This is a genomic window from Mucilaginibacter gossypiicola (genome assembly GCF_900110105.1).
GTDB classification, from domain to species: domain Bacteria; phylum Bacteroidota; class Bacteroidia; order Sphingobacteriales; family Sphingobacteriaceae; genus Mucilaginibacter; species Mucilaginibacter gossypiicola.
Map to the genome: position 1 here is coordinate 57672 of NZ_FOCL01000005.1, position 230686 is coordinate 288357.

Annotated in this window: 167 protein-coding genes, 2 tRNA genes, 2 pseudogenes and 1 riboswitch (2 of these 172 only partly in view); of the genes and pseudogenes, 106 read left to right on the plus strand and 65 right to left on the minus strand. The window is 43.2% G+C overall.

The window, feature by feature from the left end:
• Both ppsA and fbp read left to right on the plus strand, forming a co-directional pair.
• Positions 1–915, plus strand: partial view of a phosphoenolpyruvate synthase gene (ppsA, locus tag BMX50_RS17890; protein WP_091211921.1) — the 3' portion only. Its footprint begins 1539 nt before the window's first position; the window shows 915 of its 2454 coding nt (coding positions 1540–2454); its start codon lies beyond the left edge, outside the window; it ends in the stop codon at positions 913–915.
• 76 nt (positions 916–991) lie between these two features.
• Entirely contained in the window at positions 992–2038 is a 1047-nt protein-coding gene (gene fbp, locus BMX50_RS17895) for a class 1 fructose-bisphosphatase (RefSeq protein WP_091211922.1), read from the plus strand.
• Positions 2039–2344: 306 nt separating this feature from the next.
• On the opposite strand, the gene katG is transcribed toward fbp, so the two are convergent.
• The gene (katG, locus tag BMX50_RS17900; protein WP_091211923.1) at positions 2345–4621 is read right to left on the minus strand and encodes a catalase/peroxidase HPI; all 2277 of its coding nucleotides are present in this window, start codon (positions 4619–4621) and stop codon (positions 2345–2347) included.
• A gap of 703 nt (positions 4622–5324) precedes the next feature.
• Here katG and BMX50_RS17905 point away from each other — a divergent pair.
• Positions 5325–6068: a hypothetical protein gene (locus tag BMX50_RS17905; RefSeq protein ID WP_091211924.1), complete on the plus strand. Its 744-nt coding sequence runs from the start codon at positions 5325–5327 to the stop codon at positions 6066–6068.
• 54 nt (positions 6069–6122) lie between these two features.
• Here the strand turns inward: BMX50_RS17905 and BMX50_RS17910 are convergent, their stop codons facing one another.
• Positions 6123–8510, minus strand: a complete 2388-nt coding sequence (locus BMX50_RS17910) for a TonB-dependent receptor (RefSeq protein ID WP_091211925.1) — start codon at positions 8508–8510, stop codon at positions 6123–6125.
• 226 nt (positions 8511–8736) lie between these two features.
• Between BMX50_RS17910 and BMX50_RS17915 the strand changes: the two genes are divergently transcribed.
• A complete protein-coding gene (locus BMX50_RS17915) occupies positions 8737–10692 on the plus strand; it encodes a sialate O-acetylesterase (protein WP_208864742.1) in 1956 nt (651 codons plus the stop codon).
• A 278-nt stretch (positions 10693–10970) separates the two neighbouring features.
• Here the strand turns inward: BMX50_RS17915 and BMX50_RS17920 are convergent, their stop codons facing one another.
• A complete protein-coding gene (locus tag BMX50_RS17920; protein ID WP_091211926.1) occupies positions 10971–11321 on the minus strand; it encodes a nuclear transport factor 2 family protein in 351 nt (116 codons plus the stop codon).
• 94 nt (positions 11322–11415) lie between these two features.
• On the opposite strand from BMX50_RS17920, the gene BMX50_RS17925 reads away from it, so the two are divergent.
• On the plus strand, positions 11416–11706 hold the full coding sequence (locus BMX50_RS17925) for a YciI family protein (RefSeq protein WP_091211927.1): 291 nt from the start codon (positions 11416–11418) through the stop codon (positions 11704–11706).
• A 69-nt stretch (positions 11707–11775) separates the two neighbouring features.
• On the opposite strand, the gene BMX50_RS17930 is transcribed toward BMX50_RS17925, so the two are convergent.
• The 4 genes from BMX50_RS17930 to BMX50_RS17945 form a co-directional block, all read right to left on the minus strand.
• Positions 11776–12213 (minus strand): carboxymuconolactone decarboxylase family protein, encoded by a 438-nt coding sequence (locus tag BMX50_RS17930; RefSeq protein ID WP_091211928.1) that lies wholly within the window; start codon positions 12211–12213, stop codon positions 11776–11778.
• Between the two features lie 72 nt (positions 12214–12285).
• A complete protein-coding gene (locus BMX50_RS17935) occupies positions 12286–12858 on the minus strand; it encodes a Crp/Fnr family transcriptional regulator (protein ID WP_091211929.1) in 573 nt (190 codons plus the stop codon).
• 86 nt (positions 12859–12944) lie between these two features.
• On the minus strand, positions 12945–13304 hold the full coding sequence (locus BMX50_RS17940; protein ID WP_091211930.1) for a ribonuclease E inhibitor RraB: 360 nt from the start codon (positions 13302–13304) through the stop codon (positions 12945–12947).
• A gap of 26 nt (positions 13305–13330) precedes the next feature.
• The gene (locus BMX50_RS17945) at positions 13331–13822 is read right to left on the minus strand and encodes a hypothetical protein (protein WP_143065208.1); all 492 of its coding nucleotides are present in this window, start codon (positions 13820–13822) and stop codon (positions 13331–13333) included.
• Between the two features lie 187 nt (positions 13823–14009).
• On the opposite strand from BMX50_RS17945, the gene BMX50_RS17950 reads away from it, so the two are divergent.
• A complete protein-coding gene (locus BMX50_RS17950; RefSeq protein WP_091211932.1) occupies positions 14010–14366 on the plus strand; it encodes a nuclear transport factor 2 family protein in 357 nt (118 codons plus the stop codon).
• 58 nt (positions 14367–14424) lie between these two features.
• Here BMX50_RS17950 and BMX50_RS17955 read toward each other — a convergent pair whose 3' ends face one another.
• The gene (locus BMX50_RS17955; protein WP_091211933.1) at positions 14425–14712 is read right to left on the minus strand and encodes a DUF3892 domain-containing protein; all 288 of its coding nucleotides are present in this window, start codon (positions 14710–14712) and stop codon (positions 14425–14427) included.
• A gap of 195 nt (positions 14713–14907) precedes the next feature.
• Between BMX50_RS17955 and BMX50_RS17960 the strand changes: the two genes are divergently transcribed.
• Positions 14908–15369 carry a DUF4268 domain-containing protein gene (locus BMX50_RS17960; protein ID WP_091211934.1) on the plus strand — a complete coding sequence of 154 codons (462 nt, stop codon included), beginning with the start codon at positions 14908–14910 and terminating at the stop codon, positions 15367–15369.
• A gap of 141 nt (positions 15370–15510) precedes the next feature.
• On the opposite strand, the gene BMX50_RS17965 is transcribed toward BMX50_RS17960, so the two are convergent.
• The 9 genes from BMX50_RS17965 to BMX50_RS18005 all read right to left on the minus strand — a co-directional run bounded on the left by BMX50_RS17965 (position 15511) and on the right by BMX50_RS18005 (position 25892).
• Complete coding sequence (locus BMX50_RS17965) at positions 15511–15900, minus strand: response regulator (protein ID WP_091211935.1); 390 nt, start codon at positions 15898–15900, stop codon at positions 15511–15513.
• A 112-nt stretch (positions 15901–16012) separates the two neighbouring features.
• A complete protein-coding gene (locus tag BMX50_RS17970) occupies positions 16013–16615 on the minus strand; it encodes a TetR/AcrR family transcriptional regulator (RefSeq protein WP_091211936.1) in 603 nt (200 codons plus the stop codon).
• A gap of 30 nt (positions 16616–16645) precedes the next feature.
• Positions 16646–18187 carry a DHA2 family efflux MFS transporter permease subunit gene (locus tag BMX50_RS17975; RefSeq protein ID WP_091211937.1) on the minus strand — a complete coding sequence of 514 codons (1542 nt, stop codon included), beginning with the start codon at positions 18185–18187 and terminating at the stop codon, positions 16646–16648.
• Positions 18188–18270: 83 nt separating this feature from the next.
• The gene (locus BMX50_RS17980; protein WP_244281030.1) at positions 18271–19071 is read right to left on the minus strand and encodes an SDR family oxidoreductase; all 801 of its coding nucleotides are present in this window, start codon (positions 19069–19071) and stop codon (positions 18271–18273) included.
• A gap of 308 nt (positions 19072–19379) precedes the next feature.
• A complete protein-coding gene (locus BMX50_RS17985) occupies positions 19380–19970 on the minus strand; it encodes a LutC/YkgG family protein (protein ID WP_244281032.1) in 591 nt (196 codons plus the stop codon).
• Entirely contained in the window at positions 19967–21355 is a 1389-nt protein-coding gene (locus BMX50_RS17990; RefSeq protein WP_091211939.1) for a lactate utilization protein B, read from the minus strand. The genes BMX50_RS17985 and BMX50_RS17990 overlap by 4 nt, the downstream gene beginning before the upstream one ends.
• Positions 21352–22092 carry a (Fe-S)-binding protein gene (locus BMX50_RS17995; protein ID WP_091211940.1) on the minus strand — a complete coding sequence of 247 codons (741 nt, stop codon included), beginning with the start codon at positions 22090–22092 and terminating at the stop codon, positions 21352–21354. Before BMX50_RS17995 ends, BMX50_RS17990 begins: the two co-directional genes overlap by 4 nt.
• 349 nt (positions 22093–22441) lie before the next feature.
• Positions 22442–23086 (minus strand): START domain-containing protein, encoded by a 645-nt coding sequence (locus BMX50_RS18000; RefSeq protein WP_091211941.1) that lies wholly within the window; start codon positions 23084–23086, stop codon positions 22442–22444.
• 136 nt (positions 23087–23222) lie between these two features.
• A complete protein-coding gene (locus BMX50_RS18005; protein WP_091211942.1) occupies positions 23223–25892 on the minus strand; it encodes an alpha-L-rhamnosidase in 2670 nt (889 codons plus the stop codon).
• A gap of 554 nt (positions 25893–26446) precedes the next feature.
• Between BMX50_RS18005 and argH the strand changes: the two genes are divergently transcribed.
• The 5 genes from argH to BMX50_RS18030 all read left to right on the plus strand — a co-directional run bounded on the left by argH (position 26447) and on the right by BMX50_RS18030 (position 31202).
• Positions 26447–27781, plus strand: a complete 1335-nt coding sequence (gene argH, locus BMX50_RS18010; protein ID WP_091211943.1) for an argininosuccinate lyase — start codon at positions 26447–26449, stop codon at positions 27779–27781.
• A gap of 142 nt (positions 27782–27923) precedes the next feature.
• Positions 27924–28130 carry a YwbE family protein gene (locus BMX50_RS18015; RefSeq protein WP_091211944.1) on the plus strand — a complete coding sequence of 69 codons (207 nt, stop codon included), beginning with the start codon at positions 27924–27926 and terminating at the stop codon, positions 28128–28130.
• A gap of 56 nt (positions 28131–28186) precedes the next feature.
• Positions 28187–28885, plus strand: a complete 699-nt coding sequence (locus tag BMX50_RS18020; protein WP_091211945.1) for a DUF1345 domain-containing protein — start codon at positions 28187–28189, stop codon at positions 28883–28885.
• Positions 28886–29156: 271 nt separating this feature from the next.
• Positions 29157–30791 carry an amidase gene (locus tag BMX50_RS18025; RefSeq protein ID WP_091211946.1) on the plus strand — a complete coding sequence of 545 codons (1635 nt, stop codon included), beginning with the start codon at positions 29157–29159 and terminating at the stop codon, positions 30789–30791.
• A 9-nt stretch (positions 30792–30800) separates the two neighbouring features.
• A complete protein-coding gene (locus tag BMX50_RS18030) occupies positions 30801–31202 on the plus strand; it encodes a helix-turn-helix domain-containing protein (RefSeq protein ID WP_091211947.1) in 402 nt (133 codons plus the stop codon).
• A 188-nt stretch (positions 31203–31390) separates the two neighbouring features.
• Here the strand turns inward: BMX50_RS18030 and BMX50_RS18035 are convergent, their stop codons facing one another.
• A complete protein-coding gene (locus BMX50_RS18035; RefSeq protein ID WP_091211948.1) occupies positions 31391–31600 on the minus strand; it encodes a hypothetical protein in 210 nt (69 codons plus the stop codon).
• A 101-nt stretch (positions 31601–31701) separates the two neighbouring features.
• On the opposite strand from BMX50_RS18035, the gene BMX50_RS18040 reads away from it, so the two are divergent.
• Positions 31702–32451, plus strand: a complete 750-nt coding sequence (locus BMX50_RS18040; protein WP_091211949.1) for a YdcF family protein — start codon at positions 31702–31704, stop codon at positions 32449–32451.
• On the opposite strand, the gene BMX50_RS34315 is transcribed toward BMX50_RS18040, so the two are convergent.
• Positions 32452–32679 (minus strand): hypothetical protein, encoded by a 228-nt coding sequence (locus BMX50_RS34315; protein ID WP_143065209.1) that lies wholly within the window; start codon positions 32677–32679, stop codon positions 32452–32454.
• Positions 32680–32745: 66 nt separating this feature from the next.
• A complete protein-coding gene (locus tag BMX50_RS18050) occupies positions 32746–33750 on the minus strand; it encodes a nucleoside hydrolase (protein ID WP_091211951.1) in 1005 nt (334 codons plus the stop codon).
• A 126-nt stretch (positions 33751–33876) separates the two neighbouring features.
• Here BMX50_RS18050 and BMX50_RS18055 point away from each other — a divergent pair, with 126 nt between their 5' ends.
• Together BMX50_RS18055 and BMX50_RS18060 are read left to right on the plus strand one after the other, a co-directional pair.
• Positions 33877–34614: a proteasome-type protease gene (locus tag BMX50_RS18055; RefSeq protein WP_091211952.1), complete on the plus strand. Its 738-nt coding sequence runs from the start codon at positions 33877–33879 to the stop codon at positions 34612–34614.
• Between the two features lie 4 nt (positions 34615–34618).
• A complete protein-coding gene (locus BMX50_RS18060; RefSeq protein WP_091211953.1) occupies positions 34619–35467 on the plus strand; it encodes a transglutaminase-like domain-containing protein in 849 nt (282 codons plus the stop codon).
• Between the two features lie 180 nt (positions 35468–35647).
• Here BMX50_RS18060 and BMX50_RS18065 read toward each other — a convergent pair whose 3' ends face one another.
• On the minus strand, positions 35648–36049 hold the full coding sequence (locus tag BMX50_RS18065; RefSeq protein ID WP_091211954.1) for a transmembrane 220 family protein: 402 nt from the start codon (positions 36047–36049) through the stop codon (positions 35648–35650).
• A gap of 302 nt (positions 36050–36351) precedes the next feature.
• Positions 36352–36466, minus strand: a riboswitch (SAM riboswitch).
• A gap of 479 nt (positions 36467–36945) precedes the next feature.
• On the opposite strand from BMX50_RS18065, the gene BMX50_RS18070 reads away from it, so the two are divergent.
• Together BMX50_RS18070 and BMX50_RS18075 are read left to right on the plus strand one after the other, a co-directional pair.
• Positions 36946–37707 (plus strand): SDR family oxidoreductase, encoded by a 762-nt coding sequence (locus BMX50_RS18070; RefSeq protein ID WP_091211955.1) that lies wholly within the window; start codon positions 36946–36948, stop codon positions 37705–37707.
• Positions 37708–37890: 183 nt separating this feature from the next.
• Positions 37891–38829, plus strand: a complete 939-nt coding sequence (locus BMX50_RS18075) for a DUF72 domain-containing protein (protein ID WP_091211956.1) — start codon at positions 37891–37893, stop codon at positions 38827–38829.
• Here the strand turns inward: BMX50_RS18075 and BMX50_RS18080 are convergent.
• Complete coding sequence (locus tag BMX50_RS18080) at positions 38821–39324, minus strand: hypothetical protein (RefSeq protein WP_143065210.1); 504 nt, start codon at positions 39322–39324, stop codon at positions 38821–38823. The two genes, BMX50_RS18075 and BMX50_RS18080, sit on opposite strands and share 9 nt — an antisense overlap.
• Positions 39325–39627: 303 nt before the next feature.
• Between BMX50_RS18080 and BMX50_RS18090 the strand changes: the two genes are divergently transcribed.
• On the plus strand, positions 39628–40596 hold the full coding sequence (locus BMX50_RS18090) for a glycoside hydrolase family 5 protein (protein ID WP_091211959.1): 969 nt from the start codon (positions 39628–39630) through the stop codon (positions 40594–40596).
• Between the two features lie 150 nt (positions 40597–40746).
• On the opposite strand, the gene BMX50_RS18095 is transcribed toward BMX50_RS18090, so the two are convergent.
• Complete coding sequence (locus BMX50_RS18095; RefSeq protein WP_091211960.1) at positions 40747–42327, minus strand: GDSL-type esterase/lipase family protein; 1581 nt, start codon at positions 42325–42327, stop codon at positions 40747–40749.
• A gap of 185 nt (positions 42328–42512) precedes the next feature.
• On the opposite strand from BMX50_RS18095, the gene BMX50_RS18100 reads away from it, so the two are divergent.
• A complete protein-coding gene (locus BMX50_RS18100) occupies positions 42513–42980 on the plus strand; it encodes a hypothetical protein (RefSeq protein WP_091211961.1) in 468 nt (155 codons plus the stop codon).
• Between the two features lie 89 nt (positions 42981–43069).
• A pseudogene (locus BMX50_RS35215) lies at positions 43070–43147 on the plus strand (DUF3072 domain-containing protein); the annotation flags it as partial.
• 7 nt (positions 43148–43154) lie between these two features.
• Here the strand turns inward: BMX50_RS35215 and BMX50_RS18110 are convergent.
• The 4 genes from BMX50_RS18110 to BMX50_RS18125 all read right to left on the minus strand — a co-directional run bounded on the left by BMX50_RS18110 (position 43155) and on the right by BMX50_RS18125 (position 45215).
• On the minus strand, positions 43155–43577 hold the full coding sequence (locus BMX50_RS18110) for a BLUF domain-containing protein (protein ID WP_091211962.1): 423 nt from the start codon (positions 43575–43577) through the stop codon (positions 43155–43157).
• Positions 43578–43671: 94 nt separating this feature from the next.
• Positions 43672–44112, minus strand: coding sequence for a BLUF domain-containing protein (locus tag BMX50_RS18115; protein WP_091211963.1), 441 nt, complete (start codon positions 44110–44112; stop codon positions 43672–43674).
• Positions 44113–44184: 72 nt separating this feature from the next.
• Complete coding sequence (locus BMX50_RS18120; RefSeq protein WP_091211964.1) at positions 44185–44946, minus strand: MBL fold metallo-hydrolase; 762 nt, start codon at positions 44944–44946, stop codon at positions 44185–44187.
• Entirely contained in the window at positions 44943–45215 is a 273-nt protein-coding gene (locus BMX50_RS18125; RefSeq protein WP_091211965.1) for a hypothetical protein, read from the minus strand. Before BMX50_RS18125 ends, BMX50_RS18120 begins: the two co-directional genes overlap by 4 nt.
• 117 nt (positions 45216–45332) lie before the next feature.
• Here BMX50_RS18125 and BMX50_RS18130 point away from each other — a divergent pair, with 117 nt between their 5' ends.
• From BMX50_RS18130 to BMX50_RS18140, 3 genes are all read left to right on the plus strand, one after another.
• A complete protein-coding gene (locus BMX50_RS18130) occupies positions 45333–46397 on the plus strand; it encodes a polysaccharide deacetylase family protein (RefSeq protein WP_091211966.1) in 1065 nt (354 codons plus the stop codon).
• A gap of 142 nt (positions 46398–46539) precedes the next feature.
• Positions 46540–47652 (plus strand): ATP-binding protein, encoded by a 1113-nt coding sequence (locus BMX50_RS18135; protein ID WP_244281034.1) that lies wholly within the window; start codon positions 46540–46542, stop codon positions 47650–47652.
• 10 nt (positions 47653–47662) lie between these two features.
• On the plus strand, positions 47663–48205 hold the full coding sequence (locus BMX50_RS18140; RefSeq protein WP_091211968.1) for an AAA family ATPase: 543 nt from the start codon (positions 47663–47665) through the stop codon (positions 48203–48205).
• Between the two features lie 283 nt (positions 48206–48488).
• On the opposite strand, the gene BMX50_RS18145 is transcribed toward BMX50_RS18140, so the two are convergent.
• Complete coding sequence (locus BMX50_RS18145; protein ID WP_091211969.1) at positions 48489–49166, minus strand: outer membrane lipoprotein periplasmic chaperone LolA1; 678 nt, start codon at positions 49164–49166, stop codon at positions 48489–48491.
• 69 nt (positions 49167–49235) lie between these two features.
• Positions 49236–51860: an FtsK/SpoIIIE family DNA translocase gene (locus tag BMX50_RS18150; protein WP_091211970.1), complete on the minus strand. Its 2625-nt coding sequence runs from the start codon at positions 51858–51860 to the stop codon at positions 49236–49238.
• 274 nt (positions 51861–52134) lie between these two features.
• Here BMX50_RS18150 and BMX50_RS18155 point away from each other — a divergent pair, with 274 nt between their 5' ends.
• A complete protein-coding gene (locus BMX50_RS18155) occupies positions 52135–52782 on the plus strand; it encodes an ankyrin repeat domain-containing protein (RefSeq protein WP_091211971.1) in 648 nt (215 codons plus the stop codon).
• A gap of 117 nt (positions 52783–52899) precedes the next feature.
• Positions 52900–53883, plus strand: a complete 984-nt coding sequence (locus tag BMX50_RS18160) for a GlxA family transcriptional regulator (protein WP_091211972.1) — start codon at positions 52900–52902, stop codon at positions 53881–53883.
• Positions 53884–54028: 145 nt separating this feature from the next.
• Here BMX50_RS18160 and BMX50_RS18165 read toward each other — a convergent pair whose 3' ends face one another.
• Entirely contained in the window at positions 54029–55075 is a 1047-nt protein-coding gene (locus BMX50_RS18165) for a sterol desaturase family protein (RefSeq protein WP_091211973.1), read from the minus strand.
• Between the two features lie 229 nt (positions 55076–55304).
• Here BMX50_RS18165 and BMX50_RS18170 point away from each other — a divergent pair, with 229 nt between their 5' ends.
• Together BMX50_RS18170 and BMX50_RS18175 are read left to right on the plus strand one after the other, a co-directional pair.
• Entirely contained in the window at positions 55305–55907 is a 603-nt protein-coding gene (locus BMX50_RS18170) for a DUF998 domain-containing protein (RefSeq protein WP_167667994.1), read from the plus strand.
• Between the two features lie 20 nt (positions 55908–55927).
• Positions 55928–56287 (plus strand): hypothetical protein, encoded by a 360-nt coding sequence (locus BMX50_RS18175; RefSeq protein ID WP_091211975.1) that lies wholly within the window; start codon positions 55928–55930, stop codon positions 56285–56287.
• 318 nt (positions 56288–56605) lie between these two features.
• On the opposite strand, the gene BMX50_RS18180 is transcribed toward BMX50_RS18175, so the two are convergent.
• On the minus strand, positions 56606–57028 hold the full coding sequence (locus BMX50_RS18180; protein WP_091211976.1) for a hypothetical protein: 423 nt from the start codon (positions 57026–57028) through the stop codon (positions 56606–56608).
• 118 nt (positions 57029–57146) lie between these two features.
• Here BMX50_RS18180 and purU point away from each other — a divergent pair, with 118 nt between their 5' ends.
• Positions 57147–57971 (plus strand): formyltetrahydrofolate deformylase, encoded by an 825-nt coding sequence (gene purU, locus BMX50_RS18185; protein WP_091211977.1) that lies wholly within the window; start codon positions 57147–57149, stop codon positions 57969–57971.
• A 95-nt stretch (positions 57972–58066) separates the two neighbouring features.
• Positions 58067–58948 carry an endonuclease/exonuclease/phosphatase family protein gene (locus tag BMX50_RS18190; RefSeq protein ID WP_091211978.1) on the plus strand — a complete coding sequence of 294 codons (882 nt, stop codon included), beginning with the start codon at positions 58067–58069 and terminating at the stop codon, positions 58946–58948.
• A gap of 52 nt (positions 58949–59000) precedes the next feature.
• On the opposite strand, the gene BMX50_RS18195 is transcribed toward BMX50_RS18190, so the two are convergent.
• Together BMX50_RS18195 and BMX50_RS18200 are read right to left on the minus strand one after the other, a co-directional pair.
• A complete protein-coding gene (locus BMX50_RS18195; protein ID WP_091211979.1) occupies positions 59001–60461 on the minus strand; it encodes a glycoside hydrolase family 30 protein in 1461 nt (486 codons plus the stop codon).
• A gap of 282 nt (positions 60462–60743) precedes the next feature.
• Positions 60744–61043 carry a chorismate mutase gene (locus BMX50_RS18200; RefSeq protein WP_167667996.1) on the minus strand — a complete coding sequence of 100 codons (300 nt, stop codon included), beginning with the start codon at positions 61041–61043 and terminating at the stop codon, positions 60744–60746.
• Between the two features lie 253 nt (positions 61044–61296).
• Between BMX50_RS18200 and BMX50_RS18205 the strand changes: the two genes are divergently transcribed.
• On the plus strand, positions 61297–62340 hold the full coding sequence (locus BMX50_RS18205) for a quinone-dependent dihydroorotate dehydrogenase (protein ID WP_091211981.1): 1044 nt from the start codon (positions 61297–61299) through the stop codon (positions 62338–62340).
• Between the two features lie 153 nt (positions 62341–62493).
• Here the strand turns inward: BMX50_RS18205 and BMX50_RS18210 are convergent, their stop codons facing one another.
• From BMX50_RS18210 to BMX50_RS18225, 4 genes are all read right to left on the minus strand, one after another.
• Complete coding sequence (locus tag BMX50_RS18210) at positions 62494–63231, minus strand: hypothetical protein (RefSeq protein WP_091211982.1); 738 nt, start codon at positions 63229–63231, stop codon at positions 62494–62496.
• Between the two features lie 347 nt (positions 63232–63578).
• Entirely contained in the window at positions 63579–63752 is a 174-nt protein-coding gene (locus BMX50_RS18215; RefSeq protein ID WP_090527770.1) for a spore protein, read from the minus strand.
• A gap of 31 nt (positions 63753–63783) precedes the next feature.
• Positions 63784–63854, minus strand: a tRNA-Cys gene (locus BMX50_RS18220).
• Between the two features lie 46 nt (positions 63855–63900).
• Complete coding sequence (locus BMX50_RS18225) at positions 63901–64650, minus strand: TrmH family RNA methyltransferase (protein WP_091211983.1); 750 nt, start codon at positions 64648–64650, stop codon at positions 63901–63903.
• On the opposite strand from BMX50_RS18225, the gene tamL reads away from it, so the two are divergent.
• Entirely contained in the window at positions 64641–67001 is a 2361-nt protein-coding gene (gene tamL / locus BMX50_RS18230; RefSeq protein WP_143065212.1) for a translocation and assembly module lipoprotein TamL, read from the plus strand. The two genes, BMX50_RS18225 and tamL, sit on opposite strands and share 10 nt — an antisense overlap.
• A 131-nt stretch (positions 67002–67132) precedes the next feature.
• On the opposite strand, the gene BMX50_RS18235 is transcribed toward tamL, so the two are convergent.
• Both BMX50_RS18235 and BMX50_RS18240 read right to left on the minus strand, forming a co-directional pair.
• On the minus strand, positions 67133–67666 hold the full coding sequence (locus BMX50_RS18235; protein WP_091211985.1) for a hypothetical protein: 534 nt from the start codon (positions 67664–67666) through the stop codon (positions 67133–67135).
• Between the two features lie 66 nt (positions 67667–67732).
• Positions 67733–68230: a TspO/MBR family protein gene (locus BMX50_RS18240; RefSeq protein ID WP_091211986.1), complete on the minus strand. Its 498-nt coding sequence runs from the start codon at positions 68228–68230 to the stop codon at positions 67733–67735.
• A gap of 158 nt (positions 68231–68388) precedes the next feature.
• Between BMX50_RS18240 and BMX50_RS18245 the strand changes: the two genes are divergently transcribed.
• From BMX50_RS18245 to BMX50_RS34590, 7 genes are all read left to right on the plus strand, one after another.
• A complete protein-coding gene (locus tag BMX50_RS18245) occupies positions 68389–68748 on the plus strand; it encodes a cupin domain-containing protein (protein WP_091211987.1) in 360 nt (119 codons plus the stop codon).
• A gap of 235 nt (positions 68749–68983) precedes the next feature.
• Complete coding sequence (locus tag BMX50_RS18250) at positions 68984–69754, plus strand: SGNH/GDSL hydrolase family protein (protein ID WP_091211988.1); 771 nt, start codon at positions 68984–68986, stop codon at positions 69752–69754.
• A gap of 208 nt (positions 69755–69962) precedes the next feature.
• Positions 69963–71885, plus strand: coding sequence for a ribosomal protection-like ABC-F family protein (gene abc-f, locus BMX50_RS18255; protein ID WP_091211989.1), 1923 nt, complete (start codon positions 69963–69965; stop codon positions 71883–71885).
• Between the two features lie 256 nt (positions 71886–72141).
• On the plus strand, positions 72142–73392 hold the full coding sequence (locus BMX50_RS18260; protein WP_091211990.1) for a type IX secretion system plug protein: 1251 nt from the start codon (positions 72142–72144) through the stop codon (positions 73390–73392).
• A gap of 114 nt (positions 73393–73506) precedes the next feature.
• On the plus strand, positions 73507–74058 hold the full coding sequence (locus tag BMX50_RS18265) for an acyl-CoA thioesterase (RefSeq protein ID WP_091211991.1): 552 nt from the start codon (positions 73507–73509) through the stop codon (positions 74056–74058).
• A gap of 55 nt (positions 74059–74113) precedes the next feature.
• Complete coding sequence (locus BMX50_RS18270; RefSeq protein WP_091211992.1) at positions 74114–74314, plus strand: YqaE/Pmp3 family membrane protein; 201 nt, start codon at positions 74114–74116, stop codon at positions 74312–74314.
• Between the two features lie 382 nt (positions 74315–74696).
• A complete protein-coding gene (locus BMX50_RS34590) occupies positions 74697–74864 on the plus strand; it encodes a hypothetical protein (protein ID WP_167667999.1) in 168 nt (55 codons plus the stop codon).
• Positions 74865–75281: 417 nt separating this feature from the next.
• Here BMX50_RS34590 and BMX50_RS18275 read toward each other — a convergent pair whose 3' ends face one another.
• The 4 genes from BMX50_RS18275 to pfkA all read right to left on the minus strand — a co-directional run bounded on the left by BMX50_RS18275 (position 75282) and on the right by pfkA (position 79330).
• The gene (locus BMX50_RS18275) at positions 75282–75797 is read right to left on the minus strand and encodes a hypothetical protein (protein ID WP_091211993.1); all 516 of its coding nucleotides are present in this window, start codon (positions 75795–75797) and stop codon (positions 75282–75284) included.
• 688 nt (positions 75798–76485) lie between these two features.
• Positions 76486–77481, minus strand: a complete 996-nt coding sequence (gene gap, locus BMX50_RS18280; protein WP_091211994.1) for a type I glyceraldehyde-3-phosphate dehydrogenase — start codon at positions 77479–77481, stop codon at positions 76486–76488.
• 6 nt (positions 77482–77487) lie between these two features.
• Complete coding sequence (locus BMX50_RS18285) at positions 77488–78336, minus strand: hypothetical protein (protein ID WP_091211995.1); 849 nt, start codon at positions 78334–78336, stop codon at positions 77488–77490.
• A 7-nt stretch (positions 78337–78343) separates the two neighbouring features.
• Entirely contained in the window at positions 78344–79330 is a 987-nt protein-coding gene (gene pfkA / locus BMX50_RS18290; RefSeq protein ID WP_091211996.1) for a 6-phosphofructokinase, read from the minus strand.
• A 129-nt stretch (positions 79331–79459) separates the two neighbouring features.
• Between pfkA and BMX50_RS18295 the strand changes: the two genes are divergently transcribed.
• On the plus strand, positions 79460–80152 hold the full coding sequence (locus BMX50_RS18295; RefSeq protein WP_371328320.1) for an NUDIX hydrolase: 693 nt from the start codon (positions 79460–79462) through the stop codon (positions 80150–80152).
• A gap of 644 nt (positions 80153–80796) precedes the next feature.
• Here BMX50_RS18295 and BMX50_RS18300 read toward each other — a convergent pair.
• Complete coding sequence (locus tag BMX50_RS18300; protein WP_091211997.1) at positions 80797–81657, minus strand: N-acetylglucosamine kinase; 861 nt, start codon at positions 81655–81657, stop codon at positions 80797–80799.
• 329 nt (positions 81658–81986) lie between these two features.
• Positions 81987–82916: a Nif3-like dinuclear metal center hexameric protein gene (locus BMX50_RS18305; protein WP_091211998.1), complete on the minus strand. Its 930-nt coding sequence runs from the start codon at positions 82914–82916 to the stop codon at positions 81987–81989.
• A gap of 109 nt (positions 82917–83025) precedes the next feature.
• Here BMX50_RS18305 and BMX50_RS18310 point away from each other — a divergent pair, with 109 nt between their 5' ends.
• From BMX50_RS18310 to BMX50_RS18330, 5 genes are all read left to right on the plus strand, one after another.
• Positions 83026–84207 (plus strand): glycosyltransferase family 87 protein, encoded by a 1182-nt coding sequence (locus tag BMX50_RS18310; RefSeq protein ID WP_091211999.1) that lies wholly within the window; start codon positions 83026–83028, stop codon positions 84205–84207.
• 279 nt (positions 84208–84486) lie between these two features.
• Positions 84487–85455 carry a glycosyltransferase family 2 protein gene (locus BMX50_RS18315; RefSeq protein WP_091212000.1) on the plus strand — a complete coding sequence of 323 codons (969 nt, stop codon included), beginning with the start codon at positions 84487–84489 and terminating at the stop codon, positions 85453–85455.
• Positions 85436–86242, plus strand: a complete 807-nt coding sequence (locus BMX50_RS18320) for a polysaccharide deacetylase family protein (RefSeq protein WP_091212001.1) — start codon at positions 85436–85438, stop codon at positions 86240–86242. Before BMX50_RS18315 ends, BMX50_RS18320 begins: the two co-directional genes overlap by 20 nt.
• 142 nt (positions 86243–86384) lie before the next feature.
• A tRNA-Arg gene (locus BMX50_RS18325) sits at positions 86385–86458 on the plus strand.
• A 185-nt stretch (positions 86459–86643) separates the two neighbouring features.
• The gene (locus BMX50_RS18330; RefSeq protein WP_091212568.1) at positions 86644–87924 is read left to right on the plus strand and encodes a site-specific integrase; all 1281 of its coding nucleotides are present in this window, start codon (positions 86644–86646) and stop codon (positions 87922–87924) included.
• A 332-nt stretch (positions 87925–88256) separates the two neighbouring features.
• Here BMX50_RS18330 and BMX50_RS18335 read toward each other — a convergent pair.
• From BMX50_RS18335 to BMX50_RS18400, 14 genes and pseudogenes are all read right to left on the minus strand, one after another.
• Positions 88257–89291, minus strand: a pseudogene (locus BMX50_RS18335) (aldo/keto reductase).
• Between the two features lie 6 nt (positions 89292–89297).
• Positions 89298–89606, minus strand: a complete 309-nt coding sequence (locus BMX50_RS18340; protein ID WP_091212002.1) for a putative quinol monooxygenase — start codon at positions 89604–89606, stop codon at positions 89298–89300.
• A gap of 3 nt (positions 89607–89609) precedes the next feature.
• Complete coding sequence (locus BMX50_RS18345) at positions 89610–90059, minus strand: nuclear transport factor 2 family protein (RefSeq protein WP_091212003.1); 450 nt, start codon at positions 90057–90059, stop codon at positions 89610–89612.
• Positions 90059–90880 carry an aldo/keto reductase gene (locus BMX50_RS18350; protein WP_091212004.1) on the minus strand — a complete coding sequence of 274 codons (822 nt, stop codon included), beginning with the start codon at positions 90878–90880 and terminating at the stop codon, positions 90059–90061. Before BMX50_RS18350 ends, BMX50_RS18345 begins: the two co-directional genes overlap by 1 nt.
• Positions 90881–91061: 181 nt before the next feature.
• Positions 91062–91508, minus strand: a complete 447-nt coding sequence (locus BMX50_RS18355; RefSeq protein WP_091212005.1) for a hypothetical protein — start codon at positions 91506–91508, stop codon at positions 91062–91064.
• A gap of 1 nt (position 91509) precedes the next feature.
• Complete coding sequence (locus BMX50_RS18360) at positions 91510–92574, minus strand: SDR family oxidoreductase (protein ID WP_091212006.1); 1065 nt, start codon at positions 92572–92574, stop codon at positions 91510–91512.
• Between the two features lie 10 nt (positions 92575–92584).
• Positions 92585–93325 carry an SDR family oxidoreductase gene (locus BMX50_RS18365; protein ID WP_091212007.1) on the minus strand — a complete coding sequence of 247 codons (741 nt, stop codon included), beginning with the start codon at positions 93323–93325 and terminating at the stop codon, positions 92585–92587.
• Between the two features lie 245 nt (positions 93326–93570).
• Complete coding sequence (locus BMX50_RS18370) at positions 93571–94449, minus strand: helix-turn-helix domain-containing protein (RefSeq protein ID WP_091212008.1); 879 nt, start codon at positions 94447–94449, stop codon at positions 93571–93573.
• Positions 94450–94874: 425 nt separating this feature from the next.
• Positions 94875–95669 (minus strand): inositol monophosphatase family protein, encoded by a 795-nt coding sequence (locus BMX50_RS18375; RefSeq protein WP_091212009.1) that lies wholly within the window; start codon positions 95667–95669, stop codon positions 94875–94877.
• Between the two features lie 72 nt (positions 95670–95741).
• Entirely contained in the window at positions 95742–96596 is an 855-nt protein-coding gene (locus BMX50_RS18380) for an AraC family transcriptional regulator (protein WP_167668001.1), read from the minus strand.
• 149 nt (positions 96597–96745) lie between these two features.
• Positions 96746–97576, minus strand: coding sequence for a 4,5-DOPA-extradiol-dioxygenase (ygiD, locus tag BMX50_RS18385; RefSeq protein WP_091212011.1), 831 nt, complete (start codon positions 97574–97576; stop codon positions 96746–96748).
• 98 nt (positions 97577–97674) lie between these two features.
• Positions 97675–98253, minus strand: coding sequence for a Crp/Fnr family transcriptional regulator (locus tag BMX50_RS18390; protein WP_091212012.1), 579 nt, complete (start codon positions 98251–98253; stop codon positions 97675–97677).
• Between the two features lie 32 nt (positions 98254–98285).
• On the minus strand, positions 98286–98963 hold the full coding sequence (locus BMX50_RS18395) for an alpha/beta hydrolase (RefSeq protein ID WP_091212013.1): 678 nt from the start codon (positions 98961–98963) through the stop codon (positions 98286–98288).
• A 24-nt stretch (positions 98964–98987) separates the two neighbouring features.
• On the minus strand, positions 98988–99548 hold the full coding sequence (locus tag BMX50_RS18400; protein WP_091212014.1) for an ester cyclase: 561 nt from the start codon (positions 99546–99548) through the stop codon (positions 98988–98990).
• Between the two features lie 308 nt (positions 99549–99856).
• On the opposite strand from BMX50_RS18400, the gene BMX50_RS18405 reads away from it, so the two are divergent.
• The 13 genes from BMX50_RS18405 (at position 99857) to BMX50_RS34595 (ending at position 123901) form a co-directional block, all read left to right on the plus strand.
• Positions 99857–100477, plus strand: a complete 621-nt coding sequence (locus BMX50_RS18405; protein WP_091212015.1) for an RNA polymerase sigma factor — start codon at positions 99857–99859, stop codon at positions 100475–100477.
• 122 nt (positions 100478–100599) lie between these two features.
• The gene (locus tag BMX50_RS18410) at positions 100600–101622 is read left to right on the plus strand and encodes a FecR family protein (RefSeq protein WP_091212016.1); all 1023 of its coding nucleotides are present in this window, start codon (positions 100600–100602) and stop codon (positions 101620–101622) included.
• 21 nt (positions 101623–101643) lie between these two features.
• On the plus strand, positions 101644–105231 hold the full coding sequence (locus BMX50_RS18415; protein WP_091212017.1) for a SusC/RagA family TonB-linked outer membrane protein: 3588 nt from the start codon (positions 101644–101646) through the stop codon (positions 105229–105231).
• Positions 105232–105293: 62 nt separating this feature from the next.
• The gene (locus tag BMX50_RS18420) at positions 105294–106649 is read left to right on the plus strand and encodes a RagB/SusD family nutrient uptake outer membrane protein (protein WP_091212018.1); all 1356 of its coding nucleotides are present in this window, start codon (positions 105294–105296) and stop codon (positions 106647–106649) included.
• A gap of 13 nt (positions 106650–106662) precedes the next feature.
• A complete protein-coding gene (locus BMX50_RS18425) occupies positions 106663–109203 on the plus strand; it encodes a zinc-dependent metalloprotease (RefSeq protein ID WP_091212019.1) in 2541 nt (846 codons plus the stop codon).
• Between the two features lie 322 nt (positions 109204–109525).
• Positions 109526–110104, plus strand: a complete 579-nt coding sequence (locus BMX50_RS18435; protein WP_091212021.1) for an RNA polymerase sigma-70 factor — start codon at positions 109526–109528, stop codon at positions 110102–110104.
• Positions 110105–110181: 77 nt separating this feature from the next.
• A complete protein-coding gene (locus BMX50_RS18440; RefSeq protein ID WP_091212022.1) occupies positions 110182–111207 on the plus strand; it encodes a FecR family protein in 1026 nt (341 codons plus the stop codon).
• A gap of 233 nt (positions 111208–111440) precedes the next feature.
• Positions 111441–114755 (plus strand): SusC/RagA family TonB-linked outer membrane protein, encoded by a 3315-nt coding sequence (locus tag BMX50_RS18445; RefSeq protein WP_167668003.1) that lies wholly within the window; start codon positions 111441–111443, stop codon positions 114753–114755.
• A 24-nt stretch (positions 114756–114779) separates the two neighbouring features.
• Complete coding sequence (locus BMX50_RS18450; protein WP_091212024.1) at positions 114780–116477, plus strand: RagB/SusD family nutrient uptake outer membrane protein; 1698 nt, start codon at positions 114780–114782, stop codon at positions 116475–116477.
• 86 nt (positions 116478–116563) lie between these two features.
• Complete coding sequence (locus BMX50_RS18455) at positions 116564–118075, plus strand: glycoside hydrolase family 28 protein (protein WP_091212025.1); 1512 nt, start codon at positions 116564–116566, stop codon at positions 118073–118075.
• Positions 118076–118092: 17 nt separating this feature from the next.
• Positions 118093–120372, plus strand: a complete 2280-nt coding sequence (locus BMX50_RS18460) for a GH92 family glycosyl hydrolase (RefSeq protein WP_091212571.1) — start codon at positions 118093–118095, stop codon at positions 120370–120372.
• A 9-nt stretch (positions 120373–120381) separates the two neighbouring features.
• Positions 120382–121824: a glycoside hydrolase family 28 protein gene (locus tag BMX50_RS18465; protein WP_091212026.1), complete on the plus strand. Its 1443-nt coding sequence runs from the start codon at positions 120382–120384 to the stop codon at positions 121822–121824.
• Between the two features lie 4 nt (positions 121825–121828).
• Entirely contained in the window at positions 121829–123901 is a 2073-nt protein-coding gene (locus BMX50_RS34595) for an alpha-galactosidase (protein WP_167668006.1), read from the plus strand.
• 281 nt (positions 123902–124182) lie between these two features.
• Here BMX50_RS34595 and BMX50_RS18475 read toward each other — a convergent pair whose 3' ends face one another.
• The 3 genes from BMX50_RS18475 to BMX50_RS18485 all read right to left on the minus strand — a co-directional run bounded on the left by BMX50_RS18475 (position 124183) and on the right by BMX50_RS18485 (position 126953).
• Positions 124183–125121, minus strand: coding sequence for a zinc-binding dehydrogenase (locus BMX50_RS18475; RefSeq protein ID WP_091212027.1), 939 nt, complete (start codon positions 125119–125121; stop codon positions 124183–124185).
• 98 nt (positions 125122–125219) lie between these two features.
• Positions 125220–125966 carry an SDR family NAD(P)-dependent oxidoreductase gene (locus BMX50_RS18480; RefSeq protein WP_091212028.1) on the minus strand — a complete coding sequence of 249 codons (747 nt, stop codon included), beginning with the start codon at positions 125964–125966 and terminating at the stop codon, positions 125220–125222.
• A gap of 84 nt (positions 125967–126050) precedes the next feature.
• A complete protein-coding gene (locus BMX50_RS18485) occupies positions 126051–126953 on the minus strand; it encodes an AraC family transcriptional regulator (protein ID WP_091212029.1) in 903 nt (300 codons plus the stop codon).
• A gap of 415 nt (positions 126954–127368) precedes the next feature.
• Here BMX50_RS18485 and BMX50_RS18490 point away from each other — a divergent pair, with 415 nt between their 5' ends.
• The 18 genes from BMX50_RS18490 (at position 127369) to BMX50_RS18575 (ending at position 162407) form a co-directional block, all read left to right on the plus strand.
• A complete protein-coding gene (locus BMX50_RS18490) occupies positions 127369–127962 on the plus strand; it encodes an RNA polymerase sigma factor (protein WP_091212030.1) in 594 nt (197 codons plus the stop codon).
• Positions 127963–128154: 192 nt separating this feature from the next.
• Complete coding sequence (locus BMX50_RS18495) at positions 128155–131625, plus strand: ABC transporter permease (RefSeq protein ID WP_091212031.1); 3471 nt, start codon at positions 128155–128157, stop codon at positions 131623–131625.
• Between the two features lie 350 nt (positions 131626–131975).
• On the plus strand, positions 131976–133169 hold the full coding sequence (locus BMX50_RS18500; RefSeq protein WP_091212032.1) for a FecR family protein: 1194 nt from the start codon (positions 131976–131978) through the stop codon (positions 133167–133169).
• 131 nt (positions 133170–133300) lie between these two features.
• Positions 133301–136798 carry a TonB-dependent receptor gene (locus BMX50_RS18505; RefSeq protein ID WP_143065213.1) on the plus strand — a complete coding sequence of 1166 codons (3498 nt, stop codon included), beginning with the start codon at positions 133301–133303 and terminating at the stop codon, positions 136796–136798.
• 11 nt (positions 136799–136809) lie between these two features.
• Positions 136810–138555, plus strand: a complete 1746-nt coding sequence (locus BMX50_RS18510; RefSeq protein WP_091212034.1) for a RagB/SusD family nutrient uptake outer membrane protein — start codon at positions 136810–136812, stop codon at positions 138553–138555.
• A 77-nt stretch (positions 138556–138632) separates the two neighbouring features.
• The gene (locus BMX50_RS18515) at positions 138633–140351 is read left to right on the plus strand and encodes an alginate lyase family protein (protein ID WP_091212035.1); all 1719 of its coding nucleotides are present in this window, start codon (positions 138633–138635) and stop codon (positions 140349–140351) included.
• Positions 140352–140706: 355 nt separating this feature from the next.
• Positions 140707–141924 (plus strand): glycoside hydrolase family 88 protein, encoded by a 1218-nt coding sequence (locus tag BMX50_RS18520; RefSeq protein WP_091212036.1) that lies wholly within the window; start codon positions 140707–140709, stop codon positions 141922–141924.
• A gap of 2 nt (positions 141925–141926) precedes the next feature.
• Positions 141927–143861 (plus strand): glycoside hydrolase family 97 protein, encoded by a 1935-nt coding sequence (locus BMX50_RS18525; protein WP_244281037.1) that lies wholly within the window; start codon positions 141927–141929, stop codon positions 143859–143861.
• The gene (locus BMX50_RS18530) at positions 143862–144770 is read left to right on the plus strand and encodes an ROK family protein (RefSeq protein ID WP_091212037.1); all 909 of its coding nucleotides are present in this window, start codon (positions 143862–143864) and stop codon (positions 144768–144770) included.
• A 2-nt stretch (positions 144771–144772) separates the two neighbouring features.
• A complete protein-coding gene (gene fucP / locus BMX50_RS18535; protein ID WP_091212038.1) occupies positions 144773–146005 on the plus strand; it encodes an L-fucose:H+ symporter permease in 1233 nt (410 codons plus the stop codon).
• The gene (locus BMX50_RS18540; RefSeq protein ID WP_091212039.1) at positions 146005–147924 is read left to right on the plus strand and encodes an alpha/beta fold hydrolase; all 1920 of its coding nucleotides are present in this window, start codon (positions 146005–146007) and stop codon (positions 147922–147924) included. Before fucP ends, BMX50_RS18540 begins: the two co-directional genes overlap by 1 nt.
• Positions 147911–149851 (plus strand): glycoside hydrolase family 127 protein, encoded by a 1941-nt coding sequence (locus tag BMX50_RS18545; RefSeq protein ID WP_091212040.1) that lies wholly within the window; start codon positions 147911–147913, stop codon positions 149849–149851. The genes BMX50_RS18540 and BMX50_RS18545 overlap by 14 nt, the downstream gene beginning before the upstream one ends.
• 15 nt (positions 149852–149866) lie before the next feature.
• A complete protein-coding gene (locus tag BMX50_RS18550; protein ID WP_091212041.1) occupies positions 149867–151492 on the plus strand; it encodes a glycoside hydrolase family 43 protein in 1626 nt (541 codons plus the stop codon).
• A gap of 7 nt (positions 151493–151499) precedes the next feature.
• Positions 151500–155435: a glycosyl hydrolase gene (locus BMX50_RS18555; RefSeq protein WP_091212042.1), complete on the plus strand. Its 3936-nt coding sequence runs from the start codon at positions 151500–151502 to the stop codon at positions 155433–155435.
• A gap of 43 nt (positions 155436–155478) precedes the next feature.
• Positions 155479–157482 carry an alginate lyase family protein gene (locus BMX50_RS18560; RefSeq protein ID WP_208864743.1) on the plus strand — a complete coding sequence of 668 codons (2004 nt, stop codon included), beginning with the start codon at positions 155479–155481 and terminating at the stop codon, positions 157480–157482.
• 8 nt (positions 157483–157490) lie between these two features.
• Positions 157491–159137, plus strand: a complete 1647-nt coding sequence (locus tag BMX50_RS18565; protein WP_091212043.1) for a hypothetical protein — start codon at positions 157491–157493, stop codon at positions 159135–159137.
• A 1-nt stretch (position 159138) separates the two neighbouring features.
• Positions 159139–160749: a hypothetical protein gene (locus tag BMX50_RS18570; protein WP_091212044.1), complete on the plus strand. Its 1611-nt coding sequence runs from the start codon at positions 159139–159141 to the stop codon at positions 160747–160749.
• Positions 160750–161156: 407 nt separating this feature from the next.
• Positions 161157–162407, plus strand: coding sequence for an alginate lyase family protein (locus BMX50_RS18575; protein WP_091212045.1), 1251 nt, complete (start codon positions 161157–161159; stop codon positions 162405–162407).
• 107 nt (positions 162408–162514) lie between these two features.
• Here BMX50_RS18575 and BMX50_RS18580 read toward each other — a convergent pair whose 3' ends face one another.
• On the minus strand, positions 162515–163876 hold the full coding sequence (locus BMX50_RS18580; RefSeq protein WP_167668008.1) for an alpha-L-fucosidase: 1362 nt from the start codon (positions 163874–163876) through the stop codon (positions 162515–162517).
• Positions 163877–164071: 195 nt separating this feature from the next.
• Positions 164072–165070 (minus strand): hypothetical protein, encoded by a 999-nt coding sequence (locus tag BMX50_RS18585; RefSeq protein ID WP_091212047.1) that lies wholly within the window; start codon positions 165068–165070, stop codon positions 164072–164074.
• 481 nt (positions 165071–165551) lie between these two features.
• Here BMX50_RS18585 and BMX50_RS18590 point away from each other — a divergent pair, with 481 nt between their 5' ends.
• The 6 genes from BMX50_RS18590 (at position 165552) to BMX50_RS18615 (ending at position 179779) form a co-directional block, all read left to right on the plus strand.
• The gene (locus tag BMX50_RS18590) at positions 165552–166586 is read left to right on the plus strand and encodes a LacI family DNA-binding transcriptional regulator (RefSeq protein ID WP_091212048.1); all 1035 of its coding nucleotides are present in this window, start codon (positions 165552–165554) and stop codon (positions 166584–166586) included.
• A gap of 544 nt (positions 166587–167130) precedes the next feature.
• Positions 167131–170442, plus strand: coding sequence for a SusC/RagA family TonB-linked outer membrane protein (locus BMX50_RS18595; RefSeq protein ID WP_091212049.1), 3312 nt, complete (start codon positions 167131–167133; stop codon positions 170440–170442).
• Positions 170443–170459: 17 nt separating this feature from the next.
• Positions 170460–172301: a RagB/SusD family nutrient uptake outer membrane protein gene (locus BMX50_RS18600; protein ID WP_091212050.1), complete on the plus strand. Its 1842-nt coding sequence runs from the start codon at positions 170460–170462 to the stop codon at positions 172299–172301.
• A 287-nt stretch (positions 172302–172588) separates the two neighbouring features.
• Positions 172589–176683 carry a hybrid sensor histidine kinase/response regulator gene (locus BMX50_RS18605; RefSeq protein WP_091212051.1) on the plus strand — a complete coding sequence of 1365 codons (4095 nt, stop codon included), beginning with the start codon at positions 172589–172591 and terminating at the stop codon, positions 176681–176683.
• A gap of 302 nt (positions 176684–176985) precedes the next feature.
• On the plus strand, positions 176986–178470 hold the full coding sequence (locus tag BMX50_RS18610; protein WP_091212052.1) for a glycosyl hydrolase family 28 protein: 1485 nt from the start codon (positions 176986–176988) through the stop codon (positions 178468–178470).
• Positions 178471–178750: 280 nt separating this feature from the next.
• On the plus strand, positions 178751–179779 hold the full coding sequence (locus tag BMX50_RS18615) for a glycoside hydrolase family protein (RefSeq protein WP_208864744.1): 1029 nt from the start codon (positions 178751–178753) through the stop codon (positions 179777–179779).
• 168 nt (positions 179780–179947) lie between these two features.
• Here BMX50_RS18615 and BMX50_RS18620 read toward each other — a convergent pair whose 3' ends face one another.
• Positions 179948–181381, minus strand: a complete 1434-nt coding sequence (locus BMX50_RS18620; protein WP_091212053.1) for an alpha-L-fucosidase — start codon at positions 181379–181381, stop codon at positions 179948–179950.
• An 890-nt stretch (positions 181382–182271) separates the two neighbouring features.
• On the opposite strand from BMX50_RS18620, the gene BMX50_RS18625 reads away from it, so the two are divergent.
• From BMX50_RS18625 to BMX50_RS18755, 25 genes are all read left to right on the plus strand, one after another.
• Positions 182272–186546 (plus strand): response regulator, encoded by a 4275-nt coding sequence (locus BMX50_RS18625; protein WP_091212054.1) that lies wholly within the window; start codon positions 182272–182274, stop codon positions 186544–186546.
• A gap of 202 nt (positions 186547–186748) precedes the next feature.
• Positions 186749–189859, plus strand: coding sequence for a SusC/RagA family TonB-linked outer membrane protein (locus BMX50_RS18630; RefSeq protein ID WP_208864745.1), 3111 nt, complete (start codon positions 186749–186751; stop codon positions 189857–189859).
• Between the two features lie 17 nt (positions 189860–189876).
• The gene (locus BMX50_RS18635; protein ID WP_091212055.1) at positions 189877–191328 is read left to right on the plus strand and encodes a RagB/SusD family nutrient uptake outer membrane protein; all 1452 of its coding nucleotides are present in this window, start codon (positions 189877–189879) and stop codon (positions 191326–191328) included.
• 68 nt (positions 191329–191396) lie between these two features.
• Entirely contained in the window at positions 191397–194696 is a 3300-nt protein-coding gene (locus BMX50_RS18640) for a DUF5107 domain-containing protein (RefSeq protein ID WP_167668010.1), read from the plus strand.
• Between the two features lie 99 nt (positions 194697–194795).
• Positions 194796–195791 (plus strand): glycoside hydrolase family 43 protein, encoded by a 996-nt coding sequence (locus BMX50_RS18645; protein WP_091212057.1) that lies wholly within the window; start codon positions 194796–194798, stop codon positions 195789–195791.
• 494 nt (positions 195792–196285) lie between these two features.
• Entirely contained in the window at positions 196286–197302 is a 1017-nt protein-coding gene (locus BMX50_RS18650) for a family 43 glycosylhydrolase (protein ID WP_091212058.1), read from the plus strand.
• Between the two features lie 115 nt (positions 197303–197417).
• A complete protein-coding gene (locus BMX50_RS18655) occupies positions 197418–201524 on the plus strand; it encodes a two-component regulator propeller domain-containing protein (RefSeq protein WP_091212059.1) in 4107 nt (1368 codons plus the stop codon).
• A 148-nt stretch (positions 201525–201672) separates the two neighbouring features.
• Entirely contained in the window at positions 201673–203547 is a 1875-nt protein-coding gene (locus BMX50_RS18660) for a glycoside hydrolase family 97 protein (RefSeq protein ID WP_091212060.1), read from the plus strand.
• Between the two features lie 647 nt (positions 203548–204194).
• On the plus strand, positions 204195–207455 hold the full coding sequence (locus BMX50_RS18665) for a SusC/RagA family TonB-linked outer membrane protein (RefSeq protein WP_091212061.1): 3261 nt from the start codon (positions 204195–204197) through the stop codon (positions 207453–207455).
• Positions 207456–207480: 25 nt separating this feature from the next.
• Positions 207481–209460 (plus strand): RagB/SusD family nutrient uptake outer membrane protein, encoded by a 1980-nt coding sequence (locus tag BMX50_RS18670; protein WP_091212062.1) that lies wholly within the window; start codon positions 207481–207483, stop codon positions 209458–209460.
• 42 nt (positions 209461–209502) lie between these two features.
• The gene (locus tag BMX50_RS18675) at positions 209503–210708 is read left to right on the plus strand and encodes a DUF5000 domain-containing lipoprotein (protein WP_091212063.1); all 1206 of its coding nucleotides are present in this window, start codon (positions 209503–209505) and stop codon (positions 210706–210708) included.
• 84 nt (positions 210709–210792) lie between these two features.
• Positions 210793–211998 carry a DUF4998 domain-containing protein gene (locus BMX50_RS18680; RefSeq protein ID WP_091212064.1) on the plus strand — a complete coding sequence of 402 codons (1206 nt, stop codon included), beginning with the start codon at positions 210793–210795 and terminating at the stop codon, positions 211996–211998.
• A gap of 213 nt (positions 211999–212211) precedes the next feature.
• Positions 212212–218082, plus strand: coding sequence for a cellulose binding domain-containing protein (locus BMX50_RS18685; RefSeq protein ID WP_091212065.1), 5871 nt, complete (start codon positions 212212–212214; stop codon positions 218080–218082).
• 116 nt (positions 218083–218198) lie between these two features.
• Positions 218199–220508, plus strand: a complete 2310-nt coding sequence (locus tag BMX50_RS18690; RefSeq protein WP_091212066.1) for a beta-galactosidase — start codon at positions 218199–218201, stop codon at positions 220506–220508.
• 887 nt (positions 220509–221395) lie between these two features.
• The gene (locus tag BMX50_RS18695; protein ID WP_091212067.1) at positions 221396–222340 is read left to right on the plus strand and encodes an RICIN domain-containing protein; all 945 of its coding nucleotides are present in this window, start codon (positions 221396–221398) and stop codon (positions 222338–222340) included.
• A 98-nt stretch (positions 222341–222438) separates the two neighbouring features.
• The gene (locus tag BMX50_RS18700; protein ID WP_091212068.1) at positions 222439–224055 is read left to right on the plus strand and encodes a TolB family protein; all 1617 of its coding nucleotides are present in this window, start codon (positions 222439–222441) and stop codon (positions 224053–224055) included.
• Positions 224056–225543: 1488 nt separating this feature from the next.
• The gene (locus BMX50_RS18715; protein WP_143065214.1) at positions 225544–226032 is read left to right on the plus strand and encodes a single-stranded DNA-binding protein; all 489 of its coding nucleotides are present in this window, start codon (positions 225544–225546) and stop codon (positions 226030–226032) included.
• A gap of 10 nt (positions 226033–226042) precedes the next feature.
• Entirely contained in the window at positions 226043–226495 is a 453-nt protein-coding gene (locus BMX50_RS18720) for a hypothetical protein (RefSeq protein ID WP_091212072.1), read from the plus strand.
• A complete protein-coding gene (locus tag BMX50_RS18725; RefSeq protein WP_091212073.1) occupies positions 226492–227163 on the plus strand; it encodes a hypothetical protein in 672 nt (223 codons plus the stop codon). Before BMX50_RS18720 ends, BMX50_RS18725 begins: the two co-directional genes overlap by 4 nt.
• A complete protein-coding gene (locus BMX50_RS18730; protein ID WP_091212074.1) occupies positions 227160–227726 on the plus strand; it encodes a hypothetical protein in 567 nt (188 codons plus the stop codon). Before BMX50_RS18725 ends, BMX50_RS18730 begins: the two co-directional genes overlap by 4 nt.
• 17 nt (positions 227727–227743) lie before the next feature.
• On the plus strand, positions 227744–227962 hold the full coding sequence (locus BMX50_RS18735; RefSeq protein WP_091212075.1) for a PRTRC system protein C: 219 nt from the start codon (positions 227744–227746) through the stop codon (positions 227960–227962).
• Between the two features lie 55 nt (positions 227963–228017).
• Positions 228018–229115, plus strand: coding sequence for a hypothetical protein (locus BMX50_RS18740; protein WP_091212076.1), 1098 nt, complete (start codon positions 228018–228020; stop codon positions 229113–229115).
• Entirely contained in the window at positions 229096–229836 is a 741-nt protein-coding gene (locus BMX50_RS18745) for a hypothetical protein (RefSeq protein ID WP_091212077.1), read from the plus strand. The genes BMX50_RS18740 and BMX50_RS18745 overlap by 20 nt, the downstream gene beginning before the upstream one ends.
• Positions 229833–230654, plus strand: a complete 822-nt coding sequence (locus tag BMX50_RS18750) for a PRTRC system ThiF family protein (RefSeq protein ID WP_091212078.1) — start codon at positions 229833–229835, stop codon at positions 230652–230654. Before BMX50_RS18745 ends, BMX50_RS18750 begins: the two co-directional genes overlap by 4 nt.
• Before the next feature lie 10 nt (positions 230655–230664).
• Positions 230665–230686, plus strand: partial view of a hypothetical protein gene (locus BMX50_RS18755; protein WP_091212079.1) — the 5' portion only. Its footprint extends 191 nt past the window's final position; the window shows 22 of its 213 coding nt (coding positions 1–22); it begins with the start codon at positions 230665–230667; its stop codon lies off the right edge, out of view.

A 230686-nucleotide genomic window follows, 5' to 3' on the forward strand; every position in this document is an offset into this window, starting at 1 on the left:
TATCCCGGAAAGGGCGTGGGCCTGGCAAGAGAGGAGTTTATCATTAATAACTACATAAAAATTCACCCTTTGGCCCTGCTTGAGCATAAGAACCTGAATGATGCTCCATTAACAGCTCATATTGAGGAAGCTATGCTGGGTTATGATAGTGAAGAAGCCTTTTTTATCGAAAAGCTATCCTACGGGATAGCAAAGATAGCCGCCGCATTTTATCCGAATAAAGTAATTGTACGTTTCTCGGATTTTAAAACCAATGAATATTACAATATGCCCGGCGGTAAATATTTTGAGCCGAACGAAGAAAATCCGATGATTGGCTGGAGGGGGGCATCCAGGTATTATTCAAAGGTATATAAGGAAGCTTTTGGGATGGAATGTAAAGCCATTTTAAAGGTGCGCGAAATGATGGGCCTGGATAATGTGGTGGTAATGATCCCGTTTTGCCGCACGGTGAACGAACTTTTATTGGTGTACGAAACCATGAAGGAATACGGCCTAAAGCGTGGAGAAAACGGGCTTGAGGTATACCTGATGGCCGAAGTACCATCCAATGTGATTTTGGCCGAACAGTTTGCCGATTACGTAGACGGTTTTTCAATAGGTTCCAATGACCTTACCCAGCTTGTATTGGGGCTCGACCGCGATTCATCCTTAGTGGCCGGTTTGTATAACGAGCGCAACGACGCGGTTAAGTTTATGATCTCATCGCTGATAAAAACAGCAAAGAAAAAAGGCATAAAAGTGGGCATTTGCGGGCAAGGGCCTTCTGATTACTCTGATTTTGCCCAGTTCCTGGTAGAAGAGGGGATTGACAGCATATCCGTTACGCCCGATTCGTTTTTTAAAACAGTAATAGCTATCAAGAAGATAGAGGATGAAATTGAAGAGGCGAAACGGTTGTGCCTATCTGCCTGACACGAAGAATTTATTAACTAATGCTAAAGCCGCTACTCAATCCGGGTAGCGGTACTACTATTAAAACTTTATTTATATGAAAGCGGTAAAAACTTTAGGCCAATTTATCATTGAAAAACAAGCAGAATTTCCATATGCCAAAGGCGAGCTATCCAGGTTACTGAGAGATATAGGCATTGCGGCAAAAGTTGTTAACAGGGAGGTTAACCGGGCTGGCCTGGCTGATTTGGCCCTTGATAACGGATTCATAAATATACAGGGCGAAAACCAGAAAAAACTGGATGTTTATGCCAATGAGCAGTTTATCCTGGCTTTACAACAGGGCGGCGAATGTTGTGTGGTGGTATCAGAAGAAAGTGACGAATATATTGACATCGACAGTGAGATTTCAAAAAATGCCAAATATATTGTAGCGATAGACCCTTTGGATGGTTCCTCAAACATCGATGTAAATGTAAGTGTGGGCTCCATTTTCTCCATTTACCGCAGAAAAACGACAGATGGACGAGCATCAATTAAAGATGTTTTGCAAAGAGGGTCGGAGCAGGTGGCAGCCGGGTATGTAATTTATGGATCATCAACCATGCTGGTTTATACTACCGGGAAAGGGGTAAACGGTTTCACTTTAGATCCTTCGCTGGGCGAGTTTTGCCTCTCGCACCCCAAAATGCGGATTCCTGATGATGGGGTTATTTATTCTATCAATGAAGGCTATTATGCTCATTTTCCCGATGGCGTGAAAAAGTATATCAAATACTGCCAGGTTGAGGATGTAGCAACAAACAGGCCATTTAAAGCAAGATACATCGGGTCGATGGTGGCTGACTTACACCGGAATATGATAAAAGGCGGAATCTTTATTTACCCGGCCAACGCAAGCGATCCAAAAGGGAAACTGCGTTTAATTTATGAGTGTAACCCCATGGCGTTTATCATTGAACAGGCCGGAGGCAAAGCCAGTAACGGATACGAACGTATTTTGGACCTGGAAGTTACAGAACTTCATCAGCGTACAGGCATCTTCATCGGCTCAAAAAATATGGTAAACAAGGCCGAAGAAATGATGAGGCGCTTTTCACCAATTACAACCAATGTTGACTATAGCTATATGGAACTGATATAGGAGGCTAAAGCAGAAAGCACAACGCTAAAAGCTATCTCTTAACTTAAAAACAAACCGGGGGAGCGGGGGCGCTATTTACATTTACCCGGATTGCTAATTAAAAACTGTAGCTATTATTTTACATGTATTACATGTAAAATAATAGCCCAACAGTTGTATTTATAAATGATATTAGGTGTAGAGGGACTGTCATCCTGAGCTTGTCGAAGGACGCGCGCAGAGGCCCTACCCACCATGCTTCGACAGGCTCAGCATGACACCCATTTTTTACCAACGCAGTGTTTGTTTGTAGCGCCGGTTTTGATATTAAGCCAGATCAAACCTGTCGAGGTTGATTACTTTGGTCCAGGCGGCTACAAAATCTTTAACAAATTTGTCTTGTCCGTCGGTGCTGCCGTAAACTTCGGCAATCGCTCTTAGTTCGGCATTGGAACCCAGTACAAGGTCGGCGCGGGTTGCTGTCCATTTTACTGCGCCGGTAGCACGGTCGCTGCCTTCGTAAAGTTCCCTGTCGGCAGATGTGGCTTTCCATGCAGTACCCATATCAAGCAGGTTTACAAAGAAATCGTTGCTAAGTACCCCTTCGCGCGAGGTGAATACACCATGCTTCGAGCCGTCAAAATTAATGTTCAATACACGCAGGCCTCCCAATAACACCGTTAACTCAGGTGCTGTCAGGCTAAGTAAATGTGCTTTATCAATCAGTAATTCTTCTGTAGAAGCAGCATGTTTAGTTTTACGATAATTGCGGAAGCCGTCTGCTGCCGGTTCAAGGTAACCGAATGATTCTACATCGGTTTCTTCCTGTGAAGCATCTGTACGGCCCGGAGTGAACGGAACAGTGATATCATGACCGCCATCCTTAGCGGCTTTTTCAACAGCCGCAGTTCCTGCCAGTGCTATCAAATCGGCCAGTGACACCTTTTTACCACCGGTTTGAGCTCCGTTGAAATCTTTTTGGATGCCTTCGAGCACGTTCAATACCTTTTGTAACTGAGTAGGGTTGTTTGCCTGCCAGTATCTTTGCGGGGCCAGGCGAATGCGGCCGCCGTTTATACCACCGCGTTTATCTGTACCGCGGAACGTAGAGGCAGAAGCCCATGTTGTTGAAACCAACTCGGATACGCTTAAGCCAGATGATAATATCTTTCCTTTTAAAGCAGCAACGTCGCTTTCAACTATTGGAGCGTAATCAGCAGCTGGGATAGGATCTTGCCAAAGCAATACCTCTTTTGGCACGTCGGCACCAAGGTAACGTACCCTTGGCCCCATATCGCGATGTGTTAATTTAAACCATGCGCGTGCAAAAGCGTCAGCAAACTGATCCGGGTTCTCCAGGAAACGTCTTGACACCTTTTCATATGCTGGATCAAACCTTAAAGAAAGATCGGTAGTGAGCATGGTTGGTAAATGCTTTTTCGACGCATCATAAGCATCGGGGATGATGGCCTCGGCATTTTTTGCTACCCATTGGTGGGCGCCGGCAGGGCTTTTTGTTAACTCCCATTCAAAGCCAAACAGGTTTTCAAAAAAGTTATTGCTCCACTTGGTTGGCGTTGTGGTCCAGATTACTTCAAGGCCGCTGGTTATGGTATCAGCGCCTTTACCCGAGCCGTAGCCATTATGCCAGCCAAAGCCCTGTGCTCCAATGTCAGATGCTTCGGGCTCTTTACCTACATTATCTGCAGATGCCGCACCGTGGGTTTTGCCAAAGGTATGGCCTCCTGCTATTAAAGCAACAGTTTCTTCATCATTCATGGCCATGCGGCCAAATGTATCGCGGATATCTTTAGCTGCCATAACCGGGTCAGGGTTGCCGTCCGGCCCTTCAGGGTTTACGTAAATCAGGCCCATTTGCACTGCGGCAAGCGGTTTTTCGAGATTGCGTGAGTGAATATCTCCATCGGCATCATCGTCTGATACCAACACGCCATGACCTTCCTGTACGCCTGGCGAACCATGGGCATAGCGAACATCGCCGCCAAGCCAGGTAGTTTCCGAACCCCAGTATACAGATTCATCTGCTTCCCAGGCATCTTCACGTCCCCCTGCAAAACCAAAAGTTTTAAACCCCATTGATTCAAGCGCTATGTTGCCGGCAAGGATCATCAGATCGGCCCATGAAATTTTGCGGCCATACTTTTGTTTAATGGGCCAAAGCAGCCTGCGGGCCTTATCAAGGCTCACATTATCCGGCCAGCTGTTAAGCGGTGCAAAGCGTTGTAAGCCTGCTCCGGCACCCCCACGGCCATCACCTACACGGTAGGTGCCTGCGCTATGCCAGGCCATGCGGATAAACAAGCCGCCGTAGTGGCCAAAATCTGCCGGCCACCAATCCTGCGAATCGGTCATGAGTGCATGAAGGTCTTTTTTTACAGCTTCAAGGTCGAGGCTTTTAAAGGCATCGGCGTAATTAAAACCTTCATCCATGGGGTTTGATAGTGAAGAATGCTGACGCAGGATATTCAGCTTTAACTGGTTAGGCCACCAATTGTGGTTACGTGTACCGCCGCCGCCAACATTGTGCTTCATTGTGCCGTTGTGAAACGGGCATTTACTAATGTCATTTGATCCGTTTTCCATAATTATGAGTTATATATTGAATAGGCTGCTTAAACCCTGGTTGGGTATTAAGTTTTATAAAATTATGATGTTAACTTCAACAATCACAATCAATTAATTCTATAAGCTGATAGCTAAAAACTATAACAGGATTAAATGACACTCAATCGTTAAAATGGAAGGAGAAATACCATTTATGGAGACAAAAACTGGCAAGTAACTTTAATTTTACCTTAGTTAATAGGCAAAAAACACTTTTCTAATCAATTTTTAATCTTTTTGTTAACGAATTGTTTAGTTTTGCATTGACCTCAATCTTATCAGTGTTGAAAAAATATATCCCATCCTGCAACGATAACCCGATCAAAATCGTCTTATTGAAAATATAGAGATGTTAACGGCTATGTCCGTTTGAATGGTTTGTAAACATTTTACTGAAAGATTTAAGTTGTAATTTAAAATATACCAGGTAGCGTTGGTGCTGTCTGTAACGATATTCCCGATAGTTCTTTAATGGGTATTTTCATTGTAAAATACAGTTTTAGTTAAAAAACAATGTGTTAGCCAGGGATAGCACATTGTTTATTATCCCTCTTCCGGCAGCTTATTTTATCCGGGCGCCTTCTTTCAAGAATTCTTCGAAATTTATAATGCTAATCCTTTCAAGGTGTATGTAACGTTAATGGTTGCTGCTATGGCCGTTTATAATTGTTAATTTGGCGCCATGAAATTAGCTGTATTCAGGGCTATCCTGCTTTTTATATTTATGCCCTTCGCCGGTAATGCGAGTGCTTACTGGATGGAGGTTAAAGGTTCAGGAAAATTGAACGAGGCCGTGCATATCGAAGTCTGTTACGGCAATATAGATGAGTTTAGCATCCGTCATCGCGACACAGGTATTGAACTTACCCGTGCCGGAGATTTTGAAATATCTATTCAGGACGAACGAGGAAACAAAACGGCATTGCCCATGATCAGGAAGGCAGATTGCTGGGAGGCAACTTTTATCCCGGCCCATACCGGTATTTACCGCATATTGGGTATAAATGATTCCCACCCGGTTGTTGACCGCTCAAAAACCGGAGGTAAAAATATCAGGCCTGTTGATTATTTATGTGCTGCTTACCGGGTGGGTACCGGGAAAATGATTTCAAACCCGGCTCAGCTGTTGGATATCATCGCTACGGGTAAAAATGGGCTGATGGCTGTTAAAGCCTTTAAAGATGGCCGTGTTGTTGAACCTAAAACGCCTTTAAGGGTTTTTAATCCCGAAAATTGGGAAAAGGAACTGTTAACCAATGAACAAGGTGAGGCCATTTTTAAACCCACCATGCCCGGTCTTTATATTATCAGGGAAGATTGGGAAGACCCATCCCCCGGTAATTATAAAGGTGTGGCATATTCGGCGGTACGCCATCGTTGTAATTATTGCCTGCAGGTTTCTGCGGAGGAAATTGTAGCCGAATAATAACCTATTTTGATATAAAACAACGAAGGGGGCGTTAATGCCCCCTTCGTTGTTTTAAAATTTAAGGCTCATACTGCCTATAAACCTGGCAGGCGCCTGCGGTGTTAACCTTACCGACCATGCTTTTTCGCTGGTTAGGTTATCAACCTTAAAGCTGATGCGGTATTTAGGCTGATCATAAAACAACGTTGCATCAAGCAGTGTGTATGATGGAATAACGATTTTGGTGAGTGTGGTATTGGTTTGGTACGAAGCATTACCATAGTTTCCTCCAAAACCAGCACCTAAGCCTCTCAGATTGCCTGCTGGTATCCGATAGCTAACCCAGAAGTTTACGGTATGCGGTGAGCCCGACAAACCCGGGCGCAGGCCTACTGTTGTTGAGTCGCCTTTGGTAACCTTGCTGTCGTTGTAAGCGTAACCGGCAACAATGTTAAGGCCTGCGAAAGGGTTGGCAGTAAGATCAACCTCAAGGCCGCGGCTTCGCTGGTTACCGTCCTGTACAGAATAGTTAACGGGATCATTCGGATCCGGCCTGATGATATCTTTCACTTCAATGTCATAGTAACTGATGGTACCGGTAAGCCTGTGGTCAAACACATCGCCTTTTACACCAAATTCGAGCTGGTTGGCATGCTCTGGTTTAAAACTGCTGCCATCTTTAAACACACCGCTTTTATTAAAGAAGCCATTCATGTAGTTTCCAAATAATGATAACCTGTCTTTAAGTGCTTCGTAAACCACGCCCAGTTTAGGCGAGAAAGCAGTTTGCCCGTACGGACCGGTTTGCACTCCGTTTGCACCAAGGCCACCGGCGGTTACCCCGGTTGCAATGTTATACACACCGCCATACTGATAACGATCGGCACGTAAGCTGGCCATTACCAGTAAACGGTTGGTAACGTTAAATACATCTGATACATATGCCGCATAAGTATTATCGCCATTATTCTCTTTACGCAATGTTCCTTTGCTGGTCAGCGAGTCGATTTTAAAACGGCTAACGCGATAACTGGTTGGCACATTAATAAAATCAATAGCCGGCAGGTTAACGGTTACCCTGTCAAAGCTGTTTGAGTTGTTGTAATAATCCAATCCGGCAACCACACGATTGCGGTGGTTCCCAATCTTGAAATCGCCAATAAAGTTTTGTTGCAGATCTGTTGCTATAAATGATGTATTACCTGCTATTACCTGTGGACTTATAGTAGTTGCCGATTTACCGTTAAGTGCCGTGATGTAACCATTTATAGTTGAGCGTGCACGGGAAATAATGGTTTGCGAAGTCCATTTTTCTGAAATCTTATAATTGAGCTGGGCAAAGATGTTTATCATCTGTGTTGAGTAAGCCAGATCATTGCTCATGAAAGTTTTATTATATGGGAAATCAATATCTGCAATTGATTTTGCTGGTACCGGCGTTTTGTTACCAACATAAGGGTTAAAACGCACCACCGAAGTTGCTTTGGCCTGGCCAAATTCAACGTCAAGCAATAAAGAAAGCCTGTCGGTTATCTGGTACGAAAAACTTGGCGCAAGGCTTATAGTATTGGTAAAACCCAGGTCCTGGAAACTTTTTTGAAATGAGGTAGCACCATTTAAACGGAATAATGCTGTTTTATCGGCATTAACCGGGGTATTTACGTCCCAGGCAATGCGGTTAAAGTTCCAGCTGCCGCCGTAATAGGCTACTTCACCGCCAAAGCCATTGTAAGGCTTTTTGGTAACACGGTTATATAAACCACCATAGCTGCTGGATATGCTGGTACCAAATAACGTAGCTGATGGGCCTTTGATGGCTTCAATACGCTCAAGGTTTACCGGATCGATAAAAGAAAAAGCAGCACCGGCAACACCATTACGGGCGTTAGGCTCTGTTTCAAAACCGCGTGAACGGAAGGTAACCCTGCCTTGGTTAGCGATCATAGGGATACCTGCACCAGGTACGTTTTTGGAAATACTACCCAGGTCAACGGCCACCTGTTCCTGGATCAATTCTTTAGATACGGAATTATAAACCTGCGGATTTTCAAGGTTTTTTAACGGAAGGCGGGCAATGTAAACACTCTCTTTTTTTGAAAACTTGTTGGTATTGGTAGTTATGGTTACTTCCTGTAAGGCCTGTACGTTCTCTTTGGGGAGCTGATAATTAATCGTAACAGTTTGCCCTGCAATAATTTTTACCGGGATGTTTTTTTCGGCGGCACCTAATACCTGTATCTTAATGGTGTAACTGCCTTCGGCGATATTGTTGAACGAATAATTACCGTTTTCGTCGGTAAGGGTAGTTTTGGCAAGCTCAGTGATGGAAACTGAACCCGATGCCAACGGCTGGCCATCAACTAAGGTTACTTTACCGGTAATATTGCCCGTGGTTTGGGCCCGTAAAGTAAAAGGTGTTATGAACAGCAGTGCGAGGATGATGGAGAATAAGGGTTTCATCAATAGTAAATATGAGTTAGTGTAACTTAAACGCCGGCAAATATAAGCCGTTATTTATATTAAGTCTAAATAAAGTTTAAATTGATAGGATATGTTGCTTTAATTAATCCTGCTGAAATAATTGTTTGTTAAATGTTGCTAAAACGTTTTTTAATTTGTCAGTTACAGCACTTAACTTTATGCCAATCAATTCAACAATAAACCTATAGTCTTAAAACAGCATTTAATGAACCTAAAAAAGTGTTTACCCTTACTAATTGGAAGCGTACTGTTTAATGCCGGCGCATTCGCCAAAGTGATAATGCCGGGTGTTTTTAGCGATAACATGATTTTACAGCAAAAAACAATGGCCCGTGTATGGGGCAGGGCAGATGCCGGTAAAACCGTGACCATTACTTCATCATGGAATAACAAAACATATACAACCGTTGCCGATGCTGATGGTAATTGGAAAACGAAGATCAAAACGCCATCGTACGGAGGCCCATACCAGGTTACTATAACCGATGGCAGCGACCCGGTAGTATTAAATAATGTGTTGATAGGAGAGGTTTGGGTTTGCTCCGGCCAGTCGAATATGGAAATGCCGGTAGCGGGCTGGGGACAGGTGAACAATTATAAGGAGGAAATTGCAAATGCCAATTACCCGGAGATCCGTTTATTACAGGTATCACAGGCAACAAATCTTACTCCGCAAACCAGCTTAAAAGTGGCTAATAATGGCTGGCGCGTATGCTCGCCCCAAACTATCGGCGAATTTTCGTCGGTGGCTTACTTTTTTGCAAGAGAAATTAACAAGCAGGTTAAAATTCCCATTGGTTTGATCAGCACGAACTGGGGCGGTACCATGATTGAAGCCTGGAGTGATGAAAATGCTTTAACTAATAACCCTGTTTTTAGTCAGCAGATTAAACAACAGCAGGAAACTGCTAAAACAGAAACTGCAACAACTTTTGTGCAAAGGCTGGATACCTGGAACAAACAAGCTATTGCTGCCGATTGGGGGTATAATAACAATAATGCATTTAACGCCGATACTACCGGCTGGAAAACCATGCAAATCCCGCAGTTTTTTGAAAAAAGTGCTTTAGGAGATTTTGATGGCGTTGTATGGTTCCGTAAAAAGATCAGTATTCCCGCAGCCTGGGCTGGGCAGGACATTAAGATCAGTTTAGGTAAAATTGATGATAACGAAATCACCTGGTTTAACGGAGAAAAAATTGGTGCTACTGATGGATTCTTACAATCGAGAAATTACACTATTCCAGCTGCAAAGGTAAAAGCAGGAGAGGCTGTTATCACCGTGCGCGTATTTGACAGCGGCGGTGGCGGTGGTTTGTATGGTGTTGATGAAATGCAGCTAACCTCAGCATCGGGCGAAAAGCTGTCTTTAGCCGGTTCATGGGATTATAGGGTAGGTTTTAACATAAAAAGCTTGCCACCTATGCCTGTTGCCGATAACCCCAACAGGCTGGCTGTATTGTACAATGCCATGATTAATCCGCTTACACCAATGGCAATCCGTGGCGCTATCTGGTACCAGGGCGAAGCCAATACAGGGAGGCCAAAGCAGTATAAAGATTTGTTTGAGGGTATGATAAACGGCTGGCGTACTACCTGGAACCAGGGCAATTTCCCATTTTACTTTGTGCAATTAGCCAATTGGCAAAAACGTGAGGCTGATCCTGTTCCCTCTGGCTGGGCCGAATTGAGAGAAGCGCAAACACAAACGCTTGAATTGCCTAACACAGGCATGGCTGTGGCTGTTGACCTTGGCGAAGCCGACAATATCCATCCCAAAAATAAACAGGAAGTTGGCCGCAGGCTGGCATTGGTTGCTCTTGATAAAACCTACCATAAAAAACAAGCCTATTCAGGGCCAATGTATAAGTCGCAAAAAATTGACGGCGATAAAATTGAGCTGAGCTTTAATTATACTGACGGCGGTTTAAAAGCACAGGGCGGCGAAAATATGCAGGGCTTTGCCATAGCCGGCGAGGATATGAAGTTTCATTGGGCTACCGCGGTTATAAAAGGTGATAAGGTTATAGTAAGCAGTCCGGATGTAACAAACCCGGTTGCTGTAAGGTACGCCTGGGCCAATAACCCGGTAAGTACTTTGTACAATGGCGTTGGTTTGCCGGCTTCACCTTTCCGTACCGATAATTGGGTGAGGAAGTAATACCTAAAAAGCGTCATTGCGAGGTACGAAGCAATCCTCTATAGGCAGATTCACCCTGTATAGTTTGGGATTGCTCATGTCCCCTCGGGGTCTCTCGCAGAGGACCCTGAGGTTCACCGCGTTCTAAATATTTATCAGGATAGTCAGAACGGCGAATCTGTTTGACGTATACATCAGGGTCCTCTGCGAGAGACCCTGATGGGACGCTGAAGATCCTATTTGAAAAAATCGTCATTGCGAGTTACGAAGCGATGACGATCTATTTTATTTCTTTTATTCTATAACAAAGGCCTCGGATCAAATATTACCCTGATGGAATTTACCTTGCCATCTGCCACATGATACCATCCGCAACTAAATATGGTGGCGCGGCCCATATCAATATCATAAAAAATACATACATCATCGCCATCGCTAAACACACGTTTAATATCATATTTTAACTTCATGTGCTGCATATCGGCAAAATAGGCGTCGGCACTGTCGCGGTGGCCAAGTACGCCTATAAATTTCAGATCGTCGGCAGCGCAATTGCGAGCTGTAACAAAATCCTCATCGTTTAATGCTTTTACAAAGGAAAGTACTACATCATTGGCGCTGCCAATGGATGCACCTGCTTCTGTTGCCATAGGAATAATTATTTAAGGTTACAATGTTATTGGGTAACTAACAATAATTATTCCTTTAAATATCCATTCGGTGATAATTCTTAAATTTATTAGAATGAAAAAGCATTTCGTAATAAAACTGACTGGTAACCGCCCTACGTTTCCTAACGATATGACTGATGATGAACGTACGATCATGAAAGCGCATTCCGAATATCTGAGGGGAAAAATGCACGAAGGAGTTGTACTCATCTTTGGCCCGGTTTTCGACCCGAAAGGCGTTTATGGCCTTGGCATCCTGGCCGTTGATGACGAAGCTCAGGTGCACGAAATTATAGCCAATGATCCGGCCAACGTTTTAGGCACTTATGAAGTGGCATTGATGATGGCCTGGGGAGCAGATTAGTAATTTAACAAAAGAAGCCGCCTGGTACTACGCAGGCGGCTTAAAATCAAAACAACAAAATTAAAAGGATTAATTAAGCGGTGGCTGAAGTTGAGTGGTTACACCAATGCGGTTCCAGGCATTAATGGTGATGATAGCCATAATCACTTGCGCTAAATATTTTTCGTCAAACAATTCTGCGGCTTTTTTATAGGTTTCGTCAGATACGCGGCCGGTGATCAGTGTTACCTCTTCGGTAAGGGCCAGGATAGCACGTTCCTGCTCATCAAAGAAAGGGGCTTCATGCCATACGCTGATGTTATAGATGCGGCGTTCAGTTTCGCCGGCTTTACGGGCGTCGGTGGTGTGCATATCCACACAGTAAGCACAACCATTAATTTGTGAAGCACGGATCTTGATCAGGTCTTTATGACGCGTAGTTAATTCAGTGCTTTCAATGTATTTTTCAAGGGCAATCATGGCCCTGTATCCAGCTGGTTCGGCGGTGTTGATTTTTAAGCGGTTCATGTTTTTTTCTTTTTTGTTAATACAAAGTTGCGCATAAACATGGCCTCAAAAAATGAACTGAGTTTAAGAAAATCAGATTTTTTTTGCCCTGAGCCTGCTTAAAAATTGTGGGGTGAAGCCTAAATAGGAGGCGAGCATATATTGTGGTACCCGCTGCACAAAGCCTGGGAACAAACCTGTGAAGTGCCGGTAACGCTCCTCATCGTTTTGATTAAAGATATAACCTATGCGGCGTTGCGATGCTATAAAGGCTTTCTGCATCATCACCCGGAAATAGCCTTCCATTTGCGGCACTGCTTCAAATAGCGCTATACGGTTCTTTTCGGTGAGGAGCAGCAATTCTGAGGCCTCAATAGTTTGGATATAAGTAGTAGCCGGCTGATGATTGAGCAGGCTGTCCTGATCTGCTATCCACCAGCTTTCCAGGCCAAACTGGATGATTTGCTCGTTAAGCTTGTTGTTTACAAAATACTGTCTAACCAGGCCCTTGGTTATAAAGTAGTTGCCTGCGCAATGTTTGCCTGGTTCTAAGATGAGCTCTTTCTTTTTAAACTTCTTTAACTCAAAATGCCGGCAGATGCTTGCTTCATCAGCCTCAGATAGCTGAACGTATCGTTTGATGTGATTGATGAGTTCGGGATACATATATCGGGCAGGGATTGATCATCACAAATCTCTCGAATTAGATTGAATTGCGCTAATTAGTTTTATGGTGCTGTGATCAATGGGGTTTATGTACCCACCTGCCATCCGTCCAATCTGCAATCAAATTTATAGCCGATATCCCACATTGTCGAATTCCAGTCATTAATGGTTTTAAGCTCCATTTTAATGGGGTGGGTAGTGCCTGAAATTTCAAAGTCATCGTCGTAATCAGATATTTCAATATCCTGATAAGTTGGGAATGCTTCCTGAAGATGATCTCTAAAATTATCGGCCTTTACTTTGGTATCAGTAAGAAAGAAAAACTCTATTGGCAATTCATCTGTTGGTGTTACACCATCATTATATATCCTTTTTAAAACATCTTCATTTGTTTCAAGATCTATCTCGTTATCATAAGTGTCCTGGTCAAAATAAGTGTTATTCATATTGGTTCTATTAAAATGAATCGCTATTAATAAGCTTTATCTGTACCATCAAGTTCTGCCTTTTCCTCATAACCTAAACTTAAATCATCTTCAATTTTTTGCTTTGTTGGGCGCAGATAAATAAAGCAGGCTATAATAGCTCCGGAAATACCTAAAAAGATCAGGTTGCCGGTTAGCATGAAACTCACAATAGCAAACAGGGATGGCCCCTCTAATAAAGCAAACCTTACAATCAATGCAGATTGGTAAGCAGCGAGTTTGGTCTTCAACGGGCTTTGTCCGTCTATTTTGTTTACCATTGTTTTAAACAATATACTGCCTATAGCAAAGCCGGTAACAGCCATAATTGGCGCAACGTATATAAATACATCATCACTTTTATTTGTTGCGTGATTTTTAGTTGTCATGAAAGCTGTTGCAGCAAAGATGATTTGTCCGGCTATTAAAGCGAGATGGATTACTGATGTCGTTTTTAGGAAGGTATTGGGGTTTTGAACCACCGGTTGTCTGTTGATCATGTTAAGGTTGGTTATCTTGAAGCAAGGTAAATAATAGAAATGATTTAAAGGCAGGCTATAGAAGGATAATTTGAATGACTGTTTTTTTTAATTCTGATGGTCGCAAAGCACCCTGATAATGTCATTTTTGCCCCTCTTATCCCGGAGATATCCTCCCTAACTTTATCTTAAACAAAATCAATCTATCATGACAACTAAAGAAATTGTACAACAGGTTATCGACGCTTTTGATAATAATGATGTTGAAAAGATCCTAAGCTTTTTTGCCGATGACGTAAAATGGACTATGAAGGGTTCGTCCGTAACTTTTATGAACGGAAAGAATGAAGTGGAGCAATTTTTAGGCGGGATGGAAGATGTAAAAATGGTTTCATCAACCAAGGAACATATTATTGTGGAGGGTAACACCGTTGCTGTTGACGGCCTTGTTCAGTGCAAAGACAAAAATGGCAAGGACATGGCTATGTACTATGCCGATATTTATGAATTGGAAAATGATAAGGTAAAAAAAGTTACCTCGTACATAGTTGATAAAAAGGAATAAATTGTTTTTTGAAGCGAAAGGAAAAAGATTAAAGGGGCAAGGCTTTAACCGTTGCTATTTAAACTTCCTCCAGTGTCAGCAGGTTATCGATGCCAGCCCTGTCGGTTAGGGATTTGAGATGTTTTTTACCACCGTCTTCTGGTTTTACTACGGTAAGATAAGTTTTGCCTCTTTCGGTACTTACATAAAAAGCCTGGCTGTTGGCTTCGATACGGGCTATGGCTTCGGCAACAGAAATCACTACCCTGGGCCTGTCCAACGATTCATAGTAACCGATGTGGGTTATTTGTTCGTGAGTGCTTGATGCTTTGGGTTTATCAATACAGTTTACCTGGTAGCTTGCCATAAAATATATGTGTATGGGTAAAGATATGGTTTATTAGGCAAGATTATCGTTTGTCATTCTTCGTTTCTCAGGATGACAATATCGGGTGATGTGATTTAACCTTTACCGATCTCAGCTCTCTCCAAGTCCGGATACGGCTTTCCTTAGTTTAATTTTAAAACCCTTACTTTTACCACTTTATTAATCTCCGCAAATTTGTACTCAAAAGAACAGGCAACTCAATTAAAACAGGCTTTCTGGACGGCGTTTGGACAATACCTCAAACCTCAGCTTTCTGCCGATGGCTTGCGTACCAACTGGGTTAATTATAAAACAGGTATCAAACACCTGTATTTTAAAATGGAGGCCGATAAAAAGTTGGCTTTTATCGCTATTGAAATGAGCCACCCCGATGCAGATATCCAGCAACTGATGTTCGATCAGTTCATGGAGTTAAAGAATATCCTGAACAGCGAGCTTAATGAAGAATGGGATTGGCAGTTGCATACTATTGATGAGTATGGTAAAACAGTGAGCCGCATTATTAAAACATTGCCCGGCGTAAGCGTATTTAACCAGCAGGACTGGCCATCATTGATCTCTTTCTTTAAACCACGAATTATTGCGCTTGATGAATTTTGGAGTACGGCGCAGTATAGTTTTGATTTGTTCAGGTAGAATAAAGTTGTATAAAAAAAATCGTCATTGCGAGGAACGAAGCAATCGCGAACTATGCAGAGCGGCTCTGTAAGTAGGGGATTGCTTCGTTCCTCGCAATGACGGGGTGGAGATGTTACAAACTCGCAATAACTCTTTTCTTTATGCCATATGGGCTACGTCATCACCTGTTGTTAAAAAGCAGTGGTTAACTGTGTCAATAACATCGCTTAGGTTAAAAGGCTTGGCAATAAAAGCGTCGGAGCCATAGTTGCCTAATGATTCAAGTACACGCGGGTAGGCTGATACCATGACCACCGGGATATGCGCCGTTGCCGGGGTTGTTTTTAGCATGTGGCAAAGTTCGCCACCATTAATACCGAACAGAATGTAGTCCAAAATCACAAGATCGGCATTGGCTGATAGCGCCGCCTTGCATATGTCATCAGTATAGTTCAGTACCTCAACTTCATAGTGCTCCATTTCAAGAGCATCTTTCATCACTTCCAAAATATCCTCGCTATCATCAAGGATCAATATTTTTTTTGACATAATTAATAATTGGTAAAGCAGATAACGCGGGGAGCGTTTCTTTTGTTTTCAAAGTTATAACCAATTATTGTAACAATCAAGTAACAACCTGTAGCTCTAAATATATTAATATTTAAAGCTTTAAACTATCTACAAGGTTATGAACAGATGCCAAAACTATATCCAGATTGGCAGGCGAATCTGTTACCTTCGATATCATAATACCACCTTCAATAAGCGCTATCATACTTAAGGCTGTTGCTGTAGTGTTGATATCGGGCTTCAGTTCTCCTGCTTCAATACCCGCTTTAATAAGGTTTTCGATGCCGTTTTTCCAGCGGATAACAGCCCTTGCGGCTTTATCTTTCAATAAAGGATTGGTATCGTCGGCATCAACAGCCGTATTCAGGATAGGGCAGCCGCCGGGGATAAAATCCCCCCGGGTAAAACTGTGGTATACCTGGGCATAAACCAATAATTTATCATGATAGCTGGTAGCCCGCTGAATCCGTTCCTGGATCTGTTTGCGCACCTTGCCCGAGTTATACTCAAATACTTCGGCAGCTACTTCTTCCTTATTTTTAAAGTTACCGTAAATACTACCCTTGGTTAATCCGGTAGCTTCGGTAAGATCGGAAAGGGATGTACCGGCATACCCCTTTTTATTAAATACAGGAGAGGTACGCTCAATAATGAATTGACGTGTACGTTCGGCTTTTGACAATTCGTTTTCCATAATACAAATATACCAACTGGTATTTAGTTTTTAGTGATCGCTTACAATAACAACCGGCCGGGTTTGTTTTTTGCGGTTGATAACCAGGAACAGCAGCGGCATAGCCAGTAAAAATATCAGGCCCGAAAACAGGTAAGCATCCAGGTAACTTAGCAATGATGATTGTCTATTGATAGTGCTATCAATAACTGCAATGGCTTTTTTGTGCGCGTCAAATGATGAAAAACCCCGGCTGCTGAAATAATTAGTTAATTTAGCTATCCGCGCCGTAGTTTGATCGTTGAAGATATTGATATTCGACAACAGGTCATTACGGTGTAATCCGAAACGTTGAGCCACATAGGTGTTGATAACCGCAATACCAAAGGAGCCCCCTAATTGCCGCATCATGTTATTTAATGCAGTTCCCTGTGGTATATCTTTAAGCTCGAGCCCTGACACAGCCAGGGCAGTGAGCGGAACGGTTAATAAGGCAATACCCATTGCCCTGTAAATTAGCGGGCCAACAAGGTCGCCAGGAGATGCTTCCAAATTCATGTGCGACATTTGCCAGGTAAAGCTGATGAAGATAACGAACCCCGCGGTGATAATGATCAAGGGAGATACACCTCTTTTTAACAAGGTGGCCGAAAATAGCAAGCCCACAATGGCCAGCACTGCGCCCGGTAACAAAATAAGCCCGGTAATGGTTGGCGGGAACAGGAGCACCCTTTGAGCAAGTACCGGTGTAAGGAATACAGATGTAAACAACCCGAACCCGGTTACAAAAATCAGTATAGCGGCCACCGCGAGCGATTTGCTTTTTAGTACCCTCAAATCAATAACCGGGTTTGGGGTTGTAAGCTCCCACCAAATGAATGTACTAAGGCTAAAGACGGCAACTATAGTAAGCACAATAATATAACCTGCCGAAAACCAATCGTCAGTTTCACCACGTTCCAATACGGTTTGGAGGGAACCTATACCTATAATCAGCAGGAGGATACCCCACCAGTCTACACTTTTTACTTTAGCCTTTATTTCGGGCTCGGTAACCAGTAATAAACTTGATACGGTTACAGCAATACCGATAGGAATGTTGATGTAAAAGATCCATGGCCAGGTATAATTTTCGGTAATGAAACCACCAAGTGTAGGGCCAATTGTTGGGCCTAAAAACACACCTACGCCAAATAGCGCGCTGGCTATGCTTACACGTTCTTTACCGTAAACCTCAAACACAATAGCCTGCGATACTGATAATAAAGCTCCGCCGCCAATACCCTGCAAAAAGCGGAAAGCGACCAGTGTCCAGATATTTGAGGCCAGCCCACACATGGCCGAAAAGAAGGTAAACGCAATGATAGAGCCAATGTAATAATTGCGGCGGCCAAGCTTTGCGGTTAAAAAGCTGGTCATGGGTATTACAATAATATTGGCTATAGCATAAGCCGTGATAACCCAGGAAGTATCTTCAAGCGTGGCGCCAAGGTTACCGCTCATATGTGAGAGGGCAACGTTTACGATGGAGGTATCTATCAGTTCCATAATAGCGGCGGCTATAACGGTAATGATGAGGATGCTTTTTTTCATTGGAATATGAATTAGAAACTAATAATCGCCCTAAAAAAATACCAATCGGTATTTTTTTAGGGCGAAAAAATTAATCCAGAAAATTATCTCTGGTGAAGGGCTTTCAAAGCTTCGGCCGGGTTTGATAAATACAAGCGATAGAATGGCTCTGTACCACCAACACGGATCTCGAAGTTATTGGTTTCAAAACCGGCTACAAATTCATCTGCTACCTGTGAGGCAGGGATCCCATTATGACCGCCAATCTCTGCCGAAAATTCGGTATCAACCAGTGGAGGCATCAACTCAAATACTTTGATGTTAGTATCTTCTAAAGCGGCACGTAATGATATGGTGTATGAGTGCAGGGCAGCTTTAGTTGCCGAGTAGGTGGCAGTTTGTTTGCCCGGTAAAAACGCAACTATTGATGATACGTTTACGATAGCTGCTTCATTTTGCTGTTGCAAAACAGGCAACAATTTTTCATTTAGGCGGATTACTGAAATGTAGTTGGTAAACATTTCTGTTTGCGCATTTTCGAAAACGTTAGGTGTAGTAAGCAAGTCATTGATTGACGCTGCACCCGCGTTGTTGATCACTACATTTAGCTGAGGGAAATCTTTTTTCACTTTTGCGGTTAATGCTTCTACATCATCTGCATTTGAGATATCTGCTTTAATAGCAGTTACATTTTGTAATTGGGCGGCTGCTTTATCCAGACGTTCCTGGTTGCGACCGATAATAATTACATGGTTATTTTTAGCTGATAGTTGTTTTGCAATTTCAAAACCTATACCGGCACTACCGCCAGTGATAAGTACTGTATTTTGTGAGTTTTTCATGTTTTTGAGTGTCATTAGTTTTGACAGTACAAAAATATACCAATCGGTATATTTTTGTATCATCTATTTGTCATTGTTGTAAATGATTGATTTTTAGGGATAATAAGGGAGTTGTCGTCTTGCGCTCGTTTGTAACGAGCGCTTAATATGGTTTAGCGATTGTATCGCCTTTGCGTTATAAACGCAAACCCATGTTCGCACTCGTTGCAAACGAGCGCGAGATAATAAAAATACAAAACCTATGTCATTGCGAGGAACGAAGCAATCGCACGGAAGCATAGCCGCCCTGTATAGCATGCGATTGCCACGTCGCCCCAAGGCTCATTGCCGCCTCGCTCCTCGCAATGACATAACTTTAGCGGCTCTTTATTTTAAAGTATAAAAACCGATAAACTCCTCGGCCCATGAGCGCCGATAACCAGTGACTGTTCAATATCAGCCGTTTTGGAAGGACCGGAAATAAACGCGCCATAGCCGTACGCAGCATCGCCAATAACCTGGTAGGCCTGGGCCATGGTTGGCACAAAATCGTCTTTACTAATTACTACTGCCAAATGCTGGGCAATAAAAGGCAGTACCCGGCTGCCCATGTCCTTCTCAGTAAGCCAAAGTGCGCCGTTTTCGGCAACGCCAAGATTGGTGCGGAGCACGGTTAACTCCACATCGGCAAAGTTGTGGCCGTCTTCGTGCTTTACGGTTTCAGCATAAATGTAATCGCTTAGCTCATCAAGGGCCGATATGATCTTTACGCCGGGTTTAAATTCATTATTGATGATGGCTTTGATCTCATCAAAACCGCTTACCTCGTAAACAAAGCTTCCGCCTGCTGTAGCGATGGTTTTATATTTTGACACCAATTCGGTTCTGACATCGGTTAGCGTATTCAGCACCTCCATATCAGGCAGTGGCAAAGCAGGCGGCTGATTGAATTTTACAGCGGCTAATATTTTTTCGCGGCTCATGAGTTTTTTGCTCCTTTCCTTTGGGCATACCATTCACCAAATGATTCATCGGGTGCCTTTGGCATTTCCCTTTGATTGTACCATGGGTTTAATTTGTTATTTACTGCAAACGGGGCATATTTAAATACCAGTCGCCCGGTTTTACCGCCCATACGGTATAAGGTTGGTGATGCCAGTGTTAAAGCCATAGCCTTCATGGCCATAGTTTTTGCTTTGGGCGAATAGCCTTCTTTAACAATTACCTGCCGCCATTTATATAGCTGGTCATGAATATCTATTTTAACCGGGCACACATTACTGCACGAACCGCATAAGGTAGAGGCAAATGGCAGATCTGCATATTTTTTCATGTCGAGATTTGGTGCCAGGATAGAACCTATCGGCCCTGCAACAGCGGTATGGTAGCTGTGCCCGCCACTTTTACGATAAACCGGACAAGTGTTCATACAAGCCCCACATCGGATACATTTTAATGAGTTACGGAACTCCTCACGTCCCAACTGAATGCTGCGACCATTATCAACAATAACAATATGAATCTCGCTGCCATCCTGCGGTTTGCTGAAATGGCTCGAATAAGTGGTGATCGGCTGCCCGGTAGCACTGCGGGTAAGCAGGCGTAAAAACACCCCAAGATGTTTCCTTTCGGGAATTAGCTTTTCAATACCCATTGAAGCAATATGGATTTCGGCCAGATGTGCGCCCATGTCTGCATTGCCTTCATTGGTGCAAATTACAAACTCTCCCGTTTCGGCAACTGCGAAGTTAACGCCGGTAAGCGCCGCGCGACGGGTTAAAAACACCTCTCGTAAATGCTGACGGGCAGTTTCAGTCAATATCTTAGGGTCCGATTCGCCTTTGGCTGAGCCTAAATGCTCGTGGAAAATATCGCCTATTTCTTCCTTTTTTTTGTGGATACAAGGCAGTACGATATGGCTTGGCGGCTCATTGGCCAACTGCACAATACGTTCGCCAAGGTCAGAGTCAATTACATCAATGCCTTGTTCTTTCAGATATTCGTTCAAATGGCATTCCTCGGTAAGCATTGATTTGCTTTTTACCATTTTGGTAATGCCTTTTTGCTCAAGCAGGCTGTGTACAATCTGGTTGTGTTCAGTAGCATCTGCCGCCCAGTGTACTATGATGCCATTTTTGATGGCGTTAGCCTCAAATTGCTCAAGGTAGCTGCTCAGGTTAGAAAGTACATTAAATTTTATCTGCGATGCCGTTTCACGCAGTAGTTCCCATTCGGGGAGCTTATGTGCAGCTATATCCCTTTTGGCGCGTATCCACCACAGGGTTTCATCGTGCCAGTTTACACGGGGTTCATCGCGGTTAAAATCGGCAGCTAAATGCGGGTGATCTTTGGTCGTAGCGGTACTCATTGCATGCTGTGGTTTAAAATTTCGGCTACGTGAATTACTTTAACATCACTGTTTTGGCGGCGTAAAATGCCTTCGAGGTGCATCAGGCAAGAAAGATCGGCCGAGGTGATATATTGCGCACCATGCGATACGTGATCTGCCACACGGTCTTTACCCATCTTGGCCGATACAGCTTCTTCAACCACGCAAAATGTACCGCCGAAACCGCAGCAATCGTCCTGGCGGCTTAGTGGTACCAGTTCAAGCCCGTTTACCATATCAAGTAGTTGAGCCGGTTTGCTGAAGGGTTCGGCAACCAGCTCGCTCATCTGGGCTATGCGTAATCCGCGTAACCCATGGCAGCTCTGGTGTAACCCAACCCGGTAAGGGAAGCTGGCTGTCAATTGTTTTACCTTCAATATATCTACGAGAAACTCGGTAAGCTCATAAACTTTTTTGCGGATCTCGGTTGCCTTTTCCTCTTTTCCATCGGCATGTAAATGCTCTTTGATGTGCAGGGTACAGCTTCCCGAGGGACAAACGATATAATCGTATCCCGAAAAATTATCGACAAATAAATTATTGCAACCGCCAGTTAAATGCTCATAGCCCGAATTGGCCATTGGCTGCCCGCAACAGGTTTGATTTTTAGGGTAGTGGACCTCACAGCCAAGTTTTTCCAGTAACTCCAGCGTGGCAATAGCCGCTTTGGGATAAAACTGGTCAACATAACAAGGAACAAACAAAGCAACTCTCATCGTTTACACGTTTACTTTAAATTGGTTAAAGCAATATTAGCGTTTATAATTTGCACAACTATCCCCTGGTATCCTGCCGGCAAATTAAACGGTTATATACTAACATCGAAAGTACAGCTAAGTGTGATACGAGTTTTCAATTTTATTTGCAAAATGTTGACGTTTATTTGCAGATTATCTGAACCCGGATTTGGGAGGATTTATTGGATTATAGGGATTTGCCTAATTAACACCACGTCATTGCGAGGTACGAAGCAATCGCGAACTATACAGGGCGGACCTGCTCATCGGGGATTGCTTCGTACCTCGCAATGACGTTTGGAAATTAAAAAGTAGGGTGCCGGGGCGCTTACTGCACATAAGCCAACTTCATATCCTTATAAGCAGGCTTCTGAAGTTGTTTTTTTAAACCTTTAAAACTTTCGGTTGGGCCTTGTGCTGCAAACATATTGATCAACCAGGCAGGTACCGAGCCTCCGGGATCAAGGTGCAGGGTATAAACAATGCTTACATGGCTGCTGTCAACAGGCGTAATCACCCAGCGGCCAGTCGAATTTTCGACCCTTACGATGCCATCCTTTAAAGGTACCATGTTGGATATAACCGGAGCGTCGATGGTAACCACTTTGGTTTTGGGATCTTGCGTAACTTTTAAATGTGCCACAAAATCGCGGTTATGTACCGGCCAGGGTATGTTTACTTCCGAATAATAATATATATCTGAAGGAGAAACTTCTTTGATTACGGTTGCCGACTTGGTATGATAAACCCATTCGGCGCAGGTTTTAATATCCATCAAAACGGCTACTAACTGTGCGGCTGTAGCGTTAAAAGTGCATTCTACTTTAATGGCTTTGATCTTTGAATCGGGAATATGACGGGTATAAACCCTGATGCCTTCCTTGTCGGTACTTAATGACCATGGCTCTTCAGGTCCCGCTACGGCAAATTTTGCAACAAATAATAAAAATACGATAGATAATATCCTGCGCATGGTATCAGTGACTGTAAATAAGGTGTGACAAATTTATGTACAAAAACAGGCCGGGGTTGCCCCGGCCTGTCAGTAAATGGTCATTTGATATGCGCAGATATTAAAATATGAAAATACTATGGCATTTGCGGCGATATTATTTTACCTCGAACACATAGCTGCCCGAATTTAGTTTGTACAACGCAGGGTTGTTGACTGCCTTGCCAGCAAGATAAACTTTACCTGCCGGGAAGCTAACGGTAGCAGTTGAGTTTGCAGGTACGGTTACTGTATAAGTTACACCGTTACCGGTGCGTTGCCACGATGAAACAATTTTACCGTAAGGCCCTTTGTGAGTAGCACTAAACGCATTTAAACCCGGTACGAAATGCGGTTGCAACAGTACGTTTTTAAAGCCAGGATGTTCAGGATCGGGATGGATACCTGCAATGCCTTTATACAGCCACGCACCAATTTCGCCAAACATGATATGGTTGAGGGAAATATCAGATTTTGCATCTATCTGCCAGTTTTCATATAAGGTGGTAGCGCCATTCACCATCCACCAGCCCCACGATGGGAAGGTTTCCTGCGAGGCTATTTTGTAAGCTACATCCGGGTACCCGTTATCGCTTAGGGCGCTTAAGATGGCCTTGGCGCCCAATATACCTACATCCAGATGGAAATTATCGGCTTCAACACGTTTGGCCAGGTTGGCTGCAACTTTACTTTTTATGTTTTCGGGCACAACACCCCAGTAAAGCGGTACGCTTAGTTCTGTTTGCAGGCCTTTGCCGTAAATGCCGGTTGTAGTATCTAAATATTTAGCATTAATGGCATTTTTGATTTTGTTGGCCAATGCCGAATATTTTGTATAGTCGGCCTGTTTACCTAATATTTTAGCTGCCTTTGCCAATATGCTGGCATCGGTATAGTAATAAACAGACGAGGTAAGTTCAACCGGTGAAACTGATTTTACAGGTACCCAATCGCCCAGGCCCCAGGTGGTAAGGCCGGTTGGGTAAAGCTCATCAATATGGTTTACATATTTTTCAATCGCATTATAACTGTCGGCCAGTAGTTTGCTATCGCCATAAAACAAATAAATGTTATACGGAATAATGGCGATGGTACTGGTCCAGTCAGGGCCGTTACCCCATTCGTAGCCCCAGCCACCAGTCGGGATAATAGATGGCAGTACGCCGTTAGGCTGCTGCTCATCGCGATGATCGGCCAGCCATTTTTCGTACACAGTTATTCCATCGAAGTTATATAAGCCTGTTTCGCTGGCGATGTGGGCGTCGCCTGTCCAGCCGTTCTTTTCGCGTTGCGGACAGTCGGTAGGGTAGCCGAAAAGGTTGCTCAGGTAGCTGTTGTTGGTGGCAGCCCAGATTTGGTTAATGGTTTGGTTCGATGCTTTTACTGTACCAATAGGCTCCACATCGCTGTGCATAAAAAATGCCTTGATGTTTTCTTTGCCAATCTGAATTGGTTTGCTGCTGCTTACCTCTATATATTGAAACCCTTTGTAGTTAAAACGAGGAGAGAAAGTTTCCTCGCCTTTGCCTCCTAAAATAAAAATATCGGTCTGAAAAGGGTCTTTGTCATCGGTAGGGCGATAATGCAGATCGATGTTTGATTGATCAACGTGTCCGTTTTTGTTCAATCTTTCTGCATGTTTCAGGCGGATCACCGTACCTGAATCACCTTTAACCGTAATTTGGCTTACGCCCGAAATATTTCGGCCCATATCAAATACCCAAACACCGCTATCAAGCTTGGTAACACTTTTGGTGCTGATGGTATCAACCGCGCGGATAGGTTGCATGGCCTGTGATACGATATTCATGGATGGTGCCGAGCGGTTAATAACCGGTTTCCATTTGCTGTCGTCAAAATTAGCGGTATTCCAACCCGGTTGTTCCAGCCTGCCGTCGTAATGTTCGGCAGTATAAATGCTGTTGAAAACGATAGGGCTGAGCGAAGTTTTCCAATCTGTACCAGACTTTATCGTTTCAACCGTACCATCGGTATAAGTGATCCGCAAATCCATGCAAAATGCCGGGCGACCGCGCCATGGCGCCTGGTGGAAGAACCATACAGCCGTACTCTGATGATTATACCAACCGTTGCCTAACAATACACCAACGGCATTTTTGCCGTTTTGCAACTGAGCGGTAACGTCATAAGAAACGTAAAGCGTACGCCTGTCGAACCGGGTATACATTGGATCAAGCCGATGATTCCCGATCTTTTTACCGTTAAGGTAGAGCTCATACAAACCCGCAACCGCGATATAAGCCCTTGCCGAGCGGATAGACTTAGCTACCTTAAATGTATTGCGGAAATAGGGCGCTGGGTTTACTGCTATTCCTTTATTATCGCTGATCCATGAGCCTTCCCAGTTTTGCATCCCCATCATGCCGGTTTCAAAGCTGTTTATAGCTGACGGGGCAAGCTTTTTACCTGCCTGATCCCAAAGCTGAACCTTCCAGTAATATTTAGTAAAAGGTTTTAGTTGCTGGCCACTATAAATAACAAGGTTATTTGATGAAGCAATTTTGGATGTAGCCCATGCGTTGCTTTTGCCTGCTGAAATGGCAGCCGAATCGGTGCCTACATAAAGCTGATAGGCACTCTGGGCTGCACCCTGAGCTTTATCATTCATGAGCCAGGTTAAACGGGGATGCGCATTGTCGATACCTATCGGGTTTACAAGATATTCGGATTTAAGACCGGCAGCCCCCGGAGTTTGGGCTTGTGATATCGAAAAAGAGCAGCATAATAAGGCAATGCTAAGCAATGGCTTACATAAAGGGTGTTTCATGTGGTTAAGATAGCGGTTTATACAATATTGGCCAAAGCCTATGATAAGTTGTCACAATTAACAATGTTAAACGGATGGATTGAGATTGCCATCCTGAACTGTCTGAACCGGGATACTGACCGTTGATTTTTTTGATTACGTTGATTTCGCCTGTTTTTTGTCTGAACCCGAATTCATGGAATTAAGGAATTAACAGAATGCTGAGCAAATTCAATAAATTCATTTAATTTCTTCGCACATTCAAGCGTCCACGCTTGAATGATTTAGGAAGAGAGCGTCCACGCTCCTGCAAAATAAGTGTGGACACTTACCATTTAGTTGGTTCAAGCGTGGGACGCTTGAACCAACGTTGAGAAATTCACAAATCTTCACTTATAAAATTCACGCCGCCGCTCGGCTCCAGCCGAGTGGCAACTATCCTACGGCCTCTGGCCGACGTATATAGAAGAGGCCAGAGGCCTGGAAATAATGACCACTCGGCTGGAGCCGAGCGGTAGCGATATTAAATAATACTCAACAATGCACATAAATTCACAAATTTATACCTTTGCACCATGAGCAAGCTATGGCAAAAAACTACCAACGTTAACGAACTGGTTGAAAACTTTACTGTTGGTCGCGACCGCGAATTTGATGAGCAAATGGCGGCGTTTGATGTTTTAGGATCGTTGGCCCACACCCGCATGCTGCAAAGCGTAGGGCTGATGGACGACACTGATCTGGGGCTTGTTCAGCGTGAGTTGAAACATATTTATGCCGATATCGCTAAAGGCGGTTTCAAAATTGATGAACATGTTGAAGACGTGCACTCGCAGGTTGAGTTGTTATTAACCCAACGCATAGGTGATGCCGGCAAAAAGATCCACAGTGGCCGCTCCCGTAACGACCAGGTTTTGGTTGACCTGAAACTATTTTTCCGCAGCCAGTTACAGGAAGTTGTTGAAAGCACCGAGACCCTGTTTCGCCTGCTTATCGAATTGAGTGATAAACACAAAGATGTTTTATTGCCGGGTTATACACACCTACAAGTAGCCATGCCGTCATCATTCGGCCTGTGGTTTGGCGCTTATGCCGAAAGCCTGGTTGACGATCTTGAACTGGTTTTGGCTGCTTACCGTATTACCAATAAAAACCCGTTGGGTTCGGCTGCTGGTTATGGATCGTCGTTTCCGCTTAACCGTACCTTAACTACGCAGCTTTTAGGTTTCGATAACCTGAATTACAATGTTGTTTACGCACAAATGGGCCGCGGTAAAACCGAGCGCATCATAGCGCAGGCTATATCAACCATTGCGGCTACACTGGCTAAAATGGCTATGGACCAAACCCTGTACCTGAGCCAGAATTTCTCGTTTGTGAGCTACCCGGATGCCCTGACTACCGGCAGCAGCATCATGCCGCATAAAAAGAACCCTGATGTTTGGGAAATTATGCGCGGCAAATGTAATCGTCTGCAAGCGCTGCCTACCGATGTGGCTATGATGACTACTAATCTGCCATCGGGGTACCATCGCGAACTACAGCTATTAAAAGAATTATTGTTCCCTGCCTTTGCCGACCTGAAACACTGCCTGCAAATGGCAACTTTCATGCTGCAAAACATCACCGTAAAAACGGATATTTTGGATGACGCCAAATACGCTTATCTGTTTAGTGTTGAGGAAGTGAACCGTTTAACATTGAGCGGTACGCCATTCCGTGATGCTTATAAGCAGGTTGGTTTGGCTATTGAAGCGGGTGATTTTAACCCCGATAAAACGGTAAATCATACCCATGAGGGTAGCATCGGCAATTTGGGTAACGAGCAGATCTCGGCCTCTTTCAATAAGCTGGTCAATAATTTTGACTTCGGAAAAGTAGAACAGGCAATAAAAGGGTTGGTTGAATAGTAAGGATAAAACTACGTCATTTCGAGGAACGAAGCAATCGCGAACTATACAGAGCAGCTCAGCAAATCAGGGATTGCTTCGTACCTCGCAATGACGTATGGAAAAATCAGCGCAATCAACGTAATCAAACAAATCAACGGTCATGAACGGACAAAACAGAAGCGATATATACCCCGGCCTTGAGGTTGACATCATATTAAAAAAGGATCAGCGTACCGGTACGCTAACCCGCGGTTTTGTAAAACGCCTGCTCACCAGTGCAGCTTACCATTCGCGCGGAATAAAAGTGCAACTGGACGACGGGCAGGTAGGCCGTGTGGCCTGGATTGTTGAGGAAGACGATTTTTAGTATCTTCATTTATTCTACATCAAACATTATCATATTTATGGTGTAGCTTAAATTGTATGCCTCAAAAAACCAAAGCAAAAACCAAAGTCTTTTTTAGTCTTGATGCCCATCACCGCCTCCTGATCTCATTAGGAGCTGCAACAATAACTTTATTTTTCGCGTGGGCACATTTTTCGGCGCCAACAGTTGCTTTGGTAACCTGGATAGCGTTCGGTTTATGCATCATTATTATGGATTGGATTATTATCCTTACGGCTAATCCCGCCGAGATCCGAAAAATTGCCAGCATCGAAGACTCGAGCCGTACCCTGATATTCTTGTTTGTGATCGTATCCTCAATGGCGAGCCTGCTGGCAATAGTGTTCTTGCTTATATCTACTAAAAATCAGTCGGACGAGGTAGTGACAGCCCGGGTTTTACTGGCTATGGGCTCGGTAATTATTTCCTGGTGGCTGGTGCATACCATTTTTACCTTGCGTTATGCGCACATGTATTACGCTACTGATCCTGATGATGATAAAAGAATAAAACCATTAGGTGGCCTTGACTTTCCGGGCGACTTAAAAGAGCCGGATTATCTTGATTTTGTTTATTTCTCATTCGTTATCGGCATGACTTTCCAGGTATCCGATGTCGAGATCTCTGCCCGGTCTATCCGTCGCCTGGCCTGGTTGCACGGTTTAATTTCTTTTGCTTTTAATACCGCTATTGTGGCGTTGAGTATTAATGTGATATCAGGTATGATATCTAAATGAGAAAAACGTTATCCCAAAGTTTTTGACAAAACTGGCCTGTGTCTGAGCCTTTGGAAGACTCGTGCGTAAAGGCCTACCCACCATGCGTTCGACAAACTCAGCATGACGGCGTGGAGATGTCATTTCATCTTCAGAATTAGCTGGATTTAAATACTCCGCATAACATCCCTCCGATTATTTGTGCATTGTAACATTTAACTATCTGCACCTGCTACGCCTTTCAAAGTAGTTAAATATTTTGTTACTTGTAGTGCCTTTTATTTAAACAATTATGCACAGAAGAAATTTCCTCAAAACAGGTTCACTGGCGGGTTTAACCATCTCTACTTTAGTTGCGGCTTCATGCAACCAGCCATCGGCCGAAAATAAAGCAGATGATACCGTTGCTTCAGAAAACAGCAAGGACGACATATTTGAACTGAGTGAAATAACGATAACCGATCTGCAACAAAAAATGCAGAGCAAACAGTTTACTTCAAGGCTGATTACCGAACTGTACCTGAAGCGTATTGACCAGATAGATAAAAAAGGCATTATGCTCAACGCTGTGATCGAGCTTAATAAAGATGCCCTGAACATGGCAGATGCAATGGATAGGGAACGGGAAAAAGGCAAAGTCCGTGGTGCGTTGCATGGCATACCTGTGCTTATCAAGGATAATATCAATACCGGCGACAACATGCATACCACAGCCGGTTCATTAGCATTAGCGGATAATTTTGCCAAGCAAGATGCTTTTATAGTACATAAGCTTCGTGAAGCCGGGGCGGTGATATTGGGCAAGACCAATTTAAGCGAGTGGGCAAACTTTCGCTCAACACATTCAACCAGCGCATGGAGCAGCAGGGGAGGGCAAACTAAAAATCCCTATATTTTAGACAGGAACCCCAGTGGTTCAAGTGCCGGCACGGGAACGGCCGTTGCGGCCAATCTTTGTGTTATAGGTATCGGCACTGAAACTAATGGCTCTATAGTTTCGCCGGCATCGGTAAACGGGTTGGTCGGCATAAAACCGACTGTGGGTTTATGGAGCCGGTCGGGCATTATTCCTATTTCAAAAACACAGGATACGGCAGGTCCTATGACGCGCACGGTTAAGGATGCTGCCATATTGCTTGGCGCACTTACCGGGATTGATACACTTGACCTGGCAACGCTTGGTAGCAAGGGCAAAGTGGAGGCTGATTACACTAAATTTTTAGATGTAAACGGTTTACAAGGCAAACGTCTGGGCGTTGAAAAGTCGGCCCTTAACGATAACCCAGCAGTTGTGGCCTTATTGCAGGACGCTATCAAAACATTGAAAAGCAAAGGTGCCGAGGTGGTGGAGATAGAATTGAACAAAGAGCTGAAAACCATCAACAATAATGAGTTTACAGTGCTGCTTTATGAATTTAAAGATGGCCTTAACCAATACTTTGTTAATGCCAACAGCAAAATAAAAACGCTGACCGATGTGATTGCCTTTAACAAGCAAAACGAGGCCAAGGCTATGCCGTTTTTTAAGCAGGAAACGCTTGAGCTGGCCCAAGCCAAGGGAGATTTGAACAGTAAAGAATATCTTGACGCGGTTAAACAAACCAATGCCGGCACCCGCAAGGTTATTGATGATATGCTGGCCAAATATAAGCTGGACGCGATTATAGGCACTACCAATGGGCCTGCAGTGTGCATAGACCTGGTAAATGGCGATTATGATAATGGCTTCGGCTTTTCAGGACCGGCTGCCATGGCCGGGTACCCGCACATTACGGTACCTATGGGGCTGGCGCATGGCTTGCCGGTTGGCTTATCATTTTTTAGTACAGCTTACAAAGAGGGGGAGATTATTAAATTAGGGTATGCTTATGAACAGGCATCCAAAAAGCGGGTTACGCCGCTGTTTAAGCCCGATCTGTTTGCTTAATTTTGCTTTATGGAAGCAACGCTTACCGTTCCGAAAAAGATACTGGCCAGGCAGCATGAAATTACTGCCAATTACTTAAAGGCCATTGACAAACACCTCGATGATGTGCTGAACAACCGCGTATTGGATATGTACGAAATCCGTGATTTTGCCGATGCAATGCATATCCATCCCACACATTTAAGCAATACCATCAAGCTCACTACCGGCAAGCACCCTTGTTTCTTTTTTGAAGAAAAAATCATGGAAATTGCCAAAGCTATGCTTCAGGAAAACAGGGTAACTGTAGCCGAAATAGCAGGCAGGCTCACCTTCGATCCCTCAAACTTTACTAAATTCTTTAAGCGTTTTGAAGGGTTAACTCCCAAACAATATAGGGAGCAATGGCTGATTACTAAGCTTGATTCTTAAATAAATTCTCCATGTCATTGCGAGGAGCTGCATAGGGAAAGCATGGGGTGGCGACGTGGCAATCTCGTAGCCATGCCTGTAAGATATGCAAAGCTGCAGAGCGTAGCTACGAGATTGCCACGCTTCGCTCAATAACATGCTTTATTATTAATCATTATGCTGAGTATAAAAATATAGAGCGGTACGTATTACCGCCTGCTGTTATCCCTTAAATTTTGGGTGCGTACGGCAATTTGCTCTAAAGTAAGTTCGCCGTATTTTTTTGCGCGATCTGCCCATTCAGGGGCGTTGTCAACAAGGTTATCGATAATCGATTTACCGTCGGGTCCTTTTTTGGTTACGTAATTAATTCCGTAAGCAACTGCAGCACCTATAGCAAGAGTTTTGATAAAGCCCATCTTAATTTTTTTATGTTATATATGACAATGATAATGCCAGTTTGTTACCCGGTTTACTAAAAGCTTCTATATTTGAAGTACTTAAACATTATAATCACAATATGTTTTTTATATTTTCAAAAGTACTTTCATTTTTAATGAACCTGCTTTTATGGGTGTTCGCTTTTTTACTGATAGCTCTTTTTTCAAAGAACGTAAAACGTAAACGAAAATTTTTGCTTACGAGTATTATTGTGCTTTATATCTTCTCTAATTCGCTGTTACTTAACTTGGTTAGCTGGTGCTGGGATATCAGGGAAACTACCATGCCCGCTGGTAAAAAGTATACCTGTGCCATAGTATTGGGTGGTTTTAGTTCGGACGATGGGAATGGCGGCGGTTTCTTTAACTCTGCTGCCGATAGGTTTATACAGGGAGTTAGGTTACAGAAAACAGGCCAGGCTCGTTATCTTCTTGTATCGGGAGGCAACGGGCTTTTGATGCCTTCGGGTTTTAGAGAGGCTGATTGGGTTAGAGAACAGTACAGGGAAATGCAGGTGCCGGATAGTTGTGTACTGAGCGAATCAAAATCACGCAATACCATTGAAAATGCCGCATTTTCAAAAGAACTATTGAAGCAACATAAACTTAAGGGGCCTTATCTGTTGGTTACATCGGCATTCCACATGCGCCGTTCACTAATGATATTTAAAAAGCAGGGGATTGACGTGGTTGCATATCCATGTAATTTTACCAGCCGCAGGTTCGCTGTTTCTTTCGACGATTTTCTTCCCAATGCCGGCGCTTTGGCGGGCTGGAGTACATATATTAAGGAAGCAATCGGCTACGTAGTAACCCGATACTTCAAATGATCAGCCTTGTTTAAGATGCCTCGTTCCGGGGCCGATATCGGCGTCGCGGTGGTTGTGCTTATTCCAGTTGGCTATATCAACCAAGCCGGGCGGCGTTTGATAATGATCAGCATTGGCACTGCATCTTACAATAAATTTACCTTTAGCCTGTGCAATAACAGGCCTGCTGCCGCAGATGATGCAAGGCTCACAAAAAATGGAAACCTGGATTTTAATTGGTTTATTCATGATGAAACTAAGATGGCATCAATCGGCTGGAAATTCAATACCAAGTAGTTGGTATTTTAGTGGTACTTACTTCATTGCTTTTTTAATGGGCTGGTGCATCATGAGTTGTTCAATATCTTTTGCAATAGCATCAGGTTTCATGGCAAATTGGAGGTATAAAAATTTCTCGCCCGGTATTACTACGTCGGTGCCGTCGTCCTTTATTTCCATGTTGAGTTTACGATAAGTAAAATAAGGTTTTGCCCCTCTGATAGCTGTTAATACTGCAGTTTCGTCCCAGCTGTTGCGGCCAACAGTATTTTTGTCTTTTTCGAGTGCAATCTGAAACGCATCTTTTATCGGACTGTTTTGTATCGAATAATTGTTGGTCAGCTTGATTCCTGTCAGGATTTTTTCGCCTATTTCAAAGCCGCTGAGTGTTATAGGCGTAGGCCAGTTCTTAAATACTTCCTGTGCCGAGGCTGCATCTACATTTACATTGTATTCGCTGAAGGTTTTGCCGTCAGCACCAATTCCTGTTGCCATGGATACCAGGTTTTTTACCTTTTGTTTCACCAGTTGTTCGCCGGTTAAGCGGCTGTATTTATCGGCTCCCGAATGTAACAGACCGGCCAGGTTGGTGAAAAATCCAACCGAAATAATGGTCACGCTGGCATCGGCCTGGCTTGCGAGGATCTTACGGTAAAGGGCTACTGCCTCAACTGCCTGGCTATTTGATTTGATTTTGTGCGGATATCCGGCAATAATAGCTTGTGCCCATCGTTGTGAACAGTCCTTATTGGGCTTATCTTTTTTTACAATACCTATGGGAATCTCAGGTCTGCCAAAATAAGTGTTGATTACGCTGATGGTTGGCGCGGTGGTTTCAAATGCATTGCATGATATGGTTGCCAGTATTTTGGCTTCACCCTTATCGGCGAAGGCGTGCAATAATGCCATGGCACCAACATCGTCATAGTCGCCGGCGATATCTGTATCAAAAATAACAGGAATAGGGCTGTGTTTTTGCGCCTGGGCAAAGTTTAGGGTTAAAAACAACAGCAAAGTGGGGAGCGCTGATTTGAAACTCATTTGATGTAATAAAAAAATGATTAGGTCTTAAAAAGATGTATAGGTAAATAAGTGGTTGTGTCAATAAATCTCGCATTATTTAATTACTTTGGCAAGTATTAATTTATAACGAAATACGCTAATCAGATGACTTATTGCCTTGGAATTAAAGTTAAGGAGGGTTTATTGGCTATTGCCGATACCCGCATAACTTCGGGAACGGATACCACTGTAAAAAAGAAGATCACGATTGAACAGAAGGATCATTTTTCGCTGTTTATCATGACCAGTGGTTTGCGGTCGGTACGTGATAAGGCGGTAATATATTTTAACGAATTGCTGGAAACAGCCGAGTTCAATAAAATGTACAAAGCTGTGAATGCATTTGGTGAGCAGGTGAAGCGCGCTGCCCAGGAAGATAAGGAATCTCTTGACGCTTCGGGCTTAAGGTTTGATTTGAATACCATTATAGGCGGGCAATTGCGTGATGATGATGAGCATAAACTTTTTTTGCTTTATCCCGAAGGAAACTGGGTTGAGTTAGGGCAGGGGGCACCATATGTGGTTATAGGTAATTCGGGCCACGGTAAAGCTATCCTTAACAGGATCCTCGATGAAAATTCAAGCTTAAAACTGGCATTAAAAACAGGTTTTCTTTCGTTCGACTCAACACGGGTAAGTTCAAATAATGTTGATTTTCCGATAGATGTTGCTGTTTATAAAAGGGATAGTTTTAATATAGTTGAGCAGCGTTATAACAAACAAGATCTGGAATATATCTCAACCCAATGGGCCGAAGAACTGAAACTGGCACTTGACCATATTTCAGAAGACTGGATGGATGCCACATTTAATAAATTGGAAGAAATAAAAACAGAAAGCTGATAGTATGAAATTCGATGTGTTTTCCCAAATGGAATATGTAGTACGGTCGCCGGGCACATTGATTTTAAATATACATGCATTACGGAGCCCAAACCAAACTGTAATAAGCGAAGAGTTTGGTTTACAACCCTATATCAAGTTTGAAGAATTGCAAACCCTGCAGGGCGAAAACCGTTTGGTGCGTTTTGATGTAAGTGCTGATACCCCCAACGTTAAAGTTACCTACAAAGCTACCATTGACAATTGCTATGAGATAACAGATTTTGGTCATTTGCAGGAAACCCACGTTTCTGAATTGCCTTCGCCGGTGCTGCCTTATCTTAACCCGAGCCGCTATTGTCAGTCGGATAAGTTATACCGCCTTGCGCATAACATGTTCGGGCATATTACTAACCCTTTTGAACAGGTAGTTGAATTAACTAACTGGATCAATAAAAATGTACAATATTTAAGCGGTTCAACCAATTCGCAAACATCGGCTTTTGATACGGTGACAGAGCAGGCCGGCGTTTGCCGTGATTTTGCTCACCTGGGTATAGCCCTTTGCAGGGCCTTGACCATACCCGCCCGCTATTTTACAGGTTATGCCTACCATCTTAAGCCCGCCGATTTTCATGCCTGTTTTGAGGCCTATCTGGGGGGCAAATGGATCCTTTTTGATGCAACACGCCTTGTGCCTTTAAATGGCCTTATCAAAATTGCTACAGGGCATGACGCTGCCGACTCGGCCATTGCCAATATTTTTGGCGATGTTACCTTTACAACCATGCAGGTAAGTTGTGAACTTGCTGAAGATAGCTTTGAGCCGTTTTATTATGGTGATGGAGAGTTTAAGGGATTGTCGTATTTGTAGAGCAGCCGAATAAAAGCGAAATCAATAAAATCTGACAAGTTTTTGGAGAAATAATATCTATAAATCGTCATTGCGAGGAACGAAGCAATCGCGAACTATACAAAGCGGCTTTGCTTCCGTGCGATTGCTTCGTTCCTCGCAATGACGGTGGTTTACAAACTTCTTATAATTCATATCTACTTACTTTTTCCCTTTCTTAACCGGTGCTTTTTTATTTTGCTTTACACCATAAACCCAATTAGCTGCAAGCACAGCCACGCAAATCAGTAAGCCAAAAAACTCGCGTACTTCTTCAACCCAGGGCTTTTCGGCTTTCATGGTTTGTACAAGGCTTTCTGCGTGGTGGTATTCAAACCAGTCGATAAGGCCGTTGTTGTCAAATATTTTGTAAATGGCGTAACCTGTAAAAACGGCAATGCCAACTGCGTAACCAATAGGGTAAAATTCTTTTTTAGCAGCCAGATAGCAAAACCAGGCGCAATACAGGTAAATGGGCATCCAAAGGTATGGGTCGGGATCGTTATATTGTAAACCCGCAAAAATGATAAAAAGTACAACCCATACAATGTTGAAGATTTTCATAAGTAAAAAGCAATTGCAATAATTTACACTGGTTTTGGCGCTTAAATGCAGGTTAAGCAATGCTAAATATAGGGATTTAGTTTGCACTTTTTAAAGAGCGAAAAATAGTTTTTGTGCAGCTTGATTTCAGCAAAAGCAGATTCAGGAAATATGAGATGAAGAACTATTTGGAAAATTTGATGTCGCGGGCAGATTCGAACTGCCGTTTAGGGTATTGCGGACCCCCACCTATCCTCTCGGTCACGCGACTTAAAAGCTATAGAAAAAAATCACTTAATCAGATCGTTTGTGGGGTGTAGATATAATTATCTCTCTCCCGTTTTGCACAGGAGCAGGAATTAGCACCTTTTACATTATGCGGATGTACAGGTTGCTAAGACGTCTTTGGGCCTTTCCCTCAGTCTTTCTTGATAAGTTATATAAAGAACGCTTTGTCGTTGTTGACAGTGCAAATGTAAAAATAAATTATATAATTCCTATAGTTTAAGTAGTTTAATTTGATTTTTATTTGTTTGTGGTTGATTTTTAGGGAGATAAATTTATGATTGTGGTGTTGCGTCTCTTTTTGAGAGAGGATAGCCCATGAAAATACAATGGCTGAAATGATATGTCGTATAGTTGACTCACCCGGTCTGCGCTTCGCCGGACCACCCTCTCTTCGCCTTCGACGGAAAGAGGGAAGGATAAATAAAAGAATAGAATACCCTCTTTATGCGCAGCATAGAGAGGGGTGACGAGCGCAGCGATGTCGGGGTGAGTCGATACACCAGTTGTTTTTACCGTTGATCCTCGAATAAAAAAACTGAAACGGTCACCATTTAATCTGAAGTAGTCACCATAATTTTAGCGCCGAACTATCGCACCTTTGTATTGTTAAAACATTTAAAAACAACACAATGGGAACAAATAAAATAGCACTTATAACCGGCGGCAGCCGTGGATTAGGTAAAAACGCCGCCCTGCACCTTGCTAAAAAAGGAATCGACGTGATAGTTACTTACCGCAGTAAAAAAGAAGAAGCAGAAGCTGTTGTTGCAGAAATAGAATCGATGGGCCAAAAGGCCGCTGCTTTACAGTTGGATACCGGTATCGTATCTACATTTGATACTTTCATCACAACGTTAAAAGCAACCCTCAACGAAAAATGGGGCCGGGATACCTTTGATTTCCTGATCAATAATGCTGGTATTGATGCTGCTTCGCCATTTGCACAAACTACTGAAGAGGATTTTGATAACCTGTTTAACGTGCATTTTAAAGGCGTTTACTTTTTAACGCAGAAGAGTTTACCTGTAATTGCTGATGGTGGCCGGATCATTAATTTTTCGACCGGGCTGGCCCGTTTTTCAACTCCGGGATATGCCGCTTATGCGTCAATGAAAGGAGCTATTGAGGTATTCACCAAGTATCTTGCAAAAGAATTGGGTAGCCGCGGTATAGCCGCAAACGTTGTAGCCCCGGGTATTATTCAAACCGACTTTACTAAAGCTGCATTCGACTCGCATCCGGGTTTGGAAGAAAGGATGTCGCAATTTACCGCTTTAGGTAGGGTAGGCCAACCGGATGATATAGGCGGTGTGGTAGCATTTTTATGCACGGAGGATGCCCGCTGGATCAACGCTCAGCGTATTGAAGCCTCGGGTGGGATGTTCTTGTAGTTGGTGAATGGTTGTGTTTTTAGGTGAGTGGTTGATTGAGTTGATTAAGTGAGTGGTTGTCTTAACTCTTATTAGCTTTTTCAACTATTCACCTAATAAACCATTAGACAGCATTCCAACTACTCACCCAATCAACCATTCACTAATCCAACCAAATCACTATCTTTCCTGCAAAAAAGGAATATGGAATTTGGTAGAGTTACAGATGAAGAGTTAGCAAGGGTTGATTTTACCTTGCCGGCCGATCCGCAGATAACTGTTGATACCCTTGCCGCCGCAAAAAGCGATATGCCCCTGCAGGTGCATGTTGGCTGCGCTAAGTGGGGGCGCAAGGAATGGGTTGGTAAGATCTATCCGCCAAAAACTAAAGACGCTAATTTTTTGGATGAATACGTTAAGCATTTTGATTGTATTGAGCTTAATGCTACTTTTTATAATGTTTACGGCCCTGATACCGTTGCTAAATGGAAGGCTAAGGCCGATAGTAATCCCGGTTTTAAATTTTGTCCTAAGTTTTCGCAAAGCATCAGCCATATTCGCCGGTTAAAAAATGCGGAGGATATTACTACTGCCTATTATGAAGGTGTCCTGGCTTTTGGCGATAAGCTTGGCCCCTTGTTTTTACAGCTAAGCGATAATTATACACCAAAAAGTTTCCCGGAGCTTAAGGCCTATCTTGAACAATTGCCAAAAGATATCCCGGTATTTGTTGAACTGCGCCATAAAGATTGGTTTGCTGTTGCCGAAAACCGCGACAGGGTATTTAATCTTTTCCGTGAATTAAACATTGGCTCTATCATAACTGATGCCAGCGGTCGCCGGGATGTGGTGCATATGGCTTTACCTACGCCACACGCTTTTATCCGTTTTGTAGGCAACAGCCTGCACCCAACAGATTATGCCCGTGTTGATGAATGGGTAGATCGAATCAAAAACTGGAAAGATCAAGGCTTAAAATCGGTATGGTTTTTTATGCACCAGCACGATGAACGTTATTCGCCCGAACTGGCCGATTATGTGGTTGAAGAATTAAACAAGGCGTTGGGCACGCAATTAATGCGCCCTCAATTTATCCAAAGAGACGATAATAAGCCAACAGCCCAAACCTCGCTATTATTGTAAAGGTTCGGTAGTAGCCGGTGGGATTTTTAAGGCAGGATTAAAGTTTGGGATCAGCTGCTGCACCTTATCGGCAGTTGAATTATTCATATCCAGGAACGACCAGCTTTTGCCACCATCTCCACTAACTGCCAGCAGGTTACTATGCATTGCCATACGGCCTTTGGTACTTGTCATAATAATAGTTTCGGGCAGCAGGCAGTGGGTTTCTTTTCCTGCTTTATAAAATTTACCCGGGGTACCTACCGTAATACTTTCAAAACTGATGCCTGCAGCTTTCATTTGCTGCATGGCCGCGCTTATCATGGCTGTCATTTTTTCTTTGCCACCGGCCATTTGTACAGCTTTGGGATAGGTGTAATTAACTATACTTTTATAATCGCCTTTAGTCATGCTTTGCGCCATTAGGGTTGCCTGCTGTTTTACAACGGCTGGGTTTTGGGCATGTAAAGCCAGTGGCGATAATATGATGATCAGGAGCCTGAATGCGTTTTTCATAGGATGTTTTTATTTTTTTGAGGATTTCATCGGCAAGCTGATCGGTGCCATTAACTTTGCCGTTGTATTTAAGTCCCAATATCTGATTTACAAAATTAAAAACATCAACATTTTTAAAAGAAGGTATTGGTTTTACTTTTTCACGCTGAAACAATAATGCGCGAGTGTACATAAAATGCATTACCTGAATAATAACCGTTGATAAACTTTGGCCGTTTTTACCATTATCTAATCAGATTTTTACATGTTGCTATAAAACCAATGACGTAGCTATAAATTGCTTGCCGTTTAATTTAATAACAGATGAAGGTCCTTATAGCGCTTTTATTATTGGTTGCATTTAGTTATTCTGTATCAGCCCAAACGCCTGTAACTCAAAACGGTAAGTTGAAGGTTGAAAACGGTGTACTCGTGAACGAACATGGCTCCGCTCCCCGGTTGCGGGGGATTAGCCTTTCGTGGTCGCTTTGGCAGGGACGTAAATATTATAACCCCGGTGTGGTAAGCTGGCTGACTGATGATTTTAAAGCCTCGATTATTCGTGCATCGATGGGCGTGCAGCCCGATAGCGGTTACCTGCAACAGCCCGAACAGCAAAAAGAACTAATTGTTAAGGTGGTTGATCAGGCTATCAGGAGCGGGATTTATGTATTGATAGACTGGCACGATCATCATTCAAACCAGCATGTTAGCCAGTCGAAAGAGTTTTTTGGGCAAATGGCTAAAAAGTATGCCGGCGTGCCTAATGTGATCTACGAAGTCTGGAATGAACCCGAAAAAACTGATTGGAAAACGATAAAAGATTATGCGCTGCAGATAATCCCCGAAATCCGGAAATATGATAAGGATAATATCATTGTAGTGGGGAGTCCTCACTGGGACCAGGATGTAGACATTGCCGCTGCCGACCAGATAAAGGACTACAACAACATAGCCTATTCTTTCCATTTTTATGCCAGCGACCCATATCACCAGGAAGCATTACGTGCAAAAGCTGATAAAGCCATAGCATTAAAGCTACCATTGATCATTACAGAGTGGGGAGTAGGGGAAGCCAATGGCGACGGTAAGTTTAACCTTCAGAAAACCCAAACCTGGCTCAAATGGATGGAAGACAATAAGCTAAGCTGGACTAACTGGAACGTAACCGATAAACACGAAACCACCGCCCTGCTGCAACACAATGCCCCGGTTTATGGTGGCTGGACAGAAGCTAACCTAACCCCCGCAGGGATCTTTATCAGGAATGTGTTGAGGGAGGTGAATAAGTAGGCGCTTGAGTACCTTATAAACTATGTCATTGCGAGGAGCGAGAAATGGGCATGAGCCTGGGCGCGACGTGGCAATCGCACGCTATACAGAGTGGCCTGGCCTCCGTGCGATTGCTTCGTCGTTCCTCCTCGCAATGACATATTTTTTATTTTACTTCCTCTTCAATGCCTCCGCAATCCCTTTTTCCACCAATGGCCCCATGATCCTGTACCCTTCAACAGTTGGGTGTACACCATCGGCGGCAAGGTTTTTCGGCAAACCTTTTCGCTCATCGGCCATGGCGCTGTGGTAATCTACATAAACCATTTTATTGGCATCGGCAAAAGCTTTGATCATGGCATTAAGCTGGATCACTTTCTGGGCAGGCTCCATACCGGGACGCCATGGGAAAGCGTAAGCAGGCAATACCGAACATAGCACCACCTTAATATTGGCGGCTTTAGCCAGCAAGGCCATTGATTGAATATTACCAAAGATATCTTCAATAGCTATAGGGCCATTATTTTGAGCAATATCATTAACCCCAGCCAGGATCACTACTGCACCCGGTTTCAGATCGATCACATCTTCGCGGAAACGTACTAGCATTTGGGTAGTGGTTTGCCCGCTGATACCGCGGTCGTAATATGGCTTACCGCTCCAAAACGTTGAATCCCTGTTAAGCCAGAAATCGGTAATGGAATCGCCCATGTAAACTACACTCTTAGGGTTCGGGGCCGACGCTTTTATTTTATCGTTATCAGCCTTGAAACGGCCCATATTTGCCCAGTCTTTATGGAACGAATCTTCCCATTGCTTATGGTAAGCCTCCCATTGCTCTGTCCTTTCTTTAGCCGATTTTAATTGGGGATCAACGGGCTTCAATAGGCCTTTTAATTCCAGCCAGTCATTAAAACGCTCAATCCAGTTGTCGGTTGGGAGATTTTGCTTGCGCATCCCGAAACCATGACCACCTTTTGCGTACATATGCAGTTCGGCACTATGCTTTGATGTAAGCCATTTGTTATAAAGCTCCACGCTATGCGGTGCAAGGCCAAGCTGATCATCTGTAGCAGCGGCAATGAACATTGGAGGCGCATCATCTGGTACCTTTGAAAGTAGTTCGGGCGGTACATATGCATAAACAGGTGCGTCAAAATCAGGTTTGTTAGCGGCGGTATAGTTAAACGCGGCTGCACCGGCCAGGGTGCCACCTGCCGAAAAGCCCATGATCCCGATGCGCTGCGGGGAAAGATGGTATTCTGTAGCATGTTCACGTACATAAGCCAGTGCCGCGCGTGCGTCGGCAACGGCCAGCGGAATGATGGGCCCTATCTGTTTCGGAAAGTCTTTCTGGCTCATTTTGCCCATCAGTTCTTTTACCGGGTCGTTGGTTAAACTATGTGCCAGCCGGTATTTCAATACAAAGCAGGTAACACCTTGTTTATTGAGCCATTTGGCTACATCATAACCTTCGCTGTTAATAGATAGCGTATGGAAACCGCCACCCGGACAAATAACTACCGCAGTGCCGGTGTTAATTGCCGAATCGGGTAGGAAAACGCTGAGGGAAGGGTGGGTAACGTTGTAAACAACTTTGGTGTTAAAAGCATTGTTGTCACTTTCGCCTTCTGTCCAGGTCCAGTTTTCGGAACCCGGGGCTGCGCCGGGATACAGCTGAATAACTTTTTGCTGGGCTTGTACGCCAAATGCTGATAATAGGAGTAAGGTGCCTATCAGTTTTAATTTCATGGGAGGTTAATTCAGGTTAATGTTGATGTACAAAAATAACAGCATAAAGCTAATAAACAAGATGCCTAAACGTTTTAGCAAAGATAAATCCTGCTTTAAACACAGTAGCTGTAACCTCGCTGTAAAATATCTGTTATAAGGTTTAACGACAGATATTTTCGCTATCTTAAACATTCCTGATTTATATGACTGCGGCTTTTATCCATATCAAGAATCTGCTCCGGATTTTGCCGTTGTTTGTTTTGCTTGGGGCATGCGCCAAACAAAAAAAGATCTTTCAAAGCGATTGTAATGTTTCCAAAGACTATCAGAAGGTTTCTTTTACCGAGCTCATTAATCATATTGAAAAATACGATAAGCAGTACGTGGAGGTGAGCGGCAAATACAAAGAGGGGAACGAGCAGTCGGCGCTTTTTAATGACAGTCTTTTCTCAAATCATGATCTGCATAATGCCATATGGGTTGATTTTAGCCAGGATTGTCCGCTTTATCTGCCGGGTACGCATATTGGTTTGTTCACTTATAACGATGGTCAGTTTACCCAAATGAATAAGCGTAAAGTAACTATCAGGGGAGTGGTTGATGCCAGTGATAAAGGACATTTAAAGCAGTATAAGGGTACTATTGACAGGGTGAGTTTTATTGAATTGTAATCCCTATGCTCTTACAAATCGGATGAAGGAGGGATCATTAATCAAAATAAAGCAAAAGACTCGGATACGTAAAAAGCCTCTATGAACAGACAATTGGAGATGAGCCTATAACCAGCGCACAGCATTCTTATCTTAAAACACTATCGGGCCGGTCGTGGCTTAGATAATTGAATTTTAAAATGATAATGACAGCCTGTTGGTTTCGGCAAAAGTTTTGAGCATAACAATAGTAGCGTGGTTATTGTCGCCAATGAAATTTTTGGCCGAAGGATTTAAATAGCCTTCTATTAATTCCAGTACATCTGCATTTACCGATGCAAAAGTCATAGACCATTTAGGGAAGATTCTTTCTTCAACACTTCCGGTTATCATCAGGATAATGTTGCGATGGCGAAAATCGAGTTCAATAGCTTTGTAGATGGTGTAAAGATCTTCTTTTTCGCCCTCAAGCGCTTGTATAAAGGTACCTTCACTGTAAAGGAGCATGCCTGTAACATTGTACTTTGCGTTTTTTATTCGCGCTGTTTGTAGCAGATCCAATAATTCAGCATCGCTCATTAATTTTTTTGCGGTGCTTACATAAACAAGATATTCCATGAAATTAGGGTCAATTACACGGTTAATATACGGAGATTTATATACAAAAACGGATATATGAGTTTATGCATAAAATCGTTTGCCACTTGAATAATTAATTAAACAGCGTAAGGGCCGGCGTCGAAAGCCTGTTACTATCGGCAAACGTTTTAATCATGGTAACTGTGGGGTGATTGATAGTATCATTGGTGAAAGTCATGTTTGCCGGGTTTGAATAACCTTCTATCATTTCAAGTACATCTGCGTTTACTGATGCGAAAGACATAGACCATTTAGAAAAAATCCGCTCATTAAGCATTCCGGTTAACATCACAATGATATTGCGATGCCTTTTATCAGCTTGAATGTAATTGTAAACTCTTTGCAAATCTTCTTTTTCGCCTTCAAGTACCTGCATGAAAGTGCCTTCGCCATAAAGAAGCATTCCGGTAATATTGTTTTCGGTGTTTTTTAACCTTGCTGATTGCAGCAAATCCAATAGTTCATCATCGCTCATCAACTTTTTAGCGGTGCTGATAAATACAAGATACTCCATATAGAAATAAAATTAGGGGCTATTTTATTTTCGTAACTACGAAGAAAAAGAAGCGACGGATTTATAACAACATTAAATTGTTAATTTCAGGCCGTCATAAGCCAGTTCGATACCAGGAGGTAACTCTTTAGATACGTCTGCATGTTTGCCCAACCTGTGGCTTATATGCGTGAAGTAAGTGGTTTCGGCCCCAATATCGTTGGCAAAAGCAATAGCCTCTTCAAGCGTAAAGTGGGAGATATGGGTTTCTTTTTGCAGGGCGTTTATCACTAATTTTCTGGTGCCTTTTATCTTTTCCTTTTCGGCATCCGGGATTGTTTTCGCGTCGGTGATATACGTAAAATCCTTAACCCTGAAACCTTTTATAGGCAGCCTGTAATGAAAAACCTCTATAGGGGTAAGTTTAACATTCCCAATATTAAAAGGATCAAATCCAATGGTATGCATATTTACCTGGGGAACACCCGGGTATCCTGTACCATCAAAAATGTAAGGAAATTCACGCGCCAGCGCTTTTTGTACCCTTTCATCTGCATAAATATCCATAGGTACGTTTTGCTTGTAGTTAAACGCACGGATATCGTCCATCCCGGCAACATGATCTTTATGCTCGTGGGTGAAAACTATAGCATCCAAATGTTGCACATTGGCGCGGAGCATCTGATACCTGAAATCGGGCCCCGAATCAATGGCAATGACCTTATCTTCAGATTCAATTAAAATTGAACTGCGCAGGCGCTTGTCATGCTTATCTGTTGAGAGGCAAACCTCGCAGTTACACGCAATAACAGGTACCCCCTGCGACGTTCCGGTTCCTAAAAATGTTATGGTCACAGCTGCAGTTTGGTTTGTTTAATTTCCTGCAAAAATGCAATCTGTTTATCATCAAGCAGCTTGTAATCTACCTCAAGTTCGCGCAATAGCTCAACCAGGGCAAGGATCTTGCTTTCCAGGTTGGAGAAACGGTTCACCACGATCATTTTACTGTTAAGCAGCAGGCAGGCACCGGTTTTAAAGTTGCCCTTTTCATAACGCACCTTGTAACCGGCCGTTTTTAGCAGCATTTCCAGTTTCTCGAGCGTATGGTTAGTTGCGGGAAGCATTAATTTCAAAAGTAGTAAAAATGGGTGTATTTGCAGGGCTTAAATTGGCATTTGCATGTCACATTTGGTAATTAAATTTCTATTTTTAACTACCTTTTATATCCTAAAATTATCCGGATGAAGAACTTACTGCTTACCGTTGCCGGTATTGTTTTCGGCATTACCGTTTGTGCCCAGCAAACCAAAACCTATGCCGAAAAACTTGGCTGGCCAAAAGGTGCACGTGTAATTATCCTGCATGTTGATGATGCCGGCATGTCGCACGAATCAAACGAGGGGGTGGAGAAAGCTATTGGCGATGGTGTAGCCACATCAACCAGTGTGATGATGCCCTGTCCCTGGGTACCCGATTTTAAACATTATATGGATCAACATCCGGGCATTGATGCCGGGTTGCATTTAACCCTCACCTCCGAATGGCAAAATTACCGCTGGGGTCCGCTGGCCGGCAAAGCTACGGTTCCGGGGCTGGTGGATAAAGAGGGTGCGTTCTGGCCGGGAGTGGTCGCCGTTTATTTCCATGCTACTGCCGATGAGATTGATAAGGAAATCCGAGCCCAGCTTGACCGTGCCTTAACCATGGGCTTTACGCCAACACATCTCGACTCACATATGGGAACACTGTTTGCAAAACCCGCTTTCCTCGAAAAATATATTAACCTGGGTATCGAAAAGAAGATTCCCGTAATGCTGCCCGGTGGAGAAGACTTGTTTTATCGGGCCGAAGCAAAAAATGCAACAATAGCACAGCTTAAAAAAGACGGTAAATACACCGAAGGCATGACTATCCCCGAACCGGCAGAACTGAACAAAGTGAGGGAACTTGGCGAACTGGTGTGGAAAGGTGGTTTGCCTGTATTGGATGATCTTGATAACTCGAGCTATGACTGGGTAATGCCTGATATTGAAAAAGCTACCGATAAAGAATTGCAAAAATGGTATACCGACCACTATATCGAAAATTTTGATCGCTTTTCGCCCGGGTTAACTATGGTGCTGATGCACTGCACGCAGCCATCGCCGCAGTTTAAAAATATATGTAATGAAGGCCAGAAGCGAAAAGGCGACCTGCTGGCTATGACCGATCCGCGGCTGAAAGCCTATCTTAAACAAAAGGGCTTTATTTTAACTACATGGAAAGAGGTGATGGAACGGCGGGTTAAAGCGGGAAATGTAGAGTAAAATCTAAATATCTTTGAATTACTCAATACATTGAGTAATTTTACTCAGTGTATTGAGTAAAATTAATTTTATGTATGAAAGGTCTTATCTCCAATCCTTTATAAAAAGAATTAAGGAACCCCGCCGCTTTATTCAGGTAATAATGGGCCCCCGGCAGGTAGGGAAAACTACACTTGTCGGGCAGTTATTGAAAAAAACGGATGTGCCATATGTTTTTGAGTCTGCAGATGCTATCTCAGCCTCTAACTCAGTTTGGGTTGATCAACTGTGGGAAAGCGTACGGGTAAAAATGGATCAGCAAGATGCAAAGGAATTTTTGCTGATTATAGACGAAATTCAAAAGATAAGTAACTGGAGCGAAATTGTTAAGCGTTTATGGGATAAGGATACGCGTGATGACAGGAATCTTAAGGTCATATTATTAGGCTCATCACGGTTGTTATTGCAGCAAGGGCTTACCGAATCGCTTGCAGGGCGTTTTGAAAGTACCTATATCAGCCATTGGTCGTTTACCGAGATGCGCGATGCCTTTGGGTGGAATGCAGATCAGTTTGCCTGGTTTGGTGGCTATCCTGGATCAGCCTCATTAATTGGTGATGAAGAGCGCTGGAAGAATTATATTAATAATTCATTAATTGAAACCAGCATATCTAAAGATATTTTGATGCTTACTAGGGTTGATAAACCTGCATTAATGAAAAGGCTGTTCGAATTAGGTTGTCTTTATTCCGGCCAGATACTTTCGTACACAAAACTTCAGGGCCAACTATTAGATGCGGGAAATACCACCACCTTGTCTCATTATTTAACATTGTTGGATACAGCGGGCTTGTTGGGAGGGATTGAAAAATATGCTGCCGATATTATCCGCAAGCGCTCATCGAGCCCCAAATTCCAGGTACACAATACTGCGCTGATCAGCGCTCAAAGCAACGAGATGTTTAATGAAATTGTTGCCAGCCCTGCAAATTGGGGACGTATTGTTGAATCATCGGTTGGCGCTCATTTAATTAACTTTGCCTTAACTGAGGGGTTTAAAGTATATTATTGGCGAAGCGGAAATGATGAAGTTGATTTTGTTCTGGAACGCCGGGGTAAAGTTATTGCGCTTGAGGTGAAGAGTAATAATGATAAGGAAACAACGGGGATGAAAGAGTTTCAAAAACAGTTTAATCCCAATAAGATATTGCTGATCGGAAAGCAAGGTTTAAGCTGGCAGGAATTTCTGTCAATTAATCCTGCCGAACTATTTTAACAATCTATTTATGCATATCAACATCTTCGGTGCTTCAGGCTCGGGAGTAACCACGCTCGGGAAGGCTTTAAGTGAAAAGCTTAGCTATCCATATTTCGACAGCGATCATTATTTCTGGTTTCCTTCCGATCCTCCTTTTACTGAGCGGAGACCTCCTGAAGAAAGAAATACTTTAATCAACAAAGAAATGGCCGGTAATGAGAATTGGATCCTTGGCGGTTCCGTTATTAACTGGAATAATAACTGGCAGTTTGACCTGTCGGTATTTTTATATATTCCACAAGAACTAAGGCTTCAACGCCTAAGGGACAGGGAACATCAACGTTATGGTGACATTATCTATATAGATAAAGAGCGAAACCGGCTTTATAATGAGTTTATTGATTGGGCGCGGGGCTATGATGAGCTTATTACCAACAGCCGGAGTTTGCATTCGCACAAAAACTGGATGAATAATCTTAAAACGCCTTTGTTGATTATTGAAGGGGATACTGCTGTTGAGGAAAGGGTGGAGGTTGTTTTAGGGAAGATTAATGGATTGAAACTCCAATAAAAACTTCGAACAGTAAAGGCAAAAAAATGTCATTGCGAGGTACGAAGCAATCGCACGGAAGCAAATCAGCCCTGTATAGTATGCGATTGCCACGTCGCGCCCAGGCTCATTCCTTCGCTTCGCTCCTCGCAATGACATGATTTCATTAGGTGTTAAAGCTTTATCCAATTATAATGTTTTTATCTTTTTACTTGTAGCAAATAAGCCGGGCACGGCTTTAATTAAAAAAGCGGGAGGTTTACCTCCCGCTTTAAAATATCTCAAATCTCACATCTAAAAAAGCCTACCTCAAATCTACCAATTCAACACCGGGGTGGCCTTTGGCATCCCAGGCAAAAGTAGCGTCGGGTGCAGGTACATTGGGCGTAAAGGTACGTACAGTATAAGTATACCTGTTGCCGTTTTTATCAAACAATAAAGCGCTGTAGAGTTGTTTTTTTACTTTATCGATAGTAAGCTTCACCTTAAAAATGGCTTTTTTATCATCTTCGGGTGTAAGCTCTATGTTTTGATAAACTTTGCCTGCTATCTTTTGTTCGCCGGTGTATAGGTATTTAAAACCTTTTTCATACATAGTGAAGATCTGGGCCGGGTTGTTTAATCCATCGCCGCTTTTGTCGGCGTCGCTTACCTGTACTTCTTTATCTTTTTTAAGGTATGTCCACTGGTTTTTACCGTCGCTCAGTATCTCTTTGTCTACTTCGGGTTTTGCGGCTGCGCTATAAAGCGTAACCCGGTATTTACCGGTTTTTGCCCTCGATATCAATGTGCCGGTTTGTGTTTCTTTAATATTGGCCTGTTGGTTGTTAAGGCTAAAGGTAAAGTCGGTTTTAATGACGTCGTATGAACGGTATTTTTGGCTTACCTCATTTAAAATAGCTTTTGCCTGGCTGTCTTTTTGTGCAAAAGCGGTGCTGTACGTACTTATTGCTAAAATGGTATATGCTATGATCTTTTTCATTCAGTTTTATTCAACAACAACTATTGTCATTAATAGTTATCGGATTAGAGTAATTAAATTTTGCTTGGTTTAATCTTTAATTGGTTTTTGCAGTGTTTCCAGGTAGCGCTCAAGGCTGTACTCGTCGGGATATAGCACATCACGGGCTTTACTGCCTTCAAACGGACCTACAATGCCGGCTGCCTCTAACTGGTCAATAATACGTCCTGCGCGGTTATAACCCAGTTTCATTTTACGCTGAATAAGCGATGTTGACCCCTGCTGATGCAGTACAATAAGGCGGGCAGCTTCCTCAAACATCGGGTCGCGGTCATCAGGATCGTATTCTTTGGCTCCACTGCTCGCTTCGCCCTCTCCAACATATTCCGGTAAGTACATGGCCGATGGGTAGCCCTTCTGGTTGCCGATAAAATCTGATATGGCTTCAACCTCGGGAGTATCTACAAAGGCGCACTGCAAACGGATCAGATCGCTGCCTGTTGAGAACAACATATCCCCGCGGCCAATCAGCTGATCGGCGCCACCGGCATCAAGGATAGTACGTGAGTCGATCTTCGACAATACCCGGAATGCCAGCCTCGACGGGAAGTTGGCTTTAATAGTACCCGTTATGATATTTACAGAAGGACGCTGCGTGGCAATAACCAAATGGATCCCCACCGCACGGGCCAGCTGCGCAATACGGGCAATGGGCATTTCTACTTCTTTACCGGCGGTCATCATTAAATCGGCAAACTCGTCAATCACCAGTACAATGAAAGGCAGGTAACGATGTTTTTCCGGATCGCTGATCTTACGGTTTACAAATTTGGCGTTATATTCTTTCAGGTTACGTACCTGTGCATCTTTCAGCAGGTCATAACGCTGGTCCATCTCAATACAAAGCGAATTAAGGGTATTAACCACTTTCTTAGTATCGGTAATGATCGCATCGCCGTCATCAGGCAGTTTAGCTAAAAAGTGCCTTTCTATCTTACGGAACAAAGTAAGCTCCACCTTTTTAGGGTCAACCAGTACAAACTTGAGTTCGGCGGGGTGTTTTTTATAAAGTAACGATACCAGGATGGCGTTAATACCAACCGATTTACCCTGGCCGGTAGCACCGGCAACCAGTAAGTGGGGCATCTTGGCCAAATCCGCAATAAATACTTCATTGGAGATAGTTTTGCCTAAGGCGATAGGCAGATCCATCGTAGTATTTTGGTATTTTTCTGTCGATAGGATTGAGCGCATCGAAACCATTTCAGGGTTCTGGTTAGGCACTTCAATACCGATGGTACCCTTGCCCGGCATAGGGGCAATGATACGGATACCCAAAGCGGCTAAGCTTAATGCGATATCATCTTCCAGGTTCTTGATCTTGCTGATACGTACACCGGGAGCTGGAATGATCTCGTATAAGGTAACTGTTGGGCCGATAGTTGCCTTGATCTTATCAATCTCAATGTTATAGTGGTTCAGCGTTTCAACAATCTTGTTTTTGTTGGCTTCCAGCTCTTCGGCATTAACCGAAATCTTGTTTGAACCGTGGTTTTCCAACAACTCGATATGTGGTAATTTATATGAGGCAAGATCAAGCTTATGGTCATAAACGCCAAATTTACTTAGCAGATCATCCTTCTTTGCTTCATCGGCTTGTTCAACGCTTAGCTCGGGCAGGGGTCTGCTGGTATCGATAGTAAGGGGAATCTCTTCCTCTTCTTCAGGTTCATGTTTAATGGTATTTTCGGGACGTAAAACCACGGGTTCATGAAACGATGGCGTTTGCTCCATGGGCGGCTGGCGTAATGGATCCGGCCTCAACGGCTCCTGCCTTAATGGTTCCCGCACCATTGGTTCGGGCATAATGTGGCTTACATGGGTTTCACGGATATTGTTATTGCCCCGCGGCCACTCAAGCGGCGTAGATGGTTCTTCGTCTATCAGTTCAACCGGTTCGGGAGCTATCTCATCAACCTCCATAGCCGTAACCGTACGTTTTTGGCGCTGCGGTATTTTAAAATCTATATTATAAGCTATTACCAGTACGGTAAGGGCTAAAAACACCAGCAGACCGCCGGTGCCGGCTTCGCCTATTTGTGCTGCAAGCAAGCGATTACTCCAAAAGCCAAAGCCGCCCTCAAGATAGTGCGGATAATCAATTATAAATGAGTGAAAGTAAGCTATAGCTACAGAAATAAAAACAATGCTGAATAACGAATAGGCCAGTGTTTTACGGATAGAAAATAATCTTGCTTTAAAAAGCAGGCGATATCCAACAACGAAAAATATAAAAATAAACAGGAATGAAGCCACACCAAACCACTCATAAATGAACTGGTTTGACAGCAAAGCGCCAAACTTGCCCAGCCAGTTTTGAGCCCTTATGGTAGGATCGCTCAGGTCGGCAATTTCATGAACTGTAGTGCCTGTTGACAGGTTATGCCAGCCTCCGTTTGTTTTAGAAATATAGCTTTGATCTTCTTGCCATGTAAACAGGTACGATGTAAAAGCGATGAGAAAAAAAACAGATAATAACAGCGAAAACAACCCCGCTATTTTAACAGCCTTGGCGTTTTCATAGTCAAAGTCAAAACTGGGCAGTTTAGGTAATTTCCTGCCTTTCGCCCGTTCCTGTTCGGCCTTGCCGCTTTGGCGTGGCTGATTTTCTCCCTTGAAATTATTTGATCTAAACTGGTTTCCTTTTGCCGGCATCCTGATGTAACAATCGTTTATGTGCAAACTTACGTAAAATTTCACCTATGTAAACTTTGCTGTTACACCGGGTAAATATTTTATATAAGATTCGTTAACCTGCCAAAAATTACAGGCCGAATGAATATAAAGTTAACAGATTATATAACTTATTGGTAACATTTTTAATTTTTTAGTATAATTGAAAAACTGCATTTACCTGTAACATAAAACGTAACTTTAACAAAGCACGTACAACAGCTGCGTAATAGTAAACGCTTTACTTAACTAAGTAATGAGCATAGAAAGACTGGAAGAATACATTGCATCAGCCGATTTAGATAGTATTAACACCCTGCTCGGTCGCGACCGGGCACTGGCTACCCAAAAAACGAGCCTTAAGGTGTCGCCGCTTATGCTTTCGTGCTATTATAAAAAGCCTGAGGTTACTAACTTGTTGTTAAGTTATGTGAGCGATGTTAGTTTATTTGAAGCTGCCGCCGCCGGTAAATTTGATAAGGTTGCCCACTTGGTTGGTATCAACCCTAACTCGCTTGATGATTATGCCGATGATGGCTTTACCGCTCTTGGCCTGGCCTGTTATTTTGGGCAGTTTGATGTGGCCAGATACCTGGTGTTGAAAGGTGCAAGTGTTAATTTGCAGTCAAACAACGGTTTCAACGTATTCCCTATCCATTCGGCAGCTGCCGGAAACTATACCGAAATAGCCCGGATGCTTATTGAAAATGGTGCCAAGGTAAACGTGGTGCAGCAAGCGGGTGCTACGCCTCTGCATTCGGCTGCGCAAAACGGCAACCTGGAGCTGATCATTTTACTGTTGGAAAGTGGCGCTGAGGTTTTTACCCGGATGGAAGGCGGCAAACTCCCTGCTGATCTGGCCCGCGAAAAAGGCTTTGAAGAGATAGCCGATATTTTGAGTTGATGTTTAAACGCTTAATTTTAAATTAGTTAAACAATAGGTGTTTATCACCTATTAGCATTTTTCGGACTTGTTGTGTCGGGTGCTTTTATATATTTGTAATAACCTGAATTATAACAAATGAAAGAAATAGCGCTGCTTATTCATGAGGATATTAATCTTTCAACCATATCGGGCGTGTTGGATATGGTGAGGCATACTAACCGTTTTTTGGTAGAAAGCGGCAAAGCCGAAGCCTTTAGCGTAATGCTTGTAGGCGAAAAAATAAACAATAACCTGCTTTATTTCCCCGCTCAGTTTACCGGTTTTAAAACCATCGATGAGATCAAAAATATCGATCTGGTAATTGCTCCTGCGTTTTATGGTCCGCCTGATTTGGTGATGCGTAAAAACAAAAATCTGATAGACTTTATAAGGAACATGTACGATAAAGGCTCAGAAGTAGCCAGCCTGTGCTTTGGCAGTTATTTTTTGGCCGAAGCCGGAGTGCTTGACGGTAAACCATGTACAACCCATTGGGTTGCTGTTGATGATATGAAACGGCGCTACCCCAAAGTGGAAATTTTACCGGATATGGTGACCACTGATAAAGACGGTACTTATACCAGTGGGGGAGCTTTCTCAAGCATGAACCTGGTACTGTACCTTATTGAAAAATATTGTGGCAGGGATACCGGCATTTGGGCCAGTAAAATGTTTTCGCTGGATATTGACCGTACCAGCCAGGCACATTTTAAGGTGTTTGAAGGGCAGCATCAGCATGAAGACCAGGAAATTATGCGTTCACAGCTGTTTATCGAAAACAATTATCATCTGCCTATTTCGGTAGAGGAGATTGCCGGGCAAACTAATATGAGCAAGCGTAATTTTATTCGGCGTTTTAAAAGCGCCACACAAAATACCCCGATGGAATACCTGCAAAAGGTAAAGATCGAGTCAGTAAAAAAGGGCCTTGAGAAAACTAATTTTAATATCAGTGAACTGATGTATAAAGTTGGTTATAACGATTTAAAAACTTTCAGAAAGATCTTTAAACGGATAACAGGATTAACCCCGCAGGATTACCGGAGTAAGTACTGCCGAAGAGCAGTGCTGGAGAATTAGGAGAGGATGCTCAAAAGTGCCTCTCCGCGCGTCATTGCGAGGAACGAAGCAATCGCGAAGTGACATAGCGGCTACGCAAATCCGCTCTGTAAAGTTGGGGATTGCTTCGTACCTCGCAATGACGGTTTGGGAAGAGTATTAGCGTTTAAGCCACTTCTTCCTTTTTGTCTTGCTTAATGACCTTTTTCTCCTGTTCGTTTTTATCTTCCCCAAGCGACTCAAAGTAAGCTTTCTTAACCACAGTCGTCATTTTATGATCGCCAGTATGGCTCCAGCCTGGGGGCATTATAATGTACAGAAATTTGTTTTTTATACCCGGTGCTTTGCTTACATCTTTAGCCAATGCTATGATCTCGCCAAAATAAGCATCCAAAAAGCTGTTTTTAACCATCGGCCTGCTGATGCCATATTCAATTGGGATCTTTCGGTCTTCATTTTGGAAAGTACCGAAAACTTTATCCCATATTGGCAGCAGGTTGCAGAAATTGGTATCCATATATAATGGATTACGGGCATGGTGTACCCTGTGATGCGATGGTGTGAGCACTATTTTGTTCAGGAAGCCAAGGCGGCCATCTTCAACAAGATTTTCACCGATGTGGATCATTGATCCCCAGAAACCATCTATAAACATAATCACAAACAACATTGGCGGGTTTACACCCAATAAAATACAAATGCTGGTGCGAATCAGATCTGCATACGGCGCTTCGAGGAAGAAATGGGCAAAGGTAACCGAGAGGTTCATGCTTTCGGGCGCATGATGGGTGGAGTGCAGGCACCAAAGGATTCTTACTTTATGCGCAAGATAGTGATACCAAAAATGGGCAAACTCCCATACAATATAACCGTAGATAAACCAGTACCAGGTAAACGTTGTTTTAAAAATGGCAAACTTTGAAAAGAAGCCGATACAAAATCCCACCATGGCAATAGAAAGCACACTGCCTATAAAAGCATTTAATACATATGTCCAAAAGGAGATCTTATAATGGATCACCTTAAATCTTTTATAAAAGGCCCCTCTTATAATCTCAAATACTAACAGCACAGGCAACATAGGGCCTAATAAGGCTGTAATGCCATCATAAGTGAGCAGCTTGCCATAATCTCCCGACTTAATAATGTCATATAAACCGCCGAGACCGAAAAATCCTGTAATATGATCGTAAATTGTTTTTAAAAAATCCATGTTGAAAATTGGTTAACCGGTAAAAGGTTTTATTCAAATTTAGGGATTTTTATTTGTATGTATGTAGGTACATAGTGTTTTTTTGAAAAATATTGCCCCGATGGTTTGCCCGGTCTGAGTTTTTTAAGAAAATAAATTATGAAAAATATAGTACTATGTATTGTATAGTACCATGTTTAATATTAACTTTGTTTTAATTGAAAGGAAAACAATTCAAGCATCGTTAAAAATGGACACTAAACCAATGCTATACACTGGTATTATCATCCCCGTGGTATTCTGGCTTTCAACTCTTGTTTGCGGTTTTGTGCATGGTAACTATAATCATATCAGCAACACGATCAGCGAGCTGGGAGCTATCGGCACAAAATCCGAAACATTGATGGAAACGTTTACCCTGCTTGATACTGTGCTCAGTGTGTTTTTCATGGCAGGCTTGTTTATAGCATGCAGCCAGTTAGAGCTTAGTATCCTACCGGTATTTGGTGTGATAGGTTTCCCGATTATGTTTGGCTGGGCAGCAATTTTTCATTCGGGCAATCCGCTGCATTCGGCATCGGGGCCGGTGTTTTTGCTCTTGTATGTGGGCGCCCTGCTGTCTGTTATTTTATGGCGGGGGAAAGAGTTCAGACGGATCAGAAAACTATCGCTATTGAGCCTGTGTATTATGCTGCTCATCTTTATTCGCTTTATTCCTTCGGCTACTATTCAAAACAATTATACCGGGCTTATTCAAAGATTTGCCCATCTGGGCTGGTCGGTTTGGTTTGTGTCATTGGGTAGCTGTCTGATAAAACTTCTTAATAACAAAGAACAACATCAATTAAAATAATCATTATTAAAAATAACAACATGAAAAAATTAGGTTACGTATTGGTTGTCATTGGTTTGATAGCCCTGTTAGATGCCTGCCATATAGGAGGAAGGCACACCGTTATTGTTGAAAATGCTAATGGCAAAGAAAGGCGGATTGAATACCGTGGGCATGTATTTTTTACGGCGGATAGTTCTGGCATCAGCCGCATCTCACCAGATGGTGAGGTGAAATATAAAAACAACGACTTTGAAATAATTGCCGAAAGCGATTATAATGGCCGCATTACCTATCAGTTTAATGATGGCGAAAAGAAAAAGGAACTTGATAGTGATGAGAAGGTTTCATTAGCGAAGGCTGTACGGGATATGATGAAGGTAGGGCATAGTAATAACTAATTGTAGGCACTTTGTTATGTTGAGTAATTAAACTCAGCGGACTCCGAAGGTGAAATAACATCTTCACGCCGTCATGCTGAACTTGTTTCAGCACCCCATAAGAAGGGAGGGCAATTTGCTTAGCACGTTTGCTTAGCGAGTGGGGTGTTGAAACAAGTTCAACATGACGATAGTTTTTTAATTATGTGATAGGTAACGATAGCAAAACGTCTTCTTCGCCCTGCAACTGGGTAAGCAGGCGAAGAAGATCTTTCGTTTAACACAGTATGACAAAAAGCTTTTCTTTTAGGCATGATAATGCGGGTGAATAGCAATTATCTATTTCGTCCTCACATACACATCATTATACCCATCTGCTATATAAATATCGTTAAGGTAAAGGCTATCGTTCCTGATAAGGTAGGAAACCGGGTGTGTATCAAGTGCCGGGCCGGATATCGATAATATATTTACTGTTTGAGTAGGACTGTATTTATAATCCTTGATAGTGCGGAAATTGCCGCTGATCTGCAGTGAATCGTTTTTGAACCTTTTGAAGCTGCTATCGGCGTAAAATTCGTTACGAATGGAATAGCCGCTGCTTTGTGGTGTAATAGTAAAGCCGCCAATGCCGCCAACCGATTTTACCCAGCGCCATTTGCCAATGATACTGTTGCTGCCTGCGCCGGGAATATCGCCTTTATTACAGGCAGTTATACTACATAATATAATTGCAGAAGTTAATAGCAGGATATTTTTCATAATTGCGGGTTTATAAAATACCTTACGATACAGCACTTAGCTTTGCTACAGCAGATTGTAAAATAATTTAAAGCAGGATGTGTTGCATATTCAGCAAAAATCTTTGTATCATTAAAACATGATAATTGTAATACAGTGTAAAGACAAAGTGGGCCTTGTGGCTGCCATATCTGCAACATTAGCCAAACATCTGCTTAATATAGTTTCCATGCGCGAGCATGTTGATCATAACGAAAATGTTTTTTTTACACGTCTGGAGATTGAGGATGGGGATGATACCGGCCTCGAAGATTCGTTACGTAAAATATTACCTGAAGGAGCCTACATTGCTGTAAACCCCGAGCCGGTAAAGAAAGTGGTTGTACTGGCCACCAAAGAGTATCATTGTTTGAGTGATATCCTGATCCGTAATCATTTTAATACCCTGGGTGCAAGTGTACAATGTGTTATAGCCAACCATGCTAAACTGCAAAACATCTGCGAGCGCTTTGATATTCCTTTTTATCATATCAGCCATGAGCAGGTAGATAAAGCCCAATTTGAAGAGCAGGTAATTGACGCCATTAAACAATATACCCCCGATTATGTGGTGCTGGCTAAATTTATGCGGATCCTGTCGCCCAGGTTTGTGGCTGAGTTTCCGATGAAGATCATTAATATTCATCACTCGTTTTTACCTGCATTTATAGGCGCCAATCCCTATAAACAAGCTTTTGAACGTGGTGTAAAACTGATAGGGGCAACGGCGCATTATGTATCGAACGAATTGGATGAAGGTCCGATCATAGCCCAGCAGATAGTGCCGGTAAACCACTCTTACAGTTGGACAGATATGGTAAAGGCTGGTCAGGAAGTTGAAACTGCCGTATTGGCCAAAGCGCTGAAGCTGGTATTTGAAGACAGGGTGTTTGTGCATAAGAATAAAACGGTGGTGTTTGGGTAGAAGCCAGAAGATTGAGGTAAGGCTCTTTATATTATTTAACATTTACCTTTACTTTTGTTTATTTGCCTTAGTCAACTTTATCTGAATTTCTACTTATGAAAAAACTACTTTCTTTTTTGCTGATAGCTATGCTATCGGTATCAGCAAGCTATGCCCAGCATCAGCTTACCATTGCAACCTACAATTTGCGTAATGATAACAGTACCAACGATGATTCGGTACGCGGTAATGGCTGGAAACAGCGCTTGCCGGTTATAACACAACTTATCAGGTTTCATGACTGGGATATCTTTGGCACACAGGAAGGATTGGTACACCAGCTCAATGGCTTAAAGCAGGCTATGCCCCAGTATGCCTACACCGGTATTGGCCGTGATGACGGTAAAACGGCCGGTGAGTTTTCAGCTGTCTTTTATAAAAAGGATAAATTTAAACTGCTGAAACATGGCGATTTCTGGATGGCCCCGGTTACTGATAAGCCCAACAAAGGCTGGGACGCCGCCTTACCAAGAATTTGCTCATGGGGATATTTCCAGGAGATAAAAACCGGCTATAAATTTTATTATTTTAACCTCCATATGGATCATATAGGGGTTGTAGCCCGTCGTGAAAGTGCTAAATTGGTATTGAAAAAGGTAAAAGAATTTGGAGGTAATTCACCAACTATATTATCAGGCGATTTTAATGTTGATCAAACTTCTGATAGTTACGCCGTAATTAACAATTCGGGGGTTTTAAAAGATAGCTACGAGTTATCGCCTATAAAATATGCTACCAATGGCACCTTTAATGATTTTGACGCTAACGATAAAACCACAGGTCGTATCGACCATATTTTTGTAACGAAAGATTTTACGGTAAAAAGGTACGGGATATTGACTGATACTTACCGGGCTAAGGCTAAGGGCTCGGACAAGTACGAGGCTAAAGAGCCAAGTGACCATTTCCCGGTAATGATAATGGTGGATCATAAATGACCCACCATACCAGAGATTTAGTTGATTGATTAACTAAAGGTTTTTATAAAAATTACTTCACAATAAGTGTAGCAATTGAATGCGGCAGGGCAGTAGTGCCGGCCGCTTTTCCTTTTATCCAAAGGCTGTAATCTATTTTTTCGTCGGTTTTATTCATCACTACTACGGCCAGTGAGCCATCTGGGTTTTGATAAGCGGTTGTTAAAAGCTTGTCTCTGCTGGCCACGGCACTGATACGTTTAGCACCCGGGTGGATATATTTTGAGAAATGACCGATGTAATAATATGAGCTGGTGTAGATGAGGCTTCCGTTACGCAAATCGGCATGTACAGGTGCAAAGCAGAAGTTACCAACGTGATTTGGTCCGCCTTTTTCGTCAAGTAATACGTTCCAGTCGGTCCAGGCTACGGTACCGGCGTTAAAGTCATTGATCATGGATAAGCCGTAACGTTCGCCAAGCGACCAGTCGTTGATCTTATTAAAATCAAACTTTTCTATACAGCCTTCGGTAAATACCAGGTTTTTGCCCGGGAATGCTTCATGGGTGCGGCGGGTAGCTTCAAAATTCTGCCCTGCGCCTGTCCATGTTTCATACCAGTGGAAGCCAATACCCCAAATGTATTTAGCTGCGGCAGGATCTTCCAGTATAGTGCTGGCACGTTGGTAAAGCAAATCGCGGTTGTGGTCCCAAACTATCAGTTTTTTGCTGGCAAGACCTTGTTTTTGTAAAGTTGGGCCTAAAAAGTTTTTTACAAAGTCACGCTCTTCTTCGGCAGTGTACATGCATGACTCCCATGTTTGTTTGGCCATAGGCTCATTTTGTACCGAAAGGCCCCAGATTGGGATACCCTCTTTTTCATAAGCACGAACAAATTTTACATAGAAGTTGGCCCAGCTTTGGTCAAACTCTTTTTTAAGCTTACCGCCGTGCAACACATCATTATTATCTTTCATGAAAGCAGGAGGGCTCCATGGCGATGCAAACAAGGTTAATTTACCGCCTGCCGCAGCTGTAGCCGCTTTAATAAAAGGAATACGATAGGTCTTATCATGGCTGATGTCGAAGGTTTTTAGTTCCTTGTCGCCACTTTTTACGTAGCTGTAGCTGTCGCTCGAAAAATCACAGCTTTGAATGTTGGTACGGCCGAAAGAGTAACCAATGCCCTTGGCTTTATCATAGTAAGCAGTTAAAAATTCCTTTTGCTTATCTTTCGGTAGCTTGGCAAAGGTTTCGGCCGAGGCATCGGTTAGGGCGCCTCCAATACCAACCATTGTTTGGAACGTTTTTGCCGGATCAATAAATACCGCTACTTCTGTTTCGGCAGGTTGTGGTTTGTCGGTAAACTTCAGGGTTTCGGTTTCTTTAAATTTGTATCCGGCATTTTGCTCAGATACGATCACTTTTACAGATTTACCTGCCGCCGAATACGGCGCTTTACCCTGGGCGCTGACAAAGCCAGCCTTTAATAATCCGCCTGCTATGAAACAGGCAATTAAATACTTTTTTTGCATGAGTTTAATTAAATAGGCTTGCCGGTTTGGTTACGAGCCCGGACTGTGGCTAACCGGAGTTTTCAAATTTATTAAACTTAATTAAAAAAAAGCAAAATACCAGGCATAAATTATCGCATCAGGGCAGCGTTTTAAGTAAATTGATACGCATTAATACCAAGCTTTATTTTTATATAGTCTATTTATAATCAATTATTTATGTTGTTTTTTATTGCAGGGTTAGTTATAAATTTGATGCGCTAAAATGCATTGAAAATTATAGTGTATTTTTTACACTGGTTGCTACTTTTGAGCCTTGATTTCTTCCTCAATACGCAGGCTCTCCTTGTGGATGGCATTCATAAGTTCGGTAATGAATGTAGCCGAGAGCCCTTCCTGTTTTCCGGCTTCAATTGTTTTTTCCAAAACCTGTTTAAAGCGGTCGGCCTGAAGGGCGGGGATATTGTTTTTTGCTTTGTAAATTCCTATTTCTTTTACTACCCGTTCGCGTTCGCCCAGTAAGGCTATTAGTTTTTTATCGATCGAATCAATTTTGAGCCGGTTGTTTTGCAGTGTTGGGTCGTTGGCAGAAGTTTTATTCATAGGTGTAGATTGCGCGTTAACTGAACTGTACCGTAACAGACAAACTAAAAATAATATAAAAGCGCGGTTAAACAATTTCATAAAGATGGTTTTTGAGGTGAATTTAGCCAATTAACCGGGTTGTTAATGGATTGTTTGAAGATTACGCAAAGTTTACTCACCTTCCTGAGACTTTTGCCGAACCCTTTGTCTATGTTCACGTAAAGAGGGAATTGAGTAATTCACCATCGCAAAAATGTGCTAACTTCGCGGCATGTATCAGCTCATAAAACCCATCCTGTTTAAGTTCGATCCCGAAAATGTGCATTATTTTGTTACCCGCAACCTGAAACGTTTTAACAGTTTTCCGGGCGGCACGTCATTAAGTAAAGCCCTGTGGGATGTAAAGGATTCAAAACTTGAGCGCGAAGTATTTGGGCTTAAATTCAGAAACCCGGTTGGTCTTGCAGCGGGCTTTGATAAAAATGCCGAGATGATGGGCGAAATGGCCAATCTTGGTTTTGGTTTTGTTGAAATTGGCACGGTTACCCCGTTGCCGCAACCGGGTAATGATAAACCGCGCATGTTTCGTTTGCCGGCAGACAGTGCGCTGATTAACCGTATGGGCTTTAATAATTTTGGTGTTGATATCGCTGCCGAGCGAATTGCTGCTTTCAGGCGCGATCCTAAAAATGCCAATAAAGGTTTGATTATAGGTGGTAATATCGGCAAAAACAAGGTTACCCCTAATGAGGATGCTGTTAGTGACTATATCAAATGCTTCGACCGGCTGTTTGATGTGGTTGATTATTTTGTGGTGAACGTAAGCTCGCCCAATACCCCGGGCCTGCGTGCCCTGCAGGAGAAAGGGCCTTTAATGGAAATCCTGAATACGTTGCAGCAACGCAACAATAAAAACGGTATCAGCAGGCCTATCCTGTTAAAAATAGCACCTGATTTGACTGATTCGCAATTGGATGATATTGTTGATATTGTTCAGCAAACAGGTATAGCAGGGCTTATAGCTACCAATACCACCATCAGCAGGGAAAATCTATCATCGCCATTAAAAGAAGAAACCGGCGGATTAAGTGGCAGGCCGCTAACTAAACGCTCAACCGAGGTAATTGCTTATCTGCATAAAAAATCAAACGGTTCATTCCCTATTATAGGAGTAGGGGGCATTCATTCTGCCGAAGATGCCATTGAGAAGTTAAATGCAGGTGCTTCACTGGTACAGCTTTATACCGGCTTTATTTACGAAGGCCCAGGGCTGATTGGCAGGATCAATAAAAAACTTCTGAACCATGATTTTTAGGATTTAAGGATCGTTGGGATTTTTTATTCTGATCTCCCTGTTCTGTGTCCTCATGGAAACGCCAACGTTTTTGTTTCCTTATACTTTTGTCTTTATATTTTTGAAACGAGCCCATGAGAACACGGGTTCGGGGTATTTTAAATAATCGTAATCTTATAGTTGTTTTCCATCCTTTGTGATGTAAACACTTGACAGGTTTTCCCAATTACTTTTGATCTTGTTGTATAGATCAACACTTACCGAACTACTGATGTACACCGCATTTACCCTGTTCGGGTCTTTATAAGCATTTTCCAACTGTTGAATGGTTATGCCAGCCAATACCTTGTTCAACTCAAAATTAAAAACCATATTGTAAGTTGACCCTTTTTCAACAGCTACATTATTGACGTTAAGATTTACGTTAAATAAATCCGAATTTCCGATGTACAAAGATGTAACGACACCTTTGGTATTAACGAATGTTCCGCTCAATTCAAACGTAAGGTCCGAATGCTGGGATTTTCTCATTAGTAGCCTTGATTTAACATTATTGTAGGATCCAACTGGTAATTGAATATCGCCTACATAAGGATTAGCTGAAAGCATATCCACTTTTTTCTGAACGGTAATTGTTGAATCCACAGTGTTGTTGCCTGTTACACCATTAAAGCTGATCTGATCGATAAAAATAGTGGCCGAACTCCAGGTAACCGGAGGACTGATGGCAGATGAATCAATTACGTCGTTTAATTTTAAAGAGGATTTTGCGCCGTTAATTGTTTTAGCCTGTGCAAAATATGAGATTTTGGCCGATCCTGTTTGCGCGGTTTTATTGGCTCCGTTATCTTTTTTACATGAGATAGCTAATGCAGAAAGAGCAATTATAGCAGTATACAAGTTTTTTTTCATGATGTGATAAGTGTTAAGCGAAGCTAATATAAAAACCTTTTTGCAGGTTTTATATAGAGGGATAAAATTGACCGTTGCGATTACCGATACGCGAATTATAGTCTCTGCCTATTAAACGCAAAATCATACATTGACGTCAAATCTCCTGTTTTGTTGTTCACGGCAATCCTAACACTTTTTCGTTTATTGAACAATATTTTGCATGAACCAGCGAGGATAGGGGCACACAGTAAGGGATCATGCCCATCCTTAAATCCCGAAAATCATGGTTCATGATTAGGCACAATAAAAAAGTCCCGCCGGAAACCGGCAGGACTTTAAGTTTTTTCTTCAGAAGAAGGAGAGAATTATTTGCCTAATGCGATATCTAAAGCTGCATTGTTTTTAGCTATCTGGCTGTGTTTTGACTCAGCAGAACGGCTTCCGTATTCCAGGTTAGTAGCCAGTTTAAGGAACTGAACTTCTAAACGTGAAAAAGTTTTATTTCTCCTGTCTTTTCTTTTTAAACGAGTAACGCCCATTGTCTTGTATTTTAAATATTTTTTAACCCTGAGGTCGGAAGCGGATTCGAACCGCTGTAAAAGGTTTTGCAGACCTCTGCCTAGCCACTCGGCCATCCGACCCTTTTTTAAGGACTGCAAAGATAGTAAATATTTTCAGCGAGCAAATTTATTTGAACGAATTTCTTTTAATTTCTGAACATAATATAGCTGTGGCTATAGCTACGTTTAGCGATTCGGCGTGGCCAATACGGGGAATTGTTACTTTTTTATTTATTAATGCCTGAATTTCAGGGCGCAAGCCATTGCCTTCGTTACCCATAGCCAATAGCCCCTCATTATCGAAATTAGTGGCGTATATATTTTCACCATCAAGCATGGCACCAAATAAAGGGAGCTTTATTTCGGGGAGGATAGTTAATAAATCGCCGTAATGCACGTTTACCCTCGCTAATGACCCCATAGTGGCCTGTACAACCTTGGGGTTGTAAACATCAACAGTATCATCTGAGCAAATAATGTCGGTAATACCAAACCAGTCGGCCGTGCGGATAATGGTGCCCATGTTACCCGGATCCTGCACGCCATCAAGTACCAGCGAAAACTTGTTTTTCAACGAGTTGTAATTTAATGTTGGCCATTTTGGTATTTTAACCAAACCAATTACCTCTTGCGGGGTTTTCAAACTGCTGATCTTTTCAAGATCGGATGATGAAATTTCCTGAAAATTTATTTTTCGGGATAAATTCAGCATTTTTGGAGCAATTTCGGCGGTATGGTATATAGTATCAACCTGGTATGCAGTATTTACAAATTCAATAACCGATTTGTAACCCTCAACCAGGAACAATCCGTGCTCTTTACGGAATTTTTTTTGTTGTAAGGACTTTAATAAACTGATCTGTGATTTTGAAAGCATATACTAAACCTGCTGTTTACCGCCTTACAATATTAAGTATTTTGCTGGTTATTATCGGTTCGGGCTGCAGCATTACCCGCGGTATCCGTAAAGACCAGGCCCTGGTACGCAAAATCACTATAAAAGGTATTGACGAAGAATTTGCCGAAACTGCTGTAAATTATGTAGATAAAGAACAGCAGCCCAATAACTGGCTCAACCTGCAGTTATATTACACCTTTAGTAACAAAGGGAAAAAAAATATTGGCGAAGCGCCTGTTGTTGTAGATAGCAACCTGATTGAGTACTCCCGGGTACAAATGGAAAAGTATATTCGTAGCCGTGGTTATCTTAAAGCGAAAGTCGCTGATAGCGTGATCATAAAAAAGCAAAAAGCCGAATTGATTTTTACTGCAGATGAAGGCCCTATGTTCCGCATCCGCAAGTTTACCGATAGCATTGCCGACAATAACATTAAAGGATTGTATAATGGCAACCGCAACAGAATCTCGCATATACAGCCGGGTGGCAGGTTTGATACCGATAGTTTGGCTTACGACCGTGATCAGCTTTACTTGCTGATGAAGCATAATGGCTATTATGATTTTTACAGGCAGTACATTAATTTCACCTACGATTCTACCTTTAATAGCAGTGTGGTTGATGTGAAAATGATTATTGATAATCCTGCGGGGAAAACACAACATCCCGTTTATACCATAAACAATACATTAATTACGATATCAAATAGCCAGGGACGTACAACGGGTAAGGCTGATACCATACAGGTTGATTCGCAATTCAGGTTTGTTGATTACTCAAAAAGGTTTAAGCCGAGGGTTGTGACCGATTATGTTTTTCAAAAGAAAGGCGAGATTTATGATATTGATAAGCAAACACGAACTACCACGCGCCTATCAGAGTTAAACGTTTTCAGGAACGTGCCTAACCCGGTTTATGAAAAACTAAAGGATAGTTCCAACAGGCTCAATACCCGGATAGATATCGTGCCACTTAAACGCATGAGCGACCGGGTAGAAGGCGAGGTGCTTTTTAGTGGGGGCAAGTTTGGCTATAACATAGGCAATACTTTTACCGACAGGAACTTATTTAAACAAGCAGCTATCCTGCAGTTAAAGGTTAACTGGAGTATTCTTTTTGACAATGGCAATAACGTAGGTAACGATCACAGTATTATCCAAAACCAGGAATTCAGGGTAGGGGGACAAATTACCTATCCGCGTCTGTTGCTTCCGTTTAAATTTCCTTTTCTGGGTAAATTTGCGGTTCCGCATACCACATTTTCATCAAATTACTCATTGTTTTACCAAAAAGGTTTAGTTAAGCGTGAAAGTTTTATTAATGCCATTACCTACGACTTTTTTGATACGCCGTATAAATCACATACCATTACGCCTATCAATATTGAGTTTTCGAGAGGCGTAATTGACACAGCTGCGAGAAAGGCTTTGCTTGATCAAAACAGAGGTTCATATGTTTATCTTATCGGACGTACCGTTTTTACAGCAGGAAGTCAATACACGTATCAGGTGAATGCTATAAAGCTTAACGGGTATGAAAATTTTACTTATTTCCGCGGTAGTTTAGATATCGGAGGTAACTTTCTTAACCTGATCAGCAACCTTACAAATGCGCCAAAAGATGATCTCGGACAGCATAAGCTTTTCGGATATACTTTTGCGCAGTATGCCAAAGTTGAACTGGATACCCGCTTTTACCGCAGCTTAGGCGGCGAAAAGCAATTTGTGTTTCGCATAAACCCTGGGATAGGTATTCCTTACGGTAACAGTAGCCAGCTTATTTTCGAAAAGAACTTTTACGCAGGAGGCGCCAATGATCTCAGGGCCTGGCTGCCGCGCACATTAGGTCCGGGGCAATTTAACCGTGCTACATATTATGGTACCGATGTTAATACCCGTGCACGCTTGAAATATCTTGATCAGTTTGGTGAGATCAAGTTTATAACCAATGCCGAATACAGGTATCTGCTGGCCAATAACTTTTTTGGTGCTAAGCTTAAAGGTGCGTTTTTTGTTGATGCGGGTAACGTATGGCGTTTGCATGATGAGCCCCTTAACCCCAACGGACAGTTTAAACTGAATAACTTTTTAAGTTCAACGGCGGTAGGTATAGGTACAGGGTTAAGGTTTGACCTGAGCTTCTTCGTTTTTAGGCTTGATGCGGCCTTTAAGCTTAAAGATCCCCAATTCAGCGGCTCTGATCAATGGGTGCTGATTAACCATGCCGGTGAACTGTTCAGCAAGGGCTCGTTCAAAAAAGCTTATGAAACAGCTAATGGCGAAAGCTATAACTTTATGCAGCTGAACTTTGGCATTGGGTTGCCTTTTTAAGATTTTAGAGGCTAAAGGTAAAAGGCGAAAGGTTAAAGGTTTTTAAGAAAAGCCAGACAATAAGCCTTTGCAAAGCTGCAGCTACCTTTTGCCTTTCACCTTTCGCCTTTTACCTAAAAAGAGACCTCTTTCTAAAACATATTCTTCAACCCGTCGATAATGCTTTCAAAAAAGGTAGGGATACTTAAGCCGTTGTGGTAGTTGAAATACAGGAAGATGCAGAATATAACTACAGCAATAATGATGAACCGCTTAAACATGTAGGCCAGCAATACCAGTAACAAAGGTATAGCTATCAATAGTATCCAGCTGATATGGAATGGGCTTAACTTGCTGTCATGCTTGTAAATGTAGTATAGTATGGCATGTGTGCCGCTATCGTTCATGTGTTTGGCATACAGGAAGCTTGAACGATCGAGTTTGTGGCGGTAAAAGGCTGTACCCTTGTCAAACTTAAGTTCTTCGGTAAAGCCGTTCATTACAAAGGTAAAAACGCCGTTTACGTTTTCCTGTATTACACCTGCGGTATCGGTTGCAACTACGGCAACCTCATCAACGGCAAAGGGGTTTTCTTTAATTACAAAATGGTTAATAGCAGTTTTATCGGCAAATGCAAAGCTGTGTGCCGCGGTAATAAGGCAAAAAATAAGTAAAAGTTTTTTCATGGTTTGATACAAAGCTTCTTTATCGATGCTGTAATTATCTGCAATAAAAATAGTGTTTTTTATGAGCTATCGGTTAAGGAAATAAATACTCGTATTAAGCACGCTGGCAAAGCTTACCCATAATAAATAGGGAACAAGCAACCATGCAGCAGTACGGTTGAATTTATTAAACCAAACGATGTTTACCAGTATGCTGAACCACAGCAAAATGATCACGATCAAGGCTCCCACTATCTGGTGCATGCCAAAGAATACTATCGACCACGAAAAGTTTAAAATAAGCTGAATGAAATACACCGACCGGGCAATAATGTAAACTGGCTTACGGCTGCGGTGTTTCCAAACCAGGTAAGCTGCAGTCGCTATCATGATATAAATTACGGTCCATACCGGTGCAAATAACCAGGGTGGTGGATTAAACGACGGCTTTTTAAGCGTGCTATACCAGCCTGCAATTTCGGGCCGGGTTACCAGCGATGCAACAAAGCCAATAAATAATACAATGAGCAGGCTAATGAGGTAGGGCAAAAATTGAAAACGTTTGGTGGATACAGCTACAGGCATAATGATATTTGAACCGTTGAAAGAAGCGTAAGTTTTATCACGAACGAATAATCTTTAAAACTAACTAAAATGAAGTTTACTCTTACTTAAAGCAACCGTTTTGCAATAAATACACAACTTGTAGGCAGTATTAACAGTTAAATGTTAGTTTAGCCCGTATGATAAAAGCCTACAGGTTATACACCGGCGATGACGGTCACTCACATATAGAAAAGGGGATGGTTGAATTAGGTCCGCTTAGTGAAGCGCTGGCTATCAGGTTTCAGGAGTCGGAGCCGTATGCGTTTTATGATTATCATAATGCCCCAACTAATCAGTATGTAATAACCCTTACTGGTACACTTGAATTTGAAACCTATCCCGGCGAAAAGTTTATCCTCAAGCCCGGCGAGATATTGATAGCACAGGATACCACAGGAACAGCACACCAATGGAAACTGATTGATAACGAACCCTGGAAACGGGTGTATGTTACCTTCGATCCGGCAAAGCCTGTAAATTTTGTGGCAGATAAATAAAACAATAACCGCCGCGGGTTTAATGAACTGCCGCAGGTTTAGCGCAGCGTAACCTGTGGTCGGGTATAGCCGAAGCTTTCAGCTTCGTCCTGAAGCTGAAAGCTTCAATGATGTGTTACCAGATCGTTTTTTGATGCACGTAATATTCCTTTTACAAATGCTGATACAAAAGCCAACAAAATTTTAATAGTTACAGTAAATCAGTATTTTCGGCAAATACCTTTATAATCTACAAATGAAAGATACCGAACAAAACTATCGCCGCCATTTTTTGAAAACAGCAGCGGTAGGTACTATTGCCTCAATGGGGCTCTCATCTATCGTTTCATCGGCGTTGGCTGCCGAAAAACCGGCAAAGAAATTAACTTTTAACCAGGGCGATGTAGTGCTTTTTCAGGGCGATTCTATTACCGACTGGGGGCGCGACCATAGCAAAACCGAACCCAATACTACCAGCGCTTTAGGCTCTGGCTATGCGCTGCTTACTGCTTCACAATTGCTGCTTAAGCACGCTGATAAAGGTTTAAAGATCTACAATAAAGGCATCAGCGGTAATAAGGTATATCAGCTTGCCGAGCGTTGGGATACCGATTGCCTTGCCCTTAAACCAAATATACTGAGCATCCACATAGGTGTAAACGACTTTTGGCATACCCTTACCGGCGGTTACAAAGGTACAATAGATACTTATATGGCCGACTACAGAGCTTTGCTGACCCGTACCAAACAAGCTTTGCCCGATATTAAACTGGTAATTTGCGAGCCCTTCGCCGAAAAAAATGTGAAGGCAGTTGATGATAAATGGTACCCTACATTTGATACCTTCCGCAAAGCAGCCAAAGACATAGCTACAGAGTTCGACGCGGTGTTTGTGCCTTATCAATCAGCATTTGATAAAGCCGAACAAACAGCACCAGCCAGCTACTGGAACCTTGATGGCGTACACCCAAGCGTAGCCGGCGAAGCCCTTATGGCCCAAACATGGTTGAAAGCTGTGGGAGCGTAGTTTTAAGGTAAAAGGATAAAGGTAAAAGGCAAAAGGTAGCTACAGCTTTGCAAGTGGCTCACCTGCATTTTTTTAACCTTTCGCCTTTTGCCTTTGTCCTTTCACCTTCCCCAAAAGACCTTTTACTTTTCTGCTTTCACCTCCCCCTGAAAACCTTTAACCTTTCGCCTTTAACCTTTCGCCTCAAAAACTGTATCTTTGCGCGTAAATGATTGCTATAAATAACCTTACGTTCGAGATTGGTGCGCGGGCCTTATATGATGAAGCCAACTGGCATATTAAACCCGGTGAAAAAATTGGTTTAATTGGTGCCAACGGTACTGGTAAAACCACCCTTTTAAAAATTATTGTAGGCGACTATAAACCTACCTCCGGAACTGTTTCAATGGCTAAGGACCTTACTATGGGCTACCTTAACCAGGATCTGCTTTCTTATTCATCTGATAAAACCATTGTACATGTGGCTATGGAAGCCTTTGAGCGCCAGAACCAACTGCACGACGAGATCGAGAACCTGCTTAAAAAGCTGGAAACGGATTATAGCGAAGAACTACTAAATAAACTAAGCGATAAGCAGCACGAGTTTGAACTGCTTGACGGTTACAATATCGAATATAAAGCCCACGAAATTTTGGCGGGCTTAGGTTTCAGTGATGACGATTGCAAGCGTAAACTAAGCACCTTTTCTGGTGGTTGGCGGATGCGTGTAATGCTGGCCAAGATCCTGTTGCAGGCACCTGATATCCTGCTGCTGGATGAGCCTACCAACCACCTGGATTTACCATCTATCCAATGGCTGGAAGACTACCTGAAGGCTTTTACCGGCGCTATCATCATCGTATCGCACGATAGGTGGTTCCTGGATAAGGTGATTAACCGTACCGTTGAATCGCGCAAGGGCAAGCTGACTGTTTATGCAGGCAACTACTCTTTCTATCTCGAAGAAAAAGCCCTGCGCGAAGAAATTCAACGTGGTGAGTTTAAAAATCAGCAATCAAAAATTAAACAGGAAGAGCGTTTGATCGAGCGTTTCCGTGCCAAAGCTTCTAAGGCAAAAATGGCGCAATCCCGCATCAAAATGCTGGATAAAATGGAGCGGATTGATGATGTGGATGATGATAATCCATCCGTTAACTTCGCTTTCCGTTTCAGTAAGCAATCGGGCAGGCACGTGATAACGTTGGAGGATATTGTTAAGAAATATCCTGCTATCGATATTTTAAATGGGGGTGAGGCGGTAATAGAAAAAGGTGATAAAATTGCCCTCATTGGTGCCAACGGTAAAGGTAAATCAACGCTGTTGCGCATCATTGCTTCGGCCGATAAGGATTTTACAGGTAAGGTAACTACAGGTCATAACGTAACTACTACGTTTTTTGCCCAGCACCAGCTGGAGTCGTTACACCTCGAAAACCAGATATTGCAGGAGTTGCAGGCATTCGCGCCAAAACATACTGATACCGAGCTGCGTACCATTTTAGGTTCGTTTTTGTTTACCGGCGATGACGTTTTCAAAAAGATCAAGGTACTATCGGGTGGTGAAAAATCGCGCGTGGCTTTGGCTAAGGCGCTTACTGCCGATGCTAACTTCCTGGTACTGGATGAGCCTACCAACCACCTTGATATGCAGTCGGTTAATATCCTGATCCAGGCGCTTGACCAGTACGAGGGTACTTTCATTGTGGTATCGCACGACAGGTATTTCCTTGATAATGTTGCCAACAAGATCTGGTTTATTGAAGACCAGAAGATTAAAATTTATCCGGGTACTTATGCCGAGTTTGACGAATGGTACGCCAAACGTAAACTGGAACCAAAAGCTGCTGCACCTGCACCTCAGCCCAAAAAGGAAGAGAAAAAGCCTGAGCCGGTTAAACAACCACAAGGCGAAAACAAGCATCAGCAGTTAAAAAAACTGAACCAGGACCTGGCTAAAATGGAACAACAGATTGCCGACCTCGAAAAAGAGGTAAAGCAGTTTGAAACCCAACTGGCCGACGAGAAAATATATAGTGACGGCGCCAAACTAAAGCAAACCAACGCTGCCTACAGTGCCAAACAAACCGAGCTGAAACAAATGCAGGAAAAATGGGAAGCACTGGCTGAGCAGATATTGGAGCTCGAATCGTAAGATTAATCTCCATGTCATTGCGAGGAACGAAGCAATCGCGAACAGTACAGGGTCGCTCTGTATAGCATGCGGTTGCCACGCTATCGCTCGCAATGACATGGTGGTTTAGCGATATTATAAATTAATCAGTCATTGCGAGGTACGAAGCAATCCCCAATTAGTAGAGTAGCTATCCAAGTTTCTCTGTACAGTTTAGGATTGCTTCGTTCCTCGCAATGACGTTTGTTTTATAGTTTAAACGGAATTGAAAGTTGATATGAAAAAACTTTGCCTGATTTTCTTCACCATCCTGTCATTAAACTCCTTCGCCCAATCTCCCTATAACAACAACGTTTACTCGCCGGCTATAAAAAGCGTTGAGTTTTATAACACTGCCAAGCAGGGTTCTTTCCCGGTAATTAATTTGGGGACCGACGAAAAGGTGCTGCTAACCTTTGATGACCTGCGCGGGGGCAGTCGTAATTATTATTATACCATTGAGCATTGCGATGCTAACTGGAACTCATCAAACCTTTCATCTGCCGAGTACCTGCAAAGTTTTACCGACGACAGGCTGTACAACTACAGCTATTCAACCGGTACCATGCAAAAGTATACCCATTACGAAATCTCGTTACCCAACAATAACATCGCTCCCAAAATATCGGGTAATTATGTGCTGAAGGTTTATGAAGATGGCGATCAAAACAAAATGGTGCTTACCCGCCGCTTGTATGTGCTGGGTAAACGCGTATCAATAGCTGCCGATCTGGTAGCTTCGGCCAATAATGCTACACGGCAAACCAATCAGAAAATCAATTTTACGGTTGATTATTCGGGCCTTGTTGTGCAGAACCCGGCTTATGCCCTGCGTACTTTTATTATGCAAAACGCCCGTACCGAAACGGCGGTGCTTAATGGGCAGCCAACCTATATCCGTGGTTCGCAATTAATTTATAATGATGTAAGCATTAACGATTTTCCTGGGCGCAACGAGTTCAGACTGTTTGATACGCGTACACTTAAGCTCAACTCGCAGAGGGTAGCCAAAATTTATAAAGATTCAACCAACGTGGTAGTGCTGCTTGGCGACCCGGTGCGCGACCAGCCCAACTACATTTTTCAGTACGATAACGACGGCAAATTTTACATTTTGAATAACGACGGCACCACACCGGCTACAGATGCCGATTACGCGCACGTGTATTTCACCCTGTCAACCAATAAAAACCCTAACGACGGAGCGCCGTATGTGGTAGGCCAGTTTAATAATTACCGGCTTGATGATAGCAATAAGCTTCACCCGCTTGATAACGGCAGGTACACAGTAAATATGCTGTTAAAGCAAGGTGTGTACGATTATGAATACGTTTGGGTAGATGCCAAAACAGGCCAGGCAGATGATATCCCCTTTGAGGGAAGCCACTTTGAAACCGAAAACGAATACCAGATGCTAACCTACTACCGTCCGCCTGCAGCCAGATGGGATGAGCTGGTAGGTTTCAGGGAGTTGGTGACTAAGAGGTAGACCTCTCCTAAATCCTCTCCAAAGGAGAGGACTTTAAAAACTTTGCAAATAAAAGTCTCCCCCTTGGGGGAGATTTAGAGGGGGTGCGTATCTTTGCCTCAAAACACTATCTATATGACCGGAAAATCGCCGCAGGAATCATACACCATCATGAACGAACTGGTATTACCCAATGATACCAATACCTTAAACAACCTGATGGGCGGCAGACTGCTGCATTGGATGGATATCGCAGCCGCTATTTCGGCGCAAAAACATTGCAACAGGATAGTGGTTACAGCATCGGTAGATAATGTATCGTTCCAGTCGCCGATAAAGCTGGGCGATGTGATCAGTATTGAAGCCAAGGTTACCCGGGCCTTTACAACCTCTGTTGAGGTAAGGATGGACGTGTGGGCGCAAAACATCCCATCGGGCACCAAAGTAAAAAGCAACGAGGCATACTACACCTTTGTGGCTTTAGATAAAGACGGGCAAAAAACTGCCGTCCCCGAACTGGTCCCCGAAACGGATAAGGAGCGGGCACTGTTTGAAGGGGCGCTTCGTCGCCGCCAGTTGAGGCTGATATTGGGCGGCAAAATGAACCCTAATGATGCTACCGAACTCAAAGCCCTGTTTTTTGGCGATCAGCTGCCACCCAACCTGGGCGAAGAAATAAAGCAGTAACAAATTTAAGGGCGTATGGTCTAAACAGTAGTTAAACATTAAAACTACTACAACCATGCGATACTTTTTGTGCTTTTTACTGCCACCCGCTGCCATTTTAACCACCGGCAGGATAGGTGCATTTATACTGAATATATTTTTAACCCTGTTTTTCTGGATTCCGGGTGTAATACATGCCATACTGGTAACCAGCGATTACTATGATGCCAAACGCCACCGTCAACTCATGCGGGCAACAAGGCGCGCAAGGTGGTAGACCGCTGATTTATGTGATTACGTTGATTTCGCTGATCATCTGAACCACCTGCAGTGGTTTAGTGCGGCATAACCCGTGGTTGAATACAATCCCTCCCCATCACGTCATTGCGAGTATCCATCAGGAGAAACCCTGAAAAAAAACGTAATGACGTGTGAAAATTATGCTTGATAATCAGTTATTTATGATCACGTCATTATAAGGTACGAAGCAATCGCGAACTGTACAGAGCAAACCTGCAATACCCCTCATCTTAAAAAGTCACGAGTACTCCACGCTTTTCCCTACGCTGCATACTCGCGCCAGTTGGGGGGGCTGGCCAGCGGTAGCCTGCAAGGGCTAAACCCTGCCAAATGCGCTGTGCTAAAAGGCCGGGAGGTTAATGTTGTTCCCCGATGCAAATGCTTACGATAAATGGAAGCTGAAAGCCCGTGAGCTGCACGAGGCCATGCCCGATACGGTCTTCACCGTCTCGACAGTGCTTGAAAGCATAGCCACCGAACAGGACAGGCTGAACGGGATTGACATTGGTGATGTGGTGCAGTGGTAGGGGATTGTCCGCCTGATGTTTGTTTGGGTAGTGACACAGTGTTACGGACGGACGGAAGTCAGAGATGCAGGACTTGGAGAGGCAGGAGGCAGGAAAAGCCCCCAGCACGTCATTGCCTCTCCACCATGTCATTGCGAGGCACGAAGCAATCGCGAACTGTACAGGGCAACTTGCTTAAAAAGTCACGAGTACGCCACACTTTTCCCTACGCTACCGCAAGCGTCCTCGCTTGTGGGCATCATGCTAAGCTATGCGAGCGGCTCATCAGGCTGTATACCTAAATGCGGGCCACAAGCGAGGACGCTTGCGGCAGCGGGGGGCTCGTCCAAAAGTTACTCCCACCACCCGTCAAATGGCTGTCATAAGTGGTTTTATCCACTTGTATCGTATATTAGGGGTAGCCTTGCTATCCCTTTTTTATAAGTTTAATAAATTATCTATTTCCTTGCCCACCCTAACTTCAAATGGTACATCCTTTGATTTTATTTCTTTAAGTGAATATTTATATTTCTTCTTAGTTGTATCTGCATAGATTTTCCCTGCTCTAAATAAACCAGATGCTATATCTCTGAATCTGCTAAAAACGTGAGGCTGATCTAAAGAACTGTCTATTTCTAAAACGTATTTTACTAACTCGTCAACAGTCCCTTCTCCTAATTCATCTAATACATAAAAGAATAATTGTATTGTCGTTAATTCTCTATTGTATGCCTTGGGTATATCTACGTCTACGTTCTCGTAATAATTTTTCCGTTGACTATTTTTATCTGTGCTATTTGTTATATTTTCATTTGTTAATTTGTCAATATTTACTCCATTCTTTAAAATGGTCAAACTATTGATAGTCTTCTCTAAATGCTCTAATTCTGCAAGTAATCGAGTCTTTTCTAAGCTCAACTGCCTTATTATCTCATTGTATGTTGCTTTATTCATCTGTGACTATCTGAAAAAATAACGTTTACAATATTACACAATTAATTTTTGAATATCAGTGTGTTATAATTCTTAATTTTGCCTAATTAATATGCAAGTTTTCCACACCGAGAATCAAATCACAATTAATAACCTTTTTGAAGCAAGCAGTCGGTGCAAAAATACCATCACTCTCAGTTGCATGCCCGCATCATCCGCAAAAAAATAAGCCTCCGTCCGCCACCCGTCCCTAAACATTGTAACACAGGTATACGGACGGACGTACACCAAGCCTTGTGCACAGGCCGCGTTAGGGATTGCAGTGTAAAGCCCACAGTGCGTGCAGGGATTGCGGGCAGGAAAGGCGAGGACTTGCAACGTAAAGCCCGGGCCGGAGGCTAACGCCATTGCTATGATTTGGGATTTCGGATGTTCGATTTCGGATTTTTAAATTTGCAATCCGTGTCGCGGTATCAATATTGTCAGAACTCGAATTTATTGAATTAAACGGGTAGACAGAATGCCAAACAAATTCAATAAATTCCCTTAATTCAATAAATTCGAGTTCTGACAAGAAAAATCCAGTCAATCGGGAAAATTCGCCCTGCACAGTTCGCGATTGCTTCGTACCTCGCAATGACGGGGTGGAGAACAAAAAAACGCCCTCCGGTTATCCGAAGGGCGTTTTTATATCTGATAAAATCAGCAATTATAATTTGCCAATTTCCTGAACAAGGTCGATCAGTTTGTTTGAGTAACCCCACTCGTTATCGTACCATGAAACAACTTTAACAAAGTTATCATTCAGACCGATACCGGCTTTAGCGTCAAAAATTGAAGTACGTGCGTCACCTTTAAAATCTTCAGATACAACTTCGTCTTCAGTGTAGCCCAGGATGCCTTTTAATTCGCCTTCTGATGCTGCTTTCATAGCTGCTTTGATGGCTTCGTAAGATGCACCTTTTTTCAAACGTACAGTTAAGTCAACTACAGATACGTCGGCAACCGGTACGCGGAAGCTCATGCCTGTTAATTTACCTTTTAACTGAGGTAAAACTAAACCAACTGCTTTAGCAGCACCTGTTGATGAAGGGATGATGTTTTGGTAAGCACCACGACCACCTCTCCAATCTTTTGCAGATGGGCCGTCAACTGTTTTTTGAGTTGCAGTAACAGCGTGTACAGTAGTCATCAAACCTTCTTCGATACCAAAGTTATCATCCAATACTTTAGCGATAGGAGCTAAACAGTTGGTGGTACATGAAGCGTTTGAAACGATGTTTTGATCGGCTTTTAATGCTTTGTGGTTAACACCCATTACAAATGTAGGGGTATCATCTTTTGCAGGGGCGCTCATTACTACTTTTTTAGCACCGGCGTCGATGTGTTTTTGAGCAGTTTCCTGAGTTAAGAACAAACCGGTTGATTCGATAACTACCTCAGCACCTACTTCATTCCATTTAAGGTTAGCAGGGTCTTTTTCGGCAGTAACGCGGATGGTTTTACCGTTAACAACCAAATGACCACCTTCAACAGCAATGGTACCTTTGAACTGACCATGGGTTGAATCGTATTTTAACATGTAAGCCATGTAATCTGGCTCAACAAGGTCATTAATACCAACAACTTCAATGTCTGGTCTTTCAATTGCAGCCCTGAATGCCAGGCGGCCAATACGGCCGAAACCGTTAATTCCTATTTTCATGATTTTTTAATTTTTACTTGAATAGTAGGTTAATAAATTATTTATGGGTTCTTTAATTATGTTAGTGATTTGCAGATCAGCTTCGGCGGCAGCTTCATACAAGTGTTCCTGAAAATTAAAAGCAACAGAGCCTGCAAAGTGAACAGACGTACCCGGGTGTTGCTGATATAAAGGTAACAAATAAGTAGAAATTAGCTTGCTAAATCCTTTTTTTATGACGTTTTGCAGATGATGATCGTTCTTGTTATCGAGGTAAAAATCGGTAAAAGAACTTAAAAATAAAGCGGGTTGTTTTTGCCTGTAAACCTTTTCGAGCAGGTTTTTACGGTCGGCATCGTACTTGTGAATAAACTTTTTGCGGATGGATGGGGGCAGGGTATCGTTCATGAACTCCTTGATGAGCTGCCTGCCCAGCCAGTTGCCCGATCCTTCATCGGCAAGGATGTAACCTAAACCGTAGTTGTTGGGCCAAACGCGTTTACCATCGTACCAGGCGGCGTTGCTGCCGCTGCCGCAAATGCTTATAATACCCGGCTCGTTTTTACAACAGGCAATAGCTGCACCGGCAATATCATGTTCAATGGATATTTTGCCGAACTTGAAAAATGCCGAAAAAGCGTTGTGTACTATCTTCTTCCGTTCGTCTGACGATGCACCCGCGCCGAAAAAGAAAATGCGTTTTATTTCTTCGGCGTGGTGTATGAGGTTGATGTTTTTATTGAGCAGTTGAAGGATATGCTTCTCGTCGTTAAAATAGGGGTTAATGCCATTGGTTTTAAAGGAAGCAACAGTTCTTCCCTTATCAGTGAGCCTCCAATGTGCAAAGTACGATCCGCTATAAACAACTGCAATCATTAATAATCTATATCGATAATATATCCATCATTTGTAAAAGATCTTCCTCAAGCTTAAACTCATGATGGTTAAGAGCTGCTTCAAGGTCGGTCATTAAAATGTGATTTGCCTGCAAACCTACCATTTTTTGTGATTCGCCGGCTATCAAAGCATTAACTGCTGCAAAACCAAGCCTGCTGCCCAAAATACGGTCAAAGCTTGATGGTGCACCGCCCCGTTGCAAGTGGCCTAAGATAGTAACTTTTATGTCGTAATTCTTAACTTCCTCTTGCACAGCTTTTGCCACGCCATAAACGCCGCCATTTTTATCGCCTTCGGCAACAATTACAATGCTTGATGATTTCTTGTTCATGTGGCCTTCTTTAAGGTTGGCAATCAAATCGTCAATGGCAGTAGCACGCTCGGGCAGTAAAATAGCCTCGGCACCGCATGAAATACCGGCACGTAAAGCAATAGCGCCCGAATCGCGGCCCATAACCTCAATAAAGAAAAGGCGGTCGTGCGCATCGGCAGTATCGCGGATTTTGTCGATAGCCTGGATAACGGTATTGGTAGCGGTATCAAAACCAAGGGTATAGGTTGAGCCGCAAAGGTCATTATCAATAGTACCCGGAACGCCCATTACAGCAATGTCGGGATATTTGCGCGAAAAGCGCAGTGCACCGGTAAAAGTACCGTCGCCGCCAATAACAACAAGGGCATCAATGCCACGGGCTTTAGCGTGTTGATAAGCCTGCTCCATGCCTTCGTCGGTTTTAAAAGGCAGGCAGCGTGCGGTTTTTAAAATGGTGCCGCCCAGGTTAAGGATATTACTTACCGAGCGCCTATCCATTTCGTACATGTCGTTGTCAATAAGACCTTTATAACCTTGTCTTATACCTACAACTTCCAGTCCGTTATATAGTGCAGTTCTAACTACGGCACGTATACAAGGGTTCATTCCGGGGGCATCACCACCTGAAGTTAAAACCCCAATTTTTGATATTTTACGCATCTTTCACTCCTTAAGTTTACGGTACGAAGATACTGTGTGTAAATTACACCATTAAATTTTATTTATTTTTTTTTGGATTAGAGATTAAGGCTATATATTTAAACTTATTAACTAAATCTCACTAATAGTTTGGAACTAATGTTACCTAAGTTTGATTCCGTATTCTCGATAGACTGCGTGATATTCGGCTTTGAAGCCGGCGAGCTTAAAATTTTGCTTATTGAGAGGAACGAGGAGCCGTATAAGGATTGGCTTGCGCTGCCAGGCTATATTGTTGAGCAGGACGAAAGCATTGATGATGCAGCCGAGCGTATATTATACGAACTAACAGGCTTGCGCGATTTGCACATGCAGCAGTTTCACACCTTTGGCGAGGTGAACCGTCACCCGCAGGGCCGTGTAATTACGGTTGCCTATTATGCGCTGATCCGTATAAACGGCCAAAAAGAGTTACGCCCGGTAACGCAGTATGCCAAAAAAGCGTTCTGGCACCCGGTAAGCGAGCTGCCTAAACTGGCGTTTGACCATAGTGAGATTTTTAAAACAGGCTTCAATAAAATAAAACGCAGGCTGCACTATCAGCCGATAGCGTTTGAACTACTGCCCGAAAAGTTTACGCTTACACAACTGCAGTCGCTTTACGAAGCTGTTTTAGATAAGAAACTGGATAAACGCAACTTCCGCAAAAAAATGCTGAGCTACGGCTTTTTGAAAGAGCTGGACGAGAAGCAGAAAGGCGTATCATACCGCGCCGCCAAACTTTACAAGTTTGATAAACGCAAGTACGGCAAGATTTTTCAGGGAGAGATGAACCTTGTGTGAGAGAAGCAAGAAGTCAAGATTCAGGAAGAAAGAAGTTTTTTTGAGATAAAAGAAAGGTTGGGAGATTTTCCAACCTTTTTCTTTTTTACATCTTCTCCACCCCGTCATTGCGAGGTACGAAGCAATCGCGAACTGTACAAGGGGATTTGCTTAGCCGCTCTGTAAAGTAGGGGATTACTTCGTACCTCGCAATGAGGTGGTGGGGAGCATGTTGGCGCTGTCCGCTGTACGTCCAAAGATGAAGTGACACAGGTATACGGACGGACGACAGAAAGGCACAAGTAGCCACTACTCTTTTTCCGCCCTTCATACTTGCGCCAGGAACTGGAGCCAGAAAGTGGGTGACGTAGCGTTCTTCAAACCCTTCACCACCATGTCATTGCGAGCGAAGCGTGGCAATCTCGTAGCCAACCCATGTCCGCCCTGTATAGCTACGAGATTGCTTCGTGCCTCGCAATGACATGGTGGAGAGGAAGCGACCAAGCAAGCGCCTCTGTACAGTTCGCGATTGCTTCGTTCCTCGCAATGACGGGGTGGTAGGGGAATACATGTAAACAAAAAGGACCGGAAAATCTTCCAGTCCTTTTTTATCTTAAAATCTTAACGTCTTAGGTCTTGACTCTTGACTTCTTAGGTCTTGACTCTTATAAAGAAGAAGGTGCTAATTCCAGGTGGTATTTCACCAGGTTATCTATAGGCGAGCGGATGATGCTGCCTACAACCATTCCGTTTTCAGTTGCTACCTCTTCCAGTACATTGCGGAAGTTATAACCTACCGAACCAATGCAGTTGAAAGTATATTTTTGATAATCAGGATAGTGAGTTACCAGGTTGCGGAAGAAATCCTCGAACGAGGTACGTACCAGGTTGCGTGAATATTCAAGGTGTACGTTGTTATCGTAAACAAATTTGCTGAAGCTTGCGCAAAAACGGTTGGCACGTGGCTGGGTGTAAACCTGCTCATTGATATCATCTGGTGTAAGCTTATAAGTTTCCCAGAAAAGGTTACGCACAGGCTCAGGCATGTAACCACGCAGGTAATCTGTTAACAGTTTTTTGCCGATGTAGCAACCACTGCCTTCATCACCCAGGATGTAAGCGCCTGAATCAATATTGTGTACAACTTCTTTACCGTCATAAATGCAGGTATTAGTTCCGGTACCTAATATAGCGGCAAAGCCTTCGGTGTTACCAAGCAAAGCACGGGCAGCAGCAAGCAGGTCATGGCCAATATTAACTTTAGCGCCGGTGAAAACTACTTTCATAGCTTCCTCAACAATTTTACGCATTTCAGGAGTGGAGCAACCAGCACCGTAATAATTTACCTCGGTGATCTGATTTTTTTCAAGATCGGTAGGCAGACTTTCGTTCAGTGATTGTATAATATACTCTGTACTTGAAAAGTAGGGGTTATAACCCTCGGTATTGAAGTAAACTTTTTTTCCCTCTTCGGTAACCAGGCACCAATTTGTTTTGGTTGAGCCACCGTCAGCAATTATGATCATAAATTTTGTTTTTTTAAAAATCGGTTAAAAGTAGGATTAACTTATTGTAAAAAAAACACTTTGTATTTCAAAAATTGAAAATTGCGATTTTTACTTAAATTATAGCTACTTTTTAATATAAATTAAACTTTAAATGGCGCTTTCGTGCCAATGTTATCAATAATTAATCAGGTCAACTATACCTTTTTTTTAAATGTAAAGTTTACAGATAAGCAGTTTCCCTTCGCACTTAAAAACAGAGTAATTTACAATTGTACGTAATGTTCCAATATTTAACAAAATATTGGCTTTAATTAATGCTAAAACGTGTATTTTGTATTACAAAGGTGTTACATAAACTGCAGCGAATTGCCCGGATGGATGTGTGTGGCTTTAATGCCGGGCACGTTTTGATGTAGCCAGCCGATCATAAATTCTGAGCCCGGTTCTTCGCTGGCAATATGCCCCAATACAATCAATGAAAGTTTATCGCCTTTGGCTTGTGCATCACGCACATATTCGGCAGTTTCCCATTCCGAGATTTCACCGCAAATCAACACATCGGGCTTCTTGGTGCTCATTTCGGTGATTTGCCTTTTGCCGCCTGCTGCCCCCGGAAGCAACAAAACTTTCTGGCAGCTTTGGGATGGATTGCCAATATAGCGTACCTTTTCAATCTTCAGTTTCTTTTTCAATGTTTCGATCAAAGCGCTTAACGAAGTAGAAGGGATGCTTAACAGGTTACCTGTTTCGGGTTTGTAGTAGCTTACCCAATCAAGCTGCTTTAATAAGCCTATACCTACACCATCGGGTTTAAGGCTGTGTATGGTATCGTGGTTGCGCCATACGGCTATGTTGTGCTTATCCAGCAGTTGTTTTTTGTACTGATATACATCATCGTTAGCTAACCAGGTGGTTTCATCGGCATGGTTATAAAAAGTAGGCTCGTGCGCTATTATAAAATTAGCCCCTAAGCTTATTGCTTTTTCAATAACGCCAATGGTGGCAAACATGGTGGTAACTATGCCGGTAACCACAATATCACGATTGCCCGATTTTAAGGTATCTACCGTATTAGGAAACGGAGCGCCCGGCACCTGTTTCATAAACAGGTCGATAATTTGCCCTACAGTTATGTTCTCTGCAGGCTTGGCAATTGTGGTAGCATCCGCAGCAAAAGGGGCCGACAGCAATGCAGCAGTACCAGCTAAGGCACCTAACTGGCCTATAAATTTACGACGGTCGGGATTATGGTTAATAGGAGAGGGGTTTGAATTCATGGTAATGATTGGGTTTGGTCAAAGATAGTACAGGCGAGTTAATTTCCGGATTTGTAATAATTGTGTGACATATTTATATCTTCGCATAAAATTTAAAGACCCCTAATCCGTGCAAAAACTTGCTAAGCTTATCACCAACAAACCTTTTGTTTATTCTTTATGGTTTGGCCTAAGTCTATTTTTGGTAATTAAAGGCGTTTTAGCCCATCAGGGGTTTAACAATTACACCATATTTAAATATAACTTTTTAAATACCATTCATCAGCATAACCTGTATGCTTATCAGCCCGAGCATTATTATGACCTTAACCACTACGGGCCGGTATTTTCAATAATCATGGCGCCTTTTTCGATACTGCCCGATAGTATCGGCGTTATTTTATGGGTGCTGTTTAATGCATTTATTCTGTTTAAAGCTATTCAGCTTTTGCCGCTAAAAAAAGATCAGTACGTTATTGTGCTTTTGCTGTGCGCCCACGAGTTAATGACGGCATCGGCCAATGTGCAAAGCAACCCCATGATTGCGGCGCTCATCATATTAGGTTTTAACTTTATTAAACGTGAGCAGGATTTTTGGGCTGCATTGATGATTGCCCTTGGCGCATTTATAAAGCTTTATGGTATTGTTGGGTTGGCTTTCTTCTTCTTTTCTACAAACAAACCAAAGTTTGTGCTGAGCTTTATATTTTGGTCGGTAGTGCTGTTTGTTTTGCCTATGGCTATTTCATCGCCTTCGTTTATCATCCAAACTTATCATGATTGGTATGCCGACCTGGTGATCAAAAATTCGGGTAACCAACATTCGGTAATGCAGGAAATTTGCTTTACAGGCTTTATCCGCAAAGCTTTCCATTATGATGATCTTAAAAATATGTATGTAATAGGGCCCGCGCTGGTGCTGTTTGCGCTGTCGTACCTGCGCATAGGCGCTTATAAAGTTGTGGAATATCAGCGCCTCATCCTTTCGTCGGTGCTGATCTTTGCGGTGATATTCAGCAGCTCGGCCGAATCATCAACCTATATCATTGCTTTTGTTGGCGTAGCAGTTTGGTTTATGAACTTGAACCGCCCGGTAACCGGTTTAGAGATTTTTCTGCTGGTTTTGGCATTGTTGATAACAAGTCTTTCGCCCTCAGATCTTTTTCCATCCTTTATCCGCACCCAGTATATCGTTCCTTATAAACTGAAATCAATACCCTGCTTTTTAATCTGGATTAAAATAATTTACGAAACACTTACCAGGGATTTTGCCAGCGAAAAGAAAAGTGAATTGGCCCCGGCAGCAGTTTAGAGGATTAGCGCTATAAAACAATCCCTCAATGATTATTTTTTACTGTAAAGCCCCGAAAATTTGCAGGTTAATAAATAATTATTATTTATGTTTGTAACAGAAAAGTTACATTTGAGGTATTTTGCACCTTTTGTGTTAAAAACTGATGACGATAGTTACATTTTGTAACAATTTATCGTAAGGTTATTTTATATAAAAGAGTGCTTGAATTTGCAATCAAATATAAGCTTTTAATTACTAATACCGCCTGTTACAATTAAAATTTTCCATAGTATAACTATGATATACCCTGCTGATAAAAAAATCTCTATTGTTATACCTTCTCACAATGAAGAAAAGAATATTAGTTATTTAATTGAGCAACTCCGCGAAACGCTTTCACCCACCGGATATGCCTATGAACTGATATTTGTTGACGATGGTAGCCGGGATAATACCCTGAATGAATTAAAGATCAATGCCGAGCTGCACTCTAATGTTTTTTACGTAGAGCTTTCGCGCAACTTTGGTAAAGATTATGCCCTCAAGGCTGGTATTGCCATGGCCAATGGTAATGCAGTTATAACCATGGATGCCGATTTGCAGCACCCACCCCAACTAATCCTGAAGATGTTAAAGCTTTGGGAAAATGGCTATGATATTGTTTATACCTATCGCGAAGGCGAAAACCCTCATGGTAAAGGGTATCAAAAAGTTACTTCAAAGCTGTTTTACAAAGGCCTTAACATGCTTTCGGACATCAAGATGGAAAACGGTACAGCCGATTTCAGGTTGATTGATGAGAAGGTAGTGAAACAGCTTAAGCTTATTGACGAATACGAGATATTTTTCAGGGGAATAATTAAATGGGCCGGTTACAAGCAAATTGGTGTTCCTTATATACCATCAAAACGGCATACCGGCGAGGCAAGTTATTCCTTCTCAAAACTGGTTAAGCTTGCGGTAGGAAGCATTGTGGCGTTCAGCGCCCGGCCATTATATATAGTTTCGTTAATAGGCTTGTTCTTTTCAACGCTGGCTATTCTGTATATTCCTTATGTGCTGGTGAGTTACTTTTTGGGCTACGCGGTTTCGGGCTGGGCTTCCATTATTGCTACTATAGCTTTTTTTGGCGGCCTTCAGCTGCTTGTAATGAGTGTTATTGGGGTGTATGTAGGCAAAATATTTATGCAGTCAAAGCATCGCCCGCATTATATCATTCGGTCATCAAACGTTGTTATTGTAGATAATGATTTTATTAGGATTTGATGTTGAAGAGTTTGATATGCCGTTTGAGTACGGTAAATCAATAACTTTTGATGAGCAGCTTGAAATTTCAACCAGGGGTACCCATACGATACTTGCTTTACTGAAGCAGAAAAATATAAAGGTCACCTTTTTTTGCACAGCTAATTATGCCATCAATAAGCCGGATATCATCAAACAAATGGTTACCGACGGGCATGAGATAGCATCGCACGGGTATTATCATTCAGATTTTAAAATTGAGCATTTAAGGCAGTCGAAGCTGGCATTGGAGGATATTTCCAGAACTGAAGTAACCGGCTTCCGTATGGCCCGAATGATGCCCGTAGATGAGGCCGAGATTGCAAAGGCCGGTTATGAGTATAACTCATCCATAAACCCAACCTGGTTGCCCGGGCGGTATAATAATTTTGATAAGCCACGTACCTGGTTTTATGATCATGATGTACTTCAGATCCCTGCTTCGGTTTCGCCATTGATCCGCTTTCCGCTTTTTTGGCTAAGCTTTCATAATTTGCCGTTATCGTTATTGAAACGGATGGCTTCGGCAACGCATAAAAAAGACGGTTATCTGAACCTGTATTTCCATCCCTGGGAATTTACAGATTTGCATGATAAAGAAAAGTTCGGTTTCCCGGGCTATGTTTCAAAAAACTCAGGCGAAGCGTTTGCCCGCAGGATAGGCGATTTTATTGACTGGGCAATGGACAACGGTTACACGTTTAGACGGACGGACGGCTTTTGTGAAACAATCAAAAACAAAAACAAACAAGAGCCCGTATTACATTAACAAGCTGTTAAGCAGCTTACAGCAAATCAATTTAGTAATTGATTGTTATTTTCAGCATAATTTTGCATATTTGCACCGCAAAAAAATATTCAATGTATCATGGGTTCGAAACCATGTTTATATTTGTAATTAAGATTGCGATGGTCCTATAGCTCAGCTGGATAGAGCAACAGATTTCTAATCTGTAGGTCTTTGGTTCGAATCCAAATGGGATCACTTAGAAAAAAAGCCGTTTCATACACCAAGAAACGGCTTTTCCTTTGTATAAGGGCACTTTTGAGGGCTCGCCAGATCTTGAATCGACAACCGTCGTATCGTCAAGTTTTACACGTTTTTTTGTTGAATTTCACTAAAAGGTGGTACAAATATGGTACAAACATTTTGGTGCTAAGAAAATCCGTATGGCAACGATTTGTGCAATGGTTTTAAAACACCATTTAAAAAACGATGGGACCTACAATGTGAAAATTAGGATTACCCACAAAAAAGAAAAAAGATACATCGACACTGAACATTTTGTTACGGCGAAGCAGCTTTCAAAAAGTCTCACTATTAAAGATCCTTTTATCAACAGAGTTGTTAATTTGAAGATCGACGAGTATCGCTTGGCAATAAGCAGTATCAGTGAAAAGTTAGACTTTTTTGACGCTGAGGCTTTAAGAAGTTTCCTTTTAAAAAATAACAAGGAAATCGATTTTATAGAATTTTGTGACGAGTATATTGTCAATTTAAAAAAGGTTGGTCGTGGTCCTACGGCAGCTAACCATACGACTGTTAGAAATAGTCTTGTCGATTATTTTGGGAGAAATCGAATTTCAATCGTAGAAATTACAGTGAACATGCTAAGAACCTATGAGCAGTTTTTACGCGGCAGTCGGAAAATAGCAAGGATTAACCAATTGGGGAAAGTAGTTGTTACGGAAAGTGATGGCGTTACGGATGCTGGACTTTACAATTATATGAGGGATTTAAGAACCTTATTTAACGCGGCGAGGGAAAAATATAATGATGAGGATCTTGGGATTATCAGGATTTCTCATTATCCGTTCAATAAATATAAAGTAGGGTCACCTCCGAATACAAAAAAAAGGAATATTTCTATGGATTTGATAATTAAAATTCTGAAATGTAATGTCGCTAAGCATAGTAGGGCAGAATTGGCTAAGGAGATGTTTTTGTTATCGTTTTTGCTTTGCGGAATAAACGCGGTTGACCTATATGATATTACAAAACATAATGTGAAAAAGGGAAGACTTGAATATAATCGCTCAAAAACGAAAGGAAGGCGTAAAGATGATGCTTTCATAAGTATAAAAATTATTGACGAAGCCGCACCTCTTTTAGAAAAATATATCGAAAAGATAAAAGATCGTTATTCATCATCCAAAGGTTTTGACGGGGCTTTAAGCAAAGGCATGAAAAAATTGCGTGAAATAACTGGAATTCCGGAAATAACGTATTACTGGGCCAGGCATTCGTTCGCCAATTGTGCACGGAACAATTGCCGATTTAGCAAGGATGACATCGCACTTGCACTTAACCATGTTGACAATGGTCATAAAATCACAGACATTTATATTGCTAAAGACTGGAAAATAGTGGATGAAGTTCAATTTAATGTTGTGAAGCTTTTAAACAGAGAACTATTGAAAACCAAGAAAGTTGTACTGAGTAGCAAATAAGATTTTAAGCTATTTGTTTGTTCTTTTCAATTAAGTTAAACGAGGATTTTTAAGTAATATAGACTGCTGTTGGAATTTGCTGTACTTCAATTAATTATAGAGATTGTCCAGACAATCAATTGTTTATCAATTTTTATCATACTGGCGAAGTTCATTTAAATATTATTAAACGTTTTGATATGCTCAAGTTAATTAACTATTTATGAATGTTTCGAACCTATATGAGGCGACCGCTATATCCCAATTTAGAATTAGAGTAAAGAAATTTATTATGAAACCAAGAAGGCAGGAATTGGGCCTTCTTGATTAGTTTTCGTTTATTATATTTATTTCTAAAGTTCCGGCGCCGCGTTCAACATGGGAAACCGCCGCTGGTGCCAGTAAGGATAGGCAGGTTGTATTTCGCTGGCTTTGTCCAAACGCTTAACCTGCTCAATTGTTAAGTTCCAGTTTACTGCTTCCAAATTCTGTTTAAGTTGCTCCTCATTCCTTGCACCAATAATGATATTAGCGATTGTTGGGCGTTGCAGTAGCCAGTTCAATGATATTTGCGCAGCAGTTTTACCGGTTTCTTCCACTAGTTCGTCCAATACATCCACAATATTATATAAGCGTTGTTCATCCGCATCAGTGTTCATAACCGGGCTGCCGCCTTGTGCCACGCGTCCGTCTTCTGGCACAGGCTCATCTCTGCGGTATTTGCCGCTTAGTTTACCGCTAGCCAACGGGCTTCAAACAATGGTGCCAATATTTTCTTCGATACCTAATGGCATCAACTCCCATTCAAAATCACGGTTCAGTAACGAATAATATGCCTGATGAGCAATATATTTCGACCAGCCATAACGCTCTGAAATAGACAAGGACTTCATCAAATGCCAGCCTGAAAAGTTAGAGCAGGCGATGTAGCGTACTTTACCGCTGTCAACCAGAGTTTCCAAAGCTTTCAAAGTTTCATAGATCGGTGTGTTAGCATCAAAGCCGTGCATGTGGTAAATATCGATGTGATCGGTACCCAACCTTTTCAAACTATCTTCACATGCTTTGATGAGGTTAATACGTGAGGAGCCGTAGTCATTCGCGCCATCACCCATCGGGAAAGTAGCTTTGGTAGAGATCAATACTTTATTCCGCAGGCCGGTTAGGGCTTTACCTAAGATTTCTTCTGCTGCACCGCCCGAATAAACATTGGAAGTATCGAATAAGTTAACCCCTGCATCAATGCATAAGTTGATCAACCGTGTAGCTTCATCTACCTGCGTGCTGCCCCATGCTTTGAAAAATTCATTGCCGCCGCCAAAGGTTGCGGTACCAAAACTTAAAACCGGAACCCTAAGCCCCGAATTCCCTAATTGTCTGTATTCCATGATTGTTTAGTCTTTGTATTGATTTAAAAAAGTCAAGGATGGGCCGTCACCAACAACTTTACCTTTCAGGAAATTGATAAAGGTTACGGTATGGTCGAAGCCGACATGCGCATCGAAATCTGCCTGCGATTTGAATACTTCAAAGAAAACGATCACGTGTGGTTCTTCTTTTTTCATGTTAAAAAGGAAAGCTTCACAACCGATTTCTTTACGGGTGGCAATCCATACCATTTCCGCTGATGCCAGTACTTCTTTTTCAAAGCCAGGCAGGATCTTAATCTCTGCGGTAAGGCTAATATTATTTGTTGATTGCATTGTTTAGTATTTATTTGAAGGTAAAACGATATTGACCTGGGGGTTGATGATTATGCTACGTTCCAGTACAATGCTTTTAATTAACCATTTTCCATTTTCTCTGAAATAAGATTCAAAGTAACGTCCGAATCCCTGCGTTATAGTTTGCTGCTTTTTATCATCTGTACCAATGATGTAATCGGTCATAAACCAATTGCCCTCAGCATGATAGGTGTCTTTTAATTCAATATCGGGCATAGAGCCTGTATGGGCAGTCACCGTAGTTGCGTGTCTTTTGGAAAAGTTAGCGATCAGTTCCTTGCTGCCGCTGACATGTATTTTTCCCGGCGGGTAATCGAAGGCTACATCATTGGTAAGGCAGGCGGCCAATCCCGGCCAATCTTTGGCATCCAGGCACCTGAAGTACCTTGATTTTAGCTGTTTTATTTCTTCTATTTCTTTTAGCTTGTTCATTATAATCGTTTTAAATAGGCTACCATCTTTTCACGGGTAGCCGGGTCTGGTAATTCACCATCACCGGCGTTGAAATTATCTATGGCATGCGCAACATCGGCTGTTGCCGGAATAACGCATGTTACGGCCGGATGAGAAATGATATACTTAAGAAAGTAAGCGCTCCAGGTTTCGATGCCCAATTCTTCAGCCCATCCGGGAAGTGCTTTACCTTTTACTTTATTGAAAAGATTGCCTGATCCCAAAGGGCGATTGATCAGGGTGGCTACACCCAGATCGGCTGCGGCATCCAATAACCGTTTCTCGGCATGGCGTTCGCTAAGGGAAAAGTTGAATTGCACAAAATCTACTTTTTGCGCACGCATGATCTGTTCAAGTTCCTCATGACTGGAATCTGTATAATGGGTGATTCCTGTGTACCTGATCCGTTTCGTTTCTTTCCATCGCTGCAAAATGGGCAGATGTGTTTGCCAGTCGGTAAGGTTATGAATCTGGATCAGATCCAGCCTCTTGCGCTTCATTTTAAGCATGGAGTTCTCCATTTGACGGATACCTTCTTGTAAGCCCCTTGTCCATACTTTGGTAGCATAAAAATATTGATCTGCGATGTCCATTTGCGAGGTGATGTCACCGATCACCTGTTCGGAACGGCCATACATCGGTGAGCTGTCGATCAGGCTTCCACCTGAAGTGTGCATTTTGTGCAAAACACTTTCCAGGGTTGGATAGGCCTTACTATTGGAAGCATCAAAGGTTTGCCAGGTGCCCAAACCTATAACCGGCAGTTCTTCGCCCGATGAAGGTATGATACGTTTTAACATTTTATGGGATTAAAGAGTGGTCGAGTGCAGGCAATATAAGCTGATGGTAATCGCCTTGTATTGGTTTATTTCCTGAAGTAAAACAGAGAACCAGCAGGCATATTTTCAATATAATAAAGCAACTGCACCATATCAATTCCTTTGAATTATTTTGTGGTTGAACCGAGCGCTTTTCCATGTCTTAATTATTTAACATGCTCACCTTTTCTAACACTTCCTGTTTTTCGATCTCAGCGATGCCCGCTAATGAAACATTGCTCACTATCCAGTCAAGCGCCTCTGATAGTGTTTTGCAGCAGGTGCCGCAAACCCCATAAGCCTTTTCAATCTTTATTTTTTTAGCCTGCTCATAAAACGGATCATCAACTACATTGACGATCGCTTTCACATGCCCCTTGAGTAGACCTTCGTTATCAATCATCCATTGCTTTCGTGCGGCTAAATTTTCCTTAGTCGCTTTAGGCAATGCTGTGTCTATATGAAATAAACGCAGCCAAACGCAATCCTTTCCGCAGTTCAGGTAATCAGCCGAAGCTTGTAACTCCAACTGGTAGTCATCAACGCCATCACGGGAATCGGTAATGGATATGTAAAGAGGATCAATGGTGGTAATTTCCTGATAGGCCATATTACGCGGGAATAATGTTTTGCGCTTTCAGTTCATCGAAAGTGTTTTTAAACGATTCAAAACTTTCGACCTGCATTTCATGGAAACCTGCACGACGGAATTTATTGACATCAAAAAAAGCGTCGGCTTCCACATTAAATATAAAGTCACCAAATGGCCAATTCGCCAATTCTTTCACCGTATGCGGTTTTAAACCGTACTTTTCTACAATACCGGCCCATACCTCTTCTTTGTCGGCCATGTACTCAGCCAGCGGAAAAGTGATCGGACTATCCATGTTAACATTAAAGTAGGCAGCTATCTTAGGCCAGATCTGTTCCCAGCGGAAAATATCACCATTGGTTACATTGTAGATCTGGCTGTAACAGTCTTCATGCAGCGCGGCATACTCCATGCCTTTGGCCAATATTTCGCTGTCGGTGATATTGACCAATACTTTGTAAGCCATATCAGATCCTGGAAAACGAAACGGCACATTTAATTCATTACACAGCGTTTCATAAACCGCGATCAGGTTAGCCATGTTCATCGGGTTACCTACCGCGAAGCCAACCATAATATCCGGCCTTACGGCAGTCCAGCTCCAGGCTTTCCCTGCTGATTGTTTGATCAGGAAGTCTTGCTGGCTGTAGTAGAAGTTTGGCGGAAAATGTCGTGAATCTGTTTCTAAAGCCGGGGTCTTGTATTTACCTAAATGCGCCCCATAAGCTTTACCGCCTTGTATAAAGGTTAAATGTTTAAACCCTGAAGCCACCTTCTCCAATCCTAAAACCAAATTTTGGAGTAACAGGATATTTGTCGCTGTTTGCTCAGCAAGGGTTTGCTTTTCCATGTAAGCAGCATAGAAAACGTGACTTACACCGGCTAACGCGGCTGCATTGTTTTCAACGGCCTGGGCGTCTGTCAGGTCCATGTGAACAAATTTGGCTGTGGTTTCGAAATCCGGCTCACGATAAGAGGTGATAATAACCTCATCCCAGATATCACGGGCTTGCAGATATTTCGCCATATTGCGGCCAACGATGCCATTTCCACCCACAATCAGGGCTATTTTTTTAGTTTGCATTTGGATAATATTAAGAGGTCATATACCAGCCGCCATTCACACTAATGGTTTGACCTGTGATGTAACCATTAGTTGCTAATAACAACACTACATCAGCAACTTCATCTGGCTGACCAAAACGGCCTATGGGGATGAGGGTTGGTTTGATATTGGTATTGCTTTTCAGCATGTCTGTTTCGATCAATGCGGGGGCTATCGCGTTGGCAGTTATGCCGCCGTGTTTAGCCAGCATAGCAGCATAAGAATGTGTTAAACCAATTAATCCGGCTTTTGCCGCCGCATAATGTGGGCCGATAACACCACCTAACTGCGCCGCCACCGAGGAAAAGTTGATGATCCTGCCGTAATTCTTTTCGATCATTCCGGGGATGGCTAGTTGCGTAGTTAAAAACGCCGAAGTTAAGTTGATGTCCAATGATTGCTGAAAATCGGCAAGGGTTACCTCAGCAAGCGTTTTTGTTGGATTGATTCCGGCATTGTTGACCAGGATATCTACACTACCTGCGACTTTTCCAATTTCTTCAAAAAGCTGTTTAACTGCAGCTTCGTTGGAAACATCTGCCTGCAATGCAACAGCTTTTCCGCCTTCTGCTTCAATTTGTTTAACGATTGCTTCCGCTTCGGTTTTACTTGAATTGTAGTTCACGATAACTGTAGCGCCTGCTTTAGACAGGCTAAACGCAATGGCTTTACCTAAGCCTTTCGATGCACCAGTGACCAAAGCGACTTTATCTTTTAATGAAGTTTCCATAGCTATTATTGACGATACAAAAATACTGATGGAACGAAATTCACCGTTAGAACCTTCGGTACGAATATTGGTACATTTGGTACTTTGGTGATCACTTTAAAGTCATGTATCTGTACATGTCTTTTGAAAGCGTTGAATATTACTGATGAAAGAGTATTACAAACTGTTTGAAGATAAGCGAAGAAGAAAGCTCCCTTAATAAATACTCTACGCCTGACAGGAATAAGAGTATATAGGAGCTAATGCTACCAGTTTTGGAATTGATCGCACATCTGTTTTCGATACTCCGCGGGCGTATGACCAGTTTGTCGCTTAAATTGCCGGGAGAAGTAGGAAAAATCCTTAAAACCCAAATCGTCACTAATTTGGCCGATGGGCTGGTCACTATGCACCAATAACCTTTTTGCTTCGAGTAGGATGCGGTCACGGATTACTTCGCCAAGCGGCTTTCCGGTGACCCGTTTACAAATTTCATTTATTCTGTGGGCAGTCAAGTTCAATTTATCTGCATAGAAACCAATTTGACCTTCTTTTTCAAAATGATCTTCAATTAATTTTTTTAATTGCTTATACCTTACAACATTGGAAAGGTCACGGGCTGACGGAGTATCTACATCTATCAAGCGCTGTATCCTGTTTAGAAAGACAAACAATAAATTCGAAATTATAAACGATGACTTTTCAGGGCGGACGATTTCGTCGAGCATAAGATCAAGCACTGGAACTAATTCAGTTACTGCACAATTATCTAATTTAAATGAAGGACTCGCGTAACTGTTATCCAGAAATCCAAATTCTTTGATTGCATCTCTATTGGGGGTATTTAACAAAAGGAACTGCTCAGTAAAAGTTATAGGAAACCCTTTTACGGATTCTGCCTTATTCATAAGGTGCAATTGACCCGGAGAAATGAAAAATAACATATTAGGTTCAACGGTTACCCGGTGGTAGTCGATGACATTAGTTGATGTGCCCGATGTAAGCCACATCACTTCATAAAAGCTATGCTTATGAGGCCAAAGTAATTTCGGCGGACGCTGTAAACATTCAAAGCGCTCTAACATAAAATGACTACCAATTGCTTGAAATGAGGGGAAATCAGATATATTGTACGTTGGAATCATTACGCAAATATATTTCTTTTAGATTATAACATTTGTTGCTCTAAAAACAAGGCCAGTAATCGGCCCTTTAATAAATTTTCCTATCAATAAAATTAAGCTTATTCAGCAATGACAATTACTGGTTTTTCTATGATACCACCTTTCGAGACTTCGGTATAAACATCTTTAAACCGATTGAAATAATAAGTTCTGCCTACCACTTTTTGATCCATTTACTTGCGTAAACTGAAAGCTTTTCCAATAATTCAGTAGAAGGTTTTTTACATCAGCAGTTTATATTTTTTCTCGAAAACAGGTTGGTGAAAAAGAGCTAATGATCTCTTTCGACCTTGGGGCGGTACTAACATATAGCGAAGATTGTTTCATAATTGCTATGGAAGCAACATTTAAAATGATGTTTTATTTTTATGATCGATGATCATAGTTTAGGCTTCCTCAAAAAAGCCTGGTGGTAAAGCCTGAGCGGTTACTAATAAACTTTCTGCTCCCCAGGTCCATTCAGCACCTTGCGCGGTTAAAATTAACGCGCCGGCTTCCTTTGCAATCAGTATCCCTGCCAGCCAATTGTAGGTATCCAATCCATACTGGAAAAAAATATCGATACGACCAGCCGCGATTGAACATAGCATAAGGCCAAGCGGGCCATAGTTTCTTACAGCGCCAAAAGTGGTCAGCAGTTTTTCAATTGATTTACCAATTACTTCATTTAAGCCTTCAAACTTATTTTGAAATGGCGGATGGTTAAAAGTAGCCAACATGAGCGAAGCGTCAGCCTTTATTGTCGGATGGATCGCTGTATCGTTCAGGAACGCGCCCTCACCGGCCACTGCCCAAAACATTTCGTTATCCAATGGGTTATAAACAGCTGCAAAGTAAGGCGCATTATTTCTAACCAACACCAGATTAAATGTCCAGCCAGGTAAATGCTGCATATATTGTACCGCACCATCCATTGAGTCAAATAGCCAGTATTCAGGAACTGAAACACCGCTTTTCTGGCCCTCCATATCAAACTCGTCTGTTACCCAGGAAATATCCGGGTAGGTTGCGGTAAGGCTATTTTGAATGCTGTGAAGTGCTTTATTTTCGATCTCCGCGAATAAAGAACCCAATGTTTCTGCATCGCCCGGAATGGGACTACGTTTGAAACCGCCTAAAAAAGAATCTCCAACTATTTTGAGTTGTTCCAGGATATAAGGAACGTTTATCTGTGTTTGCATAATTTAAATTGTTTATGCAAAGGAACCGGATGTGCGTGTTTGAAAATAGTCCCATTTCCTGAAGTGATAGTCTTAATCACGGAATTTTTGCCTGAACTGCAAAGGTGTCATTCCGCTGACTTTTTTAAACAATTTGCCAAAGTAAACGGGTTCATCATAGCCAGCCTTGTAACCTACTTCCTTAACGCTTAATTGAGTGAAAAACAATAATCTTTTAGCTTCAAGGATAGAGCGTTGCTGGATATGATCTGAAACAGTGTTGCCGGTCATTTCTTTGATCGTATCGTTTAAATGGGCAACAGAGACAGCCAATGCCTGTGCAAATTTGGCCGGTTTTTTCCATTCGGCGTAATGCCGGGAAAGCAAATTTTCAAATGATCTGGTAATTGTTAGCGGCCTGCTGATTTGTCTGTTGGATTCAATTAATGTGGTCTCCTCTCCGGCAATCAATAATTCTAATGCGGCGTTCAGCAAATTGCAAAGAGCCTTGTGATTGTTAGGTTGTTTCTGTACTGATTCCATCAAGGTTAATAGGGTCTTTACCTGTTGAAAATAGACAGAGGTATCATTAAATGATTTTGAGCGGCTAAAATACCGGCTTAAATTATATTGAAGATCTTCGTCAATCGCTGCCGGATCAAATTCAATAACCCAACCGGCAGGTTCTTTGAAATCAGCAATTTGGTGTACTACACCGGGCATGATCAGTAAAGTGGTACCAGCTTCCAGTATTGTCTCTTCAAAGTCCAAAATAAATCTCACATACCCTTCAGTCATTACAACTAATGTAAAATGACTGTCCCTGTGAGCAGAAAAAACATCGTGCTCGGTTTTATCTCGGCCCCGCTGCATATTCTGGACTATTATTCCCGCTTTAGCTAAGGGCGAGAGATCATATTGGTTTACATGATGAATTGACTTTTTCAATCCCCTAAAATAACGTTAAAGAATAAACTTTTGATAATTGATCTTAAGGCGATACCTAACCCCGGGTTTTTATTCGAAAAATATTTAAGGCATTAAAAAACTACCGCCATGTTTACCGCAGGTTAGCTTGTTAATTATACTAACAATTATCAACCAAATTTTACAGAGGTCATGGTTAGTGAACCACCTACTGCCTTATCATTAAAAAAAGATACCGGGTCATTACCACCGGCACCCAGCGTGTACATTAGCGGCAAATAATGCTCTGGCGTAGGGATAGCTAATTCAGCCTCCCGGCCAAGGCTTTCGTAATTGAGCAAGGGCTGATAATTACCATTGGCGATAAGATCCTTGAACTGATCATTGATCTTCAGGGCCCAGTCGTAGCCAAATTCCGGCTGCTGCATTTTATCCCAGGCAACCATCCGCAGGTTATGCACCATGTTGCCGCTGCCAACAATAAGTACACCTTTTTTACGTAAGGCATGCAATTGTGTAGCTAATTCAAAATGGTATTGCGGGCCTTTGGTATAATCGATGCTCAACTGTAACACCGGGATATTAGCCTCAGGGTACATATGGCGGATGATGGTCCAGGTGCCGTGGTCCAGGCCCCAGTCGTGATCAAGTTCTACATTTGCCGAGTGAAGTAAGGATTGGGTTTCTAACGCTAAAGCCCGACTGCCCGGTGCAGGGTATTGTACATCAAACAATTGTTGCGGAAAGCCACGGAAATCATGAATGGTTTGTGGGAAATCCATAGCGGTGATCTTGGTGCCTCTGGTAAACCAATGGGCCGATATCACCAAAACCGCGGCCGGGGTCGGGATCTCCCGGGCCATGCTTTTCCAGCGCCTTGAAAATTCAGTATCCTCAATGCCATTCATAGGTGAACCATGCCCTATAAATAAAGCAGGCATTGTATACCCGGTTTCTTTTAAACTGCTGGTGAACTTATTGAATGATGCTATCGTTGTCATGTTATTGCTTTTATGAATACACAAATATCGGTTTGCCTGCAAACAATCTGTTTGATGCAGGGTAAGAAATCGACTTGATGTATGTTAAGTAAAATTAGCTAACTGAAAAGCTGTTTTCTGATGCGGCTCAAGCTTTCGGGCGTTATACCAAGGTATGAGGCGATATAGATAAGTGGGATACGGGCTGCTATATGCGGATGCTCTTTGATCAATTGTTGGTAGCGCTCTTCGGCATGTTCACTTTGGGCAGCGTTGTGCCATTGCTGCAGGCTAACGTAAGCCCGCTGAAAAAGCTGTCTGAAAAACCGCTCCAGTTGCGGAATTTGTTCATAAAGCATTTCAAGGTCATGATGAGCTAATAATAAAACCTCGCTATCCTCAATAGCCTCAATATTAATGTTCCCTGCCGATTGGCTTACAAAACTACAAAGGTCGCCTATCCAATGCTCTTCCACAACCAGCTGCACCACATGTTCGGTTCCTTCCTTATCTACGGTATAGGAGCGTAGTGCGCCTTTTTCAACAAAATACACATACCGGCTTACGTCGCCTTCCATCAGCAAAGCTTTCCTTTTTTTTACAAACTTCTTGCTCAGTTTGCTTTCTATCACTGCAAAATCATCCGTAGTGATGCGGGCATATTTATTAAGGTTATGGAAAAGCTGAGCGGAGATCATGGCGGCCGATTAAGCCACCAAATTAACAATTATCAGGCATTATTTTGAAGCCATTGCAGCAGATCTGCCAGTTCCTGCTCGCCGGTGGTGTGCCCCATTTGGTATTCATGATAGGTTACATCTGTAACCAGTGCCTTAATATAGGCACTGGCTTCATGTGCGTAAGCTAATGGAAGCACGTTATCTTGCGTACCATGGGCTATAAATATCCTTAATTGCTTTAGGGCCGGTGTAATGTTTATCAGCGGTTTTACTTCGGGCAATAAACGGCTGCTTAAAATAAAAATACCTTTAAACACCTGCGGGAAAGTTAAGCCGGTACTGTAAGACATGATGCCGCCCTGGCTAAAACCGCCCATATAAATATTGGCAGTATCGATATCGTAATTCTCAATCAACTGACCAACAAAGGTGGTCAATGTCAACCTGCTTTGTTCGGCCTGCTCTGGATTAATAACAGGTTTGCCGCTCGAAAAATCTACCTGGAACCAGGCGTACCTTCCGGAAGCCATTGTATAAGGTGCCCTTGCTGATACTACAATAAAGTTTTCCGGGAACTTGCCGGCCAAACGGAACAGGTCATCTTCATTACTGCCTACACCATGTAACAGTATGATCAAACCGGGATGAGGAATGTTTGCTTCGCGGATTTTATAATTCAGAATCATTTCCATATACGAGTAAAGATAAGCAGGTATGCGTTCAGGCATACCTGCGGATTAAAACCACTTAATTTATTTGGCCATAATTTGGTCCATATACGTTTTATTATCCCAAAACAGGTGCTCTTCGGTCATTACGCCGTTTTTCCAGATCCCGATGGTAGCCATTGGGATGCTGAATTTTTTGCCGGTTGGCTGAATAAACTTACCGCCGCCAATAGGCATAGGTTTGGTAAAAGTACCTTCAAATACACCGGTTACGGCGGTAAAATCACCCGAACCGAAGCGGATAGGGTGCTGTTTGATACGGGTGTCGGGCGCATAAACAAACAGGGCTTTCATATCTTCAATATGTTTAGCCAAACCTTTGGTTACATGCCCGTCGGGCCAATACACTTTAATATTTTGCCCATGGCTTTCATGAAAACGTTGCCATTGCTGGTTGCTGAAAACAGTATAATCCAGCGTGTCGAATTTATTCAGGTGTTCCTTTACAAGTTTATCGGCAGCAGCAACGCTCTTAAGTTCGGATTGCATTTTAGCAATTTCCTGTTTGGTTTGTGCCTGGCTGTTAGCTATAAAGCCTGTTGTTATAAGGATTACAATTGCGGCTGTTTTGAATACATTTTTCATTGTTGTGATATTTTTAATTGTCGTTATTGACATCACAAAAATGAGCGGAATTTAAATGATCGCGTTTGACGTAGGGTAAGAAATACGTTTGATGTATGTTAAGCAGATTGTATATCGATGCTTGCTAACACACAACGGTTCCCATTAGCTTAATTAGATTATTTATTGTTTGAATTAAAAATGAATGCTTTTATTGAAATTAAAAAACGTTTGCTGATGATATTTTTTGATTAACAATCAATAAATATTAGGTTTACAGTCAATTTACCTATTGATAGCATTTTGTTTTAATTGCGATACCCTAATAATTGCCCAGTAAATTGAAAATAGGTGGTGTAAACGAAGTTTATTTATGGTCTGAATATTTAAAAGGCGATGAAAATTCTTTTAAGCATATCTATGAGCTATACTCATCTCCATTACTGAGGTATGGTTTCAAATTTACGCAGGATGAAGACCTCATTGCCGAAGCCGTACAAGACCTTTTTGTTAAACTTTGGAAAAACCGTAAAACCATAGGCGAAACCCCGTCTGTAAAAAACTACCTTTATAAATCGTTCCGTAGGGTGCTTATTGAAAAGCTTCAGTTTTCGGCACGTACCATCGCTTTTCCTATCACCGACGAAATTATCCAGTTCAATTTTGAACTGGGCCACGACCATGTTTTGATACGCAAAGAAAGATTATCACAATTACAGGCATCGCTGGAGAAAGCCCTTTCCCAAATGAGCGACAAGCAACGGGAAGTAATCTATCTGAAATATTATGAAGATATGTCGTACGAAGAGATTGCCGAAATGATGGATATTACTACTAAAGGAGCATATAAATTATTATACCGCGCCTTAGATAGTCTTCGTGAAAATTTAGGCGGATTTACAATGCTTCTCTTGATTTTAGTTTTCCAAAAGCTAAAAATGCCCTGGTGATTTTACTGAATTTTAAAAGGTTTACTGATGTTTTTTTGAAAAAAATGATCTTTTTTGAAAAAAAATGGAAAACCGTGGGGTAAAAATTTAGATAGCACCGTATATAGGAGCAGAATTGGTTGATGATGGATGTAGATTTTTATAAAGATTACACGTTGGAGGGTTTTTTGGGCGATGATCACCTTATAAAATGGGTGAAATACCCGGACGAAGAAAACTCCGAGTTTTGGATAGCTGTATTAAATGCCTTTCCTGATCAAAGAGGTAATATTGAAGAAGCTGCCGATGTTATACGTATACTTAATAAACAGGTACAGCCTGATACCACCGCATTGGCACAGCGGGTTTGGCAAAATATCGAGGGGGATCTTCAGTTAAAATACAATTACCAAACCCGCCGGGTTCTTAAAATGTGGACCCGTATTGCCGCCTCGGTATTATTGATCCTGGGTTTTGGTTTTGGAGCATATTATCTGCAGCAAAATTCCATGAAGGTTTTTCATGCAGATTATGGTGCGCTGAGGTCTTTAACCCTGCCGGACGGATCAGACGTTGTGTTGAACAGCAATTCAGAGATATCTTATCCGCAAAAATGGCATAACGGAAAATCGAGAGAATTATGGATGAAAGGCGAGGCGCTTTTTTCTGTAAAACATATTGCCCGGAAAAACATCATATCCGAAGCCGATTCATTCAGGGTACACGTAGGCAATTTGCGTATCACTGTGCTTGGTACGCAGTTTAACATAAAAAACAGGCGCAGCACCACTGATATTTTGCTTACCCGCGGAAAAATCAGGATAGATTTTAACGACCAAAGCCATCGCCCGGTTTACATGGCCCCCGGCGAGTCGGTACATTATGATTCTGTAGCTAACAGGTTGGATCACATAAATGCCACAACCGAAGCGGCAACTGCCTGGACACAACGTAAACTTGTTTTACAGGGTGAAGCGTTAAGTGATATAATACACGTTCTGGAAGATAATTATGGATACCAGGTAGTTTTGAAAGATCCGGCCCTTGCAAAAAGACAGCTAAAAGGTACCATCCCGCTAAATAAAAAAGCTGATCTGCTTTTCGTGATCAGAAAGGTATTTAATGTAAATATTGAACAAAGAGATAATACCCTTATAATTTATTAATAACTGTTAAACCCCACATCAATGAAGAAAAATTTACTTGTTCTTCTAATGCTCTATGCATTTAATTTAATGTGCCCGTCTTCGTATAAAGCGTTGGCACAGAGCCGGCAAAGCCTTGAAACGGCGCTAAAAAAAGTTGAAAACGTTTACGGCGCGAAATTCGTTTACGAAAAAAATCTGCTCGATAACAAAGTAACATCGTACCAGGTACGGGACAAAGGTGATGTACCTATAGAAAAGGTTCTTAAAGAACTTTTGTACCCGCAGGGCTTCCTGTTTTTGTATGTTGAAAAAAACTATTATACCATTATTAAAGACAGCCGTGATAAAACCCAATTGCAGGATAATACGGTTCAGTCGGTAGTTAATTTAAAAGATGGAAGACGCACCGTGTACGGCAGGGTGGTTGATGAAAAAGGCATCCCGCTGCCGGGCGTAAGCGTTATTCCCGACGGTACACATGCGGGCGTATCAACCAGCAGTGATGGTACCTATAGTGTTACGTTCGATCCGCAAATCCAGAATATCCGTTTTTCGTTTGTAGGGATGGCCACGCAGATCATACCCGCTACTACGGATAAAATTAACGTAACCATGGCGATTGAAGCAAATGGTTTAAAAGAAGTTCAGATCCTTTCTACAGGTTACGAAAAAATCCCTAAAGACAGGGCGACAGGTTCTTTCGGCTATATCAACGCTAAAGAAATTGAAAAAACACCGTCAATAAACCTGATGGAGCGGCTACAGGGAAAAATAGCCGGCGTTAAATTTGATACGCGAAACAATACTATCCAGATCAGGGGTCAGAACAACTACGGTACCAGCGGTGCGCAGGGGCCTTTAATTGTGGTTGATGGCTTCCCGCTTATCAGTGAACAAAGCGGTGATACCCAGGCCCTCACCAAGCTGGGCAATAACACAACATCCGTTTCGTCGGTAATATCAAGGATCAACCCATCGGATATTGAATCTATCACTTTTCTGAAAGACGCGGCGGCGGCATCAATATGGGGGGCGAAGGCTGCAAACGGGGTTGTGGTTATTGAAACTAAACGAGGCAGCAAAAAGGCGACAACCGTAAATTTCGGATCGGCAGTTAGTGTTTCTGCACCGGCCGATCTTTCGCAGCTAAATACCATGAACAGCGCGCAGTACATCGGGCTGGAGCAGGAGCTGTTTAACAAAGGTTTCGTTACCGATCCGGCTTCATGGTCTACCGGCTATTATAAATTTAACCCGAATCAAAATACAAGCGACGCCCTTGAATGGATGTTCCGCGTAAATAGGGGCACCGCTACAGCAAGCCAACGTGATTCGGCTTTGGCCAAGTTGGCCGGAAATAACAATTACGCACAGATCAAAAAATACCTGCTTCAAAAAGCCATTACACAACAGTATAATATCTCGTTGTCTGGCGGGGGCGATAATACTACTTACTATGTATCGGCCAATTTTACAAATGACAGGCCAGTATATAAAAGCAATTTTTCGCGCAGCTACAACATTACATCCAATACCAGTACAGATTTTTTTAATAAGCGGGTAACGGTTACAACCGGCCTTAACTTTAACAGTACTTACAGTAAAGCAAACTTGGCCGCTGCCACGGCATTGGGTAAATCTATTTATGGTTTGCGCCCTTATGATATGCTGGTAGACGGCAACGGCAATAACATTAACAGGTATATCCAGTTCCGCCCGAATGTTATTGACAGCCTCACCAACAAAGGCTACCTGCCCTGGACGTATAATGCTATTGATGAGCTTAATTATTCAAATATCATTACCAAAGAAAACCGGGTTAGAGCCAATGCAGGCATTAAAGTAAAAGTTTTTGACTGGCTTGATGTAAATGCTCTTGGTCAATACCAGAATAATATCAGCGATCTGTCTAACGAAGATGAGTTGAACAGCTATAACACGCGTACCTTATTAAATACCGCTACAAGTTCGCTGGCAAACGGTAACCTGGTTTATGGCATACCGCTTGGCGGTGTTTTAAGGAGCACTAACTACTCTGGTTATGATTATTCGTTCCGCGGTTTGCTTAGTGCACATAAAATATGGGATAACATACATCAGCTTAATGTTATAGCGGGTGCCGAAATAAGGGAAACCAACAGCAAAAGCTACGGCCAGACCCGCTACGGATATGACGACCTTACCGGCATTTCACAAACGGTTAACCCTACCACTTATTACCAAACCATTTACCCTTACCAATCATATATCGGCGCGGCCGATAATATCATAACCCGTAGCAAAAAGAGATACCTTTCGTACTACAGTAACGCCGGATATACTTTGCTTGATAAGTATACCGCCAGCGCGTCTGTTCGTTTTGAAGATTACACCATGCTGGGCGTATCGGCAAAGGATAGGGGTAAACCTTTGTATTCTGGCGGTTTGAAATGGAATGTTAAGCGGGAAAAATTTATGGAGCCTGTAGGCGTTATCAGCGACTTAGACCTGCGCCTTACTTTGGGCACCGGGGGTACCATCCCATCCACCGGTTATAACAGCACTGTAATAAGCATAAACGGTACAGATTATTACACCGGGAAACCTTACGCCAGTGTTTCGTCTCCGCAGGATTCGCAGTTAAGCTGGGAAACTACCCGCCAGTGGAACGAAGGTATTGATCTGGGCTTATTTAACAATCGTTTAAATTTGACGGTTGATGTTTACAGCAAAAAATCGTTTGGTATTTTATATAATATGCCTTACAACGCAACCTACGGCTGGTCAACATTGTTGCGCAACGCGGGTACTTTAAGCAGCCATGGTGTTGATGTTACAATTGCCGGCAGCCCGGTTAACCATAAAGACTGGGGCTGGAACTCCAACCTTACATTTGCTTATAATACCAATAAGGTTACCGATTCGCGCTTAACGCAATCTACCAGTGTAAGCATCGTTAGTTCGAGCACCCCAACCGTTGGGTACCCTACAGACTACCTGTTTGTTTATCGCTGGGCGGGGCTGGATAATACAGGCCAGTCGCAGATATATGATAAAACAGGCAAAGTTATCAGTTCAACCATAAGCAGCAATGCTGCCGGCCTTACATCTGCCGATCTTAAATATGCCGGTCGTAAATCACCTCCATATTTTGGCGGCTGGAGCAACGATTTCAGGTATCAAAATTTTACACTGAATGTGATGATGAACTATTATTTCGGAGCTAAATTCCTGAAATATTCGGTAGGCAATTATCCAACGTATGTAGGTACTTATTTGGGGGTTATCGGTACGCAGGCAGATTTAGCCAACAGGTGGGAGCAACCGGGCGATGAGGCTAAAACAAATGTTCCGGGCTTATCTGGTATAAACTCAAACAGCATTACCCGTTACCAATACTCGGATGCTTTGGTGAGAAGTGCCGATCATATCAGGCTTACCCAATTATCATTAGCTTATAACATTCCGGCCAACCTTTTAATGCGTACGCCATTCAAATCGCTGTCGGCCAGTTTCAGCGCGCGTAACCTGGGCATTATCTGGAGGAAGAATAAAGACGGGATCGATCCGGACTACGTAACTACCAACAGCTATAATAATTTACCTCCCGCCAAAAATTTTGTATTAGGATTTAACGCGTCATTTTAAAATATTTTAATACAAAATCTGATAAGGGAATCATCATAAATCACATCCTAAAGTAACGATAGATGAAAAAATATATATTGGGTTTAATCACCATCACCGGCCTCCTGGCCACTTCCTGCCGCAAATATGTGGAAGTTGATCCGCTAAGTAACTCGCGTATCATTAAGTATACCACAGATTATCAGGATTTGTTAAACAATACTTCGGTATTTGAATATAGTTACCTGTACCCGCTGTACTCATCAGATGATGCCGGGATTGATAATGCCACTCTGCAAAATTCAATGCTCCCGCAGCAATACCTTACTTACCAATGGGCGGATACACGCCTCGGGATCACCGATATTGATGTTGACTGGGAGCGTCTTTACAAACAGATATATACCTGTAATTTGGTAACCGATGGTGTAATGAGCAGCACAGGCGGCACAGCCGTTCAAAAAACCGCGGCACTTGCCGTAGCAAAGGTGCATAGGGCGTATGCTTATTTAACACTTGTTAACCTGTACGCGGCGCCGTACAACCCGGCCACAGCAGCAACAGACCTCGGCTTGCCACTGTTAACCACGTCATCTTTGTATACAAGCCTTAAGCGGGCATCTGTACAGGATGTGTATGCGCAAATAATTAAAGACCTTACTGAAGCCCTGCCCGATCTGCCCGATCTGCCTGTTTATAATTCTGACCCGTCTAAAGCGGCTGCTTATGCCTTGCTTGCCGAAGCTTCATTATACAAACGCGATTTTGCGAGTGCAGGCAGTTATGCTGATAAGGTACTGGCTTTGAAAAACACGCTGACCGATTTGAATACTTATGCGGCTGCCCCAAGTACCCTGCCTAAAAAACTTGCAGATCCGGAAACCATTTTTTCTAAACTGGTAAGCGGTAACTCTTATTCATCTATAACCCTGAGCAGCGACCTTTTAACACTGCTTGGTACCAGCGATCTGAGGTATACGCTTTTTACAGGTAATGCCAACCCTGCCACCTACGGCAAGATCTACTATCGTCAGAATTACACTAATGAAGGCGTGTATATTGGGCCTAACGTACCCGAAATGATGTTGATAAAAGCTGAAAGCGCGGCACGTGCCGGCGACGTGTCAGCTGCCGTAAACGAGTTGAATACCCTGCGTAAAAAAAGGTTCAAGCCAGCAGATTATGTGGATTTGACCGCCACCAATGCTGCAGATGCGCTTACGCTTGTTATTAATGAGCGCCGCCGTGAGTTGTTTGGCCGCGGTTTCAGGTGGTTTGACATGAGGCGCTTAAACCAGGACGCGGCTTTTGCCAAAACTTACACCCACACCTTTAAAGGTACAGCTTATACCCTCGAACCTTATAGTAACAGGTATACCTATGCTATCGGCACTTATTACATCACCCTTAATCCCGAAATAGTTCAAAACCCGAGATAATTAATTGATAATAATGTTCAAAACAACAAAAAGAGCCGGCATTTTATTTGCCTGTGTTTTATTGAGTGCCTGTTCGGTATTTAAAAAACACAAACACGCAACCCATGCCACGCCAGGAGCCAACGGACCGGCAACTGATTCAACGCGTAAACCACCTGTACAGATAAAAGCTTATAAGGATGTAATTAAAGGTAAAGTAAGTACCCAGAAGGGCTTGATCACCGTACACCAGATAGATGATAAATTTTATTATGAGATCCCCTTCGCTTTATTTAAGCGGGATATCATGATCCTTAACCGGATCGCCGAATCGTCGTCGATCGTCAGGCTTTCTAATAAAAGCGATGGTTATTCTGGCGACGGTATTGGTGGAAATATCATCAGGTTTGAAAAAGGCCCCTACAACAAGCTTTTGATCCGTAAGGTATATTTTTTCGAAAACGATCAAGACTCTACCAAATCGATGTATAAAGCGGTAAAACGCAATAACTTACAGCCCATAATCGCATCGCTGCCAATCGCTGCTTTCAGTCCGGATTCGTCGGCGGTGGTAGTTGATATGACCCAGATTTTAAATACTGATAGCGAGCTGTTTTATTTCGCGGAATCTATTTATAAGCAGTTTATGCACATCGGTGCGCAGGTAAACGATAAAAGCTATGTGAAATATGTTCATAGCTATCCTGAAAATGTGGAGATCAGGGCAATTAAAACCTATGGGATTGCCGGCGCAACATATGGCGGCAATATAACCATGGAATTAAATTCATCGATGGTTGTATTACCCGAAAAGCCGATGAAGTCCCGTTTGGCCGACGAACGCGTAGGTTATTTTACAGACAGTTACATCGATTATGATGCCAATCCCCAAGGTGTAAAAGATGTAAGCATGGTTAGCCGCTGGAGGCTGGAACCCAAACCTGAAGACCGCGAACGGTATCTGCGCGGTGAACTGGTTGAGCCTGTTAAGCCTATTGTATTTTATATCGATCCGGCAACACCTGCCAAATGGGTACCATACCTTATTAAAGGTATTAACGATTGGAACGTAGCCTTCGAAAAAGCGGGTTTTAAAAATGCTATTGTTGGCAAAGTGGCGCCGACTGAAAAGGAAGACCCCGACTTTAGTATTGAAGATGCCCGTCACTCGGTTATCGTATACAAACCTTCGGTGGTAGCTAACGCGGCAGGGCCTCATATTTCAGATCCACGCAGCGGCGAGATCATGGAATCGCATATCGATTGGTACCATAATGTAATGAACCTTATCCATAACTGGTATATGGTTCAGTGCGCGGCCATTGATCCGAAGGCACGTAAAATGCAGTTTGATGATGAACTGATGGGCCAGCTTATACGTTTTGTATCATCGCACGAAGTTGGGCACACGCTTGGTTTGCGTCACAACTTTGGTTCATCTTCAACCGTTCCGGTAGATAGCCTTCGTAACAAGGCATGGGTGGAGGCTCACGGTCATACACCATCAATAATGGATTATGCCAGGTTTAATTACGTGGCCCAGCCGGAAGATAACATTTCTGAAAAAGGTATTTTTCCTCGCATTGGCGATTATGATATCTGGGCTATTCAGTGGGGCTACCGCTGGTTTCCCGATTCAACCAGTGTTGAAACTGAAAAGCAGGTGCTAAGCAAGTGGACAACTGAAAAGTCGCGCAATAAACGATTATGGTTTGGAAGCGAAACCAACAGGATCGACCCACGTACGCAAAACGAAGACTTAGGTGATAATGCTATGATAGCGGGCGGATATGGCATCAAAAACCTGCAACGGATATTGCCTAATCTTGTACAATGGACAACAGAACCCGCCGAAGGTTATAATAACCTTGGTGAAATGTACGGCGCTGTTAACAGCCAGTTTGACCGCTACCTCATCCATGTTTTGAGGTATATAGGTGGAAGGTATGAAACACCGAAACTGGCTTCGCAGCCGGGTCCGGTATTTGAACCTGTTTCACGCAAATTACAGCTACAGGCCCTTGATTTTTTCAATACACAGCTTTTTGTAACGCCAAACTGGGTGCTCGAAAAATCGATAATTGATAAATTGAATGTTAACCCAATGGTAGTGATAGGCCAAAGGCAGGATGGCGTTTTATCAAACCTGTTACACCCTGCCACTATTGGTAAGTTATTATCGGCACAAACCATGTATGGCGGTAAGGTATTGCAGGTTGATGAATTTTTTGACCTCATGCAGCATTACATATGCAAGGAGTTTTACTCAGGTTCGGCTAAAAATATTGATATATACCGCCGTAACCTTCAGAAAATGTATACCGAAAAACTGATCACCATGGCTTTCCCTGTTGCTGATAAGCCAGGCGGGAACAACAGCCAGGTTAACCGTCAAAATGATGTTATGCCTGCCACGTATATTGATGCTGCTTCAATAGCCCGGGTAAAATTGAACCAACTGGATGAACTGTTAAAGCAAAATCAGGGCAGGTTCAGCACACTTGAAAGCAAAGCTCATATAGCTGACCTGAGAGCGAGAATTAAAAGGGCGTTTACTAAAAGCAACAATGATTGATCGGTTTAATGCCTGTTAAATTTAAAGCAGGCAGCAGGCTTTAAAACTCCTTGTTCTTTTAGTAAATCATTTGTTAAAATGATAAGTTTAGTTAATAGTTAAGCGGCTTTCTGTAGGAGCAGAAAGTCGCTTTTTTTATTTATAAAATTTACTCGGAAGCTTAGGCCTGAAGTGAAATTTGGCTGCTTTAGGATCAGTTTGCGAGTTATATATTCCTATATAACTGATAAGCTTTTGCGTTGATACGTATTTTTCTTTTACTTTAGGCCTTGCAAACCAATTCCCTGATTTTAATAATTTATAACTGATACCCCTCAAGTTAATGGGTGATAAAGGTAGTTTTACTGACGATGAGCTTGTTTCCTTGCTAAAGGAAGGAAACAGCCCTGCCTTTGAATCGATCTACAACCGGTACTGGGACCGCCTGTTTGATTATACGCATAAACGGCTAAATAACACGGAAATATGCGAGGAAGTGGTACAGGAAATATTTATAAAACTTTGGGAAAAACGGGAGACCTTAGTGCTCACCACCGGGTTGATGAATTATCTGTTTTCGGCCGCCAGATATAGCCTTATTGATCAATATCGCAAACAACTGCTTCAAAATACTTTTATAGCGGCAAGTAAAAATAAACCGGGTGCAGATAACTCCACAGAAGACAACATTTTTGTAAAAGACCTGCAACGGTACCTTGAAGACCTTATAGGTTCGCTGCCCCCAAAATGCCGTAGTGTTTACGAACTAAGCAGGCTCGAATACAAAAGCAACAAGGAAATAGCGGAGATCCTGAATATATCTGAAAAAACGGTAGAAGGGCATCTCACAAAAGCGCTTCAACGCCTTCGTTTGGGGATGGGCGATGTGTTGGTCCTGCTGATTGCTTGTTTGCTGAAATAATTTTTTAAACAGAGCAAGGGTTAGGCCGTATTACTTCGACTTACCATTATAAGCCAGAAATAAATCTTCTTTAAATTATGAATAATGATCAATTGTCAGCACTATTGGATAGGTATTTTAACGGTACCTGTACACCCGAAGAAAAGCAGGCGATAGATGATTGGTTTGAATTGCATAATGACAAGCCCGATTATACAAATACCCTCACTGCTGGTAAAAAAGAAGAGCTGAAAACAAAAATGTTTACGGCCATAGCTGAAGAAACGAACTTCGGCGGTGAAGTGCAAAGTAAACCTGTTATCCGGCCATTGTATAATAACTGGTGGGTAAGGGTGGCAGCCGCTGCGGTTGTTCTGGTATTTGCAAGGTATTTATTTATCAATAAGGAACTGTCACCCGCAAAACTTACTGAAACAGCTGTTGCAAATGTAATAGTTACCAACCGCACCAAAAATATTGTGAAGCAGTTGTTGCCTGATAGCAGCATAGTTTGGCTCAGCCCGCAAGCGAGTATTCGGTATCCCAAAACTTTCCTTAAGTCATCGCGCGACATATCAATGCAGGGCGATTGTTTTTTTGAAGTAACTAAAAACCCGCAACGGCCTTTTATTATCAGCAGTGAACATATCGTAACCAAAGTTTGGGGCACCAGCTTTAGGGTGTTGGATAATAAAGGTCTTGCGTCGGCCGCGGTAACTGTAGTTACCGGTAAAGTTTCGGTGAGTAAAAAAGGAAGTGCGGCTGCAACATCAGGTGCTAAACTTGCTGCCGATGAGGTGCTGCTGCTGCCTAAAGAACAAGCTGTTTATAATAAAAATACAGATGTACTCACAGCGGATAGGCAGGCAGATATCTCTCTCCTTAACATTTATAAGCACATCGATCTTTCTTTTGAAAACGCTAAACTTACCGAGATTGTAAAAGTGTTGAACCGCAAATTTGATGCTGATATAAAAATACAGGATGGGGCTTTGAACAAAGCGGTAATGACCGCCGATCTCACAGATCTGAACCTGCCCGAAGTACTTGAGGTACTTAAAACTTCTATGAATCTTAATTACGAGATCTCCAATGATCTTATCGTCCTTAAAAAAACCAATTAAACAGAAAAAACCAACCAAAGATTATGAAAAAACATTACCCCACATAAAATAACAGTGATTTTCCAATAAGGGTACAAGAGTGCTGTCACACTCCTGTACCTGGATTTTCAAGCCCATGGGATCGCATCAATAAAATTGGTGGTTGGGCTCTTATTATATTTTTTTTCACAAAATACAATCATTTCAAATTTATGAATTTTTGTTTACTTAATTCCCATTTCTGGTACAAGATCATGAGGATTACATTTAGCCAGTTGTTGATCATTATGCTAATGACCGGCCTTAGCTATGCCAGATCTACCTCGGCCCAAACGGTGCTGGATAAAAAGATCAATATAACTGTTGAAGATAAAACCCTGGCAGATGTACTGTCGCTTTTATCTAAGAAGCACCAGGTTCAGTTTGTGTTTAACCAGGATGTTGTTAAAACCAACGATAAGATCTCGGTTAAATTTACTGATCAGAACCTGAAAGATGTACTGGATAAGTTACTTGCCAGGTATAGTATTAACTATGAGGTGTTTAAAGATAAGATCATCCTGATAAACGCGCAGCCTGTTGAAAATGCAGCCGGCACAAAAACGCTGGATCAGGACGTACAGATCAGGGGTAAAGTTGTTGATGAAAAGGATCAGCCATTGATCGGTGTAAGCGTAAGCATCAAAGGGACCACCAAAGGTACCATAACCGATTTAAACGGTAATTTTTCCTTATCGGTAGCAAGTACCAATGATATCCTTGTTTTTAAATATATCGGCTACACAACGCTCGAAACTGCCGCCAGCGGTACGCTGCCGTTAACCATTAAACTGATAGCCGATTCAAAATCACTTAATGAAGTTGTGGTAGTTGGCTATGGTACCAAAAAGAAAAGTGATTTAACCGGAAGTGTAGTGTCCCTCAGCAGCGACGAGATCGTAAAATCAAAGGCCACTAACGCGCAGGAGGCTTTGCAGGGTCGCTTAGCCGGTGTTGATGTTAAACGCTCATCAGGCAAACCGGGTGCTGATATGACAGTGGAGATTAGAGGTGTGAACTCTATTTATGGCAATACCCAGCCCCTTTATGTGGTAGATGGCATACCAGTAGCAAATATCAATGATATCAACCCTTCGGATATCGAGCGTATGGACGTGCTTAAAGATGCCTCTTCTACAGCTATTTTCGGTTCGCGTGGTGCTAATGGGGTAGTTATCGTATCAACCAAAAAAGGTACCCGTGGCCGCACCCGCGTTAATTACGACGCTTATGTTGGTGTGGTTAACGCCTATAACCTGCCTAAAATGATGACCGGTCCCGAGTTTGTAAGCTACGCCCGCGAATTTTATAATACTTTGGGCACCACCGCTTCGCCGCAGATAACTTATACCGATGCCAATATATTTTCGGCTACCGAACAGGCCAATATAGCCTCGGGTAATTATACCAACTGGATCAACCTGATCAAACAGAACGGGATACAAACAAATCATAACCTGTCGATAACAGGGGGAGATGATAAAACCACCTACTTTTTATCAACCGGTTACCAGGATTACCAGGGTGCCATAAAAGTAGAGAATACTAAAAAATACACGCTTAAGGTTGGTATGGATAAAAATGTGACCAACTGGTTTAAGTTCGGCGCATCTATGTATGGTACTTATGCCGATTTTAACCTCGGCAGCGGCGAAGTTTTCAGGAGCGCTTATCGTTTACGTCCAACCGGCAGCGCATACAATGCCGATGGCTCAAAAAGATTTTTCGCTTATGAAACCGAATCTCAGATCACCAATCCTTTGTTCGATCTGGAAAATGATCTGCGGGTAAATCAATACATACGCGTGTTACCTAACCTTTATGCTGAGGTGGGCCTGCTTAAAGGTTTAAAGTTCAGAAGTTCATTTACTCCTGATATCACCTTCCAGCGTTCGGGCACCTACGCCGATACCTATTCTAAAACAGGTGCAGGCACAAAACCTAACAGCGCTACAAATGGCGATAACCATATATTTAATTATACCCTTGATAATCTCCTGATATATAACAAGGAAATTGGCGAACATAAATTCGATTTTACTTTAGGTAACTCGTTGAATTATTATCAAACCGATAATAGTCTGATCTCTGTTTCCGGTTTGCCTTATCGTTCGTTATGGTATAACGTAGGTAGTGCAACCGCTATAACCATCAATGGCAGTACCATACAGCCATCAACTACAGTATCCAGCAATTATACCAAGCAAAACATCAGTTCGTTTTTCTTTAGGGGCAACTATACTTTAAAAAACAGGTACCTGCTTACTGTAACCGGCAGGGCAGATGGTAACTCCATATTTGCCGACGGCCATAAATGGGGATTTTTCCCTTCGGCGGCACTGGGCTGGATTGCCAGTGAAGAAACCTTTTTGAAAAAGGTAACATTCATCGACTTTTTAAAAGTGAAATTTAGTTTCGGTAAGTCGGGTAATGCCGCCTTAAATGGTAACTATTTTTATCCTTATGTAACACAATCAAGTGTGGCTACCAGCTATTATGATTTCAATGGCTCAACCGCCAATGGCTCAACTGTAGTGGCTTTAGCCAACAAAGACCTCACCTGGGAAAAAACAACCGAATATAATGCTGGCCTTGAACTGAATGTTTTGAAAAACAGGATAGGGCTAACGTTTGATTATTATAACAAAACGGCCAAAGGAACTCTCCTGCCACAACAGATCCCTGCCGCAAACGGGTACACTACGGTGGTAGCCAACATCGGCTCGATCAGGAACAGCGGTATTGAAGTAGGCCTGAATACCACAAACATCAAATCAACTGATTTTACCTGGACAACCAATATCAATTACTCTAAAAACAAAAACCAGATTCTTGATCTGTTTGGGAATGGGGCAAATGATGTAGGTAACGCCCGGTTTATTGGTCAAAAGGCGCGTGTAATTTATAATTACAAAGTAATTGGTGTATGGCAAACCAGCGAGGCTGCCCAGGCGGCGGTTTACGGCCAAAAACCTGGCCAATATAAAATTCAGGATGTTAACGGCGATAATAAGATCAACGCAGATGACAGGCAAATTTTAGGCAGCGATATCCCTGACTGGTTTGGCGGTATTACAAATACATTCACTTATAAGAATTTTGATCTTGGCGCTACGGTTTATACCCGTCAGGGTACCGTGCAGCAAAGTACGTTTCTTGATCTGTTCATGAACGGCGATCAGGGCCGCGCGAGGTTTAATGCCTACCAGCGTAATTATTGGACACCTACCAACCCAAGCAATACATGGGCAAACAACGCTATTGAAACAGATGCTACCCGCAGAACGTCTGCCACTTATCAAAATTCATCATATACTAAAATCAGCAATATTACCTTAGGTTATACACTGTCAAAAGAAGCCGCCTCTAAAATCAAGCTGAATAATTTAAGGGTTTACCTCACAGCTTACAATCCTTTTGTGTTTACCAAATTTATTGGATGGGACCCCGAAACCGCTGATCTGAACTCTTTCGGTCTGCAGGATTTTCGCACCCGCACATTCATACTTGGTGTAAACGTAACCTTATAATTTAGATTTTATAAAATATTGTATATGAAAAAGTTAAGAAATATTATTCCTTTAATGCTGATCGCTGTGATGGCTTTTGGCGTTACCGGATGTAAGAAATATATCGAAGAATCAAACCTCGGTGGTCAAACCGATGAAACCTACTACGTAACCAAAGCGGGTTTTGAAGATCTGGCTAAATCAAATTATTCAAATTTGAGGTATATAGTCAGTAATAACGCACTGTACACGTTAGGTACCGATATTTATACATCATACGGCATTACCGATGTTAATGCCTTAAATATTTACAACGTATCATTAAATTCATCCATTGCCGATGTGGATAGCTTTTGGAAACAATTGTATTATTCAATAGGTACAGCAAATACCACATTGTATTGGGCAACAAAGGTGCAGGGAATGGATGCTACTGCCTTAAATACCCGCGTCGGTGAGTCGAAGGCCTTAAGGGCATATTATTACTTCCTGCTTGCCGAAACGTTTGGTGATGTGCCACTGGTTTTAACACGTTCAACATCGGCCAGTGTATCATTTAGCCGTGCGCCCGAAAAGGATGTTTATACACAGATCATTACCGATTTAACAGATGCTATAGCCGTGTTGCCGGCCACCACAACCGATTTTGGGCGCGTTACCAAAGGTTTTGCGCAGCATCTGTTATCAAAGGTTTATTTAACACGCGGCTATAAAACTTATGCCGCAAGTACCGATTTTTCGCAGGCGGCAACTACGGCCGAAGCCCTGATCAATTCGGGTACCTATTCGCTCAAGTCATCTTATTCATCTTTGTTCGATCCAACGGTGGCCAACTTCCAGGTTAATTCAGAAGTAATATTTTCTGTTCAGTACAGCACCAATGCAGCTACTAACCAGGTTTACTACCTGGGCAAAGTACAGGCAACGGCTGTTACAGGTAATAACCTTCACCAGAATTTTCTGTGGGATACCCAAGGTTTAAGTGTTATTGGCAGGAGCTCGCTCTACAATAAACCCAACTACGTGTCGGTACCTGATCCATACTTTTTTACCCTGTTTGATAAAGCGAGGGACAGCAGGTATGGGGCAACTGTTTGGAACGCTTTGATAGCTCAATCGGCAGGAACAGTTTCCGGGCGTACCTTTGCAGTGGGCGATACGGTTATTTATTACCCCGATGCGGCTTTTACGGCAGAGCAAAAGGCTGCTAAAAAGTATTTTGTATTCAACCCCGACGAGTACCATTCATCTCCGTTTTCGGGAACAACACGTACCTATCCGCAGTTTAAAAAATTCAGGGAACTTAACCTTACGTTTGCCGATTATGCAGGTACGAGGGATACTTACGTATTCAGATTGGCCGAAACATACCTGATAGCCGCCGAAGCCGAACTGAAGGCAGGCAATACCGCGAAGGCCTTACAGCTTTATAATACTATACGCACACGTGCAGCTATAACCGGTGTTAACCCGGCAACAGGTGTATCATATGCTACAGAAATGCAGGTAACCAGCTTATCTATCGATGATATACTTGATGAGCGGGCCCGGGAACTGGCCGGGGAAGAGTTCAGGTGGTTCGAATTGAAGCGCACAGGCAAGCTTATTTCACGTACACTGGCACACAATGAAGAAGCCGCCGCCGCTAATAATTTAAAAGAAACTTTCCTGCTCAGACCAGTTCCTCAATCGCAGATCGATCTTAACCGCGGGGCTTCCTTCCCGCAAAACCCCGGGTATTAAATTGGTTCTACAGAAATCCGGCCGCGAAAAGTGCGGCCGGATTATTCTTGCTGCCATTTTTATATTACATCTACTAAAAGCTAATAATGAAAAAACAGTTATATACGTTGATCCTTGTTTTTAGCGGCCTTACCTGCTTTGCTCAAAAGGATTACAACATCTTGCGCTATGGTGCAAAAATGGGCCTCAATTACAATAATGCCGCTGCTATTCAAAAAACTATCGACGCGGCTGCCAAAAAAGGCGGACGGGTTGTTATTCCGGCAGGTTATTTTATAACGGGGCCTATAAAGTTAAAAAGCGGCGTGGAGCTGCATTTTAATAACGATGCCATACTTTTAGGCAGCACCAAACGCCTCGACTACGCAGAAAACGGCGAGCCGCTGATCTCGGCTATCAATCAGCAAAATGTAGCTATTACCGGCAACGGTGTTATAGATGGCCAGGGCAGGGACCTGGTTGAAAACGTACTGTTGCTGCTGCGCCAGGGTAAAATGCATGATAAGGAATGGCTGTTGAAGCGCCCCGGGGAAAAAAGCCGGCCGATGATCGTGCTGTTCAAAAGTTGCAAACGGGTAAAAGTGAATAACATCACTATTAAAAATTCCGCAGCATGGGTGCAAAGTTATAACGACTGTGATGGCGTATCTATCGACAGTATGAAGGTGCAAAGCACGGCTTATTGGAATAATGACGGTATTGATATTGTCGACTCAAAAAATGTTAAAATAACCAACAGCTATTTTAACGCCGCCGACGATGCTATCTGCCTGAAATCGGAAACGGCCGGGAAAAGTTGCGAAAACATAACTGTTGAAAATTGTACACTTCGGTCAAGTGCCAGTGGTTTCAAACTCGGTACCGGGTCTGTTGGAGGATTTAAAAATATCAATGTTAAAAACCTGGTTGTTTTTGATACCTACCGCTCGGCCGTAGCCCTCGAAACCGTAGACGGCGCTTTTTTATCAGACATTAATATCAGTCATGTTACAGGTAAAAATGTAGGTAACGCCATCTTTATCCGTTTAGGGCATCGTAACAAGGACGAACGCTACAGTACCATAAACAATGTAGTTATTGATGATTTGAAAGCTGATGTGCCCAATGCAAAACCTGATATAGGTTACCCTGTTGAAGGGCCTGCACCTAAAGTAGCACCGCATAACCTGGTTCCCTCATCAATAGTAGGCTTGCCCGGCCACCCGGTTCAAAATATAATCTTAAAAAATATTGAGATCACATATGGCGGCGGGGCGAAAAAGGAAATAGCCTTTATCTGTACCGATTCGCTGGCAAATGTAACCGAAAACCCAGCCGGTTATCCCGAATTTACTATGTTTGGCGAGCTTCCTTCCTGGGGTTTGTATACGAGGCATGCATCGGGCATAAGCATCAGTAATTTTAAAATTAAGTTACAGCAGGAAGATTTTCGCCCGGCACTGGTTTTTGATGACGTTAATGGTTTAAACCTCAAAATGATCGAAGTACCGCCATCAGCGGCATTGCCCGTTATTGTTTATAAGGAGGTTACAAAGTTAACCACCGACGGGCTGGCAATTCCTTCGGGGGGTAACGCTATCGAAACTAAAAGCAAATGATCTGTTCGGAGCCGTTAATGAATATCAAATCAAAATATAAAATATTCGCGTTTGTCTTAATGCTGTATTGCTACAGTGCTTACGCGCAAAATGTGGTTAAATATGTGCAACCAATGGCTGGCAGCGGCGCGGCAACCACGCCGGCGGCACTGAAGCACGGTGCCGGCACTGAGTTGTTTGCCAATACCATACCCGCTGTTACCACGCCCTTTGCCATGACACAGTGGAGCCCGCAAACACAGGCATCAGAAAATAAATGTATTGCACCTTATAGGTATAGCGACGAATATTTCAGCGGTATCCGGGCAACACATTGGCTAAGCGGTTCCTGTACCCATGATTATGGCAGTTTTACCATCATGCCCGTAAGCGGGAAACTAAAAACGCACGATTATGCGGTAAAACTTAAACATAGTGATGAACAATCCTCTCCATATCTCTACAGCATTAATTTAATTAATATAGAAGCTTCGGTAACTTCAACACCCCGTTGTGCTATCCTAAAGTTTACGGCCCTGAAAACGGATAGTGTTTACCTGCTGATAACTCCTAACAGCGATTACAACCAGGGCTTTATTAAGGTAGATGCTTCCCGCGGTGAGGTACAGGCCTATAACCCCGTTCACCGGATTTACCAGGGATGGGGGAAGGAGGCCGGTTTTAAGGGCTACATGGTGGCTAAAATTGAGCCACCTATACGTACCCACGGTACATTTGCAGGCGATACTGTTTACGGCGACCCTGCGATAAGCAATAAAAAGGGAATAGGCGCTTATATCGGTTTTAAGCTAAAGGCAGGCGAAAGTATCAGTCTTAAGATAGGTACCTCATTCAGTAGTTTGGAGGGCGCACGCAAAAACCTCGAAGCCGAATTGCCGGATTGGGATTTTGATGCTACTGTTGCTAAAAGCAAAGCTGTTTGGGAAAAAGCGCTATCTCAAATTAACCTGCAAACAGCTGTTGAAAAAGACAAGCGCGTATTTTATACATCATTTTACCATGCTATGCAGCAGCCGCGTTTATACAACGATGTGGATGGCTCATACCCTCAATTTGCTTCCGTTAATAAAATCGGCAAGCTTATGGGCGGAAATTATTATGATGATTTTTCATTATGGGATATTTACAGGGCGCAGTTGCCGTGGTTTGAATTGCTTAAACCCTCGCTGATCAATGATGTAGTAAAATCGATGGTACTTAAAGGGCAGCAAGGGGGATGGTTACCAATATTCCCTTGCTGGAACAGCTACACTTCCGAGATGATAGGCGATCATTGCAGTTCGGTCATAGCATCGGCTTATTTGAAAGGGATAGGCGATTTTAGCGCGCCCGAAGCTTACCGGCTCATAAGGCAAAACGCTTTTGATACGCCGGCAAACCGTGCAGATTACGTGGAGGGAAAAGGTCGCCGGGCACTGGATACTTATCTGAAATACCATTATATACCAGTAGAGGATAGCGTACCTGATGCCTTTCATAAAAAAGAGCAGGTGAGCCGCACGCTGGAGTATGCATATGATGATTACGCCGCGGCTATGATGGCCAAAAAAACGGGTAAAATAGCCGATCACAATATACTGATTAAAAGAGCTGCTTATTACCAGAACGTATTTGACAAAAATACCGGTATGGTAAGGGGCCGCCACGCGGATGGCAGCTGGATAAGCGATTACAGGCCCGATAGCAAAGCTTACTACATAACTGAAGGTACACCAAGGCAATATACCTTTTATGTACCGCAGGATGTGCCCGGTTTGGCAAGGCTTATGGGAGGACCCTCAAAACTGGAATCATCGCTGGATAGCCTTTTTATAAAAAACGAGTACTGGCATGGAAACGAGCCGGGGCACCAGGTACCTTTTATGTATAACTATACATCGGCACCATGGAAAACCCAAAAAGTTGTGCGTGAGATATTGGCAACGGAATACGGTGACGGGCCGGGCGGTTTAAGCGGCAACGATGATGCTGGTCAGATGTCGGCGTGGTATATGTTCGCCTCGGTAGGTTTATACCCGCTGAACCCCGTATCAGGCGAATACCTGATCAGCTCGCCAATTTTCGACCATGTTTCAGTTCGATTGGGAAACGGTAAAGTTTTTCAGATCGCCGCACATAAAAAAACCAGGAACTCACAATACATCTACTTGGTTAAATGGAACGGGAAAATTATCGGCAAAAATTACATCACATACAAAAATATTGTAAAAGGCGGCCGGCTGGATGTTTACCTTCAGGATAAGCCCGACCTGGCCTGGGGAGCAAATTCTGCCATGCAACCCAAAGGGATTAATTAATACTACAACATGAAAAAAATATTGACCATAGTTTTGGCATGTATCAGCCTGTTTGCTAATGCCGGTCAAAAAGAATACAATATTCTGGATTATGGTGCTATTGGCAACGGTAAAACTGATGATGCCAAAGCCATACAGATGGCGATAGATGCCGCTTCAGATAAGGGTGGCGGACGTGTTATTATACCCTCTGGTCATACTTTTTTATGCAGCCCCTTCAACCTTAGGTCAAATATACAATTTGAGGTAGAGGTAAATGCCGTACTGCTGGCCAATCCTGATGAAAGTGTTTACACTGAAAGCGCTTTTCGGGACAATAAAGGCGAAGGCACAATTTGGATAGGCGGCGAAAAACTGGTAAATGTAACCATTTGCGGAGGCGGTACAATTGACGGCAATGGTATTTCATTTATGGGTAAGGAGCTTGACGATGCCTATGAGCTTAAACCGTTTAATATTATCGATCCGCGGCCGCACCTGCTAACCATTGTTGGCGGTCAAAACATTCGTATCCGCGACCTCACCATTAAAAATTCGGCTTACTGGACCGTGCATTTGGTTGGCTGCAATGATGTTGCTATAGATAATTTGACTTTGCTTAACAGCTTGAAAGTACGCAACAGTGATGGTATCGATCTTGACCACAGCCAAAATGTGCGGATAAGTAATTGTTACATCGAATCGGGTGATGATTGCATCTGTTTGAAAAATAGGCGCGAGTACGCGGATTTTGGGCCCTGCGAAAATATTGTGGTAAGCAACTGCACCATGACATCCCGCTCATGCGCAATTAAAATAGGATCTGAAAATGTAGACAGGATAAGCCATGTGCTTATCAATAACTGCATCATTAAAAACAGCAACCGTGGCATCGGCATCCAAAACCGGGATGAAGGAACGGTGAGCGATATTGTTTTTTCGAATATAATGATCAGTGCTCACCTTTTTTCGGATACCTGGTGGGGCAAGGCCGAGCCCATTTATGTAACCGCATATCGCAGGGCCAAAACGGGCAACAAGGATGCAGGATGGCGCTTTGCCAAAGGCCAAGCCGAAGGCAGGGTAGGTGAGGTACGCAATATTTATTTCAGCAACATCAAGTGTGTTAGTGAAAATGGTATCTATGTAGGAGGAGAAACACCAGATAAGGTTTTGGGGATAACTTTTGACCAGGTTGATGTGATGATCGATAAAACCACAAACATTCCCGGTGGAGTATATGACCGCAGGCCGGCACAGGTTGAAGGTTTACTAAAACGACAAACATCTGCATTTTACCTCGACCAGTCAAAAAACATCAGCATCAGAAATTGCTCGGCAAATTGGAGCAATACCCGGCCCGCCTATTTTGCCCACGTGTTGGAAAGTCACGCCGTGGTGCAGCTTACTATAAATAACCTGACCGGAGATTCAGCATTTCCGGGTAAAATTAAAGCTATACAAAAATATTAATATCATGTTTAAAACCATCCGCGTTATAGTTGTACTGTTGTTGTTTATTTGTATAAATGCGAGGGCGCAAAAGAAAGCATATCTTTTCAGCTACTTTGAAAATAACGGGGAAGATGGGTTACACCTTGCCTATAGCCTTGATGGCTTAAAGTGGCAGTCGCTCAATAATGACAGCGCTGTTTTAAAACCTATGGTAGCGAAAGATAAACTGATGCGCGACCCATGCATTATCAAGGGTGCGGACGGCTTGTTCCATATGGTTTGGACGGTAAGCTGGAAAGACCGTGGGATAGGGTATGCTTCATCGCCCGACCTGATCCATTGGTCGGTGCAACAGTTTATACCGGTTATGCAAAAAGACCCCGCTGCCCTTAACTGCTGGGCACCGGAAATTACTTACGATCCGGATACAAAAAATTACATGCTTTATTGGGCTACAACCATTCCCGGCAGGTTTCCTGAAACCGAGGAAGCCGGAGAAAAGAACCACAGGATCTACTACACTACAACCCGCGATTTTAGAACTTACAGCGAAACGCGATTGCTGTATGATCAGGGTTTTAATGTTATTGATGCCTCGATACAAAAAGCAGGAAAGCAGTATGTTATGTTCCTGAAAAATGAAACCAAAAAACCTGTTGCCGAGAAAAATATCAGGTTGGCATTCAGCGATAAATTAACCGGCGGATACGGTAAGGCATCAGCACCAATAACAGGTAATTACTGGGCCGAAGGACCAACCGCTATTAAAATAGGCAATAAATGGACGGTTTATTTTGATAAGTATATGGATCACCACTACGGAGCGGTACAGTCGGCAGATTTGAAAAACTGGACAGATATTTCTGACCAATTAACCATGCCAAAAGGCATCAGACACGGTACAGTGTTGACCATCACCCAACAGGAATTGCGTAAGCTGACCGATTATTTTCAAACGCCGTTTACATTGAATAATCAACTGGCATTAACCCCGCCCATGGGCTGGAGCAGTTGGAATACCTTCAAAAAAGAACCATCCGAAAATGTTATTAAAGAAATAGCCGATGCCATGGTTGCTAAAGGTTTAAAAGCAGCCGGTTATGAATACGTAAATATTGATGATTTCTGGAGCACCGGCAGGGATTCCCTGGGTAATATAATGGTTGATACCGTGAAATTTCCACACGGCATGAAAGCCCTTGCCGATTACATTCATAGTAAAGGATTAAAAGCGGGCATCTACACCAATATAGGCACTAAGGCCAATTACGCCACTTTAGCCAGCGGAGGCTTTTATGCGCAGGATATGAAAACTTTTGCCGATTGGGGATATGAATATGTAAAAGTTGATGTAAATTTTGCACCTGTGCGTACCGAGGAAGCCTACAAAAATGAGTTTACCAAAGTATCGCAGGCGGTGAAGTACGCGGGCAGGCCAATGGTATTCAGCATTTGTAACCAGGGTGGCCGCGATTACTGGAACTGGGCACCTGCTTTGGGTAATACCTGGCGTGTTGGCGGTGATATAGATCATTCGCCCAAAGAAACGAAAAGCCAGTGGGAAGGCGTAAATTACGAGCTGGACCTATCTTCAAAACATACCGATATTGCCGGTCCCGGGCATTGGAACGACGCAGATATGATGTTGGTTGGCGTTGGTGACGATGGCGGCCGGCTCAAGGTGATGAACGCAGAAGAACAAAAAGCGCATTTCAGCATGTGGTGCATGATAGCTTCGCCGCTAATTATGGGGAACGATATCCGCCGCCTGTCTCCCGAAGCTTCGGCTATACTTACCAATAGGGAAGCAATTGCTGTTAACCAGGATGTTTTAGGTAAACAAGGAAAACTTGTTGCCGAACTCCAGCCCGGGTTACAGGTTTGGTTAAAGCCGCTTGCTCATCACAAATTCGCGATAGCGCTGTTTAACCGTACCGGGGCAGCCGCCTCAATAACATGCGATTTTAAAAAAGCGGGCTTGCCGTCAAGATTGAAACTCAGGGATATCTGGCAGCATAAGCCGCTTGGCGAATTTAACGGAGCGTATGCTGGATCTTTACCATCACATGGGGTTCAAATGCTTTTGGCCAAATAAATTTTGTTGTGCTGGTTTACAAAACCAATTTGTTTGTCTGATAGGTATTCAGTCTTAACAATTCTATTACCGGTAACGCCACGTAAGCGTTACACGATAATCTGTTAAATTGCAGAGGCGGCGGTTTGGGTTATTCCATCGCCTCGCAACAATGATGCTTGCAGCAACCTGTTTCATAGGGGTATTGAAACAATCTCTGCTACCCGCTAAAAAAATGTCGTGCTCACGCGGGAGATCATGCGTGAGAGCAACGCAACACCCTTTAATTTATTCTGTAGCAACTATTCATAAATGGCAACAAAACGACCATTAACACCGCCTTTTTTGAGCTGATCAAGGCTGTCAGGAATTTTATCAAAGGAAATTTTAATGATATTTGATTTGATATTACCCGAAGCCATTAATTTTAGCACTTCTTCGGCTTCATGTTTCTCGCCGTTTGAAGCGCCTACATATGTGATCTCTTTCATGGTTACTTTTTGCGCCGAAATGGTGGCCATCTCTTTTGCCAAACCGATCTGAACAACACGGCCTCTTGGTTTGATCGCGTCGATCGCCGAAGCTGTGGTAGTTCCAAAACCTGCAAAATCGATGATAACATCTAAACCAACCTGCTCAAAATCACGAATATCTGCAGAGATACCCTTGATGCCGGTGGCTTTTGCTTCATCCCATGTTTTCGTGTTAACTTCAGCAACGTATACTTCGGCCCCTAATTCTTTGGCTATCTGCACACCTAATGAACCTAATCCTCCGTAACCTATAATGCCAACATTCATGCCCTTTTGCACCAGGCCAGTTGTAACAACGGCTCTGTAAGCAGTTCTTGCAGCATCCATTGCCGGGGCGGCCTGTTCAAAGGGGACTTCGTCGGGCACATGTACACATTGATTGGCTAAAACAACCACAGCATCTGCAAAGCCTCCGTTCCGGTAGGTTCCCGGGCCATCAGTTGTCGCCGGTATGCCCACACGTTGGCCAAGCTGAAAATCGCTTACGCCTTCACCAATTTCGGCTACCACACCCGCTATTTCGTGTTCCAAAATGATCGGGATCTCCTTCAATAGCGAGGTAATGGTACCATCCATAAAGCTTACATCGCTGTGGCATAAACCGGCTGCTTTGATATCTACTACAATTTCACCTTTTCCTGCTTTAGGATAGGGTATTTCCACTCTTTCCAGTGGTTCATTTATTCCGTTAAACTGCCACGCTTTCATTTGATGGTTTATTTAATATAAGTAACGTAATTGAATGAAAACAAAATCCAGGTTGGTCGGCCCGGATTTTGTTTTCATTACCCTGACTTGCATATACATTATTGTGCGATCATACCCGCATCGATAACATGCTCAGAACCGGTGATGTAAGATGATTCGTCTGATGCCAGGAACAAAACCAGGTTAGATACTTCTTTAGGCTGAGCTAAACGGCCAAGGGGGATCTGCTGCAGTGCATCGCCGCCGTCTTCGTTGGTAGCTTCAACCATCATAGGGGTATTAATAAATCCTGGGTGCACTGAATTTACCCTGATGTTGTTAGGGCCATATTCAATGGCTGTGGCTTTGGTCATCCCTCTTACAGCAAATTTACTGGCTACGTAAGCCAGGCTGGGAAAACCATAATTGGCAACCATCCCCGCGATTGAAGAAATATTGACAATTGAGCCTATCCCTGCTTTTAGCATAGATGGCAAGGTGGCTTTCATGCCATAAAAAAGGCTGTGCTGGTTAACATTGCATACTTTTTGGTAATCAGCTTCGGTAAGCTCTGCTGTTTTGGCTATCGGCCCTAAAATACCCGCGTTATTGACAAGCACATTGATCGGCCCGAATTTCTCTTCTCCGGCCTTAACCACGGCTGCCCATTGTTCGGCATTGGTTGTATCATGCTTAATAAAAATGGCATTTTCTCCCAGTTCTTTGGCTAAAGCTGCGCCGGCTGCTTCAGATAGGTCAGTTAAAATTACTTTTGCACCTTCTGCTATAAATGTACGGGCATGTGATTCGCCCATGCCGCGGGCAGCACCTGTTATAATGGCTACTTTTCCTTTTAATCGTTCCATAATTCTTATAATTTGATAGATCAAATTTAGACTGGAAGAATAAGCCGGGCAATGTCAGGAAAATGAGTTTACATGTCAGTTTCCTTAGGCATCAGTTAAAGAGGCCGTATGGGTACGATAGTGCATTGGTGAATATCCTGTTCCTTTTTTAAAATACTTGCTAAAAATAAAAGGATCATTAAAATTGAGGTCCCGCGCTATTTCAACAAAACTCAAAAGGGTATAACTTACAAGGTACCTGGCTGCATTGATCACTTTTTTATTAATGAGTTCGGTAGGCGTATGGCCGCTTATTTTTTTTGTTACCATGTATAAATAATTGGTGGTAACGCAAAGTACAGACGCGTAAAACTCAGGTTTTCTGTTTGTTTTGAAATGATCGGCAAGCAGGTGATTAAACCTCGAAAATAGTTCTTCTTCTTTGTTGGTGATCACCTGATAGGCATGGATATATTGGGATACAATATTATCCGTTTCGTAAATAAGCGCAGAGGTCAGGTTTCGGGCAACAAGTTCCCAGCTGGAATTGGAGAGATGGTAAAACAAAGTAAAAATCTCACTAAACAGGTTCCTGATTTTTTTGCGGTCTGCATCATTTAGTTCTATAAGTGTCGGAATCCCCTGACTTAAAAAAGAATGATTCCTTACCGAAAAGATATTTTCATTTAATGATTCAATAAATTTCTTGCTAAATAACACAAATGAGCCGGTAGTGCCTTCAGCAACGTTTGATACCTTCCACAATTGTCCGGGCCGGTAAATCAACAGGGAATTTGGAGTGAGGTTACATAAATCGCCATTGATGTTAATTTCCAGTTGCCCCTGATCTATCAGCCCGAAACAATAATAATCCGGCTTTACAAAATCCACTTCAAATGTTAACGGGATTTCTGTTAAATATAAAAACTCATCAGAGTTGGGCCAATCCAAACCTCGGTAGGCGATAATGTCTTTAATTGAATATTTGAGAACGGAGTGGGTTTTCATAAACGTTTATCTGCACATAATATAAACGTTTAATTACCTGAAAAGATTTTATCCTTGTGCTAATTTGCGGTCATTTTTATAAAATTTACCCGTACTAATAGCAAATGGATCTGCTGCGCTCGGGAGGCTTCAGTGCAACACTGCCATTATAAGTAGTTATATCATCGCCCCTCACTAATTATGCACAAATACGCACGGATACAGGCTATTTTCATCGTTCGGAATAAAGCGATGAGGAATTGTGTTTGTTAAAATAATTATTACATTTGGATACCAATTATAATGTAGCCTTTAAACCGGTTTAGTTATAAACTTATAAATAAATTACCACAAAAACGGTTATGCCCCGATGCATCCCGGCACCCGTTAACCTATTTATATTTCAAATAAAACAATATAAATAATTGATATAGAAATGTTAATACATTTAGATGAAAGTGAATTGTTAAAACGGCTCTCCGAAGGGGACCGGCGCGCTTTTACTACACTGTATAACCGAAACATCAATAATTTATACCGCTATATTTATTTGATCAGCAAATCTGCCGAGCTTACCGAAGAAATTGTACAATGCGTTTTTATAAAGATCTGGGAGCGCCGGCAATCAATGGAACATATTCATTCTTTTCAATCATATGTTTATCGTTCTGCCAAAAATCTCCTTTTAGATCATATCAAAAAAACTAAAGCGGAGGCAAAGGTGTTGGTACTGGCTCAGCCAGATTCGGAAGAAAGCCCCGAAACATCAGATGCGGCTGTCAACTATAAGGAGTTTTATATGATGGCACAGGATGCCATTAATTTGCTGCCCGAAAAGAGAAGGCGCATAGTAGAACTCCGGACGAGGGAAGAACTCAGCCTCGACGAAATTGCCGACAGGCTTTCTCTTTCAAAATCTACAGTAAAAAACCAGCTTTACGCAGGTATGGATTTTGTTCGCAAGTATTTACAGGCCAATGGTGAACTCACCCTGGGCTTATTGGTAGCGGCTGCCTGGTGGCGGATTTGATCTCTTTTCAAAGTAACGCCACAATTTAAAAACAAGAGACTCTGGACAATTGCGGTTCCTGGCAATTTTTTACCATCCAAAACCGCACATAGCCATGTTCGATTTTGGAACAGTTATTTTGATTGTTGTTTTGTAATTTTTTATTAATCAATTGTTTAAAACAAAGGAACGAGGATTGATGGAAGTTGGAAAATGAAAGCATACGCCCTTCATATCGATTTCTACGACCTGGCTTTCCTGGGAACCATATACGTTGGGTTCGCTTTCAGCCTGATGTTATTCCTTGTGCAAAAAGGTAACAAGGCTGCGAATAGACTTCTTGGACTTATCCTCCTGATTACAGTTGTCGAGATATTGCGGGCTTTAAACACCGACATCAGCATGGGACTACCGCACTTATCACTGGCCTTAGGACCGCTCATCTATTTTTATGTAGGAAACATAGCAAAGCCCGACTACAAATTCCGCACCCTCGACCTGATACATTTCTGTCCCTCGCTGGTGGAGGAAATGTCGGCTATTTACGATTCATCAAGTATACCATGGTTGAACACATTACTTCAATTCATGGTATTCATTTCGGTTTGCGCCTACTTGTATGCCGCTCAGGTGCTGATCAAAGACTTTTCCCTTGCGTTAAAATTTAATGGCGGCGACCGTTACCGGCTGAAATTACGCCGATTGCATAATGTAGTGAGAGGTTTCGCCTTTCTATGGTTATTGTGGATCCCTTTTTACATCGCCGCTTGCTTAGATCCCCACAGCCAGTCAATGCACTTGTTCCGTCCATTATACTTGCTATTGGCAGCATCAGCGATAGGTGCGGCCGGCATGGTGATCTTAAGGCCTGAAATCAACTTGCCTACAGATGAACCCTATTTTTTGAAATCGCCATCGCCTGATGCCGTTAAGCAAAGGGCCGGCTGGCTTAAACAAATGATGAGAAAAGGGGCTTACTACAAAGACCCTGATTTGAGTTTGCCCACCCTGGCTGACAAGCTTGGGTTGACCACTCACGAATTGTCTGCGGTAATCAATACCGTATTTAAACAAAGCTTCAATGACTTTGTAAATGAGTTTCGTGTAGCAGATGTAGTCAGTAAGCTGCAGAATCCGGCTTTTGAAAAGTTCACCCTGGAGGGCATAGCTTATGATTCCGGTTTTAACTCGCCCAGCACCTTTCACCGCGCGTTCAAGCGGGTGACTGGAGAAACGCCTGCAGCGTATAAAAAACAACTGTCATCTTATAATTTGACATATGGTTCCCGGCCAGCACCGGTAATTTCGTACCAGGTAACCCGGAATCATATGTTTAAAAATTATCTGAAAATTGCCTGGCGGAACACGACCAGGAACAAAGCTTCTTCATTGATCAATATCAGCGGCCTGGCGGTAGGAATGGCCGTTGCCATGCTCATTGGTTTATGGATATGGGACGAGGTGTCGTTTAATAAATTCAACACGAATTATGACCACATCGTGCAGGTACTGGCCAATAAGCATGTCGGCGGGGGAATTGCGACGCAGGCCTCGCAGCCTTTTCCGCTGTCAGCAGAATTACGGGGGCAGTACGGTAGCGACTTCAAAGCTGTTGCTGCCACCGTTATCTACGAGCAGAATATCAATTATAATAATCATGCCTTTTCCCGAGTCGGCTGTTTTTCCGAACCTTCACTAACCGATATCTTCACGCTGCATATGGTGAAAGGATCGAAAGAAGCGTACAAGATACCGGGCACCATACTGATCAATGAATCACTGGCGCGGGCTGTGTTCGGAAATGCTGACCCCATCAATAAAACAATCAAGATCAGCGATGCCTACCTGGTTCAGGTTGGCGGAGTGTATCAGGACCTGCCTCAAAATACGCAGCTGGGCAGTGTTGAATTTATTGCGCCTATCCGTCTCCTGTTTAAAAATTCAGGAGATATGAATAACTGGTATGACAGTTCTTTTCAGATTTTTGCCTTACTGAATGAAGGAAGCCAGTTGCCGCAGGTAGCCCATAAAATACAGAACATCCTGAGTGACCGCAGAAAAGATCCTACAAAACCCGCGTTGGTATTATTTCCGATGCATCAGTGGCATCTCTACGAGTTTAAAGATGGCATTGCTGTTGCAGGTCGTCTGCAGTTCATATGGCTTTTTGGCATTATCGGCTTATTTGTTTTATTGCTGGCCTGCATTAATTTCATGAATCTGAGCACGGCCAGGAGCGAAAAGCGTGCAAAGGAAGTGGGGATACGCAAGGCCATCGGCTCCCTGCGCGGGCAGTTGGTGACGCAGTTCCTCAGCGAATCTTTTCTAATTGTAGCTATATCGTTCCTGATCGCCGTTCTGCTGACCTGGCTGAGCCTGCCATTTTTTAACGACATTTCGGGCAAGCACCTGCACCTGATCTGGAATGACCCGCTGGTATGGTTCATCTGTTTTTGCTTTTGCCTCCTAACCGCACTTATCGCAGGCAGTTATCCGGCACTTTACTTATCATCCTTTAATGCTGTCAAAGTATTGAAGGGAACATTTAAGGCTGGACCAATGGCAGCAATGCCCCGCAAAGTATTGGTGGTTCTTCAGTTTGCTGTTTCTGTTACGATCATCATCGGGACCATCGTTGTTTTTAAACAAATTGAATTCGCGAAGGACAGGCCGGTAGGCTATAACCGGGACAACCTTGTTTCGATCCCTTATAATGCGATTAAAGAGTATAGCGCTTTCCGCCAGGAACTGTTGAACACCGGCGCAGTATCCGGCGTATCCCCATCGTCCAATCCTACAACAGAAACCTGGTCGTCGGCAGATAATCTGAGCTGGAGAGGAAAAGATCCCAACCGGCAGGAGGCTTTCGGCACGGTGTTGATCGATCCGGATTTTGGCAGTGTGGTGGGCTGGAAAATGAAGGAAGGCCGGGATTTCTCCAGGCAATTTTTGAGTGATTCATCAGGCTTTTTGTTTAATGAGGCAGCCATCAGGCAAATGGGGTTGAAAGAACCGGTTGGCGAAACCATTAAATGGCATGGCAAAAACTGGAAGGTGCTGGGCGTGGTGAAAAACATGGTCATGAATTCACCTTTCGAACCGGTAACCCCGGTGGTATTTTTGGTGGATGACCGGGAGCGGTCGTTCAATGTGATTATTTTGAAACTCAGGAACGATGTGCCTGCATCCGTTGCACTCGCCAGGATCGAAGCGGTCTTTAAAAAATTCGCGCCGGAAGCGCCTTTTAATTACAAATTTGCGGATAGTGAATACGCGCAAAAATTCTTAGCGGAAGAACGTACGGGAAAGCTGGCGTCCGTGTTCGCGGTGCTCGCTATCTTTATCTCCTGTCTTGGATTATTCGGAGTGGCATCATTTGTAGCAGAACAACGCATCAAGGAGATCGGTATCCGCAAGGTGTTGGGCGCGTCCGTAATTAGCATCTGGGGTTCTTTATCGAAAGAATTTATCATACTTGTGGGAATCGCGTTGCTCATCGCCGTTCCCTTATCCTGGTATTTTATGCATCAGTGGCTGCAGCATTATACTTACCGTACCGGATTGTCATGGTGGGTTTTCGTACTTACCGCAGCAGGCGCTTTACTGATCACTTTAATAACTGTCAGTTACCACAGCATTAAAGCAGCATTGACCAATCCGGTGAAAAGCCTTCGGTCGGAATGAGGTTGCTACAAAGAACTTGGTCTCGCAAACGGATCCAGGGATTTAGTTGACTACGAGTTAGTGCGTTCCGGGGTGAGATACGGAATGCATTTTAGTTTATAATATCTCTCCATGTTTGATTATACGCCTTGCTCCCGTAAGCTTTTAATAGGGGGGATTGTTAAGTACGATACCGTAAATTGCTTTTAAATAGTAGATTATCGCCGGGGGGGCATGGGGTAGTGAGGATGTAAATTTTTCTTTTGCAGAAATTGTAAACTCATCATGTGTCATTTACATCTTTTCAAAAAAGAACAAAATATTTTTATTGTGGATAGTTCTTTTTTCTTCGATGGTCGTCTTATGCATATATGGACCAAAGAGCACTGGATACTTTCCTGAAAAAATTTGCTGAAAACCAACACACGGAGCAGGAGCATGAACGCTTTATCACGTGGCTCAACGCTCTTCCCGAAAAGGAAGTTGAACGTTTGTTGGATCAATACGGCGATCTGTTCCGGGCACTTTCTGATCATGAACCTGCAAAACATCCCGAACTGTTGAACAAAATAGAGGCGAAAATTGATACCATGGAGCTTGACAACGAACCGGTACATATTAAGCCAATAAGGAGATCACACAAAAAATACTTTGCAGTTGCAGCTGCTATATTACTGTTGGTAACTATAGGTGTAATTACCAGGAAGTTTGCCGGAAAGCATGATCTGTATGCGACTAATGCCATTGCGCAAAAAATAATACCGGGCGGAAATAAAGCCGTTTTAACATTGGCCGATGGGTCACAAATTATCCTTGACAGCGCCAAAAGAGGTTTGCTGGCCAGTCAGCAAAATATTTCAGTAAAAAAAGCAACAGATGGCCAGCTAATTTACGATGCCTCCGGGCAAAAGCAAAGCAATCAAAGCAATGATCAGTTGGCTTATAATACGATCTCTATACCTAAGGGCGGCCAGTACCAGGTTGTTTTGCCCGATGGTACAAAAGTTTGGTTAAATGCCGCGTCGTCACTTAAATTTCCGGTTGCCTTTAAAGGTAAAGAGCGCAATGTCGAATTATCCGGCGAAGGATATTTTGAAGTTGCCAAGAATAAAGCGATGCCTTTCAGGGTTGCTGTAAACCATACCACTGTTGAGGTTTTGGGTACCCACTTTAATATTATGGGCTACGGAGATGAAGCCTCAACCAACACTACTTTATTAGAAGGTTCGGTGAAAATAATTTCGGGAGATAAGCAGAAGCTGATCATCCCCGGCGAACAGGCGCGGGTAAGCGATGGTATAGAAGTGGCAAAAGTGAATGCCGCGCAGGCCATTGCCTGGAAAAACGGGAATTTCAATTTCGCGCACGAAAATATAGAGACAATTATGCGCAAGGTGGCGCGCTGGTATGATGTAAACATACAATACCAGGGTACAACAACACATGAAGGTTTTGTAGGGACGGTTCCGCGTTCTGAAAATATATCTGAAGTTTTAAACGCCCTTGAATTAACCGGATTGGTACACTTTAAGATAGTTGAAAGGAGGGTTATAGTTATGCCATAGATCTACCCATGGTATAAACTTAAAAACGAAACCGGAAGTGCAGCGAACACTCCCGGCCAGTGCCTGAGTTTATAACCGATATATAATTGATCCACAACGATAAACCAATTAAACCCAAACATTTCAAAGATATGAAATTTTATACTCTTACCGGGTATAGGCGCTCTGCCTATATCCATAAATTTCTGTTGGTGATGAAACTTACCATCGTTTTATTGATCACAGCTTTTGTACAGGTATCACTTGCAGGTCATGCGCAAAACGTAACATATTCAGGAAAAAACACCTCTATTATACAGGTATTTAACGAAATACAAAATCAAACCGGCTACACTTTTCTTTATACCGATGAAATGCTTAACGGCGCTAACCCGGTAAGTGTAGATTTTAAAAATACCCCGCTTAACGATGTGCTTAAAACCTGTTTCCGCAACCAGCCGCTTACTTATGCATTAAAAAATAAGCTCATCATTGTACAGCGGAAATTAACGGTCCGGACTCAAATTGATGAAACGCCCGTAGTACAGGCTATTATAGTAAAAGGAAAAGTAACCGACGAGAAGGGTGGGCCTCTCCCGGGTGTTACTGTAACTCTTAAAGGAAAAGCCATTAATACCTCAACAGATAATTCAGGCGCTTATTCCATCACTATACCCGCGGGCGAAACAAATGCTGTATTGGTTTACAGTTTTGTAGGTTTTGATTCGCAGGAAGTAACTGTAGGAAGCCAAACTGTTATCAATATCAAACTTAATGTTACTGATAACAAACTGAATGAGATAGTGGTTGTAGGTTACGGCACACAAAAACGCGCTACATTAACAGGTTCGGTAGCTACTGTAAGCGCTAAATCATTTGAAGATAAAGGAAGCCTTGCAAACCCTTTCCAGGCGTTACAAGGGCAGGTTCCGGGCGTACTGATATCAAGAGGTTCGGCCGCGCCGGGCAATGAGGGATGGAATATCAAGATCAGGGGAGCGTCGTCAATCAATCCTACAGACGCGCTGGTGGTTATTGACGGTGTTGCGGCTGTTGGGGTACGCTCGCTTGATGCTATCAATCCTAATGATATCGAAAGCATGTCGTTCCTGAAAGATGCCTCGGCTGCTATTTATGGTGCCAGGGCCGCTGGCGGCGTGGTATTGATCACCACTAAAAAAGCTAAGGCCGGCAAAACGGTAGTACAATACGATGGTTCTTTTTCGAGCAAGATAGTTGGTTTACAGCCTCATTTAATGAATGTGGAACAATGGGCCAAAGGCGTAATTACAGCCCGAACAAATGACGGTTTTGATGACAGCGACGTATGGATCAAATACGGTAAGCTTGCTTTAGCCAACCTGAATAATTATATCGACATTAAAACCTATGGCAGCAACCCGATTTCCAATTTTAACGATGTAAACGATTATGTGTTTTTTAACAATAGCTGGTCGGATGTTTTATGGGGTACAGCCAATTCTACACAAAATAATATCAGTGTAGCCGGCCGTAACGAGAGGTCGGGTTACAGGCTTTCGTTAGGCTATATGGACGACGGAAGCATACTGCGCTGGGGCGATAACTCTAATAAACGATATAATGTGCGTTTGGCAAATGATTTTCAAATAGGCAACAAAGTGAAGATCGAATCCAATATCGCTTATGATCGTAACGACGTTTTAACGCCTACCATGATCAATAGCGTGCTTGGGCAGTACGCCCAGCCGGGTATGCCAATATCAACCATCAATGGCGGCCCTTACGCGTGGGGCGGCCAGCTTAACCCTAACTGGCAGGCCAAACTTGGCGGAGACGACCGGCTGACAAAAGCCAACGTTTATATTAACGAAAAAATTAATTACGACATTATAAAGAGCCTGAAGTTTGTCGCTACGCTTGGTTACAATACAAATAATGCTAACCGGTACACGCAGCAAAATTCAATTCAGTGGTATAATTATCTGGGTACCGTACCGGGTGTTACCAACCCAACCCAGGATGCGGCTTATTTTAAAAGGGCCAACCTGAGTGAAGACTATTACAATGCCAATGCCTACTTCGAATACAAAAACACTTTTAAAACAGACCATTCTGTAGGTATTACAGTGGGCAGCCAGTATGAGCGCGACGAATATGATTACTTTGATGCCACCATTTTAAACCCGGTTTCGCAAGATCTGAAAGCTTTAGCTGGCATAGGCAACCAAACCAACAGCGAAGTTAAAAACCATTATGCTATTGGCTCGGCCTTCAGCAGGTTAAATTATGCCTATAAGCAGAAATACCTGCTCGAGGCAAATTTCAGGTACGATGGTTCTTCCAAATTTGCTGAAGCAGACAGGTGGAAATCATTTTACGGATTTTCGGCAGGCTGGAGGATCAGTCAGGAAAATTTTATGAAAGGTTTTTCCTTTTTTAATGATCTGAAATTAAGGGCATCATACGGTGTTGTAGGTAATCAAAGCGGTATAGGCCTGTATGATTACATTCAACAGCTGGTGTTAACTAAAACCGGTACTGTAACCAGCAACAATCCTATCCTTGGCTCAGGTCAGGCGGTAACTGTTGCACCCACCAACGGGTTGGTTAGCCTGAACCGAACCTGGGAACGCATTAAAAATAGCAACATAGCCCTCGATTTCTCGATTTTGAACAGCCGCTTAAGCGGTACTGCCGAGTATTTTATTAAAGATAACGGTAACATGTTGTTGCCGCAAACCTACCCAACAATTTTAGGGGCACAGGCACCGGCCGCAAACATCGGTCACCTTAAAACTAACGGATGGGAGGTAAGCCTTACCTGGGCCGATAAAATTGGAGAGGTTGGATATAATGTAGGCGGTAACATCAGCTACAACAAAAATAAGCTCATTAACATAAACGGTGCTACAACCATTTACGGTGGCTATAATGCTGCAACCCAAGGTTACCCAATTGGTTCAGTATTTGGCCTGGAATATGCCGGGCGTATCCAGACACAAGAGCAGGCCGACGCGGCGACCAAATTAATTGCCGGATCAGATATCCCGGGCGGTTCATATACAACCCATATTGGCGATAACTCTTACAAAGATCTTAATGGAGACGGGAAAATAACCAGTGCCGATTATAAGTATTTAGGTACTGATGATCCTAAGTACACCTTTTCATTTAACGCGGGCGTGCAATGGAAGGGGTTTGACCTTTCGGTAATTTTTCAGGGTGTAGGCAGCAGGACTATTTTCAGGAATGGCGATGTATGGCGGGTACCATTCAGCTCCGTTTATCTGAATACTACTAACCAATCGGTAAACAATAACTGGACGCCCGATAACACCGGCGCTTATTATCCTAAGTACTCCACAAACGGTACGGTTAATTCATATAACTATCAGCCTTCTTCATGGTCGGTTGAAAATGGTGCTTACCTGCGTTTAAAAAACGCGGTGATAGGTTACACCTTGCCTCCAAAATTAATTTCTGCTACCAAATTCATATCAAAACTGCGTGTTTACGTGTCAGGGAACGACCTGTGGGAAAAAACTAAAATTAAAGACGGATGGGATCCTGAAGCACCGCGAAATGTGATCACTACAGACGGCAGCCCTTATTTTGGCCGCTATCCGTTTTACAGATATTTAACCGCCGGTGTAAACGTTACCTTCTAATTTTTAAAAACATGAAAACATTTAAGCATAAATACATCGTAGCGTTTGCATTATTTGCTGCTGCATTCGGCTGCAAAAAGGCTTTGAATTTAAACCCGCAGGATACACTATCTGATGCGGCCTACTGGAAAAAAGCCAATGATTTTAAATTGGCTGCCAACGCGTTTTATTTATATGAACGCACCTTTGCAGGTACGGTAACAGATGGTGTGCACAGCGATCTGCGTTCAGACCTGTTAACCAATAGTACCAAAAATATTTACAGTAACGGCACCAATAGCGTTGTTCAGTCGGATGGTACGTATAATACAGACTACCAGCGCATCCGGAACATCAATTTCATGCTGGATAAAGCTTCAACTTATGCCGCCCCTGCCGAAATAAGCCAGTACGTGGCCGAAGCCAAATTTTTTAGGGCTTATATTTATTTTGATCTGCTGCAGGCTTTTGGCGGGGTAACGATAGTATCCAAACCGCTTGATACTAATGATCCGTTATTGACATCACCAAGGAATACAAGAGATGAAGTAGCCGATTTTATTATAGCTGATCTTAAAGCTGCCATCCCTGATCTGCCTTTAGAAAGCGTATTGAAATCTTCAGATGAAGGACGTGTAAGTAAGGGCGCAGCGGGCGCGTTTTTATCGAGGGTGGCCCTATATGAGGGTACCTGGCAAAAATTCAGGGGAAATACCAGCCGCGCCAATGCTTTATTGGATGTAGCCATCAATTCCAGTAAAGATGTGATGACAAGCAGTCAATATGCCCTGTTTGGAACAACAGGTACCACGGTTGCCCTGGGCGATTCGGCATTGAAATACATGTTCATACTTGAAAATACCAAATCAAATCCTGCAAGTGTAACCAAATCGGCCAATACCGAATATATTTTGGCCAACAGGTATGACGAAAATATCCGTATCTCCAACCTTAACATTACAAAAACCACTTTTGCCAACGGCAGTGTTGATTGGCCAACCCGCAAACTTGCCAATCTTTATTTATGCAGCGATGGCTTGCCTATCGATAAATCGCCACTATTTAAAGGTTATGGCACCGCCCGTTCTGAATTTGCCAACAGGGATAAACGCATGCAATATACGCTTATGGTTACCGGTAACGATTACTGGAGTAACGCCAACTATCGCGTTACCTGGAAAAATGACGCTACCGATGTTGCCCACGCAGGTTACAAGCCTTTAGTATCCAATTTTGGTACAGGTTATCAAAATCAAAAATGGGCATCAGAGCGTAATGTGGCAGACAATTATGAATCATATGATTATCCCGTGATCAGGTATGCCGAGGTATTGCTGAATTACGCCGAGGCCACTTTTGAACGTAACGGATCCATTTCTGATGCCGATCTTAATATTTCTTTGAACCAGGTAAGGCACCGTGTAAACAGCGCTATGCCTTTGCTCACCAATGATTTTGTTACTGCAAATGGTTTAGATATGCAAACGGAAATCAGGCGGGAGCGTTCCGTTGAACTTTACCATGAAGGTTTCCGCATAGACGACCTTAAGCGCTGGAAGACTGCCGGTACAGAAATGCCGATGCCTGCACTGGGTATTAAGTGGGCCGGTACCGAGTTCACCACCATATGGGCGGGTGCAAGTACCATTCCGCAGGATGCGAACGGTGTTTTGGTAATTGATAACAGCCGTACCTGGCAGGACAAAAATTACCTGTTGCCAATACCGCAGGACCAGATCAAGCTGAATAACAAATTAACGCAAAACCCTGGTTGGTAATGACCTTCCTGTATAAGAGTTATTAACCCTATACGATCAGTTACAGATCGGTAAAATATTCAAAAAAAGACCCAATTATGAAACCTCATTTATGGTTATTGGCATTGTGTGCCATATTGGTAACAATGTCTTGCAAAAAATCACCTTCATTGCATGGTGTTGAACAAAACAGTAAAGGTGTTGCCAACCCCAACGGTGCTACCGTATTTGTACACCCGGGCATTTTGCTTACAAAAGAATCTATTGATTACATCAAAACACAACTCAACTCCTCTTCCGATCCCTGGAGTACCTCATTTACCGCATTACAAACCACCTCATGGGCTTCTATAAGTTATAAAATGCAGGGGCCAACACCATTGGTTACACGCGATCCTACCATAATAGCGAAGGATGGGATCGATTATGCCAATATCATTCAAAACGATTCTTATGCTATTTTTTGCCAGGGCCTGATGTGGAAGCTCACCGGCAATAATAAATATGCTGATAACGCCATCAATATGCTCAACGCTTGGTCATCTACATTAAAGTCCATTACAAGTACCGGGCCTGATGTTTACCTGTGCGCCGGCTTTAATGGTTTTATTATGGCCAATGGCGCCGAACTTGTGCGTGATTATTCGGGCTGGAAAGCGGAAGATCTTCAAAAATGTAAGGATATGTTCCGCAACATCTGGTATCCCGTAATTAAAAGCATCGCGATTCCGGGCGGGGCCAACGGTACCTGGGATAGCGACAATGCGAAAGCCGTAATGGCCATGGGTATTTTCCTGGACGATCAGGGTATGTTTGATGCTGCGTATAACTATTTTTATAACGGTAGCGGCGATGGCACCGTAGCCCATTATTTTCTGCCTACCGGACAAAACCAGGAGTCCGGAAGAAAGCAGGGCTACGCGCAATTGGGCCTCTGCAACTTCGAAGAGCTATGCGAAATGGGTTATAACCAGGGTAAACCAGATATGTGGGTTGCAAAGGATACCATCATCAAGAAAGCTTTTGAATACGCCGCTAAATACAACCTTGGCGAAGATGTGCCTTATAATACAGCTTTCCCGGAGGTTTACGGCCAATGGGTATATCCGTCAATTTCAACAGATGGACGAGGGGTTTTCCGGCCGATTTATTACATGGCTTATAATCACTTTCATAACAGGCTTGGATCGGATATGCCTTACACACAGCGTGTTTTAGAACAACACACACCAATTGAAAGACAAACTGACGGCACTGTTACTGACGGAACCGGCTGGGGTAGCCTTTTGTTTTATCACCCATCGGCAGGTGGCCTAACCCCCGTAGCTGTAGGGGCGCTTAGGTGGGAGTTTGATGAGCTGGCGGGTTGGGGAGGTATACCCTGGGCCGAAAATTCGAAAGTGGCAGTGGCTAATGGTCAGCTCGAAGTATCAGGTTCAATAGGTACCTACGTGCGGGCCTGGCAGGGTTCTGCCTTGCTGGATCCGGTTACTTATCCTTATCTCGCTCTTAAAGTTACTCAAATACCCAAGCTTAAGAAGAGCACAGACGATTGGGCCGTGCAGGCGTATTGGAGCGTTGGAGGTTCAAACCACGACTACAGGTATGTCAGCAAAACAGATATGACCCTTTTAGGCACGCAGGTTTATGTTATTAAATGGGCTCCAAAAGGTGGTTTGAACGATGGTCTGCCATTCCCGGCCGCCTCAACGACGGGAGGTTTATATCTCGATTTTGGTGATTGTGCAAGCGGTGAAAAGGCCAAAGTAGATTGGGTCCGATCCTATAAGACATTGGCGGATATACCAAACAATTGAGGTTTAAATTAAAAAAAGGTTTAATAAACGATAAAAGATAAGGAGCCGGCTACGGCCGGTTCTTTCTTTCATTGTATCAAAATATTAAACAGACGGAATAATTCCCCCCTGCGATTGACCTGTCAGCCCCCTCTGCAGGTCTTGCTGCTAATTACCTTTGATTAATTATAAACCCGGAAAACATCGCTAAGCCCAATGTTAAAACGTTTTAGGTAAAGTCGGCAGGCAAGTCAACTGGATAGCTGTCGGGAGACGTGCCTCTAGTGGCCGGATATAATTAATTAGGTAGACCAATAACTATACAACATAGTTTTTAACACCAGGCACCGAAGTAAGTGTAAATAATATAACCATAATGAATAGGATTGTCTGTAAATATAAAATTGTCTTATTACTGATTTTTATTTGTGTAACCGGCAAGGCTGCAGGCCAGCAAAAGTTTTGGCCCGGCAAAGCCATCTTATATTGCGGCACTCAGGCGCTTCAAACCATCGCAGAAACAGCGGATACCGGAGTTAACCTTCCCCGCAGCATTGCATCAGGCGATAAAAACTGGCGTTATGTTGGTTACCGGGATTGGTGCAGCGGTTTTTGGCCGGGGATACTTTGGTACCTGTATGAAGCAACAGGTCAACCGCGATGGAAAGCTGAGGCCGCGCGTTTTACGACGGAGCTTTCACCGCTTTCAAAACAACCGGGGTTTGACCACGATCTTGGATTTCAAATGTATAGCAGTTTCGGCAATGGATACCGGCTAACGCATGATCAGGCATACAAGCAAGTTTTACTCAGATCGGCCGATTCGCTTGCTACCTTGTTTAACCCCCGCGTAGGTACCATCCTGTCGTGGCCGCCTATGGTTAAAAAAATGGGCTGGCCGCATAATACCATTATTGATAATATGATCAACCTGGAGCTGTTGTTCTGGGCATCAAAAAACGGCGGAGGCAGCCGTTTATATAATATCGCTGTTAAACACGCCGAAACTACCATGCGCAATCATTTTCGGCCCGATTTTACCTCTTACCACGTTGTAGTATATGATACGGTATCAGGCAAAAAAATAAAGGGAGTTACACACCAGGGTTATGCCGACAGTAGCATGTGGGCCAGGGGCCAGTCATGGGCTATTTACGGGTTTACCATGTGCTACCGCGAAACACGCAAAAAGGAATTTTTGCAATTCGCACAAAAAGTAGCCGATGTATACCTGGCGAGGTTACCCGCCGATCTTATTCCTTATTGGGATTTTAACGCCCCTGATATACCCAACGCGCCGCGGGATGCGTCGGCTGCTGCCATTACGGCTTCTGCACTTTTGGAACTTTCAACTTTTGTTGCCCATAGCTCAAAGGCTAAAACGTACCGCGAAAAAGCTGAACAGATACTTGCACGGTTATCATCATCCGAATACCAAAGCAGGGATAAAAACCCTTCTTTTTTACTCCATTCAACCGGGCATAAACCCAACGGAACAGAAATTAATGCTTCAATTATCTATGCTGATTATTATTATCTGGAGGCATTGATCCGGTTAAAAAAACTTAATGAAAAACAAACCAAAAAATCCTGAAAATGATGCTTAATAAGCTGTGCCGCAACGCGAAAAAATGGATAGCCTGCTTATTGCTGAATAGCTGTGCCTGCATGGCCTGGGGCCAGGAAACGAAAGGAGGAGCGATCACCATTCAATCGCCTGATAAAAATGTCTCGTTCAGGTTTCACCAGTTGGCCGATTCAGGAAAGCGTACCATGTTTTATAGCGTAAATTATAAAAACAAGCCGGTTATTCTTCAGTCCGTTCTTGATCTGCAAATGGATAATGATCTTTCAGAAAAGGCTATGGCCCTGAAAGTTGACCGGCATAAAAACTGGTGCGAAAACCTTTCGATAACAAGGGTAGACTCGTCGATGCACGATACAACATGGGTACCGGTAGTGGGCGAGAAAAGCCAGATCAGGGATCGTTACAACTCGGTTAATATCACCCTTGTAAAAGATGATAACCCCATTTATGTAATGCAGGTGCAGATAAGGGTTTACAACGAGGGCGTGGCGTTTCGTTATTATTTCCCCGAAAACCCTAAAGGAACTTATTATAATATCACTTCAGAAAACACGGAGTTTCACCTTCCCGAGGGTACGCAGGCCTGGTTTGCTAACTGGGCACAAGCACCGTATTATAAACTGCCATTAAAAAACTGGCCCGGCGAAAGCGAGCGCCCGTTAACCCTTGAATTACCTGATGGATTATACGCAGCACTTGGTGAAGCGCAACTGGTAGATTACGCCCGCACAAAATTTAAGCTAAGCGTAAGTAAGCCATCTACCATTGTTACCTCGATGTTTGGGAGCGCGCAGTTGATCTCGCCGGTAGGCACCCCCTGGAGGACGATCATGGTCGCCGAAAAACCAGGTGACCTAATAGCGAATAATTATCTGATGCTTAACCTCAATGAGGCATCAAAAATAACCGGTACAAGCTGGATAAAACCCGGCAAGATAATTCGGGTAATGGCACAGACAACTGCGGATGCGAAGGCAAATATCGATTTCGCGGTTAAACATAACCTGCAATACGTCCTGTTCGACTGGAAATGGTACGGCCCGGCTTTTAGTTTCAGTTCGGATGCCACCAAGGTTGCTATTCCGTATTTTGATTTGCCCGGCATAATCAGTTACGGGAAGGAAAAGGGAATAGGCGTCTGGCTGTACGTAAACCAACAGGCGCTATATGCACAGAGCGATAGTTTATTCGCGGTATATCATAAATGGGGTATTAAAGGGGTGAAGTTCGGCTTTGTTCAGCAGGGATCGCACCGCTGGACAACCTGGGTTGAGAAAACTATTCAGCAGGCTGCCGCAGCCAATATGATGGTTAACATACATGACGATTGGCGTCCAACCGGCGAGCAGCGTACCTGGCCTAACCTAATGTCGGCCGAAGGCATCCGTGGCAATGAAGAAATGCCCGATGCCACACATAATACGGTCCTACCTTTTACACGCTACCTGGCCGGAGCTGCCGATTATACCATCTGTTACTTTGATAAACGCATTAAAACTACCCATGCGCACCAGCTGGCATTGGCGGCTGTATATTATAGTCCGCTGCAAACACTTTACTGGTATGATAAACCCTCTGAGGTGCATAATGAACCCGAACTGGAGTTTTGGGATAAGATCCCTGCCAGTTGGGATGATACACGTGTTATTCAGGGAAAACCCGGAGAATATATAGTTACAGCAAGGCGTAAAGGCTCAACCTGGTTTGTAGGTATGATCACTAACAATGACGCGCGCCAGGTAAAGTTCGAGTTGGATTTCCTTGATCAGGGAAAGAAATATAAGGCAACGATCTTTAGCGACGATCCATCTGTTAATACGGCAACCCATGTTAGCGTAAAAAGCCGGATCGTAACCAATACAAATGAATTGAAAAGCAGCCTTTTACCATCAGGCGGTCAGGCCTTAATAATCGAAGATATTAACAACCTCAATAACAAGTAAATGACTGAAAATACCATTTATTCACCATATATTCTCTGTGCAGATGTTGGTGGTTCGCACATTACATGTGGCATCTGTGACTTAACAAATAATACTATACTTGAGCATACCTGGCTGAGGGCTGATGTAAACTGCCATGGTAATGCGGAAGAGATCTTAACGTCCTGGTCGGGAGCGTTCAAAGCTGTTCTTGAAAGCTCAAAGCTTACCGTTGCAGGTATTTCTATCGCCATGCCGGGTCCTTTTGATTATGATCAGGGCACCTCCTATATCACCGGCCTTCATAAATATGAATCCATCTATAATGTAAACATCAGGGCTTACCTTGCCGAAACCCTGCACATCAGCCCTTCACTCATCAAATTCAGAAATGATGCCGAAGCAACCATTTTAGGTGAGTGCATTGCCGGGGCCGGAATGTCTTATCACAGCGTTATGGGGATAACCCTCGGCACCGGATTTGGATCGGCACAATTAAGAAACCAGATCATGAAAGACCTGAACCTTGGGAGCGTCGCCTACCGGGATACCATTGCCGACGATTATTTTTCAACACGCTGGTTTGTGAAACGTTTTAACGAATTAACAGGCCAAACCGTACAGAATGTAAAAGAGCTAACCTTGCTAAAGAAGACCAACAGCGAGGTCGCTGTGATATTTTATGAGTTTGGTAAAAACTTAGGTTCCTTTTTGCAAACCTGGACCGAGTTACTCGGCCCCGAAATACTGGTGATCTGCGGAAATATAGCCAAAGCATCCGATCTCTTTTTACCTGCCCTCAAAAGCCGGTTGGATACAATAGATATCGAGATTGCTCATCTGGGCGAGAACGCTCCGTTGATTGGTGCCGCCGCGCTTTTCAATAATATGGAAAAGTCTTTCACTCCCTTTAATTACGCAAAAAAATAACTATGACACCCAAACCTGAATTTACCGAAAAAAAATTCATCGTAACTTTTGTATTTGTTACCTCGCTTTTTTTGATGTGGGGCTTGCTCCATTCCATGAGCGATGTGCTTAACAAACATTTTCAAACTGTACTTAACGTTACTAAGGCACAATCCGGCCTTATTCAGCTTTCGGTATTCGGTGCATATTTTGTGATGAGTATACCGGCCGGGTATTTTTTAAAAAAGTTTGGTTATAAGCCCGGTGTAATTTTAGGGCTGTTATTATTTGCTATTGGTACTTTCCTGTTCGTACCTGCTGCCAACGCCGCTTCATTCAACTTTTTCAGGGTAGCTCTCTTTATTTTGGGTTGTGGTATGGCCACACTCGAAACCGTGGCCCATCCCTTTGCCGCCGCACTTGGTGACCAGCGCACAAGTGATAGGCGGCTTAATTTTTCCCAGTCATTCAATGCCGTTGGTGCCATAATCGGTCCGGCCGTCGGTTCTTACTTTTTACTTCGTGCCACCTCCGGCCATTCAACAGATCTTTCATCGGTTAAATCATTGTATACGGCTATCGGTTGCATTATACTGTTAATAGCCACCGCTTTTTTATTTGTAAAAGTACCTGTTTTGACAGATCCGCACGCCGCGTCCGCATCTGAAGAACCCGATGCATTAAATATTGATACCGCTCCGTCAAAAAAGCTTTACGAGCACCGGCATTTTATATGGGCGGTAACAGCCCAGTTTTTTAACGTTGCCGCGCAAGGGGGCACATGGGCATATTTCATTAACTATGGTCATGACGTAATGGGATTTAATGATCAGGCCGCAGGCAGCTATATGAGCATTTTTATGGCCATGATGGCAGCCGGCCGTTTTATAGGCACTTTCCTGATGCGCTTTATCGCCCCCAATAAACTACTCGCGGCATTTGCCGGCGGTAGCATTATCTCCTGTTTGATTGTTGCACAGGCCTGGGGATGGCCCTCTTACATCGCGTTGATGATGATCAATTTCTTTTTCAGCATTATGTTTCCTACAATTTTCAGTTTAGGGCTTAAAAACTTAGGCCGCCACACGCAACAGGCTTCATCATTCATATCGATGGGCGTGGTGGGCGGTGCCTTCTTCCCGCTTATTATGGGGCAGATTGCCAACCATGATGTGGCAAGGGCTTACTACCTGCCTATTATATGCTATGTAGTCATATTCCTGTTCGGGGCAAAATTTTATAAAGTTAAAAACTGATGAGGACAGGGCTGATCATATTTATTTTATGGTTCTGCAGCCTATGCCGGTTTAGTTTATTGGCACAGGTAAAAATCGAGAAAAACGGTTATGATTTTTCATATCTCGACAGAAAAATAGCTGGCTGGGTTGATAGCGGCTACTATAAAGGGGCTTCGGTAATCGTTGTTAAAGATGATCGCGTTATACATAAACATTATTTTGGCAATTACGGCCCCGAGACGGTAGCCTACATAGCATCGGCAGGTAAGTGGCTTTCCGCTGCTACCATCGCGGCTGTAGTCGATGAAGGTAAACTGTCGTGGGATGACAAAGTTAGTAAATGGCTGCCGGAATTTAAAGATCAAAAAGGGGAGGCTACCCTAAGGCAACTCTTTTCGCATACCGCTGGTTATCCCGACTATCAGCCGGCCGGGCGGCGTGCCGATAATTATCAAACCTTAAAGGAATCGATTTCGCATATAGTTGATTTGCCAGCCGATACGCTGGCGGGCGCTAAATTTAAATATGGAGGCCTTGCCATGCAGGTAGCAGGCAGGATGGCGGAGATAGCAACCGGAAAAGATTGGGAAACCATTTTTCAGGAAAAAATTGCCGGGCCATTAGGCATGAAGCTTACCCATTTTACACCGGTAAGCGATGTAGGCGGGCAAAACCCGATGCTGGGCGGAGGCGCGAGGGGCGGGCTTGATGATTATGCCCATTTTTTGAGCATGATCATGCACAAGGGCGTGTATCAAGGCAAACGGGTACTTTCGTTAAAAGCGATACGGGAAATGCAGGCCGACCAGGTAGGGAAAGCAGAAATGAATGACCCGTATGTTGCTAATACCCGTGCAAGTGTACGTACCGATGTTTATGGCCTCGGCGAATGGAGAGAAGAAGTGGATGCCGATGGAAACGCGACACTGATCAGTAGCCCGAGCTGGGCCGGGGCCTATCCCTGGATCGATAAAAAAAATAACGTTTACGGCTTTATGCTTGCCCGCGTGGCTGAAATGAAAAACGGTTTTAATTCGTTTTTGGGCAGCCCCGTGCTACCGTTGTTAGTGAGAGATGTGCTGGCCAGGGCGAACCTTAAAAACACCAGACATGGTTACATCAAAACATCAGATGGTGCCACGCTTTACTACGAAGAAACAGGTAAAGGCGAACCGCTTATACTTTTACATGGCCACTCGTTTGACTGTACTGAATGGGATCCGCAATTTTTCGCGCTTGCAAAAAAGTACAGGGTGATCCGGTACGATCTCAGAGGATATGGCTGGTCGTCCATGCCATCTGAGAGTCAAAAAGCCCTGCATGCCGACGATCTGAAAAGTTTGATGGACCAGCTTCATATTGCCAGGGCACACATTGTCGGCCTGTCGCTGGGCGGATTTATCGTTACAGATTTTCTGACCTTGTATCCTGGCCGCCTACTTTCTGCTACTATGGCCAGTGGCGATATTTTTGACGTTCCCGGGCCTAGCAAGCCCTGGACCAACAGTGAAGCTGTTGCCCAGCGTGAAAAGATCAAAATATGGCAGGCAAGAGGTGTGCAAAAAAGTAAACAAGAGTGGTTTAACGCGCTCACCAAACGCGGCGGAAAAAATATTGAAAGTTTGAGAGTCCCCGTCTGGAATATGATCTACAAATGGGAGGCATGGCAACCGCAACACCTCGAGCCCCGGTTTTTACTTGGCAACGAGGCCGAAAGCAGGCTGATATCACAGAAAATAGACGTACCGGTAATGGTGCTGACCGGCGAGTTTGACGCTAATCATCCGGATAAGTTATTAACTATCCTACCTGGGGCGAAGCAAGTGATCGTCCCTCATGCAGGGCATGTCAGTAATCTTGAAAACCCAAATGGGTTCAATCAAAAAATACTGGACTTTTTGAATACAATAAAGCTAAAAAAAGATGAAAAAAATTAGAAAGTTCCTGTGCGCAGGGTTCCTGGCGTTGCCGATGGGAGTATCTGCACAATATGTTGGCCAGCATCTATCTGCTATAAAGGCCGAAACCAAAATTGATGTTAAGGCATACAGTTTTGACCTGCAGGATGTGAAATTGCTTGAAAGCCGTTTTAAGGACAACATGGACAGAGAAGGGCAATGGATGCTTTCGCTGCCTGTTGAGCGTTTGCTGCATAGTTTCCGGGTCAATGCAGGCATGCTAACAGATAAGAAAAGTAGCAAAACTAAAATGCCACAGCCACTTGGTGGCTGGGAGGCACTGGATATGGAACTGAGGGGGCATAGCATTGGTCACCTGTTATCAGGCCTTTCATTTCAATACGCGTCAACCGGCAATATTGCTTTTAAAAAAAAGATAGATAGCCTGATTTCGGGCCTCGCCGAAGTACAGGCAACGCTGAACGAGGATGGTTATTTAAGCGCGTTTCCGCAAAACTATATCGACAGGAATATTAAAGGTAAAAGTGTTTGGGCACCCTGGTATACATTACATAAAATAGTGGCGGGGTTAATTGATGCTTACTTGTATGCGGGCGATACGCAGGCGCTTGATGTAGTTAATAAAATGGCTGTATGGGCGTATAAGAAGATAACACCTTTAAGTCAGGAACAATTGGCTTTGATGCTCCGGAATGAGTTTGGCGGGATGAACGAAGCCTGGTATAACCTGTATGCCATTACCGGCAACCCGGAGCATAAAAAATTAGGCGACCTGTTTTATCACCATGCGGTACTGGATCCGTTAGCCGCCGGGCAGGATAAGCTTAATAAAATGCACGCCAACACAGCTATCCCCAAAATTACCGGTGAAGCCCGCGCCTACGAGTTGACAGGCGATGCAAAAGATAGATCAATTGTAAGCTATTTCTGGAATAACGTTATGGAGAATCAAACCTATGTAATCGGCAGCAATAGTGACAAGGAACACTTTATTGCACCGGGCAAAATATCGGAATATATTACGGGCTACACAGGCGAAACCTGCAATACCTACAACATGCTCAAGATAACCCGCCACCTCTTTACCTGGGATGCCGATGTGAAATATGCAGATTATTATGAGCGTGCTTTATACAATCATATTTTGGGCCAGCAGGACCCCAAAACCGGGATGGTGTGTTATTTTACACCGCTGAAAGCCGGGGCATTCCGGGTTTACAGCACGCGCGACAGCTCGTTCTGGTGCTGTGTAGGTTCGGGCTTTGAAAGCCAGTCTAAATACGGAGAGGCTATCTACTATCATAACAACAAGGGTGTTTATGTAAACCTGTTCATCCCCTCTGTATTAACCTGGAAAGAAAAGGGCCTGAAGTTGAGGCAGGAAACCGCTTACCCCGAAGAGGCGACCACACGGCTAACCATCGATTCGGTAGGCGCGGAAAGTTTACCGCTTTATATTCGCTACCCCGGTTGGGCAAACAATGGTGTGGGCGTCAAAATCAATGGTGAAAACATCAAAGTTGTACAAACGCCGGGCAGTTATATAACGCTGAACCGTAAATGGAAAAAAGGTGATAAAGTAGAAATAAGCTACCCCATGACCCTGCACCTGGAAGCAACACCGGATGATCCTAAAATAGCCGCCGTAATGTACGGACCGATAGTGCTGGCCGGTGAAATGGGAACTGAAGCTATGCCCCCTCATGCTCCCTATCATGATGCAGCCGACCCCTACCAGTATTATGATTATAACTATAATATTCCGGCAAATCTTGTCCACAGCCTTAATATCAACAGCAGCAACATTTCCGAATTGATAAAAGCGGTGAAAGGCGGGGTACTTACCTTTAAAACCACCGGCACAACCAACGGAAAACCGGTAACCCTTGAACCTTACTATAACCTGCACCGTCAGCGCTACGTGGTGTATTGGGATTTGAATTAAAAGGAGGGAACAGTAATGTACAAAAACACTTTAATAATAGTACTTATCCTGCTTATTGGCCCCAGGCAGGGCTTCGCGCAGCTATCAAAAGTATGGGTTGCAGATAAAGGCAATGGAAGCTATCAGAACCCCATTATACATGCTGATTACTCCGATCCGGATGCTATCCGTGTAGGCGATGATTATTATATGGTATCATCCAGTTTTAATTGTATGCCCGGCTTGCCTATTCTGCATTCAAAAGATCTGGTAAACTGGCAGCTGATCAATTATGCTTTGAAAAAACAGGAACCCGCCGCGGTTTATGATTCGCCGCAGCATGGCAAAGGCGTCTGGGCCCCCTGTATCCGATACCACAATAACGAGTTTTATATCTATTACCCCGATCCGGATTATGGCGTTTATATGGTTAAAACTAAAAGTTTGATGGGGGATTGGGATAAACCTGTCTTGGTTTTGCCGGGCAAAGGTATTATTGATCCGGCACCATTTTGGGATGATGATGGCAAAGCGTATTTGGGTGTAGCCTGGGCCGGAAGCAGGGCGGGCGTTAATAGCCTCATCACTATTTTCAGGATGGATCAAAAAGGAACTGCCGTTACCGACGAAGGAATTCATGTTTACGACGGTCATGGTAAAAACCACACCATAGAAGGACCTAAAATTTATAAACGAAAAGGTTATTACTACATCCTTGCCCCGGCAGGCGGAGTAGCCACCGGTTGGCAGGTAGCTTTGCGTGCTGAAAATATTTATGGGCCTTATGAAGATAAGGTAGTGATGGACCAGGGCAAAACCGCTGTAAACGGTCCGCACCAGGGTGCGCTGGTGGAAACCCAAACAGGTGAGTCCTGGTTTATTCATTTTCAGGATAAGGGCGCCTACGGAAGGATAATTCATTTGGAGCCTGTAAAGTGGATAAACAATTGGCCGGTGATAGGCAATGATCCCGATGGCGACGGAAAAGGCGAACCTGTTACCGTTTATAAAAAGCCAAATGCTGGCGCGGTATATCCGATAGTAACCCCTTCGGAAGACGATGAGTTTGACAGACACAAAATGGGCCTGCAATGGCAATGGCATGCAAATCCCAAAATTCAGTGGAGTGCGCTTATCAAAGGATCAGGTTATTTGCGGCTATTCGCTTATCCGCAGGATAAAAACACGATGAACCTTTGGGCAACACCCAACCTCCTGCTGCAAAAACTGCCCGCGCCGGATTTTACAGCCACAACCAAATTAAAATACCAGGTTGAATGGGAAACAGGACAGGGTAAACGAGCTGGTTTATTGATGATGGGCAATGATTACAGTTACATCGCGATATCCAAAGATGAACGGGGTTATAAATTAAACACAGTGGTTTGTAAAAACGCCGCCGATGGCACTGTCGAGGAAATTACCGATGAGAAAAGGATCAATATCAACGAGGTATACCTGCGTATCCGCGTAAGCGCTCCCGATGCCAAATGTGTTTTCAGTTACAGCGAAGATGGTATAAACTATAAGGCTATAGGCGAGGAATTTTTTGCTAAGCCTGATAAGTGGATAGGTGCAAAAGTGGGCCTGTTTTGTATAAGTACCGCTGATGTGCGCATGGGTGGGTATGCAGATTTCGATTGGTTTAGGGTAGATAAGTGAGGATACAATGGAGAGACGACAATTTATAAAAAACACTTTCCTTACTTCGGCAGGATTGATAGCTGTACCCTATATCAATTGGGTGTTGGGAGATACCCTGCCTGATAAAGATATGGAAGATCTGTTTATAAAGCCACCTGCTAACGCCCGGCCATGGGTTTTTTATATGTGGATGAACGGCAACATTACCAAAAATGGTATTACGCTCGACCTGGAAGCCATGAAGCGTATGGGCATTGGCGGCTTTATCAATTTTAATGCGGCAGTAGGCATTCCGCGCGGCCCGGTTGATTACGCGCATGAGGATTGGACTGAAGCCGTAGTTCACACTGCTGCTGAGTGCAGCCGGTTGGGTATTGATATGTTTATGCATAATTCTCCCGGCTATTCGGGTTGCGGAGGGCCATGGATCAGTCCCGAAATGAGCATGCAACAACTGGTGTGGACTGAAACAATTGCAACTGCCGGTTCACAACCATTGCAGTTGAAATTGCAGCGCCCGTACGCAAAGCTGCATTATTACCGTGATGCTATGGTGATCGCTTATCCGTCCCTTCCGCAGGAAAAATACGTGATGAAGGATCGGTTAAAAAATGTTTGGCTGAATGGTACTGAGATAGATATTGATGTTGTTACCGACGGGGATCCCGAAACGAAGATCAGGCTGGAGGCATCACAAACATTAGTGTTTGAATTTACCGAAATTTATGAGTGCAGTGCCATCAGTGTCTATCGCAAGCCGGAAGTACCGCATGACCTTTTTGATGGGCCCCGCGATCACCCGCCGCTGTTATTGCTCGAATCCTCGCAGGATGGGGTTTCATACACTACCATCGGCCATATCGCCTGCTGCGAATTGCGGGCAATGGATACACCATCTGCCTTAAGTTTCGATTCGGTATCGGCAAAATTCTATCGCTTAACATCGCCAACACCAACCTGGATCTCGGAAGTGCAATTGCATAGCGGTCCACGGTTAGGCGGCTGGCCCGGGAAAACAAACCATACCCATGGCAGCACAGGCGGTAATACACCTGCTATAACACCTGATATGATTATTAACCCAGATCAGGTTGTTGATATCAGCACTTATATGGATGCTCAGGGAGATCTTAAATGGCAGGCACCAATAGGAAGATGGACTATTTTGAGGATAGGCCACACCACTACCGGTGAAGAAAACGCCGCACATCCCGACGCTGGGAAGGGCCTTGAGACAGATAAATTCAACAAACAAGCACTTGATACCCATTTCGCTAAATTTCTTGATCCCTTGTTAGGGAAATTAAAACCTCACATTGGCAAAGGCTTTAAGGGTTTTACGGTGGACAGCTGGGAAGCCGGTAAACAAAACTGGACGATCAATTTTCCCGAAGAATTTAAAAAGCTCATGGGTTATGAAATTGTACCGTGGATGCCTGCTTTAACCGGGCGTATTGTTGGCTCGGTAGATGATACGGAAGGTTTTTTATGGGATATCAGGAAAGCCCACGCCAACCTGCTGGCCGAGAATTTTTACGGGTATTATCAGCAATGCTGCCATAAACGCGGTATTCAATTTAATGCCGAACCCTACGGAGATGGTGTGTTTGACAGCCTGCAGGCGGGCCAATACCTGGATACACCGATGGCCGAGTTCTGGACACGTTATATTTACGGCAGCGACGTAACATCCAAACAAGCTGCATCTATAGCGCATGTTTATGGCAAAACTGTAGCAGCGGCGGAGGCTTATACCGCGATGCCGGCAAACTCAAAATGGGTTGATTATCCTTATTCGCTGAAAGCGGAGGGCGATTATTTTTTTACGCTTGGTATCAATAGGCTGGTGTTTCACACATTTGTGCATCAGCCTTACCATTCCGCAAAACCTGGCATGACCATGGGGCCTTTTGGCTGTCACTTCGACCGGAATAATACCTGGACAGATCAAGCCTATGGCTGGATAAAATATATTCAGCGATGCCAATACATCTTACAGCAAGGTTTATTTGTGGCCGATGCCTGCTATTTTAAAGGTGATTCTCCCGAATCTGGAGTGCCGGATACCTATCAATTTATGCCCGAAGGATATGTAGCGGATGTAATAGGCGCGGATGCGCTTAACAGGTTTAAGATAAAAGACGGCCGGATTGTACTGCCCGATGGCATGATGTACCGGGTTTGTATACTGGCCAAACTGGAAAGGCTCCTTCCCGATACCTTAAACAAATTGAAAAAACTGGTTGAAGAGGGTATGGTATTGCTGGTATCAAAGAAGCCTTCAAAAGCTTATGGCCGTACCGCAGATAAGGTAATACAGGGTAGCATTAAGCAACTTTTCGGTAATATTAACGGAGCAGAATTTAAGGTTAATAAGCTGGGAAAAGGATGCGTGATCTGGACTGAAAATCTCTTAACTGTGTTCAGCGACTTATCTATTACCGCCGATTTTAAATATTCGGCAGAAAATCCGGATGCCGCGATCCACTATGTGCATAAAAAAACAGCTGGCGGCGATTATTATTTTATAAGTAACCATCGCCGCCGGTACGAGAAGGTTACCTGTACTTTCAGGGTAACCGGCATGCAGCCGGAACTTTGGGACCCGGAAACCGGTGAATTCTTTGACCTGCCTTTGTTTTCTTTTACCAGGGATCAAACCAGTATCGCTATTGAATTGGCACCCGCCGGCTCCGCGTTCATCATTTTCAAAAAGAAAGTGGTTAAACAGGGTTACACAAGTATTATTAAAGACGGAAAGCCTTACCTGGATACTCAGGCCTCCCCGGCATTGTCACCTGAAAACAGCAGCGTGGTTAATGATTTTTCAATAAGTGTCTGGGTCAGGCCGGATTCGTTTGCACAGGAAGGTAAAAGCATGATTTTTCACCCTGTTTCGGGCGAACAGCTTTTTGGCAGGGGGCATGCGGCCATCGGCCTGGGGGCCGGGCAGAACGGGGTAAGGATATATGAAAAACAGAAAGGCAAAGCGAAAGTAGTATTATTTGACGATGAACCTGTACAGGGCTGGACTCACCTCATGTTGGTTTATAAAAACGGCGCTCCCAATTTGTACATCAATGGTAAATTGAGTAAAGCAAACCCCTCCTCCGGTTTAACTGTCCATGCTTTTTTACGTGCGCCCGTTGAGCAGGATCATTTGTCGAGCTATTTTGAGGGCAATCACACCGCGCTGCAGTTGTTCCCGATGGTACTTACAGAACAGCAGGTTTATAGGATCTACCAACAGGGATTACCTGAGCCGGAACGCCCCATAGCCATTAATTTAAAACGATTGAACGGCGATCGCATGGAAGCATTGGTGTTTAACAACGGTACCTATCGTATTAAAGGTAAAAGCGATGTAAAAGAGTTTAGCGTTCGTAACGCGAAGTCCATTACTTTAACAGGTCCCTGGAAGCTTGAATTTCCCGGACAGGCGCATCTCGCCGATGGCATAGAGCTGGAAAAGCTGATTTCCCTGAGGCTGCACCCCGATTTTGATATCCGGCATTTTTCGGGGACGGTTATCTACAAAAAAACAATTATGCTGACCAGTAATGATCTTCAGGACAGCCACCGCATCCTGATAGATCTTGGCCGCGTCGAGGTTGTTGCCGAATTATGGGTAAACGGTAAGCTGATCAAAATTCTATGGAAAGAGCCCTTTGAAACCGACATAACCGACACCCTAAAAAAAGGATCCAACCAATTACAAATTAATGTTACTACGCTTTGGGTAAACCGCCTTATAGGGGATGAGTATTTTCCTGAAGAAAATACCTACAGCGCTGATAATTATATTGAAAAGTTACCCGGGTGGTTCATCAATGACCAGCCTAAGCCGGGCAGGCGTAAAACGTTTGCTACCTGGAAAAATTTTGACAAAACATCTCCATTAGTGGAGGCCGGTTTGCTTGGGCCTGTTAAATTGATCACCGCTATAAAGAAAATTATTTGATAAAAAACCTTTGGACGGTTTAAGTATAACTAACATATTTAAGATGAGAAAAATACACCAGATTTTGCCCTGTTTAATGTTGGTAATTGCCGCAGTTATGGCAAAAGCCCAGCCTTTTGTGCACCCCGGGCTATTGCAGGGCAAAGCAGACCTTGAGCGGATAAAAACAGCGATCAGTAATAAGGAAGAGCCTGTTTATACTGCTTTCGTAGAGTTTCAGGAGCACCCGCAATCGCAGGACAATTACCAGATGAAGGGACCAATGGCTATGGTTGGCCGCAACCCCACGGTGGGTCAATCCGTTTATGATGCCGATGCCAACGCCGCTTACCAAAATGCGCTCATGTGGGCACTTACGGGTAAAGCAGACTACGCCTTAAAAGCAAGGGAAATTATCAACGCATGGTCATCTACATTAAAATCGATAACCGGCAGGGATGCCGTTTTGATGGCCGGGCTTGGTCCCTTTAAAATGGTAAATGCGGCAGAATTACTTTTATATACTAATGCAAACTGGCCCATAGCGGAAGTGGAGCTTACAAAAAGACATTTTAAGGGAGTGATTTACCCGGTAATTAAAGATTTTGCCCCTTTTGCTAACGGTAATTGGGATTCGGCCGCTATGAAAACAATGATGGCTATTGCTGTTTTTTGCGATGACAGGGCCATGTTTGAACGTGCATTGAACTATTACGTTGATGGTGCGGGGGATGGACGTCTAACAAATTATATCATTAACCAGGATGGAGAATGCCAGGAAAGCGGACGAGACCAGGGGCATACACAATTAGGTATTGCTCACCTCGGCGATTGCGCGGAGATGGCGTGGAACCAGGGACTTAACCTGTATGCGTATGCGGATAACCGTTTATTACAAGGATTTGAATATACAGCAAAATACAACCTGGGTATGGATGTGCCTTACATTGCTGAGCTTGACAAAACAGGAAAATACCTGCATAAGGAAATTTCTGCGGAGTCAAGAGGGAAACTCAGATCTGTGTATGAGCAGATCTATAATCACTACGTTAAAAGAATGGGTTTAAAAGCGCCATATACAGGGCAGGCTGCCGCCCGCATCCGGCCCGAGCCCCAGGGAGGGCCAGGTGCAGACCATATAGGCTTTGGAACTTTACTTTATACAAGAGCGGAGGGTAGCGGGGTTGACGTAAGAAACAAACCGGCAGCCCCTGCCGGTTTGTTAATAAAAACTGACCCAAAAGGTCGTAATGCTTTGACATGGATAGAACCGGCAGGGGCTACCGGTTATTTTGTAAAACGTGCCATAAAACAGGGGGGGCCATATATTACCATATCGGCAAAAATTAAAGGAGGGCATTATATTGACAGTAAAACCATTGGAGGGAAACTGTATTTCTATACAGTTTGTGCAGTTAATAGCAATGGTAAAAGTAAGGATGCCTATCCCGCCGGTGTTATTTCGGCTTTGCCAACCGGCTGGCATCAACCAGCGGTAGGGGCGGAGAACTCTTTTGGCAACGGCCAGTTTGATGATAAACAATTAACCATTGAAAGTGCCGGAACGGGTGTAGATAGCAGCGCCGATTATTATCATTTTGTTTATAAAGCCTTGGATGGTAATGGTACTATTTCGGCCGGATACGTGCCGCAGGTAAGCTCTCAGTTTTCATCGTTTGGGCTCGTTATCCGTAACGGAACAGGCAAAAACAGCCCGGAAGTAATGCTGATGGTAGCTCCGCTATCATCGGGGCAGGTTGAGGCACCCAAATGGTGCATAAAGTTACTCTCTCGTAACGCGGGTGATGTTGTTCAAAGTAGCCCGACATTGTTGCCGCTTACAGATCCGATAGTGACATTTAGCAGGTTGACAGGTGATTTTTATTTCCGCCTCACGCGTAAAGGTGATGAATTTACGGGTGCTTATTCAACCGATAACAAATCATGGATAAATATAGATAGTATCACGCTGCACCTTAACAAAGCAGCAACGGCTGGGCTGTTTGCCGCCTCTGGTGTACAGGGAATTGCAACCAGGGTAAAGTTTAACGAGGTTAACATTAATTGATAACTAACATGAAGATCATCAGGTATATAATCCTTTTTTTAATCTTTTTGGGTTTTGCGTTCCGGGTTCATGCCCGGGTGTGGCAATGGTCGACCTTAATAAAAAACGCAAACGAGAACGCCGGACAGGCAAGGGCCTTTTTATGGATCCCGCCAACTTGTAAGCAGATAAAGGCTGTCATATTCGCGCAAAACAATATGGAGGAAGAAAGCATATTGACGGATTCGAAATTCAGACGGGAGATGGGCAAATTGGGTATTGCCGAGGTCTGGGCGAGTCCGGCCTTTAACCTTAAGTTTTTATTTAACCAGGGGGCAGGCGAACAGTTTAACGCCATGATCACAGATCTGGCCGATATTTCCGGTTACAATGAATTAAAAACAGTGCCGGTTATCCCCATAGGGCATTCGGCAGCAGCCAGTGCTCCTTATTATTTCGGGGCATGGAACCCAAAGCGTACGCTGGCCTGTATCTCGGTAAGCGGGCAATGGCCCTATGTGCGGAATGTTTTCGCTCCAGATATCTGGCGCAAAGATCAAGGCCTTGATTTTATTCCCTGCCTGGAAACCATGGGCGAGTATGAAGCCGCCGCTACCTGGAGTGACGAAGGATTGAACGAGCGGCAGGAACACCCGTTTTTGCCATTAAGTATGTTATCAAACCCGGCCCAGGGGCATTTTGCCGCCACACAGGAAAAGATCGATTACCTGGCTTTTTATATTAAAAAAGCTATCAAATACAGGTTGCCAAAACGAGTTCCGGTTGGAAGCGCTCCGGATTTGGTGCCTGTCGATCCCACAAAAACAGGCTGGCTAGTTGATAAATGGCGGTACGATAGGCCGCCGTTAGCAGAACCTGGGCCTGTAGGCCAATACAAAGGCGATGTTGCCAACGCGTTTTGGTATTTTGATGAAGAAACCGCTAAGGTAACCTCAGCCTATCAGGCAGCGCACCGCAATCAAAAGCCGCAGTTGATAGGTTACCTGCAAAACGGAAAAATGACCGAGCAGCGAAACACCCACCAGCAGGTTAACCTGAAATTTGAGCCGGAAGCAGATGGTATCACCTTTAAACTCCATGCCGCCTTTTATGATACGGTTGCCGGCGGAAGCCCGCGCCTGCCTGTTTGGGCAGGCATGCCGGTTGGCTCATTTATAGGGCATGCTTCCGGAGGTATTCCGATAAGCATAGATTGCATAACGGGGCCGGTTGTTAAAATAGATGATTCTACTTTCCGTGTAAACCCACGTGCGGGTTATTGGGAAAACCCGCATAGTTATGAACTTTGGTTTGCGGCCACCCAGCCCGGCGATACATATTATAAACCGGCAGTACAACAAGCATTAATGGTTGTACCACCGCGTAACACCGTTGGTAGAGAGCAGCACATCAACTTTTTGCCCATATCCAACCAAAAGCAAAACTCGCAAGGTATTAAATTGAGCGCGACATCGGATGCGGGCGTGCCCGTAGGCTTTTACGTGTTGGAAGGTCCGGCAGAGTTATCGGGCGATAAGTTGAATTTAACCGTTATCCCGCCCCGAAGCCGTTTCCCGGTAAAGGTAACCTTGGTTGCCTGGCAATATGGCAATAGCAGCGAACCCAAATTACAGACAGCAGCGCCTGTTACACAAACTTTCTTTATCCAAAAATAACATGACACGTAAAATACTGACGCTTATTATTCTTGTTTGTACAATGCAGGCGGCTGCTGCTCAATACCATCCGGAAGATCATGTCTACCAGTATAGCGTTAAGGTGGGGAGCCGTGATGCTTACCTGTGGATCCCGCCGAAATGTAAAAGTGTAAGGGGAGTGATCATCGCCCTGTCAAACCTGCTCGAACGCAACTGGCTGGAAGCCCCGGTGATGAGGCGTACCGCGGCTAAAATTGGTTTGGCCATCATATGGATAGGGCCTGCGGAAAAAGGCGATGAGTTGTTTACTGCTGATATGAAACCCGGTATGGATAAGGTATTTCAAAAAATGATGGACGATCTGGCTGTCGAATCGGGTTATAGTGAATTGAAAACCGTGCCTGTCATCCCCACAGGGCACTCGGCAAACGGCCATTTTGCCTGGACATTCGCTAGTGCTTTCCCTGAGCGTACTATAGCAGCGATACCCGTTAAAACTGTTCCTTATCCTGATAGTTTAAGGTTTAAAAACATTCCCGTTTGTTACATCGTAGGACAAACGACGGAATGGCCGCAGTTCCGGGTGCCAGATCCCGCGACCACACCCGGCGAACGCGATTTTTATTGGCCGGTTGTTAAAAACACGGCATTAGCGCTCCGTGCCAAAGACCCTGAAAATCTTGTGTCGGTAGTAACTGATCCCGGTGGGGGGCACTTCGACTGGTCAGATAAGCTATCGGATTTCATGGTCCTTTTTATCCGGAAAGCTTGCCATTACCGTCTCCCCGATAGCGGGGAAACAACTCTTAAGCCCATTACAAAGGAAAAAGGGTGGATGACCGGTACAGGTGGCATGGTAAAAGATGAGTTTAATGCCGCACCATATGGGCTGTTTAAAGGTGGAGCTTTAAAGGGGTACTGGTTTTTCGACAAGCAAATCGCTGAAGCGGCTGTAGCATTTGAAGGTGACCGGGTAGCAAGAGAGAAGCAAATGCCAACCTTTTTACAGGATGGAAAGCCGTTGCCGGTAGCTAAACTGGGTTATGCCGCGCTAAAGTTTGAACCGGAAAACGATGGCGTTTCTTTTAATTTGACAGGCGGTTTCTTAACCGCGCTACCGCCCGAACTCATTGGAGCTGGCAATCCATTGGGCCACGCACAGGGTCCGGTTCGTTTTAAAATTATCAAGGGACCCGCTATTCAAGCCGGTAACACTTCGTTTAAATTACAGTTTGACCGCGGTGCCACAGGCGGGGAACTATGGCTGATGGCCGAACATCCCGGAAATTATCAATACCGGCATGCCGTTCAACCCGGAATGATGCGCATTCCTTCAAAACTTACGGATGGCACGGCACAAAATATAAGTTTTGACACCATACCGGATATAAACATTCATACCAGATCAGTTATGCTTAATGCTTCGTCAACCTCAGGGTTGCCCGTTAGTTATTATGTAACTGCCGGACCCGCTTATATTGCTGGTAACAAATTGAAAATTACCCAGGTACCGCCCAAAAGCAGGATGCCGGTTAAAGTTACCGTTATAGCCTATCAATGGGGAAAAATGAATGGTTTAAAGGTTGCCAGCGCCATACCCATTATCCGCACTTTTTATATAAAGAGATAATAAATAAGAAAAAAAACAGCAGTGACCCGGTTATAGGTCACCGTTTTTGAAATAATTAACTAACACTATTTACTGTTTATAATATCATTATGAATAACACCAAATTAACTATCAACACCCAATAACATTCTTAAAACCAATGCCTATGTAAAAATGAGAAATTAAGTAAAAACCGGAACCGATAGCCAGTCTGGCTGATTGTTTACCGTTATGGTATGAGCCCATCTTATACCTTGAAAACTGGACGGCCAATTCCAGTAAAAAACCAAAGCTGATGTAAAAATAGTGAAGTACCCATTTCGGGCGTCTGTAGGATTGCTATTGCCTTTTTATTAGCCGCAGCAGCCGAATGTGGTATGCGCTATTTGTCATGAGCAATTATTTACCAATTAAATTTTAACCAGATTATGAAAAAAAAATTGTTTTATGCCGGTATTGTGTTCGTTTTATTTACCGGCTGCGCTAAAGTGAAAAATCAGACAGTTGAACAGCCCGCCGGACACAATGACGGCAAATTGAAAACCACGTTAATGACTTTCGTGCACCCGGGAACCGTACTTACCAAGCCGCAATTGCAATACGCGTATGCGCAGGCAATTGCCAATGTTGAGCCATGGAAAACAACCTTTGCCAACTTTCAATCTAATTATGCATCCTTTTTATCAAGTGCTTACACCGCCCATGCGCATGCCCAGGTTGGCAGGAACTTGTACAAGGCTGATTATGAAAATGATGCTATGGCAATGTTTGTTAATGGCGTAATGTGGAACATGACAGGACAAAGCCAATACGCCGATAAGGTGGTTCAACTTTTGGATGCCTGGACATCAACATGCACATCCATTCAATATCCCGATAATGACTGGCAATTATGTAACGGGTATGGTCTGCATTTTATGATTTACGGTGCCGACCTGATTTATAATTACCCGGGTTTTACATCGGTAAAAAAAACAAACGCTAAAAATCTTTTTACCATTTTTTATAACTATTACGCAACTTATGCAACGGCAAATGGCAAAACTAACCCGTTTGTAGTTAGTGGATGGCCGTCATGGGGTTCGAGCGCGGGCAAATTTATTATGGCCTACGGAATATTCTGTGAAAATCAAACTGCCTATGACTTATCGCTCGAATATTTCAGCAGAACCGCTGCAAACGGTGCCGATAACGGCACAAATGTAACCGCATTTCTGTCAACAGGTCAGCCGGTTGAGTGCGGACGCGACCAGTATTATGCGCAACTGAACCTGGCCAGCTTTTTGGAATGGGCACAAATGGCATATAACCAGGGAAGCACGGCTTTGTACGATGCAAGAAGCGGTGTAATTGGCAAGGCAATGGAATACGTTGCTAAATATAATCTTGGCAACAGTGTGACCTGGACTTCAGTTACCCCCGCAACGCCAATCTGGGCGGTAACACCGCCCATTACAGCTATTTCTACTGCCAACCGTGGCAATTACCGGCCCATCTGGTATATGGCTTATAATTATTACCACCGGTATCGTGGTTTAAGTATGCCTTACACTGAGCAGGTGATCGGGAGCCATGTAAATGAAGGTCAAACAGCCACTATTACCGATGAAGTGGGATATGGCAGTTTGTTTTATTGCAACTCATCACAAACTGTTGTTGCTCCACCCTATACCTGGTAAAAAGGTAATTCGAAAATGTGTTCAAAAGCTGGATTTTATATCCGGCTTTTGATTTTCTATCACATCGAAGTTTGGAAACACATCGCTGATCACCATCCGCGCAGCTGTTATTTTAGTTTCAGCGCAAACGTGGTCACAGCGGGGTTCAGTTGATCTGTATTTATTTTTAACGTAACGCCTTCTCGGTTTTGTTTGAATTTTACTTTCCCGCCACCAAGGATAGTACAAGATAGTATTTTGCTTTCTACGGCAGGTAAACTGAGCGTTGCGGTTATCGAAGCAGAATTGAGCAGGTGCACATAGATTATCTTTTCTTTATGGGTACTTCCGTACAGGCTATCGATTGGTTGGAAAGGTCCGGGTCTTGTAGCATATATGCTTTCACCATTTATCTTTAACCAGTTGCCTACTTCTTTCAAACGGGCTGCATGCGAGGATGGGATCACACCGTCCTGATTCGGCCCGACATTTAAAAGCATATTCCCTCCGCGATCAACGACATTCACCAGCATTTGGATGATACTTTTCAGCGACATGAGCTGCTGGGTTTTATTAAAACCCCAGCTTGAACCATTTAGATTTAAGCATTTTTCCCAGGGTATGTCAATGATCGGGCCTTTTACCTCCGCAGGACCTTCATTTACCTGGAAATCGCCAAACATGCCCGACCGCGGGTTGATCACTACATCCGGCTGATATTTGCGAACCATCGCATTTAGTTTAAGCGGTTCCCAAAGCCACGCCGCATCAGCGTCGCCTCCTTTGTGTGCCAACCAGCCACCATCATACCACAATATGTCTATCTTGCCGTAATTTTTCATAAGTTCTTCTACCTGGCCATATGCCTGTTCTTTCATTGCGGCAGCACTTTCTGGCAGTCCCTTTGGATCAAAATATCCTGGAAAGCGCCAATCCATAGGTGAATAGTATATGCCTACGCCCAGGCCGGCTTTTCTACATGCCGCAGTATATCCCGCTACAAAATCACAGTGTGCGGCTGTTTCCATCGTATTGAAGTGCCGGTAGCTTGAAGGACTGTTCCACATGGCGAAGCCATCATGATGCCTCGCGACCATAACCATATATTTCATTCCGGAACTTTTAGCTATTTGAGCCCAATCAGATGCATTAAATGATTTGGGATTGAATTGATCAGCCAGTTTCGCATATGTTTCGGCCGGTATTTTTTGATTGAACATCGTCCACTCGCCTGTAGCCGGAATAGCGTATAAACCCCAATGAATGAACATGCCAAACTTTGCATCTTCCCACCATTGCATTTTTTCTGAAGACAGATTGAGCCCGGGACCTTTTAAACCGGTTACCCCGCCTTTGAAAGACTTAAAAGCGGCGTTACTCTTTTCCATAGATTTTTGTTCGTCCGTACCCATTTGCTGAGCGTAACCTGAGAACGCGAATAACAAAAACGAAAGCAAGGAGATTGGTTTTTTAATATTTAAAATTAACATAGGGAATAATTGGTTGATCATGTAAATAGGTTGTTCAAGTATAACAGACAGAATTTGTTGATAACCCGGTAGCAAATATAGATGAAGACCCTATATAAGCAGGGGGACTGGCAGGCCAAAAGGAGGGGGGATATTAGATGATGATCTCCTTTAAATAGGGGAGCCTCATTAATGCCTAATATCACATTTCACAGATCAGTTTGCATCAGGCGTAAACGTATAAAACTCATAGGTTATAGTCCAGTTCAGGGTTTGACCTGGTGCAACAGTGATTTTTATATACGGTTCCGGGCAGGCAGTAGTAGCGCAAGCCCAAAAAACAACCTTTTTTAAAGGCTGATCCGAAGTTGCCCTTATGCCTGCACCTGTCTGGTGGTTTTCCATTTTGAAATCGTAGTCCAGCGCATCGTTTCCAAAACCAGTCAGGCTATCGCACTGTAACCACTCATTGCCTTGCAATACCTTCAGAAAGCTAAGAGTGTTACCATGGATAACGGCATTTGTGCCCCACCATTTACCTGTTGCCTTCACATTTCCACGAAATTTTATTTTTATAGCAGGACCCGTAGGCTGATTATCGATTACCGGGAAATTATGGTCAAATACATCGGTTACTATCGGCCTTTTGCCAATATTTTTCAGGCTGTGTTTTAAAACCATTTTGGGCTCCCCTCTTATCAAGCTTACGGTTTTCGTGTACAGGTATGCATATCCGGATGCATCATGCAGTGTATGTTGATAAACTATGGCATTTTTTCCTCTCCTAACTGTCCATATGCCACCATCTACAATTTTGTAAAGTTCTTTCGGCTTATATGGTGTGTCAGATTTTTTTCGCAAAACGCCCACGCCTATGACCACAAAGGTTTTTCCCTGTTTTGCATCATTATAGCCTATAGGACTAAAAGACTCAACCGGGCCGATTACAGCATCGTTATTTGTTGCAGCATAAGCGGTTGACCATTGCCCGAAAAAGGTATGCCCTTTATAACGAAGTCCTGAAAAAACTCCGGCCCAGTCAAAACGTGTACCGCAGTAGTATCCATTTTCCGGATCAACCAGATATAGGTCAGCAACGATCATTCCGTTTGAAATGGTGTGTTTTGGAGATGATGTTGAAGGGATTACACAACAGGAAAGCCCAAAGAAAAAGGCAATGAAATTTGCGTTTACTTTAAACCATTGGCTTAGCATGACTTTAAATTTCTTAAGGTATATGGATTGTTTTTAGCTTTATTGATCGTTACAAAGATGAACAGCCCCGTCAAATCCTATACGCTATTTTAGGTATAAATCGAGTTCAGATTGATCGAAATTACCGGGTTTGGTTGGCATAGGTGTAACATTAAATTGATAAAGCACTTATGGCAGTTGCCTGATGAGATTGTCCGCATCCTTGTTCAGCCATTTGCATGCATACTAACAGCTCACCAGATTTTTTACATATCGACAACTGTGATAATTATTCCCCCCTCTGTTTGATCTTATCACCCCCCTTTTTATCATATGCTTTAAACGAATTTGCAAAGCTGCATTTAGCTGCGGGCTCCCTGGCATCAAATGGGGGTGAATCAAGACAGCTGTATTTGTTTGGTCTTCGAAAGGAATAAGAGGGTAAGGGACCGGTAATTTATGTGATTAATAACTATCAAAATTTGAGGGAAATATAAGCAGGATGAAAAAACAGATCACCATAAGTGAAATAGCAAACGAACTGAAGCTTTCAAAAACTGCGATCTCTTTTGTATTGAATGGGAAAGGAAGAGAAATGGGGATTAGTGAACAAACCCAAAAAAAGATACTGCAGCACCTGGAACATATCAATTATATTCCCAATGTTTCGGCCCGTGGATTAAGAACAGGAAAGACAAAAACGATAGCGATGATGGTGGAGGATATTTCAGACCCTTTTTTCTCGTCCATAGCCCGTGTAGTTGAAGAGATAGCTTATACAAAGGGCTACAAAATACTATTTAGCAGTACGGAAAATGATTCTCAGCGCGCAAGGGACCTCATTCAGGTATTTCGCCGCCGGCAGGTAGATGGTTACATAATAGCTCCGCCCCCCTGCATCGAACCTGAAATTAGTGAACTTTTGGATGACGGCCTGGCAGTAGTTTTGTTTGACAGGACACTTCCAACGCTTAAAGTTGATAATGTTTTGGTAGATAATTTTCAAAGCAGCTATAACGGGATTAAGCATCTTATCAATAATGGCTATGAAAACATAGCGATGATATCGCTAATTTCAGAGCAGATTCAAATGGTGGAAAGGCACCGTGGCTACCAAACGGTAATGGATGAGGTGAATAAACAATACATTATCAAAAGTGTAGTTTATCACGATGCTGTTGCCGATAACATTAGCATCCTGCAGAACTTTTTTATCGAAAATTCGCATATTGACGCGGTTTTTTTTACAACTAATTATTTGGCTGAAAGCGGTTTGGAAGCAATCCGCAATCTTAATCTCAGGATACCCGATGACTTAGGCGTAATTGTTTTTGATGATGATAAGCTCTTTCGGTTATTTACACCCTCAATTACAGCTATAGCCCAACCAATTAGCGAAATCTCAACGCAAGCTGTTAAATTAATTCTGATGTCACTCACCAACAAAGGTTTTAAAACTACCGCCCAAAATGTGCTGCTTAAAACCGCGTTACAAATAAGAGAATCTTCACAGCCGCGTAAAAATACCCATGAATGAAAGCCGCATTGCCTTGGTGATAGGCAAGCCATCTGGAATTTTAACAAAGCGTGTATCATTTAGATTTAGTGGATTTATTCCCCTCTATTTGGGTTGCTGTCCCCCTCCGCTTTATTAATCGGTCATTATCTTCGTAATATGAAATTATGAATATTGTTCAAGGCTAATTTTACTCTTCTTTCAATTGGTTAGTGGCCCTTACTGTCGTCTCCCGGCGGTAGGGCCATATTTAATTCAAACCTGAAAATACGATATCCTTAACGATAGTGATCCTCCCGCAAGGACTAATACTTTATGATTTACGGATAATTTTCAATACTTGCCCGGTGGCAAGCAGATAAGGAGCGTTATGCTACAATTTTTGGAAAAATAATGAAGATTGTAAATTATCCCACCTTCGTTTGACCTTTTAGGCCCCCCTAAAATATCTGTCTCTCCATACTTTTGAACCAGATTATAACCATCAGGGATGATATGACCCTTTCATTTCATCTTATTAAACCGTTTTAGGAAACCAAATTTTAATTATTAATCATTTTAAATTATGAGTATTGCTACTTTACTTTTGAAAGGAAGACCTGGGGTGCTGACCTTGTTTTCCTGGTGTTTATTTTCTCTGATGGCTTCTGCACAGAATACAACCATCAGCGGCAAAGTTTTTGATGCTAAAACACAGCAGACGATTATAGGTGCCTCAGTTAAAGTTAAAGGCACATCGGCCGGCACGGTTTCAGATGCAAAAGGCCAATTTCAAATCAGTGTTTCCCGGAGTGCTATTCTCCAAATCAGTTACATTGGCTATTTAACCCGCGAAGTGACCGCCGATGCTGGCGGCCCTTTAGCTATTGCATTAACAGCAAACAGCAGTGATCTGAATGAGGTGGTCGTAGTTGGTTACGGTACACAAAGAAAAGCTTCCCTGACAGGCGCGGTCGCAACAGTAAGTTCAAAAGTTTTTGAAGACAGAGGGCCTGTCAATAATCCACTCGAAGCGCTTCAGGGGCAGTTACCCGGTGTAATTGTTACAAGATCCTCAGCTCAGCCCGGGCGTGAAAACTGGAACTTCCAGATTCGCGGCGCTACATCTACCAACGGACAGGACCCGTTGGTAATATTAGATGGTGTAGCCCTGAACAATAATGCCGAATTGAATTCTATTAACCCTAATGATATTGATAATATTTCAGTACTGAAGGATGCATCGGCATCTATTTATGGATCGCGCGCTGCTTTTGGCGTTGTTTTGATCACAACCAAGAAAGCGAAAAAGGGGGGACTGGTTATTCAATACGACGGATCTGTTTCTAAAAAATTGCTTGGGCTTCAACCAACACTTATCAATAGCCGGCAATGGGGTGAGGGCCTAATGCAGGCGCTCACCAATGACAGTTATGGAATTGCCCCAACTGGCTATATCTGGTATCAATTGGCATTGCTGGCTACTAATCCGCCGGCCGCTGGCTACATCGATATTGCAAAATTGCCGGGCTACACGGGTACCGTAGGCACCACGCCGTATAATGGCGTGCCGCTGCCTCCGTTTAATGATGTCAAAGATTTTACGTTTTTTGACGTCAACCAGCAAAAAATCTTATGGCAAAATGCAACCTCAACCCAACATAACCTGAGTTTTGCAAATAGAAACGATAAGGAAGGTTACCGCGTTTCGCTTGGCTATTTAAACGATGGCAGCCAGTTAAGGTGGGGCACAAACGGTAACAAGCGGTATAATATCAGGTTTAATAACGATTATACTTTTAGCAGTAAAGTGAAGCTCGAAACCAATGTTTCACTGGAAAGACAAACCATACTCCAGCCAACTTTGTATAGTTTCGGCCAATACGGTTCCCTGAGTGAATATGCGCAGCCGGGTATGCCCGCATTTAATGCTCAAGGGCAACCTTATGCCTGGGGAACAGTTTTCAGTGCAGCTGGCGCCGACCGCGATGGCGGATCAAACATTGAAACAAATACAAGGGCGCTCCTAAATGCCAATTTTACATATGATTTTGCAAAACATCTCAGCTTTACTGCAACTGCAGGTTATAGTAACTGGTTTCAAGATAGCCGTATCCAGCAGAAGCAGGTTAAATATTATAATTATGCAGGCGATGTTAATGTTCAGACCCTGCCTGTCGCGGGCGGAGCAGATAATAACAGCGCGTATTACCAGAGAGGTAATACAACAGATCCTTATTATAACCTTATTTCGAGGGTTAATTACACCAATACATTCAACCAGGTTCATAATATTGGGATAATGCTTGGAGCTTCTTATGAAAGAGATGAATTTAACAGCTTTGTAACCCGTACCTATAATTTAAGTAATGATAATATTCCATCGCTAAACCTGGGTTTAAGTAATGGAACTGCCGGCTTTATCACAAATGGTGAAACACAGAACCATTACGCTCTGGGCTCCTATTTTGGAAGGGCTAACTATGATTATAAAGGAAAATATCTTTTTGAGGTTACCGGTCGTTACGATGGGTCTTCAAGATTTATAGCTGATAAAAGATGGAGGCTTTTTGGTGGTGCGCAGGCTGCCTGGCATATCACTGAAGAAGCTTTTATGAAATCACAGAACATTTTCAGCGATTTGAAACTTAAGGCATCCTACGGAACAGCTGGTAACCAGGGCGGAATAGGCTTATATGATTATATACAATCATTATCCACCAGCCAGCTTGGTTCATTGATAGGTACGGGTACACCTACAACTGTAACAACGTCCGGGGCATTGGTGTCATTAAACCGAACCTGGGAAACCGCGAAAAAGAAAAATATAGGCGTCGAATTTAGCTTTTTTAATAACCGCCTCACCGGTACCTTTGATTACTACCGTAACGAAAATTCAAATATGCTGCTCGGCCAGACCTATCCAGGCGTACTGGGCGCAGCTGCTCCGGCACAGAATATCGGGGATTTGAAAACTTGGGGGTATGAGGGAAGCCTTACCTGGAGATCAAAAGTTGGAAGCGTTTCATACAGCATTGGGGGAACCATTACCGATAATCAAAATAAACTTGTTCATTATGGTGGGGCCAGCGTTTTGGCATCAGGTTTTAATGCAACAGTAGAAGGGTATCCATTAAATTCGTTTTTTGGACTTAAATACGATGGCCGGCTTCAAACCCAGGCACAAGTTGATGCGTATAATGCCAAATTTGCCCCAACGGGGAGCACAAATAATATCGGCCTGCCCGTCCCTACGCCTCTCGCGAATCCTGCAGGGCAGGTTTCCGGTGTCCGCCCGGGCGATAATTCTTTCAAAGACGTGAATGGCGACGGCAAATTGAGCATAGGAACAAGTACCTCAAACCCCGGCGATCTCGTTTATCTCGGTTCTAACGATCCCCGTTATTCGTTTGGACTTAATCTGGGATTGCAATGGAATGGGTTTGATTTTTTAGCCATTATCCAGGGAGTTGCAAAGCGGACCATTTATCGTACAGGAAATATGGTTGTTCCGTTTAAGTCAATCTTCCAGGGGCAATCAAGCCAGTATATTGGTAATACATGGTCACCAACTACACCGGGTGCTTATTATCCGAACTTGCACTCGGCCTTAAATAATGGTATTAACATCTATAATTTTCAACCCTCAAGCTGGTCGGTTCAAAATGGCGCGTATGCCCGCTTAAAAAACCTGGTTATCGGTTATACGTTTCCCAAATCTTTCCTGTCCAAAACAAATGCAATTAAAGGCCTTCGGATTTATGCTTCAGGAAGCGATCTGACAGAGATCACGGCCATTCATGACGGCTGGGATCCCGAAGTGACGCGGACGGTATCAGGTAATGAACGATTCCCTTTTTACCGCTATGTAACTCTTGGCGTAAACGTGAACTTTTAATTTTAATGACTAAGAAAATGAAAAAGCAATATAAGATATATAAACCGGTACTTCTTTTTATACTATTATCCTTTTGGGTTTTAAGTTGTAATAAATCTTTAAACTTACTTCCCAAAGATCAGCTGTCTGATGCGGCGTTTTTTAAAACTCCGAATGATTTCAAAACCTTTGCAAATCAATACTATGGTTATCTCAAGAATTTTTCTACGTTACAGGGCGTAACAGATAACCCTCATTCTGATGGCCGTGCTGACTATGCCAGTGGTGGGGGCAGCTATGGTGCAGGCACAAACAGTATACCAGCAACAGAGCCGGGATTAGGTAATTCAGGTAATTGGACAACCGATTACGCGCGCATACGCGCAACAAATTACCTGCTTGATAAAGCGGCAGATTTTGCTGCTCCGGCAACAATAGCACAATACGTTGCTGAAGCAAAGTTTTTCCGGGCTTATGCTTATTTCGATCTGCTTCAGCAGTATGGAGGTGTACCATTGATCCTGAAACTGCTTGATCCCAACTCTGCTGAATTATTTGGAGCAAGGGCCGGCCGTGACGAAGTTGCAGACCAGATCGTAGCTGATTTACAGGCTGCAATTCCTGATTTGCCGGTATCGGTGGCTGCAAACTCTGCTGATTACGGCAGAGTTACACAAATGGCTGCTCAGGCCTTTTTAAGCAGGGTTACACTATATGAAGGAACCTGGCAAAAATCAAGGAGTGGTGATGCAACAAGATATAACGGTTTATTTGACAAAGCTATAGCTGCCTCATCAGCTGTAATTGCCAGTAACCAGTTTGCGCTGTTCGGAACACCGGCTTCCGACGCACTTGGCGGTAACAGTTCCATTTTAGGCGATTCTGCCCAGAAGTACCTTTTCATACTCGAAAACCCAAAATCAAACCCTGCCGCTGTTACAAAAGCCGCCAACCATGAATATATATTAGCAGTAAGATATGATGATGTGGTGAAGGTTTCAGGAGTAAACATTTCAAGATCGGCTCATAATGGAACAGGCGTAGATAGAAAATATGCAAATATGTTTTTGTGCAGGGATGGCCTTCCGATTGAAAAATCTCCACTCTTTAAAGGATTTCAAACTTATGAATCGGAATTTCAGGACAGGGATAACAGGATGCGGTATACGCTCAAAATCGCCGGACATAAGTACTGGTTCGGGTCTCTTAACGCGAGGGTAAACTGGACCAATGATGCGGCAGATTATGCTACAGCCGAAACCGGTGTACCAGGGATTGGCTATGGTAGTCAGAAGTGGATATCCGAGCGGAATGTGGCCGACAGGTTCGAATCGGAAGATTACCCGGTAATACGCTACGCCGAGGTGTTACTGAACTATGCGGAAGCGGTATATGAACGTAATGGTCAGATTGGTGATGGCGATCTGAATAAATCGCTTAATTTGGTGCGTTTAAGAGTGAATAGGGGAAATGGCATGCCACCTTTAAGCAATGTGTTGGTAGGTGCTAACGGCCTGGATATGCGCACTGAAATCAGGAGGGAAAGAACTATAGAGTTATTTGATGAAGATTTCAGGCTGGACGACATCAAGCGCTGGCATAGCGCGGCAAGCGATCTTATTACCAACGTTGGGGGCAGCGCATATGGAAATGCGCCTGGTTTTGTCAGCCCATGGCCTGTTGGGATAAAATTTACCGGTACACAGGCCGACATTGGTCCTAACCCTATCAATCCCCGACCCACTAACCCATTGGATTTAAATGGTTGTCTGATATTGGATCAAACCGCAAGGCAGTTCAGTGAAAAGAACTATTTGTACCCGATCCCTGCGCAGCAAATATCTTTAAACCCCCAATTAACACAAAACCCTGGTTGGTAGTGATTGACAGTCAATCAACTCTTAAAAGATTCTATTAAAATATCAAGGGACTGAAGTTCAGTTCCTTGATATTTTATAATTACCAGGCACATCGTATCAATTCAAGATAAATAGAAACTTACCTCAAAAAATATTGATATCGGCATTTAAATATTAAATTCGTGCTGTAACCAATTAGCTTAAAACAGCAACTATTTGTAAATTCAAAGTAATGGAAAAAACGTGTTTGTCCGGATATTGCCGCTCCGGGTGCAATGGTTTAATATCCCGCTAATTAATCCCGCAGCATGGAGTCACGTAAATTATATGTTCTGATCTTGGTAATGGTTTTCATGAAACTGCCGGCTATGGGGCAGAGTTTTAGTTTTATCGGTATTGAACAGGGATTGTCGAATAATACGGTTACATCCATACATAAAGATAAGCTGGGGTTTATGTGGTTTGGTACGCTTGATGGGTTAAATCGATATGATGGTAATTCCTTTAAGGTATTCAGAAACAAATTTAACGATGTTCATTCCTTGCCCAATGACATCATAAACACAGTAACCTCAGACAGGGATGGAAATATCTGGGCCGGGACGCCCACCGGCGTGGGGGTTTTGGACAGTAGAACAATGAAGTTTTCGAGAGTACTGATTGCAGACAGCCTTAATAGGCGGGGTATACTGGCTAGCTGGATATACGCCATAAAGCAGGACATGGCGGGCAACATCCTGATCGGTTCAGCTAATTTCGGCTTGTCGGTTTATTCAATTAAAACGCGGGTTGCGAGTGTTATACCGCTGGTTATTTCATCCAGGCAAAAAAATTATAATTACACGGTGAATGCGATCACCTTTTTGGGATCTGGTACATGCATTATAGCTGTTGACAAGATCGGGCTTTGTATTTATAACGCCAGGTTGAATGTAGTCATTCCTGTGTCTGCGCCGGTTCCGGCAATCTCCTGTATCCGATACGACAACCATGGAAGGATCTGGCTTGGCACAAGGCTTGGGCTGTATTATTACAATGTTTCCAGTCACGAGATCAGAAAATACAAATTCAGAGAAAATGAATTGAACAATTGTTGGATTACTGATATGGTGACCGATAAAAACGATCACCTTTGGGCAACAACTGATGGTTTTGGAATAGCTGATATCAAAACTGACGAGGTGGAATCCTATACTCTGATCAAGCAGGGTAATTCCGGTTCTCTTTCCAGCAATGCGGTATACTCCATTTATGTGGATGAACTTTCCCGCAAATGGATCGGCACGCTTCGCGGTGGTATAGATGTTATAGATAAGGGAAAAAATCAATTTAAGTCTTTTGTACACAACCAGTTTAATTCGAATAGCCTCGTTTACGATTTTACTTTTTCCTTTTGTGAGGACAAAAACAAAAACGTTTGGATAGGAACGGATGGAGGCGGATTAAGTGTATGGGACAGAGAAACCCATACATTCAGGAATAACCCATTTCGGATCTCAAATGGATCTACCACGGTTAATTCCCATATTTCCAGTATCATTAAGGACGATCAGCATCGGATTTGGTTGTCGGCCTATGGAGATGGCATTTTCAGGTATAACGAATCCGCAAATACCTTAGAACCGGTTGTTTTTGAAGGTGGCAGGCACAACGCTATCTGGAAACTTTATGCAGACCGTCAACATGAAATATGGGCTTCGTGTTTGACCGGCCTTGGCCCGCTCAACGAAAAAAAAAGACTGTTTAAATTTGACCAAAATTTAAATCGCTTTGTGTCGGCACCCTTTGCTGTTCCTGGGGATGTATTATCAATAACTGACGATCAACAGGGCGGTTTGTGGCTTGGAACCTTCAATGGGGTAATGCATGTCAATCTCAAAACGGGTAGCCTCAGCGAAATAAACCTGAAAACCGCGGTACGATCGTTGTTTATGGACAGATCGGGGAAATTGTGGATCGGAACCTATGGACGTGGTTTGTTTTGCTGGGATAATATATCCGGAAAATTGACAGAATACAATGAGGATGTGGGCTTATGCAATAATAAGGTCTTGAATATTGAGGAGGATAAATCAGGTAATATCTGGTTAAGTACCTATAACGGTTTATCCAAACTTATTCCAGGTTCCGGACACATCGAAAACTTTTACACGGCCGATGGCCTTCAGTCGAATCAGTTTTATTATAATGCTTCGACGAAATTAAGCGACGGGCAACTGCTTTTTGGCGGTATAAAAGGTTTTTCAATTTTCGCTCCGGACAGCATCAAACAATTTTATGATTTTCCAGCCATACAAATAACGGGTATCCGGATAGACAATAGCAACACCAACACACAGGATGGATTTATCAGGGATAACGAAAGCATTTATACAACCGGAAAAATCGAATTGCCTTACGAGAAAGCCATCTTATCAATTGATTATGTAGCATTGGAGTATTCGCAGCCTCAGAAAATCCAATATGCCTATAAGCTTGAAGGAAGAGATAAAAACTGGAACTTTGTTAATGGAACCCGCAGTATTAACTATTCCAGGCTTGGAGATGGCAACTACCTGTTAAGGATAAAATCAACTAATGCCTCCGGCATCTGGAATACCAGGGAAAGAACCATATCTATAACCGTGCTGCCTCCGTGGTTCAGAACATGGTGGGCTTATATGATGTACTTAGGTTTTGCCGGATTTTCAATATTTGGCTACCTGTATTACCATCGTAAACAAACCCGTCTGGAGTATGAAGTGAAACTAACGAAAGAATTAAACGAAAAGAAGATTTCATTTTTTACCAATATTTCTCACGAACTGAGAACTCCATTAACTTTAATTGTGAATCCAATAAAGGATCTGCTCCAAAGTAACGGTTCTGACACCGACCTGATCGATATTAGTTCTATCTATCGCAACTCCAGGCGGTTGTTGAGCCTTGTTGACCAATTGTTGCTTTTCAGGGCGTCCGAAAGTGAAATCCCGAACCTGCAACAAACCTGGCTAAATTTGAAGGAAGTTTGCCATGAGGTGTTTTTATGTTTCAATAACCAGGTAAAAGAAAAAAAGCTTCAGTATACATTCAGCTGCGATGAGCACATTCTGGCCTATGCTGATCGGGAAAAACTCGAAATCGTTCTTTTTAATCTTTTATCAAATGCCATTAAGTACACGCCAGAATACGGGGCTGTTGAATTGAAAGTGTTTAAGAACAAGGATCTTGTGGGGATGCAGGTTAGCGATACCGGTAATGGCATACCGGCAGAAACCGGAGAAAAGTTATTTGAAAAATTTTACCGCGTTCCCAATGACGGGCATACGGCAGACCAAAGCGGATTTGGCATTGGATTATTTTTGGCCAAAAAATATATGGAGATTCAAAATGGATCACTTTCTTACAGCAGTGTTTTGGGCAAAGGGTCAGTTTTTATTTTAAAACTGCCGGTAAATGATTTATATCCGGATTGCCCGGATGAAAAAAATGCTTCAAAAACTCAATTGACATTGTTGCAGGAATTAATTGCTGATACATCAGTGCCAAATCATTCCGCAGCTTTTTCCAGTAAGATGCATGTCAAAGAGATATTAGGTGACATTGTAAGTGAAAAACCGGTTATTCTGCTGATAGACGATGATCGGGAAATGCGGAAATACCTAAGGCAGTTACTGGTTGATTTGTACACGGTTTATGAAGCTGACAATACCGAAAGCGGCTTTAAAATTGTATTGGAAAATGAACCGGATATTATTGTTTGTGATGTTATCATGAAAGGAACAAGTGGTGTGGATTTTTGCTCAAAAATGAAGGAATCGCCCACATTTAGCCATATACCCATCATCCTCCTTACCGGAACATCTTCACCTGAAATTAAACTGAAAGGGATAGAATGCGGAGCGGACGACTATATAACCAAACCTTTTGAAAGCGAACTGTTGGTTGCCCGAATTAAAAGTATGTTAAAAGGGCGGGGAACTTTAAAGGATTACTTTTTTAATGAGATAACCCTGCGCAACCATAGTTTTAAAATTCCGGCCGAGTATAGTGAATTTCTTTCCAGGTGTATCAGGATTGTGGAAGATCATCTGGAAGATGATAACTTTTCCATTAAGGTGTTTACCGATGAAATTGGGATGAGCCGTTCGAAATTATTCAGAAAAATAAAATCTATTTCCGGATTATCCAATACCGAATTTATCCGCTACATCAGGCTTAGAAAGGCCGCTGAACTGATGATTTCTACAGACTTGCAAATTAAAGAAATAGCATTTCAGATAGGTTTTCAGGACATTAAGTACTTCAGGGAACAATTTTTCAAACTTTTTGAAATGAACCCTTCCGATTTTGTGCGTGTATACAGGAAGAATTTCAACAGGAGCTTTAGCCTTAGTAACAGCCTTTTAAATCAAAAAAAATGATTTATGTGCTTTAGCAAACAAACCTCTCAAAGTAAATAATCGTTTGACCTTTCATTCAAATGCCTGCCTCATTTCTCTTTCAATGTATAGTTTTCATTAAATAGTAGCCGATTTATAAAAATCCCCCCTGTTGTTGACCCAAGGGACACCTCCGTGTCCGTTTTTTTTACCTGATTTTTAAAAACCTTCCGGCAGATCAGAATTAACCGGCTTACAGGATCGTGCTATTAAGGCAGATCTGAACAGAACCGTGATGACCTGGCGAAGGATGTTTGCTGTAACTATCTAAACAATTATTCCTAATGAAACTTAAGATTTCCCTGTTGTTGTGTATGGTGTCAATTTTCAACCAACTAAAAGCACAATTAATTACTTATACCGCCCCAACCGGTGCCGGTCTGAATACTGACTATACCGTGAAAGTAAGGCAAAAATCAGGACCCTGGCAATCGGTACCAGTTTATGCCGCCACTGTTGCAGATGTTGTAAACATGAAAAGCGAATTTAAAAAAACGTCATTTGCGTATTTTGATTTTTCCGGCGAAGTTGAGGTCGCTGTTACTTACAACAGGGGGCCTATCGAAAATGCAAGGATAAGGCCTGTAGGGTTCGGTATTATCCCAAAACATAATAAAAAAAACCTCACATTTTTACTTAAGGAGCCGAAATACATTTCCGTTGAAGTAAATGGGGATATTTTTCATAACCTGCAACTATTCGGCAATCCGTTAGAAATCACAAAACCCTCAACTTTAGATACAAACGTAATCTATTTTGGCCCCGGTATACATGTGGCTGGGATAATTAAACCAAAATCAAACCAAACCGTTTATATAGCCGGCGGTGCAATTGTTCAGGGACAGATCTTAATCAACAAGGTTCAACATGTCCGCGTCACCGGCCGCGGAATACTTACCCAGCTTCCCGTTGCCGGAAACAAAGTTACCCAAAGCAGACAAGGCGCGGCAAAGTCCAGAAATGATCAGCTGACTATAAATTATTCAAGCGACATTGAAGTAGAGGGGATTACTGTACTTCCACATAAGTACAGCATTTGCATGGGCCAGGTTAACAAGGTTAACATAAGCAATTTCAAATCTATTAGCTTTGAGGGAAATGCGGATGGTATAGATGTATTTTGCAGTTCTAACGTCGCGATCAATAATATTTTTATGAGAAATTCTGATGATTGTATCGCATTGTATGGACATCGGTGGAACTTTTATGGCAATGTGGATAATGTTTCAGTGAAAAACGCGGTACTCTGGGCAGATATCGCCCATCCGATCCTGGCAGGAACACATGGTGATCCGGAGCATCCGGATACGCTCCGAAAACTTTCATTTAAAAATATCGATATACTGGAGCAACACGAGCATCAGGTTGATTACCAAGGATGTTTGGCCCTGAACGCAGGGGATAGCAATCTTATAGAGGAGGTGAGCTTCGAGGATATCCGAATAGAGGATTTCAGGGAGGGGCAGCTTCTTAATTTAAGAGTGATGTTTAACCATAAATATAATACCGCGGCTGGTTTTGGAATACGGAACGTACTTTTTAAAAATATACGATATAATGGCAGCCATGCTAATTTATCGGTTATCGCCGGTTATAACGAAACCAGGAACATCAGAAATGTTACTTTCGAAAACCTTTCAATCAACGGTTTGGTAATAGCTGATGACATGGCTGGCAAGCCGGTATATTATAAGACATCTGACATGGGCAGAATTTTTATTAGTGAACACGCAGATAACATCATATTCAAATCCCGCGCGACTAAGTAACAAGCCAGATTTTTCACAAATTAACGATATGGGTATTAGCCTTTACTTGCACTAAAAACATGGTGCCAGGAAAATGTCGTAATTGGTGAAACGTAGTTCTGCGGCCTTTCTTCTTAGAATGAATTCAAAAGCATCGGGCGGGGGGGATTGATATGCGGGGTTAACTGAAAGATAATTAAGCAATAAGAACGTATTTTATATCAGAATGAGCTCATCCGGCGCTCTGTTTTTTTATTCTTTTGTAGTAACTACTAACACTTAAAAGAATATCATTTAACGAATGAATTACCAGAATTTTCACCGCATATTTCTTGCTCTTTTTTTGATAGCTGTACTTCATGAAATTGCTCCTGCCCAGCAATTATCAGTAGCGAAGCATGCTCCAAAACCGTTATACCGGGATCCGGTATATGATGGGGCTGCGGATCCCGCTGTGATATGGAACCGTCGCGAACGGAAATGGTTTATGTTTTACACGAACCGTCGCGCTAAGGACACTGCTATAGGCGGGGTTGCCTGGGTGCACGGAACCCGGATCGGAATTGCAGAGTCAGTCGACAGGGGGGCCACCTGGACTTACCGGGATACTGCCAACATAGGATATCGCCCCGATTCCGGATATACCTTTTGGGCACCTGAGATTATAAACTTTCGTGGTTTGTACCATATGTTTCTTACCTACGTTCCAGGCGTGTTTAATGACTGGAACCATCCGAGGCTCATTATTCATTTAACAAGTAAGAATCTGTTAAATTGGAAATACGACGCAACGCTCAAATTAGTTAACGATAGGGTGATTGACCCTTGTGTAATCAGGTTACCGGATGGAAAATGGCGTATCTGGTACAACAACGAATCCGATCATAAATCGATATATTTCGCTGACAGTCCTGATCTTTTTCATTGGACTGCAGTGGGAAAAGCTGTTTCCGATGAACCGGGTGAAGGGCCTAAGGTATTTAAATGGAAGTCGAAATACTGGTTGATTACCGATATATGGAAAGGCCTGGCTGTTTATAATTCGGACGACCTGGTTAATTGGGTAAGACAAAAAAACAACTTACTCGGCATACCGGGGAAAGGAAAGGATGACGGGGTTATCGGCGGTCATTGTGATGTTGTGGTCAGTGCAAATAACAAAGCCTATTTGTTTTATTTCACACATCCGGGTAGAAGGAAAGATCTGGCCCAAAATAGCATATATGAGCGTCAGCGAAGCAGTATACAGGTAACCGAATTATTTGAAAATAACGGCGGGTTAACGTGTGACAGAAACTCATCACCCCTCATCAACTTAATTGCACGATAGTTGTGTGCTTGAATACAATTGTATTAGTAACGATGATTACCCTATACGTTATTAAGCAAATTAATTACATGCATAGGAAAATGGGTGGTGAGGCGTCGAATATTTAATAACTAATGGTTCATATCAGCAGCTTATTTTGTCAGATGTTTGCTGATATGAACCTGCACGCTACCGGGCATTGGTAACATTAAAAACGGAGATGCTGCACATCATAGCACCTTCGGTGATATCATTGATGACCTTGAACCTTAAAGCTGTGCCCGTTACATCTGGGAATGATTCGATCCGTTTATGTCCTATTGTCTGTCCTTCGGCAATTTGTTTCCATTGACCATCGATTTTTGCCTCCAATGTATATCGGGCAATTTTCTGACCCTTTTGGAGATCTTCCATCATGATGACGTGGTTAAAGGTCTTCGTACCATTGAAGTCGAGTGTCTGTGCCGGCTGCCGTGAATTAGATTTTGCAACGGGAGCAGAAAAACGTCGTTTTATTTCGTCTCCGGTTGCTTTGGCTGCGGCAATAAGATCTGCAGGGATCAGGCCCGAACGATCTGGTGGCATATTAATGATCAGCCCTGAACCTCTTCCTATGGTTTGATAATATACTTTCATGCGCTGCTTGAGTAGCGTTGGTTTACGTGGGCCATCCCACATCCAGCCACCGGTGCTGAAACCATTCGTGGTAGGCGCGAGTTGCGGGCGATAATATTTGCCAAGGGGCAACCCTGTGTTAGCATGATCCCACTTATAGGTTTTGCTTACGGTGTAAGCAGTACCGTCAATAGTATTAAGCGCGTTCCACAGCGGGTAGCCGGCGTAACCATTTTCGTTCCCAACATGCTCAACATCGCGACCCAGTAACAGGCACTTTGGCTGAAGCATATGGGCGTATTTGGTTAGTATTGCATAAAAAGATCTGAACTTGCCGCCGTGGGGAATAGAGTCCAGTACATCTGAACGTCCGAAATGATCATCCCAAATAAAAGCCAGTGGCCCGTAATTTGTCATTAGCTCCCTCAGCTGTTCCTTTTCTTTTTTGAGGGCGAGGTCATATGTAGCCTGATCATTAAGTTTGTCGATGTTTCCCGTTGCCCCGCCTTTATAACCGGTATGGACTGCCTCCCAATGTAAATCTATCCACGGCGCGGTATACAAGCCCACCTTTAAACCATATTTTCTGCACGCATCAACAAATTCTCTGACAATATCGCCTTTCCCGTTCTTGTATGGGCTTGACTTTATACTGTAATCAGTTGTGCTTGTAGGCCATATGCAAAAACCTTGTTCGTGTCTCGCGGTAAGTACCACATATTTCGCTCCCAGCGCCTTGGCCGCCAGCACCCACTGCTCAGCATCCAGGTTGGTAGGGTTAAATGCTGAAGCAGGCGTACTGCCCTGAATTGCGCCTTGTGGTGCATAAGTATCAATACTGAAATGAATGAATACTCCAAGCTCCATGTTTTGGAAAGCCAGCTGTTCAGGAGTGGGGCGGGCTATTCGAATACTCTGGGCCATGCAGCGGCTGTGAAATGTAAAAGTTGTTACTGCCACTAAGAAAATTCCTATCAATATTTTCCTCATAAATAGTCTGAATGCCATAGATGTTATTTTGGTTAATCGGTTTGTCAGAGCCTATGTTAATTAAATTTCAGAGAATAAAATTGCCTGGTGTTAGACTTATAATATGATTTAATTTAAATCACTTTCTAAACGCCAATGACTTTTAATCTGCTGGAATATTTGAAATTGGTCGATACAAATAAATGTAAAAGCTCCAGGATAATGGCGCTCAAAATGGTATAAATTAAGTTCGAATTGCTTTTTTATTTGTATTAATGTTATTTGCATGTTGTTTACTGAAAGGGAGTTTCCCTTGTTAGCCGTTCACAGTGCGAAAGCATTGAAGTAATGAAATTTTATTATAAGGTCTGTAAATAGCGGTAAAAACTTTATCTGGCTGTTTGTGCCTCTTGTTGGTCCTAAACACAGCCCGCCAAACCACAACCCTGCTAAAATGACTTAATAGAATGTTAAATGTAGCCATAACAATTATATTGTTATATTATTGAATTTATGGACATTTGAATATTGTACCTGAACTAATCAAAAAATTAGTGTTGACGTGAAGATGAGTAAAGTGAATATTGCTTACTCATAAATTAGTTAGTGAACAGACCAGTTTAAACCAATTCAATTTTATATAGTAATTAAAGCAATAATGACTTTCAGCTTAAAACAGTCTGTTCTGAAGGTAAATAATGTCAAGTCTATAAAAAAGAAAATTCAGATGGGTTGACACCAACAAAGTTCAACCTATAAAAGCAATTAAATTATTTTTCGCACGGCCAGAAGGCCAGGTTTTAAGATAATGGTAATTGTTTTTAACGGTTTTTAATTGTTAAAAAAACAATTAAAAACCGTTAAAAGTTGGAGGATTGGTAAAAAACCCGGCCTCACTAAAATGTTAAGCATTAAATAAAGTATTTTTTATGATAAGCGACACTTTATTTGAGTCAATTTCCAGGCCTTTTTATACCGGTAACAAAAAGGGCTGGTACCAGTTGTTTTTAAAAAATAAAACTATCGTTTTAATCATGAACGTTTACAAACTTTTTAGATGTTTTGCAAATGTGGGAATTTATTTGCTGATTATGGTTTTGGGCACGTCCAAAGCCGGTGCGCAACAGAATTCTTTAAAATTCTCCTATTTAACAGTAGATGAAGGTTTATCTCATACAGATATAAAGGAGGTAAAACAAGATAAACTGGGTTTCATTTGGATTGCTACACTGTTTGGTTTAGACAGGTATGACGGTCATGAAATCAAAAAGTTTTATAATACCACCGTATCAAAAAACTACTCTGTAAAGAACAGGATCAGGAGTATGTGCCTGGATGAAAATGATCGTTTGTGGCTGGGGTCTGAAGATGGCATCCAGTTTTTCGACCCACGTTCCGAAAAGTATACTAATGTGGATAACGCTGAACGTAATACCGGAAAAAAGACATATACCCGTTTAATAGCATTAAAAGGAGGAATATTAGCTACAATAGCAGATAAAAAGTTCAGGATATTTACATCAAAAGGCAATTTGCTGACTGAAGTTTCGGTAATATCTCCGTTTGGGGTGAACTTTTCCGATATGATGGCCGATGATCGGGGTAATATCTGGTTGTCCGGTAGTCAGGGATTGTGGATCCTTGACCGCGCTTATAAGTTCAGATACTTGGGTTTTGCCGGCGAAAAGCAGGCCAGAAATTTGCTGAAGATTTTTCAGAACCGAAACAAGCAGTTAATCATAGTGGATGGTACCAGCGTAATTCTCACCAAGGAAGGTACTGGAATATTGCAAAATGGAGCAGGGGCGGGCTTACATCAGCAAAAACGGCGATTAATTCCTGGGTGCTCGACTATTCACGATGTACTGCAGGATAAAAATCTCGATTATTGGATTTGTACCGATGGAGGATTGTTCCTGTTGGACAAAAACTTCAATATTAAGCAAACTATAACTTCCCGCAGTTTTGTAAATAGTTTAAATACAAATTACCTGGATAAGATATTTATTGACAGGTCAGAATGTTTGTGGGTATGCACCTTTGGGGACGGACTTAACTTTTGTGATTTAAATGCAAAGTTGTTCTATACATTTCAGCGAAACCCGGAAGTGTCCAATACATTATCTGGTAATCATATAAGATCTGTACTTGAGGAGTCTGGACATATTGTTTGGGTGGGTACCAATGCGAACGGGCTAAACAAGTATGACTATAAGACTAAAATGTTCATCCATTTTAACGCAGATGAAGGTAATGCCAGGCTGAAGAGTAATGAGGTTGATGCTTTGGAATTGGATAACGACAATAATTTATGGGTTGGAAGTGACCGGGGGATAGACATAATCAATAAACGACGTGATGGCTTATTCAGACCCTCGGGATTTAAAACATTTCCAGGCCATTCGCTTGCAAGTCTCTCCAGGGATTGTTTTGGAAATATTTGGTTTGGGAGTTATTATAATGGCTATGGAGTTATTCTGAAGGATAAAAATCAAAATTATAAGGTCATTTATAAAGGGCCTGGTTCCGGTTACATGGTTAAAGCAGATAAAAACAAGCCCGAGGTGCTTGTTTCAAGTATTGATGGCCTGCAACGACTTCATATCGACAGCCAGGGAAATGTTATAAGGAAATATCGGTACAGGGTAAATAACAGGTCCAACTCATTAAGTTCAGATTACCTGTTTCCTGTTCAAAAACAAGGTGACAAGGCTTATTGGATAGGAACGATCGGAGGGGGGCTGGATTATCTTAGGCTTGAAAATAAGGATGCTTATAGTGTAAAAGTATTTGATGGTAAATATGGCGTATTTAACGATGTTGAAGCAATTGAAATTGATGGGAAAGGAAATGTGTGGATGGGTGGAAACGGGCTTGAACGGTTCGATGTGCGAACTAAACAATTAACGAGGTTTGATAAAAATGATGGGCTCCAAAGTAACAGTTTCAAAGTTGGTGCATCATTTAAAGGAGAGGATGGGAGATTGTATTTCGGAGGGATAAATGGCCTCAATTATTTTTTTCCTGACAGTATCAAGCTGAACGAAATTCCTGCCCGGCCTATCTTTACTGATCTTCTGATAAACAATAAAAGCACGCACATTGATCAAAATCTTAATTCGGAAAACAGTTTACCGGTAGCTATTCCCTATGCCCGAAAACTTGTGCTGAATTATCTCCAAAATAATTTCGTTATATCGTTCTCTGCCATGCATTATGCTAATTCTGCGAAATGCCGATACAGATATAAATTACTGGGCTTTGATAAAGAGTGGCAATATACCAGCGGTAAAAATCCCGCCGCAGCATACACAAACCTTGACTACAATAGTTATTCGTTAGTGCTGGAGGCAACCAATAACGATGGTATTTGGAGCAAAAATAAGGCTTCTCTTGATATCGAAATTATTGCGCCATGGTGGAAATCATCTTTTGCGCGGGGAATATACCTAATACTAATACTTTCCGTATTGATCGGTATTTATATTTATCAGGCCAGGTGGTTCAGATTGAAAAAGGAACTTGCCGTTAGGGATGTTGAAGAAAGGAAAAGGGAGGAAATGCATTTACAGCGCGAAGAACTTTATCAACAACAACTGCAGTTTTTTACCAATATATCCCACGAGTTCCGTACCCCGCTTACATTGATCCTGGGACCGCTTGAAAATCTGATATTAGAAAACTCCAATGCTATTTACAGGCACACATTTCAGATTATGCACCGGAATGCAAAAAGGCTCATTAATCTTATTAACGAGTTAATGAACTTCCGAAAGGTGGCCGACAATGCTATAAATCTTCGGGTTACTCCCGTGAAAATAGACGACTTCGTAACCGGATTATATGAAGAGTTTAAAGAATCAGCAGATAACAGTCGTATTGAATTTTTCTTGAAAATAGTTGATACCAGGTTGGTTTATATAGATAAACAGGTATTGGAGAAAATTTTATTTAATTTATTAAACAACGCGTTTAAGTACACAGCTTCCGGAGGAATGGTAACGCTTGAGGTTTTTGCCGATATCGGTTCCCTCACTCCGCTTTATCAAAGCGAGTTTAAACTTATTAATAAATATCGGGCTGATCACTACATTTTTTTTAGGATCGCAGACACAGGCATAGGTATTTCGGCAGATTCGATAGGGCAAATATTTGACCGTTATTATCGAATTAACAATAACCACATAGGATCTGGCATCGGGCTTGCATTAGTAAAGAATCTGACCTTATTACATAAGGGAGATATTTACGTTTATAGCGAAAGACATGCAGGTACCGAAATTATTATTGCATTGCCGAGTGGCGAACAAAACTATTCTTCAACTGAAAAATGGCACAACGTACCCGGAAGTACTGCAATAATGCTTGAAAGCCTCGATATTTCAGTGTTGTCGGAGAGAGCTATCCAACCGCCCCCTGATAGTTATACTCCACACCAGCGAAAGCAGCATATCCTGCTGGTTGAAGATAATGATGAACTAAGATCGTTTTTAAAAGAGACACTGGAAAAACAATATTTCGTTTATGAGGCGGTGAACGGCCAACGGGGTTACGAAATCGCGGTCGAACATATTCCTGACCTTATCATCAGTGATGTAATGATGCCTGTTATGAATGGAGTGGAATTATGCCGCCAGGTAAAGGCCGCATTTGAAACAAGTCATATACCTTTTCTTTTTTTGTCGGCTAAAAGTGCGTTGGAAGCCAGACTGGAAGGCCTGGAGTCGGGAGCAGATTTCTATATTGCCAAGCCGGTCAGTATCGAATTGCTGATGTTGACAATAAACAACCTGTTTGAACAAAAACGTAAACTGAAATTAAAATATACACAAGATTATTATGCAGAAGCCACTGAACTGGTGCACTCAACCCAGGACAAAGAGTTCCTTGATAAATTGATAGGCCTCATCGAAAAAAACATTCATAATCAGGAGCTCGATGTTGATTTTTTATGCAATAACATGTTTACCAGTCGTTCAAAGTTGTATAAAAAAATTAAAAGTATCTCAGGGCAATCAATTAATGAATTTGTAAGAACCATCCGGTTAAAGCGGGCAGCCCATATCATGACACATGAGGATGTAACCCAAAACGAAATCATTGACAGAATCGGGATATTGAGTGTTTCTTATTTTCAAAAGGCATTCCGAAAGGAATTTGGAAAAACTCCGTCCCAGTTTATCCAATCCATCAAACGTTCATAGGGCAAAATCTAATAGAATCAACCTAAATTAATAATCTGCCTTCTTTTTATAGCAATTTGAGCGTAATATAAACCAATTACAGCGTGCCGTATAATCGGGTTTTGGCCTTGATTTGTGCAGCCAATTAGTACTCCGTTTAATTCAATGGCATTTCGCCAGTCAACGGTCACTCTTGGAAAACCAAATTAACCAATGCTGTATTATGAGTAAAAAATTACAAACAATTTTTGGAGCACATCCAATTAACCATGGGGGTATGAACATTTTGCCCCGGCAGCGCCATTGTGGGCGCTTTTTATTATTGTTCGCGTTCTTTATTGCGTTTGTTCCTTTTGTTGCCAGGGCGCAGGGCTCTGCAGTTTCAGGAACAGTGGTAGACGAAAAGGGGCTTCAGATGCCCGGTGTAACAGTGGGCGTCAAGGGGACAACAGTTGTTCAGGTTACGGATACCAAAGGGCATTTTATTATTAAACTGCCTCCCGGTAATACGGTGCTTTCGTTTTCTTTTATCGGGTATGTAAAACAGGAAATTAACGCAGGTGCACAATCTGAGTTGAAAGTTACACTTGTTCCGGATAATAAGAACCTTTCTGAAGTGGTTGTTGTGGGCTATGGCACACAGAAAAAAAGTGATGTGACAGGCGCGCTTTCCAGTCTTTCATCTAAAGATTTCAAGGATCAACCGGTTACCCGCATTGATCAGGCACTGCAGGGGCGTGTAGCCGGCGTTCAGGTTGTTAGTAATTCCGGGGCACCGGGAGGCGACGTGTCAATTAGGGTGAGGGGATCTAACTCGATTCTGGGTGACAATAATCCGCTCTATGTGATTGATGGCTTTATAGGCGGAGACTTTAATAATCTTAACCCCGATGACATCGCAAATATTGAAGTTTTAAAAGATGCGTCGAGTACCGCGATTTATGGTAGTAGGGGTGCTAATGGTGTTGTTCTCGTTACTACAAAAAAAGGCAATTCACAAAAGCAGGAAATAACGCTAACTCCTATTTTTTATTCATCCCGCCCGCTTAAAAAATTTGATTTGTTAAATGCAGCCGATTTTGCGACTACGGTGAATGAGAGAAATGCAGCTGTCGGGATCGCCCCGAGCTTTACCCCCGCCCAAATAGATAATTTCAGGGCAAAGGGAGGTACAGACTGGCAGGATGAGGTATTTCGAAACGGTGCAGGACAGGAATATAAACTGGCATATTCCGGAGGAAGTGCGAAAACTTCATTTTTTATGTCGGGAGACTATCTTAATCAGGATGGGATAGTAATCAATTCCAATTATAAGAGATACGCGATCCGATCAAATATCAATACAACCTTTTCAGATAAATTAAGCACACGGCTAAATATATCTGCCATCAGGAGAGAGTCGTTGAATATCAGCAATCAGGGTATCAATGGTTCTGTAGCTCAGGCCCTGGCATGGGCACCTACCACATCGATCAGGGATGCATCCGGCCAATATACCAAAGTGGATCCTACTGGTTCTATTTATAATAACCCTGTTGCTTTGGCGAACGACAAAAAGAATGTTCTGGATAATTCGAATATAACTTTAAATGGCGGGGCAAATTATCATTTCTTCAAAGATCTGTCATTAGATGTAAGCTTTGGTGTTGACTATCAGAATTTGCAAGGCAAGAATTATTCAGGTCCTTCTATTACCAACAATATTCCTAATGCCAGCCGTACATCAACAGAATTGTTAAACCTGCAAAATACCAACACATTAAACTACTCACACGTTTTTAATAATGTACACAGTTTGAATGTTACTGCAGTTTTTGAACAGCAGAAATACACCTCGACCGGATTTAGCGCAAACGCCAACAGTTTAACTTTTTCAAATCTTGGATATGATAACCTGGCTTTGTCTACTACCCAGTCTGCCGGTGCCAGTTATTCCGGATCGGCACTTATTTCTTATTTGGGAAGAGTTAATTATTCTTACAAAGACAAATATTTGTTAACTGTTTCCGTTAGGCGTGACGGCTCTTCCAAATTTCAGCCAACTAACCAGGAAAGCACATTCCCTTCGGTTGCTCTGGGGTGGAAGCTTTCTGAAGAACCCTTTATTAAAAGACTGAACATTTTTGACCAGTTTAAATTAAGAGGAAGCTGGGGACTGACAGGAAGCCAGGCAATTAATCCGTATGCTACCCTCTCAACCTATTTAAACGACGCATTTTCGGCGGCTAATAGTTTTAATAATACCACAGTTAACTCTGGGATCGTGCTTGGGAACGCCGCTAATCCAAACCTGAAATGGGAAACAACAAGGGCGGAAGATCTGGGCCTGGATATCTCTCTTTTCAACAACCGGTTAAATTTTACTGCCGATGCATATCTTAAAAATACCAAAGATTTGCTTTTATCGCTGCCCTTGCCCGGATATGCCGGCGGTGGAAGTATCATCAGCAATGTTGGGAAAATGAAGAACAGCGGGCTTGAATTTAATTTAGGTGGTACACCGGTCCAATCCGGGAAATTTAGCTGGTCATCATCTTTCAATATCACGTTCCAGAAAAACCTGGTGAAAAGCTTAGGGACACTGGCCAGCGTGTTTTCTGACAAAACGGTAGCTAATGCAGGCGGGGGCTTATCAACGCAACCCGAATTTATTATTAAACCGGGCTACGCATTGGGTTCTTACTGGGGGCTGAAATATCTTGGAACATGGAAACCGTCGGAAGCCGCTGAAGCCGCAAAATTTGGTAATAAACCGGGAGATTCCAAATATCAGGATATGGACGGCGATAACGCGATTACCGGCAGTGATTTCCAAATCATTGGCAATGGTACCCCTAAGCAATCACTTGGCTGGAACAATACCTTTAATTACGGTGATTTTTCTTTAAATATATTCATTCAGTCACTTCTCGGTTTCAAAAAGCTGGATTATTCGTACGCCAGTTCCATTACTGCTAATGCCAATGCCAAACAGGCTACCAATGTAGGAATAAAGAACAGGTATATCCCCGGCAGCAATGAAACATCTGATATCCCTGCTTTCAGCACAACCAACAAGGATTATTTTGAGTCGAGCCGATTTCTCGAAAACGGGAACTTTGTACGCGTGAAAAACCTGAGCTTTTCTTACCACCTGCCTCAGGGCATGATCAAAAATGTTGATCTGAAATTCTTTATTGGAGCTACAAACTTATTCACAATAACCAAATACAAGGGTTTCGACCCCGAATCGACTAATGCCGGCTCAGGTTCGGACATTAACCAGGGAATTGATTTCGGCTCATACCCTAACTCAAAGACATTTAATGCAGGATTAATCTTGAAATTTCAATAGCTAATAAAACTTAAGTCATGAAAAAGATTTTAATTGTAATAATGGCCCTATCAGCTTTAAGCTGTAAAAAGGCCCTTAAAGAAGACCCTAAGGGTCAGGTAGTAGGCACGCAGGCATTAGGTACAGTATCCGGCTTGAACGCCGCGCTTGTAGGAGCGTACAAACCGCTATCCACAACATGGGTCAATGGTTTTACAACAGCGGCAGCAGTAGCGGTGTGTATGGGATCTGATGACCTCACCACGCACCCCGCAAGTAATAAGGCAGATCTGAGAGAATTTGATCAGTATCATGTATCAAATTTAAATGGTAGAATGCTCAATATCTGGAACGGGTGCTACAAATCAATTCAGGGCGCAAATAATATCATTAATAATTATAAAACTACATCTGGCGATGCAGCTTCGATCAGTCAGATCGTTGGCGAAGCTTATTATCTGCGCGCATTAGACTATTACTGGTTGATCAGGCTTTGGGGAAAAATTCCGTTGATCACATCGGAGGTGTATGATCCGGAAGTGTTAAAGGTTAGTACATCTGCCCCGGCTGAAGTTTATAAACTGATTGAAAGTGACCTGCTTAACGCAGAAAAAATGATGGCTAATAAAAAGCTTGATGCAGGCCGTGCGTCAAAAGGTGCCGCATCCGCGCTTTTGGCTGATGTTTATTTAACTGAAGGAGGCTGGCCGATAAACGATAACGCCAAATATGCGCTGGCTGCGGCCAAAGCAAAAGAGGTAATCGACAATAAGGCTGCTTATGGCTTCGACCTTGTTTCTGATTTGAGTACTTTATGGCAGAATACCAAAACGGGAGCTGCAACATCTGAGGAAGTATTCGCTATTCATAACTGTGGTGCATGTAACTGGTTTAATGCCAATGCACTATATGGTTCATCAGCAATGCCGGGGGAAGAAAATGGCTGGGACGATTATTTTACAGAAATCAGATTTTTTAATGATTTTCCGGCCGGTATACGAAAAGACGTCACATTTCATACCGTAATCAAAAAGAACGATGGTACAACGATCCCCTGGCAGAGCGATGCCGTTAAGCATCCTTACTTTCAAAAATTCAGGGCACCTGTAGAAGGCAGTACAGATGGGTCCAGTGGCACTGTACATATGATGCGATATGCTCATGTATTATTAATTTATGCCGAAGCTGCAGCAAGGACAGGAAATGTTAACGAAGAGGCTTACAATAGTATCAATGCCATTCGCACCCGGGCAGGCTTAGCTCCCTTAAGCGGCTTATCTACAACTGACTTTGTAAACGCGGTCATTAATGAAAGGGCATGGGAGTTTGCAGGAGAGTTTACCAGGTGGTTTGATATAACCCGCTTACAAATGTTACCGCAAATCATTGCCAAAAGAGATCCTTCTGAAAACGCGCCGATCGGAGCTCCGCAATACTATCTGCCTATACCGGCTGGTGATCTTCAGCTTGACCCGAATTTAGGAAAATAATACTTCGGCAACCAGGCACACCAAACGACTTCAGATCCCTAATGAAAAACAATAAATTAATATTAAATATGATCGGAATCGCCTTTTTGGCGATTCCATCTTTTGTTTCCGCTCAGGAACCTGTTACGATACGTGAAGTTGAACAGGTTATACCAACTTATATGTCTGGTTTACCGGATCCAAACCCTATGTTTTTTTTCGGCAAAGAATCCCAGGGTGCTGAAGGGCGAATATATCCTTATCCCCTTTATGATAATCTAACCAACAAGCTTGGTGAAAAAACATATCAGCTCATTTATCTTGAGAATGAATATGTTAAGATCGGCATCTTACCCGAAATTGGTGGCAGGATATTTTCTGCACTGGATAAAACCAATAATTACGATTTTGTTTACAATCAACATGTTATTAAACCTGCGCTTATCGGTTTAATCGGATCGTGGATTTCGGGCGGTATCGAATGGAATATCCCTCATCATCACAGGGCAAGCACTTTTATGCCTGTACAGTGGAGCAAGGAAGAGCATGCCGATGGGAGTAAAACAATTTGGGTTGGTGAGCTTGAGATCCGTCAGCGTATGCGCTGGGCTGTTGGTTACACACTGCGGCCTGGTAGCTCTGTGCTTGAATGTGCTGTGCGCATCATCAACAGAACACCACTTGCAAACACGATGCTCTGTTTTGCCAATGTTGCTGTTCATACAAACAAAGATTACCAGGTTATTTTTCCTCCCGCTACGCAGTGGGCCACCGGCCACAAAAAACGCGAGTTTTTTAAATGGCCCGTCGTTGATATGCTGGATATGAGCTTCTATAAAAATAACTATAAATCAGCCTCATGGTTCGCCGTAAATAACCAGGATGATTTTGTTGCCGGATATGATCATGGTGTAAATGCCGGAACAATGACCATTGCCGATCATCACATAGTTCCCGGAAAGAAATTTTTTACCTGGGGAGTGGATAACATGTGGGATAAAATTCTGACGGATAAAGACGGTCCTTACCTCGAAATTATGGTGGGCGCTTATTCAGATAACCAACCGGATTATTCCTGGCTACAACCTTTTGAAGAGCGTTCTTTCCTGATGTCCTGGTACCCTTTTCGGGGGATAGGAGGTGTGAAGAACTCGAACTTAGACGCTGCTGTAAACCTTGAGGTTAAAGCCGGAAAAGCAGTGCTTGGCTTTTACACAACCCATGCTTATAAAAGCGCGTCGGTTAGTTTACGTGCTGGCGATAAAACGTTGATTCAGGAGAGTATCACTATTGATCCTGGAAAACCGTATACTGCCGAGATTACATTACCTGTTGGGTTGGATGAACATGATCTTCGGGCCTCTATTACAGCCGGGGGGCGTGAACTGGTATCGTATTCCCCGGTTCGCCTGGTGCCGGTGCCGAAGCCTGTTGGCACTTTACCGGTAGGCCGGCCCCAAACGATTAAAAATGATGAAGAACTTTTCCTGGCAGGCCAGCGCGTTGATCAGTTTCATGATGCCCGTCTCGATGCTGATCTTTACTGGGAAGAGTTGCTGAAACGTGATTCAGGTAACGTAAGTGCCAACACCGGCATGGGGATACTGAATTTACAAAAAGCTAAGTACACGACAGCTGAGAAATATTTTAACAAAGCATTGGCGCGCCTGACTGCGCAATATACCACACCCAAAAATGCTGAACCTCTTTATTACCTTGGGGTGGCGCTAAAAGCACAGGGGCGGCTTGAGGATGCTTATGCGGCTTTTTACAAAGCAACCTGGAGCCAGGAATGGAAATCGCCATCTTTTTTCTCGTTAGCCGAAATTTCATCGTTAAACGGGAATTATGCGGAGGCATTGAATTTAGTGAACCAGGCTTTGGATGCAAACGCGTTGAATCTCCGGGCTTACGGCCTTAAAGCGGCGCTGTTGCGTAAGCTTGGCCGTACAGAAGAGGCATTGAATTTGTTGGCGTATGCCAGCGAAAAAACAGATCCGCTTGACGTACGTTTTATGGCCGAAAAATGGCTGGCCACCAAAGCAGGCGATGATTACGAAAGGCTTGTGAAGACGCTAACAGAGAATCAGCCAGATGCTCAGGAAGTTGCCGCTGAGTATTACGATGCCGGACTTTGGAGTGACGGCCTGGCTGTTCTGGAAACAATTGTTTTAAAAGATGGCGGGAATACTGTGTCGCCACTGGTCTATTATTATCTTGGTGATTTCGCTGAAAAACTAAACGAAAAAGAACCGGCGGCAGCCTATCGGCACAAGGCGAGCCTTCAGTTGCCTGATTACGTTTTTCCCTTTCAATCAGAGGTTATCAATGTGCTCAGAAGGGCTATGCTGGCAAACCGAAAAGATGCAAAGGCTCCTTATTATCTTGGAAACCTGCTTTATGATTGGCAACCGGAAGAAGCTTTCAGTTTATGGCAGGCATCGGCGGCAATAGATCCTGAATTCCCGGTTACGTGGAGAAATCTGGCTATAGCGTATGCTCACCTGCCTGGAAAAGATTCGCAAATTAAAGCGATTGCCAGCCTTGAAAAAGCAGTATCATTTAAAAATCCTTATCCAACGCATTTTGCTGAATTAGACAGGCTTTATAAGGCTGCGGGCACCTCTGTTACAAAGCGGCTCAGCATTTTGGAAAAAAATGAAGCGGTGGTTGCACAAAATGATGAAGCGCTTGGCGATATGATTACCCTGAAGATATTTACAGGCAAAGCCGATGCAGCCATTCAGTTGCTGCAATCACGAACTTTTAGCATCTGGGAAGGTGGTAGCGCATTTAATACCGGGTTAGCCTGGGCAGATGCCCACCTGGTTAGAGGGCTTAAGTTTTACAGGGCTATGAAGTATCAGGAAGCTATAGCCGATTTTGAAGCTGCCCTGCTGCCCCCCGATAATCTGCGGGCCGAACAGCGTTTCGATGTACATAAAGTAGCACTTTTTTATTGGACAGGATGCGCTTACGCGGCTTTGGGCGAGAAGAAAAAGGCCGATATTGCCTGGAAAAATACGTTCGCTTTAAAAGAAACTGAGTATGCCGGTGGCCATGATAAAACAGGAAGCAAAACTTTAAAAGCAAACGAACAGCTCTATTTTCAAACGCTCGCAAAACAAAAAATCAATTTAACCGGTCCATCTCCGGCAGCATTTGAAGAAATGATAAAATCAGGGGCAGCCGATGCCTTAGCTGCAAAAAAGGCTATAGGAGTATCCGGACCGGTAGCGCCTGATACAAATGCTGCAGAAGCACATTATGTAGCAGGCCTTGGTTATTTGGGGCAGGGACAGCAAGAAAATGCCAGAAAAGAATTTACAAACGCTTTGGCTTTATCTCCTGATTTTCTAAATGCGCAACTTGCACTTGACTGGCTTTAAGTGAAATACTTGATAACTATTTTTTGTCCTTTATTGAAAAATCGATTAACTCACCATAAAAATCATTGTTTGAGTAAATTATAACTAATAAAAAATTTAATGAATAAAATCTTCCTGACTGCATTGCTCATCATTAATCTTGGGCTTATTTTTACTAGTAATGCTCAATTGGCCCGTACAGGCGTCAATGAATATACGCCATCGTTAGATATTGATGGAGAACCCATAAACGCACACGGTGGCGGGGCGTTGTTTTTTAAGGGCGTATATTATCTTTTTGGCGAAATCAAGAAAGGCAAAACCTGGCTTGTTCCGGGAATGAACTGGGAAGATTACCGCGTACCTGCCGGGGGCGTATCCTGCTATTCGTCAACCGATTTAAAGCATTGGAAAAATCTGGGTACGGTATTAAAGCCAACCACGAACGCGCCTGATTACGACCTGGATACAGGCAGGGTGATTGAGCGGCCAAAAGTTATCTATAACGAGAAAACCAAAAAGTTTGTAATGTGGATGCACATCGATAAAAACGATTACCAGTATTCGAGGGGAGGAGTTGCTGTTAGTGATGTTCCGTGGGGGCCGTACCGTTACCTGGGCTCTGTGAAACCTAATGGCCAGATGCTAAGAGATATGAACTTATTTAAGGATACAGATGGCAAAGCTTATCTTATTTATTCGTCTGAGGATAATTTTACGATGCATATTTGCCTCCTGAGCGATGATTACCTTAAACCAACACAAAAATATTCCAGGATATTGATAAAAAGGAAGCGGGAAAGTCCGGCGGTGTTTGAACACAAGGGTAAATATTTTTTAATTACATCCGCTTGTTCAGGCTGGTCGCCTAATGCTGCTTCATACGCCATTGCCGATCACATATTGGGGCCATGGTCAGAACGCGGAAATCCATGTAAAGGTAAGAATGCTGATAAAACGTTCTTTCTTCAGGGTGGATTTGTAATACCGGTAAATAACAAGCCCGGAGAATTTATATTTATGGGCGACCGCTGGAATAAAATGGATCTTGAAAAGTCTGATTACTTATGGCTGCCTATACACTTAAACGGAAGTAAAATGAGGATTTACAATTAGCGGTGAGTCATGTCGAAATGTTACCCTAGGCGCAACATTGTATGATCATTTTTGAAGCTTTAGCCGAGTAAGTTAGTTAGGATCTCCGGTTTTATATACGGAGGCTGGCGCATTAATAGGTTTCAACAGGTGTAGACACCAGCGATTGAATTGCAGGGTTGGAAACCTGTTTAAGAAGTTGCCGCGGATAAGGACTATTTGCTATAAAATTACTTATTGAAATACTCGATGTTAATGCTTCAGGCAACAATTCATGCAAAAAGCAGGGATATTCAATTTTGTGCCCCCCTTGATTGAACTTTCAGCCCCCTTTCCATTTAAACCGTACTTAATATTTTAGTGCTAATTATAAACCAGATTGGCAAGGGCTTTACCTGCCTGTTAATATTCGTCTAAATAGTTCGCAACCGTACATGAGTAAAATACTTTGGTTAAACTGGCCGGCATTTCAACAAATCTGACAACGTTAAATAATCTAATTATTAAAATTAAGTATGAGAATTAAGTTCCACACAATCTTTTCTGCGCTTTTACTATTTCAGTTTTTTTTATCCGTAAACAGCGGTTTTGCACAGGCTGTGCCCGGTGGTTTAATCAAACCCGGCGAGCTTTGGCCCGATAATAATCGCAATCATGTACAGGCTCACGGAGGCGGAATAATAAAGGTGGGCGATACCTATTTTTGGTTTGGCGAGTACCGGGCAAAGGATAACGATCCCGATCTGCGTTACGTAGGCTGCTACTCTTCAAAAGATCTCACCAATTGGACTTTTCGAAATACTGTAATAAAAATCAGCGATCCGGAGAACTTAGGTAAAAACTGGGTACTGGAGCGTCCGAAGGTATACTATAACAAAAAGACACAAAAGTATGTGATGTATATGCACATTGATGACGGTAATTATAAACTGGCACGAGTAGGTGTGGCTGTTTCAGATAAAGTTGATGGTAGTTACAGCTATCTGAAAAGCTTCAGGCCCCTCGGACATGAAAGCCGCGACATCGGACAGTTTGTAGATGACGATGGCGCCGCTTATCTGATTTTTGAAGATCGACCGTTTGGGTTCAGAATCGCTTCACTTTCTGATGATTACCTGAATGTGGAAAAGGAAATATGCTTGATCCCGTTTCATATGGAAGGCGGCGCATTAATTCATTATAAAGGGCTGTATTATGCCATAGGGTCGGCATTAACAGGATGGAGGCCCAATCCCAATAAATATGCTACAGCTACTTCCCTGGCCGGACCATGGTCTGAATTTAAAGATATTGCTCCGCCAGAAACCCTTACTTATGGCGCACAGTCTACAATGATCGTAAAGGTTGTGGGAGATAAATCGACGACAGCTATTTTTATGGGAGATATATGGAAACCTTCAGAGCAGTGGAATTCTTCATATTTATGGATGCCCTTGAATATCGGAGAGGGAAAACTTAGCTTACCAGCCCCGAAACCATGGCATTTAGATGTAAAATCAGGTAAATGGAATTATACGCCTTCTGCTAAATAATTATGCTGATTGAATTAAAATGAGTATTAGATTTATTATAACCACCGGTAACAGATAGCAAAGTTTACCAAGAGTTTAGCCTGCACTTGAAATAAGTATCCGATAATTTCACCCAATGAAATATAGTATATTACCTATTTTATTTATTTTGCTGATCGGTAATCCTTTAAAAATTAGCGCCCAGCAGTTTTCTTACCTGGGGATTGAACGGGGATTATCCAATAATACCATTAGCGCTATCCACAAAGATAAATTCGGATTTATGTGGTTTGGCACACTGGATGGCCTCAACCGTTTTGACGGATACAATTTCCAGGTATTCAGAAACAGGCTTGGTGACACAAGTTCCCTCTCAAACGATATTATTACGACTGTAAATTCTGATCGGACAGGTAATATCTGGGTCGGCACTCAAAAAGGTTTAAATATACTGGATAACAAAGCTTTGACGTTTTCTGCTGCTTATTATCGAAGTGGTATCGGCAAAAATATAGTGATAGACCGCTGGATAACTGATATAAAATCAGATAGGAAAGGAAATATATACGTCGGCGCAACAGATATTGGTTGTTTATTATTCAGGCATGGTTCCCGGCAGGCGGTACCTATACCCCTCATTAATCAAAAAAAGAAAACATTAAATTATACCGTAACTGCAATTGACGCCAGTGATGATAAGCAGGTTTGGATAACGGTTGATTTTGTTGGTTTATGCTACTTTGAACCTATCCTTAATGCCTTTATTTCTGTTAATAATTCATTTCAGCAGCCTACATCTGTCCAATCAGATCATGTGGGTGGAATATGGATAGGAACAACAGGCGGGCTCTATCATTATCAGGTCAGGGAAGCTGAGCTTCATAAGTTTGCTATTAAGGATCCGGGCTTGAGCAATGCAAAAATTACGAGTGTTATTTTAGATAGGAATAATGTATTATGGGCCACTACCGATGGAGAAGGGATTTTGAAGATTAATGCCGCCGGCGAATATAGTTTACTAAAAAAGCGGGATGGTTCGGGTGCTTTATCCAGCGATGCTGTCAACACTATTTTTGAAGATGAACAGTCAAGAAAATGGATCGGAACGCTCAGAGGTGGAATAGATATTATCGATAATAAGAAAAATCAATTCAGAACGTACTCCAATATTCCGTATAAAGCCAACAGCCTCGTCAGTAACTTTACTTTTTCTTTCTGCGAAGACAAAGATAAGAATGTATGGATCGGGACCGACGGGGGAGGCATCAGCATTTGGAAAAGAAAACTAAATACATTTGAGAATTTTAGTTTTAAACCAGGTGAAACAGGCAGCTTAAATGATAATTATGTTACCAGTATAGTATGCGATAGCAGGCAGGAGATCTATGTAGCAACTTTTAGGCAGGGTGTGAGTAAGTATAACGCATCAGTACGGAAATTTACACCGGTACCTTTCCGTACCCAGAGCCGGTCAACTTCAGTTTGGAAGCTTTATAAAGATCATAAAAATCAGCTTTGGGCCACCGCCTTGCGGGGAAATCATAACGGGTATGATAAAAACCGTTTATTTAAGTACGATGAAATTACACACACTTTCATTCCTGCCCCATTCCCGGTAAATGCGGATATGATCTCAATAACGGACGATGACCCTGATCATTTATGGCTCGGAAGTTTTACAGGCCTGGTACATGCCAGCAAGATAACCGGCATAGACAAGGTGATTAATTTAAATACTGCTGTAAGGGCACTTTATAAAGCAAGGTCGGGTAAGCTCTGGATAGGAACTTATGGAAAAGGGCTAATGTGTTACAATGCTTTTAATAATACCTTTTTGAATTATACCGAAGTTGAAGGGTTGTCTAATAACAAAGTCCTCAACATAGAAGAAGACACTAAAGGGGATATTTGGGTAAGTACGTATAACGGCATATCCAAGCTCAACCCGCAGACCGGTAAATTTGAAAATTTTTATGCCGCTGATGGCCTGCAATCCAATCAGTTTTATTTTAATGCTTCCGCGCACCTTAGCACCGGAGAACTTATGTTCGGGGGGATCAAAGGATTTAATATTTTTTATCCGGACAGCGTTGTCCAGTATCATGATTTTCCGCCGGTATTTATATCGGGCTTACGGATTTCTAACGCGACAATCGATGCCAAAAGTGAATTTGTTCCCGGCTCCCAGGATTTTTACACGATCGACAAACTTAAGCTGCCTTATGACAAAGCAATTATATCTGTAGATTATGTTGCTTTGGAATATTCCCTGCCGGAAAAAATCCAATATGCTTATTTTCTCCAGGGAAGAGATAAATCATGGAATTATGTGAACTATCAGCGCAGCGTTAATTATTCTCATCTGAATGAAGGCCGTTACCTGCTGAAAATTAAGTCTACCAACGCTTCAGGAATTTGGAACAACCGTGAACGAATGATCGAAATCATCGTCTTGCCGCCTTGGTACAGAACATGGTGGGCCTATTTGATTTACGCAGTATTGCTCATTGCTTCCATTTACGCTTACCTCTATTACCATAAAAACCAGACACAGCTAAAATATGAAGTGAAATTTGTAAAGGAAATAAACGAAAAGAAAATAGCGTTCTTTACCAATATTTCCCATGAATTAAGGACGCCACTAACCTTAATTGTTAACCCGATCAAGGAACTACTGCACTCAAACGGCGCCAATCTTGATTTGGTGGACATCAGTGCCGTATACCGGAATTCCCGTCGTTTGCTGAGCCTTGTTGACCAGCTGTTATTGTTTCGATCCTCTGAGAATGAAATTTCTGCATTTCAACCCCAGGTCATTAACCTTAAAGAAGTCTGTTACGAGGTTTTTCTTTGTTTTACCAATCAGATCAAATCCAAAAGCATAAATTATAAGTTTGATTGCCAGGAGGATATGATAAGTGCATATGCAGACCGGGATAAATTGGAAATAATTTTATTTAATATCATTTCCAATGCAATTAAATATACCCCTGAGCATGGAAATGTAAGCTTAACGATAAAGATCAACAATAGCAATATTGAGATTTCTGTGACTGATAGCGGCTGCGGCATCCCCAAAGAGACCGGCAGCAAACTGTTTGAAAAGTTTTACCGGCTTCAGCAGCAAAGTGATCAGGTTAAAGAAAGCGGGTTTGGTATCGGATTATACCTGGCCAAAAAATATGTCGAACTACACCAAGGAGATTTGAGCTATACCAGCGAAATTGGCAATGGTACTACCTTTATGGTGCATTTGCCGAAACCGGACAAGGATCTGATCTTAAAGGAGCAACAGCTGACTTGTGACAGACGAAATGAAAATCCGCTGTTGAAAGAACTAATCCTGGAAACTACAGAAAGTTCCGCTTTTTCTGAACAGAAAGCAGATAAACACGTCGTGGAAATCCTGGACAGTATCGTAAATAAAAAACCGGTTATACTTTTGATTGATGACGATACCGATATGCGCAAATATGTTCGTAGTCTTTTGAAGGACGCCTATATAGTTTATGAAGCGAATAATACGGAAAAGGGTTTTGAAATAGTGCTCGAATCTGAACCGGATATCATTGTATGCGATGTGATTATGCACGGTACCACCGGGGTAGAATTTTGTTCTAAAATGAAGGAATCGCCTACATTTAGCCATATACCAATTATATTGTTGACCGGCAGTTCCTCGCCCGAAATCAAGTTGAAAGGCATAGAATGCGGGGCTGATGATTATATAACCAAACCTTTTGAAAATGACCTGCTCATTGCCCGTATTAAAAGCATGCTGAAGGGCAGGGACACAATTAAAAATTATTTCTTTAATGAAATTACACTTCGCAATAACAGCCTGAAGATTCCTGCAGAATATAGTGAGTTCTTATCAAAATGCATTGCTGTAGTTGAATCACATTTGGATGATGAGGGCTTTTCTCTTAAAACGTTAACGGATGAAATGGGGATGAGCCGCTCTAAGCTTTTCAGAAAGATCAAATCTATATCAGGTTTGTCAAGCACCGAATTTATAAGACATATCAGGTTAAGAAAGGGAGCTGAATTAATGATTCAAACTGAGATGCAAATCAAAGAAATTGCCTACAAAATAGGTTTTCAGGATATTAAATATTTCAGGGAGCAATTTAACAGGCTGTTTGAAATGAATCCATCCGAGTTTATTCGTAAATATAGAAAAACATACATCCATAATGACAACCTGAATTCAAGTCTGAACTACCAGAGGGCAAAAAATTGATGTTTATTTATCTTTCTGCCGGCGTTTTATGAATGAATTTTATAAGATTTTGGTAAGCACCTGTAGCGATATTAATAGGTAACAAAAACCTGGGGTTACTCATAATTTAACCAATTGCATTTTGTACTTCTCTGAAAAACACATTCATATGAAAAACTGCACGGGCATTCTGGCTGCACTTATCTTACTCTTGTCCGGAACTTGTATCGGCCAGGTCAAATCTTCTTATGAGGTGACGTCGCCCGACAGCAAAACGAAGCTGTTTATCGGGCTGAACGGCCAAAAAGACCTGCTTTACCGGGTTTCTTTTAATGGAGAGGAGCTCACAGCGTGGTCTAAACTGGGCTTGGTAATCAATACGGTGAAAATAGGTGAAAACACAACCATCGTACATGGATGGAGATCTGCGCATAAAGAATCTTTCGCCTGGAGTCTTGGCGAAAACGATCATATAAGTAATAATTATAACCAATTAACTTTGGGGTGCAGCTCATCTGCGCTCGCCTTTCATATTGTGGTCAGGGTTTTTAATGGAAGTGTCGCTTTCAGATATGAATTACCTCAGCAGTCCTCGCTGAAATCTGCGCGGATAAGCAGTGAGCAAACGGAATTTAATATGAAAAATCCTTACACTATTTATCAATATAATCAGGAAAGTGTTTTCACGCCCACGCCCATAGATTCGTTGAATTCCACTTGTGATTTCCCGGCTACGCTGGTTTCAAAACATCATCGCTACGTAAGTATTGGCGAAGCAGACAATCATAATTACTTTAAAAGCGAGCTGGTGAAAGGAAAGCTGTCAAATAGCCTCTCCATGATTTTTCATTCAGCTTTAAACCACAGAGATGAAGAAAGTATAACTAAAAAGTCGCCCTCGGTATTTTTTTCCGGGCAGTTTCAAAGCCCCTGGCGTACAATCAGCATCGCCGAAAATGCCATTGGGTTACACCAGGCCAGTGAACTTAACCTGAAGCTTACAGCACCCACGTCTGCAAAGTGGCCTACAGGGATCAAACCAGGTAAATTGGTACGCTCTCAGCTAAACACGCAAAGCGGTATAGACGCGGTCAATTTTGCCGCGAGTCACAATTTTCAGTATGTTCTATTTGATGCTGGATGGTATGGTGCAGAATTTCGAACCACATCTGATCCTGAAAAAGTCATTCCGCAGCTCGATCTGCAACGGGTGATACAGGAAGGGAAGCAAAAGGATATCGGTATTGTTTTATATGTTAATGCTGTAGGATTGCGGATGAAGCTGGACACCTTACTGCCATTATATAAAAAATGGGGGGTAAGCGGCTTGAAATTTGGGTTTGTTGACGGGTTAACTCAAAAGGGAATTTCCTGGCTTGATACAGCAATCCGAAAAGTAAACCAATATGGATTTGTATTAGATATTCATGATAATTATAAACCAACGGGATTATCCAGGCGATACCCGTTTTTACTCACCCAGGAAGGGATCAGAGGAGATGAAAACAGCCCGGATGCTTTCCATAACACTGTTCTGCCTTTTACCCGCTTTCTTGCCGGGCCAGCAGATTTCACTTTTTGCTACCCCAATTCAAAAAATAATTTCAGCAAGAACCTGAAGGTTAGTAAGGCGCAGCAGCTCGCGTTGTCCGTCATTTATTTCAGCCCGTTACAGAGCATCTTTTGGTATGGAACCCCGCTCGATTATACCAACGAGCCCGAAATTGATTTTTTTACCCGCGTGCCTACTGTTTGGAATGAATCACGTTACCTGGCCGGAGAAATTGGTGAGAATATCAGTGTTGCCAGAAGACAGGGTGGAAACTGGTATATAGGCAGTGCCGCCGGTTTGAACGATTGGACAACAACCTTGAAACTTGATTTTCTTACTGATAAAAAGTTGTATACCGCCACTGTTTATGAGGACGATCAGTTGAACGGGATCCGGATCAGGAAAATCCGGGTAAAGAAGAATGATATATTCTCCATTGAAATCAAGGCAAAATGCGGGCAGGCAATAATTATTTCGCCTGAGAAAATATAAACTAACCGGCAACATCAGTTTATTCCCTGTTCGGGCTTCTATAAATAAACGACTGAACGAATTGCAGCCGTTTAAAACGTCGGTGCGGATAGCATTTCAGGATAACCTGAAATGCTATCCGACGTAAGGACCTGAATTTCCGAAGGAATAAGAAATCAAGACTTTAATTCACCAAGAATGTTATATAATTTAAGCTAACTATTTGATTATCAAATGTAGTTAGCGAAATGTAAAATCTGCTATGAATTAATGTTTTAACTGAAAAAAGCCTTCTTGTTTTTGATTTACCCCCCATGATTGCGCCCGCTTCCCCCCCTTTGTCTACATAATTCCTGCGACATTTGATCATTGATTTAATTCAATACCAAATAAACCTGTTCAATTCTTCATGGAATTGAAGTCTTAGTAATAAACAAGCAAGTATCAGTAAAATGGCATCCGGACTGAAATATATCCCTGCCTGAAGAAGATTTTTAATTTAGAAACCAAATCACCACTATGGCAAAAAACTAACCAAACCCATCCTCTTTATTTTCGGGATAACAATAACCCCTCTTTGTTTCTGGATTCAAATCGGCTAAGATGATAACTATAGCTGAGAGGAACCCTATTGTCTGAATTTTAACAAAAAGAAACCTAACCGTTTTATGAAATTTTATTTACAAGTATCAATTCCATGGCGAACAATGCTGAAAATGGCGTTATGCCCTTTTCTTCTTGTTTTACTATTACAAAATTACTCCTATGCATATTCACCCAAAGGTGCCAAATCCATAAAAAACAATTCGGTCGTTTTCATTACCAATACGTTGCCGGCCCTGTATAACGCATTTGACGTTAACAGGCATAGTGTTACAGGCAAGGTTACCGACGAAAAAGGACAGCCGCTGCAAGGCGTGTCTGTTATTTTAAAAGGCTCTAAAACAGGTGCCAGTACAGATAACGACGGAACTTATAAAATCAGCGTTCCGGATAAAAAGGATACCCTTGTTTTTAAGCTCCTTGGCTATGAAACACAGGAAATAGCTGTGAAAGAAGAAGCCATTATTAATGTGCAGATGGTCAGCAAATCGAATTCACTAAACGAGGTGAGTATCGTTGTTGCCTATGGAACCCAGAAAAAAACTACGTTGGTAGGTTCTGTAACTTCCATCAACCCTAAAGAATTGAAGGGCCCCAGCAGCAACCTTACAACGATGCTGGCAGGCAGGATTCCGGGTGTTATTTCCTACCAGCGGAGTGGTGAACCGGGGGCAGATAATGCCCAGTTTTTCGTCCGGGGGGTAGGGACGTTTGGTGCCGGAAAGGTCGATCCTTTGATCCTTATCGACGGCATTGAATCGACATCAACTGACCTTGCCCGCTTGCAGCCTGACGACATCGCCGGATTTTCGGTTTTGAAAGATGCTACTGCTTCGTCATTGTACGGGGCAAGGGGCGCAAATGGCGTTATCGTTGTATCAACCAAAACCGGTACAGCGGGCAGAACCAAGTTTAATGTCCGTTTAGAAAATTCCACATCAACCAATACGCAAAATTTCGCATTGGCAGATAATGTTACCTACATGAATCTGGCAAATGAGGCAGTGCTTACCAGGAATCCGCTCGGCGTGCTGCCCTATTCGCAAAACAAAATCGACCATACCGCAGCCGGGGATGATCTCTTATTATATCCCAATAATAACTGGATCGACGAACTGATAAAAAACCGGACATCCAACCGCAGGCTAAACATAAATGCCACAGGTGGCTCTGAAAAGGCCCGGTATTATCTGGCCATGACCTATAATACCGATAACGGTATTTTAAAGCAGAACTCACTGAACAATTTTAACAATAACATTAAGCTGCAGTCCTATTCCCTGTTGTCAAACGTTACTTTAAACCTAACCAAAAGCACGGAAGCCCTGATTAGCCTGAAAGGTCAGTTTGATGATTACAATGGGCCTGTTGGCGGTGGTGCCGCGGTTTTTAATAATGCGCTGTACAGCAACCCGGTTGAATTTCCCGCAGTTTACCCGGCTTCTTATCTGCCTTATGTTCACCACCCTTTATTTGGCAATGCTATCATTCCGGGCGGCGGTTTATATGTTAATCCCTATGCCCAGTCATTGTCGGGTTACCAGACCACCAATACAAGTACACTTACCGCGCAGATCAGCCTAAAGCAAAAAATGGACGCCATTACGCCTGGTTTGTCGGCAAGGATGATGGCCTACACAACCCGTTATGCCAATTTTGCTGTTTCGCGTCAGTACAGCCCGTTTTACTATACTCCTAATATTCAAGACGGTGTATTTTCGGGCTTGTCATTACTAAATGACGGTAATCCCGGTTCTCCAGGCGCGTTACCAACCGAGTACCTTACTTATATGCCGGGGGCCAATACTGTCAACAGTACCATCTATGGTGAAGCAGCGATTAATTATGCCCGTGTTTTTGGCGAAAAGCATAGTGTTGGAGGTATGCTGATTGGCACGATCCGTAATTACCTTACCGGCAACGCTACAACTTTACAGTTATCGCTGCCTTCAAGAAATGAAGGCCTTTCCGGAAGGTTTACTTACGGTTATGATAACCGTTACCTGTTTGAGGTTGATTTCGGTTACAACGGTTCGGAACGCTTTGCAGCTAATCACCGCTTTGGTTTTTTTCCATCCATCGGTGGCGGCTGGATAGTATCCAACGAGAAATTCTTCAAGCCCCTGCTAAGCACCATCAACCAGCTTAAGTTCAGGTTTACCTATGGGCTCGTTGGTAACGATCAGATCGGTAATGCGAATGACCGCTTCTTTTATCTATCTGATGTGAACATAAATGCTGCCCCAAATGGCGGCTTTGGAACAAACTATAACTATTCGAGGCCTACGGTTGCCATTAACCGGTATGAAAACAAGGATATCACCTGGGAGCAATCAAAACAGCTTAACCTGGGGCTTGACGTAATCATGTTTAATGATCTGACTGTAACAGTAGATGCTTACCAGCAAAACCGAAGCAATATCCTAATGGTGCGGAGTACGTTGCCTTCGTCATTGGGGCTTCAAACTACAGTATCATCAAACGTGGCAAAAGCTTCCAGCAAAGGAATTGACCTGGCATTGGACTACCACAAGTCATTCAATAATTCCATTTGGATACAAACCAGGGCAACAATGACTTATGCCAAAAGCAAATTGCTGGCAAATGAAGAACCAATTTATCCGGCAAATGAGAAAAATCTATCCCAGATAGGGAATTCTTTGGGCCAGATCTATGGCCTGGTTGCGGAAAGACTGTTCATAGATGATAAAGAGGTTGCCAATTCACCTGCGCAGGGCTTTGGCGAATACGGCGCAGGAGATATTAAATACCGGGATATCAACGGAGACGGAAAAATTACCAATGCCGATTTTGTGCCGATGGGATATCCTACAACCCCAGAAATTATTTACGGCGCCGGCTTTTCAATCGGGTATAAAAACTTTGATATCAGTGCATTTTTCCAGGGATCGGCCAGGTCATCATTTGTGATTAACACCGCGAATACAACACCATTTTATCTCAATGGCGGCAATCAGAACGGACTTTTACAGGTCATTGCGGATAATCACTGGTCTGAGGATAACAGGAACTCTTACGCGTTTTGGCCGCGGCTGAGCCCAACCTTGTCGGCAAACAATGACCAGGTATCGTCATGGTGGTTGCAAAACGGGGCGTTCCTGCGCTTGAAATCTGCCGAGATAGGTTATAACCTGCCTGCCTCTGTTTTGAGAAAAATTGGTTTGGCCAGCGGACGCCTTTATGTTAACGGGTTAAACCTGCTCAATTTCAGTTCCTTCAAATTATGGGATCCGGAAATGGGAACATCAGGTTTAGGTTACCCGATACAGAAAGTTTTCAACCTGGGTTTATCCATCGGATTCTAAATTTTAATCAGATAAATTATTTTATATGAACAGCAATAAAATTAATGACAATGATATCCACCAGAAGCAGGCTGGCTGCCGACGCCTTCTGGCATTGTTTACAAATAAAAGTTATGTACTTGTCGTAATCGCTATATTAGTTTTGGCCTGTACTTCCTGTAAAAAGTCATATTTAGATGTCGTTCCTGACAATGTCGCTACGATCGATAATGCTTTCACTTCAAAAAATGAGGCCGAAAAATACCTCGTTACACTATACGCATATTTGCCGAGACAATCCGACCCTCAATATAACCCGGGATTAATTGCTGGAGATGAAATCTGGATGGATTTCCCCGCGTTGAGGTTCGATGATGTAATTTTACGGATAGCGAGGGGAGAGCAAAACACAGTTGCCCCCCGGGCCAATTACATGGAAGGGACCAATGGCGTGCCGTCGATGTATAAAGCGATAAGGGATTGTAACATATTTATTGAAAATATCAGTAATCCTGCTAAGGTACCAGATCTCGGCAGCGATCTGCGGACCCGATGGATTGGTGAGGCACAGTTTTTGAAGGCCTATTATCATTTCATGTTATTACGGGCATACGGCCCTATACCCATCATTGATAAAAATCTTGCAGTTGATGCGCCGATTGATCAGATCAGGGTTAAGCGCCAGCCCGTTGACGCTGTCGTAAACTATATCGCAGCATTGCTTGATACGGCTGCTGCGAAGCTACCGCTAACAATAGCCAATAAAACTACAGAACTGGGGCGTGTAACCAAACCTGCAGCTTTAAGTTTAAAAGCAAGATTACTGGCAACTGCCGCCAGTCCTTTATTTAATGGCAATCCCGACTATACCTCATTTAAAGATAGGGATGGAGTCATTTTGTTTAATCCTGCATTTAATGCGGAAAAATGGAAAAAAGCAGCAGATGCCTGTAAGGCTGCCATAGATGTTTGTAATGACGCAAGTATTCAATTATATACCTTTCCTGCACAACTGGTACCACTCAGCCCGACAACAACAGCGGAAATGAGTACGAGGAATGCCGCGAGTGAAAGCTGGAACAGTGAATTGATCTGGGGGTTGACGGCAAATAACGGTACCAATTTCATCCAGTCTATCAGTGCAGGCCAGTACGATCCTGCAAATGCAACGAAGGCTGCAAATAACGTGCAGCTGGGGCCTACATTAAAAATGGTTAAATTGTTTTATACGAAAAATGGTGTTCCCATTACAGAAGACAAGACCCTTGATTTTTCCAAAATCGCCACGCTGAGAACGGCAACGCATGATGAGCGGTTTGACATTGCAGAAAATTACCAGACAGCAAGACTAAACTTTGACCGCGAACCGAGATTTTACGCCAGCCTGGGATTTGACGGAGGCGTTTGGTATATGGCTAACAGTCCTTCGCTTAGTGATGAAAATACCTGGCACCTGGAATCAAAAGTTGGGCAATATGGTGCTACTTCTGCAACCCCTATCACGGGGTATTATATGAAAAAGTTGTTGAACTGGCATTTTGAGTGGGCAAATTATCAGTTCCAGAACTATGCATGGCCTGAAATCAGGTTAGCTGACCTGTATTTGCTATATGCTGAGGCCTTAAATGAATACGAGGGGCCAACAGCCGATGTATATGACTACGTTAACCGGGTAAGGGCGAGGGCCGGTTTACAAACCGTTCAAAGTGCCTGGACAAATTTCAGTTCCAATTCAACAAAATTCACCTCAAAAGAGGGTATGCGCTCTATCATCCAACAGGAGAGGAGTATTGAACTTGCTTTTGAGGGCCAGCGGTACTGGGATTTGTTAAGATGGAAAAAAGCCGGGCAGGAATTAAACGGAAATATTACAGGCTGGGATATCAGGCAGACTTCGGCTGATCTGTACTACCGCGAGACCACATTTTTTTCAAGACATTTTATTGTTCCGAGGGATTACCTGACGCCGATTATGGAAAACGACTTATTGGTGAATCAAAACCTGGTTCAAAACCCAAATTGGTAGTTTTTGTAAGGAACTCAATTATTAACACAAAAATATTGAAAGATGAAAACAAGAGTTAACATCATTTTACTGGCAGCCATTCTTTTGTTCATATCAGGTATGGGTTGTAAACAGGAATTGCTTAATAAACCCAATGTCATCAATACCAATGCGCCGGGCCCTGTTACAAATATAAAAGCTGTCAATAGCAACGGTAAGGCGGTATTGACCTACAGCCTGCCATCAGACAACGACCTGTCTTATGTCAGAGCGGTGTATGAAACCTCGCCCGGCGTTAAAAAAGAGGTTATAGCCTCGCATTACACTAACACGATGACGTTAGAGGGGTTTGGAGATACATTAGCGCACATTGTGAAAATATATGCGGTCAATTCAAGCGAGATAGCTTCAACGCCTGCAGAAGTGACCGTTGATCCGTTAACCCCCGCTTTTTTACTTGCTTACCGTTCATTGAAGGTTACTGTCACATTCGGTGGTTTCAACGTGGCCTGTAATAATCCAACCAATGAAAATTTGTCCATTGTAACAATGGTTGACACTTTGGGCAACGGAACATATGTAAAAACAACCGCCCTGGATAATATTTATAGTAATGCTGCCGTAATTACAGGGGCTATAAGGGGCCAGCCTGCTTTGGAAAGAAAATTCGCTTTTGTTGTTCGCGACAGATGGCTGAACCACTCTGATACAACCTTTGTTACACTAAAACCCCTCTTTGAACAGAAGCTACCGAAAAATTGGAGCAATTTTGTACTGCCCGGCGATGCAACGATGCTTAATCCCGGCCAAACAGATGTTCGCAATATCTATAACGGCACGTTGAACGAAAACTGGCCGAATGTAATGTTTACCGTTGAAACCGCCTCTACGCCGCAAATGGTTACCCTGGATCTGGGGCAGGCGCATGTATTGAGCAGGATGTCTGTAAACCCCCATATTGAAGTCGGGAATAATTATTATGTGAGGGGAAACCTAAAAAACTTTGAAATATGGGGTTCTAACAACCCTAATATATCGGGTGCCCTTGATGCCACATGGACTAAACTGGGGACTTTTACAGTCATAAAACCTTCCGGCAGCGCGTATGGCACAGAAACGGGTGCCGATCAGACTTTGGCGAAAGCCGGGTGGCCATTTGACTTTTCTGCCGGCTTCGGTGCTTATCGTTATATCCGGATCCGAAACCTGCAAAACTGGCAGGGATCGTATTTTATGAGTATTGATGAATTTACACTTTGGGGCCAATAAGCGTATGCTGTTCTGGTACGCAAAGTATATGTGATTTTAGCAATTCAAATCATAAATCCGATTATCATATCTAAAATTTAAAAAATGAAATTAAAACAAATTATAGCATATTTTTTCATTTCCCTGCCGGTGTTTATAATGAGTTCCTGCTCTAAAATGGATGATTATAAGGGTAAATACACTGTGGGAGGGGCAATAATTTATCCTGGGAAACTGGATTCTGTGCGCGCTCTTTCAGGGAAAAGCAGGGTTGAAATAACCGGCCTTTTTACATCCGACCCACAAGTCGTGAAGTACGCTGTATTCTGGAATGCCAGGCAGGATTCAGTTATAGTGCCCGTGAAAAGGACAAATGGTGTTGATACTGCAAAAACTATTATCGGGAATTTACCGGAAGGCGTCATGAGTTTCGAAATACGAACTTATGACGCGGCAGGCCATATTTCCATCCCGGTAACCATCGCCGCAAACGTGTATGGCGACCTTTACCAAAGTTCGCTTTTAAACAGGGGAGTTGTTGACGCATCATTGCAGAACGACGGTTCGGTGTTAATTACCTGGGCCGATGTGAATAAGGATTCGGGGATACAATATATGGAGGTCAAATACACTGATAAATCTAATAAAGCACACGATACCACCATACAGTCGGTACCTGCAGGTTTGAAAACTATTCTGCCTGATTTTAAAGTAGGCAATGCTATCAGTTACCGTACCGCCTACCTTCCCGACAGCACAGCTATCGATGAATTTTATGTTCCATATCAAACTAAAAGCGTCAAGGCTGATGTAACAAGTGTATATATGACCAATACCGGGCCTTTTGTAAGGAAAGCATTTGATGGCAGCAGGTGGGGGATACTTGCAGATCCCTGGATAACAAACTCGGCCGTGATCAATCATTCAGGATACGGAGGATATGCCACCGATAACGGCGGATCGCTGGTGATGGAAGCCGGCTGGAGCAATACGCCGAAAATTGTTAACGGTAAAATATATCAAACCATTAATCTTCCCGCAGGTAATTATATTTTCCAGGTAACCGATTACACAGAGGCCCTGGATCCGGTGTACATTGTGGCTGCCGCTGGGACAACACTTCCTGACGTTAGTGATGTTGCAAGCGCCTTGGGTACCGGTCGTTTCAATACAAAAACCGGGACAAATGAAACGGTTCAGGTACCTTTTACACTGACCCAGCCACAAACGGTATCACTTGGCTTTTTATCTACTATGCAATCGGGTAACCAGTACTGGAGAGTAACTTCCGTTAAGCTGATATCTAATTAAATCAATAACCGGCAGGTGCCGTATGTGCCTGCCGGTTTTGAGATAAGCATAGCTATGCTAATTCGGTCCGTTGATCTGGGAAAGGGTGCTGTGAGGCCCGAGTCGCAGTTATCGCCCCTATAACCGAATAACCGCACTGTTTTGTTGTTGCCTGCATATTAAACTTATCGGGTGACTTTAATCTGATTTGCACCAATTTGAAGATTTCAATCTATGAAAAAAGCCTTAACGTATTTATATGTGCTGCTGTCAAGTGCTCTTCTGCTGCATGAACGCGCCTTTGCTCAGCCATTTATTCATCCCGGAAGCTTGCATTCTCAAACAGACCTGGAGCGTATCAAATCAAAAGTTGCAGCAGGTGAACATCCTTGGATTGACGCCTGGAATGCATTGATAGCCAACCCCAGAGCACAGAAAACTTATGTCGCTCACCCGCTTGCTGATTTCGGAACAAACCGGCAGCAAAGCGCCATTGATGCTGAAGCCGCCTATTACAATACTTTGCGATGGTATATAAGCGGCGATACTACTTACGCTGCCTGCGCGGTACGGATCCTTAATGCCTGGTCCTCAAGTATTACAACTACAAGCCCTACAGATCCCCTGGGGATAATAACCATCAACGGTTTTGCCATTGTCGGAGAAACGCTCCGTATATATCCCGGTTGGGCCCCCGCCGATCTTTCCCGTTTTCAAACAGTAATGGCCAATCAATATGATTGGGCAACACATTTTCTCCATACCCATAACGGTAATCCCAATTGCCCGAGTTTATATCCTACCAGTTGGGAGGGAACTTTTGTATCGGCGATTATAGGGATTGGTGTATTGTGCGATAACAGGGTTATGTATAATGACGGGGTGGATTATTATAAAAACGGAGAGGGGAATGGAAGCATAATGAACGCTGTTTATACCCTGCACGGCAGTTTAGGGCAAACGTCTGAAAGCGGCCGTGACCAGTCACACAGTCAATTAGGGATGGCTAATCTGGCTACAGCGTGCCAGGTTGCCTGGAACCAGGGTGATGACCTTTATGGGTATTCCAACAACCGTTTACTTGCAGGCTTTGAATATGAAGCTCAATACAACCTGGGCCATGATATTCCCTATACGGCATGGAACAATTGTATTAATGACAATGAAATGTACATCGCCCCCAGTCAGCGCGGGCACAACGGATGGCCAAACTTCGAGATGGTATACAATCATTACGCCGTTCTAAAAGGCTTAAATGCACCCAATACAAAAGCGATGGCAGAACTGACCCGGATAGAGGCGGGAACGGATGATTTATTCGGGCAAGGTACCTTGACTTATACTCTTACGCCATCAGCTTATCCGGCCTTTGCTCCGCCTCCTGTACCAACCGGGCTGGCCGCCACTCCGGGAATATCACAGGTAACTTTGAAATGGTCGCTGCCACCGGGTGACGTAGTACAAGGCTATAATATTTTCAGATCGGCATCAAGTGCCGGTCCTTATATCAATATCGCGTCTTCGGCAAACTGGGTGATCCCGGAATATACAGACGTAACCGTTACCAATGGAACCACTTATTATTACGTGATCTCAGCCATTAATCAGGCAGGCACCAGTGCCAATTCAGCTTCGGCCAGCGCCAAACCGGTTGCAGGCGGAACTGCACTCCCCGCAGGATGGGTGAGGAAAGATATCGGCGCAGTATCTGTTGCAGGAAGCGTTATCTATGCCAATGTTGATAACAACACATTCATACTAAGTGGTTCTGGCAGCGATATTGGAGGAACTGCAGATTCATATTCTTATCTCTATAGTACAGCTTCAGGTGATATGACTATCACCACGAGATTACTGGACGGGGGCTGGAGCGGGCTTTCGGGAGGCGAAAAGGTGGGGATAGTGCTGCGCGAATCCCTGGATCCCAATGCGAAAATGCTTACTGTCAACCTGGGTGAGTTAGGCAACCGGTATGCACGATTCGGGACGCGGTCTGCTACTGCAGGAAATATGAACTGGCAGGAAGGAAATCATTTCAGCCAAGTACCGCTCTGGTTAAGGCTGCAAAGGGCGGGTAATGCATTTACAGCCTCGCAATCACCTGATGGTATCTCGTGGTATGTTATGGGCACCAGTACGGTCACTATGGCGGCAAATTATTTTATCGGATTATCGGCCTGCACCGGGTCATCAGGAGGTGCAGCCGTAACACGACCGACTTTTGATAATGTGAGCATAACAGGCGGGGGCAGCGCCCCGGCAGCCCCGCTTGCCTTAACTGCAAACGCGCTGAATAGCAGTCGAGTAAAATTAACATGGTCAAAATTAAATCAGGCAGCGGGATACAGCATCAGTCGTTCAACAGCAAGCGGAGGGCCGTATACCACCCTGGCATCAACCGTTACCGATACAGCTTACGTCGACTCTGGTCTTGTAGCCAGTACAACCTATTTTTATGTTGTAAAATCCGCAAATGTCACGGGGCTGAGCTCGGACTCTATAAAAACTTCTGTTCAAACTCAAGCATTAATCCTCCCCCCTGCACCAACCGGCCTTCAACTTACCGCAGGCAACGCCCGCGTTGTCCTGAAATGGGCCGCAACCGATGAATCTCCCGGTAGCTATAGCATTAAACGCTCATTAACTGCAACCGGGCCTTACACGGTCATAAATTCATCGGCAGTCACAAACTATACGGATAATACGGCAGTTAACGGATCCTCCTATTATTACGCGGTAAGCGCTGTCAATGCGATAGGGGAAGGAGCCGCTTCTGCGCCGGTTCAGACATTTTTGAGTGCAAAATTAACAGGAACGCTCATTGGTACCAGCGGATCTTACAATAACGATCCGGGCACAACTAAAGCAGCTGCAATTGACAGTAATCTTAACACCTATTTTGATGCTAATCAGACTGACGGCGCCTGGGTGGGTATCGACCAGGGATTGGGTAATAGCGCAAAACTCTCCCGCGTTGGCTATGCACCACGGAGTAATATTCCTCAGCGAATGATAGGCGGCACTTTTCAAGCCGCCAATAATTCGGATTTCAGTGACGCAGTCACTTTGTATACGGTTTCTGCAAGTCCGGCTATCGGAGTGCTTACTGATCAGCCGGTCACCGATACAGGCTCTTATCGGTATTTTCGTTATTATTCACCCAATGGAAGCAGTGGAAACGTTGCGGAAGTTGAATTTTGGGGACGTAAAAACATCAGTACGGTTACGCTTCCGCCATCGCAGGTTACGGACTTGAATGCATCGCCCGGCGATAAGCAGGTTTTTCTTACCTGGCAGCCGGTCACAGGCGCTACAGGTTACCAGGTGAAACGCGCCCAGGCCATCGGTGGTCCCTTTGCTGATGTCGTAACCCTCTCATCGACCAGTTATACAGATAACAATGTTAATATAGGCTCTACCTATTTTTATACCATTACAGGGGTTAACGCAGTTGGCACAGGGCCGATATCTGCTATAGATAGTGTTTTTCTTCCCAAAAAACTGAATGGCCTGCTCATCGGCACATCAGGTTCATGGAATAATGATAAGTCGACGACAAAAGCGGCGGCTATGGATGGAAATTTGAACACCTATTTTGATGCCAATCAGGGTGACGGCGCATGGGTAGGGCTTGATCTTGGTTCTGACACCAGCGGCCTGGTTATGCAAATCAGTTTTGCCCCGAGGAGTAATATTCCGCAGCGCATGATCGGCGGAGTTTTCCAGGCAGCTAATTCTGCAGATTTCAGCGATGCTGTGACTCTATATACCGTAACTACACTACCGGTTGCCGGCCCGCTTACTTTCAAGGTTCTCAGCAACTCTAATTATTTCCGCTACCTGCGCTATCTGTCTCCGAATGGAGGTAGCGGAAACGTTGCTGAAGTCAATTTTTACGGACAGATCGAAAGAGGGCGCAGTATCCCCGCTGTCGCGACGGGCTTGTTTGCCGGACTTGGAGATGCTAAAGTGGTATTATCCTGGAGCCCGGTTGCTGATGCCGAAAGTTATATTATTAAACGTGCAACAGTAAGCGGCGGGCCATATACCACGCTGATAGTTGCAGATACCGCAACTGTTTATACAGATGCTGCGGTAAATGTTGGCGCCACTTATTATTATACCGTAACATCCAGGAACCGAAAAGGCAATGGGCCGGAATCAGAGCCCGTAGCTATCCTTGTGGCGAAGAAATTGGCAGGATTACTTATAGGAACATCAGGTTCATGGAATAACGACCCGGCTACAACCAAAGCGGCTGCCGTTGACGGAAACCTGAATACTTTCTTTGATGCTGCCCAAAACGACGGAGCCTGGGTAGGACTTGACATGGGGCCGGATACAACTGCTCGGGTGAGTCAGGTAAGCTACGCACCAAGGACCAATATCCCTCAGCGCATGGTCGGCGGTGTTTTCCAGGGGGCAAATACGGCCGATTTCAGTACCCCGGTTACCTTATTTACCGTGACGGCTGCGCCGGTTCCTGGGAAATTGACATCTCAGATAGTTTTAAACAATAGCTATTTTCGTTATCTGCGATATCTTTCGCCCAATGGAGGGAGCGGCAATGTTGCTGACGTAAACTTTTTTGGTCAGGTTAAAAGAGGTCAGCTGATTACGTTTAACCCGCTTGGCAAAAAACTGCTTGGAGACCCTGATTTTGAACCCTCCGGCACCATAAATTCCAGCCTGGCGTTGAGCTATCAAAGCTCGGATACCTCAGTTGCGACAATCGTAGCCGGAAAAATCCATTTAAAAGCGAAAGGGCAAACAATAATAACTGCGTCCCAACCTGGTAACGACACGTTCAGTGCGGCTGTTCCGGTCAGCCAGGTATTGGAGGTTAAAAATCTGAAGCTTGAGGTACAATACATGGATGGCGACAACGGGCTTACAGCCAATAATATTATCCGTCCTTATATTAAAATATCCAATCTGGATTCAGTCGCTGTTGCCTATAAAGAACTCACCATGCGGTATTGGTTCACAGCGGAAAATTTTAACGGCATCAGCACCTGGATAGACTATGCACAATTAGGAAACAGCAACGTGAAAATGAAATACGTTGCGCTGGATCAGCCAAAAAACGGGGCGTTTGGATACGTGGAATATAGTTTCCAATCAACGGGTAATCTGGCGCAGTTCAGTAACTCTGGTATAATTCAATCCCGGTTTGCCAACGGGGATTGGTCTAACCTAACAGAAAACGACGATTATTCATTTGCAGGCGGTAGCGCAGGTTATGCAATTAATAATCATATAACGGTTTATCGAAATGGAGTGATCGTATTTGGAGCTGAACCGGCCGTTGTGCCCGTGTTAACAAGCCTGAGCATAACCTATCAAAACCAGAATCAAAGTGCTGCTAATAACGCTATCAGTAATTTTATTGCTGTTAATAATACAGGAAATGTTCCGGTTTTGTATGGCGATATCACTGCCCGCTACTGGTTTACCAAAGAAGGGAGCCAGAATTTGAATTATTGGATAGACTATGCCAAAGTTGGTTCAGGTAATATTTCCGCTAAATTCGCTACGCTAGATCCCGTTCATGTTGATGCGGATAGTTATCTCGAAATAGCTGTAAACCCGGCGGCAGGGCAGTTGTATCCGCTGAGTTCATCCGGCAATATTCAATACCGTATTGCTAAAGCAGACTGGTCAAATTTTAATGAACTGAATGACCACTCTTACCTGCCCAAAGCTGCCATGGCCGAGAACTCAAAAATAACCATTTATTATAAGGGGCAATTGATTTTTGGCACCGAACCTGCCGGATCCCTGAAAAGCTTAAAAAGTTTATCAACAGCTTCCGGATCAACAGCTGACCAGGTTTTCCCGGCTGAAGAAGCCGCAGATAAACCTGTTCTTTACCCCAATCCGGTATCCGGTAGTAGCTTTTCCGTGAAACTAACTAATAATTTACTGAATAAGAAGATAGTAGCTAGGATTCGCGATATTAATGGGCGTATAATACAGACCAGTGAATTTAAAGATAATCAGGGAGTTTTGTATGTACCTATCAGCAGGACGGACCTGAGGGGCGTATATTTTGTTCAATTAAATGATTTACCCCTGCTAAGAGTGGTAATAAATAAACCCTGATGGAACTAAACTAGGGCTTTAGACACGATTGCCTTAGTTTTTACAGCACATTGATGGCGATCTACCGTTTTTTTGAAACCGGCAAGCTTTAAGGGATTATTTAAAATGCTTTAATTATGATCAAACAATACACATTTATTTTACTTTGCATGCTTTTCTTTTCGGCACACGGAACAGCACAGACGCGGCATACCTTTGAAATCGGAAAGCATGATTTTTTTCTGGACGGAAAACCTTTCCAGATCATCTCCGGAGAAATGCACTATGCCAGGGTGCCCCGCCCATACTGGCGCGACAGGCTTAAAAAGGCCCGGGCAATGGGTTTAAATACCATTTGTACCTACATGTTCTGGAATGCACATGAGCCTGTTGAAGGACGTTATAATTTCAAAGATAACCTCGATCTGAAAGAGTTTTGCAAGGAAGCTGCGGAAGAAGGGCTTTGGATAATACTTAGGCCCGGGCCCTACACCTGTGCAGAATGGGATCTCGGCGGATTGCCGTCCTGGTTACTTAAAAATGAACATGTCGTTCTGCGCAGTGCTGACACCGCTTACCTTCCGCATACATTACGCTTCCTTGACCGTGCCGTGCAGGAATTCAAAAATTCACAAATAACCAATGGCGGCAATATCCTCATGGTTCAGGTGGAAAATGAATATGGTGAATATGGCTCAGATAAAGGATATCTGAACGCTATTAAACAAACGCTTCGTGATGCGGGCGTTACCGTACCGCTGTTTAACTGCGATTGGCCAGGTAAAGACAATTACGACAGAGGACATATCGATGGCGTTATGCCCAGTATTAACTTTGGCGGACAGGCACAAAGAAATTTTGAAACCTTCTCCCGGTATGCACCTGATGTACCGAGGTTTAATTCCGAATTCTGGACCGGATGGTTTGATTACTGGGGAGGAAAACATGAAGTACATGCTGCTAAAGAGAAACTTGCAGATTTCAAGTGGATGATAGACAATGGTGTATCGGTTAATCTTTATATGTTTCACGGCGGAACCAGCAATGGTTTTTTTTCCGGGGCTAATGGCAGTGATAGCTATTTTACACCATACATTACCAGTTACGATTACGATGCGCCCCTTAGTGAAAGCGGTGAGCCAAACGATAAGTTCTTAGCATTCAGGAACGTAATCCTTCAAAAATATCCCGACTTGAAATTACCACCATTGCCGGCGGCAACCCCCAAAATCGCAATACCTGAATTTCAACTGTATCCGGTCGCCTCTCTTAAGGAGAATCTTCCTTCGCCCCGTCTGTTTGGCAGGCCTCAAAATATGGAAGCTCTGGATCAGGACTACGGCATGATACTATATGCGCATGATTTAGTCGGACAGTTTACCGGTGAATTACAAATTAAGCGGGTAATGGACCGTGCTATTGTTTACCTGGACGGAAAGAAGATAGGAATCCTTGACCGCAGGCTTAATCAGAGCACAATAAATGTAAATAGCGGTACCGGAAAACATCGATTGGAAATTTTAGTGGAAGCACTGGGGCGAGTGAATTTTGGCAGCGCTATCGATCATGAGCGAAAGGGAATTACCGAAGGTGTTTACCTGAACGGTACAGAATTAAAAGGGTGGGAGCATTACCCTTTGCCTCTGCAGAATATATCATCTTTTAAACCGTCAGCCGTTCATGCCGGGTATCCAGAATTTTACCAAGGGCGTTTTAGTATATCAAAGAAAGGAGACACCTTTTTAGACACGAGGAACCTGGATAACGGGTTGCTATGGTTGAATGGGAAAATGATTGGGCGTTATTGGATGATCGGACCACAGCAAACACTTTATATCCCGGGATGCTGGCTTAAAACAGGAACAAACGATGTATCGGTTCTGGAACTCGGAAATCCTGCAAAATTTTCTATTTCCGGTTTAAAGGAGCAGGTATGGGCAACAAAAGCAGATCCGTCTTTGTTAAATCGTCGCAAAGGCCAGGCATTACATCTTAAGGCTGAACAGTTAGTGCAGCATGGTATACTGGAGGACAAAGCGGGATGGCAGGACATTAGATTTAAATCAGTCATCGAGGGGCGGTACATCTGCCTGGAAAGTATGTCAGCCTATCGACAATCTGCCTGCACTGCAATTGCAGAATTGCGCTTAGTTGACGCCAGCGGAAAAGAGATACCGCGCGAAAGATATACAATTGTTTATGCGGATAGTGAAGAAACGGAAACAGATAATGGGCTTGCGGGATTGCTGATAGATAACCAGTCAACCACCAACTGGCAAACGAGACAGGAAAACAAAGGAATTGACCAACCACACCAGGTAGTAATTGATTTGGGTGGAGTGACTGGAATCGGAGGTTTCAAATATCTCCCGGTTCCTGATGGAAGAAAGGGCAGGCCAAAAGATTATAACTTCTATGTTTCCTTGAAGAATTTCAATTTCAAATAATATGTGATAGTTGAGAGCGTATTTTTGTATTTACCGAGCCTTGATTGGGCCTCATATGATAAGTACTCTTCTATTTATTCGCTATATTAATCTCTTATGCAAAAAAGCGTCTTCTTTAATATTTTATTCAGCACGTTCAGTATGTGATTTCTGATTCGGTTAAGGTTGAACATTCAAAAGTTGAATGTTCAAAAATAGAACGCGACATTGAAAAGGAATAAATAAAAAAAGAATCGCCGCGGCGATTCTTTTTTTATTTATGATTAGCTGCAAATGAAATAAGTAAATGATGTGAACAGCCAAAATGCATTACATAGTCTCGTAATCTCAAGTTGCTGAATTTTAAACGCCAGTTTCGTTAATGCAGTAACGGCGAAAATATAATGTTTGTAATTATTTACTTATCGAAAGCCTTTTTATAATGTATTGTCAGGGAAAGTTGACCAAATAAATTCCCCCCTGCATTTGGTTCATTTGCCCCACTCCGGCGATAGACTGCAATGCTACCTTCGCCTTATTATAATAATATAAACTGTTAAAATGCCTGTATTTAAGTGAATTGCAAATGCTTATAAATCGCATGAACCATCGCTGTTGACTCAATGATTTATGTTATATAGGCATTAATTACCCGTTAACAAGTACGGATAGTCTGTTGTATCAGCTGTTTGTTTGTTCGCAGGGGAGGAATGTAATCAGGACGACCGGGGATTTCGGATTTATCATTATGGTATTAAATGTTTTGCCTATGAGATAACAAAAAAATGGTCCTCCCAAGGAATAACATGGTCAGTAGCTGATCAGTTATGATAAACCGGTATAGATTATCCCTCGATTATACCTTTTTAAAAAATCAATAATACTTTACCTATTAAATTTCGAATTAAATGAGAAGAAGGAATTTATTTTATGCAAGTATCCTTGTTTTGGCCCTTGCAAGTTGTTCTAAAGAAAAAACCGCAGAAATATCACCTAAAATCAGCAATGTAGAAGGTGAGAAAAAAGCAATTAAAACCTTGGCTGTTCCTACTTTAAACACCTGGGTCTCCCTGGTCGCAAGACATAGTGGTAAGCAAATACAGTTTCCGGGATTCAATATAGATGACAATACCCAAGCCCTGCAATACGCTGACGGGCCCGGCGCTAACGGTCGGTTCAAAATCACATCCGTAGGTACAAATATTTACCGGATAACGCCAAGCATGCCTTATGCGCTCGGCAAGGCACTTGAAGTGACTGGCGCATCTACAGCCGATGGTGCCAATGTTGCTCAATATCCCTATAGCGGCGGCACAAACCAACAATGGCAGTTTGTGGATATGGGGAGTGGTTATTTCCAGATCATTAACGTAAAGAGCGGCAAAGCTTTAGATATCGATGGGGCCTCCACAGCGGATGGAACCGGTGCAATTCAGTATACAGCATCCTCTACCGCCTACAATCAGCAATTTAAATTGGTTTCCAAAGGTGCTACCACCGTGTGCACCGCATGTACTAGCTGTACCCCATGGTTTAGCACGTTCGTTGCCGGCTCATGGATATTGATGTATAACTCTGCCAGCGCAACTTTAGCTTCAGATGGAGGTGCATCTACCTATACCGCGAATTATGAAACGGCTTACTGGGGATCTTCCGGCACTATTGTTCCCTTTACCGTTACTGTACTTTCTGGTACTAATACGCTAACAAGTACAAGCGGAACGAGCGCTCCGGGAACCTGTACCGGAACAGCCTTTCCGCAGTATGCTTACTATAACCTTAATGGATCAGTTAAGTGGACCAACAACGAAAGTGGTTGTGATGTAAACGTAGCGTTACGTTCAGGGAGTTAAAAATAATGTTCTCGTGATCTTTAATTACCGCCAGCACCAATCACTGCGGGCGGTAATTAAAAATATTCCACAGAAAAAAGAATCTTAGAGATTAGGACATGAATAATCATAGATATAAAATAACGGGTGTAATTGTTTATATCTTTTTGCTGATTGAGATAACCTCATGCAGAGAAAAGGAAACTCCAATAAACATTTCCACAACTACGCTCTGCGCGGTGCCCAATCCGGTTAACATAACGGTTACCCCGGATGGCCGGCACACTATGTTTGTTGTAACCGAAGGCAATAAACAACATGTAGTCTTCGACGGTGTGGCCGGCCCCGAATTTGAAGGAGTGTATGTAGAGCGATCTTTCATGCTGAGCCCGGATGGGAAAAGAACGGCCTATATCGTCGCTTCCAATATTCCTGCCCCTAATAATTGCAAGACCTGCGGGCCGCCAGGAAAATGGCGCGCCATTATTGATAACCATTTTGAGCCTGAGTATGAAAAGATACTTAATATTGCCTTCAGCAATGATGCTAAACAATTTGCGTATGCGGCGATGAAGAAAAGAAACGATGGTAGCAATTTCTGGACGGTAGTGGTTAATGGGCATGAAGAAGGTTGTTACAACGCGATTTCAAAATTATCGCCTCAGTTTAATCTGGACGGTAAAAAAATCGTTAGCGTTGTGCGAAGGGAAAATCAAAAGAGTATAGTGGTCGTTAATAATACCGAAAGCGAGGATTATGATTACATAGGTTATGGAATTCCCATTTTTAGCCCTGACGGAAAACACATGGCATATTCAGCGAGGGATTTTAAAACTAATTTAGCAATAGTGGTATTCGACGGGAAGGCCGGCAATCCATATAACGCCGTTCCGGAAAGGTCTCTCGTATTTAGCCCTGATTCAAAAAGTTTCGCCTATGGTGCGCAAATCGCAAATAACTGGCAGGTTGTTGCGAATAATGTGCCCGAGGAGAAGTATCTGAAGGTGGATAATATTCAGTATAGTCCTGATGGAAAGCATTTAACCTACAAAGCCCAAAAAGGAGGGAAATGGATGGTAGTAACAGACGGCAAAGAAGGCTTTGCGGTTGATAGTCTTATGAAGGGCTTTCCTGTATTCAGTGCTGACGGAAAAAATACTGCTTACGGCTACAAAAAAAGCGGAAAATGGCACGTTGTGGTTGAACAGGTTGATACACAAGAAAATATAAATCAACAATTCTTCATCAGCAACTTTGAAAAAGGCTACGACGAAATAATAGCCTGCTTTTTTAGCCCTGACAATAAGCACCTCTCCTTTATTGTAAGGGAGGGCAACAAGAAAAAAGTAATAAATGACGGTATAGCAGAAAATGAATTTGATGATATCGTTCCAAATCTTACATATAGCCCAGACAGTAAACATATCGCTTATTTGGCCCGCATTAAAGAAGCAGGGGATAAAAAAAAACTTGTCGTTTTGGATGGTAGCCCGGGGCCGGAGTTTGATGACATACTGAACGAAAATTTGTCTTTTATATTGTTCAGCAGGGATAGCAGGCATGTATCCTATGCGGCAGCCTCACATGGAAAATGGAGCTATATTATCGACGGGCAGTCAATGAAAGCTGCTTATGATACCATATGTAACTTGGTTGACGCCGGGCTAAATGGATTTGAGTCTATCGCTGTCAATGACGGAAAGCTTTACCTGCTGAAATGGGGATTCGGGGGATGACGTAAACCTGTCTGCATCTGAAAGTTTACGGGACCCATATATGAGGGCTTATTGCCGCAATGTTCCTGGCACCCGTGCTACAGGTTGGATTAACTTTTTTAATGTTAAAAATCAACTCTTTGAGTTGGTAAAGCTGAAAGGGATATTGGATTGCTGGTTCAGGTTGAGAGCTATTTGCTATTCATTAGGCTCTATTTTATTTGATTTTTGATTAACACATCGAATTATAAACAAATATTATGTCGTGTTTTAAGATTGGATCACCGAAATACGGATGGTTCTTGTGGCGCTCATTGCCGAATTTGCCGTCCTGATAGTTTCATCAATTATTATTTCCAGTTCTTCGAAATAATGCTTCGAATCCAGAATCGGGCTTTAATAGCGAGTAATTTGATCTACGATTAAACCATAATTTTCTGGTTTTTTTCGGCAAAGGCCGGTTTACCATAAGAATAAACCGGTCTATCTTATTTGTTAGCTGAATGTGAAATAATTGCTTCAAGCGGCGGCGGTTTTCAACAGAACGCCTAGCATGGAGAAGAAAGATAATGTGTGTTTAATGGATACGAATGGTGGAAACAGGTATAGAGCAGGCATCAATGGTCCGGCTTTTTTTGTGTGCCTCCAGGTTAATCGGTTCTCTAATCTATATGAAGTGGTCACCGGTAAAGACAACGCGTAATTGCCTAGTAAGTTTTTCCTCAGGTTGTGGCGTATCTCCACGCCCCGCTCAATTCCAAAGGTTGTCGCTCAGGCTGTAACCCCGCCGGAAAGTTAATGCTGTTTCGTTTGGATTAACGATGTATACTAAGGGTATCAGAATTCGGATTGGGCCCTCGTTTTTTGCGTCCCTTTATCCAGTAGTGTCCTTAAATAATGCCGTTGCCTCCGGCCCGCGCTATCCATTACAATCTTTTTGCAAAAGGATTTTCATTGCTATCCCTAACGGTGCCATGGCCTGCTGCCGCATCGCCGTCCCGGTCCGCCCGCTTGCTTCGCTACTGCGCCGTTTCGCTACCCTTCACCTGCTCCGTTACTACGCGCTCCGCTGCCCCGGACTTGCTCCGCCGCAGAAGGCTGACCGCGCGAAAAGCCTGCCGTTCTTGTTTTTGGGGTTAAGGCAGGCCATTCGCTTTTCCCGCTTGGCTGGTATTTGATGTGGTGACCGGTTTGAAAGTCTAAATCCTGGCCCTGCCCTGCGGGTGCTTCGGCCGGTACAAAAACCGGCAGGCAGTCAGGATTTCAACTTTCCTTAATTAAACAGGGATTACCTTCAGGTCTTGTCGGGAAATATTCCAGCCCACCGCCTTTTTTCAATTGCATCTTTTGTTTAATGAGCTTCATTTAGCCTTTGCCGAGGCAAATTTACACCTCCCCGGCGGTCAAGGCCAAGCAAGTGCCACCTAAAAAATCTCCACACCTCCGCTGCGCTCCGGGTAGTATTTTTTAAGTGGCAGCCTTGGCCCGCCAGCCCCACGCACAAGTTTATTGCCTCTATCAAAGGCCAAACGAGGTTCCGCCGAATGGCCTTACAGAACAGGGTATTCACAAAAACAAATGCGTATGCTATTTACAGGGTGTATTACCGCCGATGCGGCGGTCAGGGAAATCGGAGGGACGAGGAAAGTCACCGGTTTCACCGTTGCCATTAATGACCATTTTAAGGACAGGGAGGGCGCTAAAAAGACCCTTACCACTTTCATAGAATGTTCCTACTGGGTTAATCACGGCCTTGCGGCCTACCTTACCAGGGGGGTGGTTGTCGAGATTTTCGGTCGTGTCGAGGCCAAAGCGTGGCTCGACAGCGAGAACAAGCCCAAGCCTTACCTCGCCTGTACCGTGAAAGATGTCCGCCTTTGCGGAACAGGCGGCAACGCCCGGCAGGAAAAGCCGGGTGTTGCCGCCTTGCAAGGCGCAGCAGCTAATGAAGCGGCATCTGGTGCAGCTTCCACAAATGATGACGACCTCCCATTTTAATCCCCAAGCCATGAACGTAACGACAGATTTTAAATTTCAGAGCTTGCTTACCTTGAAGAACGACAGCCTTTCCGGCCCGATCTCCCCCTTGCTTTTTGCCAAAGATATGGCCGCAGCCGGGGAGTTTAAGTTCAACCGCCTTGCGCGCGTCTGGTTTACCGATGAACGCATCAATCAACGCCGGGAAGACGGCGGCCTCACCGGGTTCGACAGCCTTATCATCGGCATGGTCTGCGATAATGATGTCTGGCTGAGCCTGTGGGTGGATATGGGTGTCGGCGGCCTGCCCATCGCAATGGCCTGCCAGTCCGATGGCGAGGTCATCATGACCCCGGCTTACCCCGCCGAACACTTTGAACGAAAACTGGGCGAAAACGAGGTTGATGATATCTTCTCTTTTCTTTTTCAACATATCGAAGTTATAGCCATCAAACAAGAAACTGACCAAACACCGGAACCATGAGAACAATTATCATCCATATTTACCCTTTGCAGGAGCTCGGCGAAGCCGCAAAGTCAGAAGCCATCAATCATTTTCGTGACATCAATGTACATTTCGATTGGTATGAGCCCATTTACCTTGATTTTATTGCCATTTGCGAAACCATCGGCCTGACCGTAAAAAGCGGTGATATCGGTTTCAGCGGCTTTTACACACAGGGCAGCGGAAGCGCTTTTAGTGCTGAAGCCGACCTGCCCGGCCTCATAGACGGTATTAGGGCAGAAGCATGGAAAAGCTATGCCCCCAAACTCGAACTGGCCTTTGCGCCGCTTCGCATTGACCGCAGGGTGATGGCGCTCATCCGCCGGGGGCAACTTCAACCCGAAGCAAGTGTTTTACAGCCACGCCGGGGGCTGTCCGCCCGCGCCTACCTCGACTATGGCCTGCCCAACCATAAGGCCTATGAACGTATCGCCGGGGAACTGAGGAGGCTCGAAGATTGGCTGAAGTCCGTTGCAGACTGTATTAACCAATTCCTGTACCGTTCCCTTGAACGGGAATTTGAATACCAAACGACTGATGAGGCGATAGCCGAATCCATCACCGCAAACAGTTACCATTTTACCATCGACGGCATTTTCGCCGGGAATATCAAAGCATTGACAGCACAAAACGAGGAGCAACCATGAAAACAGATTTTTTTAGCCACATCGCCGGAATGGAATGCCCCGGCCAGTGGAGCATCACCATCCATACGGATGCCAAAGGGAATTTTACCGTATCGACACTTTTTAAACTGGATGCATGCGGCGACACCGCGCAAAAGCATATCCTGCCCTTTACCGCCACCGGCAGGGCACAGGATTTCGACGAGGGCTACTTTGCAGCCATTGAAAAACCCGTAAAGGAAACCGCAGGCTTGCTGCATAACATGGAAGACTATATGAAAAGCCTGTCCAAAGCGAAAGAGCAGTCGAAAATGGTGCAGGACAACAAAACAAAAAGCAAAAATAAGCCGGAGGGCGGCAAAGAGGGTGTCGCAGCCTCCGATGCCGCCGGTGAGGAAGCCAAACGGAAAGCCTATACCGAAGCGATCCGCAAAGTGGTCGACCTCGACGCCCTCTGCAAATACGACGAGGCACTCGAAATGATGCCGACAGCCGAAGAGTACCCGGACAGGGAAGCGGAAATAGCGAAACGAAAGGCCGAACTCGAACGCAGGAAACAACAGAAAGCAAACCTATTATTCTGACACTTTAATTGAAGACGATGTTAAGCAGCAGCATTTTACCAAGGGTATTTATCCATAAGGAAAACGGGCAGGAACTCACACTGACCGACCCGAACCCAGCGTTCAGCCCCGAGGCGGTCATGAACTTTTATGCACCCACATACCCCATACTCACCAACGCCAGGCTGACCGGCCCGGAAATAAAAAAAGATACCATCCAGTACCGTTTTGAAAGTACCATGGGGACGAAAGGATAAGTATGGAAACGAAAAAAATCAAACGAGTAATCAACATTAACCCCAAAAGCAGCCAATGGAGAGTTTATCAGTCATTCGGAAATTTTATAAAAAGGTTGGACGAAACACCCGATGCGGCAGCCGTACAGGCCAACCCGCCGCGGAGCGCACCGCAGGGAATGTCCGCCATGGTTTTCTGAAACACCGTTTCCTGTCCTTTACAGGCTATAACCTCCCCAACAGGGACAAAAGCGAAGCGGAGTTTTTCAGGTCGGTCAAAAACCTTTGCGACCTCTACGGCCTGACAGAGCCGGATGTATCCGGCTTGCCCTTTCCCGAAAATATCAGCGCCGCCCATGCTGAACTGTCGGAAAAGTTACAGGAAGCCAGAGGTTTTGGCTGCTACATCATGGAGGATGAAAAACGCCGGGCATCACTGACGACCGCCAAGCGCTATGATACGGGTTATAACCTGTACTATATCCCGGTGAGGCCGATGGCAAGGATAGGGGAAAAGCCTGAACTCAAACCACTTTACAACATGATGGCAATGCTGCTTGCCTACCTTTTGCAGGTGACCAAAGTCAGTTATTACCGGGACTATGGCTACGTCAGTTCCTGTTACGAATCCATCGAGGAGTGGATTAACGAAGAGGAGGGAGGGGACGATGGCTACCACGGGGCGCAAATAGCCGAACTGGCCGAAATGAAAAGCTTCGGCGACAGCTTCCTGCATGTCCTGAAAAAGCCTTTTCACAAGGCTGATTTTGAACGTGCCATTGCTGCTTACCGGAAAAGCGCCTGCTGCGAAGCCCGTCCGCTCGAAGTGGCGATGGAGTTTCAGAAACTCATCAATGACTATCCAAAAAGGTCGCTTTATGACAGCATCCCGGCAGGTTACTATGGTTTTAATGAGTTTGGTGTCATTGATGCTGACCAGTACCTCTCCTTTTACTGGGGAGGCTCGGACGAACTGAACGAAGTGTTTTTCGATATGGTCAACAACGATTTACAGGAAAGCGGGGAACAGGTCGAACCCGTCTCCCTCCAATGGTTTGATAAGCCGCAGGAAGCGGAAAAGCACCGCTTCGATTTTGAGCCGAGGCTTTTTCCACTGCTGATTGAACTGAATAATTATCTCTACGAATACGATTATGCAAAGAAACATCACTAACAGCATCAGCCATACTTACACCCCCGTCAAAGCGATGCTGATCTACAGCAAAAGCAACAACGAACAGCGTGATTACGATGACACGGACGAAGTGTACGTGGAAAGTTATGACATCGGCAGCAATGGCAGGCCGGTCAATGCACACCCGCTGTCCCTCCGGGAATGTTACCTGTTCGGCGAAATGCTCCGCAGTACGCAGCGTTCACAGAACCGCTTCCTCAAATGCCGGGGTATCCTGCCGCCGAACCTGCTGTACGTCGACATGGAAAGGGAGGGCTTTGCCATATGGCATACGCCGCCAATGGAGCGGAAATTATATTTCGTCGAAAACCTCGGCATCCCCTCCGTGCCTGTCAAAATCCCGGCCATGCTTTGGAAAGGGGGCAGGGGGACATTATCGGTATTCGCCCTCAAAGGTAACCGCAAACCCTTGCTGAACGCTCGCCTGTACCATGCGCCCTACTTCAATATGTACGGCGAGGGCAGGGTATGCATGGGAACGGTAGACCTCAAAATTCAGGCGGACACCTGCCTCGAGGATTTTATACGGCTGTGGGAAGACTATTTCTTCAACAGCTATTTCAGCCATACCATCGACGGCGGCAGCAACACCGGGAAAAACATCGTTCAGCTCTGGCAGGAGCAGGCGGCCACCGGGCAGAAGTTCCCGGAAGAATATTTAATACCTACAGGCACAACTTTACAACAGGTCATCCGATGAAAAAGAAAAAAAATACCCCGAAAATACCTGTCCACATCGTGGACAACGAACTGTTACAACCCCGCAACCCCGTCACCGTTAACCTCATCGGGGCGGGCGGCACAGGCAGCCACGTACTGACCGCACTGGCAAGGCTCAACTTTATGCTTAATGAACTCGGCCATCCCGGCCTTTCCGTCCGGCTGTTCGATGACGACCTCATCGAGCGGAACAACAGGCTGCGCATGCTCTTTACCTCGGAGGAAACAGGTTTCTACAAAGCGGCGGTACTCACCGACCGGATCAACCGGGCATTCGGTACGAACTGGAAAGCCGTCACGGAACGTTATAATTATGAGATCATCAAAGCCAACCCCGGACTGGAAATGGCGACCATCACCATCACCTGCGTCGATTCGGTGGAGGCAAGGTTTCAGGTAGCCCATATCCTGAAAGACAGCCGGGAGCATTCCGCTCACGTCAGGAACAGCCCCCGGTACTGGCTCGACTTCGGGAACAGCAGCAGCAGCGGGCAGGTCATCATAGCCACCGTCGGGGAGATCAAACAGCCGGAATCCCAAAAGTTTGCCTTAAGGGGTTCGCTGCCGATGGTCACCGACGAGTTTCCCGACCTGTTGAAAGCAGGTGAACAGAAAGACCGGAAACACAATTGTTCCACGGCGGCCGCCCTCGAAGAACAGGACCTGTTCGTCAATGCCAGTATCGCCTATCCCGGTGTCGAGATACTCAAAAAGATGTTCCGCGAGGGGATGCTTTTCGAACGCGGATTTTTCTATAACCTGAAGGAATACAAAATGCAGCCCCTGAAAGTGGCTTAACAAAAAGGATATGCACATCATCGATTTACACG

What these genes read in the sequence shown, in the direction of transcription:
- BMX50_RS18485 (WP_091212029.1), bottom strand. Translation starts at nt 126,953, where the DNA reads ATGAAAACCCACTCCGTTCTCAAATATTCAATTAAAGACATTATCGCC.
- pfkA (WP_091211996.1), bottom strand. Translation starts at nt 79,330, where the DNA reads ATGCGTAAAATATCAAAAATTGGGGTTTTAACTTCAGGTGGTGATGCC.
- BMX50_RS18570 (WP_091212044.1), top strand. Translation starts at nt 159,139, where the DNA reads ATGACACGTAAAATACTGACGCTTATTATTCTTGTTTGTACAATGCAG.
- BMX50_RS18080 (WP_143065210.1), bottom strand. Translation starts at nt 39,324, where the DNA reads ATGAAAAACGCATTCAGGCTCCTGATCATCATATTATCGCCACTGGCT.
- BMX50_RS18690 (WP_091212066.1), top strand. Translation starts at nt 218,199, where the DNA reads ATGATCAAACAATACACATTTATTTTACTTTGCATGCTTTTCTTTTCG.
- BMX50_RS18700 (WP_091212068.1), top strand. Translation starts at nt 222,439, where the DNA reads ATGAATAATCATAGATATAAAATAACGGGTGTAATTGTTTATATCTTT.
- BMX50_RS18090 (WP_091211959.1), top strand. Translation starts at nt 39,628, where the DNA reads ATGAAGGTCCTTATAGCGCTTTTATTATTGGTTGCATTTAGTTATTCT.
- BMX50_RS18550 (WP_091212041.1), top strand. Translation starts at nt 149,867, where the DNA reads ATGTACAAAAACACTTTAATAATAGTACTTATCCTGCTTATTGGCCCC.
- BMX50_RS18155 (WP_091211971.1), top strand. Translation starts at nt 52,135, where the DNA reads ATGAGCATAGAAAGACTGGAAGAATACATTGCATCAGCCGATTTAGAT.
- BMX50_RS18440 (WP_091212022.1), top strand. Translation starts at nt 110,182, where the DNA reads ATGAATAATGATCAATTGTCAGCACTATTGGATAGGTATTTTAACGGT.
- BMX50_RS18585 (WP_091212047.1), bottom strand. Translation starts at nt 165,070, where the DNA reads ATGCTAAGCCAATGGTTTAAAGTAAACGCAAATTTCATTGCCTTTTTC.
- BMX50_RS18355 (WP_091212005.1), bottom strand. Translation starts at nt 91,508, where the DNA reads ATGGCCTATCAGGAAATTACCACCATTGATCCTCTTTACATATCCATT.
- BMX50_RS18750 (WP_091212078.1), top strand. Translation starts at nt 229,833, where the DNA reads ATGAAAAAGAAAAAAAATACCCCGAAAATACCTGTCCACATCGTGGAC.
- BMX50_RS18365 (WP_091212007.1), bottom strand. Translation starts at nt 93,325, where the DNA reads ATGGAAACTTCATTAAAAGATAAAGTCGCTTTGGTCACTGGTGCATCG.
- BMX50_RS18175 (WP_091211975.1), top strand. Translation starts at nt 55,928, where the DNA reads ATGAAAAAATTAGGTTACGTATTGGTTGTCATTGGTTTGATAGCCCTG.
- BMX50_RS18060 (WP_091211953.1), top strand. Translation starts at nt 34,619, where the DNA reads ATGAAATTCGATGTGTTTTCCCAAATGGAATATGTAGTACGGTCGCCG.
- BMX50_RS18340 (WP_091212002.1), bottom strand. Translation starts at nt 89,606, where the DNA reads ATGCAATCAACAAATAATATTAGCCTTACCGCAGAGATTAAGATCCTG.
- BMX50_RS18020 (WP_091211945.1), top strand. Translation starts at nt 28,187, where the DNA reads ATGCCTCAAAAAACCAAAGCAAAAACCAAAGTCTTTTTTAGTCTTGAT.
- BMX50_RS18450 (WP_091212024.1), top strand. Translation starts at nt 114,780, where the DNA reads ATGAAAAAGTTAAGAAATATTATTCCTTTAATGCTGATCGCTGTGATG.
- BMX50_RS18165 (WP_091211973.1), bottom strand. Translation starts at nt 55,075, where the DNA reads ATGGATTTTTTAAAAACAATTTACGATCATATTACAGGATTTTTCGGT.
- BMX50_RS18455 (WP_091212025.1), top strand. Translation starts at nt 116,564, where the DNA reads ATGAAAAAACAGTTATATACGTTGATCCTTGTTTTTAGCGGCCTTACC.
- BMX50_RS18560 (WP_208864743.1), top strand. Translation starts at nt 155,479, where the DNA reads ATGAGAAAAATACACCAGATTTTGCCCTGTTTAATGTTGGTAATTGCC.
- BMX50_RS17940 (WP_091211930.1), bottom strand. Translation starts at nt 13,304, where the DNA reads ATGAATAACACTTATTTTGACCAGGACACTTATGATAACGAGATAGAT.
- BMX50_RS18725 (WP_091212073.1), top strand. Translation starts at nt 226,492, where the DNA reads ATGAGAACAATTATCATCCATATTTACCCTTTGCAGGAGCTCGGCGAA.
- katG (WP_091211923.1), bottom strand. Translation starts at nt 4,621, where the DNA reads ATGGAAAACGGATCAAATGACATTAGTAAATGCCCGTTTCACAACGGC.
- BMX50_RS18070 (WP_091211955.1), top strand. Translation starts at nt 36,946, where the DNA reads ATGGGAACAAATAAAATAGCACTTATAACCGGCGGCAGCCGTGGATTA.
- BMX50_RS18740 (WP_091212076.1), top strand. Translation starts at nt 228,018, where the DNA reads ATGGAGAGTTTATCAGTCATTCGGAAATTTTATAAAAAGGTTGGACGA.
- BMX50_RS18500 (WP_091212032.1), top strand. Translation starts at nt 131,976, where the DNA reads ATGGACCAAAGAGCACTGGATACTTTCCTGAAAAAATTTGCTGAAAAC.
- BMX50_RS18285 (WP_091211995.1), bottom strand. Translation starts at nt 78,336, where the DNA reads ATGATTGCAGTTGTTTATAGCGGATCGTACTTTGCACATTGGAGGCTC.
- BMX50_RS18475 (WP_091212027.1), bottom strand. Translation starts at nt 125,121, where the DNA reads ATGAAAGCGTGGCAGTTTAACGGAATAAATGAACCACTGGAAAGAGTG.
- BMX50_RS18390 (WP_091212012.1), bottom strand. Translation starts at nt 98,253, where the DNA reads ATGATCTCCGCTCAGCTTTTCCATAACCTTAATAAATATGCCCGCATC.
- BMX50_RS18595 (WP_091212049.1), top strand. Translation starts at nt 167,131, where the DNA reads ATGAGTATTGCTACTTTACTTTTGAAAGGAAGACCTGGGGTGCTGACC.
- BMX50_RS18095 (WP_091211960.1), bottom strand. Translation starts at nt 42,327, where the DNA reads ATGAAATTAAAACTGATAGGCACCTTACTCCTATTATCAGCATTTGGC.
- BMX50_RS18545 (WP_091212040.1), top strand. Translation starts at nt 147,911, where the DNA reads ATGAAAAAAATTAGAAAGTTCCTGTGCGCAGGGTTCCTGGCGTTGCCG.
- BMX50_RS17965 (WP_091211935.1), bottom strand. Translation starts at nt 15,900, where the DNA reads ATGTCAAAAAAAATATTGATCCTTGATGATAGCGAGGATATTTTGGAA.
- BMX50_RS18320 (WP_091212001.1), top strand. Translation starts at nt 85,436, where the DNA reads ATGATTTTATTAGGATTTGATGTTGAAGAGTTTGATATGCCGTTTGAG.
- BMX50_RS18565 (WP_091212043.1), top strand. Translation starts at nt 157,491, where the DNA reads ATGAAGATCATCAGGTATATAATCCTTTTTTTAATCTTTTTGGGTTTT.
- BMX50_RS18460 (WP_091212571.1), top strand. Translation starts at nt 118,093, where the DNA reads ATGAATATCAAATCAAAATATAAAATATTCGCGTTTGTCTTAATGCTG.
- BMX50_RS34315 (WP_143065209.1), bottom strand. Translation starts at nt 32,679, where the DNA reads ATGAATAAACCAATTAAAATCCAGGTTTCCATTTTTTGTGAGCCTTGC.
- BMX50_RS18245 (WP_091211987.1), top strand. Translation starts at nt 68,389, where the DNA reads ATGATAAAAGCCTACAGGTTATACACCGGCGATGACGGTCACTCACAT.
- BMX50_RS18150 (WP_091211970.1), bottom strand. Translation starts at nt 51,860, where the DNA reads ATGCCGGCAAAAGGAAACCAGTTTAGATCAAATAATTTCAAGGGAGAA.
- BMX50_RS18735 (WP_091212075.1), top strand. Translation starts at nt 227,744, where the DNA reads ATGTTAAGCAGCAGCATTTTACCAAGGGTATTTATCCATAAGGAAAAC.
- BMX50_RS18675 (WP_091212063.1), top strand. Translation starts at nt 209,503, where the DNA reads ATGAAAACAAGAGTTAACATCATTTTACTGGCAGCCATTCTTTTGTTC.
- BMX50_RS18410 (WP_091212016.1), top strand. Translation starts at nt 100,600, where the DNA reads ATGATGGATGTAGATTTTTATAAAGATTACACGTTGGAGGGTTTTTTG.
- BMX50_RS17910 (WP_091211925.1), bottom strand. Translation starts at nt 8,510, where the DNA reads ATGAAACCCTTATTCTCCATCATCCTCGCACTGCTGTTCATAACACCT.
- fbp (WP_091211922.1), top strand. Translation starts at nt 992, where the DNA reads ATGAAAGCGGTAAAAACTTTAGGCCAATTTATCATTGAAAAACAAGCA.
- BMX50_RS18180 (WP_091211976.1), bottom strand. Translation starts at nt 57,028, where the DNA reads ATGAAAAATATCCTGCTATTAACTTCTGCAATTATATTATGTAGTATA.
- BMX50_RS18640 (WP_167668010.1), top strand. Translation starts at nt 191,397, where the DNA reads ATGATCGGAATCGCCTTTTTGGCGATTCCATCTTTTGTTTCCGCTCAG.
- BMX50_RS18235 (WP_091211985.1), bottom strand. Translation starts at nt 67,666, where the DNA reads ATGAAAAAACTTTTACTTATTTTTTGCCTTATTACCGCGGCACACAGC.
- BMX50_RS17945 (WP_143065208.1), bottom strand. Translation starts at nt 13,822, where the DNA reads ATGATCAACAGACAACCGGTGGTTCAAAACCCCAATACCTTCCTAAAA.
- BMX50_RS18115 (WP_091211963.1), bottom strand. Translation starts at nt 44,112, where the DNA reads ATGGAGTATCTTGTATTTATCAGCACCGCTAAAAAGTTGATGAGCGAT.
- BMX50_RS18530 (WP_091212037.1), top strand. Translation starts at nt 143,862, where the DNA reads ATGACTGAAAATACCATTTATTCACCATATATTCTCTGTGCAGATGTT.
- BMX50_RS18425 (WP_091212019.1), top strand. Translation starts at nt 106,663, where the DNA reads ATGTTCAAAACAACAAAAAGAGCCGGCATTTTATTTGCCTGTGTTTTA.
- BMX50_RS18130 (WP_091211966.1), top strand. Translation starts at nt 45,333, where the DNA reads ATGAAGAACTTACTGCTTACCGTTGCCGGTATTGTTTTCGGCATTACC.
- BMX50_RS18360 (WP_091212006.1), bottom strand. Translation starts at nt 92,574, where the DNA reads ATGCAAACTAAAAAAATAGCCCTGATTGTGGGTGGAAATGGCATCGTT.
- BMX50_RS18265 (WP_091211991.1), top strand. Translation starts at nt 73,507, where the DNA reads ATGACCGGAAAATCGCCGCAGGAATCATACACCATCATGAACGAACTG.
- BMX50_RS18600 (WP_091212050.1), top strand. Translation starts at nt 170,460, where the DNA reads ATGAAAAAGCAATATAAGATATATAAACCGGTACTTCTTTTTATACTA.
- BMX50_RS17915 (WP_208864742.1), top strand. Translation starts at nt 8,737, where the DNA reads ATGAACCTAAAAAAGTGTTTACCCTTACTAATTGGAAGCGTACTGTTT.
- BMX50_RS18240 (WP_091211986.1), bottom strand. Translation starts at nt 68,230, where the DNA reads ATGCCTGTAGCTGTATCCACCAAACGTTTTCAATTTTTGCCCTACCTC.
- BMX50_RS18000 (WP_091211941.1), bottom strand. Translation starts at nt 23,086, where the DNA reads ATGCGCAGGATATTATCTATCGTATTTTTATTATTTGTTGCAAAATTT.
- BMX50_RS17975 (WP_091211937.1), bottom strand. Translation starts at nt 18,187, where the DNA reads ATGAAAAAAAGCATCCTCATCATTACCGTTATAGCCGCCGCTATTATG.
- BMX50_RS18260 (WP_091211990.1), top strand. Translation starts at nt 72,142, where the DNA reads ATGAAAAAACTTTGCCTGATTTTCTTCACCATCCTGTCATTAAACTCC.
- BMX50_RS18650 (WP_091212058.1), top strand. Translation starts at nt 196,286, where the DNA reads ATGAGAATTAAGTTCCACACAATCTTTTCTGCGCTTTTACTATTTCAG.
- fucP (WP_091212038.1), top strand. Translation starts at nt 144,773, where the DNA reads ATGACACCCAAACCTGAATTTACCGAAAAAAAATTCATCGTAACTTTT.
- BMX50_RS18035 (WP_091211948.1), bottom strand. Translation starts at nt 31,600, where the DNA reads ATGGGCTTTATCAAAACTCTTGCTATAGGTGCTGCAGTTGCTTACGGA.
- BMX50_RS18615 (WP_208864744.1), top strand. Translation starts at nt 178,751, where the DNA reads ATGAATTACCAGAATTTTCACCGCATATTTCTTGCTCTTTTTTTGATA.
- BMX50_RS17950 (WP_091211932.1), top strand. Translation starts at nt 14,010, where the DNA reads ATGACAACTAAAGAAATTGTACAACAGGTTATCGACGCTTTTGATAAT.
- BMX50_RS18300 (WP_091211997.1), bottom strand. Translation starts at nt 81,657, where the DNA reads ATGATCATAATTGCTGACGGTGGCTCAACCAAAACAAATTGGTGCCTG.
- BMX50_RS34590 (WP_167667999.1), top strand. Translation starts at nt 74,697, where the DNA reads ATGTTGTTCCCCGATGCAAATGCTTACGATAAATGGAAGCTGAAAGCC.
- BMX50_RS18110 (WP_091211962.1), bottom strand. Translation starts at nt 43,577, where the DNA reads ATGGAATATCTTGTTTATGTAAGCACCGCAAAAAAATTAATGAGCGAT.
- BMX50_RS18270 (WP_091211992.1), top strand. Translation starts at nt 74,114, where the DNA reads ATGCGATACTTTTTGTGCTTTTTACTGCCACCCGCTGCCATTTTAACC.
- BMX50_RS17905 (WP_091211924.1), top strand. Translation starts at nt 5,325, where the DNA reads ATGAAATTAGCTGTATTCAGGGCTATCCTGCTTTTTATATTTATGCCC.
- BMX50_RS18515 (WP_091212035.1), top strand. Translation starts at nt 138,633, where the DNA reads ATGAAACCTCATTTATGGTTATTGGCATTGTGTGCCATATTGGTAACA.
- BMX50_RS18215 (WP_090527770.1), bottom strand. Translation starts at nt 63,752, where the DNA reads ATGGGCGTTACTCGTTTAAAAAGAAAAGACAGGAGAAATAAAACTTTT.
- BMX50_RS18170 (WP_167667994.1), top strand. Translation starts at nt 55,305, where the DNA reads ATGGACACTAAACCAATGCTATACACTGGTATTATCATCCCCGTGGTA.
- BMX50_RS18520 (WP_091212036.1), top strand. Translation starts at nt 140,707, where the DNA reads ATGAATAGGATTGTCTGTAAATATAAAATTGTCTTATTACTGATTTTT.
- BMX50_RS18210 (WP_091211982.1), bottom strand. Translation starts at nt 63,231, where the DNA reads ATGAAAAAAAACTTGTATACTGCTATAATTGCTCTTTCTGCATTAGCT.
- BMX50_RS18305 (WP_091211998.1), bottom strand. Translation starts at nt 82,916, where the DNA reads ATGAATTCAAACCCCTCTCCTATTAACCATAATCCCGACCGTCGTAAA.
- BMX50_RS17985 (WP_244281032.1), bottom strand. Translation starts at nt 19,970, where the DNA reads ATGAGCCGCGAAAAAATATTAGCCGCTGTAAAATTCAATCAGCCGCCT.
- BMX50_RS18100 (WP_091211961.1), top strand. Translation starts at nt 42,513, where the DNA reads ATGACTGCGGCTTTTATCCATATCAAGAATCTGCTCCGGATTTTGCCG.
- BMX50_RS18630 (WP_208864745.1), top strand. Translation starts at nt 186,749, where the DNA reads ATGAGTAAAAAATTACAAACAATTTTTGGAGCACATCCAATTAACCAT.
- BMX50_RS18205 (WP_091211981.1), top strand. Translation starts at nt 61,297, where the DNA reads ATGTATCAGCTCATAAAACCCATCCTGTTTAAGTTCGATCCCGAAAAT.
- BMX50_RS18540 (WP_091212039.1), top strand. Translation starts at nt 146,005, where the DNA reads ATGAGGACAGGGCTGATCATATTTATTTTATGGTTCTGCAGCCTATGC.
- BMX50_RS18140 (WP_091211968.1), top strand. Translation starts at nt 47,663, where the DNA reads ATGCATATCAACATCTTCGGTGCTTCAGGCTCGGGAGTAACCACGCTC.
- abc-f (WP_091211989.1), top strand. Translation starts at nt 69,963, where the DNA reads ATGATTGCTATAAATAACCTTACGTTCGAGATTGGTGCGCGGGCCTTA.
- BMX50_RS18065 (WP_091211954.1), bottom strand. Translation starts at nt 36,049, where the DNA reads ATGAAAATCTTCAACATTGTATGGGTTGTACTTTTTATCATTTTTGCG.
- BMX50_RS18370 (WP_091212008.1), bottom strand. Translation starts at nt 94,449, where the DNA reads ATGATTCCAACGTACAATATATCTGATTTCCCCTCATTTCAAGCAATT.
- BMX50_RS18510 (WP_091212034.1), top strand. Translation starts at nt 136,810, where the DNA reads ATGAAAACATTTAAGCATAAATACATCGTAGCGTTTGCATTATTTGCT.
- BMX50_RS18435 (WP_091212021.1), top strand. Translation starts at nt 109,526, where the DNA reads ATGGGTGATAAAGGTAGTTTTACTGACGATGAGCTTGTTTCCTTGCTA.
- BMX50_RS18720 (WP_091212072.1), top strand. Translation starts at nt 226,043, where the DNA reads ATGAACGTAACGACAGATTTTAAATTTCAGAGCTTGCTTACCTTGAAG.
- BMX50_RS17935 (WP_091211929.1), bottom strand. Translation starts at nt 12,858, where the DNA reads ATGTATCCCGAACTCATCAATCACATCAAACGATACGTTCAGCTATCT.
- BMX50_RS18160 (WP_091211972.1), top strand. Translation starts at nt 52,900, where the DNA reads ATGAAAGAAATAGCGCTGCTTATTCATGAGGATATTAATCTTTCAACC.
- BMX50_RS18050 (WP_091211951.1), bottom strand. Translation starts at nt 33,750, where the DNA reads ATGAGTTTCAAATCAGCGCTCCCCACTTTGCTGTTGTTTTTAACCCTA.
- BMX50_RS18495 (WP_091212031.1), top strand. Translation starts at nt 128,155, where the DNA reads ATGAAAGCATACGCCCTTCATATCGATTTCTACGACCTGGCTTTCCTG.
- BMX50_RS18695 (WP_091212067.1), top strand. Translation starts at nt 221,396, where the DNA reads ATGAGAAGAAGGAATTTATTTTATGCAAGTATCCTTGTTTTGGCCCTT.
- BMX50_RS18195 (WP_091211979.1), bottom strand. Translation starts at nt 60,461, where the DNA reads ATGCAAAAAAAGTATTTAATTGCCTGTTTCATAGCAGGCGGATTATTA.
- BMX50_RS18610 (WP_091212052.1), top strand. Translation starts at nt 176,986, where the DNA reads ATGAAACTTAAGATTTCCCTGTTGTTGTGTATGGTGTCAATTTTCAAC.
- BMX50_RS18015 (WP_091211944.1), top strand. Translation starts at nt 27,924, where the DNA reads ATGAACGGACAAAACAGAAGCGATATATACCCCGGCCTTGAGGTTGAC.
- BMX50_RS18680 (WP_091212064.1), top strand. Translation starts at nt 210,793, where the DNA reads ATGAAATTAAAACAAATTATAGCATATTTTTTCATTTCCCTGCCGGTG.
- BMX50_RS18005 (WP_091211942.1), bottom strand. Translation starts at nt 25,892, where the DNA reads ATGAAACACCCTTTATGTAAGCCATTGCTTAGCATTGCCTTATTATGC.
- BMX50_RS18145 (WP_091211969.1), bottom strand. Translation starts at nt 49,166, where the DNA reads ATGAAAAAGATCATAGCATATACCATTTTAGCAATAAGTACGTACAGC.
- BMX50_RS18655 (WP_091212059.1), top strand. Translation starts at nt 197,418, where the DNA reads ATGAAATATAGTATATTACCTATTTTATTTATTTTGCTGATCGGTAAT.
- BMX50_RS18575 (WP_091212045.1), top strand. Translation starts at nt 161,157, where the DNA reads ATGAAAAAAAAATTGTTTTATGCCGGTATTGTGTTCGTTTTATTTACC.
- BMX50_RS17995 (WP_091211940.1), bottom strand. Translation starts at nt 22,092, where the DNA reads ATGAGAGTTGCTTTGTTTGTTCCTTGTTATGTTGACCAGTTTTATCCC.
- BMX50_RS17930 (WP_091211928.1), bottom strand. Translation starts at nt 12,213, where the DNA reads ATGAACCGCTTAAAAATCAACACCGCCGAACCAGCTGGATACAGGGCC.
- BMX50_RS17970 (WP_091211936.1), bottom strand. Translation starts at nt 16,615, where the DNA reads ATGGAAAACGAATTGTCAAAAGCCGAACGTACACGTCAATTCATTATT.
- BMX50_RS18055 (WP_091211952.1), top strand. Translation starts at nt 33,877, where the DNA reads ATGACTTATTGCCTTGGAATTAAAGTTAAGGAGGGTTTATTGGCTATT.
- BMX50_RS18375 (WP_091212009.1), bottom strand. Translation starts at nt 95,669, where the DNA reads ATGCAAACACAGATAAACGTTCCTTATATCCTGGAACAACTCAAAATA.
- BMX50_RS18685 (WP_091212065.1), top strand. Translation starts at nt 212,212, where the DNA reads ATGAAAAAAGCCTTAACGTATTTATATGTGCTGCTGTCAAGTGCTCTT.
- argH (WP_091211943.1), top strand. Translation starts at nt 26,447, where the DNA reads ATGAGCAAGCTATGGCAAAAAACTACCAACGTTAACGAACTGGTTGAA.
- BMX50_RS18525 (WP_244281037.1), top strand. Translation starts at nt 141,927, where the DNA reads ATGATGCTTAATAAGCTGTGCCGCAACGCGAAAAAATGGATAGCCTGC.
- BMX50_RS18225 (WP_091211983.1), bottom strand. Translation starts at nt 64,650, where the DNA reads ATGCTTTCAAAATCACAGATCAGTTTATTAAAGTCCTTACAACAAAAA.
- BMX50_RS18745 (WP_091212077.1), top strand. Translation starts at nt 229,096, where the DNA reads ATGCAAAGAAACATCACTAACAGCATCAGCCATACTTACACCCCCGTC.
- BMX50_RS18670 (WP_091212062.1), top strand. Translation starts at nt 207,481, where the DNA reads ATGAACAGCAATAAAATTAATGACAATGATATCCACCAGAAGCAGGCT.
- BMX50_RS18665 (WP_091212061.1), top strand. Translation starts at nt 204,195, where the DNA reads ATGAAATTTTATTTACAAGTATCAATTCCATGGCGAACAATGCTGAAA.
- BMX50_RS18200 (WP_167667996.1), bottom strand. Translation starts at nt 61,043, where the DNA reads ATGAATAAAACTTCTGCCAACGACCCAACACTGCAAAACAACCGGCTC.
- BMX50_RS18415 (WP_091212017.1), top strand. Translation starts at nt 101,644, where the DNA reads ATGAAGAAAAATTTACTTGTTCTTCTAATGCTCTATGCATTTAATTTA.
- BMX50_RS18190 (WP_091211978.1), top strand. Translation starts at nt 58,067, where the DNA reads ATGAAAAAACTACTTTCTTTTTTGCTGATAGCTATGCTATCGGTATCA.
- BMX50_RS18635 (WP_091212055.1), top strand. Translation starts at nt 189,877, where the DNA reads ATGAAAAAGATTTTAATTGTAATAATGGCCCTATCAGCTTTAAGCTGT.
- BMX50_RS18645 (WP_091212057.1), top strand. Translation starts at nt 194,796, where the DNA reads ATGAATAAAATCTTCCTGACTGCATTGCTCATCATTAATCTTGGGCTT.
- BMX50_RS18315 (WP_091212000.1), top strand. Translation starts at nt 84,487, where the DNA reads ATGATATACCCTGCTGATAAAAAAATCTCTATTGTTATACCTTCTCAC.
- BMX50_RS17925 (WP_091211927.1), top strand. Translation starts at nt 11,416, where the DNA reads ATGAAAAAGCATTTCGTAATAAAACTGACTGGTAACCGCCCTACGTTT.
- BMX50_RS18350 (WP_091212004.1), bottom strand. Translation starts at nt 90,880, where the DNA reads ATGTTAAAACGTATCATACCTTCATCGGGCGAAGAACTGCCGGTTATA.
- BMX50_RS18660 (WP_091212060.1), top strand. Translation starts at nt 201,673, where the DNA reads ATGAAAAACTGCACGGGCATTCTGGCTGCACTTATCTTACTCTTGTCC.
- purU (WP_091211977.1), top strand. Translation starts at nt 57,147, where the DNA reads ATGATAATTGTAATACAGTGTAAAGACAAAGTGGGCCTTGTGGCTGCC.
- BMX50_RS18250 (WP_091211988.1), top strand. Translation starts at nt 68,984, where the DNA reads ATGAAAGATACCGAACAAAACTATCGCCGCCATTTTTTGAAAACAGCA.
- BMX50_RS18490 (WP_091212030.1), top strand. Translation starts at nt 127,369, where the DNA reads ATGTTAATACATTTAGATGAAAGTGAATTGTTAAAACGGCTCTCCGAA.
- gap (WP_091211994.1), bottom strand. Translation starts at nt 77,481, where the DNA reads ATGAAAATAGGAATTAACGGTTTCGGCCGTATTGGCCGCCTGGCATTC.
- BMX50_RS18625 (WP_091212054.1), top strand. Translation starts at nt 182,272, where the DNA reads ATGATAAGCGACACTTTATTTGAGTCAATTTCCAGGCCTTTTTATACC.
- BMX50_RS18345 (WP_091212003.1), bottom strand. Translation starts at nt 90,059, where the DNA reads ATGAACAAGCTAAAAGAAATAGAAGAAATAAAACAGCTAAAATCAAGG.
- BMX50_RS17980 (WP_244281030.1), bottom strand. Translation starts at nt 19,071, where the DNA reads ATGATACAAAAATATACCGATTGGTATATTTTTGTACTGTCAAAACTA.
- BMX50_RS18395 (WP_091212013.1), bottom strand. Translation starts at nt 98,963, where the DNA reads ATGCCTGAACGCATACCTGCTTATCTTTACTCGTATATGGAAATGATT.
- BMX50_RS18605 (WP_091212051.1), top strand. Translation starts at nt 172,589, where the DNA reads ATGGAGTCACGTAAATTATATGTTCTGATCTTGGTAATGGTTTTCATG.
- BMX50_RS34595 (WP_167668006.1), top strand. Translation starts at nt 121,829, where the DNA reads ATGTTTAAAACCATCCGCGTTATAGTTGTACTGTTGTTGTTTATTTGT.
- BMX50_RS18040 (WP_091211949.1), top strand. Translation starts at nt 31,702, where the DNA reads ATGTTTTTTATATTTTCAAAAGTACTTTCATTTTTAATGAACCTGCTT.
- BMX50_RS18580 (WP_167668008.1), bottom strand. Translation starts at nt 163,876, where the DNA reads ATGTTAATTTTAAATATTAAAAAACCAATCTCCTTGCTTTCGTTTTTG.
- ygiD (WP_091212011.1), bottom strand. Translation starts at nt 97,576, where the DNA reads ATGACAACGATAGCATCATTCAATAAGTTCACCAGCAGTTTAAAAGAA.
- BMX50_RS18030 (WP_091211947.1), top strand. Translation starts at nt 30,801, where the DNA reads ATGGAAGCAACGCTTACCGTTCCGAAAAAGATACTGGCCAGGCAGCAT.
- BMX50_RS18620 (WP_091212053.1), bottom strand. Translation starts at nt 181,381, where the DNA reads ATGGCATTCAGACTATTTATGAGGAAAATATTGATAGGAATTTTCTTA.
- BMX50_RS18730 (WP_091212074.1), top strand. Translation starts at nt 227,160, where the DNA reads ATGAAAACAGATTTTTTTAGCCACATCGCCGGAATGGAATGCCCCGGC.
- BMX50_RS18505 (WP_143065213.1), top strand. Translation starts at nt 133,301, where the DNA reads ATGAAATTTTATACTCTTACCGGGTATAGGCGCTCTGCCTATATCCAT.
- BMX50_RS18135 (WP_244281034.1), top strand. Translation starts at nt 46,540, where the DNA reads ATGGGCCCCCGGCAGGTAGGGAAAACTACACTTGTCGGGCAGTTATTG.
- BMX50_RS18555 (WP_091212042.1), top strand. Translation starts at nt 151,500, where the DNA reads ATGGAGAGACGACAATTTATAAAAAACACTTTCCTTACTTCGGCAGGA.
- BMX50_RS17920 (WP_091211926.1), bottom strand. Translation starts at nt 11,321, where the DNA reads ATGGCAACAGAAGCAGGTGCATCCATTGGCAGCGCCAATGATGTAGTA.
- BMX50_RS17955 (WP_091211933.1), bottom strand. Translation starts at nt 14,712, where the DNA reads ATGGCAAGCTACCAGGTAAACTGTATTGATAAACCCAAAGCATCAAGC.
- BMX50_RS18275 (WP_091211993.1), bottom strand. Translation starts at nt 75,797, where the DNA reads ATGAATAAAGCAACATACAATGAGATAATAAGGCAGTTGAGCTTAGAA.
- BMX50_RS18420 (WP_091212018.1), top strand. Translation starts at nt 105,294, where the DNA reads ATGAAAAAATATATATTGGGTTTAATCACCATCACCGGCCTCCTGGCC.
- BMX50_RS18025 (WP_091211946.1), top strand. Translation starts at nt 29,157, where the DNA reads ATGCACAGAAGAAATTTCCTCAAAACAGGTTCACTGGCGGGTTTAACC.
- BMX50_RS18480 (WP_091212028.1), bottom strand. Translation starts at nt 125,966, where the DNA reads ATGGAACGATTAAAAGGAAAAGTAGCCATTATAACAGGTGCTGCCCGC.
- BMX50_RS18445 (WP_167668003.1), top strand. Translation starts at nt 111,441, where the DNA reads ATGAGGATTACATTTAGCCAGTTGTTGATCATTATGCTAATGACCGGC.
- BMX50_RS18330 (WP_091212568.1), top strand. Translation starts at nt 86,644, where the DNA reads ATGGCAACGATTTGTGCAATGGTTTTAAAACACCATTTAAAAAACGAT.
- BMX50_RS18075 (WP_091211956.1), top strand. Translation starts at nt 37,891, where the DNA reads ATGGAATTTGGTAGAGTTACAGATGAAGAGTTAGCAAGGGTTGATTTT.
- BMX50_RS18400 (WP_091212014.1), bottom strand. Translation starts at nt 99,548, where the DNA reads ATGAAAAATGTATTCAAAACAGCCGCAATTGTAATCCTTATAACAACA.
- BMX50_RS18465 (WP_091212026.1), top strand. Translation starts at nt 120,382, where the DNA reads ATGAAAAAAATATTGACCATAGTTTTGGCATGTATCAGCCTGTTTGCT.
- BMX50_RS18590 (WP_091212048.1), top strand. Translation starts at nt 165,552, where the DNA reads ATGAAAAAACAGATCACCATAAGTGAAATAGCAAACGAACTGAAGCTT.
- BMX50_RS17990 (WP_091211939.1), bottom strand. Translation starts at nt 21,355, where the DNA reads ATGAGTACCGCTACGACCAAAGATCACCCGCATTTAGCTGCCGATTTT.
- BMX50_RS18125 (WP_091211965.1), bottom strand. Translation starts at nt 45,215, where the DNA reads ATGCTTCCCGCAACTAACCATACGCTCGAGAAACTGGAAATGCTGCTA.